Origin of the sequence: Duganella sp. 1411, from assembly GCF_017833525.1 — a bacterium.
Taxonomy (GTDB): Bacteria; Pseudomonadota; Gammaproteobacteria; order Burkholderiales; family Burkholderiaceae_D; genus Rugamonas.
In genome coordinates, this window is sequence record NZ_JAFICD010000001.1 from 1495361 (window position 1) to 1726046 (window position 230686).

General features: G+C 65.7%; 203 protein-coding genes and 1 tRNA gene (2 of these 204 cut by a window edge). 115 read left to right on the forward strand and 89 right to left on the reverse strand.

The genetic code is table 11. The features are described from left to right. From JOD97_RS05940 to JOD97_RS05960, 5 genes are all read left to right on the forward strand, one after another. Window positions 1-765 carry the end of an electron transfer flavoprotein-ubiquinone oxidoreductase gene (locus tag JOD97_RS05940; protein WP_209714203.1) on the forward strand. It extends 912 nt beyond the left edge of the window, so the window shows 765 of its 1677 coding nt (coding positions 913-1677); its start codon lies beyond the left edge, outside the window; its stop codon occupies window positions 763-765. 277 nt (window positions 766-1042) lie between these two features. Further along, complete coding sequence (locus JOD97_RS05945) at window positions 1043-1936, forward strand: flagellin (RefSeq protein ID WP_209714204.1); 894 nt, start codon at window positions 1043-1045, stop codon at window positions 1934-1936. Between the two features lie 110 nt (window positions 1937-2046). Beyond that, window positions 2047-2994 carry a hypothetical protein gene (locus tag JOD97_RS05950; protein WP_209714206.1) on the forward strand — a complete coding sequence of 316 codons (948 nt, stop codon included), beginning with the start codon at window positions 2047-2049 and terminating at the stop codon, window positions 2992-2994. Window positions 2995-3007: 13 nt separating this feature from the next. Beyond that, a complete protein-coding gene (gene chrA / locus JOD97_RS05955; RefSeq protein WP_209714208.1) occupies window positions 3008-4360 on the forward strand; it encodes a chromate efflux transporter in 1353 nt (450 codons plus the stop codon). A gap of 5 nt (window positions 4361-4365) precedes the next feature. Then, window positions 4366-4770: a hypothetical protein gene (locus JOD97_RS05960; RefSeq protein ID WP_209714210.1), complete on the forward strand. Its 405-nt coding sequence runs from the start codon at window positions 4366-4368 to the stop codon at window positions 4768-4770. Window positions 4771-4935: 165 nt separating this feature from the next. Here JOD97_RS05960 and JOD97_RS05965 read toward each other — a convergent pair whose 3' ends face one another. From JOD97_RS05965 to JOD97_RS05995, 7 genes are read right to left on the reverse strand one after another with little or no spacing between them, the layout of a single operon-like run. Continuing rightward, complete coding sequence (locus tag JOD97_RS05965) at window positions 4936-7023, reverse strand: flagellar biosynthesis protein FlhA (RefSeq protein WP_209714212.1); 2088 nt, start codon at window positions 7021-7023, stop codon at window positions 4936-4938. After that, a complete protein-coding gene (locus JOD97_RS05970; protein ID WP_209714214.1) occupies window positions 7020-8159 on the reverse strand; it encodes a flagellar biosynthesis protein FlhB in 1140 nt (379 codons plus the stop codon). Before JOD97_RS05970 ends, JOD97_RS05965 begins: the two co-directional genes overlap by 4 nt. Next, complete coding sequence (locus tag JOD97_RS05975; protein WP_209714216.1) at window positions 8152-8949, reverse strand: flagellar biosynthetic protein FliR; 798 nt, start codon at window positions 8947-8949, stop codon at window positions 8152-8154. The genes JOD97_RS05970 and JOD97_RS05975 overlap by 8 nt, the downstream gene beginning before the upstream one ends. A gap of 8 nt (window positions 8950-8957) precedes the next feature. Further along, window positions 8958-9230: a flagellar biosynthetic protein FliQ gene (locus tag JOD97_RS05980; protein WP_209714219.1), complete on the reverse strand. Its 273-nt coding sequence runs from the start codon at window positions 9228-9230 to the stop codon at window positions 8958-8960. A gap of 18 nt (window positions 9231-9248) precedes the next feature. After that, window positions 9249-10016: a flagellar type III secretion system pore protein FliP gene (fliP, locus tag JOD97_RS05985; RefSeq protein WP_209714221.1), complete on the reverse strand. Its 768-nt coding sequence runs from the start codon at window positions 10014-10016 to the stop codon at window positions 9249-9251. Further along, a complete protein-coding gene (locus JOD97_RS05990) occupies window positions 10013-10384 on the reverse strand; it encodes a FliM/FliN family flagellar motor switch protein (RefSeq protein ID WP_209714223.1) in 372 nt (123 codons plus the stop codon). Before JOD97_RS05990 ends, fliP begins: the two co-directional genes overlap by 4 nt. 4 nt (window positions 10385-10388) lie before the next feature. After that, on the reverse strand, window positions 10389-11273 hold the full coding sequence (locus JOD97_RS05995; protein ID WP_209714225.1) for a FliM/FliN family flagellar motor switch protein: 885 nt from the start codon (window positions 11271-11273) through the stop codon (window positions 10389-10391). 660 nt (window positions 11274-11933) lie between these two features. Here JOD97_RS05995 and JOD97_RS06000 point away from each other — a divergent pair. From JOD97_RS06000 to JOD97_RS06080, 17 genes are all read left to right on the forward strand, one after another. Further along, on the forward strand, window positions 11934-12287 hold the full coding sequence (locus tag JOD97_RS06000) for a flagellar hook-basal body complex protein FliE (RefSeq protein WP_209714227.1): 354 nt from the start codon (window positions 11934-11936) through the stop codon (window positions 12285-12287). Window positions 12288-12335: 48 nt separating this feature from the next. Then, on the forward strand, window positions 12336-14099 hold the full coding sequence (gene fliF, locus JOD97_RS06005; RefSeq protein WP_209714229.1) for a flagellar basal-body MS-ring/collar protein FliF: 1764 nt from the start codon (window positions 12336-12338) through the stop codon (window positions 14097-14099). After that, on the forward strand, window positions 14083-15129 hold the full coding sequence (locus JOD97_RS06010; RefSeq protein WP_209714231.1) for a flagellar motor switch protein FliG: 1047 nt from the start codon (window positions 14083-14085) through the stop codon (window positions 15127-15129). Before fliF ends, JOD97_RS06010 begins: the two co-directional genes overlap by 17 nt. Further along, window positions 15126-15836: a flagellar assembly protein FliH gene (gene fliH / locus JOD97_RS06015; RefSeq protein ID WP_209714233.1), complete on the forward strand. Its 711-nt coding sequence runs from the start codon at window positions 15126-15128 to the stop codon at window positions 15834-15836. Before JOD97_RS06010 ends, fliH begins: the two co-directional genes overlap by 4 nt. Beyond that, window positions 15833-17143 (forward strand): flagellar protein export ATPase FliI, encoded by a 1311-nt coding sequence (fliI, locus tag JOD97_RS06020; RefSeq protein ID WP_209714235.1) that lies wholly within the window; start codon window positions 15833-15835, stop codon window positions 17141-17143. Before fliH ends, fliI begins: the two co-directional genes overlap by 4 nt. Continuing rightward, window positions 17140-17580, forward strand: a complete 441-nt coding sequence (locus JOD97_RS06025; protein ID WP_209714237.1) for a flagellar export protein FliJ — start codon at window positions 17140-17142, stop codon at window positions 17578-17580. The genes fliI and JOD97_RS06025 overlap by 4 nt, the downstream gene beginning before the upstream one ends. A gap of 179 nt (window positions 17581-17759) precedes the next feature. Further along, window positions 17760-19172: a flagellar filament capping protein FliD gene (fliD, locus tag JOD97_RS06030; RefSeq protein ID WP_209714239.1), complete on the forward strand. Its 1413-nt coding sequence runs from the start codon at window positions 17760-17762 to the stop codon at window positions 19170-19172. A 61-nt stretch (window positions 19173-19233) separates the two neighbouring features. Continuing rightward, window positions 19234-19623, forward strand: coding sequence for a flagellar export chaperone FliS (fliS, locus tag JOD97_RS06035; protein ID WP_209714241.1), 390 nt, complete (start codon window positions 19234-19236; stop codon window positions 19621-19623). Further along, window positions 19616-19933 carry a hypothetical protein gene (locus JOD97_RS06040; RefSeq protein WP_209714242.1) on the forward strand — a complete coding sequence of 106 codons (318 nt, stop codon included), beginning with the start codon at window positions 19616-19618 and terminating at the stop codon, window positions 19931-19933. The genes fliS and JOD97_RS06040 overlap by 8 nt, the downstream gene beginning before the upstream one ends. Then, entirely contained in the window at window positions 19930-21387 is a 1458-nt protein-coding gene (locus tag JOD97_RS06045) for a flagellar hook-length control protein FliK (protein WP_229264197.1), read from the forward strand. The genes JOD97_RS06040 and JOD97_RS06045 overlap by 4 nt, the downstream gene beginning before the upstream one ends. 16 nt (window positions 21388-21403) lie before the next feature. Then, window positions 21404-21904: a flagellar basal body-associated FliL family protein gene (locus JOD97_RS06050; RefSeq protein WP_373999795.1), complete on the forward strand. Its 501-nt coding sequence runs from the start codon at window positions 21404-21406 to the stop codon at window positions 21902-21904. A gap of 26 nt (window positions 21905-21930) precedes the next feature. After that, window positions 21931-22665 (forward strand): FliA/WhiG family RNA polymerase sigma factor, encoded by a 735-nt coding sequence (locus JOD97_RS06055; RefSeq protein ID WP_209714246.1) that lies wholly within the window; start codon window positions 21931-21933, stop codon window positions 22663-22665. Between the two features lie 53 nt (window positions 22666-22718). Continuing rightward, the gene (motA, locus tag JOD97_RS06060) at window positions 22719-23639 is read left to right on the forward strand and encodes a flagellar motor stator protein MotA (protein WP_209714248.1); all 921 of its coding nucleotides are present in this window, start codon (window positions 22719-22721) and stop codon (window positions 23637-23639) included. Beyond that, window positions 23623-24639, forward strand: coding sequence for a flagellar motor protein MotB (locus tag JOD97_RS06065; protein ID WP_373999796.1), 1017 nt, complete (start codon window positions 23623-23625; stop codon window positions 24637-24639). The genes motA and JOD97_RS06065 overlap by 17 nt, the downstream gene beginning before the upstream one ends. A 38-nt stretch (window positions 24640-24677) precedes the next feature. Beyond that, entirely contained in the window at window positions 24678-24953 is a 276-nt protein-coding gene (locus tag JOD97_RS06070; RefSeq protein ID WP_209714252.1) for a flagellar biosynthesis anti-sigma factor FlgM, read from the forward strand. After that, window positions 24950-25387, forward strand: coding sequence for a flagellar export chaperone FlgN (flgN, locus tag JOD97_RS06075; RefSeq protein WP_373999797.1), 438 nt, complete (start codon window positions 24950-24952; stop codon window positions 25385-25387). The genes JOD97_RS06070 and flgN overlap by 4 nt, the downstream gene beginning before the upstream one ends. Then, window positions 25374-26150 (forward strand): glycoside hydrolase family 73 protein, encoded by a 777-nt coding sequence (locus tag JOD97_RS06080; protein ID WP_209714254.1) that lies wholly within the window; start codon window positions 25374-25376, stop codon window positions 26148-26150. Before flgN ends, JOD97_RS06080 begins: the two co-directional genes overlap by 14 nt. Here JOD97_RS06080 and flgA read toward each other — a convergent pair. Then, window positions 26131-26730 (reverse strand): flagellar basal body P-ring formation chaperone FlgA, encoded by a 600-nt coding sequence (flgA, locus tag JOD97_RS06085; RefSeq protein WP_229264198.1) that lies wholly within the window; start codon window positions 26728-26730, stop codon window positions 26131-26133. The two genes, JOD97_RS06080 and flgA, sit on opposite strands and share 20 nt — an antisense overlap. Before the next feature lie 302 nt (window positions 26731-27032). Between flgA and flgB the strand changes: the two genes are divergently transcribed. The 12 genes from flgB to JOD97_RS06145 all read left to right on the forward strand — a co-directional run bounded on the left by flgB (window position 27033) and on the right by JOD97_RS06145 (window position 37173). Beyond that, window positions 27033-27395, forward strand: coding sequence for a flagellar basal body rod protein FlgB (flgB, locus tag JOD97_RS06090; protein ID WP_209714258.1), 363 nt, complete (start codon window positions 27033-27035; stop codon window positions 27393-27395). A gap of 56 nt (window positions 27396-27451) precedes the next feature. Continuing rightward, window positions 27452-27874, forward strand: a complete 423-nt coding sequence (gene flgC, locus JOD97_RS06095; RefSeq protein WP_209714260.1) for a flagellar basal body rod protein FlgC — start codon at window positions 27452-27454, stop codon at window positions 27872-27874. A gap of 3 nt (window positions 27875-27877) precedes the next feature. Then, the gene (locus tag JOD97_RS06100; RefSeq protein WP_209714262.1) at window positions 27878-28549 is read left to right on the forward strand and encodes a flagellar hook capping FlgD N-terminal domain-containing protein; all 672 of its coding nucleotides are present in this window, start codon (window positions 27878-27880) and stop codon (window positions 28547-28549) included. Window positions 28550-28570: 21 nt separating this feature from the next. Then, entirely contained in the window at window positions 28571-29812 is a 1242-nt protein-coding gene (locus JOD97_RS06105) for a flagellar hook protein FlgE (RefSeq protein WP_209714264.1), read from the forward strand. Between the two features lie 14 nt (window positions 29813-29826). Then, window positions 29827-30552 (forward strand): flagellar basal body rod protein FlgF, encoded by a 726-nt coding sequence (locus tag JOD97_RS06110; protein WP_209714266.1) that lies wholly within the window; start codon window positions 29827-29829, stop codon window positions 30550-30552. Window positions 30553-30584: 32 nt separating this feature from the next. Next, a complete protein-coding gene (flgG, locus tag JOD97_RS06115) occupies window positions 30585-31376 on the forward strand; it encodes a flagellar basal-body rod protein FlgG (protein ID WP_209714268.1) in 792 nt (263 codons plus the stop codon). Beyond that, window positions 31376-32050: a flagellar basal body L-ring protein FlgH gene (gene flgH / locus JOD97_RS06120; RefSeq protein ID WP_209714270.1), complete on the forward strand. Its 675-nt coding sequence runs from the start codon at window positions 31376-31378 to the stop codon at window positions 32048-32050. The genes flgG and flgH overlap by 1 nt, the downstream gene beginning before the upstream one ends. Before the next feature lie 39 nt (window positions 32051-32089). After that, window positions 32090-33211, forward strand: coding sequence for a flagellar basal body P-ring protein FlgI (locus JOD97_RS06125; protein ID WP_209714272.1), 1122 nt, complete (start codon window positions 32090-32092; stop codon window positions 33209-33211). Window positions 33212-33220: 9 nt separating this feature from the next. After that, window positions 33221-33664, forward strand: coding sequence for a rod-binding protein (locus JOD97_RS06130; RefSeq protein WP_209714274.1), 444 nt, complete (start codon window positions 33221-33223; stop codon window positions 33662-33664). Between the two features lie 151 nt (window positions 33665-33815). Then, window positions 33816-35186, forward strand: a complete 1371-nt coding sequence (gene flgK / locus JOD97_RS06135) for a flagellar hook-associated protein FlgK (protein WP_209714276.1) — start codon at window positions 33816-33818, stop codon at window positions 35184-35186. A gap of 11 nt (window positions 35187-35197) precedes the next feature. Next, window positions 35198-36115: a flagellar hook-associated protein FlgL gene (flgL, locus tag JOD97_RS06140; RefSeq protein WP_209714278.1), complete on the forward strand. Its 918-nt coding sequence runs from the start codon at window positions 35198-35200 to the stop codon at window positions 36113-36115. Between the two features lie 20 nt (window positions 36116-36135). Beyond that, window positions 36136-37173 (forward strand): hypothetical protein, encoded by a 1038-nt coding sequence (locus JOD97_RS06145; RefSeq protein ID WP_209714280.1) that lies wholly within the window; start codon window positions 36136-36138, stop codon window positions 37171-37173. A 10-nt stretch (window positions 37174-37183) separates the two neighbouring features. Here the strand turns inward: JOD97_RS06145 and JOD97_RS06150 are convergent, their stop codons facing one another. The 4 genes from JOD97_RS06150 to JOD97_RS06165 form a co-directional block, all read right to left on the reverse strand. Further along, complete coding sequence (locus JOD97_RS06150; RefSeq protein WP_209714282.1) at window positions 37184-39424, reverse strand: bifunctional diguanylate cyclase/phosphodiesterase; 2241 nt, start codon at window positions 39422-39424, stop codon at window positions 37184-37186. A 138-nt stretch (window positions 39425-39562) separates the two neighbouring features. Then, entirely contained in the window at window positions 39563-40237 is a 675-nt protein-coding gene (locus JOD97_RS06155) for an amino acid ABC transporter permease (protein WP_209714284.1), read from the reverse strand. Between the two features lie 2 nt (window positions 40238-40239). Then, window positions 40240-41010, reverse strand: a complete 771-nt coding sequence (locus tag JOD97_RS06160; RefSeq protein ID WP_209717244.1) for a transporter substrate-binding domain-containing protein — start codon at window positions 41008-41010, stop codon at window positions 40240-40242. 95 nt (window positions 41011-41105) lie between these two features. Continuing rightward, on the reverse strand, window positions 41106-41516 hold the full coding sequence (locus JOD97_RS06165; protein WP_209714286.1) for a hypothetical protein: 411 nt from the start codon (window positions 41514-41516) through the stop codon (window positions 41106-41108). A 54-nt stretch (window positions 41517-41570) separates the two neighbouring features. On the opposite strand from JOD97_RS06165, the gene JOD97_RS06170 reads away from it, so the two are divergent. Then, a complete protein-coding gene (locus JOD97_RS06170) occupies window positions 41571-41789 on the forward strand; it encodes a DUF3460 family protein (protein ID WP_209714288.1) in 219 nt (72 codons plus the stop codon). A 19-nt stretch (window positions 41790-41808) separates the two neighbouring features. On the opposite strand, the gene JOD97_RS06175 is transcribed toward JOD97_RS06170, so the two are convergent. From JOD97_RS06175 to JOD97_RS06185, 3 genes are all read right to left on the reverse strand, one after another. After that, window positions 41809-42582 carry a DUF882 domain-containing protein gene (locus JOD97_RS06175; protein WP_229264199.1) on the reverse strand — a complete coding sequence of 258 codons (774 nt, stop codon included), beginning with the start codon at window positions 42580-42582 and terminating at the stop codon, window positions 41809-41811. A gap of 87 nt (window positions 42583-42669) precedes the next feature. Next, a complete protein-coding gene (locus JOD97_RS06180) occupies window positions 42670-43149 on the reverse strand; it encodes a hypothetical protein (protein ID WP_209714290.1) in 480 nt (159 codons plus the stop codon). A gap of 164 nt (window positions 43150-43313) precedes the next feature. Beyond that, window positions 43314-44147, reverse strand: a complete 834-nt coding sequence (locus JOD97_RS06185; protein WP_209714292.1) for an EAL domain-containing protein — start codon at window positions 44145-44147, stop codon at window positions 43314-43316. Between the two features lie 159 nt (window positions 44148-44306). Here JOD97_RS06185 and JOD97_RS06190 point away from each other — a divergent pair, with 159 nt between their 5' ends. Further along, window positions 44307-45113: a class II glutamine amidotransferase gene (locus JOD97_RS06190; protein WP_209714294.1), complete on the forward strand. Its 807-nt coding sequence runs from the start codon at window positions 44307-44309 to the stop codon at window positions 45111-45113. 102 nt (window positions 45114-45215) lie between these two features. Here JOD97_RS06190 and JOD97_RS06195 read toward each other — a convergent pair whose 3' ends face one another. Beyond that, window positions 45216-45761: a GNAT family N-acetyltransferase gene (locus JOD97_RS06195; RefSeq protein ID WP_209714297.1), complete on the reverse strand. Its 546-nt coding sequence runs from the start codon at window positions 45759-45761 to the stop codon at window positions 45216-45218. Between the two features lie 300 nt (window positions 45762-46061). Between JOD97_RS06195 and JOD97_RS06200 the strand changes: the two genes are divergently transcribed. The 3 genes from JOD97_RS06200 to JOD97_RS06210 all read left to right on the forward strand — a co-directional run bounded on the left by JOD97_RS06200 (window position 46062) and on the right by JOD97_RS06210 (window position 48503). Beyond that, window positions 46062-47084, forward strand: coding sequence for a sulfate ABC transporter substrate-binding protein (locus tag JOD97_RS06200; protein WP_209714299.1), 1023 nt, complete (start codon window positions 46062-46064; stop codon window positions 47082-47084). 88 nt (window positions 47085-47172) lie between these two features. Beyond that, window positions 47173-47394 carry a molybdopterin-binding protein gene (locus tag JOD97_RS06205; protein ID WP_056156218.1) on the forward strand — a complete coding sequence of 74 codons (222 nt, stop codon included), beginning with the start codon at window positions 47173-47175 and terminating at the stop codon, window positions 47392-47394. Between the two features lie 236 nt (window positions 47395-47630). Then, window positions 47631-48503, forward strand: a complete 873-nt coding sequence (locus JOD97_RS06210; protein ID WP_209714302.1) for a serine hydrolase — start codon at window positions 47631-47633, stop codon at window positions 48501-48503. A gap of 236 nt (window positions 48504-48739) precedes the next feature. Here JOD97_RS06210 and recD read toward each other — a convergent pair whose 3' ends face one another. From recD to JOD97_RS06230, 4 genes are all read right to left on the reverse strand, one after another. Further along, a complete protein-coding gene (recD, locus tag JOD97_RS06215) occupies window positions 48740-50698 on the reverse strand; it encodes an exodeoxyribonuclease V subunit alpha (RefSeq protein ID WP_229264200.1) in 1959 nt (652 codons plus the stop codon). 1 nt (window position 50699) lies between these two features. Continuing rightward, entirely contained in the window at window positions 50700-54461 is a 3762-nt protein-coding gene (gene recB, locus JOD97_RS06220; RefSeq protein WP_209714307.1) for an exodeoxyribonuclease V subunit beta, read from the reverse strand. Beyond that, on the reverse strand, window positions 54458-57907 hold the full coding sequence (gene recC / locus JOD97_RS06225) for an exodeoxyribonuclease V subunit gamma (protein WP_209714309.1): 3450 nt from the start codon (window positions 57905-57907) through the stop codon (window positions 54458-54460). The genes recB and recC overlap by 4 nt, the downstream gene beginning before the upstream one ends. Before the next feature lie 64 nt (window positions 57908-57971). Further along, window positions 57972-61145: a CHASE domain-containing protein gene (locus JOD97_RS06230; RefSeq protein WP_209714312.1), complete on the reverse strand. Its 3174-nt coding sequence runs from the start codon at window positions 61143-61145 to the stop codon at window positions 57972-57974. Between the two features lie 191 nt (window positions 61146-61336). Here JOD97_RS06230 and JOD97_RS06235 point away from each other — a divergent pair, with 191 nt between their 5' ends. The 4 genes from JOD97_RS06235 (at window position 61337) to JOD97_RS06250 (ending at window position 70993) form a co-directional block, all read left to right on the forward strand. Then, entirely contained in the window at window positions 61337-62956 is a 1620-nt protein-coding gene (locus JOD97_RS06235; RefSeq protein WP_209714314.1) for a CehA/McbA family metallohydrolase, read from the forward strand. A 225-nt stretch (window positions 62957-63181) separates the two neighbouring features. Then, entirely contained in the window at window positions 63182-65074 is a 1893-nt protein-coding gene (locus tag JOD97_RS06240) for an EAL domain-containing protein (RefSeq protein WP_209714316.1), read from the forward strand. A gap of 4 nt (window positions 65075-65078) precedes the next feature. After that, a complete protein-coding gene (locus JOD97_RS06245) occupies window positions 65079-69995 on the forward strand; it encodes a HAMP domain-containing protein (protein ID WP_209714318.1) in 4917 nt (1638 codons plus the stop codon). Between the two features lie 8 nt (window positions 69996-70003). Next, entirely contained in the window at window positions 70004-70993 is a 990-nt protein-coding gene (locus tag JOD97_RS06250) for a CheR family methyltransferase (RefSeq protein ID WP_229264201.1), read from the forward strand. Window positions 70994-71010: 17 nt separating this feature from the next. Here JOD97_RS06250 and JOD97_RS06255 read toward each other — a convergent pair whose 3' ends face one another. Continuing rightward, window positions 71011-71712 (reverse strand): glutathione S-transferase family protein, encoded by a 702-nt coding sequence (locus JOD97_RS06255; protein ID WP_209714320.1) that lies wholly within the window; start codon window positions 71710-71712, stop codon window positions 71011-71013. Window positions 71713-72169: 457 nt separating this feature from the next. On the opposite strand from JOD97_RS06255, the gene JOD97_RS06260 reads away from it, so the two are divergent. Next, complete coding sequence (locus JOD97_RS06260; RefSeq protein WP_209714322.1) at window positions 72170-72895, forward strand: YceI family protein; 726 nt, start codon at window positions 72170-72172, stop codon at window positions 72893-72895. Window positions 72896-73128: 233 nt separating this feature from the next. Here the strand turns inward: JOD97_RS06260 and JOD97_RS06265 are convergent, their stop codons facing one another. Then, window positions 73129-73767, reverse strand: coding sequence for a LysE family translocator (locus JOD97_RS06265; RefSeq protein WP_209714324.1), 639 nt, complete (start codon window positions 73765-73767; stop codon window positions 73129-73131). 168 nt (window positions 73768-73935) lie between these two features. Between JOD97_RS06265 and JOD97_RS06270 the strand changes: the two genes are divergently transcribed. Beyond that, window positions 73936-76836, forward strand: a complete 2901-nt coding sequence (locus JOD97_RS06270) for a hybrid sensor histidine kinase/response regulator (protein WP_209714326.1) — start codon at window positions 73936-73938, stop codon at window positions 76834-76836. A 22-nt stretch (window positions 76837-76858) separates the two neighbouring features. On the opposite strand, the gene JOD97_RS06275 is transcribed toward JOD97_RS06270, so the two are convergent. Then, the gene (locus JOD97_RS06275; RefSeq protein WP_209714328.1) at window positions 76859-77281 is read right to left on the reverse strand and encodes a DUF3597 domain-containing protein; all 423 of its coding nucleotides are present in this window, start codon (window positions 77279-77281) and stop codon (window positions 76859-76861) included. Window positions 77282-77358: 77 nt separating this feature from the next. Next, window positions 77359-78441 carry a flavodoxin family protein gene (locus tag JOD97_RS06280; RefSeq protein WP_209714331.1) on the reverse strand — a complete coding sequence of 361 codons (1083 nt, stop codon included), beginning with the start codon at window positions 78439-78441 and terminating at the stop codon, window positions 77359-77361. 223 nt (window positions 78442-78664) lie between these two features. On the opposite strand from JOD97_RS06280, the gene JOD97_RS06285 reads away from it, so the two are divergent. Genes JOD97_RS06285 through JOD97_RS06300 form a run of 4 tightly spaced genes read left to right on the forward strand, consistent with a single transcriptional unit; the run spans window position 78665 to window position 81105 of the window. Beyond that, on the forward strand, window positions 78665-78982 hold the full coding sequence (locus JOD97_RS06285) for a hypothetical protein (RefSeq protein ID WP_209714333.1): 318 nt from the start codon (window positions 78665-78667) through the stop codon (window positions 78980-78982). A 56-nt stretch (window positions 78983-79038) separates the two neighbouring features. Further along, window positions 79039-79620, forward strand: coding sequence for a helix-turn-helix domain-containing protein (locus JOD97_RS06290; protein WP_209714335.1), 582 nt, complete (start codon window positions 79039-79041; stop codon window positions 79618-79620). Next, on the forward strand, window positions 79620-80162 hold the full coding sequence (locus JOD97_RS06295) for a GNAT family N-acetyltransferase (RefSeq protein WP_209714337.1): 543 nt from the start codon (window positions 79620-79622) through the stop codon (window positions 80160-80162). Before JOD97_RS06290 ends, JOD97_RS06295 begins: the two co-directional genes overlap by 1 nt. A 28-nt stretch (window positions 80163-80190) precedes the next feature. Beyond that, the gene (locus JOD97_RS06300; protein WP_209714339.1) at window positions 80191-81105 is read left to right on the forward strand and encodes a hypothetical protein; all 915 of its coding nucleotides are present in this window, start codon (window positions 80191-80193) and stop codon (window positions 81103-81105) included. A 4-nt stretch (window positions 81106-81109) separates the two neighbouring features. On the opposite strand, the gene JOD97_RS06305 is transcribed toward JOD97_RS06300, so the two are convergent. Then, window positions 81110-82294 carry an acetyl-CoA C-acetyltransferase gene (locus tag JOD97_RS06305; RefSeq protein ID WP_209714341.1) on the reverse strand — a complete coding sequence of 395 codons (1185 nt, stop codon included), beginning with the start codon at window positions 82292-82294 and terminating at the stop codon, window positions 81110-81112. A 133-nt stretch (window positions 82295-82427) separates the two neighbouring features. After that, window positions 82428-82970, reverse strand: coding sequence for a TetR/AcrR family transcriptional regulator (locus JOD97_RS06310; RefSeq protein WP_209714343.1), 543 nt, complete (start codon window positions 82968-82970; stop codon window positions 82428-82430). A 158-nt stretch (window positions 82971-83128) separates the two neighbouring features. Between JOD97_RS06310 and JOD97_RS06315 the strand changes: the two genes are divergently transcribed. From JOD97_RS06315 to JOD97_RS06325, 3 genes are all read left to right on the forward strand, one after another. Further along, complete coding sequence (locus JOD97_RS06315) at window positions 83129-83671, forward strand: DUF488 family protein (protein ID WP_209714345.1); 543 nt, start codon at window positions 83129-83131, stop codon at window positions 83669-83671. A gap of 269 nt (window positions 83672-83940) precedes the next feature. After that, window positions 83941-84450, forward strand: a complete 510-nt coding sequence (locus tag JOD97_RS06320; RefSeq protein ID WP_209714347.1) for a hypothetical protein — start codon at window positions 83941-83943, stop codon at window positions 84448-84450. 281 nt (window positions 84451-84731) lie between these two features. Next, window positions 84732-85283: a hypothetical protein gene (locus JOD97_RS06325; RefSeq protein WP_209714349.1), complete on the forward strand. Its 552-nt coding sequence runs from the start codon at window positions 84732-84734 to the stop codon at window positions 85281-85283. Between the two features lie 53 nt (window positions 85284-85336). Here the strand turns inward: JOD97_RS06325 and JOD97_RS06330 are convergent, their stop codons facing one another. Further along, on the reverse strand, window positions 85337-88429 hold the full coding sequence (locus tag JOD97_RS06330) for an NAD(P)-binding protein (RefSeq protein ID WP_229264202.1): 3093 nt from the start codon (window positions 88427-88429) through the stop codon (window positions 85337-85339). A 166-nt stretch (window positions 88430-88595) separates the two neighbouring features. On the opposite strand from JOD97_RS06330, the gene JOD97_RS06335 reads away from it, so the two are divergent. Both JOD97_RS06335 and JOD97_RS06340 read left to right on the forward strand, forming a co-directional pair. Further along, window positions 88596-89246, forward strand: coding sequence for a phosphohydrolase (locus JOD97_RS06335; RefSeq protein WP_229264203.1), 651 nt, complete (start codon window positions 88596-88598; stop codon window positions 89244-89246). A 128-nt stretch (window positions 89247-89374) separates the two neighbouring features. Continuing rightward, window positions 89375-90961, forward strand: a complete 1587-nt coding sequence (locus tag JOD97_RS06340) for a glycoside hydrolase family 28 protein (protein WP_209714353.1) — start codon at window positions 89375-89377, stop codon at window positions 90959-90961. Window positions 90962-90999: 38 nt separating this feature from the next. Here JOD97_RS06340 and JOD97_RS06345 read toward each other — a convergent pair whose 3' ends face one another. After that, window positions 91000-91461, reverse strand: coding sequence for an FKBP-type peptidyl-prolyl cis-trans isomerase (locus JOD97_RS06345; RefSeq protein ID WP_209714356.1), 462 nt, complete (start codon window positions 91459-91461; stop codon window positions 91000-91002). A gap of 227 nt (window positions 91462-91688) precedes the next feature. Here JOD97_RS06345 and JOD97_RS06350 point away from each other — a divergent pair, with 227 nt between their 5' ends. Then, window positions 91689-92993, forward strand: a complete 1305-nt coding sequence (locus JOD97_RS06350; RefSeq protein ID WP_209714358.1) for an NRAMP family divalent metal transporter — start codon at window positions 91689-91691, stop codon at window positions 92991-92993. 48 nt (window positions 92994-93041) lie between these two features. Here JOD97_RS06350 and JOD97_RS06355 read toward each other — a convergent pair whose 3' ends face one another. Beyond that, on the reverse strand, window positions 93042-94487 hold the full coding sequence (locus tag JOD97_RS06355) for an NAD-dependent succinate-semialdehyde dehydrogenase (protein WP_209714360.1): 1446 nt from the start codon (window positions 94485-94487) through the stop codon (window positions 93042-93044). A gap of 169 nt (window positions 94488-94656) precedes the next feature. Here JOD97_RS06355 and JOD97_RS06360 point away from each other — a divergent pair, with 169 nt between their 5' ends. After that, entirely contained in the window at window positions 94657-95061 is a 405-nt protein-coding gene (locus JOD97_RS06360) for a hypothetical protein (protein WP_209714362.1), read from the forward strand. Between the two features lie 12 nt (window positions 95062-95073). Here JOD97_RS06360 and JOD97_RS06365 read toward each other — a convergent pair whose 3' ends face one another. Next, complete coding sequence (locus JOD97_RS06365) at window positions 95074-95340, reverse strand: UBP-type zinc finger domain-containing protein (protein WP_209714363.1); 267 nt, start codon at window positions 95338-95340, stop codon at window positions 95074-95076. A gap of 149 nt (window positions 95341-95489) precedes the next feature. Here JOD97_RS06365 and JOD97_RS06370 point away from each other — a divergent pair, with 149 nt between their 5' ends. The 13 genes from JOD97_RS06370 (at window position 95490) to JOD97_RS06430 (ending at window position 106917) form a co-directional block, all read left to right on the forward strand. After that, entirely contained in the window at window positions 95490-96116 is a 627-nt protein-coding gene (locus JOD97_RS06370) for a response regulator transcription factor (RefSeq protein ID WP_209714365.1), read from the forward strand. A gap of 36 nt (window positions 96117-96152) precedes the next feature. Beyond that, window positions 96153-96425, forward strand: coding sequence for a hypothetical protein (locus JOD97_RS06375; RefSeq protein ID WP_209714367.1), 273 nt, complete (start codon window positions 96153-96155; stop codon window positions 96423-96425). Window positions 96426-96493: 68 nt separating this feature from the next. Continuing rightward, window positions 96494-98209, forward strand: coding sequence for an Hsp70 family protein (locus JOD97_RS06380; RefSeq protein WP_209714369.1), 1716 nt, complete (start codon window positions 96494-96496; stop codon window positions 98207-98209). Window positions 98210-98246: 37 nt separating this feature from the next. Further along, window positions 98247-98747 carry a GNAT family N-acetyltransferase gene (locus JOD97_RS06385; RefSeq protein ID WP_229264204.1) on the forward strand — a complete coding sequence of 167 codons (501 nt, stop codon included), beginning with the start codon at window positions 98247-98249 and terminating at the stop codon, window positions 98745-98747. Between the two features lie 61 nt (window positions 98748-98808). Beyond that, the gene (locus JOD97_RS06390) at window positions 98809-99309 is read left to right on the forward strand and encodes a GNAT family N-acetyltransferase (protein WP_209714371.1); all 501 of its coding nucleotides are present in this window, start codon (window positions 98809-98811) and stop codon (window positions 99307-99309) included. Window positions 99310-99319: 10 nt separating this feature from the next. Then, window positions 99320-100138, forward strand: a complete 819-nt coding sequence (locus JOD97_RS06395) for an alpha/beta fold hydrolase (protein WP_209714373.1) — start codon at window positions 99320-99322, stop codon at window positions 100136-100138. 31 nt (window positions 100139-100169) lie between these two features. Then, window positions 100170-102473, forward strand: a complete 2304-nt coding sequence (locus JOD97_RS06400; RefSeq protein ID WP_209714375.1) for a tetratricopeptide repeat protein — start codon at window positions 100170-100172, stop codon at window positions 102471-102473. A gap of 93 nt (window positions 102474-102566) precedes the next feature. After that, window positions 102567-103544 carry an MBL fold metallo-hydrolase gene (locus tag JOD97_RS06405; RefSeq protein WP_209714377.1) on the forward strand — a complete coding sequence of 326 codons (978 nt, stop codon included), beginning with the start codon at window positions 102567-102569 and terminating at the stop codon, window positions 103542-103544. Window positions 103545-103575: 31 nt separating this feature from the next. Beyond that, on the forward strand, window positions 103576-103746 hold the full coding sequence (locus tag JOD97_RS06410; RefSeq protein ID WP_209714380.1) for a hypothetical protein: 171 nt from the start codon (window positions 103576-103578) through the stop codon (window positions 103744-103746). 90 nt (window positions 103747-103836) lie between these two features. Then, a complete protein-coding gene (locus JOD97_RS06415; RefSeq protein ID WP_209714382.1) occupies window positions 103837-104679 on the forward strand; it encodes an alpha/beta fold hydrolase in 843 nt (280 codons plus the stop codon). A 239-nt stretch (window positions 104680-104918) separates the two neighbouring features. Further along, complete coding sequence (locus JOD97_RS06420; protein WP_209714384.1) at window positions 104919-105464, forward strand: Dps family protein; 546 nt, start codon at window positions 104919-104921, stop codon at window positions 105462-105464. A 2-nt stretch (window positions 105465-105466) separates the two neighbouring features. Further along, window positions 105467-106315 (forward strand): sensor histidine kinase, encoded by an 849-nt coding sequence (locus tag JOD97_RS06425; RefSeq protein WP_209714386.1) that lies wholly within the window; start codon window positions 105467-105469, stop codon window positions 106313-106315. After that, window positions 106294-106917 carry a response regulator transcription factor gene (locus tag JOD97_RS06430; protein ID WP_209714388.1) on the forward strand — a complete coding sequence of 208 codons (624 nt, stop codon included), beginning with the start codon at window positions 106294-106296 and terminating at the stop codon, window positions 106915-106917. Before JOD97_RS06425 ends, JOD97_RS06430 begins: the two co-directional genes overlap by 22 nt. A 105-nt stretch (window positions 106918-107022) precedes the next feature. Here JOD97_RS06430 and JOD97_RS06435 read toward each other — a convergent pair whose 3' ends face one another. Further along, window positions 107023-107715 carry a hydrolase gene (locus JOD97_RS06435; RefSeq protein ID WP_209714390.1) on the reverse strand — a complete coding sequence of 231 codons (693 nt, stop codon included), beginning with the start codon at window positions 107713-107715 and terminating at the stop codon, window positions 107023-107025. A 138-nt stretch (window positions 107716-107853) separates the two neighbouring features. Between JOD97_RS06435 and JOD97_RS06440 the strand changes: the two genes are divergently transcribed. Next, entirely contained in the window at window positions 107854-108267 is a 414-nt protein-coding gene (locus tag JOD97_RS06440; RefSeq protein ID WP_209714392.1) for a hypothetical protein, read from the forward strand. Between the two features lie 20 nt (window positions 108268-108287). Here JOD97_RS06440 and JOD97_RS06445 read toward each other — a convergent pair whose 3' ends face one another. After that, window positions 108288-111293, reverse strand: coding sequence for a sensor histidine kinase (locus tag JOD97_RS06445; RefSeq protein ID WP_209714393.1), 3006 nt, complete (start codon window positions 111291-111293; stop codon window positions 108288-108290). Between the two features lie 218 nt (window positions 111294-111511). On the opposite strand from JOD97_RS06445, the gene JOD97_RS06450 reads away from it, so the two are divergent. Continuing rightward, window positions 111512-111895 carry a hypothetical protein gene (locus JOD97_RS06450; protein WP_209714396.1) on the forward strand — a complete coding sequence of 128 codons (384 nt, stop codon included), beginning with the start codon at window positions 111512-111514 and terminating at the stop codon, window positions 111893-111895. A gap of 331 nt (window positions 111896-112226) precedes the next feature. Continuing rightward, window positions 112227-113114, forward strand: coding sequence for a PAS domain-containing protein (locus tag JOD97_RS06455; RefSeq protein WP_209714398.1), 888 nt, complete (start codon window positions 112227-112229; stop codon window positions 113112-113114). A gap of 260 nt (window positions 113115-113374) precedes the next feature. On the opposite strand, the gene JOD97_RS06460 is transcribed toward JOD97_RS06455, so the two are convergent. After that, entirely contained in the window at window positions 113375-113602 is a 228-nt protein-coding gene (locus JOD97_RS06460) for a hypothetical protein (protein WP_229264205.1), read from the reverse strand. A gap of 170 nt (window positions 113603-113772) precedes the next feature. Here JOD97_RS06460 and JOD97_RS06465 point away from each other — a divergent pair, with 170 nt between their 5' ends. Continuing rightward, window positions 113773-114351 (forward strand): chromate transporter, encoded by a 579-nt coding sequence (locus JOD97_RS06465; protein WP_209714400.1) that lies wholly within the window; start codon window positions 113773-113775, stop codon window positions 114349-114351. Then, window positions 114348-114935 (forward strand): chromate transporter, encoded by a 588-nt coding sequence (locus JOD97_RS06470; RefSeq protein WP_209714402.1) that lies wholly within the window; start codon window positions 114348-114350, stop codon window positions 114933-114935. The genes JOD97_RS06465 and JOD97_RS06470 overlap by 4 nt, the downstream gene beginning before the upstream one ends. Window positions 114936-115009: 74 nt before the next feature. Here the strand turns inward: JOD97_RS06470 and JOD97_RS06475 are convergent, their stop codons facing one another. After that, on the reverse strand, window positions 115010-116785 hold the full coding sequence (locus JOD97_RS06475) for an amidohydrolase (RefSeq protein ID WP_209714403.1): 1776 nt from the start codon (window positions 116783-116785) through the stop codon (window positions 115010-115012). 92 nt (window positions 116786-116877) lie between these two features. After that, window positions 116878-117444, reverse strand: coding sequence for a YceI family protein (locus tag JOD97_RS06480; RefSeq protein WP_209714405.1), 567 nt, complete (start codon window positions 117442-117444; stop codon window positions 116878-116880). Between the two features lie 315 nt (window positions 117445-117759). Here JOD97_RS06480 and JOD97_RS06485 point away from each other — a divergent pair, with 315 nt between their 5' ends. After that, the gene (locus tag JOD97_RS06485; RefSeq protein WP_209714407.1) at window positions 117760-119364 is read left to right on the forward strand and encodes an alkaline phosphatase; all 1605 of its coding nucleotides are present in this window, start codon (window positions 117760-117762) and stop codon (window positions 119362-119364) included. Window positions 119365-119403: 39 nt separating this feature from the next. Here JOD97_RS06485 and JOD97_RS06490 read toward each other — a convergent pair whose 3' ends face one another. The 5 genes from JOD97_RS06490 to ssuE are packed head-to-tail and all read right to left on the reverse strand — an operon-like array spanning window position 119404 to window position 123832. Next, complete coding sequence (locus JOD97_RS06490) at window positions 119404-120219, reverse strand: ATP-binding cassette domain-containing protein (RefSeq protein WP_209714409.1); 816 nt, start codon at window positions 120217-120219, stop codon at window positions 119404-119406. 18 nt (window positions 120220-120237) lie between these two features. Then, window positions 120238-121065, reverse strand: coding sequence for an aliphatic sulfonate ABC transporter permease SsuC (gene ssuC, locus JOD97_RS06495; protein ID WP_209714411.1), 828 nt, complete (start codon window positions 121063-121065; stop codon window positions 120238-120240). 1 nt (window position 121066) lies between these two features. Next, complete coding sequence (ssuD, locus tag JOD97_RS06500; protein WP_209717260.1) at window positions 121067-122209, reverse strand: FMNH2-dependent alkanesulfonate monooxygenase; 1143 nt, start codon at window positions 122207-122209, stop codon at window positions 121067-121069. 21 nt (window positions 122210-122230) lie between these two features. After that, window positions 122231-123223, reverse strand: coding sequence for a sulfonate ABC transporter substrate-binding protein (locus JOD97_RS06505; RefSeq protein WP_209714413.1), 993 nt, complete (start codon window positions 123221-123223; stop codon window positions 122231-122233). Window positions 123224-123244: 21 nt separating this feature from the next. Continuing rightward, the gene (ssuE, locus tag JOD97_RS06510) at window positions 123245-123832 is read right to left on the reverse strand and encodes an NADPH-dependent FMN reductase (RefSeq protein ID WP_209714415.1); all 588 of its coding nucleotides are present in this window, start codon (window positions 123830-123832) and stop codon (window positions 123245-123247) included. Window positions 123833-123998: 166 nt separating this feature from the next. Here ssuE and JOD97_RS06515 point away from each other — a divergent pair, with 166 nt between their 5' ends. The 6 genes from JOD97_RS06515 (at window position 123999) to JOD97_RS06540 (ending at window position 129742) form a co-directional block, all read left to right on the forward strand. After that, window positions 123999-124499 (forward strand): prolyl-tRNA synthetase associated domain-containing protein, encoded by a 501-nt coding sequence (locus tag JOD97_RS06515; RefSeq protein ID WP_209714417.1) that lies wholly within the window; start codon window positions 123999-124001, stop codon window positions 124497-124499. A 108-nt stretch (window positions 124500-124607) separates the two neighbouring features. Next, entirely contained in the window at window positions 124608-125816 is a 1209-nt protein-coding gene (locus tag JOD97_RS06520) for an acyl-CoA dehydrogenase family protein (RefSeq protein ID WP_209714419.1), read from the forward strand. 162 nt (window positions 125817-125978) lie between these two features. Beyond that, on the forward strand, window positions 125979-126797 hold the full coding sequence (locus JOD97_RS06525) for a methionine ABC transporter ATP-binding protein (RefSeq protein WP_209714421.1): 819 nt from the start codon (window positions 125979-125981) through the stop codon (window positions 126795-126797). Next, window positions 126790-127482, forward strand: a complete 693-nt coding sequence (locus JOD97_RS06530) for a methionine ABC transporter permease (RefSeq protein ID WP_209714425.1) — start codon at window positions 126790-126792, stop codon at window positions 127480-127482. Before JOD97_RS06525 ends, JOD97_RS06530 begins: the two co-directional genes overlap by 8 nt. An 11-nt stretch (window positions 127483-127493) precedes the next feature. Continuing rightward, complete coding sequence (locus tag JOD97_RS06535; protein WP_209714427.1) at window positions 127494-128342, forward strand: MetQ/NlpA family ABC transporter substrate-binding protein; 849 nt, start codon at window positions 127494-127496, stop codon at window positions 128340-128342. Further along, a complete protein-coding gene (locus tag JOD97_RS06540; protein ID WP_209714429.1) occupies window positions 128342-129742 on the forward strand; it encodes an LLM class flavin-dependent oxidoreductase in 1401 nt (466 codons plus the stop codon). The genes JOD97_RS06535 and JOD97_RS06540 overlap by 1 nt, the downstream gene beginning before the upstream one ends. An 85-nt stretch (window positions 129743-129827) precedes the next feature. On the opposite strand, the gene epsC is transcribed toward JOD97_RS06540, so the two are convergent. Further along, window positions 129828-130751, reverse strand: a complete 924-nt coding sequence (gene epsC, locus JOD97_RS06545; RefSeq protein WP_209714431.1) for a serine O-acetyltransferase EpsC — start codon at window positions 130749-130751, stop codon at window positions 129828-129830. Between the two features lie 158 nt (window positions 130752-130909). On the opposite strand from epsC, the gene JOD97_RS06550 reads away from it, so the two are divergent. Beyond that, window positions 130910-132091 (forward strand): multidrug effflux MFS transporter, encoded by a 1182-nt coding sequence (locus JOD97_RS06550; RefSeq protein WP_209714433.1) that lies wholly within the window; start codon window positions 130910-130912, stop codon window positions 132089-132091. A 99-nt stretch (window positions 132092-132190) separates the two neighbouring features. Here JOD97_RS06550 and JOD97_RS06555 read toward each other — a convergent pair whose 3' ends face one another. Continuing rightward, window positions 132191-132442, reverse strand: coding sequence for a hypothetical protein (locus tag JOD97_RS06555; RefSeq protein WP_209714435.1), 252 nt, complete (start codon window positions 132440-132442; stop codon window positions 132191-132193). Window positions 132443-132560: 118 nt separating this feature from the next. Between JOD97_RS06555 and JOD97_RS06560 the strand changes: the two genes are divergently transcribed. After that, complete coding sequence (locus JOD97_RS06560) at window positions 132561-133022, forward strand: Rrf2 family transcriptional regulator (RefSeq protein ID WP_209714438.1); 462 nt, start codon at window positions 132561-132563, stop codon at window positions 133020-133022. 14 nt (window positions 133023-133036) lie between these two features. Here the strand turns inward: JOD97_RS06560 and JOD97_RS06565 are convergent, their stop codons facing one another. Continuing rightward, window positions 133037-133699, reverse strand: coding sequence for a GntR family transcriptional regulator (locus JOD97_RS06565; protein ID WP_209714440.1), 663 nt, complete (start codon window positions 133697-133699; stop codon window positions 133037-133039). Between the two features lie 159 nt (window positions 133700-133858). Between JOD97_RS06565 and dctP the strand changes: the two genes are divergently transcribed. The 10 genes from dctP to JOD97_RS06615 are packed head-to-tail and all read left to right on the forward strand — an operon-like array spanning window position 133859 to window position 142976. Then, complete coding sequence (dctP, locus tag JOD97_RS06570) at window positions 133859-134875, forward strand: TRAP transporter substrate-binding protein DctP (protein WP_209714443.1); 1017 nt, start codon at window positions 133859-133861, stop codon at window positions 134873-134875. Further along, on the forward strand, window positions 134872-135447 hold the full coding sequence (locus JOD97_RS06575; RefSeq protein WP_209714445.1) for a TRAP transporter small permease: 576 nt from the start codon (window positions 134872-134874) through the stop codon (window positions 135445-135447). The genes dctP and JOD97_RS06575 overlap by 4 nt, the downstream gene beginning before the upstream one ends. Continuing rightward, window positions 135444-136793 (forward strand): TRAP transporter large permease, encoded by a 1350-nt coding sequence (locus JOD97_RS06580; RefSeq protein WP_209714447.1) that lies wholly within the window; start codon window positions 135444-135446, stop codon window positions 136791-136793. Before JOD97_RS06575 ends, JOD97_RS06580 begins: the two co-directional genes overlap by 4 nt. Further along, a complete protein-coding gene (mdcA, locus tag JOD97_RS06585) occupies window positions 136794-138455 on the forward strand; it encodes a malonate decarboxylase subunit alpha (RefSeq protein WP_209714450.1) in 1662 nt (553 codons plus the stop codon). Between the two features lie 10 nt (window positions 138456-138465). Continuing rightward, window positions 138466-138780, forward strand: coding sequence for a malonate decarboxylase acyl carrier protein (gene mdcC / locus JOD97_RS06590; protein WP_209714453.1), 315 nt, complete (start codon window positions 138466-138468; stop codon window positions 138778-138780). Further along, window positions 138777-139697: a biotin-independent malonate decarboxylase subunit beta gene (locus JOD97_RS06595; protein WP_373999799.1), complete on the forward strand. Its 921-nt coding sequence runs from the start codon at window positions 138777-138779 to the stop codon at window positions 139695-139697. Before mdcC ends, JOD97_RS06595 begins: the two co-directional genes overlap by 4 nt. A 1-nt stretch (window position 139698) precedes the next feature. Beyond that, complete coding sequence (gene mdcE / locus JOD97_RS06600; RefSeq protein ID WP_209714455.1) at window positions 139699-140415, forward strand: biotin-independent malonate decarboxylase subunit gamma; 717 nt, start codon at window positions 139699-139701, stop codon at window positions 140413-140415. Between the two features lie 34 nt (window positions 140416-140449). Next, entirely contained in the window at window positions 140450-141088 is a 639-nt protein-coding gene (gene mdcG / locus JOD97_RS06605) for a malonate decarboxylase holo-[acyl-carrier-protein] synthase (protein ID WP_209714457.1), read from the forward strand. Then, entirely contained in the window at window positions 141085-142017 is a 933-nt protein-coding gene (gene mdcB / locus JOD97_RS06610; protein ID WP_209714459.1) for a triphosphoribosyl-dephospho-CoA synthase MdcB, read from the forward strand. Before mdcG ends, mdcB begins: the two co-directional genes overlap by 4 nt. 2 nt (window positions 142018-142019) lie before the next feature. Next, window positions 142020-142976, forward strand: coding sequence for an ACP S-malonyltransferase (locus JOD97_RS06615; protein WP_209714461.1), 957 nt, complete (start codon window positions 142020-142022; stop codon window positions 142974-142976). A 75-nt stretch (window positions 142977-143051) separates the two neighbouring features. On the opposite strand, the gene trxC is transcribed toward JOD97_RS06615, so the two are convergent. The 3 genes from trxC to JOD97_RS06630 all read right to left on the reverse strand — a co-directional run bounded on the left by trxC (window position 143052) and on the right by JOD97_RS06630 (window position 146227). Continuing rightward, complete coding sequence (gene trxC / locus JOD97_RS06620; protein WP_209714463.1) at window positions 143052-143513, reverse strand: thioredoxin TrxC; 462 nt, start codon at window positions 143511-143513, stop codon at window positions 143052-143054. 118 nt (window positions 143514-143631) lie between these two features. Next, a complete protein-coding gene (gene phaP, locus JOD97_RS06625) occupies window positions 143632-144270 on the reverse strand; it encodes a TIGR01841 family phasin (protein ID WP_209714465.1) in 639 nt (212 codons plus the stop codon). Between the two features lie 325 nt (window positions 144271-144595). Beyond that, window positions 144596-146227: an OFA family MFS transporter gene (locus JOD97_RS06630; protein WP_209714467.1), complete on the reverse strand. Its 1632-nt coding sequence runs from the start codon at window positions 146225-146227 to the stop codon at window positions 144596-144598. A 172-nt stretch (window positions 146228-146399) separates the two neighbouring features. On the opposite strand from JOD97_RS06630, the gene JOD97_RS06635 reads away from it, so the two are divergent. The 7 genes from JOD97_RS06635 (at window position 146400) to JOD97_RS06665 (ending at window position 152840) form a co-directional block, all read left to right on the forward strand. After that, on the forward strand, window positions 146400-146723 hold the full coding sequence (locus tag JOD97_RS06635) for a flagellar basal body rod C-terminal domain-containing protein (RefSeq protein WP_209714469.1): 324 nt from the start codon (window positions 146400-146402) through the stop codon (window positions 146721-146723). A gap of 82 nt (window positions 146724-146805) precedes the next feature. Continuing rightward, window positions 146806-148374, forward strand: a complete 1569-nt coding sequence (locus JOD97_RS06640) for a class I adenylate-forming enzyme family protein (RefSeq protein ID WP_209714471.1) — start codon at window positions 146806-146808, stop codon at window positions 148372-148374. Between the two features lie 21 nt (window positions 148375-148395). After that, window positions 148396-149562 carry an ABC transporter substrate-binding protein gene (locus JOD97_RS06645; protein WP_209714473.1) on the forward strand — a complete coding sequence of 389 codons (1167 nt, stop codon included), beginning with the start codon at window positions 148396-148398 and terminating at the stop codon, window positions 149560-149562. A 16-nt stretch (window positions 149563-149578) separates the two neighbouring features. Beyond that, window positions 149579-150451, forward strand: a complete 873-nt coding sequence (locus JOD97_RS06650) for a branched-chain amino acid ABC transporter permease (protein WP_209714475.1) — start codon at window positions 149579-149581, stop codon at window positions 150449-150451. Next, window positions 150448-151428, forward strand: a complete 981-nt coding sequence (locus JOD97_RS06655) for a branched-chain amino acid ABC transporter permease (RefSeq protein WP_209714477.1) — start codon at window positions 150448-150450, stop codon at window positions 151426-151428. The genes JOD97_RS06650 and JOD97_RS06655 overlap by 4 nt, the downstream gene beginning before the upstream one ends. Further along, window positions 151421-152146, forward strand: coding sequence for an ABC transporter ATP-binding protein (locus tag JOD97_RS06660; protein WP_209714479.1), 726 nt, complete (start codon window positions 151421-151423; stop codon window positions 152144-152146). The genes JOD97_RS06655 and JOD97_RS06660 overlap by 8 nt, the downstream gene beginning before the upstream one ends. Continuing rightward, the gene (locus JOD97_RS06665) at window positions 152139-152840 is read left to right on the forward strand and encodes an ABC transporter ATP-binding protein (RefSeq protein WP_209714482.1); all 702 of its coding nucleotides are present in this window, start codon (window positions 152139-152141) and stop codon (window positions 152838-152840) included. The genes JOD97_RS06660 and JOD97_RS06665 overlap by 8 nt, the downstream gene beginning before the upstream one ends. A gap of 91 nt (window positions 152841-152931) precedes the next feature. Here JOD97_RS06665 and JOD97_RS06670 read toward each other — a convergent pair whose 3' ends face one another. Continuing rightward, the gene (locus JOD97_RS06670) at window positions 152932-153918 is read right to left on the reverse strand and encodes a DUF4105 domain-containing protein (RefSeq protein WP_209714484.1); all 987 of its coding nucleotides are present in this window, start codon (window positions 153916-153918) and stop codon (window positions 152932-152934) included. A 231-nt stretch (window positions 153919-154149) separates the two neighbouring features. Between JOD97_RS06670 and JOD97_RS06675 the strand changes: the two genes are divergently transcribed. Both JOD97_RS06675 and JOD97_RS06680 read left to right on the forward strand, forming a co-directional pair. After that, window positions 154150-155061, forward strand: coding sequence for a LysR family transcriptional regulator (locus tag JOD97_RS06675; RefSeq protein WP_209714486.1), 912 nt, complete (start codon window positions 154150-154152; stop codon window positions 155059-155061). A gap of 66 nt (window positions 155062-155127) precedes the next feature. After that, window positions 155128-156132 (forward strand): gamma-glutamyl-gamma-aminobutyrate hydrolase family protein, encoded by a 1005-nt coding sequence (locus tag JOD97_RS06680; RefSeq protein ID WP_229264207.1) that lies wholly within the window; start codon window positions 155128-155130, stop codon window positions 156130-156132. A 219-nt stretch (window positions 156133-156351) separates the two neighbouring features. On the opposite strand, the gene JOD97_RS06685 is transcribed toward JOD97_RS06680, so the two are convergent. From JOD97_RS06685 to JOD97_RS06695, 3 genes are all read right to left on the reverse strand, one after another. After that, on the reverse strand, window positions 156352-156825 hold the full coding sequence (locus tag JOD97_RS06685; RefSeq protein ID WP_209714488.1) for a hypothetical protein: 474 nt from the start codon (window positions 156823-156825) through the stop codon (window positions 156352-156354). A 101-nt stretch (window positions 156826-156926) separates the two neighbouring features. Further along, complete coding sequence (locus JOD97_RS06690; RefSeq protein ID WP_209714490.1) at window positions 156927-158045, reverse strand: YbdK family carboxylate-amine ligase; 1119 nt, start codon at window positions 158043-158045, stop codon at window positions 156927-156929. Beyond that, window positions 158046-159233 (reverse strand): cation:proton antiporter, encoded by a 1188-nt coding sequence (locus JOD97_RS06695; protein WP_209714492.1) that lies wholly within the window; start codon window positions 159231-159233, stop codon window positions 158046-158048. An 86-nt stretch (window positions 159234-159319) separates the two neighbouring features. On the opposite strand from JOD97_RS06695, the gene fghA reads away from it, so the two are divergent. Then, on the forward strand, window positions 159320-160171 hold the full coding sequence (fghA, locus tag JOD97_RS06700; RefSeq protein WP_209714494.1) for an S-formylglutathione hydrolase: 852 nt from the start codon (window positions 159320-159322) through the stop codon (window positions 160169-160171). Here the strand turns inward: fghA and JOD97_RS06705 are convergent. The 3 genes from JOD97_RS06705 to JOD97_RS06715 form a co-directional block, all read right to left on the reverse strand. Beyond that, a complete protein-coding gene (locus JOD97_RS06705; protein WP_209714496.1) occupies window positions 160161-160742 on the reverse strand; it encodes a DJ-1/PfpI family protein in 582 nt (193 codons plus the stop codon). The genes fghA and JOD97_RS06705 overlap by 11 nt on opposite strands. Window positions 160743-160834: 92 nt before the next feature. Beyond that, complete coding sequence (locus tag JOD97_RS06710) at window positions 160835-161806, reverse strand: chemotaxis protein (RefSeq protein ID WP_090314093.1); 972 nt, start codon at window positions 161804-161806, stop codon at window positions 160835-160837. Between the two features lie 269 nt (window positions 161807-162075). Then, window positions 162076-162151 (reverse strand) — tRNA-Gly (locus JOD97_RS06715). A 117-nt stretch (window positions 162152-162268) separates the two neighbouring features. Here JOD97_RS06715 and JOD97_RS06720 point away from each other — a divergent pair. The 5 genes from JOD97_RS06720 to JOD97_RS06740 all read left to right on the forward strand — a co-directional run bounded on the left by JOD97_RS06720 (window position 162269) and on the right by JOD97_RS06740 (window position 167701). Continuing rightward, window positions 162269-163903: a Na+/H+ antiporter gene (locus tag JOD97_RS06720; RefSeq protein ID WP_209714498.1), complete on the forward strand. Its 1635-nt coding sequence runs from the start codon at window positions 162269-162271 to the stop codon at window positions 163901-163903. 17 nt (window positions 163904-163920) lie between these two features. Further along, on the forward strand, window positions 163921-164991 hold the full coding sequence (locus tag JOD97_RS06725; RefSeq protein WP_209714500.1) for a sensor histidine kinase: 1071 nt from the start codon (window positions 163921-163923) through the stop codon (window positions 164989-164991). Next, window positions 164979-165761 (forward strand): LytTR family DNA-binding domain-containing protein, encoded by a 783-nt coding sequence (locus tag JOD97_RS06730; protein WP_209714503.1) that lies wholly within the window; start codon window positions 164979-164981, stop codon window positions 165759-165761. The genes JOD97_RS06725 and JOD97_RS06730 overlap by 13 nt, the downstream gene beginning before the upstream one ends. 118 nt (window positions 165762-165879) lie before the next feature. Continuing rightward, window positions 165880-166380 carry a VOC family protein gene (locus JOD97_RS06735; RefSeq protein WP_209714504.1) on the forward strand — a complete coding sequence of 167 codons (501 nt, stop codon included), beginning with the start codon at window positions 165880-165882 and terminating at the stop codon, window positions 166378-166380. Window positions 166381-166492: 112 nt separating this feature from the next. Continuing rightward, a complete protein-coding gene (locus tag JOD97_RS06740; protein ID WP_209714506.1) occupies window positions 166493-167701 on the forward strand; it encodes an acyltransferase family protein in 1209 nt (402 codons plus the stop codon). A 106-nt stretch (window positions 167702-167807) separates the two neighbouring features. On the opposite strand, the gene JOD97_RS06745 is transcribed toward JOD97_RS06740, so the two are convergent. The 6 genes from JOD97_RS06745 to JOD97_RS06770 form a co-directional block, all read right to left on the reverse strand. Next, entirely contained in the window at window positions 167808-168953 is a 1146-nt protein-coding gene (locus tag JOD97_RS06745; protein ID WP_209714508.1) for a glycosyltransferase family 9 protein, read from the reverse strand. Continuing rightward, a complete protein-coding gene (locus tag JOD97_RS06750; RefSeq protein ID WP_209714510.1) occupies window positions 168950-169522 on the reverse strand; it encodes an HAD-IIIA family hydrolase in 573 nt (190 codons plus the stop codon). Before JOD97_RS06750 ends, JOD97_RS06745 begins: the two co-directional genes overlap by 4 nt. After that, window positions 169513-170253 carry an SDR family oxidoreductase gene (locus tag JOD97_RS06755; protein ID WP_209714512.1) on the reverse strand — a complete coding sequence of 247 codons (741 nt, stop codon included), beginning with the start codon at window positions 170251-170253 and terminating at the stop codon, window positions 169513-169515. Before JOD97_RS06755 ends, JOD97_RS06750 begins: the two co-directional genes overlap by 10 nt. Continuing rightward, a complete protein-coding gene (locus JOD97_RS06760; RefSeq protein WP_209714514.1) occupies window positions 170253-171602 on the reverse strand; it encodes a glycosyltransferase in 1350 nt (449 codons plus the stop codon). Before JOD97_RS06760 ends, JOD97_RS06755 begins: the two co-directional genes overlap by 1 nt. A gap of 15 nt (window positions 171603-171617) precedes the next feature. Further along, the gene (locus tag JOD97_RS06765; RefSeq protein WP_209714516.1) at window positions 171618-172565 is read right to left on the reverse strand and encodes a glycosyltransferase family 4 protein; all 948 of its coding nucleotides are present in this window, start codon (window positions 172563-172565) and stop codon (window positions 171618-171620) included. Window positions 172566-172657: 92 nt separating this feature from the next. After that, entirely contained in the window at window positions 172658-174505 is a 1848-nt protein-coding gene (locus tag JOD97_RS06770; RefSeq protein ID WP_209714518.1) for an ABC transporter ATP-binding protein/permease, read from the reverse strand. Between the two features lie 242 nt (window positions 174506-174747). Between JOD97_RS06770 and JOD97_RS33160 the strand changes: the two genes are divergently transcribed. The 4 genes from JOD97_RS33160 to JOD97_RS06790 are packed head-to-tail and all read left to right on the forward strand — an operon-like array spanning window position 174748 to window position 178299. Beyond that, a complete protein-coding gene (locus tag JOD97_RS33160; RefSeq protein WP_308937224.1) occupies window positions 174748-175554 on the forward strand; it encodes a DUF2795 domain-containing protein in 807 nt (268 codons plus the stop codon). 9 nt (window positions 175555-175563) lie between these two features. Next, window positions 175564-176229, forward strand: a complete 666-nt coding sequence (locus JOD97_RS32580; protein ID WP_229264208.1) for a DUF4254 domain-containing protein — start codon at window positions 175564-175566, stop codon at window positions 176227-176229. Next, complete coding sequence (locus JOD97_RS32585; protein ID WP_373999800.1) at window positions 176226-177074, forward strand: glycosyltransferase family 2 protein; 849 nt, start codon at window positions 176226-176228, stop codon at window positions 177072-177074. The genes JOD97_RS32580 and JOD97_RS32585 overlap by 4 nt, the downstream gene beginning before the upstream one ends. A gap of 7 nt (window positions 177075-177081) precedes the next feature. Further along, complete coding sequence (locus JOD97_RS06790) at window positions 177082-178299, forward strand: glycosyltransferase family 9 protein (protein ID WP_209714520.1); 1218 nt, start codon at window positions 177082-177084, stop codon at window positions 178297-178299. 100 nt (window positions 178300-178399) lie between these two features. Here the strand turns inward: JOD97_RS06790 and JOD97_RS06795 are convergent, their stop codons facing one another. From JOD97_RS06795 to JOD97_RS06815, 5 genes are all read right to left on the reverse strand, one after another. Next, window positions 178400-179443 carry a glycosyltransferase family 9 protein gene (locus tag JOD97_RS06795; RefSeq protein ID WP_209714522.1) on the reverse strand — a complete coding sequence of 348 codons (1044 nt, stop codon included), beginning with the start codon at window positions 179441-179443 and terminating at the stop codon, window positions 178400-178402. Beyond that, the gene (locus JOD97_RS06800; RefSeq protein ID WP_209714523.1) at window positions 179440-180819 is read right to left on the reverse strand and encodes a N,N-dimethylformamidase beta subunit family domain-containing protein; all 1380 of its coding nucleotides are present in this window, start codon (window positions 180817-180819) and stop codon (window positions 179440-179442) included. Before JOD97_RS06800 ends, JOD97_RS06795 begins: the two co-directional genes overlap by 4 nt. 66 nt (window positions 180820-180885) lie before the next feature. Continuing rightward, on the reverse strand, window positions 180886-182577 hold the full coding sequence (locus JOD97_RS06805; protein ID WP_209714525.1) for a carbamoyltransferase C-terminal domain-containing protein: 1692 nt from the start codon (window positions 182575-182577) through the stop codon (window positions 180886-180888). A gap of 98 nt (window positions 182578-182675) precedes the next feature. Continuing rightward, window positions 182676-185096: a penicillin acylase family protein gene (locus JOD97_RS06810; protein ID WP_209714527.1), complete on the reverse strand. Its 2421-nt coding sequence runs from the start codon at window positions 185094-185096 to the stop codon at window positions 182676-182678. Between the two features lie 75 nt (window positions 185097-185171). Further along, a complete protein-coding gene (locus JOD97_RS06815; protein ID WP_209714529.1) occupies window positions 185172-186110 on the reverse strand; it encodes a bifunctional helix-turn-helix transcriptional regulator/GNAT family N-acetyltransferase in 939 nt (312 codons plus the stop codon). Window positions 186111-186255: 145 nt separating this feature from the next. On the opposite strand from JOD97_RS06815, the gene JOD97_RS06820 reads away from it, so the two are divergent. Further along, complete coding sequence (locus JOD97_RS06820; RefSeq protein WP_229264209.1) at window positions 186256-186594, forward strand: four-helix bundle copper-binding protein; 339 nt, start codon at window positions 186256-186258, stop codon at window positions 186592-186594. Window positions 186595-186599: 5 nt separating this feature from the next. Here the strand turns inward: JOD97_RS06820 and JOD97_RS06825 are convergent, their stop codons facing one another. From JOD97_RS06825 to JOD97_RS06945, 25 genes are all read right to left on the reverse strand, one after another. Then, a complete protein-coding gene (locus JOD97_RS06825; RefSeq protein ID WP_209714531.1) occupies window positions 186600-187547 on the reverse strand; it encodes a LysR family transcriptional regulator in 948 nt (315 codons plus the stop codon). A 56-nt stretch (window positions 187548-187603) separates the two neighbouring features. After that, the gene (locus tag JOD97_RS06830) at window positions 187604-188566 is read right to left on the reverse strand and encodes a glycoside hydrolase family 43 protein (protein WP_209717274.1); all 963 of its coding nucleotides are present in this window, start codon (window positions 188564-188566) and stop codon (window positions 187604-187606) included. A 33-nt stretch (window positions 188567-188599) separates the two neighbouring features. Continuing rightward, window positions 188600-189604: a galactofuranose ABC transporter, permease protein YjfF gene (yjfF, locus tag JOD97_RS06835; RefSeq protein ID WP_209717277.1), complete on the reverse strand. Its 1005-nt coding sequence runs from the start codon at window positions 189602-189604 to the stop codon at window positions 188600-188602. Between the two features lie 11 nt (window positions 189605-189615). After that, the gene (locus JOD97_RS06840) at window positions 189616-190650 is read right to left on the reverse strand and encodes an ABC transporter permease (protein WP_209717280.1); all 1035 of its coding nucleotides are present in this window, start codon (window positions 190648-190650) and stop codon (window positions 189616-189618) included. A 65-nt stretch (window positions 190651-190715) separates the two neighbouring features. Continuing rightward, on the reverse strand, window positions 190716-192269 hold the full coding sequence (locus JOD97_RS06845; protein WP_209714533.1) for a sugar ABC transporter ATP-binding protein: 1554 nt from the start codon (window positions 192267-192269) through the stop codon (window positions 190716-190718). Between the two features lie 11 nt (window positions 192270-192280). Next, a complete protein-coding gene (locus JOD97_RS06850; RefSeq protein WP_209714535.1) occupies window positions 192281-193255 on the reverse strand; it encodes an ABC transporter substrate-binding protein in 975 nt (324 codons plus the stop codon). A gap of 122 nt (window positions 193256-193377) precedes the next feature. Continuing rightward, a complete protein-coding gene (locus JOD97_RS06855; protein WP_308937225.1) occupies window positions 193378-195807 on the reverse strand; it encodes a glycoside hydrolase family 127 protein in 2430 nt (809 codons plus the stop codon). Next, window positions 195807-196832 carry an arabinan endo-1,5-alpha-L-arabinosidase gene (locus JOD97_RS06860; protein ID WP_209714537.1) on the reverse strand — a complete coding sequence of 342 codons (1026 nt, stop codon included), beginning with the start codon at window positions 196830-196832 and terminating at the stop codon, window positions 195807-195809. The genes JOD97_RS06855 and JOD97_RS06860 overlap by 1 nt, the downstream gene beginning before the upstream one ends. Before the next feature lie 13 nt (window positions 196833-196845). Next, entirely contained in the window at window positions 196846-198369 is a 1524-nt protein-coding gene (locus JOD97_RS06865) for a glycoside hydrolase family 43 protein (protein ID WP_229264210.1), read from the reverse strand. 16 nt (window positions 198370-198385) lie between these two features. Further along, complete coding sequence (locus JOD97_RS06870; RefSeq protein WP_209714541.1) at window positions 198386-199933, reverse strand: alpha-N-arabinofuranosidase; 1548 nt, start codon at window positions 199931-199933, stop codon at window positions 198386-198388. 16 nt (window positions 199934-199949) lie between these two features. Beyond that, window positions 199950-201884 (reverse strand): glycoside hydrolase family 97 protein, encoded by a 1935-nt coding sequence (locus JOD97_RS06875; RefSeq protein WP_209714542.1) that lies wholly within the window; start codon window positions 201882-201884, stop codon window positions 199950-199952. 83 nt (window positions 201885-201967) lie between these two features. Further along, window positions 201968-202735, reverse strand: coding sequence for an SDR family NAD(P)-dependent oxidoreductase (locus tag JOD97_RS06880; protein ID WP_209714545.1), 768 nt, complete (start codon window positions 202733-202735; stop codon window positions 201968-201970). A gap of 63 nt (window positions 202736-202798) precedes the next feature. After that, entirely contained in the window at window positions 202799-204367 is a 1569-nt protein-coding gene (locus JOD97_RS06885) for an aldehyde dehydrogenase (NADP(+)) (RefSeq protein ID WP_209714547.1), read from the reverse strand. Continuing rightward, entirely contained in the window at window positions 204364-205356 is a 993-nt protein-coding gene (gene araD1 / locus JOD97_RS06890) for an AraD1 family protein (RefSeq protein WP_209714548.1), read from the reverse strand. The genes JOD97_RS06885 and araD1 overlap by 4 nt, the downstream gene beginning before the upstream one ends. Before the next feature lie 17 nt (window positions 205357-205373). Further along, window positions 205374-207119, reverse strand: coding sequence for an IlvD/Edd family dehydratase (locus JOD97_RS06895; protein ID WP_209714550.1), 1746 nt, complete (start codon window positions 207117-207119; stop codon window positions 205374-205376). 150 nt (window positions 207120-207269) lie between these two features. Next, window positions 207270-208331 (reverse strand): aldose epimerase family protein, encoded by a 1062-nt coding sequence (locus JOD97_RS06900; RefSeq protein WP_209714552.1) that lies wholly within the window; start codon window positions 208329-208331, stop codon window positions 207270-207272. Window positions 208332-208432: 101 nt separating this feature from the next. Beyond that, on the reverse strand, window positions 208433-209383 hold the full coding sequence (locus JOD97_RS06905) for a family 43 glycosylhydrolase (RefSeq protein WP_209714554.1): 951 nt from the start codon (window positions 209381-209383) through the stop codon (window positions 208433-208435). 19 nt (window positions 209384-209402) lie between these two features. Continuing rightward, window positions 209403-210758 (reverse strand): MFS transporter, encoded by a 1356-nt coding sequence (locus tag JOD97_RS06910; RefSeq protein ID WP_209714556.1) that lies wholly within the window; start codon window positions 210756-210758, stop codon window positions 209403-209405. 66 nt (window positions 210759-210824) lie between these two features. Next, window positions 210825-213455 carry a TonB-dependent receptor gene (locus JOD97_RS06915; RefSeq protein WP_373999803.1) on the reverse strand — a complete coding sequence of 877 codons (2631 nt, stop codon included), beginning with the start codon at window positions 213453-213455 and terminating at the stop codon, window positions 210825-210827. A 295-nt stretch (window positions 213456-213750) separates the two neighbouring features. Next, window positions 213751-216390, reverse strand: a complete 2640-nt coding sequence (locus tag JOD97_RS06920; protein WP_209714560.1) for an EAL domain-containing protein — start codon at window positions 216388-216390, stop codon at window positions 213751-213753. After that, window positions 216387-219419, reverse strand: coding sequence for a response regulator (locus JOD97_RS06925; RefSeq protein ID WP_209714562.1), 3033 nt, complete (start codon window positions 219417-219419; stop codon window positions 216387-216389). The genes JOD97_RS06920 and JOD97_RS06925 overlap by 4 nt, the downstream gene beginning before the upstream one ends. Next, entirely contained in the window at window positions 219416-220042 is a 627-nt protein-coding gene (locus JOD97_RS06930; protein ID WP_209714564.1) for a YfiR family protein, read from the reverse strand. The genes JOD97_RS06925 and JOD97_RS06930 overlap by 4 nt, the downstream gene beginning before the upstream one ends. Window position 220043: 1 nt before the next feature. After that, window positions 220044-221957, reverse strand: a complete 1914-nt coding sequence (locus tag JOD97_RS06935; protein WP_209714566.1) for a TonB-dependent siderophore receptor — start codon at window positions 221955-221957, stop codon at window positions 220044-220046. A gap of 222 nt (window positions 221958-222179) precedes the next feature. Next, window positions 222180-224252, reverse strand: a complete 2073-nt coding sequence (locus JOD97_RS06940) for an EAL domain-containing protein (RefSeq protein ID WP_209714568.1) — start codon at window positions 224250-224252, stop codon at window positions 222180-222182. 169 nt (window positions 224253-224421) lie between these two features. After that, the gene (locus tag JOD97_RS06945; RefSeq protein WP_209714569.1) at window positions 224422-225927 is read right to left on the reverse strand and encodes an AMP nucleosidase; all 1506 of its coding nucleotides are present in this window, start codon (window positions 225925-225927) and stop codon (window positions 224422-224424) included. Window positions 225928-226069: 142 nt separating this feature from the next. Between JOD97_RS06945 and JOD97_RS06950 the strand changes: the two genes are divergently transcribed. Both JOD97_RS06950 and JOD97_RS32590 read left to right on the forward strand, forming a co-directional pair. Next, window positions 226070-230113 carry a Pls/PosA family non-ribosomal peptide synthetase gene (locus JOD97_RS06950; RefSeq protein WP_209714572.1) on the forward strand — a complete coding sequence of 1348 codons (4044 nt, stop codon included), beginning with the start codon at window positions 226070-226072 and terminating at the stop codon, window positions 230111-230113. 402 nt (window positions 230114-230515) lie between these two features. Next, a protein-coding gene (locus tag JOD97_RS32590) for a PEP-CTERM sorting domain-containing protein (protein WP_229264211.1) crosses the window boundary here: on the forward strand, window positions 230516-230686 show its 5' end (the start). Its footprint extends 483 nt past the window's final position; the window shows 171 of its 654 coding nt (coding positions 1-171); it begins with the start codon at window positions 230516-230518; its stop codon lies beyond the right edge, outside the window.

Sequence of the window (230686 nt, forward strand, 5' to 3'; positions counted from 1 at the left end):
GCCAAGCGCATCTCCTACGGCGCGCGCGCGATCACCGCCGGCGGCTTGCAGTCGCTGCCCAAGCTGGTGTTCCCGGGCGGCGCGCTGATCGGCTGCGACGCCGGCTTCCTCAACATGAGCCGCATCAAGGGCAGCCACGCGGCCATCAAGACCGGCATGCTGGCGGCCGAGGCGGCGTTCGAGGCGCTGGCCGCCGAGCGCCAGCACGACGAGCTGGCCGCCTTCCCGGCCGCGTTCGAAAAATCGTGGCTGCACGAGGAGCTGCACGTGGCGCGCAACGTCAAGCCATGGCTCAACAAGGGGCTGTACCTGGGCTCGCTGATGACGGGCATCGACCAGATCGTCTTCCGCGGCAAGGCGCCGTGGACCCTGCACCACACCCACGCCGACCACGAATGCCTGAAACCGGCCTCGCAGTTCACGCCCATCGTCTATCCCAAGCCGGACGGCAAGCTGACCTTCGACCGGCTGTCGTCGGTGTTCATCTCCAACACCAACCACGCCGAGGACCAGCCGATCCACCTGACGTTGAAGAACCCGAGCGTGCCGGTCGACGTCAACCTGGCCCAGTACGCCGGGCCGGAGGCGCGCTACTGTCCGGCCGGCGTCTACGAGTTCGTCAAGACCGACGCCGGCGCCGACCGCCTGCAGATCAACGCGCAGAACTGCGTGCACTGTAAAACCTGCGACATCAAGGACCCGACCCAGAACATCGTCTGGGTCACGCCGGAGGGCGGCGGCGGGCCGAACTATCCGAATATGTAAGAAAGCAACAATATCGAAGCGGCACGTCTTCCCGGGGCGTGCCGTTTTTTTATGCGCGGCGCGATTTATCGGGACCGCCGGCGGCAAACGGAGGATAATTGACTGGTGGAAAAACGGCGCGCCACATGGGGTTCGCCCCCGTCGGACCGCCGTTACATATTTTTTTTAAGAAATTTCCACAAAGCATTTAATGTCCTTCCTGGTACGGTCGTCTTGTACTTGGGAGAGCGCGAAACACCGACGCTCCGAACTGAATCCACCTACCAGGAGTATTTCCATGCTGAGCCTTCACACCAACGCTTCCGCCCTTTCGGCACAAAACTCGATCTCCCGCACCCAGTCGTCGCTGTCGACTTCGCAGACCCGTCTGAGCACCGGCTTCCGTGTCAATTCGGCAATGGACGATGCTGCTGGCCTGCAAATCGCAACCCGCCTGAAAGCGCAAACCAGCGGCATGACCATGGCCATGCGCAACACCCAGAACTCGATCTCGATGATGCAGACCGGCGAAGGCGCCCTGGACGAAACGACCAACATCCTGGTCCGCATGAAAGACCTGGCCACCCAGTCGGCCGACGCCTCGTCGACCACCGATGACCGCACCGCGATGCAAGCCGAATTCGACGCGCTGTCGAACGAACTGTCCAACATCGCCGGCAACACCTCGTTCGGCGGCACCAAGCTGTTCACCGACACCACCGGTACCTTCCAAAGCGCCACCCTGACGTTCCAGATCGGCGCGTCGGCCAGCGAAAAAATGGTCGTCGACATGGGCACCGCCACCGCTAAAATGAGCGCCGACATCAAGCTGGCCGCCACCCAGTACGTCTCCGACGGCACCGCCGGCGCCGCTGGCGGCGCCTCGGCCGGTACCGAGATCGCCTCCGCGACCGCCGCCAACAGCACCATCGACACGCTGAAGACCGCGATCGACAGCGTCGGCGCGCTGCGCTCGCAAATGGGTGCCGTGTCGAACCGTCTGGACCACGTGTACAATAACTTGTCCAACATTTCGAGCAACACCAAAGCCGCTACCGGCCGTATCATGGACACCGACTTCGCCAGCGAATCGTCGAACATGACTTCCAGCCAGATGTTGCTGCAAGCCGGTACCGCGATGCTGAAGCAGTCGAACAGCACGTCGTCCCTGGTTATGTCCTTGCTGCAGTAATCGTAGCCTTTCCGTCCCGCCCGCGGGACGGAATAACAAGGAGCCAACCGGAGTTTTCGGTTGGCTTTTTTTTCATCGAATCGCAACAGTTAAATTAAAGAGCGAGCCTGATGGCCGTAGACCGCGTCGGCGCCACCCCGCGCCCCTTGAGCATCCCCGACCGGCAGTCCGGACAGCCGGGTCCCGCCGTGCGCGGGCCGCTCGACGCGCGCGACAGCAACGCCCCCTACCCGGTCACGCCGCTGGCGCCGGCCGCCCCGGCCACCGTCGGCGTGCCGTTCGACGGCGCCGACGCCCAGCCGTTGCCGCAGTCCGGGCTCGACGCGCTGGCCGCCGCGCTGCACGGCCTGGCCGACGCCGAGCCGTCGGCGATGCGGCCCAACCAGGTGTTCATGTCGCGCCAGCTGGTGTGGCAGCCGCCCGACACGGCCATGATGGCCGGCTCGTGGCAAACCATGGTGCGCGCCTACGGCGAGCAGCGCGCCGCGTGGCTGGAGCAGGCCAACGGCCAGCACGTGCCGTCGAGCCTGTTCATGGCGGACCACACGCCGTCGGCGCTGCGCGAGGGCCGCCCCGGCCTGCCGCTGGTGACCGAAATGGAACCGTGGCGCTTCGCCGTGTTCGCCTGGGGGGCGGAACGGCTGGTGCTGCGGGTGGTCGTCAATGACGACGAGGAACCGGAGCGCCAGCGCCGCAAGCGCGCGCGCGTGGCGCTGCGGCTCGAACTGATGCTGCCCGGCCTGGGCCGCGTCATCATCCAGATGGAACCGGCCGCCGGCAACGGCGTGCTGATCGAGGTGGGCGCGGCCCACACCTCGGCCATGCAGCACATGCGCGAAATCCTGCCGCGGCTGGCGGTCATGGTGGCGCGCTGCGGCCTGACCATCCTGCGCTGCCGGCTGCGGCGCGAACTGCCGCCGACCAGCACCGAACACCCCTACCCGACCCGCGCGCACACGGCGGCGCTGACGCCGGCCGTGTTCAAGGCCATGGCCGAGATGGCCGTCATGCTGTCGCAGCCGCTTCCGCCGGACGACGCGTTCGCGGAGAGTGCATGAGGAAAACCGGCGCATGGGTGTGAAGGAACCGGTCCCTGCGGCGGCGCCCGAGGCGGTCGGCTTCGGCGCCGCCTTCCTGTATTGGCTCAAGCTCGGCTTCATCAGCTTCGGCGGCCCGGCCGGCCAGATCGCCATCATGCACCAGGAGCTGGTCGAGCGGCGGCGCTGGATCTCGGAGCGGCGTTTCCTGCACGCGCTCAATTACTGCATGGTTCTGCCCGGTCCCGAGGCGCAGCAGCTGGCGATCTACATCGGCTGGCTGATGCACCGCACCCGTGGCGGCATCGCCGCCGGCGTGCTGTTCGTGCTGCCGTCGCTGTTCATCCTGATCGGCCTGTCGTGGATGTACATGGCGTATGGCCAGACGCCGGCCGTGGCCGGGCTGTTCTATGGCATCAAGCCGGCCGTCACCGCGCTGGTGTTGCACGCGGCCTGGCGGGTCGGCTCGCGCACCTTGAAAAACGCCTGGCTGTGGGCGATCGCCGCGGCCGCCTTCCTGGCCATCTTCCTGCTGGCCGTGCCCTTCCCGCTGATCGTGCTGGCGGCCGGCCTGGCCGGCTACCTGGGCGGCCGCTACGCGCCGCAACGCTTCCACGGCGGCGGCGGCCACGGCCAGGGCGCCGCCAGCTACGGCCCGGCGCTGATCGACGACGACACGCCGCCGCCGGCGCACGCCCGCTTCGGCTGGCGGCGCTTGCGCAACGTGCTGCTGGTTCATCTTGCCCTGTGGCTGGGCGGCATGGGGACGTTGATCGCCCTGTTCGGCGCCGACGCCGTGCTCACCCGCATGGCGTGGTTCTTCACCAAGGCCGCGCTGCTGACCTTTGGCGGCGCCTACGCGGTGCTGCCGTACGTGTTCCAGGGCGCGGTCGGGCACTATCAATGGCTCAGCGCGGCGCAGATGATCGACGGCCTGGCGCTGGGCGAGACCACGCCCGGGCCGCTGATCATGGTGGTGTCGTATGTCGGCTTCGCCGGCGGCTGGAACACGGCCATCTTCGGCGCCGGCGCGCTGCCGTGGGCCGGCGCGGTGGCGGCGGCGGTGGTCACCTACTTCACGTTCCTGCCGTCGTTCCTGTTTATTTTGCTGGGCGGACCGTTCATCGAATCGACCCACGGCAACCTCAAGTTCACCGCCCCGCTGACCGGCATCACCGCCGCCGTGGTCGGCGTCATCCTCAACCTGGCGCTGTTCTTCGCCTGGCACACGCTGTGGCCGGGCGGCTGGGGCGGCGCCTTCGAATGGCCGGCCGCGCTGATCGGGCTGGCGGCGGGGGTGGCGCTGTTCCGTTTCAAGCGCGGCGTCATTCCCGTCGTGGTAGCCTGCGGACTGGCCGGCCTGGCCTGGACGCTCTTAGTCAAATGAGGAATATGAAAGCATACGTTTATCCCGCAATGATCGCGGCCGCGCTGGTCGGCTGCGCCGCGCCGGCGCCCAGGGTGGTGCAAGCATGGGAAAGCCCGGCGGCCGAATTTCCGGCGATCTGCATGCTGATGCAAGCGGACGGCACGGTCGCGTTCAAGGGAGGTTTCCAGTTCTACCAGCCGGGCAGCTGGCGGCAGGACGGGCAGACCGGCATGCTGACCTTGACCTTGGGCGGCAGCGCGCCGTTCCCGTCCGACATCGTCAAGATGCAACTGCGCAGCAAGATCGGCGCGCTGACCGCGTACAACGAGCAGCGCCGCGAGTTGACCTACAAGGTCGGCGCGAACACGCCCTTCATCGCGCTGGGCAATTTCTATTTTTATCGCACGGAAACCTGCCACGGCGCGTGATCGGTCGAATGGTCGGCGGAGCAATTGCCCATGAAACCGCCCGAACTTTAAGGGGCCACGGAAACACGTAGGGCGGATTAGCGCAGCGTAATCCGCCAAGCGCCGCCAGCGGCCCACGCCCCGTCACGCACCAGCCCGTGTAGCAATGTTAGACTTGACCCCGGATCAACCAACGGTGCCGATGATGCTGACCTCGCGGTTTTCGGGGATTTCGTTGTACGACAGCACGTGCAGGCCCGGCGCGAACAGGCGGGCGTAGCGCGCCAGCAACGGCCGGATCTGCGGCAGCACCAGCAGCAGCGGCGGCGTGGCCTGCTGCTTCATCTGCTCGCGCGCGACCGGCATGTTGACCTGCAGCTGCGCCAGCAGGTGCGGGTCGATCGGGTAATTGTCCAGCACCACCTTGCCGCTCTGGCGCGCCTGGTTCAACGATCCCAGCAGCATATTCTCGAGGTCGCCCCCGAGGTTGAAGGCGAGCATCTCCGTCTTTTGCCCGAACAGCCCCGTGACGATCTGGCGCCGCAGCGCGCAACGCACCTCGGCCGCCAGCAGGATCGGGTCCTTGGTCGTCTCCGAACTGTCGACCAGGGTGGTGGCGATCGGCACGATGTCCTTCAGCGAGACGTTCTCGGCCAGCAGCACCCGGAACACCCGCAGCATCTGCGTGTGCGTCAGCGCCTTGTCCAGCGAGGCCGACAGCTTGGGCGACAAGGCCGTCAAGCGGTCCATCAGCGCCGGCACGTCCTCGTGGCGGAACAGTTCCGGCAGGTATTCGCGGATCAGCTTGGACAGGTGGGTGGCGATCGCGCTCGGCGCCTCCACCACCTGGTAACCGAGCCCCAGCGCGTTGGCCTTCTCGCTCGTTTCGATCCACGTCACCGGCATGCCGTAGGCCGGCTCGATGCCGGGGATGCCGTCGATCTGGCCGTAGATGTTGGGCGACGGGATCGCCATCAGGCGGTCGGCGAACACCTCGGCCTGGGCCACCACGCTGCCCGAGAGCATCACCGAATACTGCGACGGTTTGAGCCCGAGGTCGTCGCGCACGACGATCGGCGGCAGCAGCAGGCCCATCGCCTCCGACAGGCTTTGGCGCACGCCGCGCACCCGCTTGGTCAGCGGTTCGCCGTGCGCCTTGTCGATCAGGCCGACCAGCTTGTAGCCGAGCGCGACCTGCAGTTGCTGCACCGCCGGCAGGCTGTGCCAATCGAGCTCGGGCGCGCGGTCGTCGCGCAGCGCCGCCTCGATGGCGTCCAGATTCGAGGTGTCGGGCGGCTTGACCTGCTGCCCCAGCTTCCAGCCGACATACGCCAGCACCAGCGCGAACGGCGCGAACATCTGCCATGGCATGCCCGGCACGGCGGCCAGGATCAGCATCATGCCGGCGGCGCTGAACATCACCTGCGGCGACGTCAGCACCTGGTCGCCGACCTGGCGCTCGAAGTCGCCCGAGTCGGAAATGCGCGTCACCAGGATGGCCGAGGCGGCCGACAGCAGCAGCGCCGGGATCTGCGCCACCAGGCCGTCACCGATGGTCAGCAGCGCGTATTGCTTGAAGGCGGCGCCGAACGACATGTCCTGCATGATGGCGCCGATCGCCACGCCGCCCACCATGTTGATGATCAGAATCAAAATACTGGCGACCGCGTCGCCGCGCACGAACTTGGAGGCGCCGTCCATGGCACCGTAGAAGTCGGCCTCGGCGGCGACGTCCTTGCGCCGCGCCTGGGCTTTTTCCTGGTTGATCAGGCCGGCGTTGAGGTCGGCGTCGATCGCCATCTGCTTGCCCGGCAAGGCGTCCAGCGTGAAGCGCGCCGACACTTCCGAGATGCGCTCGGCGCCCTTGGTGACGACCATGAAGTTGATGATCATCAAAATGACGAAGACGACGATACCGACCACGTAGTTGCCGCCGATGACGACCTCGCCGAAGGCTTCGATCACCCGGCCGGCCGCCGCCGTGCCCTCATGGCCGTGCAGCAGCACCACCCGGGTCGACGCCACGTTCAACGTCAGCCGCAGCATGGTGGTGGCCAGGATCACCGTCGGGAACACCGAGAAGTCCAGCGGCCGCTTGGCCGACACCGCCACCAGGATGACGATCAGGGCCAGCACGATGTTGAACGTGAACATCACGTCCAGCAGCACCGGCGGCAACGGCAGGATGATCATCGCCAAGATCACCAGCAGGAAGACCGGTGTGGCGAACTTGTGGCGACGCGCTTCGGCGATCAACCGCTGGAAAAAATTCATGACTGCTTAACCTCGCTCATGGATGTTGGTACGACGACTTCACTCGGGAACGCCGGCTCGGCGGCGCGCCGCCCGACCCGGAATGCTTTCAGTTGCAGCACATAGTTCAGCACCTGCGAGACCGCCTGGTACAGCTGCACCGGGATCTGCTGGTTGACCTGGCTGGTGTTGTAGATGGCGCGCGCCAGCGGCGCCAGCTCCATCACTTCGATCTTGTGTTCGACGGCGATCTGGCGGATGTAGAGCGCCATCTCGTCGACGCCCTTGGCCACCACGTACGGCGCCTCGGCGCGGTCGTGGTCGTACTTGAGGGCGACCGCGTAGTGCTCCGGGTTGACGATGACGACGTCGGCGCTGGGCACGGTCTTGCGGGCGCTGTTGCGCGCCAGCGCGCGCTGCAGCTGGCGGATCCGGCCTTTGACTTCCGGCCGGCCCTCGGTCGACTTGTGCTCCTCCTTCTGGTCCTGCTTGCTCATGCGCTGCTGCTTGGCGAAGAAGAAGGCCTGCGCCGGCACGTCGATCAGCGCGAAGATGACGAACACGGCGATCATGGCCATCAGGCCGTCGAGCATCAGGTTCGAGCCGCCGACCATCGCCTGCCCCATCGGCATGTGCTGCAGTTGCATGTAGTCGCGCACGCTCGAGCGCGCCACGTGGATCAGCACCGCGATCAGCACGCCGGCCTTGGCGATCGACACCGCCAGCTCGAAGCCGTGCTTGGCGCTGAACAGCCGGCCCAGGTTGGCGGCCGGGCTCATGCGGCTGAGCTTGGGCGCCCAGTGCTTGGTGCTGACCACCCAGCCGCCCGGCACCATCGCCCCCAGCACGATGAACAGCGGCACCACGAACAGCGGCAGCACCATCTGGATGAACAGCCACATGGCGCTGCCGAACACGGTCGACATCGAGTTGTCGATCGAGCCGGTGCTGTCGAACGGCGCGAAGCTCTGGTGGAAGATCTCGTGGAACTCCTGCATGTAGCTCGGCAGCAGGTAGACGAACAATTTCAGGCTGACCAGGATGCCGATCGCCGTCGACAGGTCGCGCGAGCGCACCACCTGCCCTTCGTCGCGCGACTTCTTGAGCTTCTGCTGTGAAGCCTTTTCTGTTTTGTCGCCGGTGCTGTTGTCAGCCATGGCCCGCCGCCTGCATCTGCTGGCGGATCAGCTCCAGCACCTGGTTGCTCATGCGCACATAGTGGTCGGGGATGAAGCGCACCACCTCGGCCAGCATCACCAGGCCGAAGATGGTGATCACCGAAAAGCCCAGCGCGAACAAATTCAAACTCGGCGCGACCCGGTTCAGGAACCCGAAACCGAGCTGCACCACCAAGGTCGAAAACACGATCGGGATCGCCAGCAGCATCGCCGCCGAGAAGATCCAGGCGACGTTGTAGGCCACCGCGTTGAGCAGCAGCGGCGCGTAGCCCTGGCCCAGCGGCCAGGCGCGGAAGCTCTGGCCGATGATGTTGGCGATCAGCAGGTGGCCGTCGATGGCGAAGAACACGATGATCGACAGCACCGACAGCAGCGCCGACACCACGTCCGACGACTGGCCGTTCATCGGGTCGTTCATGACCGCCATCGAAAAGCCCATCTGCGACGACACCATGAAACCGAGCACGCCGATGACCGACATCGCGAAGTGGAACGCCAGCCCCAGCACGAAGCCGATCAGCGCCTGCTCGATGGTGGCCACCACGCCGTGCATCGAGAACGGGTCGATGCCATAGTTGCCCACGCCGTCGACGGCGCCGGTGGCCGGCAGCATCAGCACCGCCAGCACCAGCGCGATCAGGATGCGCACCGTCACCGGCGTGACCGCCTCGCCCAGCACCGGGGCGCCGATGAACATCGCCAGGATGCGGCAAAACGGCCACCAGATCGCGGTGAGCATCGGCAGCAGCTGGGCCAGGACCGGTTCCATGTGGGCAGCTAGCCGACCAGGGTGGCGGCGCGGGTGAAGATGGAGACGCAGAAATCCATCAGGTAGCCGGCCATCCAGCGGCCCATCAAAATGATGGCCAGCAAGGTGACCAGCAACCTGGGCAGGAAACTGAGCGTCTGTTCGTTGATCTGCGTGGCCGCCTGCACCAGCGCCACCAGCAGGCCCATGATCAGTCCGGGCACCACCAGCAACACCACCAGCAGCATGACGATGTGCAGCGATTCGACCACCAGGTCGACGGCAACTTCAGGAGTCAGCATCGGTATCGCCTATCTAAGTCAATACGCCTGCACGCTCGTGACGAGCGTGTTGACGGTCAGGGTCCAGCCGTCGACCAGCACGAACAGCAGCAGCTTGAACGGCAGCGAGATGACCAGCGGCGACAGCATCATCATGCCCATCGCCATCAGCACCGACGACACCACCAAGTCGATCACCAGGAACGGAATGAACAGCATGCAACCGATCTGGAAGGCCGTCTTGAGCTCGGAAAGCACGAACGCGGCCAGCTTGACCGTGAACGCGTGCTCGGACGGCACCGTGATCTTGTCCTCGCCGGCCAGGTGGGCGATCTGCTGCAGCGCCGCCTTGCTGGTTTGCGCCAGCATGAAGCGCGAGACCGGCTTTTCGGCGATCTGCAGCGCCGTCTCCAGGCCGATCTTGTCCTGGTCGTAGGGCACGAAGGCCTCGGTCCAGATCTGGTCGCCGATCGGGCGCATCACCAGCAGGGTCAAAATCAGCGCGACGCCGGTGATGACCCGGTTGGGCAGGCCCTGCTGCAGGCCCAGCGCCTGGCGCAGCAGCGACAGCACGATCACGAAACGGGTGAAGCTGGTCATCATCATGACCATCACCGGGAGCAAGCCCAGCAAGGTCATGACGATCAGGATCTGCATCTTGACCGTTAGTTCGGTCTTGGCCCCCGGCACCACGTTGGCCAGCAGGTCGACCGCCTGGGCGGCGCCCGGCGCCAGCGCCAAGCCTACCGCCGCCGCGACGCAGGTGCCGAGCATCAGGCGCCGGCGCGCGTCCACGCTCCAGGTCATGGAGTCATCATGTCGAGATTGAGGCCGTCCAGGTCGATGACTTTGAGGCCGTAGTTTTCGCCCGCCACCACCACTTCGGCGCGGCCGATGGCGGTGCCGTTGACCTTGATGACCAGCGGCTCGCCGGCCAGCACGTCGAGCTCGACGACGCTGTCCGGGCCGATCGCCATCAATTCCTGCAGCGAGATGCGCGCCGAGCCGACCTCCAGGGTCAAGGTCACCGGGATCTTGCGCATCATCGCCGGCAGGTCGCGCCGCGGCGCCACGGCCGGCACGTCGGCCAGCTCGGTGCCGACCTGGTCGATGATCATTTCCTCGGACAGGTCTTCGAGCAAGGGGTCGGTGGGGTTGGCTACGTTCATGTTCATCATGTTATTCGACATCTTCAAAGGAGGTTAGACAGAGTTTGCCCTTGTGCTCGGTCACGGCCGCGGTAAACAGCCGGGAATCCTCGAGCAGGACGTCGGCTCTGCTCAGACTGATGGGGATGACATCGCCAACCTGCAGGTCGTACAGCGCGCCCAGCAGCACTTCCTTGCTGGCCAGGCGGCCCGTCAAGCCCACCTGCAGGCGCTGCGCCAGCGGCGGCGCGGCCTGCGGCTTCTTGGCGCCGTCGCGGTCGCGCAACAGGCCGCGCAGCACGCTGGCCATCAGCGCCTTGTCGAGCGCGAACCAGAACTGGCCGGTGGCGCCGCTGGCGTGGTCGGCCACGGTGACGGTGATGGTCCAGTTGCCCTTGGGCGGCGGCGCGCCGGGCGCCGGCTTGAATTCGGTATCGGCGCCGTCGTCCACGCCTTCGGCGGCGGCCGGCTTGTCGACCGCCGGCAGGTTGAGCTCGATGCGGCCGGCCAGGGTGCCGGCCAACTGTTGCCCCAAAACCACAGCGAGGCGCTCCTCGGTGGCGGTCACGCGCACCGTGTCCTCGTCGATAACGGCCTGGCTGTTGTCGGACTTGCCACTGCTGCCGTATCGGTAGTTGAGTACGCTGAGCAACACCTTGCGCTCGAGCGAGAAGCTGATGTGCCCGGCCGGGGCGGCAAAGCTCAACCAGCGCCCGCGCTGTTCGCCGTCGAAGCGGGTGAACTGCACGTCATCGACCCGGAACCCGCCCCAGTAGCGGCGGTTCATGTTCAGGCGCATGGCCTGCGTCAGGTCGTCGCGCAACTGCGCCGCGAAGATATGCAGCAGGTGCACGGGACGGCCCAGCAAGCAAGGATCGAGGACCTGATGATGCGCGGTCTGTTTGGTGGTTGTCATGTTAGGGCCAGGTCGGGTGTTAGGGCCGGGTCGGGTAATTCTTCATACTCCTCCATCATCGCACTATCCAGCTAAAAACTGGCTAGTTCCGGCGCAAAATTTAGCGCGTTGCAACAGCATAGCCAAACTCGGGCGGGATCGCTAGTCGCAGCATACATCAAAATTCACATTATTACTATGGGACAATATTTGTCGCAGGATGTTTACGTAGGGCAAATAAACCTTTACAAGAATATTGCTAGCCGGTAAGCTGAACGCAGCCTCATAGAGCAATCGCTGCAACGCAACAAACCTTAACAAACAGCCCTTAGTAAATGATTTATAACGGTATTTTCTCTGAGAAAACACTTTGCAGCGGTCCCCCGGCCGGCGGCGCGAACATTTAACCAGGGTAGGCTCAAAACGTGACATTTTCCCGACGCCCGACACCGCCCGACACCACTGCCCCGTCAGGGTTCGGCCGACACCGCCATCGCCCTCGCCCCCTCCAGACTGTGACATGCAAAACGGATGTGTAGCACGAATGCGATAGACGCGGCGTGGCGGGCCCGGCAAGCGCCGGTTTGGCAACGCGGAGCTTGCTGGTGACCGGCAATCTCGATATGGTAGACAGGTGGGAACGGCGCGGCGCGCCCACCCACGCAACAGGAGGTAGCAAGCATGAGTAATGGATTCTCCAGCCTGATTCAGGCCGATCTGGCGTCGCTGACCAACGCGGCGCAAACGCTGGGCCACGGCGCCATCGCGCCGGCCGCCCAGTTCAACCTGCAGGCCGGCGGCGAGGCCCACCCGGCCTTCTCGTTCGCGCAATCGATGAAGGACGCGGTCGGCAAGGTCAACGAGGGCGACGCCGCCGCCGGCCAGAAGATGGCCGATGTCGATTCCGGCAAGAGCGACGACCTGGTCGGCGCCATGCTGTCCAGCCAGGAAGCGAGCCTGTCGTTCTCGATGCTGATGCAGGTACGCAACAAAGTAATGGGCGCCGTCGACGAGCTCATCAAGTTGCCGCTGTAACCGCCGTCACCCTACCACCCGCGCACCCACAACGCGAAAGCAATCAACGTGATCAACACCATCAAGACCGCCTTCGGTCGCTGGCGCACCAGCCCGGCCGCCATGTCGCTGCCACCGAACCTGCTCAAGAACCTGTATCCGCTGCTGCTGCTGGCGATCGGCGTGACCGCGCTGGTGCTGATGTACCTGTGGAACGACCAGTCCGGCTACAAGCCGGTGTTCGGCGCCCGCGAGAAAGTCTCCGCGTCCGACATGATGACCGTGCTCGACACCGACCACATCCCCTACCGCCTGCATCCGGAGAGCGGCCAGGTCTTGGTGCCGGCGTCGATGCTGGGCAAGGTGCGCATGCTGCTGGCGGCCAAGGGCGTCACCGCCCAGCTACCGGCCGGCCTCGAACTGATGGACAAGAACGACCCGCTGGGCGTGTCGCAGTTCGTCCAGGACGTGCGCTTCCGCCGCGGCCTCGAGGGCGAGCTGGCGCAGTCGATCATGACCATGGACGCCATCGCCCACGCCCGCGTGCACCTGTCGATCGCCAAGTCGACCTCGTTCGTGTCGTCCGACGGCGACAAGTCGTCGGCCTCGGTGGTGGTGGCCCTCAAGCCGGGCCGCACCCTGCAGCCGGAGGCCATCGCCGCCGTCGTCAACATGGTGGCCGGCAGCGTCGCCAGCCTCAGCCCGCAGCGCGTGAGCCTGGTCGACCAGAGCGGCAACCTGCTGTCGTCGCACATCGACCTGACCGAGGGCTTCGACGCCGGCAGCGCCGGCAACGAGAACGGCAAGCGCATCCAGGACGAGGTCAAGGCCAACGTCAAGAACCTGCTGGGACCGGTCATCGGCGACGACAACTTCCGCCTCAGCGTGATGGCCGCCGTCGACAACGACAAGATCGAGGAGACGGTGGAGAAATTCGGCGCCGATCCGAAGGTCACCAGCGAGGCCATGCGCGAGGAGCAGGACCGCAACCGGATGGCCATGGGCGTGCCCGGCACCTTGTCGAACCGGCCGCCGCCGGCCAACCCCAACCCGGCCGACGCCGCCAAGCCGGCCACCGACCCGGCCAGCCCCGGCGACGGCACGGCGCGCAAGAACGCCACCACGCGCCAGTACGCCTACGACCGCAGCATCACCCAGACCAAGCGCAGCCGTGGCCGCCTGCAAAAGCTCAGCGTGGCCGTGGTGCTGGCGCAGGCCGCCGCGCCGACGCCGAAGACCGGCTGGAGCGCCGCCGAGATCGCCAACATCGACAAGATCCTGCGCAACGGCCTGGGCATCGACGCCGCGCGCGGCGACCAGCTGGTGGTGTCGGCCATGAACTTCCCGCCCAAGGCCGCCGTCACCCAGTGGTGGGAGGAGCGCGACAACATCGTCGACATCAGCTCGTACGTGATCTACGGCGTGGCCCTGCTGCTGGGCTACCTGCTGATCCTGCGTCCGCTGCTGCGCCTGGTGACGGTGCGCTTCACGCCCGATCCGCAGGAACTCAAACGCGTCGCCAGCGAGCGCCGCGCCGCCGAGGCCGCCGCCGTGGCGGCCGCCAAGGAAGCCAAGGACGCCAAGGACGGCGTGCTGCCGGCCCTGCCGGGCGCGGCCGCGCCGGGCACGCCGGGCGCGGCGCCGGCGCTGGCCGGTGCGGCAGCCCAGCCGGGCATGCCGGTGGTGCCGCTGCTGGAGAACTACGATCTGCCACCACCGGGCTCGGCGGTCGACGTCATGGTCGACCACTTGAAGGTGCTGGCCGCCAAGGAACCGGAACGCGTAGCCGAAGTCGTCAAACAATGGATGCAGAAAAATGGCCGAACTCAATAATCCCCAGGAATCGGACGAGTCCGAATACGCCCACGGCGCCGCCAAGCTGTCGCCGGTCGAACAGGCCGCGATCGTGCTGTTGAGCATAGGCGAGGAGCCGGCCGCGGCCGTGCTGCGCTGCCTGAGCCGCGAGGAATTGCTCGAGGTGACACAGGTGATGTCGCGCATGAGCGGCATCAAGGTCGAGTCGGTCAAGACGGCGATGCAAACCTTCTTCGACGACTACCGCCAGCAGTCCGGCGTGCACGGCGCCTCGCGCAGCTACCTGAAGCGCTCGCTGGACCTGGCGCTCGGCGGCGACCTCGCCAACACCGTCCTCAACAACATCTACGGCGACGAGCTGCGGCCCAAGATGGCGCGCCTGCAGTGGGCCTCGCCGAAGTGGCTGGCCGAATACATCTCCAACGAGCACGTGCAGATGCAATCGGTGTTCCTGGCCTTCCTGCCGGCCGCGCTGGCCGGCCAGATCATCGACGCGCTGCCGCAGGAGGGCCGCGACCTGGTGCTGCTGAACCTGGCGCGCCTCGACGAGATCGACCGCGACCTGCTGCAGGAGCTCGACGACCTGGTGGTTCGCTGCCTGAGCTCGTTCGACTCGCAAAGCACCAGCGTCGAGGGCATCCGCCAGGCCGCCGAGATCCTCAACCGCCTGCCGAGCAACCGCGCGCAGATGGTCGAGCTGTTGCGCGCCCACGACCCCGAGGTGGTGGCCCAGATCGAGCTGTCGATGTACGACTTCTTCATCCTCGGCAACCAGTCCGAGGTGGCCATCACCCGCATCATCGAGGAAGTGCCGCTGGAGCAGTGGGCCATCGCGCTCAAGGGCGCCGAAGTGTCGATCCGCGACGCCATCCTCAAGACCATGCCGAAACGCCAGGCCCAGGCGTTCGAGGACATGATGCGCCGCGCCGGCCCGATGCCGATGTCGCGCATCGAGCAGACGCGCCAGGAGATCATGGCCACCGTCAAGGCGCTGGCCGACGGCGGCGAGATCGAGATCCAGTTGTTCGCCGAACAGGTGGTCGAATGAAGCAATTCCGCGTCTACCGTTTTCCGCCGCTGGCGCAATTCACCAACCTGGCGCACCAGCGCGCGGTGGCGAACGGCCACAACCAGGGTGGCGACGGCGGCGCCCAGTGGGCCGCCTCGGTCAGCGAGGGTTTCGAACAGGGCCAGCGCGACGGCTACGAGATCGGCCTGGCGCGCGGCCAGGAGGACGGCTTCGAGGCCGGCCGCAGCGCCGGCCAGCAACAGGGCCGCGAGGAAGGCCGCCACGAGACCCTGGTCGCCTACGACCAGATGGCGCGCCCGGTCGACGCCATGCTCAAGAGCCTGAAAAAGCTGCGCTCGGACTACCGCGCCGCCCAGCGCAAGGAAGTGGTCGACCTGGTGGCCAAGGTGGCGCGCCAGGTGATCCGCGCCGAGCTGGCGCTGCAACCGGTGCAGCTGATGGCCCTGGTCGAGGAAACGTTGGCATCGATGCCACCGACGCGCGAGGAGATCGACGTCTTCCTCAACCCGGAGGAATTGAAGCGTATCGCCGAGCTCGATCCGAAGCGTTCCAAGCGCTGGAACCTGATCCCCGACGCCCGCCTGGAAGTGGGCGAATGCCGCATCAAGGCCGGCGACAACGAAGTCGACGCCGGCTGCCATCAACGGCTTGCGGCGGTCATGGAACAGGTCGATAATCAACTGCAAGCGGCCGACGGCGGCGACGAGACGGAGACGGAAGAGTGATCGCTGACGCGCTACGCAATCTGGAGCTCGGTTCCGTGCCGATGGCGACCCCGACGGGCCGCCTGGTCGGCGCCTCGGGCTTGCTGCTCGAGGCCGTCGGCTGCCCGATGCACACCGGCCAGCGTTGCCAAATCGAGACAGTCGGCGGCGAGTGGCTCGACGCCCAGGTCGTCGGCTTCCGCGACAAGCTTTCCTTTTTGATGCCGTTCAAAAAAGCGGTCGGCCTCACCACCGGCGCGCGCGTGCTGCCCTCCCCCGAAAAAATCAGCCTGCAGATCGGCTCCGGCTGGCTCGGGCGCATGGTCAACGGCCTGGGCGAACCGATCGACGGCCTGGGCAAACTGAGCGGCGACTATCCGCTCGACCCGCAGCCGCCGCGCGTGCATCCGCTCAAAAAGAAACCGGTGACCGAGCCGCTCGACGTCGGCGTGCGCGCCATCAATTCCATGCTCACCCTGGGCAAGGGCCAGCGGGTCGGCCTGATGGCCGGCTCCGGCGTCGGCAAGTCCGTGCTGCTGGGCCTGATGACGCGGCAGACCGTGGCCGACGTGGTGGTGGTGGGCCTGATCGGCGAACGCTCGCGCGAGGTGCGCGAATTTGTCGACATGTCGCTCGGCAAGGACGGCCTGGCCAAGGCGGTGCTGGTGATCGCCCCCGCCGACGAGAGCCCGCTGATGCGCATCATGGCCACCGAGCTGTGCCATTCGATCGCCGCCCACTACCGCGACCAGGGCAAGAACGTGCTGCTGCTGGTCGATTCGCTGACGCGCTACGCGATGGCGATGCGCGAGGTGGCGCTGGCGCTGGGCGAGCCGCCGGCCACCAAGGGCTATCCGCCGTCGGTGTTCTCGGCGCTGCCGCAGCTGGTCGAATCGGCCGGCAACGGCGAAAACCAGACCGGCTCGATGAGCGCGATCTACACCGTGCTGGCCGAGGGCGACGACCAGCAGGACCCGGTGGTCGACACCGCCCGCGCCGTGCTCGACGGGCACATCGTGCTGACCCGCGAACTGGCCGAGCGCGGCCACTATCCGGCGATCGACATCGGCGCCTCGATCAGCCGCTGCATGAGCCAGGTCATCACGCAGGAACACATGCTGGCCGCGCGCGCGCTCAAGTCGAGCATGGCGCGCCACAACCGCGTGCGCGACCTGATCCCGCTGGGCGCCTACGTGCCCGGCGCCGACCCGATCACCGACAAGGCGGTCATGCTGCACCCCAAGGTGGAAGATTTTCTGTGCCAGGGCACCAAGGAAGAAGCGCCGTTCGCGCCGTGTGTAAGTGAACTTGAAAAGCTGATGACATGAGCCAACACAACATCCGTAACCTGACCACCCTGGTGGCGCTGCGCAACACCGAGGTCGAGCGCCTGCAAACCGTGATGGCGGAAAAGCAAAACCTGCGCGACCGCTACCAGAAGAACCTCGAGCGCCTGACCGGCCTGTACACCAACAGCGGCGCCAGCGGCAACCTGCACCCTGCGCTGGCCGGCAACTGCGGCGACTACAAGCAGGCCGTGATGCAGATGGCCGACAGCCACCGGCTCGACCTGCACATGCACGAGGCCGACATGGCGGTGTCGCAGCAGGCCCTCAACGCCGCCTGGGCCAAGCGCGAGGTGCTGGGCAAGGTGCTGGTCACGCAGCAGCAGGTGGTGCTCAAGCAGCAGGACGCCAAGGAGCGCAAGCAACATGACGACCTGGCAACCCAGGCCTGGCTGCGCGGGCAGAAAACGCCCGGGTAATCTTGGCGGCTTGTCAAGTTGTTGTCGGCGCGTCATTGATGCGCTTTGGGACACATTCCCGGGGCCCGCGCGACACATTTGCAACACCTAAAAAAAAGTTAGAAATATTTTCATACGGAAACGATTAGGGTCGCCTTGTATCAAGGTACACTTCATTTATCCTTTCCAGGAGCAAGATCATGGCAGTCATCAGCAGTCCGACCTACGACCCGACCACCACCGCCACCAACCTGGCCAACGCCTATGTCGCGCCGACCAAGGCGCTGCTCGACGCCCAGGCCGCCAAGGCCAAGGCCACCTCCGGCGCGCTGTCCACGCTCGGATCGGCGCTGAGCGCGTTCCAGACCGCGCTGTCGGCCTTGAGCGGCGGCACCAAGACGGTGACCGCCAACGCCGCCACCGTGAGCAACACGGCCGTCGCCACCGCCACCGCCAACTCGAAAGCGGTGGCCGGCACCTATTCCTTCTATGTCGAGCAACTGGCCACGGCCGGCCAGGTGTCCTACAACGTCGCCGACAGCGTCGCCACCAACGCCGGCTCGCTCAACATCGCGCTGGCCGACGGTTCGACCTTCCAGGTCGCGCTGACCAACGCCGACAGCGACATGGACGGCAAGCTGACGGCCAAGGAGATCGCCGCCGCCGTCAACGTCGCCGCCACCAACAATTCGCGCGTGACCGCCTCGACGATGACGGTCAACGGCGTGTCCAAGCTGGTGCTGACCTCGACCAAGACCGGCGCCGACAACGCGGTCGCGTCGATCGACGTCGCCGGCCTGGGCGATCCGGCGCTGCAGGCCGACCTGTCGGCCCAGACGGTGCTGAGCGCGGCGAGCAACGCCATCGTCTGGATCGGCGGCCAGAACGGCACCAAGATCGAGCAGGCGTCCAACACCATCACCGCCATCGACGACGTCAGCTTCACCGTCACGCAGGCGCAGGCGGCCAACGCCGCGCCGGTGACGATGACCGTCGCCGCCGACAAGAGCGGCACCGCCGCCAACGTCCAGAGTTTCGTCACCGCCTACAACACGCTGCTCGGCGTGATGAACACGCTGACGGCGGCCGGCGACCACACGCCGGTGTCGGGCACCGATTCAACGGCCACCTCGGCCGACGCGGCGCTGCACGGCGACGCCGGCGTGGCCTCGCTGCGCGACCGCCTCAACACGGCGCTGCGCGCCGCCAGCGGCGGCCAGTCGCTGATCAGCTTTGGCATCAGCGCCGGCCGCGACGGCATGCTGTCGCTCGACACCAACCGCCTGAACAAGACCGTGGCGGCCAACCCGGCCGCCATCGACACGCTGTTCGGCCACACCGCCGTCAACGGCGGCACCGGCGTGATGGGCACCATGAACAAGCTGGTCAGCAGCTGGACCAACTCCGCCAACGGCCTGCTCAGCACCCGCAAGTCGGCCGCGACCAAGCAGCAGAGCGACGTCGCCGACCGCCTGGTGACGGTGGAAAACCAGTTCAACAACGCCTACAAGCGATATCTGGCGCAATTTACCGCGTTGCAGTCGCTGCAGGCGTCGATGACGTCGACGTCGAACATGTTCACGGCGATGTTCTCGTCCGACAGCAACAACTAATCCTGAAACAGCATCCCCCCGCGGCAATCGTGCCGCGGATTCTACCCGTACGGTGAACCCCATGTTGAACCACGAAGCCTACAGCAGTTACCACTCCACCAATCTCGACGCGCAGGTGGCACGGGCGTCGCCGATCGAGCTGGTGCTGGTGCTGACCGACGGCCTGCTCGAGGAACTGGCGCGCGCGCGCGGCCACATCGTCGGCAAGCGGTACGAGCTCAAGGCGATCAGCCTGAACAAGTGCACCGACATCATCAACGGCCTGTCGAGCTCGCTGGACTTCGACAACGGCGGCGAGGTCGTCGAAAACCTCGGCCGCCTGTACGACTATTGCGCCGGGCGCCTGTACACGGCCGGCGTCAGCCTCGACCCGACCATCATCGACGAAGTGACGACCTTGCTGACGACCATCAAAAAAGGCTGGCTGGGCGTACAGGCCAAAAATGGATAGGCAAGCGACCCTGCTGCAGATGGCCAAGAAGATGAGCGCGGCCATCGCCGCCGAGGACTGGAAGCTGCTGGCGGCGCTCAACACGCTGATGGCGGCGACCTTGCCGCAGATGGCGGCGCAGGGCAAATGGAGCGGCGCCGAGCGCGCCGCCCTGTCGGCCCTGCATCAGATGCACCAGGAGGCGGTAAAACGTTGCAACCTCGCCACCGAAGATTTGGGGCGTCGCCTGCACGAAATGCAGGCAAACAAAGAGGGCTGGCTGGCCTATGCCCTCGACAGCGAACACGCAGAAAACGGAATTCAAGCATGAGCATCAGTATGAACAGCGTCAACCGCACCAGCGCCGCCGAGCAGGCGGCCAAGGCCGCCAAGGCCGATTTCACCGCCCCGGTGGCGGTCAATCGCGGCCAGCCCGAACGCGCCGACAACAACGGTGCGCAGGCCCGCCAGCAGGCCCAGCGCAGCGCGGCGGCCGCATCGAGCGCGCCGGCCAAGGCGCCGGCCGGCCCGGCGCCGGCCCGTAGCGCGCCATCGAACGGCGCCGCGCCGGCCGCCAAGAGCGGCAAGGCCAGCCAGACCAACCAGGCCGACCAGGCGGACGAGCGCGACGACGAAGCGGCGGTGGACGCGTCCGCAGCCGCGCCGTTCGCACGCCTGATCGATTTCGCCGACATCGCGGTGACCCGGGACGACGGCGCCGCCAGCGCCACGCCCGACCACGCCAACCAGGCCGCCGTCGCCCAGCCCGCCGCCGGCGACACCAACGGCGCCGACACGCTGCCGGCGATGATCACCTCGATGCTCAACCTCGGCGCCGCCACGCCGGCCGCCGCCGACCCGGCCCGCGGCGACGCGGTCAGCGCCGTGTCCACCTTGAACACCTCGGCCACGCGCCTGAACCTGGCGGCGGTCAACGTCGCCGTCAACGTCACCGCGACGGCGCAGGCCGCCGCCCAGCAGCAGACTGCGGGCGCCGCCACGCAAGGCGTCTACCACCTCGCCGCCGCCCAGGTCGCCGTGGCCCGGCCGGGCAACACCAACAACACCGACGCGCCGGCCGCCGACACCGAGGTCGCCGCCGCCGCGCCGGCACCGGTGGCCGCCGACGGCGCCCCGCAACCGGCCGTCGCCGCCGTCCCGCGCGCGCCGCAGCGCGCCGCCGAGGCGCCCGCCGCCGCGCCGGCCGCCGACGCCGGCGCCACCCTGGCCACCAGCGGCGCCGCCAAGGACGAGCACCGCGCCACGACAGCGGCCCCGGCCGCCAACAACGGCGGCGTCGGCCTGGCGGCGGGCGCGCCCGCCGCCCCGGCCGCCGCGGGCACCACCGTCAAGCTGGCCGGCACGCCGGAACAATGGCAGCAGCCGCTGCGCCAGGCGCTGGGCGAGCGCCTGCAGGTGAACCTGCAACGCAACAACGACCACGCGGTGATCCGCCTGGAACCGCCCAACATGGGCAGCATCGAGATTTCGATCCGCCACAGCGCCGGCTCGCTGCAGGTCAACCTGACGGCCAGCAACAGCGAGGTGGTGCGCCAGCTCAACACCATCGGCGACAGCGTGCGCCAGGACCTGTCGACGCGCCAGTTCACCGACGTCGCGGTCACCGTGGCGTCGACCCGCGCCCAGGGCCAGGCGCAGTCGCAGGCCGACGGCGGCGGGCGTAACGGCCAGCAGCGCGAGCAAAACGACGGCCGCACGCCGGGCCGCGCGCTGTCCGAGGACGGCGCCGCCGCCCTCTTCGCCATGACGTCCGAGCAGGAGTAACGAGTCGATGAAGAACATGAAAATGATAGTCATCTTCGCCCTGGTGGCGGTGGTCGGCGCCGCCGCCGCCGGCGGCGCGGTCTGGTACATGTCCAAGGGCGACGCCGCCACGGCCGACGCGCACGACGGCAAGGATGGCAAGGACGCCAAGGACAAGGCCAAGAAAGTGGCCAAGAAGGAAGAAAAAAAGGATGACGTGCCGCCCAAGTACCTGACGGTGGACAAGGTGATCATCATGCTCAAGCGGCAACCGGGCGACACGGCGTCGCACTACATGTCGGCCGACCTGGTGATCAGCACCAGCCCGAAGACCGAGAAGGAAGCCAAGGAACAATTGCCGATGTTGCGCAGCGTTGCCGTTCGCACCTTGTCGAACCTGCCGATCGCCACCGCGCAGCTGATGACGATCGACCAGTTCGCGGCCGAGCTGAACAAGGCGTTCGACGAAACGTACGAGCATGAAGGCAGGGAAAAACCCTTTTCCGAAGTCATGATCGGTAAACTCATCATCGAGTAGGCCGGATGAACACCAGTGGAGCGGGCATGGCATACACAGAGCAACTGGCGGAGGCGTATGCCGAGGGCTACAGCGAGGACGGCAGCGCGCCGGCCATGCACAGCGCGGCCGATGAGCAGAAGCACCTGCTCGCGTACGCGCCGCTGGTCAAGCGCATCGTGCGCCAGCTCAACTCGCAGGTGGCCGGCGCCATCGACCGCGACGACATGGAGCAGATCGGCCTGATGGGCCTGCTCGAGGCGCTGCGCCGCTACGGCGAGCCCGACGGCGCCTTCGGCAGCTACGCCAGCCTGCGCATCCGCGGCGCCATTTTGGACGAGCTGCGCCGCCAGGACTGGCGCCCGCGCGCGGTGCGCCAGCAAAGCCACAAGCTGCGCGACGCGGTGCGCGCGCTGACCCGCAAGCTGGGCCGCGAACCGAGCGAGCAGGAGATCATGACCGGCCTGGGCTTGACGGCCGAGGCCTACCAGGCCTACCAGCTCGACGAGAACGCCGAGCTGATCGCCAGTTTCGACGAGATCCTGCAGGACACCGTCAGCAGCGACAGCGCGCCCAGCCCGGAGGACCAGCTGATGGTGCGCCGCAGCCTGGAGCAGGCGCTGCGCGGGCTCGACGAGCGCGAGCAGCGGGTCGTGCAAATGTATTACGAATTCGAGCTCAGCTACAAGGAAATCGCCGCCGTGCTGGACCTGACCGACGCCCGCGTCTGTCAGCTCAACAAGGCGGCGCTGGGCAAAATGAAAGCCGTGCTGCAGGCCTGAATCGTTCAGGCTTGCAACAGGATTTAGTAAATGACGCGGAAAGGCGAATCATCATGCAGCAAATAGTCGGCATCCTCATCGTTCTAGGCAGCGTCTTCGGCGGCTTCTTCATGATGGGCGGGGCGTTCCATCAAATCTGGCAGCCGATCGAGCTGATCGTCATCGCCGGCGCCGGCTTCGGCGCGCTGGTGATCGGCAACCCGACCCACGTGCTCAAGGAGATGATGACCCAGATCAAAAAGATCATCACCAAGAAGAAGTACGACTCCGAGTTCCAGCGCCAGCTGCTGTTGCTGATGTACGAGCTGCTGCAACTGGCCGCCGGCGGCCTCAAGGCGCTCGACGCCCACGTCGAGGCGCCCAAGGACAGCCCGCTGTTCCAGCGCTACCCGCGCGTGCTGGAGGAGCCGAAACTGCTGGCCTTCATCGTCGACAACTTCCGCCTGATGGCCATGGGCAAGATCAACGCGCACGAGCTCGAAGGCGTGCTGGAGCAGGAACTGGAAGCCATCCACACCGAGCTCGAGCAGCCGGCCAAGTCGCTCGGCAAGATCGGCGAGGCGATGCCGGGCTTCGGCATCCTGGCCGCCGTGCTGGGCATCGTCATCACCATGAACACCGTCAACGAGGGCGCCACCTCGGGCGAGATCGCCGAGCACGTCGGCGCGGCCATGGTCGGCACCTTCATCGGTATCTTCTTCTGCTACGGCCTGATCGACCCGCTGTGCAACATGATGAAGCAGCTGGTCAATTCCGAGGGCTCGAACAAGGAAACCGTCAAGGTGGTGCTGGTCACGCACGTGGCCGGCAAGCCGCCGCTGCTGGCGATCGACGCCGGCCGCCGCCTGGTGGCGCTGAACATCAAACCTAGTTTCGCCCAGCTGGAACGCTGGATCAACGACCTGGAAGGCCGCGACAACGCCCCAGCCGATGACAGCTCGCGTCGTGGAGGCCGTGGTGCTAAAGCCGCATGACAAGGGGCATGACCAGACCATCGTCAAGCGCGGTGGCGGCAAGCACAAGCACGACGACCACGGCGGCGCCTGGAAGGTAGCGTTCGCCGACTTCTGCCTGGCGCTGATGTGCCTGTTCCTGGTGCTGTGGCTGATGGCGGCCCGCAACACCGAGTCGCTCGAGCAAATCCTCACCGAGGCCGACGGCGCCAAGACCGACCAGGGCAAGGGCGTGATGCCGCAGCAGGTCGGCGGCCCGCGCGGCAGCCTGATCGACCGCTACCCGATGCCGCACTTCGGCACCACCGACGAGCCGGGCGAGAAGAAAAAGGCCGAGGGCGATCCGGAGCCGGTCGTCACCAGCGCCAAGGTCAAGTACGAGTCGCCGAACGACCTGGCCGCGCTGTCGAAGGCGCTCACCAAGATGAGCTCGGACTTCGGCCTGACCTCCAACCTGGAATCCATCATCACGCCGTACGGGCTGCGCGTGATGCTGCACGACACCGACCGCCAGGGCATGTTCGTGCGCGGCAGCGCCGTGCCGACCGACAAGTTCCGCGCGCTGCTGCGCAAGATGGGACCGCTGTTCAAGCAGATGGAGAACCAGATGCTGATCGTCGGCCACACCGATTCGCTGCAGTACGCCGACACCAGCTACGCCGCGTTCTCGAACTGGACCTTGTCGTCGAACCGCGCCATGTCGGCCCGCGCCCAGCTGCTGGCCGGCAGCATGAACCCGGAGTCGGTGCTGCAGGTGGTCGGCATGGCCGACCGCGCGCCGCTCGACACCAAGCGCGCCGACGCCGGCGTCAACCGCCGCATCGAGCTGCTGATCCTGACCACGGCGCAGGCCAAGACCATCGCCGCGATGTTCGGCATGCCCGACAGCTCGAGCCCACTCAACGAGGACATCAACACGGCGCTGCCGGACCCCAGCCTGCTGGAAAAACTGCGCAACTCGCTCGGCGGCGGCGCCACCCCGCCGCCGCCGCGCGATCCGCGTCGCAGCGGCCACAACTAAGATATCGTATGGAAACCAAGCCAAGCAGAGGCACACGTATGAGAATCACGACATCCACCCCGGACGGCATGGCCGTCCAGCGCGTCGCCGACAGCGCCCCGGTCGACGCCGGCGAGGCCGCCGCGCCCGCCCCGGCGCCGGCGCCGCTGCAATCGGCCGTGATGCAACCGGCGCTGCAGGCGATGCGCGACATGCCCGAGATCGACCAGGAAAAGGTCGACATGCTGCGCGACGCGCTGGCCAAGGGCGAGTTGCCGTTCGACCCGGCCAAGCTGGCCGGCCTGATCCAGCGCTTCCACGGGAGCGAGAAGTGAGCAATGTGGCCGCGATGACGCGCCAGGACGCCATGCGCGCGCTGCTGGCCGGCATCGCCGACGACCTGCGCGCCTACCCCGCGCTGCAGGACTTGCTCGAACAACAATTCCACGCCGCGCTGCGCCACCAGGCGACGCAGCTGGGCCAGGCGGCCGAGGCGATTTCGGCGCTGGTCGACACCTTGCAGCAGCGCCGCGCCCTGCGCGTTGCGCTCGCGCAACGTTTACTTGGTCCAACTGCCAACATGGACCAGGCATTTGCCTTGCTGAAACATCCGGCGCGGGAGAAAATAGAGTCCGACTGGAAGACGCTGGAAACCATGGTGGTTGAATGCAAGCGTCTCAGCAAGCGCAATGGCGACTTGCTGCTGGAACAGCACACCATCATGCAGCGCGTGCTGCATGGCGAGGACCAACTTTATGCGCCAGCTTGACCTAACACCGGCGACGGCACCGACCGCCGCCACCGTCTCGAACATGACCGCCAGCCGCCCCGTCGCGGCCATCGGCGCTTTCGCCGCCTCCGGCGGCGGCGGCAATTTCGCCGCGACCTTCCGCCAGGTGCAGCAGGACGTCAGCGCCTTCATCAGCCATGGCGGCGGCGGCTTCCACGAGCCGGCGCCCTCCCCGTCGCAGGCGCTGAGCCTGCAGGCGATGGCGTTGCAGCGCGCCAACGGCGCGATCGACGGCGGCGCCGACCATCAAGGGGTCGACGGCGATATCCAGAAACAATTCCTGGCCTCCATCAAACCATGGGCGGAGGAGACCGGCAGCAAGCTGGGCGTCTCGCCCGAGGTGGTGGCGGCCCACGCCGCGCTCGAATCGGGCTGGGGCCAGCAACCGCTGCGCAAGGGCGGCGCCGACACCAACAACCTGTTCGGCATCAAGGCCGGCGGCAACTGGCGCGGCGCCGTGGCGGCCGCCACGACCACCGAATACGAACAGGGCGCGATGCTCAAGAAGACCGAGCGCTTCCGCAGCTATCCGGACACCGCCAGCGCCTTCCGCGACTACGCCGATATGCTCTCGAGCAATCCGCGCTACCAGGCCGCGCTCAACACCGGCAGCGACGCGCGCGCCTTCGCCAGCGGCCTGGCGCGCGGCGGCTACGCCACCGACCCCACCTACGCCGACAAGCTGAGCAAGCTGGCGGCCCAGCTGCAGCGCGGCGCCGCCGTCACTCGTTCCGCGGATTGATCGTGACCGGCATGTCGGCCGGCTGCACCGTGCCGGCGGCGGTCACCTTGGCGCGGATGATGGTGCCGCTGGCGTTGCGCACCCGCACCAGGCTGCCCTTGGCGCCGGCGTCGAGCGCCTCGCCGCCCATGCTGACCTCGACCTGCTCGTTGCGCGCGACGATGCGCACCGCCTCGCCGCGCTTGACCAGGGTCGGCGCCGCCAGCAGCGCCAGGCGCAGCACCTCGCCGGCGCGCAGCGAACGCTTGCCGCTCATGCCCACCACGTCCTGCGGGTCCGACACCGGATCGGCGATATTCGAGATATCGTGGCGTTCCAGCAACACATCTTCATCGGCGATAACTTTACCGGCCGGCACGTCGTTGGCCGCGATGGCGATGCGCGCCGACATTTGCGCGCGCACCACGAACTCGTACCGCCAGCCGGGCGCGCCGGCGCCGGCGCCGGCGCTGCACACGGCCGCGAACTTCATGCGGCTCGGCACCCGCGTGTCGAGCGCCTCGACCGTGACGCCCTGCCCGCAGGCGGCCAGCGGGCGGCTGCCGCGCACCACGGCGAGCTCGAATTTAGGCTCTATCAAACCGCTACTGTCTGCCCAGCGCAACACATGTTGACGCGCCGCGGCCTCGACCAAAACCGGCACCTGCTCGGCGTTTGTGGGGCTAGCGGCGGCCGAAGTGTTAAAAATTGTTGTGCTAACCAGCAACATTCCACCTAAACCAGTTACAATACTTTTGTTGAACATGGGCAATACCTCTACTATGATGCGGAGAGCGGTGCTAGTTAAACCGCCGTTTGGTCATTTTACATTGGCCGACATGTTTTGCACTCATGCAACACCGTTTTTTAGCGTAGCAGCAGCAATTGGGACAGGGGAAGATCATGGGCATTAACTTCAAAGAAGCGGCAGGGGTCCACGCCGACACGCTGCAGCTGCGTGCCGAACGCACCCGCATCCTGGCCACCAACCTGGCCAACGAGAACACGCCGGGCTTCCAGGCGCGCGACATGGATTTCGCCGCCACCTTGGCCAACACCCAGGCCGAGGCGGCCGGCGACATCGGCGGCGACGACGAGGCCGCGTCGATGTACCGCGTGCCCTACCACCCGACCCGCGACGGCAACACCGTCGAGATCGGCGTCGAGCAGGCCGCGTTCTCGCAAAACGCCTCCGACTTCCAGACCAGCCTGACGTTTGTGACGATGCGCCTGCGCGGCATCGCCAAGGCCATCAATGGCCAGTGAGCGCGCCGTGCCGGCCGCAAGTGGTCCCCTCGCCCGCATCAACCACGGAGTAACCCATGTCCTTTAAAAACATTTCCGATATCGCAGGATCGGCCATGGCGGCGCAGACCGTGCGCCTCAATACCATCGCCAGCAACCTGGCCAACGCCGATTCCGTCACCGGCAACGAGGCCGACACCTACCGCGCCCGCAAGCCGGTGTTCTCGGCCGTCATGGGCGACAGCTTCGACGGCGACACCCAGGCCGGCGGCAAGGTGCAGGTGCTCGACGTGGTCGAGTCGGCCGAGCCGCTGCGCAAGGTCTACGAGCCGGGCCACCCGATGGCCAACGCCGAGGGCATGGTGTTCTACCCCAACGTCAACGAGGTGGCGGAGATGGCCGACATGATGTCGGCCTCGCGCGCCTTCGAAACCAATGTCGAAGTCCTGGGCCGCATCCGCGGCATGCAGCAATCCCTCCTCAAACTCGCTGAAGGTTAAGCCATGGCAGTCAGTCTCCTCAACAACAGCGCCAACGGCGCCGCCAACACCGGCACCAGCGTCACCGGCAACGCCGCCAGCGCCTCGTCGGACATGTTCACCAAATTGCTGGTGGCGCAGATCCAGAACCAGGACCCGCTGTCGCCGACCGATCCGTCGCAGTTCGTCCAGCAGCTGACCCAGCTGTCGCAGACCGAGGCGCTGCAAAGCCTGTCCTCGCTCACCAGCGCCAACTCGAGCGTGCTGCAAAGCATGCAAGTGCTGTCCCTGGGCGCGCAGGTCGGCTCGGACGTCATGGCCGAGACCAGCTCCGTCAAGCTCGACGGCAAGACCGCCGTCGCCGGCCAGACCACGCTGGGCGCCTCCAGCAGCGCCACCAACGTCGTGCTCACGGGCGAGGACGGCACCAAGTACACGGTCAAGCTGGGCGTGCAGGCGCCGGGCACGGTGCCGTTCACGATCGACCCGGCCGCGCTGAAGATCCCGGCCGGCACCTACAAGATGGCCGTCGAGACCAGTTCCAAGGAAACCCCGCCGCTCGACATCCAGGGCCGCCTCAACAGCGTGCGCCTGTCGGCCGCCGGCGGCGTGGTGCTCAGCGTGGCCAACGTCGGCGAGATCGCGCCGACCGCCATCACCGCTTTCAACGGCAAATCCGCCTCGGCGATTCAATAATCTTTACTTAAGGACCCCATCATGAGTTTCGATATCGCATTGTCCGGCATCCAGGCCATCAACGAATCGCTGAACAGCACCAGCCAGAACATCGCCAACGCCGGCACCTACGGCTACAAGTCGTCGCGCGCCAACTTCTCGTCGCTGGTCTCGGGCGACGTCCAGACCGGCGTGATGATCGGCTCGACCACGCAAAGCATCGGCAAGCAGGGCGGCGTGCTCAACACCGGTCGCGGCCTCGACGCCTCGATCAACGGCCGCGGCTTCTTCATCACCAAGAACCAGAACTCGGGCCAGGTCGAATACACCCGCGTCGGCATCTTCGACGCCTCCAAGGACGGCTTCCTGGTCGACGCCACCGGCCGCAAGGTCCAGGGCTACCCGATCAAAACCGGCACCACCACGCTCGGCGCCCTCGGCGATGTGCCGATCCCGACCGGTTCGATCCCGGCCGTGGCCTCGGCCAAGATGAACTACGTCGGCAACATGTCGGCCGACTGGACCGCGCCGGCCACCGCCTGGGTCGCGGCCACCCCCACCGCCACGCCCGACCCGTCCATGTTCAACATGTCGAAGGCATCGGTGCTGTACGACACGCTCGGCGGCAAACACACGCTGACCCAGTATTTCGCCCGCACCGCCAGCACGGCCGACAGCGTCGACGTCCACTATGTGCTCGACGGTACGGAAGTGGGCGGCCCCACCGCCGCCGTCGCGCTCAAGTTCGACACCACCACCGGCCAGCTGACCGCGCCCACCGGCAGCTCCTTCCTGCTCGACCTGACCACCTTCACCCCCGCCCCGGCCAACGGCGCCAAGCTGGGGAAAGTGACGATCGACTACACCGGCACCACCGGCTTCGCCGGCGAGGCCACCACCACCGCCAACGCCGCCGACGGCTACGCGGCCGGCACCTTCACCGGCGTCGCGCTGGGCACCGACGGTTCCGTCATCGCCAGCTACAACAACGGCCAGAAGCAAAGCGTCGGCCGCCTGGCCATCGCCACCTTCCCCGACGAGGGCTCGCTCAAGGCCATCGACGGCACCAGCTGGATCGAGTCGGTCAACTCGGGCACGCCGCTGGTCAACGCGCCCGGCGTGGGCATGGGCGGCAACATCAACACCTCGTCGCTGGAGCAGTCCAACGTCGACATCACGTCCGAGCTGGTCGGCCTGATGACGTCGCAGCGCAACTACCAGGCCAACTCCAAGGTCATCCAGACCGAGAGCACCATGCTGCAATCGCTGATGCAAGCGATCTAAGGAACGACTGAACCATGGACGCGTTGATTTACACAGCGGTGAGCGGGGCCGAACGGGCCCTGCGCGGACAACAGGTGCGGGCCAACAACCTGGCCAACATCGACACCGGCGGCTTCCGCGCCAATATGGAGCTGGCCACGGCGCAGACGGTGCAGGGCTACGGCTACGACGACCGCCACATGTCGCAGCTGCAGGCGAACTCGGTGTCGACCCGCCAGGGCACGCTCAAGGCCACCGGCCGCGAACTCGACGTCGCCATCTCCGGCGTCGGCTTCCTGGCCGTCGACGGTCCGACCGGCGAGGCCTACACCCGCGCCGGCAACATGGCGCTCGACGAGAACGGCACCTTGCGCATCAACGGCAACGTGGTGCTGGGCGAAGGCGGCCCGATCACCTTGCCCGAATACAGCAAGATCGACATCGGCGCCGACGGCACCATCTCGATCCAGAATCCGGGCACGACCACCATGCAGACGGTCGACAAGCTGCGCCTGGTCAAGGCCGAGGCGTCCGAGCTGACCAAGAACGAGGCCGGCCTGCTGGTGGCGCGCTCCGGCGTGCCGCTGCCGACCGACCCGACCGTGGTGATCCGTTCCGGCCACCTCGAGGGCAGCAACGTGTCGGCGGTGGAGGAAATGGTCGCCACCATGAGCCTGAACCGCACCTTCGAAATCCAGATGAAATTGTTCAAGGCCAGCGATTCGATGGCCGAAACCGGTAACCGCCTGATCAGCGGCTAAGCTGATCCCCGTACCCTCACCAGGAGCAACCCATGAATCCAGCAATGTGGATCAGCAAGACCGGCGTGCAAGCGCAAGACCAGAAACTGCAAGCGATCGCCAACAACCTGGCCAACGCCAACACCGTCGGCTTCAAGCGCGACCGCGTGGTGTTCGAGGACCTGTTCTACTCGGTCGAGCAGCGCCCGGGCGCGCAAGTGGCCGACAACAACACCCTGTCGCCGTCGGGCGTACAGCTCGGTAACGGCGTGCACATGGTCGGCACGCAAAAAGTGTTCACCAACGGCAGCCTGCAAACCACCGGCCGCGAGCTCGACGTCGCCGTCATGGGCAACGGCTTCCTGGCCGTGCGCCAGCCCAACGGCGAGACCGCCTACACCCGCGCCGGCCAGTTGCAGGTCGACGCCAACGGCATCCTGGTCAACGCCCACGGCCTGCCGCTGATTCCGCAGATCACCGTGCCGGCCAACGCCACCGGCCTGACCATCGGCGAGGACGGCACCGTCTCGGCGGCCATCGCCGGCACCGCCACGCCGAGCCAGCTGGGCCAGCTGACCCTGACCAGCTTCATCAACCCGACCGGCCTGGTGGCGCTGGGCGAGAACCTCTTCGCCGAGACCGCCTCGAGCGGCACCCCGACCGAGGGCGCGCCCGGCACCGCCCAGTGGGGCAAGCTCAAGCAAGGCACGCTGGAGGGCTCGAACGTGCAGGTGGTCGAGGAAATGGTCGACATGATCGCCGCCCAGCGCACCTACGAGATGAACACCAAGGTGCTGTCGGCCGCCGACAACATGCTGCAATACCTGGCGCAGGCGGCGCGCTGATGAACGCCGCATCGCACGCCCTGGCACTGGCGGTCGCGGCCTCGCTGCTGGCCGGGTGTGCCGCTTTGCAACCGCCGCCGGTGCGGCCCGGTCCGTCCGACGAGGCCCCCACCGTCTCGCGCGTGATCGGACCGAAGGGCAGCTCCGGCGGCGTCTACAGCCCCGACCTGGGCCTGTCGCTGACCTCCGACAGCCGCGCCTTCCGCGTCGGCGACGTCGTCACCGTCAGCCTGCAGGAAACCACGCAGGCGAGCAAGAAGGCCGGCACCAGTTATTCCAAGGATTCGGCAAACGACATCAATGCCCCCAGCCTGCTGGGCAAGGTGTTTCCCAAGGCCTCCATCGGGCTGGGCTCGTCGAGCACCTTCGCCGGCGACGCCACCAGCACCCAGCAGAACGCTTTGACCGGCGCCATCACCGTGATCGTGCAGGAAGTGCTGCCGAACGGCTTGCTGCGCGTGGCCGGCGAAAAAACGCTGACCCTGAACCAGGGCGAGGAATTCGTCCGCCTGCGCGGCTACCTGCGCGCGGCCGACATCGACGCCAACAACCAGGTCTCGTCGCTGCGCATCGCCAACGCCCGCATCGCCTACTCGGCCCAGGGCACCTTGGCCGAAACGCAGTCGGCCGGCTGGCTGTCGCGCTTCTTCACCGGCCCGTACATGCCGTTTTAAGCGTCTTTGCCTTATTTGCCTTATTTTGGATCGCACATCATGAACTTCCGCACCCTGCACCGCATCCTGGCCCTGCCGTTGGCGCTGTGCCTGACCTTGACCGCGAGCGTGCCGGCCCAGGCCGCGCAAGTGCTGCGCAACCTGGTCGCCGTCGAGGGCATGCGCGACAACCCGCTGGTCGGCTACGGCCTGGTGGTGGGCCTCAACGGCAGCGGCGACTCGACCCAGGTCAAGTTCGCCAGCCAATCGGTGATCAACATGCTTAAGCAGTTCGGCGTCAAGGTGCCCGACGGCACCGACGCCAAGTCGAAGAACGTGGCCACGGTGATGGTGTCGGCGGTGTTCCCGCCCGGCTACCGCAAGGGCCAGAACATCGACGTGGTGGTGTCGTCGATGGGCGACGCCAAGAGCCTGCGCGGCGGCGCCCTGCTGCTGACGCCGCTGCGCGCGGCCGACAACGAGGTCTACGCGCTGGCCCAGGGCAACGTGGTGGTGGGCGGCTTCAGCGCCCAGGGCAAGAGCGGCTCGTCGGTGACGGTCAACACCCCGACCTCGGGCCGCATCCCGAGCGGCGCGGCGATCGAGCGCGAGATCGCCACCGACTTCGCCACCAAGCCGAGCGTGCGCCTGTCGCTGCGCCATCCGCACTTCCAGACCGCGATCAATATCGTCGATTCGATCAACAAGCGCTTCGGCGACATCGCCACCGCCAGCGACGCCACCAGCGTCGACGTGGTGGCCCCGGCCAACCCGACCCAGCGCATCGCCTTCATGGCCAAGCTCGAGGCGCTGTCGATCGACGTCGGCGACGACTCGCCCAAGGTGGTGTTCAACTCGCGCACCGGCACCGTGGTCATCGCCGAGGGCCTGCGGGTGCGCGCGGCCGCCGTCACCCACGGCTCGCTGAAGGTGGTGATCTCCGAAAGCACCAAGGTCAGCCAGCCCAACGCCCTGGCCGCCGGCAACACCGTGGCCACCCCGCAGTCGCAGGTCAGCGTGGACCAGGGCTCGGGCCAGATGTTCAAGTGGCCGGCCGGCGCCAAGCTGCAGGGCATCATCGACGTCATCAACAGCCTCGGCGCCTCGCCCGACGACATCATGGCGATCCTGCAGGCGCTGGACCAGGCCGGCGCCATCGAAGGCGAACTGGTCGTCATTTAAGGAGTTCCCATGAGCATCCCCGCCCGTTTCGATCCGAGCAAGCTGCGCCTCGGCGTGGCCGACCAGCTCAGCGCCACCCACGTGGCGCCGGTGGCGGCCCAGCCCGGCGACACGGTCGATCCGGCCTACCGCGCCAAGGCCACCGAGGCGGCCGTCAAGTTCGAGAGTTTCTTCATCGGCCACATGCTGCGCCAGATGCGCTCGGGCACGCGCGAGCTGGCGTCCGAGGACAGCGTCTTCAAAAACAAGGTCAACCAGGACATGCAGGACATGGCCGACAACCTGGTGGCCGACCAGATGGCCGGACGGCGCGCGTTCGGCGTGGCCGACGCCATCCTGCGCCAGCTGCTGCCGGCGCCGCTCCAGCAGGCGCCCGCGGCCACCCCCGCCGCCGCCGCGGCGCCGGCCGCCGCGCCCGAGCAGGTGCCGAACGGGGCGCCGCCGGCCGCCTGAGCGGGAAAAACTTCCCGGATGGAAATAATATGCGGTTGCCGCTTAATCCCGCCGGGCCCACGGTCGCCTTGTACTGATATCGGAGCACTCGTGACGGCCAGACGGCTGGTGGCGACCGCTCCCCCGGCCTTCACCAGGAAAGACCCGCACCATGAGCATCTCCTACAACGCATTGTCCGGCGCCCTGGCCGCCCAAGCCGCGCTCAACACCGTCAGCCAGAACATCGCCAACTCGCAGACCAAGGGCTACACCCGCCAGGGCGTGCTGCTGCAGGCGATCGCCTCCGACGCCGGCGTCAACAGCCCCGGCAACGGCGTGCAGATCGGCGCGCTGCTGCGCTTTAGCGACTCCTACAAGTCGCAGCAGATGTGGCGCGCCAACTCCGACCTCGGCCAGCGCTCGCAGGTCCAGCCCTACCTGACCCAGCTGGAAAAGGTGATGGCCGACAAGACCTCCAGCATCAGCTACGGCGTCGACAACTTCTTCAAGGCGCTCAACGCGGCCGCCGTCGATCCGACCTCGACGCCGCTGCGCCAGCAGGTCATCACGATGGCCGACTCGATGTCGCAGCAGATCAACAGTATTTACAATCTGACCTCGACCCAGCTGATCTCGGCCAACCAGCAGCGCTCGACGCTGCTGCCGTCGCTCAACGAATCGCTGGCCGGCATCGCCGCGCTGAACCAGCAAATCATCCAGGTCGGCTCGGCCGGCACCAACACCTCGGCCCTGATCGACCAGCGCGAACAGCTGATCGACAAGGTGTCCTCGCAGGTGGCGGTCGAAGTGATCAACAATCCGGACGGCAGCACCAGCGTCTCGCTCAAGGCCGGCCAGCCGCTGGTGGTCGGCGACATGGCCGCCACGCTCAAATTCAGCACCGTGTCGGGCGCGCAAACGCTGGATTTGACCTTCGCCGGCACCACCTTCAAGCTCGACGACACCAAGGTCGGCGGCCAGCTCGGCGGCCTGGGCGACTTCATCCAGAACACCCTCAAGCCGCTGCAAGTGTCGATCGCCGAGATCGCCCAGCAGATGTCGGCCAAGGTCAACGCCCAGCTCAACGCCGGCCAGACCGCGCCCGGCGTGCCCGGCAACAACTTGTTCGTCTTCAACCCGGCCAGCGCCACCGGCCTGCTGGCGGTCGAGCCGACGCTCAAGGCGGCCGACCTGGCCTTCTCCAGCGACGGCACGCCCGGCGACAGCGGCAATTTGCAGCTGCTGATCGACATCAAGAGCCAGCCGATCACCCTGACCAGCCTGGGCAGCGTGCTGCTCAACGACGCCGACACCCAGGTGGTCGGCAAGCTGGCCGTCGACAGCCAGCAGAACCAGTCGCAGCTCAAGACCGCCACCACCATCCGCCAGCAGGCCGAGGATGACTGGAAATCGACCAGCGCGGTCAACCGCGACGAGGAGGCGATCAACCTGATCGAGTACCAGAACATGTACCAGGCCAATATGAAGGTCATTTCCGTGGCGAACAACCTGTTCGACGCCACCTTGCAGATGTTTAACTAAGGGAACGTCCCATGCGTATCGCCTCCAGTCAATTCCAGGCCACGATGAACCGCGGCCTCGAGGAAAACCAAAGCTGGGTCTCGAAGCTGACCGAGCAGATGGCCTCGGGCAACCGCATCATGCTGCCGTCGGACGACCCGATCGGCGCCGTGCGCATCTCGCGCCTGACGCGCGAGGAAGCCATCGTCGGCCAGTACCGCGAAAACATCGCCGCCACCAAGATCCGCCTCGACAGCAACGAGGAATATCTGAGCAGCATGACGCGCGACATCACCCAGGCCCACGACCTGCTGGTGTGGGCCTCGGACGCCAGCAACACGCCGGACGACCTGCGGGCGATGGTCAGCACGCTGACGTCGCTGCGCGACAGCCTGCTGTACACCGCCAACCAGAAGGACCAGGAGGGCCGCTACATCTTTTCCGGCACCTTGACCAACGATCCGGCCATCACCGTCACGCCCGACCCGCTCGCCCCCGGCGGCGCCACCTACGTCTACGGCGGCAACCAGGGCCAGCAAAAGACGGTGATCGGCAACGGCATCACGCAGACCGTCAACGTCAACGTCGACGGCCTGCAGGACCTGCTGATGAAGATGAACGCCACCATCGGCGCGCTGTCGAACCCGGCGCTGGCGCCGAACGACCCGGCGGTGCGGGCCGTGCTGGACGACAATATGAGCAACGCCACCACCACGCTGGACCTGATCGCCGGCAAGATCGCCCAGCTGGGCGGCGCCCAGAACGTCATGGCCACGCTCGACGACAACCACGCCAACGTCAGCCTGTCGAACAAGAGCGCCATCCTCGATCTGGGCCAGCTCGATTACGCCGAGGCCGCCACCGAGCTGTCCGGGTATAATCTGTCGCTGGAGGCGTCCTACAAGGCCTACTCCAAGGTGAGCAACCTGTCGTTGTTCAACGTCCTGTAACCACGTCGCCACGCCCGCGTATGCAAATCTCGCCCCAAGCCACCCCCACCGTCATTGTCCCCGGCGGCGCCGGCAATGCCAGCGCGGTGGACGGCACCGCCCTCGGGATGAACGGCGAGAACGCGGCCACGGCCACGCCGGTCACGCCGACGCCGACCTCGGCGGCGCCGCTGCGGCGCGGCCTGACCCATATGGACCAGCCGCTGCAGGACGACATCTCCGGCGCCCAGCAAGCCCTCGACTTCCTCGAGCAAAGCGCGGCCCAGCTGCGCAACCTGAAGGCCGACCTGAGCGCCCGCCTGGCCAACCGCCAGCGCGCCGACGGCACCCTGGAGGCGCGCGTGCGCCAGTTCAGCAACAGCTGGCGCAACCGTTCGCAGGCGTCCGGCGGCACGCTCGACGCCCAGCTCAATTTCAGCAACAAGGCCACCACCACCCGCTTCACCGTGCGCGGCATGAACCTGGCCAACCTGCGCCCGGGCGGGCGCGAGGTGCTGGCCATCTCGCTGGGCGGCCAAAACCTCAGCTCGGTGGTGCTCGAGCCGGGCCTGACCGACCAGCAGATCGCCCAGCGCTTCGACACGGCGCTCGCGCCTGGCGGCGTGCGCGCCGCGCTGGGCGAGGACGGCCAGATCGAGTTCACCGCCGCCGAATCGCAATGGGCCGCGATCCGCGACGGCATCGCCGTGCAGGGCGGCGGCCTGCGCTTCCCCACCGGCCAGCTGAACCGCGTCAAGGCCGAGGCGCAGGCGCCGGCGGTCGATCCGGACACCTGGCAGACCACCGACGTCGAGGCCATCCGCGGCACCTTGCAGCAGGTGTTGCAGGCGCTGGCGCAGGTGGAGCGCTCGATCGCCTCGGTGCAGACGGCGCTCAACCAGGTCGCCGCGCGCGTGCGCAACGCGGCCCCGGCCGACACCAACGAGGGCATGGAGCAGGTGGCGCAGAATTTCGTCTCGACCGCCGGCAAGCCCGGCTACCAGTCGCTGCTGTCGATCACGTCGGCGCTGGCCGGCATCAGCCGCGAGCGCGTGGTTTCGCTGCTGAGCCTGCGCTAATCACCGCGGCTCACAGCGCCTGCCCCGGCCGCGGCAAGCCCTGGCGCGCCAGCGCGCTGAACGCCTGCGCCGGCATCGCCTGCGCGTACACATACCCCTGCGCGAAGTCGCACCCGGCCAGCTCCAGCAGATTGCTCTGGGCCGCCGTCTCCACGCCCTCGGCCACCACCCGCAGCCCCAGCTTGTGGGCCATCAGGATCAGCGCCTCGCACATGGCCAGGTCGCCGCTGTCGTGCGCCAGGTGCTGGATGAAACTATGGTCGAGCTTGAGCAGGTCGATGCCGAAATGCTTGAGGTGGGCCAGCGACGAATACCCGGTGCCGAAGTTGTCCAGCGCCACCTGCAGCCCCATCTCGCGCAACTCGCGCAGGCGCTCGCCGACCTGGGCGGCGCCGTCGAGCAGCACGCCCTCGGTGATCTCGATGATCAGGCTGCGCGGCGACAGGCCCAGCGCGGCCGCGTGCTCGAGCCAGCCCACGTACAGCGCGGTGTCGCCGCGGAACTGCGCCGACGACTGGTTGATGCCCACCTGGAAGCCCGGACCCAGCTCGTCCTGCCACAGCCGGGCCTGGCGCGCGGCCTGGCGGAACACCCAGTCGCCGATCTCCATCATCAGCCCGCCCGACTCGGCGCACGGCAGGAACTCGGCCGGCGCCAGCAGGCCGCGCTGCGGATGGCGCCAGCGCAGCAGCGCCTCGGCGCGCTCGATCTGGCCGCTGCGCAGGTTGACGATGGGCTGGTAGTACAGCTCGAACTGCAGCTCGGCCAGCGCCGAGCGCAGGTCGACGGTGGCCTGCTGGCGCGCCTGCGCCGCCTTTTGCAGCGCCGGCGTGAAGTGGCTGTAACGGTTGCGCCCGCCCTGCTTGGACGCGTACATCGCCTGGTCGGCGTTGCGCAGCAGCGCCTCGGGCGAGCTGGCGTCGGACGGGAACACCGAGATGCCGATGCTGGCCGTCACCGACGGCTGGGCCATGCCCAGCGTGAACGGCCGCTCCAGCCGCGCCAGGATGGCCTGGGCGATGCGCTCGACGGCGCTGATCTGCTCGAGTCCGGTCAAGATGACGGTGAACTCGTCGCCGCCCAGCCGCGCCACGGTGTCCGAGGCGCGCACGCAGGCGCCGATGCGGCGCGCCGCCTCGGCCAGCAGCAGGTCGCCCTGGTCGTGGCCGAGGCTGTCGTTGACCTGCTTGAAGCCGTCGAGGTCGATGAAAAGCAGGCCCAGCAGCACACCCTCGCGGCGCGCCTTCTTGACCTCCTGCGCCAGCCGGTCCTGGAACATATGGCGGTTGGGCAGCGCGGTCAGGCTGTCGTAGTTGGCCTGTTGCCAGATCAGCTCGGTCGAGGCGCGGGTCGCGGTGATGTCGCTCACCAGCGCCAGCGCGCCCAGGTAGCCGCCGTCGCCGTCGAAGATGGGATTGGTGGCCAGGGTCACCCACAACTCGGCGCCGTCCTTGCGCAGGAACTTGAACTCGTGGCGCTCGGCCGCGCCGCGCTGGCGCCGCGCGATGTTGCGCTCGAGGATGGCGCGGCCCTCGTCGTCCATGAACGCCACCAGCGGCTGGTCGAGCATCTCCTCGATCGTATAGCCGAGCATGTGCGCCATCTTCGGATTGACAAAGCTGGTGCGGGCGCTGGCGTCGATTTCCCAGATGCCCTCCTCGGCGCAATGGACGATGCGGCGGAAACGCTCCTCGCTGCGTTCGAGCGCGGCGGTCTTGCCCTCGGCCAGCTCGACCACCACCCGCAGCGCCTGGCCGCTGGCGTCGGCGCTGGCGCGCAGGGTCACGGGGAAGCCCTGCTGGTTGCGGGCGCGCAGCATCTGCAGGTCGCAGCGCTCGGGCTGGGCGCTGTTGAGGGCCTGCCGCACGAAGCGGTCGAAATCGTCGTGGAAGCGGGGCGCGACGAACTGGCGGAACGGCACCTGGCCGGGCGCGGCGCGCGACAGGCCCAGCAAATCGGCGCCGACCACGTTCATCTGCAGGATGGTGGTATCGAAGGCGAGCACGAAATAGCCGACCGGGGCCAGCAGATAGACATCGTTGAAATAGGAACTCTCGGCGGCGGCCTGGCCGGCCTCGGCGAAGTCGGGCGCGGCGACGGCGGCCTCGCCGATGGTGGCCATCATCGCCTCGTAGGGCGCCAGCGCGGCGGCCTCGGCGACGCGGGCCAGGCCCGCGAGGCCGCCGACGCGCTCCTCGGAAATGGGCTGCCTGCGGCCCAGCGCCTCGGTACCGGACGTTTGCTTCTCCATACCCTCCCTTTGCGTAACCCGCCTCCGGGGTCAGGTCCACCATTGCTACACGAGCTCATGCATCAATGGTGGACCTGACCCCGGAGCATGGAACTAGACTAGCATTTACGCGTAGCGATGTCGAGAAAACACGGGAAGTTAGCGGTGCGCACGGTTCAAACGTTGTTCGGCGCGTCGTTGCAACGCCTCAAACCCCAGGCTCAGCGCCCAGTAGATCAGCGCCGCGGCCACATACAGCGGCAACGGCCGGAACGTGGTGGCGATCACTTCCTTGGTCGAGAGCATCAGTTCGGTCAGCGTGATGACCGATACCAGCGAGGTGTCCTTGATCAGGCTGATCAGGGTGTTGCTCATCGCCGGCACGGCGATCCTCAGCGCCTGCGGCAACACCACGTGGCGCAGCGTCGCCCCGTAGCCGAGCCCGAGGCTGTAGCTGGCCGCCCACTGTCCCTTGCCGACGGCGCCGATGGCGCCGCGCAGGCTTTCGGACAAGAAGGCGCCGGCGTTCAGGCTCAGCGCGAGGATGCCGGCCGTCACCGGCGCGAATTCGACGCCGACGCTGGGCAGGCCGTAGTAGATGACGAACATTTGCACCAGCAGCGGCGTGCCGCGCATCAGGCTGACATACACGCCGGCCGGCCAGCTCAGCAGCCGGTACGGCAGCATGCGCATGACCGCCACCGGGAAGCCGATCAGCAGCCCGCCCAGCATCGAGGCCAGCGCGAAGACCACCGTGTAGCCGGCCCCGCGCAGCATGACCGGCGCCGCCTCCGCCAGCAGCGCGCGCAGTTCGAGCAGCCCCTGCCACTCCATGCTCAGGGCGCCTTGCTGACGTCAGCGCCGAACCATTTGAGCGAGATCGCCGTCAGGCTGCCGTCGGCCGCCGCGCCGGCCAGCGCCTGGTTGAGCGCGGCCTTGAATTCCGGATTGCCCTTCTGGAAGGGAATGCCCATGCGCTCGACCGCGCCGACCCGCGCGCCGGCCTTGATCGGCAGCCTGGAGATCTTCAGCAGGTAGGCCGACATCAGGCTGTCGTTGAGCGCGGCGTCGAGCCGGCCGCTGGCCAGGTCGGACATGGTGTCGGGCGCGGCCGCGTAGCTGCGCACGTCGATGCCGGGCACGGCCTTGGCCTGCTGCTCGTAGACGCTGCCCTGCCCCACGCCCAGCTTCTTGCCCTTCAAGTCGGCCAGCGACTTGTAGCCGGCGGCGTCGTCCTTGCGCACGATCAGCTGCGGCATCGAGTAGATATACGGCGTGGAAAAGTCGAACGCCTGCTCGCGCTTGGGATTGATGCCGACCTGGGACACGATCACATCATATTTATGGGCCGCCAGGCCGGCCAGGATGCCGGCCCACTCGCTGGTGACGAACTCCACCTTCACCCCCAGCCGGGCGCCCAGCAGGCGCGCGACGTCGACGTCGTAGCCGGCCAGTTGGCCGCTCTTCTGGTCCTTGTAGTTGAACGGCGGATAGGTGCCCTCCAGCGCCACCTTGAGCGTGCCGCGCGCCTTGACGGTGGCCAGCAGATCGGCCGCCGTGGCCGTGGCCGGCGGGCCCGCCAGCGCCCACGCGGCCGCCGCCAGCATGGCCAGCGCGCGCAACGCCGGGCGCCGGGCGGGTTTAATGGCGGAAACAATCGTCGGCGCGCTGGTGTGCATGGCATTCCTCATAGTGGCGGACGCTACCATGCGCCCATACGGCGCCGCAGGCCGAAATTATGGCCGACGACCAGCATCGAGGTGGCGATCAACCCGCTCAGCCCGATCATCAACTGTATTAGTTTATCGTCCGGCAATACCCACAGCGCGCCCTGCGGCGCCTCGTCGACGCGCGCGGCGGCCATGATCAGGGGCGCCACCCATTGCGCTTCGGGCGTAACATCCAATATCAGCGCGCCGTCCTGCGTGGTCTGCAGATAGATTTCGCCGCCCTCGGCCAGGGTGAAGCACACGCCGTAACCGGTTTCATTCTTGCCGATATGCTGCTGCAGGCTGAGGTTGTGTTCCTCGATCCAGAGTTCGACATCGGCCGGGCTCTCCAGCCCGTCCCAAGGCACCGGCTTGAAACGCGGCGGCTCATTCTTATCTTGCATACTCATTCCGTTCACTGGCCAAGCCGCCAGTCTACCCGATAGGAGGAATCGACGATGAAATTCAAATATTTGTACGGCCCCGGCCGCAAGGAATACGTGTCGGAATTCGGCCGCTTCCTCGACGGCTACCTGCGCGCGCATCCCGAGGTCCGGCGCGACCAGGAGCTCGGCTGGCGCATCTGGTGGGAGCGCCCGGTCGACCCGCGCGCCATCGACCGCGAGCGGCAGGCCGAGCTGAAGCCGGCCGCCTACCACTCGTACTATTATGAGTAGTTGATGGGCGGCGGGCGGCTCAGCCCTTCCAAGTGCGCTTGAGGCCGGTATCGGCGTGGATCCAGCCGCCGCGCGGCCCGGCGCGGTAGTAGAAGCCGACGCCGCCCTGGCGGAAGCTCTTGACCAGTCCGCCCAGCACTTCGGCGTTCAGGTTGGCCAGGCGGATGTCGGCGGCGCGCCCCTCGATGTGCAGCGACTGGCGCGCGGCCGGCACGCCCGCCTCGCGCAGCTTGTTGTTGGAGGCCGAGGTGCGGTAGCCCGACAGGATCTCCAGCGGCGTGTCGATGCCGTAGCGCTGCACGAAGGCCTGGGTGCCCCACAGCGTCTCGAACAGCTTGGGATCGATGCGGGCGGTTTCCTTGCCGTTGACGTCGCGCAGCAGGTGGCACAAGTCCTGGTAGGCGGACTCGATGATCTCGCCGTCGCGCCAGTACAGCAGCTTGGCGCGTTCGTTGCTGGCCGGCCGGTACACCTCGATGGTGCGCGGCTTGAGCCAGAACTCCATGTCCAGCAACTGGGCGTCGAAGATGTCCGGCGGCGGCTCGATCTCGCCGGCCGCCGCACCGGTGCCCGACGGCGCCGACTGCGCCGACGCGTGCGGCATGCCGCCGGCCGGGCGCGCCTGCGTGATCACGGCCGGCGCCGCCACGTGGGCGGTGGCCGGCCTGGCCGCCGCGCCGGCGGCGCTTTTACGCGCGGCGCTGTCCGACGCGCATCCTATCAGCGGCACGGACAACAACCCCGCCGCCGACAACCCCAAACCCTGCTGTAAAAACTCTCTGCGCGATGCCATAGCTATTCCGTAAAACTCGATAGGGATACTATAGCGTAAGCAGGGGGAAATGAAAAACACGGCTGGGCGCCGTGACACACCGGCCGGCTACAGCACGGCCACGCGCAGCACCCGCTCCGGCACCCATTCGCCGCTGGCCAGCGTGCGCGGCGGCACCACCATCAGCACCCAGCCCTTGACCCGGTCGTCGTCGACCAGGTTGATCTCCATCTTCAATTGCCGGTCCAGCGCGACAAAGGTGTTCGGCGCGGCGGCGACGATCTTGTGCCACGGCTCGCCGTCGATGCGGGCGTACATGTGCTGGCCCCGGGGCGCGATCGTCAGGGTCTGGCCGTTCGACAGCGTATAGCCGCGCCGGTAGTCGTCGAAATCCTGCGGCCACATGCGGCGATAGTGCTCCGGCACGTCGATGCGCCGCACGTGGTCCGCATGGCCGGCCTTGTACGGCACCGGAACCGACTGCTGCTCCGGCAGCGACTGCCAGTCATCCCGCTCCAACTGCTGGGCCCGCGCCAACGGCGCCGCCGCCAACAGCGCCATGATCACTGCCACGTTCACGCGTTTCATGATGACTCCTTCATAGTAAGTCCCGAGGCTATATTTAAGCAGCGGCGCAAAAAACCGCAAATGCAAAGTCGCTATCGCGCCTGCGGCGGCATCGGTATTTAATATGAGTCAGGGGCCGGGACGACACACGATAAATGTATCGAAAACCCCGGCCGGCATGCCTGTCACGCGGCGGCGGCCACCGGTTCCGACCGCTGCAGGGTCGCGCGCGGCTCGTCGAGCAGATAGCCTTGCGCCAGCAGCGGCACGCCGGCCGCGTCGCCCAGTTGCCGCAGCACCGACAGCGACTGCGGCGTTTCCACCCGCTTGAACAGCACCGCGACATTGGCCGCCGCCGAGCGCCGCAGCAGGGCCAGCAAGCCGTCGCTGTCGTGCAGCTCGCGCGCGTCGATCTTGAACACATCCGGCCGCAAACGGTCCAGCACGTGCAAGCCGTCCTGCGCGCCGGCCACGTTGACGGCGAAGCGGAAACCGTTGCGCCGGTAGTTGTCCGACACGTAGTTCAACAGCCAGCCCTGCTGCGGCGTGGCCGCCGGCAGTTGCAGCACGATGCGGGACAGCGGCAGCTCGAGCGCGTCGAGGATGCGGCGGAACGCGTGGCCGTGATTGCTGCTGACGGCGCTCAGCAGGCGGTCATGCACGTTCAGGTACAGATCGGCATCGGCATTGGGGGCGCTGTCGGCCTGGCGGAAGAAATTGATCGAATGCAGCATGCGGCACAAGCGGTCGAGCTCGATGGACTCGTCGTCGCTGGCCGCGTGGTCCAGCAGCTTCCACAGCGACAAGCCCATGTCCTGCGCCGACACGCTGCGCGCCAGCCCCTCGTAGGCGTGGACGACGCCGGTGTCGAGCTGGCGGATCGGCTGGAAGGCGCTGCTCATGGTGCAATTGAAAAACCGCCCCTGCGCCTTGCCCTCGTGATCGAGCCAGATGCTGGTGGCGGCGCCGGTCGCATCGGATAGACGCGCGAGGTATTTTTGCAGAACGGGAAATGACATGGGTTCCTCAGCGGATACAGGCAATGTCGACAGCGTATGCGGGCGCGGGAAAAAGCAGAACGAATGCTTTCACCTATGGATATGCCAAAACATTCCTTCCGATCACATCGCGGCGCGGCTATTGTGGGACATCATCCACCACGCCGGACCGCATCGCCCATGTGCCAACTACTCGCAATGAACAGCAGCAAGCCCGCCGCCGTCGATTTTTCGTTCGCGGGCTTCGCCGAACGGGGCGGACGCACGGGCGAACACAAGGATGGCTGGGGCATCGCGCTGCACACCAGCGGCGGTTGCCGCCTGTACACCGACTTCCTGCCGTCGATCGATTCGCCGCTGGCGGCGCACATCAAGCAAAACCCGATCAAGGCGAAAAACGTCGTCGCCCACATCCGCAAGGCCACGCAGGGCCGCATCTCGCTGGAGAACAGCCACCCGTTCACGCGCGAGCTGTGGGGCCGGACCTGGTCGTTCGCCCACAACGGCGACCTGAAGCTGTTCCATCCCAATCCCAGCCTGTACGCGCCGTGGGGCGACACCGACAGCGAGCGCGCCTTCTGCCATGTGTTATCGGGCCTGGCGCTGCGCTTCGAGCAGGCGCCGCCGCGCCACCTGCTGTACCGCGCGCTGGAAACGCTGGCCGGCGAGATTGCCGCCTACGGCACCTTCAACTTCATCCTGTCGAATGGCGAGCTGCTGTTCGCGCACTGCAGCACCGACTTGCATTTCGTCGTCAGGGAATACCCGTTCTCGGTCGCCCAGCTGATCGATTGCGACCTCAGCATCGATTTCAGCAAGCACAACCATCTGGACGACCGCATCGCCGTCATCGCCACGCAGCCGCTGACGTCGAACGAAGCGTGGACCAAGCTCGCGCCGGGCGAGCTCAAGCTGTTTGTCGGCGGCCAAGAAGTGGGATCGGCGCCGGAACGGCGCGAAGAGTGGCAGCTAGCCGTGTGCTATTAAAAGTGCGAGGAAACACGTAGGGCGGATTAGGCGAAGCCGTAATCCGCCATCGATAAGCCGCCGATGACGCACGCACGGCGGATTACGCTACGCTAATCCGCCCTACGTGGAATTACAATTACAGAAACGCTTGCGCTTGGCAGCGTCGGGCGCGCCGGCCTCGGCATCGAGCTGCTTCCAGAAGAACACGGTCTCGACGCCATACGGCGAACGCACCTTGCCCGCCTCCACATACCCGCTGCGCGCGAAAAACCCATGCCCCGCAGCCGTGCTATGCAGCTGCAACGCCTTGACACCCCAACTGCAAGCCTGCTCCTCGACCCGCGCCAGCAACGCCTTGCCGACACCCTGCCCGCGCGCCTCCGGCAGCAAATAACACAAAGCCAACTTCCCGGCCCCGGTCAGCAACGCCACGCCGACGACGACGCCCTCGCTGACCGCGACCAGCGAAAAATTGGTGGGCGAACTGAACCAGTTAGCCACCATCTGCGGAGTTTTGTTGCCCAGCCAGGCGTCCAGAATGGCGGGATCGTTCTTATGATCGAGCCCGCAACACTCCGTGATAGAACGGCGCAAAACATTGCACGCCGCGTCCGCATCTGTCGAAGCAGCAATACGAACTTCCAGACTCCGAATTTCAAGACTCATGTACGCTCACAAATATTCCCGATAGCAAAATGAAGTCGCCTTCTCAGTGCCTGATTCGACTATACACCAAGCCGCCAAAGTCGTTGCGGACGCACCCGGATTCCTCGCGGCGACGCCGTTTTTCCCTATGACAGCCTAGTGTCCGGCCCTGCTTTTGCCCACGAATGTTTTCAAAAATCGTTATACGGTTTTTAACGAAAACTCCATGGCATCCATACCTACTAAGCATATAACGAAAAATTCGTATCTTTTCGGGGCGAAATTTTACACCATGGGCGTCTGTTATTACGAAAGCTCATTATGACCAACAAAAATCCTGCCCGCCGTCTCGTCGTCACCTCGTTCCTGGCCGCCTCGGCCCTCTTGATGGGGTTGCCGATGCAAGCCAGCGCGGCGGAACCGGTGCTGCTGAACGCCTCGTACGACGTGGCGCGCGAGCTGTTCAAGGACATCAATCCGCTGTTTGTTGCCGACTGGAAGAAAACCACCGGCGAAACCATCAGCGTCAACCAGTCGCACGGCGGCTCGTCGAAACAGGCCCGTTCGGTCGCCGACGGCATGGAGGCATCCGTTGTCAGCATGAACCAGGCAAATGACATCGACATGCTGGCCGATCGCGGCTTGGTGGCGCAGGACTGGGCCAAGAAATTCCCCAACAACGCCGCGCCGTTCTACTCGACGATGGTATACCTGGTCCGCAAGGGCAATCCGAAACAGATCAAGGACTGGGCCGACCTGGCCAAGCCGGGCGTGAAGGTCGTGATTCCGAATCCCAAGACCGCCGGCAACGGCCGCTACACCTATCTGGCCGCGTGGGGCTCGGTGGTGAAAAAAGGCGGCACCGAGGCGCAAGCGCGCGAGCTGGTCACCAAAATCTTCAAAAACGTGCCGGTGCTGGACGCGGGTGGACGCGGCGCCACCACCACCTTCACCCAGCGCGACATCGGCGATGTGCTGGTCACGTTTGAAAACGAGGTGAACATGGTGCGCGCCGAGTTCGGCGACAACTTCGAGGTGGTCTACCCGTCGATCTCGATCCTGGCCGAATCGCCGGTGGCGGTGGTCGACAAGGTGGTCGACCGTCGCGGCCTGCGCAAACAGGCGACCGGCTACCTGAACTTCCTCTACACCGAGGCGGCACAGGACGTGATCGCCAAGCACTATTTCCGTCCGCGCTCCGAGAAGGCCTTCAAGAAGTACAACGCCAACTTCCGCCAGATCAGCATGTTCACGGTGGATGAGGTCTTCGGCGGCTGGAAAGCGGCCCAGAAGAAGCATTTTGACGACGGCGGCGAATTCGACAAGATCTACCAGAACAAATAAGGTTATACGGATCGATTCGTTTGCAACCGCCGCGAATGCCCTTAATCTGGATGCGTAGTAACTAGCCCAACCAGACTAAGGATGCAAGATGGCCATTTCTGAAATTAACGTACGTAACCAGTTCCGCGGCAAGATCAAGGAAATCATCTTCGGGCCGGTCGTCTCGGAAGTCGACGTCGAGACCCAGCATGGCATCGTCACCTCGGTGATCACGTCGCGCTCGATCCACGATCTGGACCTCAAGGTGGGCAGCGAAGTGATCGCCCTGGTCAAATCCACCGAGGTGTCGATCGCCAAGATCGGCAGTTGAAACGCCACCCGGCCGCCGCCGCGGCCCGCCACCAATAAAGCCCCGAGCGCTCCCCCGCCTCGGGGCTTTGTTTCTGGTCGATACAAAATAGTAGAATCCGTAGGTTACATACAATAGACGAGAAACCACTTTAATGTTATCGTCTATCCTTCGTATTGCCGCACAGCTAGACTTAGTTTTGCGCCGCGCCTCCCACGGGCGCCCCGTTTCACCCCTCACTCCCAAGAATACCTAACATGCTCAAGAAAATTGTCGCTGTATTGCTGAGTACGTTCACTGCGGCCGCGCTCGCAGTGCCGCTCGGCTCGCAGTCCGTGCTGGTTGTCGAAGACGACACCGGCAAGGTCCTGCTCGAAAAAAATTCCACCGTTCAAGTCCCAATCGCCTCGCTGACCAAGCTGATGACCGCGATGGTGGTGCTCGACTCCAAACCGGACATGAAGGAGCCCATCAGCATCGACCAGGCTGACGTCGACATGCTCAAGCACAGCGCCTCGCGCGTGCCGGTGGGTGCCGAAATCGCCCGCGGCGACGTGTTGCAGTTGGCGCTGATGTCGTCAGACAACCGCGCCGCGGCGTCGCTGGCCCGCACCTATCCAGGCGGCCCGGCCGCGTTCAAGGCGGCGGTCCATGCCAAGATCCGCGCGCTGGGCTTGACCCAGACCGTGATCGAGGAGCCGACCGGTTTGTCGCCGGAGAACCGCTCGACAGCGACCGATCTGGTCAAGATGGCAAAGGCGGCGTCGGCCTATCCGGAGATCGCCCGCATCACCACCGAGACCAAGGACATCATCAAGATCAAGGGTCGCCAGGTTGAATATCACAACACCAATCGCCTGGTCGGCGCCAAGGGCTGGGATGTCGGCCTTTCCAAAACCGGATATACGGAAGAGGCCGGCCGGTGCCTGATCATGCGCTTTAAATCGGGTGGAAAAAACAATACCTTGGTGTTATTGAATGCGAAAGCTAATTCGGCACGGCTGATGGATGCCTTTAATATTCGCCGGTTTATTTCGGGCCCGATCGACCAACCAAAAGTCATGAAGGCTGCGGCCAAGACCAAGAAGAAAGCGATCAAGGCGAGTAAGCGGAATCGTCGCGCTATGTGATTTATTTGTTTTTCTGATATTGAAAGCCGGGCCTTGGGGTCCGGTTTTTTTTCGCCTGGTGGATTGTGGTGACCTCACGCGCTGGCGGCGGAGCTTGGCGGATTACGGCCTTTGGCCTAATCCGCCCTACGTGGAACCGTGGTTTTCACCCTTTGCATGCCTGGTTTTGGTGTGTTCGTGCTAATTTTTAGCTTGATGCGACGGCAAGCGACTCCCCCTTGCTGGCTTTGGGGCTATTAATTGTCGAGGAGATCGCGCAGGCCGCTGGCCCGCTGCGTGCGCTGGGCGATGGCGTCGAGTAGCACCTGGCCGTTCGGCGTGAGTAACGTAAAGTAGTCGCGGGCGCGGGTGATGCCGGTGTAGATCAGCTCGCGGGCGAGCGTGCCGCCGCTGTCTTTCGGCAGCACCAGCACCGTGTGCTGGAACTCGGAACCTTGTGATTTGTGCACCGTCATGGCGAACGCCGTTTCCACATTGCGCAGCCGCGTCGCCAACACGCTGCGGACGTTTTCGCCTTCCGAGAAATACACGCGCAACGCTCCCGGACGCGCCGGGTCCGGCAAAGTCAGGCCGATGTCGCCGTTGAAAACGCCCGTGCCGTAGTCGTTGCGCGTGACCATGACGGGGCGCCCGACGTACCATTCGCCGGTTCTTTTCAGTAATCCGGCCGATTGCAATCTTTTCTCGATGACATCATTGAGGCCGGTCACGCCCCACTCGCCTTCCCGCACCGCGCACAAAATTCGGAAGGTTTCGAAGCTGTTCAGTACAGATTTGACCCAGGCGAGTCGTACGATCTCTTCACCTTCCGGCGCGCCGGCCGCGATCATTTTGAGATAATTTTGATAACCACCTGCGGCGCCCTGTCGGCCCGCCAAAGCCAGTTGCAGCAGGTCGGCGGGCTGCGCCGGATCGATCCAGGCGACCTTTTCCTCTTGGCTGGCGCGCAACACATTGACGGAAGCGGCGGCATCGCCGGCGTTGACGGCCAGCGCCAGCGCGCCGATCGGTCCGCCAAAACGTCGGCTTTCGCGCAACATCACCGTTTGCTGGGCGATCGGACCGCCGTCGCCGGCGAAGTTGTCGGGCAACCGCTGGCCGGTGCTGTCTAGCACGTATGACAAGGTTTCCGCGCCGTAGTCGCCGGCCTCGGCGTTGTGGCACAGGTCGCCAAGTACGGCGCCGGCCTCGACGGACGCGAGCTGATCTTTGTCCCCGAGCAGTATCAAGGTGGCGCTGGCCGGCAACGCGGCCAGCAGCGCGGACATCATTTCCAGGTGGATCATTGACGCCTCATCAACAATCAGCACGTCGACATCCAGTTGGTTGCCGGCGTGATGCTGAAAGGCGCGCGTGTCGGGGCGCGCGCCAAGCAAACTGTGCAAGGTTCGGGCGGCGCCCAGTTCGCGCGCCGGCATCACTTCGCGCACGCGCTCGTCCAGTCCGGCCAACGCGACGTCGATCGATTGCTTCAGGCGGGCCGCCGCCTTGCCGGTCGGGGCGGCCAGCGCCACGCGCAAATCGGACTGCCGGCCGCCGCTGGTGGCGAACAGCAAGGCCAGCAGCCGGGCCACCGTGTAGGTCTTGCCCGTGCCAGGACCGCCCGTGATGATGCCGAGCTTGCCCCGCATGGCGACCGCGCACGCGACTTTTTGCCAATCCACGCCACCGCCGCGCGCCGCATGGGGAAAGAGGATGTCGAGCCAGCGGCGCACTTCGGCCACCTCGTTGTCGGCGTCGATGGCGATGACGCCGCCGAGCGCGCGGCTGCGCACCGCTTGGGCGACCATCGTTTCGTCGCGCCAATAGCGGCGCAGGTACAAGCGCTCGCCGTCCAATATCAGCGGCTGCTGGAAATCGAGGTCGCCGACCGGCCAGACCTGCTCGCAGCCGGCGAGCAAGGTGCGCCAGGCGGCCGGATTTTTCGGCCAGGCGCCGACCGTGTCGCGCAGCTCACGCCACTCGTCGCCGGTCCAGCCCAGCAAAGCGGCAGGGTCGGCCGACAATTCCTCAAGCATCAGACAGCTATGCCCGCGCCCCTCCAATTCCGACAACAGCACGCAAGCCACCATCAACTGCGGCGAACCGCTGCCAATGGAGCCGATAAAACGCGCGAAAGCCCCGCTCAGGCGGCGCAGATGGCCGCTTTCGGTCAGCGCGTCGATGCGCGCGAACAGGGGCGTGGAAGTGTCCATATCAATATCCATCCGAGGCCCCACCATGCGCCGGGCCGGAATAGCCCAGCAGTCGATCAAGGCCGTCCAACAACGCCGGGTCCGGCGCCATCCAGTAGCAGCCCCGCGTTTGCAGGTTGGCGATTCCGCGCAGGAACAGGAAAATAGCCCCGCCCAGATGTTCGGCCGGATCGTAGCGCCCACCGAGCCGGCTTTGCAGCAGCCGGTGCAGCGCCAACATATAGATAGCGCCCTGGATGTCGTAGCGGTGCTCGGCGATCGCGCCGATCAATGCCGGTTCGTGATAGGCGGCGTCGCCGGCGCCCAGCGCGTTCGACTTGTAATCCAGTACCCAGAATTTGCCATCGTGCTCGAACACCAGGTCCGCGAAGCCTTTCAGCATGCCGTGCAGCTGGCGCTCCGGCAGCGACGGGCGCGCCGCGCCGTTCAGCAAATGCGCGACGCACAGCTGGTCCAGCGCCCCGGTGTCGAGCCGTTCGCTGGGGAACCAGAACTCCATCTCCGGCAGCGGCGCGTCGATGCGGCTCAACGGCGCGTTCATATACGGCAGTTCGGTCGTGGCGATCAGGCGCAGCCACGCCAGCGTATCGTCAAGCCGGTTGCCCCAACCGGCGCGCTCGACCCGGCGCGTCAGGCGCACCTCGAAATTGTCCTGCTCGACGATGGCGAAGCCCTCCTCGCCCATCCACTCCAGCTGCTCGTGCAAAAAGTTACCGGGCACCGAACCGCGCGGGAAGCGATGCCAGGGTGCGTCCTCCACCCGCGCCGGCGGCGGCGCGATGCCCGGCATGTCGCCGTCTTCGAGCAGCGTGGCCTGCGAGCCGTCGCGCGGCACCGGCGCAGCGCCGACGCTTTCGGCGGAGCCGATCATGCCGGTCGGCCCGGTGCGCCGCGCCAGCGAGCTGAAACTGCCGACCGACCAGTCACGCTCGAAGCGGCCGGTGTAGTGCAGCGGCTCGAGCAGCGGCGGGCGTTGTTCGACGCGGCTCAGGCGCGTCGGCGGCCGCGGCGTCATGTCCAGCGTAACGATGTCGATCGCGGCGCAGCCCTTGCAGGTTTGCTCCCAGCGCTCCATCACCAGATCGGACGGCAGCGCCTCGCCGCCGGTGAGCAGATAGCCCAGCGCCGACTCGTGCAGCGTATTGTCGCCGGCCTTGCGGCTGGCCAGCGCCGTCACGCCCAGCCACAGGAAGTGGCGCGCGCGCGTCAGCGCCACGTACAGCAGGCGCAAATCCTCCTGCAGGCGCGCGCGCTCGACCAGCTCCATCGCCGTCTCGGTCAGCGCCATGTCGATCCGGCGCACGCCTTCATCGTCGCTGAATTCGAAGAAGCTCCGGTTACGCCGCTCCACCTTGCGCGCGGTGACGGCAAACGGCAGATACACCAGCGGATACTCCAGCCCCTTCGATTTATGGACCGTGACCACTTTCACCAGTTCGGCGTCGCTTTCCAGGCGCAGCACGCGCTCGTCGCCGGCGCCCTCGCCGCCCTCGATCTGTTCGGCGAGCCAGCGTATCAGCGCCTGCTCGCCGTCCAGCTGGCGGCTGGCCGATTGCAGCAGCTCGGCCAGATGCAGCAAATTGGTCAGGCGCCGCTCGCCGCCCGGCTGCCGCAGCAGCGCCGCCGGCAGCCGCAACTCGTGGATGAAGCGCCGCAGCATCGCCAGCACGCCCTGGCGCTGCCAGACGATATGCAGCGCCTTCAGCTGCTCGACGCGCTCTTCCCACGCCAGTTCGTCCGATGTCATCAGCGCCAGTTCCGCCAGTTCCAGGCCGGCGGTGCGGGTGGCGTAGGCCGCCCGCGCCAGCGCGCCGTCCAGCGGATTGGCGACGGCCGACAGCCAGCGCAGCACGTCGGCCGCCTCCTCGCTGTCGGTCACCGAGTCCTTGTCCGACAGGTAGACGCTGGCCACCTGGCGCCGCTGCAGCGCGCGGCGGATCGCCGCCGCCTCCTTGCGGTCGCGCACCAGCACCGCGATATCGGCCGGTTTCAGGCGCTGGTACCCTTCCGGGCCGTCGAAGCCGGCGCGCTCGTCGTTCAGTTTCGCGACGATGTCCTCGGCGCAGTGATGGGCGAAGAACTCGCGGTAGCTGTCGGCTTTCAGGTCCTGCGCGGCGCTGCACGCCACCACCAGCGCCGGCACGTCGCCGTCGGCATCGACCATGCGCTCCTTGCGCCCCTTGGCGCCGACCGCCTCGAACGGCAGCGGATTGACCCGGGTGCCGGGATCGCGGAAGCGGAACGCGCCGCGTCCGAAGCCACCCTGCGCCGGCTCGCCCTCGGCGATCATGAACAGGTGGTTGACCGCTTCCACCACCGGCTTGGTCGAGCGGTAGTTGGTGCCCAGCTGGTAGTGGCGCCCCGTGGTGGCCTTGCGCGCTGACAGATAGCTGTAGATGTCGGCGCCACGGAAGCCGTAGATCGACTGCTTCGGGTCGCCGATCAGGAACAGGCCCGTCGCCGGGTCGTTGTCCGCCACCCGGTACAGCAGGTTGAAGATCTGGTACTGGTTGGGCGCCGTGTCCTGGAACTCGTCGACCATCGCCACCGGATACTGCTCGGTGATGCGCTTGCGCAGCGCCTCCGCGTTCTCGCCCTGGAGCGCGGCGTTCAGGCGGTCCAGCATGTCGGCGAAACCGAACTGGCGGCTGCGCTTTTTCAACTCGCTCATGCGGTTGGCGACCGAGGCGGCGGCGTGGCGGTACAGCGCGTGCGCCAGCGGTTCCAGTTCGTCGAGCGCCTTCTTCAACACCTCGACCGCGTCGAAGTCCTCCGGGATGGCGGCGCTGAAGCCTTTGGAGAAGGCGTCCTCGATGCCCCATGGCGTCAGCCGCTTCCAGGCGGTGTCGGTAATGTCGGGCATGACGGCGCCAGGGTCCAGCGCCCAGGCGCGCAGGCCGTTGAACCAGCCGGCCAGCGAGTCGGGCCGCATCTTGTTACCGTTGAAGCACTTGGGCGACATCTCGCGGTGCTGCGCGATCCACTGCTCCATGCGGGTGGCGCGCTCGTTCCAGCCGGCCTTCAGGCCCGCCAGTTGCGCCAGGTGCTCGCGCTGGACCGCCGCGATCAGCGCCGCCAGCGACTGCGCCGCGTCGACGTCGCCGATGATGTAGGCGCGCTTGACCAGTTCGCGGATCGATTTTTTCATCGCGCCGACGTCGCCCCAGCACGACAACAGCGCCTCCAGCGCCACGGCGTTGAGCGGATAGACCTGCTGCCGCCAGTAGTCGTGGGCGGCGTCCTCGAACAGGGCCTGCTCGTCGCTGACCAGTTCCTCGTCGAACAGGCTGCCGCTGTCGAAGGCGTGCTCGCGCAGCATGCGCTGGCACCAGGCGTCGATGGTGAAAATGGCCGCTTCGTCCATCGTCTCCGCCGCCAGCATCAGCCGGTGCGCGGCCTGCTGCCGCTCGGCGTGGCTCGGGTACGATTCCAGGATCGCGTCCAGGTAATCGTCGCGGGTGTCGTCCCCGCCCAGTTCCTCGAAGCGGCGCACATAGGCCGCCGCCTCCACCAGCCGTTCGCGCACGCGGTTCGACAGTTCGCGCGTGGCGGCGCGGGTGAAGGTCATCACCAGGATATCGGCCGGCAGCAGCGGGCGCCGGTAGCCGTTTTCGCCGCCATGGCCCAGCACCAGCCGCACGTACAGCGCGGCGATGGTCCAGGTCTTGCCGGTGCCGGCGCTGGCCTCGATCAGGCGCGAGCCGTGCAGCGGGAACGTCAGCGGAGCGAGTTGATTGGTGATTTGAGGCTGGTCCGTGCTCATTGAGCGCCTCCGCCGTCGATCGCTTCGATCATGATGTGGTGTTCCAGCCAATTCGCCAGCGGGCCATACAGCGCCTGCGAAACGTCGGCGAAGTCCGGCTCGGCGCTGAGCGCGGCGAAATCGGGCCACAGGCGCGCCAGGCACAGCTCCTCGTTCTCGCCGGCGATCTCGAAGCCGCCGTCGTAGACCGCGCGCGCGTCGCCCCCCTGCGCCAGCGCCAGCGCGGTTTTGCAGGCGGTCGGCAAGGGACGATTCATACCGTCGCGCCACAGGCAGACCAGTTCGCGCAGCGCTTCCAGCGCCTCGTCCCGTGGCAGCGCCTTCATCGTCACGATGGCGTCGCGCGCCACCAGGTAACCTGTGACGGGCATGCCGGCGGCGGCGGCGGCCAGCTGCCGCAACCACATGGCGATCAGCTTGTCGCCGCGCGGCTTGCCCTGCTTGTCCGTCACCTTGGACGACATCTGCGTCAGCCACACCGTCTCGACGCCGTTGCTGCGCAGCTGGTCGATCCAGTCGTCCAGGCGCACGCCGGCCAGCACCAGGCTAAGCGCCACCTTGGCGGCCGGATGCGGATAATGCTCGCGCAAGGTGAGCCACGCGCAGCGCACCGGCACCAGCGCCTCCACCAGCTGGCGCTGATACTGCTGGCCGATCAAACCGATCGGCAGCACGCCTTCGCGCGCCAGCCTCTCGGAGCGCTCGGTCAGCTTGTCGTAGACTTCCTCGATCTGCTCCGCCTCTGCGCCGTCGTCGAGCATCGTGTCCTCGAGCAGGTAGCGTTCCAGCGCGTTCAGCGAAAACGGTTCCTCGTCCTCGCCCACCAGCGCCGACTCGCCGAACATGACGCCCAGCCGCTGGCGGAAGAAGAAGCGCACCGGCTGGCGCACGAAATTATTCAGGCTAAGCAGCTTGAGGCTGAATTTATCGTCGATGTCGAACGGCGGCAGCTCCGACGGTGGCGCTTGTTCCTCCTCCCCCACCCGGTGCGCCTCGCGCCATTCGCGCGCGTACGTCAGCAAGCCGCCGGCCTCGAAATAACGGCGGCTGAACGGCTGCAACGCGTGCTCGGTGGTGCGCGCGTGGAGATCCAGTCCCCAGCCGTTGACCAGATAGTCGCGCAGCTGCGACACCAGCACCGACGCCGGCTGCTCGCTGTTGTCGCGCACATTGCGCCCCACCCAGCTGATGTACAGCTTGTCGCGCGCGGCCAGCAGCGCCTCCAGCATCAGGTAGCGGTCGTCGTCGCGGCGCGAGCGGTCGCCGGGACGCGCCATGCCCGGCTGCGCCAGCAGATCGAAGTCGGCCTTCGGCGCGCGGCGCGGAAAATCGCCGTCGTTCATGCCGAGCAGGCACACCACGCGGAACGGCACCGCGCGCATCGGCATCAGGGTGCAGAAGGTCACCCCGCCGGAGACGAATTGGTGGTTCAAGGTCGGCTCGTCCATCAATCCCAGCCAGGCCTCGCGCAGCACCGCCAGCGGCACCGCCTCATCGAACTGCGCGCCCTCGCAGGTTTCGAGCCAGTTATTGAGGGCGTCGTCCAGCTGCGCCAGGGTCAGGCGGTCGCCCTCCTCGCCGGAGGTGAAGAACGCCGCCAGCAAGGCGCGCGCCTGCACGCCCCAATCGGCCGGGGAGCGCGGCTGCGCCAGCACCGCGCGCCAGTGCAGCAGCGCCTCGACCAGTTGCGCCAGCGAGCCGGCCAGCGCGGCATCGAGCCCGCCAACCTCCGAAAACGGCTCGATGCCGGCGAAGCTCGCGCTGACGTTGCCGCCTCCGCCGCTGGCATAACCGAGCAGCATGCGGCGCACGCCGAAGATCCAGGCGTTCTGCTCACCGGCCGGCCCCAGTCCCAGGCCGCTGCGGTGTTCCTGGTCCAGCCCCCAGCGCACGCCGGCGCCTTCGATCCACAGGCCCAGCGTCGGCAAATCCTCCTCGGCCAGGCCGAAGCGCGATGCCAGCGCCGGCACGTCCAGCAGGTCGCGGATCTCGCTCTGGCGGCAGCGCTGCTGGGGCAAGCGCAGCAGCCATTCGAGCGCCACCAGCAGCGGGTTGACGCTGCGGTCGTTGACGTCGCCGATTTCAAACGGAATGTAGCGCGCGTCGCCACGCCGATGCTGCGCGAACACCGCGTGGATGGCGGCCGAGAAGGTGTCGATGTCCGGCACCATCACCACCACGTCGCGCGGCCGCAGCGGCGCCGCGCCATCTTCGGCGCCGGCGAACATCTGCAGCAGCTGGTCGTGCAGCACCTCCACCTCGCGCTGCACGCTGTGGGTGATGTGGAATTCGATCGAGCGGTCCTCGTCCGGCGGCGGCACGTGCGGGTGCTCGGACAACGGCAGCAGATCGCGCACGGCCGCCTGCACCTGCGACAGCAACGTGTCGCCCTCGCCTTCGCTGAACAGATCGATGCGCAGCGGCGCCACGTGGTCTTCGTCGCCGGCCTCCGCGGCGACGGCCGCCGCGCTGGCCGAGGCCTCGTCGAATTCGTCGAGCATGCGGACGAAGTCGCGTCCCTGGCGCCCCCAGCTGGCCAGCAGCGGATGGCTGTGCGCATGCAGCTCTTCGAGCGGAATCTGGCCCAGGTCCTGGCCGTTGCGCAGTTGCTGGCGGCGGTGGGCGGAGCGCAGCAGGTCGCGCCCTTCGATGATGTCGCCCCAATAAAACTGGCAGGGATTGGGCACCGCCAGCACCACCTGAGAATAGCGCGCCAGCGAGGCGAGCGCCTGCAGGCTTTGATACGGCAGCGCCGAGACGCCGAAAATGACGATGCGGCGCGGCAGGCGGCCCAGCGGCGCCTCGCCGGCGGCGGCCGCGCGCACGAATTCCGTGTGCACGGTGGCGCGGCCCAGGTCGCGCTCTGCGGGGTCGACGTCGGCGATCACCGCGCGCCACAACTGGCCCTGCCAGCGCTGGTCGTCCGGCAGCGGCACCGCCTCGTCGCGGGCGCTGCGCATCTGGTCGCGCCCGCGCGCCCAGTCGTCGAGCCAGTCGGCGCGGTAGACCTGGTACTGGTCGAACAAGTCGGCCAGCCGCTCGGCCAGTTGCAGGCGGCGCTCCGCCTCGCCGTCGGCCAGGAAGTGGCGCAGCGGCGCGAAGACGGGATCGGCCAGCAGGGTCGGCAGCAAGCGCATCAGGCGCCACGTCAGCGGGCCCTTGTCGAAGGCGGAACGGACCGGCACCCGGTCGCGCCCCAGCATGCCGCGATAGGTCTCCCACAGAAACCGGGCCGGCAGCGCCACGCGGGTGGCGGCGCACACGCCCATCTCCTCGGCCAGCGCGATCTTGAGCCACTCGGCCACGCCGTTGGACTGCACCAGGAAGATGTCCGATTCGAGCGCCCCGAGCGGGTGATTGCGCAGCCACTGGAACACGGCCGCGCGCAGCTGTTCCATTTGATTGCCGTGCAAAATCAACAAGCCGGAGGTGATGCTGGGTTGCATAAGACTCTTTATCGGGAAAGACGCGCCGTCAAAACGCCGCAGTCAAAACCCTATTATCGCTCATCTAGCTATGGTCGTACGCCAGCAGCTCCTGTGCGATGTGCCGGTCCAGCACCACCAGCATGGCGTGCATCTGCGCTACCAGGCGGCGTGCGTTGGCCGTGTCGGGGTCCGACCGCACCCGCTCCAGCGCCAGGCACAGGTTCCCGAAGCGCATCGCCCCGACCGCGCGCGCGGACGATTTGATGCGATGGCCCAGCTCCGACAGCAGCAGCAAATCGTCCCGCGCCAGCGCCGCGTCGATCTCGCGCATGCCGTCGCGCGCCGATTCGACGAACAGCAGCGCGTATTTGCGCATCTTGTCCGGCTTGCCGCCGAAGGTCTGCGCCAGCGCGGCCAGGTCAAACAGCTCGCCGTCCACCGGTTCCGCTTCCGCCACCGGTGACAGCGTTTGCAAGCCCGCTTGCGCAATGCCCTGGGCGCGGATTTCCACGTCCGCGTCCGTCATCGTCCGCACCGGCGGCTGGGCCGGCGCCAGCGCCCCGGTCGCCGCCGCCGGGCTGCTGCCATCGGCCATCGTGAAATACGACGGCGGCGGCGGCGACAACGGCCGCGCCGGGGCGCTCGCCGACCTGGCCCGCTGGCTCATCCACTTCGACAGCATATTAAACAGCAGCTTGGGCGCGATCGGCTTGGTCACGAATTCGTCCATGCCCGCCTCCAGGCAGCGCTCCTGGTCGCCGCGCCCGGCGTTGGCCGTCATCGCGATGATCAAGGTGCCCGACAGCTTGGGATGCGCACGGATCAGGCGCGTGGTCTCGTAGCCGTCCATCACCGGCATCTGCACGTCCATCAGCACGCAATCGAAGCGCTCCTTGAGCAGTAGGTCGATCGCCTCCTTGCCGTTGTTGGCCACGCAGACGGTGGCGCCGGCGTCCTCCAGCAATTCCTGGCCGACCTGCTGGCTGAAGATATTGTCCTCGACCAGCAGGATCGACGCGCCGCGTATGCTGTCGAGCACCTCCGGCTGCACCGTCTCCACGTTCGGCTGCAGGAACTGCGTGCCCTTGGCCAGCCGCGCGGTGAACCAGAAGGTGCTGCCCTCGCCCGGCTGGCTGTCGACGCCGACGCCGCCGCCCATCAACTCGGCCAGCTGCTTGCTGATGACCAGTCCCAGGCCGGTGCCGCCGTAGCGCCGCGTGGTCGACGTGTCGGCCTGGTGGAACGATTGGAACAGCTGCGACATCTGCTCCGTCGTCATGCCGATGCCGCGGTCGGCCACCTCGAAGCGCACCAGGATGTGGCAATCACTATCCTCCAACTGGCGCGCGCGCACATGCACCTTGCCGTTCTCGGAGAACTTGATGGCGTTGCTGGTGAAGTTCAGCAGCACCTGCTCGAGCCGCAGCGGATCGCCGCGCAGTTGGCGCGCCATCCCCGGACAGACTTCGTACACCAGCTCCAGCCCCTTGGCTTTCGCGCTCTCGCCCAATTGGCTAGTGATGTTGGCCAGCAGCGCGTCGAGCGTGAAGTCGAGCATCTCCAAGTCCATCTTGCCCGCCTCGATCTTGGAGAAGTCCAGGATATCGTTGATGATGCCCAGCAGGTGCTGGCCCGAGTGGTAGATCTTCAGCAGATAGTCGCGCTGCTTCGGATGGGTGACCGATTTGAGCGCCAGGTGGGCCATGCCGATGATGCTGTTCATCGGCGTGCGGATCTCGTGACTCATATTGGACAGGAAATCGCTCTTGGCCTGGTTGGCCGTGTCGGCCTTCTCCTTGAGCTGATGCAGCTCCGTGACATCGGTCGACATGCCGATCACCGCCGTCACCGAGCGGCCGATTTCCACCGGCGCCCTGACGGTCCAGTGATATTGCACCTCGCCGTCCGGGCCGACGAACTGCGTCTCGCCGGAGCGCTTGACGTTCTCCTGGAACACCGGCTGCTCCAGCGCCCACGCGGCGTCGGCGGCGGCGGCCGGCATCAGCTCGCGATCGAGCTTGCCGACGATGTCCTGCACCGGCAGGCCAAGACTGTGCGCCATGCGCGCGTTGACATAGATGAAGCGGCGGTTCTGGTCCTTCATGTAGACGTGGGCGTCGACATTGTTCAGCACCGTGTCGAGCAGCACGCGGTGCTTGACGGCGCGCCGCCGCGACGAGTACAGCACCGCCAGATAACTATATAGCAGCAGCGTGCCGGCGAAGCCGGTCAAGCCGGCCAGCCACGGGAAGTAGACGTCGAAGCCGCTCAACAGCTCCGACTTCTTCACCTGGAAGTGGGCCTTCCACAGGCTGCCGTTGAAATCGATCGGCAGCACCGATTCCAGATAGTCGCCGCGCTGATCGGCCGGCAGCGGCGTCACGGCGGTCGCGCCGGTGTCATTGAACAGCAGCCGGTCGTGCTGTTCGATGACCAGGCGGCGCTGCTCGACATCGGTGCTGGCGTCGGCGTACAGCGTCAAATGCACCTGGCGCACGGTCATCTCGTCGATCGCCCCCTGCACCAGCTTGGCCACGCTGAAGCCCAGCCCCACCGATCCCAGATAGGCGGCGCGGCGCGCGGCCACGTCGCCCAGCGGCAGATTGCGGCGGTACACCGGCAGCCGCAAGCCCAGCGCGGTCTGGCGCATCGGCTGCTCGATGACGAAGGGTTGACCCGAGGCGCTCACGTGGCCGCTGTCGCGCGCCGCCGCGTTCAATTTCTCGACCACGGGACTGGTCAACAGATCGAGCCCCATTTTCTCGTTCTGCAGATCGGCCGGTTCGACGTAGGTCAGCGGCGCGTAGCTGGGACGGCGCCCGGCCGGATGGATGTCGAAATCGGGATAGCCAAGCGGCGACAGGCTGCGGTCGGCCCGCACCGCCGCGACGAACGCGTCGCGCTGGGCGTCGCTGACCACCGGCGCCCAACTGAGCATGGCGATGGCGGGGAACTGGCGCGGCAAATCGAGTCCCGCCACATATTGGTGGAATTGCAGGCGACTCAGGTCGTCGCTGGTCTGGAACAGCGCCACCAGGCCGCGCGTCAGGTCCGAATACGACTTGATGCGCGCCGAGATGGCGTACTGGGTGCTGCGCGCCAGGTTCTCGAAACGCTGATCGGCGTCGGCCTCGACGATCCGCGCGGCGACCCCATACAAGGTCGCCCCCAACGCCGTGGCCAAAGTCCAGCCCGCAACCCAAAACAGCGCGCGCGACCGCAAGGCGGTTTTTCTGCTGTTAGCGGAATTAAGCATGCGCCATCACTTTATTCTTTCGGGATAGACAACAAATCTCAAAAACTTTTGCATCACAGCAGCATACTATTAATGCCGCTCGGTAACCAGCGAAAGAATTTTGAGAGATTTGGTGAGAATCAAGGGAACCATATGACATAAGGGCACTCTAACTGATGAGCTTGTGTAACTCAGTGTTGGAGGAGCGCATCATGTCTGCCAAATCTGTTGTATCTGCCACGGTATTAACGATTTTTTGCTGCATCGCCGGCGCCACGCCGGGCGGCGGCGAGGCCCATGCATCCGACCACCGCGAGTTCGACGCCGTCCTGCAAACCCCATTTCATGCCGACAACAAGGGCATGCGGACCATTACACTGCATTTCAGCTACCCGGATAGTGAGCAAACGCAACAAGTGCGTTGGCAATTGGAATTATTACGCGCCGATGAGCGGGTGCTGAAGCGCTGGAAAGGCCGGGCGAGTCTGGCCGCTGCGGCGCTGGCGGTGCCGATCCGCTGGAACGCCCGCGCCCGCCTGGGGACCACGGGCAGGCTGCCGGCCGGTCTCTACCGGCTACGGCTGCGGGCCGGCATCGAGAACGCTATCGACAACACTGTTGATATAGAACAAAGCTGGGAGGTCGCCGTCGGCCGGCCCCGTCCGGCGCCGTTGGCGTCGGCGCCGGCGCTGGCCGGCCCGCGCGCCACGCCCTACCAGGCCTACCTGGGCAACCTGCACAGCCAGACCAACCACAGCGACGGCGGCGGCGCGCTCAACCAATGCAGCGGCGCGCAGCCGCCGCAAAGCGCGGCGCTCGGCCCGACCGAGGCCTACGGCTACGCGCGCCGGCACGGCCTGGACTTTCTGATGACGTCCGAACACAACCACATGTTCGACGGTTCCCACGGCACCAACGCCGACGCCGAGCCGGCGGCCGTCAAGGCGCTGTACCACAGCGGCGTGCACGCGGCCAACACCTGGAACCTGGCGCATCCGGATTTGCTCGCCATCTACGGGCAGGAATGGGGCGTGATCAACAACGGCGGCCACCTGAACATCCTCAACGGCGAAGAGCTGCTGGGCTGGGAGCGCAACGCCGCCGGCGCCCTGCTGGCCGACACCGCCACGCCGAGGAACGATTACGCGACCCTGTACGCGCTGATGCGCCAGCGCGGCTGGGTCGGCCAGTTCAACCATCCCCGGGCCGACCAGTTCGCCATCGGCGGCAAGCCGCTGGCCTGGACGCCGGACGGCGACGCGGCCATGTTGTTGTGCGAGGTCATGAACAGCAACGCCTTTTCCAACCGCGACGACGAGTCCGAGCCGCAGCACAGCAACTACGAGGCGGGCTGCAACAAGCTGCTCGAGGCCGGCTACCACGTCGCCTTCGCCAGCAACCAGGACAACCACTGCGCCAACTGGGGGGCGTCGTACGGCAACCGCACGGCCGTGCTGCTCAAGCGGGGCGAGGCGCTGAACGGCGCCACCTTCCTGGCGGCGCTCAAGGCGCGGCGCGTCTACGCCACGATGGACAAAAACGCCGAATTGATACTGACCGCCAACGGCCACATGATGGGCGAGCGCTTCGACAACCAGGGCCGGCTGACCTTGCGGGTCGGCTACGTGGGCCGGCGCGGCCAGCGCGCCGCCGCCGTCAAACTGTTTGCCGGCGTGCCCGGACGCAACGGCGAGGTCAGCGTACTCAGCCGCAAGGCCCACACCGTCTTCACGCCCAAGCTCGGCGAGCACTTTTATTATGCGCGGGTGACGCAAAACGACGGAAAAATGCTGTGGAGCGCGCCGGTCTGGGTCACGCAGCGTCCGCGTTAGTACGCCGCGCGAAGGCGCACTAAACGGGCGCGGCGAGCCAGAAATTTCCTGTACTCTATATCGCTAAGTGAAAACGTTGCCAACTTGATTGACAGATCGCTAAAATAACCAAAATCTCATGTTGCGGCAACGCACAATATTGCTTGACTCCCAGACATACAGGAGTATCTTTTACCTTCCAGACAGATTCCACCGGACCGTAACCTGACAACCATACAGCCCGCCGTGCAGATCCCAAAAGTTCTCCTCGTCAACGACGATCCGGCCAGCCTGTATGCGCTGGAAAGCTTGCTCACCGATGCAGTCGAACGGCAGATATACGAGCTGGTCACCGCCGGCTCGGGCAAGGAGGCGTTGCGCCAGGTGCTGTTGCACGAATTCGCCGTCATCCTGCTCGACGTCAGCATGCCGGGCATGGACGGCTTCGAGACGGCCGAGGCGATCCACTCGCATCCGCGCTCGGCCAGCGTGCCGATCATCTTCATCACCGCCCACTACGCCGACGAGATGAACCGGCTGCGCGCCTACCAGGCCGGCGCCGCCGACTATCTGTTTACGCCGGTGATACCGCAGATCCTGCAGTCCAAGGTGGTGGTGTTCGTCGACATGGCGCTGAAAAACATGCAGTTGCAAAGCAAGACCGAGGAGCTGGTGCGCCTCAACCAGGATTTGCGCGTGCAGCGCGTGCAGGACCTGCAGCGCATCAACGGCGAGCTGGAACTGGAGATCAAGGAGCGCAAGGTCGCCGAGCAGCGCGCGCACGACCTGTCGACGCGCGACGCGCTGACCAATCTGGTCAACCGCCGCGCGCTGATCCAGCACCTGGAGCACGCCGTCGCCGTCTCCGACCGCAATGGCATCGGCTTCGCGCTGCTGTTCCTCGACCTCGACAAGTTCAAGCCGATCAACGACAACCACGGCCACGAGGTCGGCGACGAGCTGCTGCGCCAGGTGTCGGCGCGGCTGGCGGCGTCGGTGCGCGTGGCCGACATCGTCGCGCGGCTCGGCGGCGACGAATTCGTCGTGCTGATCGAGGGCCGCGCCGCCTCGGCCAACGCCGCCCGGGTGGCGCGCAAGATCGAGATGGCCTGCGCCCTGCCCTTCGATATCGCCGGCCACCGCCTCAAGACGGCGGCCAGCATCGGCATCGCGCTGTATCCGCAGGACGGCGCCAACGCCCAGCTGCTGATGAAGCACGCCGACACCGCGATGTACCACGCCAAGCAGAATCCGGCGACGCCGGTGCAGTTCTTCCACGAGGGCCTCAACGTGCGCGAGCGCGAACGGGCGCAATGGACGGCGGAGCTGCGCCAGGCGCTGGCCGGCGGCGAGCTGGAACTGCGCTACCAGCCGCAGGTGGAGATCCGCAGCGGCCGCGCCACCGGCGCCGAGGCGCGGCTGTATTGGCATCATCCGGCGCGCGGCTTGCTGGAGGCGGCGCAGTTCCTGCCGCACGTGCAGGACCGCCCGCTGCTGGACCTGATCGACACCTGGGTCATCGACGAGGCCTGCGCGCAGTCGGCGCTGTGGCAACCGGCGGCGGCCGGCGGCGACGGCGACGCGGCCGGGGCGCCGCCATGCATCTGGATCAACCTGGCCACGCCCCAGCTGCACGCCGAACTGCTGCAAGAGCTGCTGCCGGCCTTGGACAAACACGGCCTGGCGCCGGGCAGCATCGGCGTCGAACTCAATGAAAAGCTGCTGCAAGGCGCCGCCGGACCGCTCGAGCAGTTGCTCGCGCGGTTGCAGGCGGCCGGCGTGCGCGGCGCGCTGGACGATTTCGGCAGCGCGCGCTCGTCGCTGGCCGCCTGCAAGCGCTGGCAGCTCGATGTGCTGAAGATCGACCCGGTGTTCGTCCACGCCATCGGCAACGATCAAGGCGGCACCGACATCGTCGCCGCCGTGATCCACCTCGCGCGCGCCCTGTCCATGCGCGTCGTGGCGCTGGGCGTGGACCAGCGCCAGCAACTCGAAGTACTGCGCAAGCTGCGCTGCGACAGCTGCCAGGGCGAGCTGTTTTCGCCGCCATTGCCGGCCGCCGAAGCGCGGCTGCACATGTCGCCGGGCGCCGCCTCCTTTTCCTCCACCCTCCACACCCTCCTGAACAACGAGGATTAAGCCGATGAATAACATGACCGACCTGGGCGAGCAGCTGGATCTCAAGATCCTGCTGGCGACGCTGATGGCCCTGAAAAAAGGCGACTTCTCCGCCCGCATGCCCTCCGACTGGACCGGCATGTCCGGCAAGATCGCCGACACGCTGAACGAAATCATCGAGACCAAGGAAAAAATGGTCCACGTGGTCACGGACGTGAGCCGCGTGGTCGGCCGCGAAGGCCGCCTGACGCAGCGCGCGCAAGTACCCAACATGGCCGGCGGCTGGGCCACCATCATCAGCGCCGTCAACGCGCTGATCGACGACCTGGTGCGCCCCACCACCGAGATGGCGCGCGTCATCGGCGCCGTGGCCAAGGGCGACCTGTCGCAGACCATGGCGCTGGAGGTCGACGGCCACCCGCTCAAGGGCCAGTACCTGCGCGCGGCCACCACCGCCAACACGATGGTGGAACAGCTGTCGTCGTTCTCGTCCGAGGTCACGCGGGTGGCGCGCGAGGTCGGCACCGAGGGTAAGCTGGGCGGCCAGGCGCAGGTCAAGGGCGTGGCCGGCACCTGGAAGGACTTGACCGACTCGGTCAACTCGATGGCGGGTAACCTGACGTCGCAGGTGCGTAACATCGCCGAGGTGACCACCGCCGTGGCCAACGGCGACTTGTCCAAGAAGATCACGGTCGACGTGCGCGGCGAGATCCTGCAACTGAAGGACACCATCAACGTGATGGTGGACCAGCTGCGCTCCTTCGCCTCCGAGGTCACGCGGGTGGCGCGCGAGGTCGGCACCGAGGGCAAGCTGGGCGGCCAGGCCTACGTGCCCGGCGTCGGCGGCACCTGGAAGGACTTGACCGACAACGTCAACTTCATGGCCTCGAACCTGACGGGCCAGGTGCGTAACATCGCGGCGGTGACGACGGCGGTGGCCAACGGCGACCTGTCGAAAAAGATCACGGTGGACGTCAAGGGCGAGATTCTCGAACTGAAAAACACCATCAACGTGATGGTGGACCAATTGTCGTCGTTCGCGTCGGAGGTCACGCGGGTGGCGCGCGAGGTCGGCACCGAGGGTAAGCTGGGCGGCCAGGCGCAGGTCAAGGGCGTGGCCGGCACCTGGAAGGACTTGACCGACTCGGTCAACTCGATGGCGGGTAACCTCACGGGCCAGGTGCGCAACATCGCCGACGTGACCACCGCCGTGGCCAACGGCGACTTGTCGAAGAAGATCACGGTCGACGTCAAGGGCGAGATCCTGGAACTGAAAAACACCATCAACGTGATGGTCGACCAATTGAACTCCTTCGCCTCGGAGGTGACGCGGGTGGCGCGCGAGGTCGGCACCGAGGGCAAACTGGGCGGCCAGGCCAACGTGCCCGGCGTGGCCGGCACCTGGAAGGACTTGACCGACGGCGTGAACTCGATGGCGGGCAACCTGACCGGCCAGGTGCGCAACATCGCCGACGTCACCACCGCCGTGGCCAACGGCGACCTGTCGAAGAAGATCACGGTGGACGTCAAGGGCGAGATCCTGGAACTGAAAAACACCATCAACGTGATGGTGGACCAATTATCGTCGTTCGCGTCGGAAGTGACGCGGGTGGCGCGCGAGGTCGGCACCGAGGGTAAGCTGGGCGGACAGGCCTACGTGCCCGGCGTCGGCGGCACCTGGAAGGACTTGACCGACAACGTCAACTTCATGGCGTCGAACCTGACGGGCCAGGTGCGTAACATCGCGGCGGTGACCACCGCCGTGGCGCGCGGCGACCTGTCGAAAAAGATCACGGTGGACGTCAAAGGCGAGATCCTGGAGCTGAAAGACACCATCAACGTCATGGTGGACCAGTTGTCGTCGTTCGCGTCGGAAGTGACGCGGGTGGCGCGCGAGGTCGGCACCGAGGGTAAGCTGGGCGGCCAGGCCAACGTGTCCGGCGTGGCCGGCACGTGGAAGGACTTGACCGAGAACGTCAACCAGCTGGCGGCGAACCTGACCAACCAGGTGCGCGCGATCGCCGAGGTGGCGACGGCGGTGACGCGCGGCGACTTGTCGCGTTCGATCCAGGTGGAGGCGCGCGGCGAGGTGTCCTACCTGAAGGACAACATCAACGAGATGATCCGCAACCTGAAGGACACCACGCTGAAGAACGCGCAGCAGGATTGGCTCAAGACCAACCTGGCGCGCTTCACCCGCCTGCTGCAGGGCCAGCGCGACTTGCAGGCCGTGACCAAGCTGATTCTGTCGGAGCTGGCGCCGCTGGTGTCGGCGCACCACGGCGTGTTCTATATGATGGACTCGCAGGAATCGGACGCGCGCCTGCGCATGATCGCCAGCTACGGCTACCGCTCCAGCCGCAAGCTGCCGACCTCCTTCCTGCCCGGCGAAGGCCTGGTGGGCCAGTGCGCGCTGGAGAAGGTGCGCATCTGGCTGACCGACGTGCCGCGCGATTACATCGTCGTCTCGTCCGGGCTGGGCGCGGCGCCGCCGACCAACATCGTGGTGCTGCCGATCCTGTTCGAGCAGCAGGTCAAGGCCGTCATCGAGATCGCCTCGCTCGACCGCTTCACCGAAACCCACCTGTCCTTCCTCGACCAGCTGATGGAATCGATCGGCGTGGTGCTCAACACCATCGAGGCCAACAGCCGCACCGAATCGCTGCTGACGCAATCGCAGTCGCTGGCGCAGGAACTGCAGCAGACCAACCAGGAACTGGCCGAAAAAGCCCGCCTGCTGTCGGAGCAGAACATCGAGGTGGAACGTAAGAACCGCGAGGTGGAACAGGCCAAGCTGGCGCTGGAGGAAAAGGCCACGCAGCTGGCGCTGTCGTCGAAGTACAAATCCGAATTCCTGGCCAATATGTCGCACGAGCTGCGCACGCCTTTGAATTCGCTGTTGATCCTGGCGCAGCAGCTGGGCGACAACCCGGACGGCAACCTGTCGGGCAAGCAGGTGGAATTCGCCAAGACCATCCACGGCTCCGGCTCCGACCTGCTCACGCTGATCAACGACATCCTCGACCTGTCGAAGATCGAATCGGGCACGGTGACCTTGGACGTCTCGGAGTATCGTTTCCAAAATCTCCGGAACTACGTCGACCGCACCTTCCGCCACATGGCCGAAGCCAAGCACCTGGGCTTCTCGGTCGACCTGCGCGAAAACCTGCCGACGGCGATGATGACCGACACCACGCGCTTGCAGCAGGTGCTGAAAAACCTGCTGTCGAACGCGTTCAAGTTCACCACGCACGGCCAGGTGTCGCTGGTCATCAGCCTGGTCAACAGCGGCTTCTCCAGCGACCACCCGAACCTGATCCACGCCGACGCGGTGCTGGCCTTCGCCGTCAGCGACACCGGCGTCGGCATCGCCTCCGACAAGCTGCAGCTGATCTTCGAGGCGTTCCAGCAGGCCGACGGCTCCACCGCCCGCAAATACGGCGGCACGGGCCTGGGCCTGTCGATCTCGCGCGAGCTGGCGCGCCTGCTGGGCGGCGAGATCCGGGTCGAATCGGTGGTCGGCAACGGCTCCACGTTCACGCTGTTCTTGCCTTACAACCGCGCGGGCTTCATCAACTACGACATGGGACGCCAGCCGCAGGTGCGCATGCCGATGCCGGCCGCGCCGGCGCCCAACATCGTCTACTCGCAGCCGCATCACAACGAACTATCCATGCCGGAGCACGACATCGCCGCCGGCGCGGTCGGCGAACTCGATGCCGATATCGGCGAATACAGCACCAGCGACGACCGCGGCCTGGTGGCGCCGGGCGATCCGTCGGTGCTGATCATCGAGGACGACGAACGCTTCGCCAAGATCGTGCTGGGCTTCGCCCGCGAGAAGAACTTCAAGGGCATCGTCACCATGCAGGGCGACTCCGCCTTGAGCCTGGCGCGCGACTACCTGCCGTCGGCCATCCTGCTCGACCTCGACCTGCCCGACATCGACGGCTTCACGGTGCTCGACCGCCTCAAACGCGACCCGAGCACGCGCCACATCCCGGTGCATGTGATGTCCAGCCTGCGCGAACGCGAGCGCGCGCTGCGCCTGGGCGCGATCTCCTACCTGAACAAACCCGTGAACCAGGCCGCGCTGCAGGAGGAGTTCGCGCGGATCCAGAAATTCCTGTTGGGCGGAAAACGCAGCCTGCTGGTGGTCGACGACGAACCGGCGCAGCGCGACTCGATCGTCGCGCTGATCGGCGACGCCGACTTGCACATCGTCGCCGTCGACAACGGCAAGGCCGCGCTGGAGGCGCTGCGCGAACAGCGCTTCGACTGCATGGTGCTCGACCTGACGTTGCCCGACATCTCGGGCTTCGATCTGCTCGACATCATCGGCAAGGACGAATCGCTGCGCGACCTGCCGATCGTCATCAACACCGCCAAGGACTTGAACCGCAAGGAAGTGGCCAAGCTCAAACGCTACGCCAAGACCATCGTCATCAAGGACGCGCGCTCGCCGGAGCGCCTGCTCGACGAGACGGCGCTGTTCCTGCACCGCTCGCAGGCCAGCCTGCCGGAGGCGCAGCGCCGCATGCTCGAGGAGATCCACGCCGCCGACGGCGGCCTGGCCGGACGCAAGGTGCTGATCGTCGACGACGACCTGCGCAACATCTTCGCGCTGTCGTCGCTGCTGGAGCGCCAGCAGATGCAGGTGTCGTTCGCCGAAAATGGCCGCGACGGCATCGAGGTGCTGGAAAAAGACCCGACCATCGAAATCGTCCTGATGGACATCATGATGCCGGAGATGGACGGCTACGACACCATGCGCGCGATCCGGCGCATCCCCAAGTTCAAATCGCTGCCGATCATCACGCTGACGGCCAAGGCGATGAAGGGCGACCGCGATAAATGCATCGCCGCCGGCGCCTCCGACTACATCACCAAGCCGGTGGATGTGGCGCAGCTGCTGTCGCTGATGCGGGTGTGGCTGCACTGATGGCGGGCATGACGTCCCTCCTGGCCTCGCTGAAGTCGGCGCTGCGCTCGACCCAGGAGGCGGAGCTCAACGAGATCGGCGGCGCCGGCGACGAGGCCTTACCGCCGCCGACGGAGGCCAGCGCCGGCTCCAACGGCCACGCCGCGGCCGCCGTCCCGCCGGCGCGGCGCCACTCGCCATCGTCGGTGGAGGAACTGGAGCTGGAGCTGCTGCTCGAAGCGCTGTTTCAATGCCATGGCTACGACTATCGCGGCTATGAGCGCGATCTGGTGCGCCGCAAGGTGCGGCTGATGATGGCGCAACTGTCCACGCCGACCATCTCCGCGCTGCAGGCGAAGGTGCTGCACGATCCGGCGGCCTACAACGCCTTGTTGAAGGCACTGTATGTCGAACCGGCGCGGATGTTCGACGACGCCTCGGAAATCGCGCTGCTGCGCATGTCGCTGGGCGTCTGCCTGCACGGCGCCGCCGTGCCGCGCGTCTGGCTGGCCGATTGCGCGGGCGCGCAGCAGGCGTGGACGCTGGCCATCCTGCTGGAACAGGAACAACTGGGGCCACGCACGGAAATCTACGCCACCGTCGCCAGCGACGCCCTGCTGGCCGAGGCGCTGGAGGCGAGCCTGCCGATGGCGCGTTTGAGCGAGCTGCAAGGTAACTACATGAAAAGCGGCGGTGCCGGCCGCCTGATCGACTATTTCGAGGTGAACGCGGAACGCACGCACGCCACGCTGCTGCCGCAGCTGCGCGGCCGCATCACGTGGGCGCAATACAACCTGGTGACGGACGCCTCGTTCAACGAATTCCAGATGATACTGGCCGCCCGCGCGCTGCCGGACTTCGGCGCGCAGCTGCGGCGGCGCGTGCTGCGGCTGTTCGACGACAGCCTGGCGCAATCGGGCATGCTGGTGCTGGACCGCCCGCTCGAAGACGACGACCCGCTGGCGAACCAGTACAAACAGGTCTTCCCGCACCAGCCCTGGTACAAACGGGTAGCCTAGGATTCAGCGCGCCGCTCTCACACGCCGGCGGTGCGCGACTGGCCGGTCTCCAGCATCTTGCGCGCCTCGACCGCCACTTGCTCCAGTTCCTCCGGCTTGGTGCGCTCCGCGCGCGGCGGCAGTATCAAGCCGCGCTTGACGGCCGGCCGCTCGCGGATCGCCGCCAGCCAGCGCCGCAGATGCGGCAGATCGTCGACCGGGATGCCGGTCCACTCATGGATATTGACCCACGCGAAATTGGCGATATCGGCGATCGAATAATCGCCGGCCAGGTATTCGTTATCGGCCAGATGGCCATCGAGCACGCGGAACAGGCGCTTGCTCTCGCCCTGATAGCGGTCGATCGCCGGCTGGATCTTCTCCGGGAAGTAGCGGTAGAACACATTGGCCTGTCCCATCATCGGACCGACGCCGCCCATCTGGAACATCAGCCATTGCAGCACCTTGGAGCGGCCCTTGAAATCGGTCGGCATCAGCTCACCGGTTTTCTCCGCCAGATAAATCAGGATGGCGCCGGATTCGAACACGGCGAAATTATCTTCCGAACGGTCGACGATGGCCGGGATGCGGCCGTTCGGATTGATCGCCAGGAACCACGGCTGCTTCTGCTCATTGGACGACAGGTCCAGCGCATGCAACGTGTAGGTCAATTCGAGCTCCTCGAGCGCGATGGAGATCTTGTGGCCGTTCGGCGTGGCGGCGGTATACAGGTCGATCATTGTCTCTGCCTTAACTTGTTGTTTGTGTAAGCAGATAATAGCCCGATTTAAAAAGCGCTGCAGCGGCCGACGATAAAAGTCCGCCAACGGCACAGGCAAAAAAAAACCAGCGTCATCGTGAGATGAAACTGGTCATAAAACGCTCGAGAGCGTGGGGATGGACGGTGTCCGGCGGCGATCGTGCCGCCTGAACGAAATTTGTGCCGGGCTGTGGGGTCCGGCAACCGGGCGCTCGGCTGAACCGCGCGCTATGGGTACTACTTTGCCAGTTATCGGCCAAGTCAGGCTTAGGACTTCATTAAGTCGAAAAATTAGGTAGGATGGTGCCGGTGTTTCAGGCCACCGGCGAGCCTGCTGAGTCGTGCTTTGTGAAATCCCGCGCCTGCTTGGGCGCGGCGACCAGCTGGAGCACGCTGGGACCAGCGAACGCATAATAATCTTACAATATGACGGCCAAATGACGCCCTTCCATCACACACCAAAGACCACCTTGAACACCGCGCTGCGCGGGCTGACCGGCGCCGCATTCCTGTGCGCGCTGGCCGCCTGCTCGCAATGGGGCGCGCCCGCCGCGACGACGACGGCGCCGCCGGCCGCGCAGGCACCCGCCGCCACCGGGCCGGCCGCGAGCCAGGCTCCGGACGCCGGCGCCATTCTTCATATCGACAGCGCCGCATCGCTGATCGCCGTCACGGTGCGGCGCGGCGGCGTGTTGGCGCGGCTCGGACACGACCACGTGGTGGCCAGCCACGCGGTCACCGGCACGGTGGCGCCGGCGCAAAACCGCGCCGACTTCCAATTCCGGCTCGACCAGATGACTGTGGACGAAGCGGATCTGCGCCGCGCGGCCGGCCTGGAGACGCAGCCGTCGGCCGACGCCATCGACGGCACGCGGACCAACATGCTGACCAAGGTGCTCGACGCCGAGCGCTATCCGGTGGTGACGGTACACGCCGAACGCGGCGCGGCGGGCGCGCCGCTGCGGGTATCGATCACGCTGCACGGCGTCACGCGCGACTACGCGGTGCCGGCCGACCTGCGGGAAAACGACGGCGTGATGACGGTCAGCGGCACGCTCGAATTGAACCAAAGCGATTTCGGCCTGGTACCGTTCTCGGTGATGGGGGGCGCCATGGCCGTGCAGGACAAGATGGAACTGCGTTTCTCACTGCTAGCAAAATAACTCCAGGGTCAGGTCCACCATTTCTACACGAGCTCAACTTAAAAGCACATGAGCGTCGCGCCCACAGCTGGGTCCGTGTAGAAATGGTGGACCTGACCCCGGAGTAAAAAAAAGGCCCGCAGCATGGAGCGCGGGCCGAAGGTTTTCAAATCGGGAGAGACTTGAAAGAGCAAGGCCAGTATGTCAACCCAGCATGACTGGATGATGACAATCGCCGCCGCGAACAAACTTTTTTAGCGGGCGACGATCAGCCGCAAACCAAGTCCGACGAAAATCGTGCCCGCTACCCGGTCCATCCATTTGCCGGCGCCAGGGTGGCGGTTGATCCACGCGCCCACCGTGCCTGAAAAATACCCCAGCAGGCCGAACACCACCACGCCCTGCGCTGTGAACAGCACACCCAGTTGCGCCGTCTGCCAACTGGCGTCGCCCCGCTCGGCCACCACGAATTGCGGCAGGAACGAGAGGAAAAACAGCACCACCTTGGGGTTGATGGCGTTGGCGAACAAGCCCTTGGCGAACAGCTGGCCCAGACTTTCATCGGGCAAGGCGGCGCCGTCGCCGCCATTCACGCGCGCGCCGCCGCTGCTGCGCAGGGCGCCGATGCCGAGCCAGATCAGATAGGCGCCACCCACCAGCTTCAGCGCGCCGAAGGCCAGCGGCGATGCCTTGATCAGCGCGCTCACGCCCAGCGCCGCCAGCACCGTGTGGCTCAGGCAACCCAGCGCGCAGCCCAGGCCGAATACCAGCCCCCGGCGCCGGCCGCGCGACATGCCGATGCTGAGCACCATCAGGTTATCCGGCCCCGGCGATAAGGTGATCAGCAGCGCGGCGCCGAGAAAACCGATGAATTGTTCTGGAGTAATTAGCATGGGCGCGGTTCCGATGAGAAAGGCGCCATCATAACCGTCCGATATCTTCGCTGCAATATTGCTAATGAGGGTTGCCCAGGACAACGGTCAAATTTTGCTTCCGGCGGGATGTTCTCGTTTAAAATGAGCAAAAAACAATTCTCCAGCCCGGCAGCCTTCGGAACACCAATGAGTAAAACCAGCAAGATGTCCCACGCGCTCACCGTACTGGCCCGTCACGCCAGGCGCGACGCGTTGCTCTTGCTGTGCGCTGTCTTTTTCTTTTGGCAATGGCCGCCGGCCCTGGCCGCCGAGCCGCGCGCGCCCATCGCGCTGACCACGTCCGGCGACAGCGTCGACCTCGCCAAAGCAGGCCAACTGTATGTGGACGAGGGCCAGCCCTACCCGTCCACGGCCGCCGGACTGCCGGCGATGGTCGCCGGCCTCAAACCGGCCCGCGCGGTCGATCTGCTCGGCGGCAGCTACTGGCTGGTGGCAGAGCTGCGCAACGACAGCCGCCACTCGGCCTGGGTGATCGATCCGAACGACACGCTGATCGACATGGTCGATATCCAGATCTACGGCGAGGACGGCAGCGTGCGCCAGATGCTGACCGGGTACCGCCAGCCCCACTCCTACCTGCTGCACTACGGTAAGGATGTCGATCTGCAACCCGGCCAGCGCTACCAGGTGCTGATCCGCTTCTCCAGCCCGTACTACGCGCGCACGCCGGTGTTCTCGGTGCTGCCGCGCGCCGCCTACCAGCAGCTGGTCGCGCGCGAGAACGTGCTGATCATCGGTTCCATCGGCGCGCTGTTCGCGCTGACCGTGTTCAATTTCTTCATCTATTCGATCACGCGCGACCGCTCCTCGCTCTATTACTCGCTGTATGTGCTGTGCTACGCGGTCGCCTGGGGCATGACGTTCCACCTGTCGGCCGACCTGTTCAACTGGCACAACCTGCACTGGCATTACGTGCCGTTCTTCCTGCTGCCGGTTCTGAGCACGCTGTTCTACACCACCTTCCTGCGCCTGAAGGAATACGCGCCGCGCCTGTATAAGCTGAGCCGCGTGAACATCGTGCTGCCGCTGCTGACCTTGCCGAGCTGCTTCTTCTTCCTCAGCTACGCCCACACCATCGCCACCGTCGTCATCACGATCTGGATGACGATGGCGCTCACCAGCGGCATCGTGGTGTGGCGCCGCGGCTACCAGCCGGCGCGCTTCTTCGTGCTCGGCTTCGTCGCGCTGATGGTGCCCGGCCTGCTGATCCTGCCGGCCAACGTCGGCCTGATCCCGGCGATGGTGACCAACGCCCAGCTGTTCACCTTGCTCGGCGGCACGCTCGACGGCGTGCTGCTGGCGTTCGCGCTGGCCGACCAGATCCGGCTGCTGCGCAACACGCTCGAACAGCGCGTGCAGGAGCGCACCGCGCAGCTGACCGAGGCCAAGGAGCACGCCGAGGTGGTCAGCCGCCACCGCATCGATTTCCTGTCGGCGATGAGCCACGACATCCGCACGCCGCTGGCCGGCGTGATCGGCATGATCAAGTTCGCCATGCGCGACCAGTCGGTGCGCGGGCGGACCGAGGAATACCTGCGCATCGGCCTGCAAAACAGCGAATCGCTGCTGGCCATCCTCAACGACATCCTCGACTTTTCCAAGATCGACGCCGGCCGCCTGTCGATCGAGACGGTGGACTTCGACCTGATCGCGCTGATCGACGACGCGCTCGGCATCCTGCAAGGCCAGGCCGACGCCAAGAGCCTGCTGCTGCGCAGCGACCTGGCGCTGGACCTGCCGCGCTACGTGCGCGGCGACCCGACCCGGCTGCGCCAGATCCTGCTCAATTTGCTGGGCAACGCCATCAAGTTCACCGACCGCGGCGAGGTGCGGCTCGACGCCTCCGCCATGCAGACCGCCGACGGCCGCGCCAGCATCTGCTTCGACGTCACCGACACCGGCCCCGGCATCCCGGCCGACACCTTGCCGCGCCTGTTCCAGAAGTTCGAGCAGGCCGACCACTCGACCACGCGCCGCTACGGCGGCACCGGCCTCGGCTTGGCCATCTGTAAGGAGCTGGCGGAGCTGATGGGCGGCTCGATCGGTGCCGAAAGCCGGGTCGGCGTCGGCTCCACGTTCAGCGTGACGCTGCCACTGGCGCTGGGCGCGGAACCGGCCGCCGACCCGTTCAACCTGCCGCGCAAGGAGCACCACGCCTACCGCCTGCGCGTGCTGTGCGCCGAGGACGTGCGTACCAACCAGATCATCGTCAGCACGCTGCTGGAGAACATGGGCCACGACATCCGCATCGTCGAAAACGGCCTGCAGGCGCTGCACGCGCTGAGCACGGCCGCCTACGACCTGGTGCTGATGGACGGGCGCATGCCGATGATGGACGGCGAACAGGCCGCGCGCCTGATCCGCGACGGCGGCAGCGAGGACTACAAGGTGCTCGACCCGGGCATCCCCATCATCGCGCTGACGGCCAACGCCAGCGACCATGACCGCGCGCGCTATCTGGCCGTCGGCATGGACGGCTTCCTCAGCAAGCCGGTCGACGAGCGCCTGCTGTACGACCAGATCGAGAAGATCATCGCCCTGCACCTGAGCCGCGGCCGTCCGCTGCGGGCCACCGACGCGGCGCAACTGGCCGCCGCGCGCAACGAGGCGCTGGACCAGCAGTTCGGCGTCGAGCCGGACGCGCACGTGGAAGGCGCGCGCGCCACCGATCCGGCGGCCGTGCAAATCATGCCGCTGGCCGGGATGTCGCACAAGCACATGCAGCGCATCACGCAAGCCTTCCTGGAGGAAGCGCCACGGCGCATGGAGACCGCGCGCGCCGCCGTCATCGCCGGCAACACCGGCGCGGCGGCGGCCGCCATCCACGCCCTCAAGGGCAGCGCCGGCTACCTGAGCTCCACCCACCTGCACACGCTGTGCAGCGAGATGGAGTCGGCCGCCGCCGCCGGCCAGCTGGTCGAGGTGGCCGACATGCTGCCGGACGTCGAGGCCGCGCTGCACAAGGCTTGCTGCGACCTGCGCACGGCCGTCGACAACGCCAGGGCGCCGGACGTCAGCAGCGCCTAGCGGCGGGGACTGGCGGAACGGGTTAGTCCTTCAGCTCGGCCGGCACCTTGCCGCCGTTTTCCGCCAGCTTGATCATCACCTGCTTGTGCAACCAGATATTCATCGTCGCCGAATCGTTTTTGTCGCCGGTGTAATGCAGCTCGTCGGCGAGCTCCTTGCGCGAAGCGAGGCTGCTGTCCAGATTGAGCAGCTTGAGCAGGTCGACGATGGAGGTGCGCCAGTTCAGCGGCTGCGCATTTTGCTGCTGCATCGTGGTGAGGATCGCCTCGACGTCGACCACCGGCATGACCGGTGTGGCGGCCTGCTGTGGCGCCGGCGCCGGCGCGGCGGCCGCCGCTGGGGCTGGTGCGGCTGAGGTTGGAGCGGCCGGCGCGGTGCCCGCTTGGGCGGCCTCCGGCTTGGAACCGGGGAAAATCTTGTGGAAGATATTGCTGAGTATGCCCATGGTGTATCCTTTCAAGGTTATAAAAATATAGACCGCGTTCGACGCGCTCCGTTCCGTTGCATCGCCCTGCTTCGTGCTTACTTCGGCCTTGCCGGCGGCACGCCCGCGTCCGGCTTGCTCAGCGTGCCGGCGCGCAGCTGCCCCACCGCCACCGCGACCGCGCTGGCGACGTTGCGCACCTCCCGCTGGAACGCCTCGTCCCGGTCGAGCGCCTGGTGGCTCTCCGCATACGATTCGTAATAGCCGACATAGCGATCCAGCGCCGACTGCTTGCCGGCGTCGATCAGCCCCATCCAGTCCAGCCAATCGGCCAGGCCGCGCCGCACACCTTCGATGCCGGCCACGTCGCCATGCACCACCAGCCCGTAGGCGCGGCCGGCCAGATGCTTGGGATAGTCCCAGCCGGCCAGCTCCAGCGCCTTGGCCTCGGCCGCCTTCTTGCCGTGCGTGGTGGTCGGATCGGGATTGCCGCCGTCCGCGCACACCAATCGGTCGATCATCAGCTTGAGCACCGACGGCGTTTGATACCAGTAGGTCGGCGTCATGATGATGACGCCGTGCGCGGCGACCCATTTTTCGTAGATCTCCGCCATCCAGTCGCTGGTCTGGCGCGCGCCGTGGTTGGGATAGCAGCTGCACGGCCAATGACACAAAGGCATCGCCGTCGACACGCATCCCTTGCACGGATGGATATGCAGGTCGTAGCTGGAGGTGAGCAGGCTCAGGTCCAGCAGATCGCTGTCGATGTCGGACTCGGCCAGCGTCTCGCGCGCCCACTTCGTCATGCGATAGGTTTTGGAGATCTCGCCCGGGCAAGTGCCGTCGTTGCGCGCCGATCCGTTGATGAGCAGCACGCGCGAACGGGTGCGCGCATCCTTCTGGGTCCGCTCGGCGGCCAGCAGGCGGTCGCGGGTGGCCTTCCACTCGACCGACAGATCGTAGCCGGGATCGGCGAATTCGGCGCCCGCCTTTTGCGTCACGGGCGCCTTGCGTCCGGCATGATAGTTACTCCAGGCGACCTCCTCGACCTGCGCCAACGCGCCCGCCACCGCGCCGAACGACGGATCGTGGAACGATTGCATGAAACGCAGACGGAATTCGTCGCGGCCTAGCGGCTCCGGGGCCTGCCCGGCGCGAATCTCGGGAATGTGGTCGGTCATGGATGTCTCCTGGAGAAGGACGAGCTTGCCACGAAAGGCGCCGCCCGTCGGTGCGCGGACGAACGTTCCATGCCGAACATAGGGTGTCTGCCATGTCGAAAGTTTCCCTCCGTGCACTCCTACATCGCCTCGGGATGTGCGCCTACTCGCTGAACCGTTCGGGCGGCTTAGGATAGCAACTCAGGGAAGGACAATGTCTTCCCTCTTTCAAAGGAGAAGCATCATGAGCCAACCGAACAAACCTAGCGAAAAAGGGTTCAAACCCGGTGCCAACATGCCGCACGACGGTTACGATCCCGAGCGCGATGGCATGTCGGAGAGTGGCAACCACGCCGTCGGACATCCGGGCAACGACACGCCGCACGTGAACGAGCAGCACGGCCGCGCGCCGGCCCGTTCCGAGCAGAGCCTGCGCCAGGGCAACCTGAGCCGGAGTTACCAGGACAGCAAGCAGGATGCCGCCGCCGCCGCCGCCCAAACCACGCACCGCGACCGCGCGGCCGGCGCCCGGGGCGACAACAGCAGCGACACCAACCGCTAAGCGGACGATATCTATTCCAGTTTAGTGGACATGGATTTCCTGTAAAATGGAAATCCATGGATATCAATTTTTTGATCGCCCGCCGCGTGCGGGAATTGCGCGATGCGCAAAATTTATCGCTCGACGCGCTGGCGGCGCGCAGCAATGTCGGCCGCTCGACGATTTCGCTGATCGAGCGCGGTGAAAGCAGCCCCACCGCCGCCGTGCTGGATAAACTGGCCAGCGCGCTGGGCGTGGCGCTGGCCAGCCTGTTCGAGGACAAGGCCGAGCCGGCGGCGCAACCGTCGCCGGTGGCGCGCGTGGCCGACCAGCCGGTATGGACCGACCCCGCCTCCGGCTACACCCGGCGCAGCCTGTCGCCCGCCGCCCCCTCTCCCCTGCAACTGGTCGACGTGATCTTCCCCCCGGGACAGCGCGTGGCCTACGACAGCGCGCCGCACGGCGCCGACATCCACCAGCAAATCTGGATCATCGAAGGCACGATGGACATCGGCGTGGGCGACCAGCAATGGCGGCTGCGCGCCGGCGACACGCTCGCCATGCGGCTCGAACGCCACATCGTCTATTTCAACCCGACGGCGGAACGCGCGCGCTACCTGGTCGCGCTGACCTCCCAGCCCGCGACGAGGAGAACCTGATGTCCGATCCGATCACCGTGCGCCGCATCGACGCCGCCGAAGCCAAGGCAAACGGCGAGACGCTGGCGCGGGCGCTGGCCGACGTGCTGACCGATTGCGTGGAGGGCGGCGCCTCGGTCAGCTTCATGCTGCCGCTGCCGCGCGAAAAGGCGCTGGAGTTCTGGCGCGGCGTGCTCGATGGCGTCACCCGCGGGCAGCGCGTGCTGCTGGTGGCGGAAACGGCCGGCGGGCGCATCGTCGGCACCGTGCAGCTGATCACGGCGCAGCCGGACAACCAGCCGCACCGCGCGGACGTGGCCAAGATGCTGGTGCACCGCGACGCGCGCCGACGCGGCGTCGCCGGATTATTGATGGCGGCCGTCGACCAGGCCGCGCTCGACGAAGGGAAAAGCGTGCTGGTGCTCGATACCGTCACCGGCGGCGACGCCGAGCGGCTGTACCAGCGCGCCGGCTGGCAAAGCGCCGGAACCGTGCCGAAATACGCGCTGATGCCCGATGGCGCCTACTGCGGCACCACCTTCTTCTACAAGCACCTGGCCTAGCGCGATCACACACACGGCGGGAGACGTCATGACCAACACCAGCCTTATTGGCATCGCAGTGATCTTGATTGTCTTCGCGGGGCCATTGGCGCTTGGTCTGGCCGGCCGGCTGAGCGCGCACCGTGATTCGGTGGGCGCGGACCGCGCCATCGCATGGGACTGGAAATTCACCGTCACGTCGGCGCTGCTGTATGTGCTGGCTTTCAACCTGACGTTCTTAATTCAGGAACTGGCCCTGGTCGTGCCCAAGGCGCTCACGCCCGGACTGAGGCCTACGCTATTCCACAACAATCACCTCTGGGACGGCGACAGCCCGCTGGCCGCATTATTCCAGGGCACCGGCGCGCTCGCCACGCTGCTGACCGGCGCCGCCTGCGCCTTGCTGCTGCGCCGTGGCGCGGGCAAGTCCGCCGCGATCCGGCTGTTTCTGTTCTGGATGGCCTACAGCGGCGTGTTCATGGCGCTGCCACAAGTCGTTATCGGCGCACTCAGCGACAAAAGCGATGTGGGCATGGCCATGGATTATTTCCAGCTCGGAAGCACCAGCAAGACGATCGCGGCGCTGATGGCGCTGGCATGCATTCCGCTGGCTGCCATTGGGCTCGGCAAGCTGTTGCTCGCTGCAGTGGGCAGCCGGACGCAAGTCGGCCATGGCAAGGGCCGCAGCCGGCTGGTTTTCATGAGCGCGACGCTACCGGGCATGCTGGCGCTGCCGGTGATCACGCTGTTTCGTGTGCCGCGCGAGCTGATCGAGGTGCTGGCGGTGCCCTTGGTGGTGACAGTGGTCGGACTGGCCTGGATGCAAGCCTGGGCCTGGCACGCCCGCGTCGACGCGCCCCATGGCGGCAGCGCAGCCGGGACGATCGCCCGGCCGCTCGGCGCGGTGCTGTGCCTGCTCCTGATCTTCCAGGTAGTGCTAAGGCCGGGAGTACACTTTTACTGACGGATCAGAGCTTTTCGATCGCCAGCGCGATACCTTGGCCACCACCGATACACAACGACACCACGCCGCGCCGGGCCAACCCGCGGCGCATCGCATGCAGCAGCCGCACCGTCAGAATCGCCCCGGTCGCGCCGATCGGGTGACCATGGGCGACGGCGCCGCCCTCGACGTTGATGACGTCTTCCGGCAACGACAACCGCCGCGCCGCCGCCAACGGCACGACAGCGAACGCCTCGTTGATTTCAAAACGGTCCACGTCGGACAACGCCCAGCCCGCGCGCGCGAGCGCCTTGGTCACCGCCGGCACCGGTCCCAGCCCAAACTGGCCCGGCTCCACGCCGACCACGGCCGACGCGACCAGGCGCGCCAACGGCTGCAATCCGAGCCGCTCGGCGGCGGCGCGGTCGGCGACGATCAGGGCCGCCGCGCCGCTGTTCAGGCCGGGCGCGTTGCCGGCCGTGATCGTGCCGTCCGGGCGGAACGCCGGTTTCAAGCGCGCCAGCGATTCCTCGGTGGTATCGGGACGGTTGGCCTCGTCGGTATCGAAAACCTCGACCCCTTTCCTGCCCTTGATCTCCACGGCCACGATCTCGTCGCGGAACGCGCCGGCCGCCTGGGCCGCCGAAAAGCGTTGCTGCGAACGGGCGGCCCAGCGGTCCTGCGCGCGGCGGTCGATATCCAGATCCCTGGCCAGGTCTTCGGTATGCCAACCGGAGTGCTCGGACGAGAACGCGTCCACCAGCCCGTCGCGCAGCAGGCTGTCCAGCATTTGCGCGTGCCCCATCCGCGCGCCCCAGCGGGCGTCCGGCAACAGGTACGGCGCCTGGTCCATGTTTTCCATGCCGCCCGCCAGGACGACATCCGATTCGCCGGCGAGGATTTCAAACGCCGCGGTGGCGATCGCCTGCGCGCCCGATCCACATACGCGGTTGAGTGTCATCGCCGGCACGCCGACCGGTAGTCCGCCGTGGACGCCAGCCTGGCGCGCCGGATTCATGCGGTTGCCGGCCTGGACGACGTTACCCATCAGCACGGCATCGATGCGATCCGGCGCGATGCCGGCGCGCTCGACGGCGGCGCGGATGGCAATGGCGCCAAGATCGACGGCGCCGACGGTTTTGAGGGACCCGTTGAAGGCACCGATGGCGGTGCGAACAGGTGCGCAAAGGACGATTTCTCGGGTAGTCATATGAAACCTTTCGTCGTGGTCGGTAAGCGTGTTAATGCAATGGTGTTCCCGCGCCCCTGGGTCACGTGCTGCCGGGTGCCATTTGCCACCACGGCATATTGTTTGAATTGGCCCACGTTCAGCTCCGTCGTCTTTAAGTCATGGAAACCTGGCCAATTTTTCGGGCAGCGGCCGCCCCCGCCGTCAAGATGGAGGGGACCCGCGCCGGACGGCTGGCCCGGGCAAGCTGGATGGTCCCCACCATCGATGCGAAGACCGCCCCCGCAACCGCCAGGCTGTTTGGATGGCCGTCGGCCAGCGCCCCGGCGATGGTGGCGATGTACTCGCCTATCGCCTTGTCCACCATCGCGCGCGTCGATTCCGGCCTGCGCGCCAATTCGGGGCCCAGCGCGGCCACCGCGCACCCGCGTTCCGGATGCGTGACATGGCGCGGATCGAGGTAAAAATCGATGACCGCATCCAGGGAACGACCGGGAGCGGCATTCCGGATCCTCTCGGCCATTACCGCCCGCGTTTCGCCGAGCGCCGTGACGATCGCCTCGGCCACCAGCGCCTCCTTTGAATCGAAATGGGCATAGAACGCCCCGTTGGTGAGCCCCGCTTCCGCCATCAGGCTGGCCACGCCCGCCGCCGCGATACCGTCGCGACGCAACACCCGTGCGGCGGTTTCGACCATCCGCGCCCTCGTCAATTGCTTGTGATCAGCTTCGTACCGCATTTACCCCCCCATTGAATTACGATCATAATCCAATAACGGCTGAAAGGCTAGTGAACGGTGCGCTGCGCGTCTTATGGTCATGCCAGAATGGTCCCAGGCTATTTTGAAAGAGGCGCATGACCCCGGAACTGGTGTTCACCATCGGCCATTCAAACCGTCCGATCGAGGACTTCATCGGTCTGCTGTGGCAAAACGGTGTCGGGTGCCTGCTCGACATCCGGACGATTCCAAAATCGCGGCACAACCCGCAATTCGGCCAGGACCAGCTGGCGGCCTCGTTGGCCGACGCCGGTATCGAATACCGCTACCTGTCGGGCCTGGGCGGGCTGCGCCGTCCACGCGCCGACACGCCCAATACCGGCTGGCGCAACCTGTCGTTTCGCGGCTACGCCGACTACATGCAAACCGATGAATTCGCGGCCAACGTCGACACGGTCGTCGAGCTGGCGCGCGACAGGCCCTGCGCGCTGATGTGCGCGGAAGCGGTGCCGTGGCGCTGCCACCGCTCGCTGGTGGCGGACGCCTTACTGGTGCGCGGCGTGCGCGTCGACGACATCATCGACGCCCGTCAACGGCGTCCGCACAAGCTGACGCCGTTCGCCCGCGTCGACGGGCTGCGCATCACCTATCCGCCGGAGCTGGCGGCGCCCGCTAAATAAAATCGGTCTCGCCGTCGATCATCGCCGGATGGCCGCTCATCGCGCGCGATGCCTGCATGCCGGCCATCAAGGCTGGGGGTCAAGTCTAACATTCATACACGTCCTGATCCGTAAGGTGCCTGACAACACGAACACGAGTATCGCTTGCGGCAACCAGCAGTTGGCTGCAGACGGGTTTGTGTCTGAATGTTAGACTTGACCCCGTCCTGGTTGCCGTAGTGGCAGTAACGGCCGCGGCCCCGGCGGTAAAAAACGAAAGACGAAAACACATGCTAAGTCTTGAAGATGAGAAATGGAAAGAGCTCCACGGCGGATACAAAATGCCATACGATGCATCGATAGCGCTGCGAGCAATGCAGGACGGAATAGACGTCTGGGATGAGTTATGGGAGGAACTTCACCATCAGGGTGACGTCGGCGTCGGGTCTTACGCGGCGATTCCCCAGTTGGTTCGCATCGCGAGCGAGGCGCCCGATCGTGATTGGAATTTTTACGGGCTAGTGGCAACGATCGAAGTTGAGCGCCATCGAAAAGACAATCCAACTATACCGGCGTGGCTGAGGGTGGATTATGACAACGCTTTGGCGCAGGCGTCCGCTTTGGCCTTGGCGGACATGATTACGAAGACCGACAGCGCCACTACCCTCTCCATGTTCAGTGTAGTGGCGCTGGCAAAAGGCGAATTAAAGCTCGGCGCCATGCTTTCCGGTTTGGACGCGTCTGAATTTGACGAATGGCTGGAAGATCGATTAGCTTGGTCGGAGCTGTATCGAGAATGAATATCGCCGTTCGACCACGACCGACCGGTCTAAGGCTGGGGTCAAGTCTAACATTCGTACACGTCCTGATCAGTAAGGTGCCTGGCAAAACGAACGTGAGGATCGCTTGTTTATGGGGCAAGCAACAGTGGGCTGCAGATGGGTTTGTGTCTGAATGTTAGACTTGACCCCAGTTGCTGACCCCAGTTGCTGGCTAGTTGCTTTATAATTAAGTGTCTTGATGGGGGCCAGTAGCGCACTTGGCTGGGTTGTATGCACCCAATAGAAAGGTCCAAACCGCCATGAACGAAAACCTCGAACAAAAATGCCGCGATCTTGTCGAGATGCTGAGCTGCCACTATGTCGAACCCGAGGACATGGAGGAGGCGCTTCCCCCGTTGACATTAGCGTTGACGAATCCCGGCGCGTATATCGAAGCGTTTCCTGAATACGAATGGCTGGCTGATATTTACGATCCAGAACTATTTGAACCAAAGTTAGCTGAAGATTTATTTGCGTGTGCGCTATCCGACGCCATCAACGATTTTGTGGTGGTTGGCGACAAGGCGGACGAGATTTTTGAAGCCGTCGTCGATGTTCTTGATGACATGGACATCGAAGTCGACGAACCTGATTTTGACAGAGGAAATTGGTCTGATTATGCTGAATTTCTCGACAACCAGTTGATCAAGCTGAACGCAAATAAACGACTAGTCGCTTTGGATATGAATTTTTCAGACCAGATCAGCGTGTTCGTTGTCGAAAGCGCCGATTACGACAGAATTGTAGAGTTGGTGCAATTCTTTAATTTGAAATTGGTCGACAGCACCACGCTCCCGAAATTTAATTCGTAACGGCTGACGCTAACACTTGGATGCATGCCCCCGTCCCTGGTCCTTGCGCCCTCCTAGATAAAATCGGTCTCGCCGTCGATCATCGCCGGATGGCCGCTCATCGCGCGCGATGCCTGCATGCCGGCCATCACCGCCGCCTCCACGCAACCGGCGTTCAAGCCGGTCTTGATCCAGTCGCCGGTCAGGAACAGATTGTCGAAGCCCGATTGGTCGGTCTGCAAACGGTACTTCGTGCTGCCCACCACCGACATCACATAGCGTTCCGACGGATCGACGTTGGCGCGCCAGTACTGCGCATTGAAACGCAGCGCCCCGGTGCCGCCGCTCGCATCGGTCAGCCAGTGCCAGGGGAACGCGCCCGATGGCCCGGCCGCCGACCACAATGACGCGATCTCGCGACTGAGCTGGTTGAGCGCGCCCTTCTTGGCCAACTCCGCCATCCGTTGCGGGAAGCCGGTATCGGCGGCCGGCGGATAGCTGTCGACCGTCAGCGCGCTGCAGAAGTAGGAGGTGTTGCGCGGCTCCTGGCCGACGGGCCAGTCCTCGCGCGCCAGCAGCTGGTCCATCGGCGCCCAGGTGTCGTATGGCTCGGCGAAGCCGCTCAGCACCGGTTGCTGGCCGTTGGGCTGGATGTTCCACCCCATCTGCGTCAGGTCCTTGTCCAGCCAAACTTGGTAAGCTTGGGTCGCCACCGTCTTCACGTTCTCCGAGGTGGCCAGCAACGCCGGGCTTTTCGCCAGCAGTTGTGGACACAGGGCCGGCAGCGAGCCGACCGAGATGCCGAACACCACCTGGTCGAAATCGACGCCCCGCTTCAACGTCAACACTGGCAGCTCCCGGTCGAAGTGTTCCCGGTAGACGCGCGGCCAGTCGCTCCAATACGACTCCAGATTGATCTCCCGCTGTTGCAGCAGCGCCGCCTGGCGCGGGTCGATCTGATCGTAGTTCGGCTGGCTCGGCCAACAGGCCAGCTCCTTGACGTCGACCAGCGGATGGTAATCGGCGCCCGCCAGATCGACCTGGCGCGTCATGCGGATGGCACCGATCTCGCGGCCGTCCGGCACCAGCTCCTCGACCTTGTGGAAGAACTTGAACTTGACGCCGCGCTTGAGCAGCACCTCGTACAACGGCGTGAAGATGGTATCGCCCATCCCCGCCTGCATCTTGAACATGATGCCGCCCTTGTAGCACAGGCCGATGCGCGCCATCGACCGCAGCAAGGTGCCCGCCTCCGCGTTCGGCTTGGTGAAGTCGCCGCCCTCGTAGGCGAATATCAGGTCGTAGAAGCCACGCACCGGCGCCGAGTTCACACACAGGTCCTCGTCGCCGCCGTGCTTGCGCAGCCAGTCGCGAAAATCAATATCGTTGATGACATCGAAGCCGTGCTTGATCACGCCATCGTCGAACACGCCCTTCATGACGGTGATGCCGAGATCGAGGCAGATGAACAGCCGGCGGATATCGTCAAGGATGTCGCCGTCGGCATGGGAACTGTCGATCAGGCCCCGATAACGCGTGCGCAGCCGCCCGCGCACGCCGCCCAACACGCCCGCCAGCACGTGATGCTGGCCCTCCGTGTGCACGCCGGTATCGGCCGACATGTTCGCCACCATGCCGGTCAGCGCGCTGGCGGCCAAGGTCAGGTCGTCGGCCAGCTCGTTGACCGTGTTGGCCACGCCTTCGGCCAGGTGGTATAGCCAGTCGGGCAGCATGCCGCCATGGTGCGGCTGCTCGTCCAACTCCAGCGACGCGGTCAGCTCGTCGATACAATTGATCCATTGTTCGATCCAGCCCATCATGGCCACCGCCAGCTGCCACAGCGAGATTTCCTGATCCCCCTCCCCCGGCTCCCCGGGCAGCGATGGGAACACGATCGACCAGTTGTGCCAGTGGTCGCCGACCTGCTCCGACAGGGCCACGTAATCGTGCTGCTTGAAGGCGTCGCGCCACGTCGCCAGCGGCGCGCCGGCCGGACGATCCAGGCTGGCATAGGCTTGCTTGATCATCTTGAAGGCGTTGGTGTAGAAGCCGAACCAGATGTGCAGCCCATGCTCCTCGATGCGCTGCCCGTAGCGCGCGTTGCGGCCGCTGGCGCCCTTGCCGCCCAGCCGCCAGCCTTGCTGGTAGACGGTGATGTCGTAGTTGTTCTGCCAGCCCGGCTGGTCGCTCAGGTAGTAGGCCGCCGTCATCGAGCCGACACCGCCGCCGAGGATCGCGACCTTCTTCGGCGCCACGCTCGAATTGTCGATCAACTCCTCGCCCGGCTGCGCCGTGAAGTCGAAATGGAGGTTGTACGGCAGGATCGCCTGCTGCGCGCCCAGTCGCAGGCCGAGCGTCTCCTGCAGCGGAAAACTGTCGAAGGCGTGCAGCACGCATTCGTACTCGTACCCGAGCAGTTTGCCGCCGTGGATCTTCTCGATGGTGGCCGGCGCCGCCAGGATCGCCTGGTACACCGCCTTCAGCCCCGCGCTGTCGGGGAACTGCTTAAGAAAGATCTGGTCGATGCGCGGATTGCGCAGCAGCGAGACGATATCGTCCCAGCCGGCGGCGTCGAGGTTGAAGAAATCGGGGATCGACAAAAACAGCTCGATGGCCTCCTCGATCAGGTCGAACAGGCTGTGGACCGGCCTTTCGATGCCGGTCTTTTGCGTGGCGTTCACCTCCAGCAGCGGATGCATGGCGATTTTGGTTTCGGGCGAGAACGGGTGGAAGCCCTTGGCCGAGACCGAACAGCGCAGCGGGTCGGCGTCGGCGGCGGGAATCTCGTACTCGCACAGATACTTCGGGTAGCCGAACAGCTCGCGGCCGTTGATCAGCGCCATGGCGTCGTCGACGAAGATGTGCGCCGGGTAGTAGTAGATGTGGGCCAGCTCGCCCTCCTCGTCCATCGCCCCCACCATGATCCAGGTGACGATGTCGATCTCCGTGATCCAGCCCTTGGCCTGGTCGACCGCCACCGCCGAATCGGCGTGGTTGACGCGGGTGAACGTCAGCAGCACGTACGGCGAGATCGCCTTGAAGCGCAGCCGGCCGCCGACCACCTGGTTGAGCGTGCCGTCCAGCGTGCCCTGCAGCTTGGCCAGGTCGCCCTTGACGAAGAAACCGTACATCTCGGCGTTTTTCAACTGCAACGGTGCATGCATCATCACCGAGCCACCTTGGTAGATATAAGAAGGACGCGTCGCCATAGCTTGATCGATATCAAAAAGTGAACATTTTTTTAGTGTATGCCAAACACGCTTATGTTGCCTAAAATTAATTCGTGATCGAAGGTGTACGATGGCGTCTACGCCACAAAACAGAGGAAATTGGATGGGCCGCGACGATCACCGTAACCACCCGAGCCGCGCCTGGGTCCGCATGCCGTCGGAACGGCGGCTGGACCTGCTCGACCCGACGCCGTTCGACTGGGACGACTCGGACCTGGCGCTGGGGCTGGCGCGCACTTACCGCTGGGGCGGCCACTCGGCGTGGCCGCGCCCGCTATCGGTGGCGCAACATTCACTGACGGTGATGCACCTGCGCGCGGCCGCGTGCCAGGCGGTCGGGGTGGAACTGGCGCCGCTGGCGGCGCTGCGCGAACTGCTGCACGACGCCGAAGAGGGGCTGCTGGGATTCGACTGCGTGTCGCCGCTCAAGCCGTTTCTCGGGGAGGGTTTCCGGGCGCTGACGGTGCGCCTGGAAAACGCCGTGTTCCTGCGCTACGGCCTGCCGCACTGGACGCCGAAGGAGCACGCCGCCCACAAGCTGGCGGACCGGCTCGCCGCCGCCAGCGAGGCCGTGCACGTGGTCGGCTGGTCGGCAAAGGAGGTGCTGCACACGCTGAAGATCACCGTGCCGCCGCTCAACGACGACCCGCTGCACGCCATCTACGGCGGCACCCCGTGGGAACCGTGGGCGCCGCCGCTGGCCGCCGAGCGGTTTCTGGCGGAACTGGACCGGCTGAAAACGCTCAGCAGCTGAATAGTTCATCCCTACATCAATATCAGGATTTCCTGATGCCCAAGCACGCCCCGACGCTGTAAATTCCTCCTCTGCAACATTGGAAATTAATCCACATGAAAGCAGCACGTTCACAGGGAGTGTAGTTGATGACATCCAGCAAATTTTTAGTCGCCTTGGCGGTCGCGGCAACGGCAAACGCCCACGCGGCCGACGCCGCCGTCGCCACGCAATGGGGCACGGTCGCCGAACCGGCCTACCCGGCCACCGTCTGCGGCCAGCCGCTGGCGGCCACGCTCAAGCCGGTCAACGCCTCGGCCGACACGCTCGACAAGGATCCGTCGCGCTCGCAGCCGGACGCCGCGCGCATCCAGGCCGCCATCGACGCTTGCCCGGCCGGCCAGGCGGTCAAGCTGGTCAAGGGCGCCGGCGGCGAGAGCGGCTTCATCAGCGGCCCGCTGACGCTCAAGTCCGGCGTGACGCTGTGGGTCGACACCGGCGTGACGCTGTTCGCCTCGCGCAATCCCAAGGACTACGACACCGGCACCGGCGCCTGCGGCACGGCCGGCTCGGCCAGCGGCAAGCTGTGCAAGCCCTTCATCGTGGCCGACAAGACGGCCAAGAGCGGCATCGTCGGCGGCGGCATCATCGACGGCCGCGGCGGCAGCCTGCTCACCAGCGGCACCAACGCCAACGCCCGCAGCTGGTGGGACGTGGCCTACCAGAAGCGCACGCAAAACCTGACCCCGCAGACCTTCCGCATCCTGCAGATCCAGAACGGCAGCGATTTCACGCTGCACGGCATCACGCTGCAGAACTCGCCCAATTTCCACGTCTGGGGCTATGGCGTGACGGGACTGACGGCCTGGGGCATCAAACTGTTGACGCCCAGCCTGGCCTACACGCGGGACGGCTACCAGTGCCCGGCCGGGACCACGCCGGACGTGCTCACGCCGGCGACCTGCTTCACGCCGGACACGGCGATCAACACCGACGGCTTCGACACCGGCTACTCCAGCAACGTGCTGCTGGCCTATTCGTATATCAGCGTGGGCGACGACCATGTCGCCATCAAGTCGAGCTCGGGCTCGGGCGCGCACCGCCACACCTACGCGCACAACCACTTCTATTACGGCCACGCGCTGTCGATCGGCAGCGAGACCAACGCCGGCGTGAGCGACATCGCCGTCACCGACCTGTCGATCGACGGCTACGACAGCGGCACCGGCGGCGGCCTGCGCATCAAGTCCGATTCGTCGGTCGGCGGCCAGGTGTCCAACGTCAGCTACACCGGCATCTGCTCGCGCAACATCAGCCATCCGCTGACCTTCGACTCGTTCTACAGCGGCGCCACCGGCTCGCTGTATCCGAGCTTCACCGGCGTGACGGTGCGCGACTTCCACCATCTGGGCAGCAGCAAGTACCAGGGCGGCACGCTGACCTTCGCCGGCTACGCGCTCAACGGACAAAACAATCCGCTGACGATCACGCTGGACAACGTGGTGTTCGACGGCACCCAGCCGACCTACACGCCGGGCCACAACGGCGCCTCGCTCAACCCCTACGCCACCCACTTCACGCTGGGGCCGGGGCCGGTCAGCTTCGCCTCGTCCATCGTCGCCTCGTCCGCCAACGGCGTGACGATCACCGGCAACGGCGCGGGCGGCGGCACGGCGCGCAGTTGCGGCGCCGCGTTCGTGCCGCTCAAATCGGTGCTGGCGACGTCGCCGATCTGACCGCGGCGGCACGGCGCGCTTGACGGCGCCGCGCCTGCTTACTGCACGTCGAGCAACTCGACGTCGAAGATCAGGTTGGCGTTAGGCGGGATCGGACCGGCGCCGCTGTCGCCGTAGCCCAGCGCGGCGGGAATGATCAGCGTGCGCTTGCCGCCAACCTTCATGCCCTGCACGCCCTCGTCCCACCCCTTGATGACCTGGCCGCCGCCAAGCTGGAAGCTGAACGGCGAGCGGCCGCTCGACGAATCGAACTGGGCGCCGTGCTGCTGCGGGGACTTCGGCTCGTACAGCCAGCCGGTGTAGTGGACCACGACGGTGGCCCCGGCCACCGCGTCCTTGCCGGTGCCGGTCACGGTATCGATCTTTTGCAACGCCACGGCCGGGGCCACGTTGGCGGCGGCTTCGGTCGAGGCCGGCTGCTGCGGCTTGGAGCGGTCGCAGGCGGCCAGCGCCAGCGTAAGCGTCAGGCCGATGGCGCAGGAGGAAAACAGCTTGTTCATGTGATCTTTCGTAGGGGTGGTCGATTTCGGGATGCCGCAGCATACATGGCGCGCGCACGATTGCCAACACCCCATGGCGGGCGCAGCGAGGTTGCTTTTTGGCCACGGTACTTGAGCTGTCGTTCCTAGTCGTGCCCCCATCGCTTTATCGCTTGGTGTAATCTTGGTGGCGCGCCAGCCTCGAGTAACTACGACGGCGGCATTCGGATATCACACATGGAGCTCATATGGCGTACCCCGCGCAGCCTCGCGCCAACAGCGAAGGCAGCTTGGAAAAAGGCTCTTGGTTAAGCAAACTCGGCCCTGGACTGATCACCGGCGCGGCCGATGACGACCCCAGTGGAATCGCCAGCTATTCCCAGGCCGGGGCCCAGTTCGGCCTCGGCATGTTATGGACGCTCATCTTCACCTACCCGCTGATGGTCGGCATTCAAGTCGTCAGCGCCCAAATCGGCCGGGTCACGGGCCACGGCCTGGCCACCAACTTGCGCCGGCATTATCCGGGATGGTTGCTCTACAGCATAGTTGGCCTGCTGCTGACCGCCAACACCATCAATATCGCGGCCGACGTCGCGGCCATGGGCGAGGCGGCGCGCCTGATCGCCGGCGGCCACGCGCACTTCTATGCGATCGGCTTCGGCCTGCTGTCGGTGCTGCTGCAGGTATTCGTTCCCTATTCCCGCTACGTCAGGGTGCTCAAATGGCTGACCCTGGCCTTGCTCGCCTATGTGGGGACCGTGTTCGTCGTGCATATCCCTTGGCATGACTTCCTGTCGCGGGCCGTGCTTCCCGCCGCGCTTCCCTGGAAACCGGAATATATCACCACGATGGTCGCCGTTTTGGGCACCACCATCAGTCCCTACCTGTTTTTCTGGCAGGCCTCCCAGGAGGTCGAGGAACTGAACGCCAAGCCCGGCGCGAAGGCGCTGCGCAGCACTCCCCGGCTGGCGCGCGCGGACTTCTTAAGGATCAAGATCGATACCTATATCGGCATGGGTTTTTCCAATCTCGTCGCGTTTTTTATCATGTTGACCACCGCCGTGACCCTCAACGCGCACGGTGTCACGGATATCCAGACCGCGGCGCAAGCGGCGATGGCCTTGCGCCCGGTGGCGGGCGATTTCGCCTTCGTCTTATTTACATGCGGGATAGTCGGCACGGGAATGCTGGCGGTGCCGGTGCTGGCGGGTTCGGCGGCGTACGCGATGGCCGGGACATTCCGATGGAAAAACAGCCTGGAATATTCGGCGTCGGCCGCGCCGCAGTTCTACGCGATTATCGCGGTGGCCACCGCCATCGGCACCTTGTTGATTTTCACGCCGATCGACCCGATGAAAGCGCTCTACTGGAGCGCGGTGATTAACGGCGTGATCTCGGTCCCGATCATGGCGGTCATGATGTTGATGGCGGCGCGAAAGGACGTCATGGGGCATCTGGTCATCAGGCCCAGACTCAAACGCCTGGGCTGGCTGGCCACCGCCGTCATGGCCGCCGCCGTGACGGCCATGCTGGTCATGCTGGCCACCTCTTGAGCCACCGCCGATCGCTGGCGCCGGCGGTGGTACTATCGCGCCGTTACGTCACACGCCCACCATCGACACCGCCTTGGTGTTCAGATACGCCTCCAGCGCCTCCGGCCCGCCCTCGGAACCGTAGCCCGAATCCTTGACGCCGCCGAATGGCAACTCGGCGCTCGGCGTGGCCGGCTGGTTCAGCCACAGCATGCCCACTTCGACGTTGTGCATCAGCAGGTGCGCGTTCTTGATCGAGCGCGTGAACGCGTAGCCCGCCAGCCCGAACGGCAGCCGGTTCGATTCGGCGATCGCCTCCTCGAGCGTGTCGAAGCCGCGCACCGCCGCGATCGGCCCGAACGGCTCGTCGTTGAAAACCATGGCATTGAGCGGCACGTCGGCCAGGATGGTCGGCGCGAAGAAGTTGCCCGAGGTGCCGACGCGCTGGCCGCCGGTGGCCACCTCGGCGCCCTTGCTGCGCGCATCCTCGACCACCTGGCTCATCGCGGCCACGCGGCGCGCGTTGGCCAGCGGACCGAGCGTGGTGCCCTCGGCCAGGCCGTCGCCCAGGGTCAGGCTCTCGGCGTGCGCCACCAGCGCGCGGGTGAACTCGGCCTTGATGCTGTTGTGGACCAGGAAACGCGTCGGCGCGATGCAGATCTGGCCGGCGTTGCGGAACTTGGCCCCGCCGCTGGCGGCCACCGCCAGCGCCACGTCGGCATCCTCGGCAACGATGACCGGCGCGTGTCCGCCCAGTTCCATCGTGGCGCGCTTCATGTGGGCGCCGGCCAGCGCCGCCAGTTGCTTGCCGACCGGGGTCGAGCCGGTGAAGGTGACCTTGCGGATGACCGGATGCGGTATCAGGTAGGCGGAAATTTCCGCCGGGTCGCCGAACACCAGGCCGACAGTGCCGGGCGGCACGCCGGCGTCGACGAAGCACTGCATCAGCGCCGCCGGCGACGCCGGGGTCTCCTCCGGCGCCTTGCACAGGAACGAGCAGCCGGTGGTCAGCGCGGCGGCCAGCTTGCGCACGATCTGGTTGATCGGGAAGTTCCACGGCGTGAAGGCGGCGACCGGGCCAACCGGTTCCTTGAGCACCAGTTGCTGCGCCGCCGGATTGCGCGACGGCACGATGCGGCCGTACACGCGCATGCCCTCGGCGGCGAACCAGTCGATGATGTCGGCGCCGGCCAGCGCCTCGCCCCGGGCTTGCACCAGCGGCTTGCCCTGCTCCTGCGTCAGCAGGCGGGCGATGTCGTCGGCGCGCTCGCGCAGCAGGCCGGCGGCGCGGCGCATGATGGCGGTGCGCTCGAAGGCGGGGATCCGGCGCCAGGCGTCGAAGCCGCGCTGGGCGGCGGCCAGCGCCAGGTCGAGGTCGGCGATGGCGGCGTGGGCGACGCTGCCGATCGCCTGGCCGGTGGCCGGATTCAGCACCGGAATGGTCTTGCCGCCGGAGGCCTCGCGCCATTGGTTGTCGATCAACAGGCGGACATCGGGGTAGCTGGCATTAGTCATCGGTCATCTCCAATCAGGTGAAAAAGTGCTGCGGTCGCCCGCATCCACCCTCTACTTTGCCAGAAATACGCCAACTCCGTATCGCGCCGCCTTTCCACGGCGATTTCGGTGGACCGGACGCGGCCCGATGGCGCAAAATGGAACCATCGCGTGAAAGGAGCACCAGACCATGAACTCGAATGTTGCAACACTGAAACTCGCGGCAGCGCCCGCGCTGAGCCGCACCGAAGAATCGTTGGCGACGCTGCGCGAATGGCAGCGGGCCGGCACCGTGCTGTCGTTCCTGTACGCGCGCTCGCTGGGCGGCTTGATGCAGACGGGGCACGGACGCATCGTCTCGCTGACCGACGGCGCGCTCACCATCGATGCCGGCGGCTCGTCGCTGTTCGTGGTACTGGCCGACGCCCGTTACGACGATAGTCCGCAAATGTTCTTCACGCCGACGCTGAGCAGCCACTTCATGGTGCCGGGCGTCGGCATCAGCCTGGGCAACCACGACTGGCTGTTCTTCTCGGCCGATCACATGCCGAAAGAGGCCATGCTGTCGCGCGACCAGGTGCCGAAGATCAGATAGCCGCGTGGCGGTTTAAATCGGATCGAACATCTTGCGGTCGACATAGCACCAGCCCCACGTCTCGCCCGGCTCCTTCGAGCGCATGATGGGGTGGCCCGTTTCGGCGAAATGCTTGCTCGCGTGCTTGTTCTTGGAGTCGTCGCAACAGCCGGTCTTGCCGCAGATCATGCACACCCGCAGGTGTACCCAGCTGTCGCCGATCTTCAGGCATTCCTCGCAGCCGGCGCTGTTGGCGCCGCGCGTGTGGATCAGGTTCAAGTGCGCGCAACTGTTGCCCATGGTGGCTCCTCCTTAAGATGTGCGCCCATCTTACCGCGCGCCGCCGCCCCCGCCCTCTGTCTTTTGACGGGCACCATACCAAGGTATAACTATCGGCGCCGCCCGATGTTGCGCAAAATGAGCTCATCAACAACACCGAGGAGCTCGACATGAATACTTCCGCATCCATCGTCATCGCCGACGTCCATCCCCTGATCCGCGCCGGCATGGCCTCGCTGATCGAATCGGCGGACAACTTCCGCCTGCTGGGCCAGGCCAGCAGCGGCAGCCAGGCGGTTGAAATGTGCGAACGTTTGCAGCCCGACCTGCTGCTGATCGACCTGAACATGCCCGACTGCGACGGCATCGAAGCCATCGGCCGCATCAGCGCGCGCCGGCCCGGCGCCAAGATCATCATCCTCAGCGGCCAGGAGCGCGAGGAGGACGCCGACCGCGGCATGCGCGCCGGCGCCAGCGCCTACATGCTCAAGAGCGCCCCGCTCGACGACCTGATGGCCTGCATCCACACCGTGTTGTCGGGCAAAAAATACATGATGCCGGAACTGGCGCTCAAACTGGCCAGCCGCATCCACGGCAACCAGCTGACGCCGCGCGAACGCGACATCCTCGGCCACCTGGCCACCGGCATGAGCAACAAAGTCATCGCCCGCGCGGCCGGCATCGGTGTGGGCACGGTCAAATTCCACGTCAAAAGCATCATGTCCAAACTCAACGTCTGCACCCGGACCGAGGCCGCCATGGTCGCCGCGCGTCGCGGACTCGTGCATTTGGCGTGATCGGGTAGACTGTCCATTCAACAACCAGGAGGCAATATGATAGATCGTCACGCGGCAACTTACATTCCCGTCAGCACGGAACGCACCAAGGCCGTGGTCAAGGAACTGCGCCCCGGCATGCGTGAAAAAATCGACGTGGTCAGCTTGGCCGACCCCAAGCGGCGCGCCGAGGTGGAAGCCTGGATCGTCGCCGACGAGGACGGGCCGGTGCATTTCATGTACCAGGACGGCCCCGGCGGCCACGAGGTGCAGTTCGGCTTTGCCGACGAGGTGCGCGAAACCATCGCCGAGGCGGAAACCGACCTGTAAGCCGGCGCCGGCCGCTGATCAAACCGACTATGCCCGTGATAAAATAATAATTTTTCCGGGAAGAAAAAATGATTGTCGGGATAGACCTCGGTACGACCAATAGTTTGATCGCGGTGTGGGAGGACGGCGCGCCGCGCCTGATTCCCAACAGCCTGGGCGAGACGCTGACGCCATCGTGCGTCAGCCTCGACGAGGACGGCAGCATCCTGGTCGGCCGCGCCGCGCGCGAGCGCTTGCAAACCCATCCGGCGCGCACCGCGTCCGTGTTCAAGCGCTACATGGGCAGCGACAAGCTGATCCGCCTTGGCGAGCGCGAGTTCCGTCCCGAGGAACTGTCGGCGCTGATCCTGCGCTCGCTCAAGGAAGACGCCGAGGCCGTGCTCGGCCACCCGGTCACCGAGGCCATCATCACCGTCCCCGCCTATTTCTCCGACGCCCAGCGCAAGGCCACGCGCGCCGCCGGCCAACTGGCCGGATTGCGCGTCGACCGGCTGCTGAACGAGCCGACGGCCGCCTCGCTGGCCTACGGCATCAACCTGCGCGACGCCGAAACGCGCTTCCTCGTGTTCGACCTGGGCGGCGGCACCTTCGACGTCTCCGTGCTCGACCTGTTCGAGGGCGTGATGGAAGTGCGTGCCTCGGCCGGCGACAACATGCTCGGCGGCGAGGATTTCGTGCTATGCCTGATCAACCACTTTTTCGAACAGCAAAAGATCCCGCTCGGGCTCAAGAGCGACGCCCACTTCATGCAGCGCCTCATCGCCGCCACCGAACGCGCCAAGCGCGCGCTCAGCGATTCGGCCTCGGCCACGATCCAGATCAGCCACCACGACACCGAGTATGCGATGACGCTCGACGAGGCGGCGTTCGAGCGCGTCTGCGCCGGCTTGCTGCAGCGCCTGCGCGACCCGGTCGAGCGGGCGCTGCGCGACGCCAACCTGCGCATCACCGAACTCGACAACGTGATCCTGGCCGGCGGCGCCACCCGCATGCCGGTGGTGCGGCGGCTGGTGGCGCGCATGTTCGGCCGCTTCCCCGCCTGCGACATCAACCCGGACGAAGTCGTCGCGCTGGGCGCGGCCGTGCAGGCCGGCCTGAAGATGCGCGACGCCGCGCTCGACGAGGTCGTCATGACCGACGTCTCGCCGTACTCGCTCGGCATCGAGGTGTCGATGCAACTGGGCGACCGCAGCTATTCCTCCGGCCACTTCGACCCCATCGTCGAGCGCAACACGCCGGTGCCGGTCAGCCGCGTCAAGCGCTACCATCCGGTCAGCGACAATCAGAAATATCTGGAACTCAACGTCTACCAGGGCGAGGCGCGCATGGCGCGTGACAACATCCGCCTCGGCAGCCTGAAGGTGGCGCTGCCGAGCCTGCCGATTGACGACAGCGGGATCGACGTGCGCTTCACCTACGACGTCAACGGGCTGCTGCAGGTCGAGGCCACCGTCGTCAAGACGCGCGAGACGCACGTGCTGGTGATCGAGGGCAATCCGGGCATGCTGTCGGAAGCGGAGATCGCCGCGCGTTTCATCACGCTGTCGGAACTGAAAATCCACCCGCGCGACCGCATCGAGCACCGCACGCTGCTGGCGCGCGCCGAGCGTTTGTACCAGCAGCTGCGGGGACAGGGCCGCGAATGGTTCGGCGCGCGCATCGTCGCCTTCGAACAGGCGCTCGAAACCCAGGACAAGCGCGTGATCGATCCCGTGCGCGCGCAATTCGAGGCCACCTTGAACGAAATCGAACATGACAGTTTTACCGTTCCGTTCAACGATTAACGCTAATTGCCCTTGGAATCAGATAGTAATAGACGAAATGCGAAATCCTGAAACAGATCGGCTGGTCACCGACCGTCTAACGCTGGAATTTCCGGCCAGCGGGATGGCCGCGCGCCTGCTGGCCTATCGCCAGCTAAATCGCGACCACCTGCGGCCATGGGAGCCGGAGCGCCCAACCGAGTTTTATACCATCGAGGCCATGGAGGGCCAGCTGGACAGGATGCGAAGACAGGTTGAAGAGCAAACGGCGGCTCACTGGCTGATATACGCGCACGATAGCGGGAACATTATCGGTGTATGCAGCTTCACCAATATCGTCCGCGGCCCTTTTCAAGCGTGCCACCTGGGCTTCTCGCTAGGCGGCGACTATCAGGGCAAGGGTCTGATGCATGAAGCACTGGCGGCGGCGATATCGCAGGTCTTTGAGGTCCACAAACTGCACCGCATCATGGCGAATTACCAGCCGACCAACCATCGGAGCGAAAAATACTGTGCCGATTGGGCTTCGAACGGGAAGGCCTGGCCAAGAAATACCTGAAAATCAACGGGCGTTGGGCCGACCACGTGCTGACCTCCCTTATTAATCCTGCGGAGAGTGAATGAACATCGAAGTACGATTGGCGCACAACACCGAGCGCCTTGTGGTGCGCCACATGATGGAGCTGTACCAACACGACTTTTCCGAATTCGACGGCACCGATCTGGACGAGCATGGTCAATACGGCTACTACGACCTGGATTGTTTCTGGATCAATCCGAACTTCTCCGTATTCGTTATCAAAGTTGATGACAAATGGGCTGGATTTGTTTTGGTAAACGACGAGGTACTCAATCCTGAAAACTCGGCGACGATAGTCGAGTTCTTCGTCTTACGGAAATACCGTCGCCATGGCGTCGGCCAGCGCGCCGCCCAAACGATTCTGAGCTCCAATCCCGGCCGTTGGGAAATCAAGGTCATCCAAGAGAATCCCGCAGCGTTCAGGTTTTGGCAAAACGTTATCCAGACCAATTGGCCGGGGCAGGAGCAAGCAGCAACGATGGATGACGACCGCTGGCACGGCCCGGTTTTCACAGTCACCATCCCCCCGGGGGATTTTTAGATTGGAAGTCATGACAAAACTCGCTATCCCGGCTGTCGCCGTTGCTTTCCTGATGGCTAGCGCGAGCAGCCACGCCACGCCGCCGGCCGGCCAGGACGCCCTCGCCGGCCCTAAAATCAAGATCGATGTCGGCGGGCGCAAGCTGAATATGTATTGCATCGGCAAGGGCTCGCCGACCGTGCTGTTCGAAGCCGATATCGGCCGCGCCGGATGGGATTGGTCGGCGGTGCTGCCGGAGGTCGCCAAACGCACGCGCGCCTGCGTCTACGACCGCGCCGGTCTGGGTTCCAGCGATCCCATCATCCGGGCCTCGACGGTCGCCAACGCCAGCAAGGATTTGAACTTCCTGATCAAGAACGCGCGACTTGACGCGCCCTTCGTGCTGGTGGGCACAGGCTACGGCGCGATGGTGGCGCAGCATTTCGCGCTGCGCTCGCGCGGCGCCGCCGTCTCCGGCCTGGTGCTGGTCGAGCCGATGCACGAAGATGCGCTCCCTGCGGACCGCGCCACCCAGCTCGACGCGGCGCTGGCCTGCCTGGCCTCGGCCGAGCAAGGTAAAACCGACGCCGCCTGCGCCTATCCCGCCACCGGCATCAACGGCGACATCGGGCCGGCGCTGGCGGCCTCGCAGGCGGCCCAGGCAGCCAAGCCCACGTATTGGCGCGCCCGCGCCTCCGAGCTCGATAGCCTTGAGACCAGCGCCGGCCAATTGCGTGCGGCCCGCAAGCCGTTTGGCGACATCAAGGTGGTCGAGGTTAAGCAAGGCCAACCGTCGGCGATCATCGATGCCGTGACGAACATACTTGATACGCCGGCGAACCGGGAGTGACGGCCCCCCGCCGGCTTTTCAACAGATTAATATGACCAGTGAACTCATTTTCTCGCAGCGGCTCGGTCTGAGCGATGACGCGGACGAACGCGCCATTCGCCGCGCCTACGCCCGCGAACTTAAATTGATCGATCAGGAAGCCGATCCAGCGGGCTTCCAATATTTGCGCGAGGCTTATGACGCGGCGCTGTACTGGGTCCGTCATAAAGATGAGTTCGAAGAGCACATTGCGCTCGAGGAGCTTGAGGCGGTCACCGTGGAGGCGCCTGCCCAGCCGCCCCTCTCCCCGCCCGGGCCGGCTGAACACCGGCATGCCGATCCCGCGCCGGCCAGCCCGCAAGAACAAGCGCTCGAGATCGACCATGACGCGCTGGCCGAGGCCGTATTCGCCGATTTCCTGCGACGCGCCAGCGCCATCGCAGACGAGCGCCCGGTCACGCCGGACGCGCCGTGGCAACGCGAATTGCGCGCCAGCCTGGACGATCCCCGCCTGATCAACATCACCGCCCGCGAGATGTTCGAACGGCGCGTGGCCGATTTGCTGACGACCGGCTGGCGGCCCGGCCACGAGGCGCTGCTGGTGGCCGCGGTCAAGGTCTTCGACTGGGCCGGCGATCGCCGCCGCGTGTTCAGCCTGGGCCGCTCCGGCGCGATGCTCGACGCCGCAATCGACGAGCGCGCGACCTTTGATCTGCAGCCCGACGCCCAGCGCGAGCAACAGCGCCAACTGATCGAGCGTTTGCGCGATCCGAAGCCGCCCGGTACGCGCGAGCTGGTGCGCAATAGCGCGACGCTGGAAACGCTGATCGCGCGCTTCCCCACGTGGCTGGCGCTGATCACGAGCGTCGACAACATCGTGCAATGGCGCGAGCGAAACAATACACTCCCCAAGTGGCGGCGCAAGCTGACCTACACCGGCTTGCGCAAGCCGGCCGAGCCTTCATACGAACATCAGGAAAAAAGCGGCTTCAACTGGACATGGTTGATTATCCTGGGTTTTATCTCCCTGATCCGCTTCCTCGCGCACGACGGCGGTGCCGGCCAAGCCCCTTCGTACGCGCCGGACGAAGTCACAAAATACTTTAATCGGGGCAATGAACAACTGAAGAACGGCGACGCCCAAGGCGCCGTCGACAGCTTTTCCCGCGTGCTGGAACTCAAGCCCAACGACGCGCATGCTTACGGCAATCGCGCGGCGGCATACCTGAACAGCGACAAAGACCAACTCGCCGCGAAAGATTTCGACAAGCTGGCGGCGCTCGATCCGTCGAGTCCGCTTCTCTACCGAGGACGCGGCATGCTGGCGCTGAAAGCCGGGCGCAACGAAGAGGCCGTCGCCGCCTTTACCAAAGCGCTGGAACTCGAACCCCACCATACTTTCGCCCTGACGCGCCGCGCCAACGCGTACGAAAGACTTGGTGATTCACAAAAAGCGCTGGCCGACATCGATGAGGTGCTCCGGCTCGACAAAAATAGCGGGCCGGTACCTTATATATTGCGCATCAGAATATATAAAAAGCAGGGCGACAACGACAAAGCACTGGCGCAGCTCGAGCCCATGCTTGCCGCCAACCCGGCCAGCGCCTTCGCCTACATTTCGGCGGCGGAGTTGCAGATACAACTGCACGACCACGCAAAGGCCATGGCGCTGCTCGACCGCGGCGTGGTCGCCGCGCCGGAAGCGGAGATCTATCTGTACCGAGCCCAATTGCGCCCCCGGTCCGACAAGGAGGGGCGGCAGCGGGACATCGATTCGGGCTTGGCGTTGGACCCGCACGGGGTCTACGCGCACAGGTTGCGCGCCGAGCTGGAGTTCGACAACGGAAAACCGGCCGCCGCCATCGCGACTTTGACCAAAATCATCAATGACAACAAGGCAACCGGAGACCTGGCCTTGGCACTCATAGACCGCGGTGCGTATCATCTGAAAATGGCCAGTCTTCCGCTGGCACAGACCGATTTCGAGGGCGCCCGCAAAACCGCCAAGGCGCCGATCGAGCTGAACAACATCGCATGGGAGCTCGCCAGGCGAAATATCGCCCTGCCGACGGCGCTGTCGATCGCCACGGAAGCGGTGGACAAACAACCCGGCCAGGCAACCTTCATCGACAGCAAAGCGTTCGTCCTGTTGCGGCTCGGGCGCTACAGCGAGGCCATCGGCCAATACGATGCCGCGCTGAAGCTGGCGCCGAAGTTGCCCGCCGCCTTGTACGGCCGCGGCATCGCCAAGTGGCGCGCCGGACAACTCGCGGCGGGCGACGCCGACCTGAAGGCCGCGCGCGCCGCCAAGCCGGACATCGCCGACGAATTTGCGCGCATGGGCGTGCGCCGGTAGTCGCCACGACACCTCCCTGCCCTAAGACAGAAGCCATCCGGCTAGTGTTCCGCTAGCATCAACGCACCCATCGTTGACACAGGAGCACTCCGCATGAACCGCAAAACACTTTTGGCCGCCGCGCTCAGCCTGGCCTGCGCGCTGTCGGCCCCGGCAGGCCACGCCGCCGCGCCGCTGGTCGGCACCCAGGCGCCCGGCTACTATCGCATGATGCTCGGCGACTACGAAATCACCGCCCTCTCGGACGGCAGCCACGCCTTTCCCATCGACACCGTGATGACGCACGTCACGCCGGCGACGATCCAACAGGACCTGTCCAGCGCCGACCTGGCGCAGCCGGTGCAGGGCTCGATCAACGCCTTCCTGATCAACACCGGTAAAAAACTGATCCTGGTCGACGCCGGCGCCGGCGCCCTGTACGGCGACTGTTGCGGCAAGCTGCTGGGCAACCTGCGCGCCGCCGGCTACCGGCCGGAGCAGGTCGACGAGTTGCTGATCACCCACCTGCACAAGGACCACGCGGGCGGCATCATGGCGCAGGGCGCGGCGGCGTTTCCCAACGCCGTGCTGCGCCTCTCCCAGGCCGAGGCCGACTACTGGCTGACGCCGGCCAACAAGGCCAAGGCGCCGGAATTCCTGTCGACCTTCTTCGACGCGGCCAAGGCCGCCGTCGCGCCCTACCAGGCCGCCGGCCGCTACCAGCCGTACGGCAAGTTCGGCCAGCTCGAAGCGGGCATCGAGGCGCTGCCCGCGCCCGGCCATACCCCGGGGCATGCGATGTATCTGGTGCAAAACAAAAGCCAGCAACTATTGATCTGGGGCGACATCGTCCACGTCTCGGCCATCCAGTTGCCGCATCCCGAAGCCACCGTCAAATACGACAGCAGCGAGGACGACGCGCACGGCACACGCGTGCGCCTGTTGCAAATGGCCGCCAGCAAGCACATGATCGTAGGTGCCGCGCACATTGCCTTCCCCGGCCTCGGCCACATCCGGCAACGCGACGGCGCCTACGACTGGCTGCCGGTGAACTATGACGGCGCGCCGGCCTCCAACGCTGTAACTAAATAAGCGCAATCCATTGCCCCCCGAAAGGTAGACCATGAGCAAACCGAACGCATCGCCTTCACCCTCGACCGCCACGCCGGCCCCCGCCACAACGCCGGCCGCGCACGAGGAAGAAGTGCTCGACGAGGCGCTGGAGGAAACCTTCCCGTCCAGCGATCCGATCGCCGTTTCGATCACCAGGGAGGAACGCCCACCCAAACGCTGAGTTCCGGACTGGACTTTTGGCAGGAGCTTTACTCCGATGCGCTGACTACACTGCTATGGCAGCATCCCCCCAACCATCAAGGAGCTTCAAATGTCCAACAGCAAACTTTCAGTCGACAGCGTCATCACCGAGGACGGCACCCGCATCCACTTCAAGGATTGGGGCACCGGCCCGGCCGTGGTCTTCAGCCACGGCTGGCCGCTGCAAGGCGACGCCTGGGAAGACCAGATGATTTTCCTGGCCAGCAACGGCTACCGCGTCATCGCGCACGACCGCCGCGGCCATGGCCTGTCGAGCCAGCCATGGAACGGCAACGACATGGACACCTACGCCGACGACCTGGCCACCCTGATCAACGCGCTGGACCTGAAGGACGCGACCCTGGTCGGCCACTCCACCGGCGGCGGCGAAGTGGCGCGCTACATCGGCCGCCACGGTACCGCCCGGGTCGCCAAGGCGGTGCTGGTGGGCGCCGTGCCGCCGCAGATGGTCAAGTCCGACACCAATCCGAACGGCCTGCCGATGTCGGTGTTCGACGGCATCCGCAGCGCCGTGCTGGCCGACCGTTCGCAATTCTTCAAGGACTTGACGACGCCGTTCTACGGCTACAACCGCGAAGGCGCCAAGCCGTCGCAAGGCGTGCGCGATACCTTCTGGGCACAAGGCATGCAGTGCGGCATCAAAAATGCCTATGACTGCATCAAGCAATTCTCGGAAACCGACTTCACCGAAGACTTGAAAAAGATCGACGTGCCGACCCTGTTCGTGCACGGCAGCGACGACCAGATCGTGCCGATCGACACCGCCGCCAAGGCCGCCGTCAAGCTGGTCAAGAACGGCACGCTGAAGATCTACGAAGGCGCGCCGCACGGCCTGCCGACCACCCACAAGGACAAGCTCAACGCCGACTTGCTGGAGTTCCTCAAGTCCTGACGCTGGCGCTACCCCTATCGGGTAACCGATATCCCTCCCCAATGAACGTTCTGGGTCACTCTTTCGGATATGGGACTATCCGGCCGCGCGCCGGATAATGAAACCACGGAATAACCTCGGAAACACGTAGGGCGGATTAGCGTAGCGTAATCCGCCATGCATGAGCCGCCGATAACGCATGCATGGCGGATTACTGCGTTCCGCCTAATCCGCCCTACGGTTTAATTTGAAAGCACATCATGAGCAACGAAAAATCCTCCGACATCCTGCAAGACTTCGGCGCGCTGGCCAACGTGCGCATCGGCCTGAGCGCCGAAGTGCGCTCGCAAGGCGTGCGCGCGCTGAACCGCCTGCTGGCCCACACCATGGCCATGCGTGACGCCTACAAAAAGGCGCACTGGCAAACCTCGGGCGCCACCTTCCACCAGCTGCACCTGCTGTTCGACAAGCATTACACCGAGCAAGTGGCGATCATGGACGCCATCGCCGAGCGCGTGCAAACCCTGGGCGGCGTGACCTTCGCGCTGGCGCAGGACATCGCCGACGAGTCGACCATTTCGCGCACCGCGCCGCGCGGCCGCGAATCGGCCCAGGCGCAGTTGAGCCGCCTGCTGGACTCGCACGAAACCATCCTGCTCGAGGCCCGTCCGCTGGCGCGCGCCGCCGCCGAGGCCGGCGACGACGGCACCAACGATTTGATCGTCAGCCAGGTGGTGCGCAGCAACGAACTGCAAAGCTGGTTCATCGGCGAGCACCTGGCGGCGCAAACCCAGGCCGCCAACTAGCAATGCCCTCGCCCATGGACAACCCGGCGGTGTTGACGCTCGACAACGAGCAACTGTACCGCCGGCTTCAGGAGGAAAAAGCCCGCCGGCTGCAGGCGGAGCAAGCGCTGCAGCATGCCACCGAGGAACTGGCCCGGCTGGCGCGCATTACTTCCATGGGCGAGTTCGCCGCGTCGATCGCGCACGAGGTCAACCAGCCGCTGGCGGCCATGGTGTTGCACGCCGAGGTCGGCCTCAAAGCGCTGCGGCAAGATCCGCCGCAGGCCGAGCAGGCGCGCGACGCGCTGAAACTGATCATGCACATCGGCGCCAGCGCCGGCGACGTCATCCGCAGCATCCGCGGCATGTCGAGCAAGACCGGCCCGGTGCCGACCTGGTTCGCCGTCGACGAGGCGCTGCGCGAAGTGCTGCGCCTGCTGCGCGCGGAGTTGCACAAACACGGCGTAGCCGTGCGCGACGGCCTGGCCCTGGGCGAGCATCAGCTGTATGCCGACCGCGTGCAGTTGCAGCAAGTGATGATGAATCTGGTGCTCAACGCCATCGAGGCGATGAAGGACGTCCACGACCGCCCGCGCAAGCTGGAGCTGAGCTCGGCGCTGGCCGACATCTCCGGCACCTTGCGCATCAGCGTGGAAGACAACGGCGTCGGCGTCTCCGCCAAGCTGGCCGAACGGCTGTTCGATCCGCTGTTCTCCACCAAGCCGGGCGGCACCGGCCTGGGCCTGTCGATCTGCCGCACGATCATCCACGCCCACGGCGGCCGCATCTGGAGCACCTCGCGCCAGCCGCACGGCACCGCTTTTCACATCAGCCTGAAGGGAAACACTCCATGGACACCATCTCCGTCCTGATCGCCGACGACCATCCGCTCATCCTCGCGGGCCTCAGCGCCCTGATCCATTCGATGCCGGAGTTCCGGCTGGTGGCGCAGGCGGCCAACGGCGTGCAGGCGGTCGAGTTGTACCGGCAGCACCGGCCGGACGTGGTCGTCATGGATTTGAGCATGCCGGAGATGCACGGCGTCGACGCCATCGGCCACATCCGCGCATTCGATGCCGGGGCGCGCATCGTCATCCTGACCACCTACCAGGGCGACGAGGACGTCTATCGCGGCTTGCGCGCCGGCGCCATGGCGTATCTGCTCAAGGACAGCGGATCGGAACAATTGGCCACGTGCATCAAGACGGTGGCGTGCGGAAAAAAATTCCTGCCGCCGGAAGTGGCCGGCAAATTGGCCGAGCGGACCGGGGCGGCGGCGCTGTCGCGGCGCGAACTGGAGATACTGGCGCATCTGGCCACCGGAAAAAGCAACAAGATGATCGCGCGCAGCGCGGCGATCGAGGTGGGTACGGTGAAGTTCCACGTCAATAATATTTTGGCCAAGCTCAATGTTGCCAGCCGCACGGAGGCGGCGACGGTGGCGGCACGGCGTGGGCTGCTCAGCGTGTTTTGACGGTTCGCGTGCCACGCTTGCTTGCGCCCTTGGCGGATCGCGCATGGCGGATTACGGCGTTCCGCCTAATCCGCCCTACGTGTTTCCGCGTGAATTAACGGGTAATTAATTTACTTTGGCTGGGACTGGCGCCAGCGTCTTGTGGTCGCTGTTGCTGCGCGGCGCGGCCTTGTGCACCATCGTGTAGGCGTAATCGACGCCCATGCCGTACGCGCCCGAATGCTCGCGCACCACCGCCATCACGGCGTCGTAGGTCTCGCGGTGCGCCCAGTCGCGCTGCCACTCCAGCATCACTTGCTGCCAGGTCACCGGCACAACGCCGGCCTGGATCATGCGCTGCATCGCGTAGTCATGCGCTTCCTTCGAGGTGCCGCCCGAGGCGTCGGCCACCATGTAAATCTCGTAGCCGCCTTCCAGCATCGCGCACAGCGCGAAACTGTTGTTGCAAACCTCGGTCCACAGACCCGAAACGATGACTTTTTTCTTGCCGTTGGCGGCCAGCGCGTCGCGCACTTTCTGATCGTCCCACGAGTTCATCGACGAACGCTCCAGGATATCCTTGCCGGGGAATACGTCCAGCAATTCCGGATAGGTGTGACCCGAGAACGATTCCGTTTCCACCGTGGTGATGATGGTCGGGATGTTGAAGATCTTGGCCGACTTGGCCAGCGCGACGGTATTGTTCTTCAATGCCTGGCGGTCCATCGACTGCACGCCGAAAGCCATCTGCGGTTGCTGGTCGATAAAGATCAGCTGGCAGTTGGTCGGGGTCAGGACTTCGAGTTTTGGGTTCATCATGATGGCTTCCATTATTAGGTAGAGAGGAACGATCATGTTAGGCCCCGCACCGGCATGCCGCCACTATCTAAATGTAGGCTCCGGCGGCATGGCAAGTCTGCTAAGCTGTCCACTGAACATCATCACCATGGACCCAACATGACCACACCGGACGACGCCGCGCAACGCACGCAGCTCAACGCGTTGGCGCGCGGATTGCGCGACCTGCACAAACAGTTGCTGCACATTGAAACCCAGTACTTCGGCGCGGTCGGCAGTCCGCTCGAGTTGCTGCAACTGGTGACGAACCATCCGCATTTCGCCTGGCTGCAAAAACTTTCCGGCCTGATGGCGCAGATGGACGAGCGGCTCGACGAGCCGGAGATCATCACCGTCGCCGACGCGCAAGTCTTCCGTCGCGCCGTCGAGGCCCTGATCGGTCCGTCCGAGGAAGGCGACCTGGCATTCCGCGCCAAGTACAACGCCTTGCTGCACGACGCGCCGGAAGTGGTGATGGCGCACGGCGCGGTGCGCAAGTTGCTGGCCGCGGTGGGCGACGCGCCCGCCGCGTAAAGTTGCTGGACTCGTGCCCACTAGCCGCGCCGGCGCCAACGCCGCGCCAGCCGTTGCCAGCGCGACTGGCCCACATAGGCCAGCCCGGCCGGAATCGTCAGGCTGATCCGCGTGCCCACCGCCGGGGTGTCGATCACCAGCGTGGCGCCGATGCGTGCCGCGCGCTCGCGCATGCCGGGCAGGCCCCAATGGCCGGCGCGCTGGCCACTGGCCAAAATCCCGGCGTCTATGCCCTTGCCATCGTCCGCCACCAGCATGATAAAGCGGTCGGCGTGATAGCCGAGCGTGACCTGGATCGATTTGGCGCCGGCGTGGCGGAAGGCGTTCATCAGCGCCTCGCGGCCGATGCTGTAGACCTCGCAGCCGACCTCCTCCGTCAACGCCGCCGCGCCGCCCTCCCTGCGCAGGCTGAACACGCTGTGGTGGCTTTCCTGCAGCACCTCGCCGACGATCGTCAGCCCGCGCTCGAGATCGCCGTCGCTCATCGCGCTCGAACGCAGGTCCTGCACCTCGTCGCGTCCCTCCTCGATCACGCGCTCGGCCAGCAGCAGCATGCGCTCGAGGCGCGCGCGGGTCGACGACTCACCCGGCAAGGCGCTCATCGCGTTCTGGAAACCCAGCACCAGTCCCTGCACGCTTTGCAGGAAAGTATCGTGCAAGGTGCGGGCGATGCGCTCGCGTTCGGCCATGCGTTCGGCGATGCGCAACGTCGCTTGCCGCAGCCACAGCCGGTAAAACAGATACAACATGCCGGCGGCCAGCAGCGCGCACAGGCCGTAGAACAGCGGCGTCTGCGTAAAGGTCGGCAGGATGGTCAGCGCGATCGACGTCTCCTGGTCGTTGGGCTGACCGCGCTCGTTGACGGCGGCGACGCGGAAACGATAGTCCCCCGGCCCAAGATTGTTGTACGACACCGCGCGCCGGCTGCCGGACTCCTGCCAGCCGGCGTCGACGCCCTCCAGTTGATAACGGAAACGCACCATCGCCGGCATGGTGTAGCTGAGGGCGGTGAACTCGATACGGAAAGAGGTGACGCCCGGGTCGAGCCGGACGGTCCGCGAGAAATCCAGATAGCGTTTGCCCTTGGCCACCAAGGTCTCGACCAGCACGCGTGGCGGATACAGCGGCGGATAGGATTTGGTGCTATCCAAGCGCGCCAGGCCGGCCGCGCCGACAAACCAGAACTGGCCGTCGGCATCGGCGATGGCCGTGGGCAGGCGCGTGCTGGTGTCGGCGAAGCCGGGATAGCCGTCCAGCACGCCGTAAAGAACGTATTTCAACGGTGCCCCGGGCGTCGCCGTCGCCGCCTTCCAGTCCGCCGCCTTGACGTGGACCACGCCCTTTTTACTGTTGAGCCAACGATCGCCGTTGGCGCCGACAACCGTGCCCGAGACGCCGGCCAGCACCTCGGGATCGTCGGCGACGAGGCGATGGAAGGCGCCGTCGCGCAACACCGCCATGCCGCCGATGCCGCCGGCCGCCACTTCGGCGCCGGCGACGTGCAGATGGGTGACGGGGCCGACGTCATCCTCAGGCGGCGACCGGTAGCGCGTGACGCGGCCATTATCGAAATACACGATCAGTCCGTCATCGAAGCCGAGCCACAGCGAGCCCTTGCGAACGCCAGCAGCGCCCACGAACGCGCCCGGCGGCAAGCCCAGGTCGGCTTGCACGGTCCAAACTCCGTCGACCAGCCGGAAGGCCCCGCGCCGCGCGATCGCCACCCACAAGCCGACGCCGTCGTCGACCACGCGCGTCACTTTCACCGGGCCGGTCCTGCCGTCCGGCTCGGGCGGATAGGCGATACGCTCGGAGCGGTCCGGGTAGCGCCGCTCGATCGCGTCCGCGCGCGCCAGCAGCAAGGCGCCGTCGGCGGCGTTGCCGATCGCCCCCGTGTTGCTTGGCGGGTAATGCTCATCGATGGGGCGGGCGCCGTCGGCGCGCAGGCGCCACACCTGCCCGGATGGCAAGGTCAGCGCCAGCACGTGGCCGGTCTCGTCGCGCGCAAACTTGAAGGCGCGCTCGCCGCCCGCCAGCTTGACCGGCGCCAGGCGGTTGTGGCGGAATCTTTCCACACCGGCTTGGGTGCCGATCCAGATACTGCCGTCGCGGTCCTCGAACAGAATGTTGCCGGTCTGGCTGCTGAGCTGCCAGGGCTGGTCCAGCCGGTCGCGCGGTCCGGCGTTGGGCGCCATCTCGCGGCTGGGCATGGCGCCCACGCCGTCGGCACGGCAGACACCGACCGGACAGGCCAGCGACCAGAAATTGCCGTCGCGGTCGAACAGGCCGTTTTCCTGGCCCTGCGAACGCGACAACCACCCCGGCCGCGGCTTGAGCGGACCCTGATGCTGCGCTGGAACCGGAATCAGCCGGTCGTGCAGGTCTTGCCACAGCCGGCCGTCGGGCGACTCGATCAGATTGACCGTATGCACATTTTGCCGCTGCACCTCGCGGAAGCGTTTGCCGCCGGCGGGCAGCACATACAACGCGTGGCCGACGGCGATCCAGACCTGGCCGTACTGGTCGGCCACCACGTTCGAGACCTCGCCCACGGGCAAACCCAGTTCGGGGCCGACATTGTGCCAGGCGCCGCCGCGCAGCTGCAGCAGCGCGCTGGTGGTGGCCACCCACAACCGGCCGCTGTCATCGGTCGTCGCGCTCGACACCGGCGAGATCGGCGCATCGCCCACCGTCGCGGGGTAATGCGTGATGTGGCCGTCATGCAGATGGCTGAGCCCACCGAACAGATAGCCGATCAGCAAATCGCCGTTGCGCAGCGCGGTCAGCGCCGTGACCGGACGCTTGGGCGCGGTCTCGCCGTTCAAAGCCTCGAAGCGGCGGAAGCGCATGCCGTCGAAGCGGTAAAAGCCGTCCACACTGCCGATCCACAGCCAGCCGTCGGCGGTCTGCGCCATCGACGATACCTGCCCCGGCGCGCCATCCTTGCCGGTCCATATATCGTGGTGCAACTCTTCAAGCGGCGTTTTGCCGTCGAGCGCCAGCACGGCGGGTGATGCGAAAACCAACAGTACCGCCAGCCAACGCGCTGCGGACAGGATCAAATTCATATACGGTGAGAAAAATTACCAACCCGCCATCATAGGCGATTTTCCCGGACGGTACCCGGCCGGCCCGGCTTTGCTCATCCAGATGCAAAAACTATCGAAACAATAGAAACAATAAATTTTACCAATGGACGCCGATTGAGTACGCTGACAACTCCACCAGCCAAACGAGTATGATCATGAACAAGTCCACGCCCACCGCTACCATCCGCCCTCTTCCGCTCAGCGGCATCGCCCTGGGACTGGCCTACGCGGCGGGCGTGCTGGGCTTCGGGATGCCCGGCTGGGTGTTTTTCGCCGCCGGCGCGCTCATATGGATGATGGCGGACGGCCGCACCGTGGTGGGCTTGCTGACCCGTCGCGCGGAGCACCATACGCAGCGTATGATCACCTACAGCACGCCGCCGGCGATCGCCCTGCTGGCCTACCTGACCCTGGCCGACGGCAACGCCGATCCGGTCGTCGGGGGCGCGCTGGCCTTGCATGCGCTGCTGGTGTGGGCGGTGCTGATGGGGGCGGCCTACGCTGTTTCTCAACAATCACCGGTAAGCCACCGTATTTAAAGCGGATTTCCCAGATATCCACACCAACTGTGGATAAGGTTGTGAATAACCCCCTCTTGACAGCCGAGAACCCCTTTAACGGCGGGGGTTTTAATAAAATGCCCAATCCGCAGGCAGATTTTTTACCCAATAGAATCAATCACTTACAAGATCTAAAATTTCAGCGCGCGGGCCTTTTGAGGCTGCTTGAAAAATATTTTTCTGTGCATAAGTAGGAACCGAGACAACTATGTCACCCCGCGCAGGGAATCCTTTGACAAAAGTACGTGTGAGGAATAGTGTGGCTCTGGAGGTACGCATGGCCTTCTTAGACTCGCCTCGGGATTGATGCATGAACCAGAATGACGATGACACGGATTGGATGATAGAAGACGAGCTCGTACCGCTCGACGCACCGCAGGCGGGAGCGTCGTCGGCGCCGCCGCCGTGGCGGGTGCTCATCGTGGATGACGACGTCGATGTCCACGTGGTCACCAAGTTCTCGCTCAGCAATGTGTGTTTCCTGGGTAGGCGGCTCAGCTTCCTGCACGCCTATAGCGGCGAGGAAGCGCTGAACACCCTGCGCAACACGCCGGACATCGCGCTGGTGCTGCTGGACGTCATCATGGAGACCAGCGACGCCGGGCTCAATGTCGCGCGCCAGATCCGCGATACGCTGCACAACCAACTGGTGCGCATCGTGCTGCGCACCGGCCAGCCGGGACAGGCGCTGGAACACAGCATCATCCTCGACTACGACATCAATGATTTCTGGTGCAAGACCGACCTGACCACGCGCAAGCTGTTTACGACCGTCATTTCGTCGCTGCGGGCCTACCATGGCCTGGAGGAAGCGCACCGGCAGACGGTGACGCTGCAGGCCGAACTCGATCATGCGCGGCGCGTGCTGACGGCGGTCGACCAGCACGCACTCATCGCCACCTTGAACCGGCGCGGAAAAATCGCCTCGGTCAACGACAAGTTCTGCGGCGTATTCCAGTTCGGCCGCGACGAGTTGATCGGCGCCGACCTGCGCCTGCTGCATCCGCCCGCCTACCCGCAGGACCAGCTGGCGGACGCCCTGCAAGCCGTCAAGGACGGCGAAAACTGGAGCGACGTCGTCACTGCCTGGCGCCGCGACGGCCAGGAACTGCGCTTGCGGGTGACGGTCAGCGCCCTCGACGAACCGGCGACGCCATACATCGTGCTCGCCAGCGTTTTGCAAACGCTCAAAAAGTGAGCCTAAGTCACGGATTGTTAAGCGGTTTTTCGGATATCCACAGCATCTGTGGATATCTATGTGGACAACACCCCATTGACAACGCGGCGCGCCTGTAACGACGCGGTTTTCTACAAACTGCCCATCCAAAAGGCAAAATTAAACCCCTTAGAAATCAAAGACTTGCCACCACATCGATTGTTAAACAAAATTCTTTTAAAAAAATTCTTGTCAACATGATGTGTGCATAACTAAACGGGGACCAGTTTCATCGGCCGCGCTCAGTGCCGCGCCTTGCGACGCTGTTGAGGATTCAGCAACACCCGCTCGATCACCTGCGGCGCCACGTTATGGGATTTCATGTACTCGATGGCGCAAATCGTATTGAAGCTCGACTGCACGATAATGCCACGGTCGACGACGGCGCTGCACTGCTCGTCGTGTCTTTGCTGTTGGAAATCGGTTTGGGGAACAGACTCCAGGCGGTGGGCTAGCAAGGCGTTCATCATGATCCTTAGCGAAAGGTTAAGGGATATTTGATCCCGATCAAAGACGTGCAACGGGAGTATGAGCGACCCGGAGCCAAAGTCAATGTCAGGCTCCTATCATTCTAGAATTAAAATATTGCCTGTACTGAACGCAATAGACACGGGGCAATAACCGGGGCGATAATGACCGGATGACCCCAGAGACGCCACGCCCCCGCCCCACTTCGCTGTTTGATTTATTCCTCTCGTTCACCGTTTTGGCCTTGCAAGGCTTCGGCGGCGTGCTCGCGGTCGTACAGCGCGAAATGGTCGAGCGCAAGCGCTGGCTGACGCAGGAGGAGTTTCTCGAGGACTGGGCGGTCGCCCAGATCATGCCCGGTCCCAACGTCGTCAACCTGGCGCTGATGATCGGCGGCCGCTACTACGGCCTGCGCGGCGCCATGTCGGCGCTGGCCGGCATGCTGACGGTGCCGTTGATGGTGGTGCTGGGCCTGGCGCTGCTGCATGCGCACTATGCCAACCATCCGGGCGTGGCCGGCGCGTTGCGCGGCATGGCGGCCGTGTCGGCCGGCATGATCGCCGCTACCGGGCTGAAGCTGGCCTCGGCGCTGCGCAAGCACCCGTTGCCGCTGTGGCTGACCGGACTGATCGCTTTGCTGTGCGTCGGCTTTGTCGTGGTGCTGCGGCTGCCGCTGGCTTACACCCTGCTCATCCTCGGCAGCGTCGCCGTCACGCTGACCTACCGCACGATGAAGGGAAAGCGGCCATGAGCGAGGCGCCCATCCATGTCGTGCTGAGCTTTGCCGATTGGCTCAACCTGTTTGGCCATTACATGCTGTTATCGCTGTTGTCGATCGGCGGCGCGATTTCGACGACGTCGGAAATGCACCGCTTTCTGGTCGAGGAGCACCATTGGCTGACGCAATCGCAGTTCAACGACTCGATCGCCATCGCCCAGGCCGCGCCGGGGCCGAACGTGCTGTTCGTCGCGCTGATGGGCTGGAACGTGGGGCTGAACGCGGGCAGCTACACGGCCGCGTTCGCCGGAGTGGCGGTGACGATGCTCGGCATCATGATTCCCAGCACCACACTGACCTACCTGGCCGCGCGCTGGGGCCATCGCAACCGCGAGCTGCTGGGCGTGCGGGCCTTCAAGCAGGGGATGGCGCCGGTGGTGGTCGGGTTGATGGTGTCGGTGGGGATCATCTTAGGCAGCGCCAATCGCGACTGGACCACCGACTGGCCGCTGTGGCTGTTGTCGGTCGCCGCCGGAGTCGTGATCTGGCGCACCCGGCTGCATTTGCTGTGGCTGCTGGGCGCGGGCGCGATCTTGGGGTGGTACGGGTTGGTGTGATGCAAAGAACCCGGTACGGCGGGGTCGGACCCACCGGGTCCGACCCCGGACATTCACGCCGTGCGGGTTAAAACTTACTTGTTCTGGTAACCACCGTAATACTTCACAGGGCTCCACTCCGGCTGCACCTCGGGCACGGCCGGCGCCAGCTGCTTGTACTCCGGCCCGGCATACACCACCTTGCCATTGACAATGGTCAGACTGCTTTCCAGATTCTTGATCTTCTCGACATCCATCGAGAAGTAATCCTGCGGCAAGATCACCACGTCCGCGTATTGCCCCTTGGCCAGCGTGCCCTTGAGCTTTTCCTCGCCGCTCATCCAGGCGCTGCCCTGCGTCATCAGCTTCAACGCCTGGTAGCGGCTCAGCACATCGCCCGGCTGCCACAAGCTCAGGCCGCCCGCCGTCTTGCCCGTCACCGCCCAGTAGATCGACGGCCACGGACCATAGCTGCTCACGCGCGTGCCATCGGTCCCCAAGCCGACCGGAATCTTCATCTCCAGCATCTTCTTAATCGGCGGCATCTGGCGGGTCTGCGCACCGTACTGCTTCCAGTACAGCTCGCCCTGGAAGTGCATGCGGTTTTGCACGGCGATGCCACCACCCAGCGCTTTCACCCGCGCCAGTTGCTTGTCGCTGATGGTCTCGGCGTGGTCGAAGAACCAACGCAGGCCGTTCAGCGGCGTGTCCTTGTTGACCTTTTCAATGACGGCCAAGTCGCGGTCGATGCTCTCGTCATACGTCGCGTGGATGCGGAACGGCCAGCGGTTCTTGATCAGCAGCCGCAGCACCGGCTCCAGCTCGCTCTCCATCTCCTTCGGCATGTTGGGGCGCGGCTCGAGGAAGTTCTCGAAGTCGGCCGCGCTCCACACCAGGTTCTCGCCGCCGCCCTCGGTGTTGTAGCCGTTGGCGTAGAACAGATGGTCATTCTTGTCCGGCTTGGTCTGCGTCAGCCAGCGCTGGTAATCCTCCAGCTCCTTGCCCGGCTTTTGCGCGAACAGATAATACGACGTGCGCACCGTCAGCTTGCCGTTCCTGGCCAGCTCCAGGCTGACCGCGTAGTCGTCCGGATAGGCCTGGCCACCGCCGCCGGCATCGATGGCGCTGGTTAAGCCGAGGCGATTCAGTTCGGTGTAATACTGCTGCGTGGAATTGATCTGCTGCTCGCGCGGCAACACGTTGGTCTTGGCCAAGGTGGTGTACAGGATCATCGCGTTCGGCTTGGCGATCAGCAGGCCGGTCGGCTTGCCGTCGGCGCCCAGTTCGACCACGCCGTCCTTGTATTTGGTGTCGGCGTTGTAACCGAGCGTGGCGATGCCTTTCTGGTTGAGGAAGCCCAGGCCGTACAGGTACAGAATGAACACCGGCTTGTCCGGCACCGCCTCGTTGATTTCGGCCAGGGTCGGCAGCCGCTTTTCCTCGAACTGGAACTCGTTCCAGCCGCCCACGACCTTGATCCAGGCGCCGTCCGGTGTGCGCGCCGCCTGCTCCTTCAGCATTTGCAAGGCTTTCTTCAGCGACGTCACGCCGTCCCAGCGCAACTCGGCGTTGTAGTTCAAGCCCTCGCGGATGATGTGCAGGTGGGAATCGTTGAGGCCGGGAATGACGGTTTTGCCGCCGGCGTCGATCAACTGGGTGTTGGCCGATTTGAGTTTGAGGATGGCGGCGTTGCTGCCGACGGCCTGGATCTTGCCGTCCTGGATGGCGAGCGCCTGGGCGAACACGCCCTCCTTCGTCATCGTGGCGATCTTGCCGTTGGTGATGATCAGGTCCGTCGCGGCCTGCGCCGACGTCGCCAGCGCGACGGTATGGATCAGGGTGACAGCGAATGCGAGCTGCTTCAATTTCATCGTACTACTCCTAAAAATATAATGGGCCGGCGCGGAGTGGCTACCGCGCCGGCCCACATCAAGGCCAACGAATTGAGGCTAGCTCAGTTCGATTAGTCCTTGAGTGCTTCGACCGCGAAGGTCAGGGTAACGTCGTCGCCGACGTTAGGTGCGTATTTACCTGCGTTAAATTCGGTACGCTTGATGGTGGCGGTGGCGTTGGCGCCGCAAGCCAGTTTCTTCATCATCGGGTGGTCCATGCACTTGAAGCCGGTCACGGTCAGCGTCACTGGCTTGGTCACGCCCTTGACGGTCAGGTTGCCTTCGATGGTCGACGGGGTGTCGCCCTTGAAGTTGACCTTGGTCGACTTGTAGGTGATGGTCGGGAACTTGGCGGTGTCGAGGAAATCCTCGCCCTGGATGTGCTGGTCGAACAGTTTCGAGCCGGTATCGACCGATTTGGTGTCGATGGTCGCTTCGACCGAGCCGGTCTTGGCGGCGCGGTCGATCGTGATCTTGGCGCTGGTGTTGTTGAAGCGGCTCGTCTGCAGCGAGTAGCCGAAGTGGCTATACGAGAAGCTCGAGAAGGTATGGTTGGCATCGGAAGTGAACGATTCCGGTGCGGCAACGGCGGACATCGAGATACCAGCGGCGACCATCAGGGCGAAGATTTTTTTCATGTAGGACTCCAGAATGTTGGAACACAAATAAGAACGCTAACGGACGAGCCTGGCCAGCCCGTTGATGTTCTCGAGTGGGAATGATTATGCTCGCGACATCTAAAGTTGTAAAACGAAAAATTTACCGCTTTACTATCGATAAAATCGATCATACGGCGTGGGAATAATAATAACGGAGCGCGGCTAGAAGCGAATCCGCCATAAGGCGGAGGGGGGCGGACCACTTAACCGTCCCGCCCCCGTTCCGTTGACGATTTCATCGCCATGTCATATTAAAAAACTAAGCTTGTCCGCTCTCAAATGATCGGAGCAAGCATGACTTCATCGATTTCACGTCGCAATTTCCTGGCCCAAGGTGGGGCATTGGTGGGCAGTTCCGCATTGGGCGGCTCCCTGCTGCTGGGGGGCTGCGGCAGTAGCAGCCCCACGGCCATCGGCGTCAGCGAGAACGAACGGCCCAAGATGCTGTCGGGGATACAGTTCGGCGACGTTACGGATGAACGGGCGATCATCTGGAGCCGGACCGACCGCAACGCGCAGATGATTGTCGAATACGATACCAGCGACCGTTTCAACAACTCCAGCCGCATCGTTGGCCCCACTGCCAGCGACGCCACCGATTTCACCACCCGTGTCGACCTGAGCGGCTTGCCCGCCGGCCAAACGGTATTCGTGCGTGTGCGCTATGTGGATCCCAACAATTCGAAAATCGAAAGCGAAACCATCTCGGGTCAATTCCGGACCACGCCGGCTGCCGATGGAACCCGGGCCGTGCGTTTTCACTGGAGCGGCGACCAGTGCGGCCAGGGCTGGGGCATCAACACCGATTTTGGCGGCATGAAAATCTATGAAGCGATGCGTTTGCGCGACCCGGACTTTTTCATCCACAACGGCGACACGATTTATGCCGACGGACCGATCCTGGCCCAGGTAACGGCGGAAAACGGCCAGGTCTGGCGTAATCTGGTCACGGAAGAAGTCAGCAAGGTCGCGGAAACGCTGAAGGAATACCGCGGCCGCCATGCCTATAATATGATGGATGCGAACTTCCGCAAGTTCGCCGCGCAGGTGCCGCAGGTCTGGCAATGGGACGATCACGAAGTGACGAATAACTACAGCGCGTCCAAGGATTTATCGGCCGATACGCGTTACACCGAAAAAAACATTGCGACCCTCACCGCGCGCGGCCGTCGCGCCTTTCTCGAATATGCGCCCATGCGCTATTACAAGCAAAGCGAACCGCAGCGCATTTATCGCACCATCTCGCACGGCCCGTTGCTGGACGTATTCGTCGTGGACATGCGCAGCTACCGTGGTCCGAACAGCACCAACCTGCAAACCGCGGAGGACGCCAGCTCGGCATTCCTGGGACGTGAACAGGTGGAATGGCTGATCGCCGGGCTGAAAGCCTCGACCGCGACCTGGAAAGTCATCTCCGCCGACATGCCCATCGGCCTGAACGTCGGCGACGGCAAGAACGCCCAGGGCGAGGCCTTATGGGAAGCGCTCGCCAACGGCAACGACGGCGCTCCACTCGGCCGCGAACTGGAAATGGCCCGCCTGCTCAGCAGTATCAAGGCGGTCCCCAACGTGGTTTGGATCACCACCGACGTCCACTACTGCGCCGCCCACTATTACGATCCCGCCCAGGCCCGGTTCACGAACTTTTCCCCATTCTGGGAATTCGTCGCCGGCCCGATGAACGCCGGCACCTTCGGACCGGGCGTGCTCGACAAAACCTTCGGCCCCACCGCGGTATTCTCGAAAAGCCCGCTGATCCAGAACTCCTCGCCGTTTGCCGGCTACCAGTTCTTTGGTGAAGTCAATATCGACCCGCGCACCAAGGCGATGAAGGTCGAGCTGTTCAACCTCGACGGCGTCTCCCAGTTTGCACAGACGCTGCCGGCGGTGGGGGTTTAAAGCGTAGACAGGTCCCCGGGTTTTCATGGCCTCCGGGGATCAGGCGGCGGCGGCTTGTTGCGGCTCGGGGTGATGCAGGATGCGGCTCAACAAGCGCTGCTCCAGCGCCGCGAAGGCCGCGTTGCCCCGCGCGCGCGGCCGAGGCAAATCCACCTTCAGATCGAGCGTGATGCGCCCCTCCTCGATCAGCACCACACGGTCCGCCAGGGCCAGCGCCTCCTGCACATCGTGCGTGACCAGCACCGCCGTGAACCCGCGCTGCAACCACAACGCCTCGATCAGCTGCTGCATCTCGATGCGCGTCAACGCATCCAACGCGCCCAGTGGCTCGTCGAGCAGCAGCAACTGCGGCTCGTGCAGCAAGGCGCGCGCCAGCGCCACGCGCTGCCGCTGACCGCCCGAGAGCTCCGCCGGCCAATCGTCGGCGCGCTCCGCCAGGCCGACCGTCGACAACGTCGCCGCCGCCGCGTTCAGGGAGCGCGGCAAGCCTAGCGCCACGTTCTCCAGCACCGTCTTCCACGGCAGCAGGCGCGCCTCCTGGAACATGATGCGGATGCTGGCGCCGATGGCGCCCCTGCCGATCGCGATGCTGCCTTCGTCGGCCGTCTCCAGGCCGGCGATCGCGCGCAGCAAGGTGCTCTTGCCGCAACCGCTGCGCCCCACCACGGCGACGAACTCGCCGGGGTGCAGCTCGAGCCGGACGTTCTTCAACACCTCGCGCTCGCCGAAGGATTTGCTCAAGCCCTCCAGCGCCAGCGAGACGCCCTGGCGCTTGACGGGCGCCGGTGCGGGCGCGTTTTGCGCCCTGGCCTTGCTCAAACCGGGGACATCGAATAAAGCGGTCGAAATGTTCATATCATTGACTCCATCAAATCAGCGGTAAGCGGGATTCCAGCGCAGGAAGCGCTTTTCCAGGCCGCGCGACAGCAGGTCGGCCGCCTTGCCGAGCAGCGCGTACAGCAGTATCCCCACCAGCACCACGTCCGTTTGCAGGAACTCGCGGGCGTTCATGGTCATGTAGCCGATGCCCGCTTGCGCCGAAATCGTCTCCGCCACGATCAGCAGCACCCACACGAGACCCAGCGAAAAGCGCACGCCCACCAAAATCGACGGCAGCGCCGCCGGCAGGATCACGTCGCGGTACAGCGGCCAGCCGGACAGGCCGTAGCTGCGCGCCATCTCGATCAGGCCCCGGTCGGCCGAACGGATGCCGTGGAAGGTGTTCAGATACACCGGGAAGAACACGCCCACCGCCAGCAGGAACAGCTTGGCCGTTTCGTCGATGCCGAACCAAAGGATCACCAGCGGTATCAGTGCCAGCGCCGGGATGTTGCGCACCATTTGCAGCGTGGTGTCGAGCAGCGTCTCGGCGCGGCGGAAGCTGCCGGTCAGCAGGCCAAGCGCCAGCCCCAGTCCGGCGCCGATGGCGAAGCCGCTGATCGCGCGCCACAGGCTGGTGCGAAGATGTATCCACAGCTCGCCCGACACCGCCAGCGTCCAGAAGGCCTTGGCCACCGCCCACGGCTCCGGCAGGATGCGGCTCGACAGCCACCCCAGTTGCGATGCCGCCTGCCAGCCGGCGATCAGCAGCACCGGCAAGATCCATGGCGCGAACACGCTGCTTTGCGTCCGTCCGCCGGCATTTTTACGCGCCGGTTTGCGGGTGCCCTTGACTAGCGGTTGTGGTAAGACGGCCGCCATCTCAAGCCGCCTTCTTCGGCACGATATCGCTGGCCATCACTTCGCCGAACGGCCCGCTCAGCGACTGCTCGCCCACGGCTTTGCCCTTGCCCAGCAACGGGAACACCAGTTCGGCGAAGCGGTACGACTCCTCCAGATGCGGGTAGCCGGAGAAGATGAAGGTGTCGATCCCCAGGTCGGCGTATTCGCGGATGCGCGCGACCACCGTCTCGGGATCGCCGACCAAAGCGGTGCCGGCGCCGCCGCGCACCAGGCCCACGCCGGCCCACAGGTTGGGCGAGACTTCCAGCTTGTCGCGGCGGCCGCCGTGCAAGGCCGCCATGCGCTGCTGTCCGACCGAATCCATCTTGCCGAACGCCGCTTGCGCCTTGGCGATGATGTCGTCGTCCAGATGGCTGATCAACTCGTCGGCGGCGCGCCACGCGGCTTCGTTGGTTTCGCGAACGATCACGTGCAGGCGGATGCCGAATTTGACGGTGCGGCCATGCTTGGCGGCGCGCGCGCGGATGTCGGCGATCTTTTCGGCGACGGCGGCCGGCGGCTCGCCCCAGGTCAGGTAGACATCCATCTGCTCGGCCGCCAGTTCGTGCGCGGGCTCGGAGGAGCCGCCGAAGTACAGCGGCGGATAAGGCTTCTGCACCGCCGGATACAACGTCTTGGCGCCCTTGACCTTGATATGCTTGCCCTCGAAGTCATAGCCGGCGTCGCCGCCCTCGCCCGCCAGCGACGCGCGCCATACGCGGATGAATTCATCCGATATCTCATAGCGCTTGGCGTGGTCGGCATAGAGGCCGTCCGCCTCCAGTTCGCCCTGGTCGCCGCCGGTGACGACGTTGATCAGCAGCCGACCGTTGGATAAACGGTCGAACGTCGCGGCCATGCGCACCGCCAGGCCGGGCGTGGTCAGGCCGGGCCGGATCGCGACCAGGAACTTGAGCTTTTGCGTGACGCTGATCAGCGACGAGGCGACCACCCATGCGTCTTCGCAGGAGCGGCCGGTCGGCAGCAGCACGCCGTCGTAGCCCAGCGTGTCGGCGGCGACCGCGCATTGTTTCAGATAGTCGGCATCGACCGGACGCGCGCCCTTGGAGGTGCCGAGATAGCGGCTGTCGCCGTGGGTCGGGATAAACCAGAAGATATTCAGTGACATGATGGTTTCGATTCCTTATTGCGCCGCCAGCTGTTTGGCCGGCAGTTGGGCATCCTTGACCGCGATCGGTTTCGGAATCAGTTTGAGGGTGGAGAAAGCGTCGGCCAGCTTTTGCTGCTGTTGCAGCACGTCGGCGGTGATCGGCTTGACGCCGTAGGCATAGCGGGAGGCCGCCAGCGCCACCACGTCGGTATCGAGGCCGGTCTGCGCGGACAGGATGGTGGCGACCTCCTTCGGATTTTTGGCGCCCCACTCGTCCACCTTGGCGATTTCCTCCAGCACGATGCGGACCACTTCCTGGTTCTTTTCCGCATACGGACGCGCGGCCAGGTAGAATTGGTGGTTGGCGACCAGCCCTTTGCCGTCCGCCAGAACCCGCGCGCCCAGCTGCTTCTCGGCGGCGGCCAGGAACGGGTCCCAGACCACCCAGGCGTCCACGCTGCCGCGCTCGAAGGCTGCGCGGGCGTCGGCCGGCGGCAGGAAGACGGTATCGATGTCCTTATAGCCTATGCCCGCCTTTTCCAGCGCCTTGACCAGCAGGTAGTGGACATTCGAGCCCTTGTTCAGCGCGACCTTTTTGCCTTTCAAGTCGGCCAGGCTGCGGATCTTCGAATCCTTGGGGACGACGATCGCCTCGCTGGCCGGCGATGGCGGCTCGTTGCCGACATAAACCAGGTTGGCCCCGGCCGCCTGCGCGAAGATCGGCGGCGCTTCGCCGACGGTGCCGAAATCGACGCCGCCGACGTTCAGGCCCTCCAGCAGCTGCGGCCCGGCGGGGAATTCGGTCCATTTGACGGCGATGTTCTTGGCAGCCAGCCGCTGTTCCAGCGTGCCGCGTCCCTTCAACAGCGTCAACGTGCCGTATTTTTGATAGCCGATACGAATGGTCTGCGCTTCCGGCTTGGCCTGCGCCGCCGCGATGGTGGGTGTGCCTGCGGCCAGCACACCGGCGGCGAAGAGCAGGCCCAAAGTGTAGCGGCGCGCGGCGCGCTTTTGTTCGATACTCATCAATTCTTCCTTGATAGTGATTTAGCTGGCCAGGCGCACCGGCTCGGCCGGTACCACGTAGCTGTCGCCGATGCGGCCACTCAACGCGTTCAGGCCTGCGGACAGGGCCTCCACGCCGGCCTGCACGCGCCAGGAGATCGCTTGATCGAGCGCCAGCCCGGAGCCTTCGACCCAGACCAGCTGCTGCGACGTGGCGTAGACGCTGGTCAGCACGTGCCGCGCATCCAGCGCGTGCAGCACCGGCCGCAACGCGTAATCCAGCGCCAGCATGTGCGACTGGCTGCCACCGGTGGCGAGTGGCAGCACCAGCTTCCCGGCCAGTCCATCCTGCGGCAGCAGGTCGAGGAAGGCTTTCAGAATGCCGGTGAACGACGCTTTATAAACCGGGGTGGCGATCACCACCGCGTCGGCGGCAGCCACCGCCGCCAACGCGCGCTTGATCGCCAGGTCCGACGTGTCGGCGTGCAGCAGCGCCTGCGGCGGCAGATCGCGCACCTGCAGCTTGCTGTAGCGGTGGCCGTGCAAGGCCAGCTTTTCGCCGACATGATCCAGCAAACGGCCGGTGCTAGACGTCGCCGCGGGGCTGCCGCCTAAAAGAAGAATGCTCATGCTCTGGTCCCCATTGATGTTGTGGCGACCAGAATAAATCCGCACCTTTGAAATCAAAACGAATAGTTTTGCGCTTTGATATGCGGATTACATTTCATGATTTTTCCAAATAAGGTAAATTGAATTTTTTCCACCCTTATCCAAGTAACCGCTTCCAGGACCCGACATGGAAAGTACGCTTATCCACTGGCTGAATCAAACCGGCACTACATACCATCTGGCGGAGCACCCGCCCGTGCACACCATCGAGGAGGCGCTCGCCTCCGCGCCGTCGATGCCAGGCCTGATGACCAAGAATATCTTTGCGCGCGACGGCGGCGGCAAACGCCACTTCCTGATCATCGTGCCGTTCAATAAGCGTATCGACCTCGCGGAGCTGGCGCGCGTGCTGCCGTCGACAAAACTCGGTATGGCTTCGCCTGAGCGGCTCATGAAACACCTGGGCATCGCGCCCGGTTCGGTCAGCATCCTCGCGCTGATCAACGACAACGAGGGTGCGGTCGAAGTGGTGATCGACAACGCGGTGTGGGATGCTACCGCCGTCCAGGCGCATCCCTTGCGGAACACGGCGACGGTGTCGTTGACGCACGAGACGCTGGAGCGATTCCTGGAGCACACCGGCCATATGCCGCGCGTGCTGGAGGTTCCGGGTCAACTCACCTCGTAGACACGTCCAACAACGATTTTCCGCATAAGGAAAGCTGGATTTCTTCGTGTACGGTTTAAGGGGGCGGGTGCAATACTGGCGGCACCGAGACCCTTTAACGGACATACCATGTCTAAAGCCTTACTCAAAACGGCGCAGCATCCGACACAGGATGCGGTGCCGGCCCCACTAAGCGTCGCCATCGATCTGGCCAAGCGCCTGGCGGAAACAGCCAACGCCCGCGACCGGGCCGGCGGCCACGCGGCACAAGAGCGCGAATGGATACGCGAATCCGGCCTGCTCACGCTATCCATCCCCACCGCGTTCGGCGGCCAGGGCGCCGACTGGCCGACGGTCTACCAAGTGATCCGCATCCTCGCGCGCGCCGACAGCGCGCTGGCGCACGTACTGGGCTTCCACTATCTGCAACTGGCCGGCGTCGATTTATATGGCACGCCGCAGCAGCAGCGCCGCTTCCTGACGCAGACCGTGGAACAGAATCTGTTCTGGGGTAACGCGCTCAATCCGCTGGACCGCCGCACCACGGCAGTCGACGCCGACTATGGCTTCGTGCTCGATGGCGTAAAGAGTTTCTCATCCGGCTCCGTGGGTTCCGACTGGCTGACCATCTCCGCCTGGCACGCGGAGACCGAAACCGCCTTGATCGGCGTGCTGCCGACCCGCCAGGAGGGCGTGACGGTGCAAGCCGACTGGGATGCCTTCGGCCAGCGGCAGACCGATAGCGGCAACGTCCACTTCACGCAGGTGGCGCTGCCATCGACGCAAGTGCTGCAGGCGCCGGGCCACACGCCCACCGCCCGGGCGACCTTGCGCTCGCAGATCGCGCAGCTGATCATGGCCAACCTGTATCTCGGCATCGGCGAAGGCGCCTTCGAGGCGGCGCGCACCTACACGTTGAACGAAGCGCGGCCCTGGTTCGCCTCCGGCGTGGCCTCGGCCGCCGCCGATCCGCTGATACAGCACCGTTTCGGCCAGCTGTGGCTCAAGCTGCGGCCGGCGGCGGTGCTGGCCGACCACGCGGCGCGGGAGCTCGACAGGTTGTTCCGTCTGGGTGACGCGGTCACCGCGCGTGAACGCGGGGAGCTGGCCGTCGCCGTGGCCGAGGCAAAGGTGCTGGCCCACACCGCCGGCATCGACGTCAGCAACCAGATGTTCGAGTTGACGGGCGCCCGCTCGACCTCCGCCAGGTACGGCTACGACAGGTTCTGGCGCAACGTCAGGGTGCACACGCTGCACGACCCGGTGGACTACAAGATCCGAGACCTCGGTCGCTTCGCGCTCGATGGCACCGTGCCCGAACCGACCGCGTATTCCTGAAGAAGCTCTAGACATCTAAAACACGTAGGGCGGATTAGCGCAGCGTAATCCGCCACGCTCCGTCGGCGGCGCATACATGGCGGATTACGGCGTTCCGCCTAATCCGCCCTACGTGGATACGTGGATACGTGGATACGTGGTATTAACCAACCCAGATTTCCGATGACTACATTGATCAACATTACCCACGCGAGCAAAACCTTCGCACTGCCCGGCGGCGGGGAGTTCCACGCCGTGCGCGACGTCTCGCTATCGATCGGCCAAGGCGACATCTTCGGCTTGATCGGCAAGAGCGGCGCCGGCAAATCCACGCTGCTGCGCCTCATCAACCTGCTCGAACGCCCCGACCAAGGCCTGATCGAAGTCGACGGCCGCCAGCTGACATCGCTGAACAAGCGCGATCTGCGCGACGCCCGCCGCAATATCGGCATGATCTTCCAGCAGTTTAATTTGCTGCAGAACGCCAGCGTATTCGACAACGTCGCCTTCCCCCTTCGCATCCACGGCGGACTGACGGCCGACGGCATCACCGCCCGTGTCAACCAGTGCCTGGAACTGGTCGAATTGGGCGGCAAGTCCGCCAGCTATCCGGCGCAGCTTTCCGGCGGCCAGAAACAGCGCGTCGCCATCGCCCGCGCCCTGGCCAGCGGACCGGCCGTGCTGCTATGCGACGAGCCGACTTCCGCGCTGGACGCCGAGACCACGCGCGCCCTGCTTGCCACGCTGCGCGATATCAACCACCGGCTCGGCGTCACCATCGTTATCGTCAGCCACGAACTGTCGGTGATCGGGGAGATCTGCAACCGCGTCGCCGTTATCGAGGACGGCGCGATCGCCGAACAATTCGCGCTCGACGACGCGGCCGGCCTCGCGGTTCCGCGCAAAACCGCCCTGGGCCGCGAACTGGCGCAGCACGGCGCGGCAACGCTGGCAGTCGCCGCCCACGCCCACACACCGCACCGGGAGAGCGCCCATGTTTGATTCCATCAGTTCCCTGAGCGTCTCGGCCGTCAACGTCGTCGCCATGCTGCCCGAAATGGGCGTCGCCCTTGGCCAGACGCTGACCATGCTCGCCATCGGCCTGTCGGCGGCGGTGCTGATCGGCGGACCGCTCGGCATCCTGTTGTTCCTGGTCGCGGACGGCCAATCGCTGCAAAACCGTCCCGCCGCGCTGGTGCTGGGCTGGTTCGTCAACACGGTGCGCTCGTTCCCGTTCATCATCCTGCTGGTGGCGCTGGTGCCGTTCACCCGCATCATCGCCGGCACGTCGATCGGTCCATTGGCCGCCGCCGTGCCGCTATCATTCGCCGCCATCCCCTACTTCGCCCGCATGGTGGAACAGAACCTGCGCGAAGTGCCGCGCGGCGTGGTCGAGGCGGCGCACGCGATGGGCGCGTCGGAACTCCAGATCGTGCTGCGCGTGCTACTGGTCGAAGCCCGCTCCGGCCTGGTGCTGGCGCTGACCGTGCTGTCGATCAGCTTCCTGTCCTATTCGGCGGTGGCCGGCGTGGTGGGCGGCGGCGGCATCGGCGACCTGGCGATCCGCTATGGCTACTACCGCTTCGAAACCGACATCATGGTCGCCACCGTCGCCATCCTGATCGTCATGGTGCAACTGATCCAGTTCACCGGCAACCGCATCGCCAAACGTATCGATAAACGCTAGAGGAAAACAACGTGAAAACACCTAACCGCCGTCAACTGCTGCTGGCCGCCCTGCTCCTCGCCGCCGGCGCCCACACCATCGCCAACGCCAAGGACCCGAAGGAACTGGTGATCGGCACCAGCGCCGGACCATACGCCGACCAGGTCAAGCTGGGCATCAAGCCGATACTTGAAAAACAGGGCTACAAGGTCAAGCTGGTGGAGTTCAACGACTACATCCAGCCCAACTTCGCGCTGGCGGAGGGCTCGCTGGACGCCAACATCTTCCAACACATCGTCTACCTGACCAAGTTCTCGACAGAGCACAAGCTGCAACTGTCCGAACTGGTGAAAGTGCCGACCGCCCCCATCGCCATCTACAGCAAAAAACACAAGACGCTCAACGATGTGAAGGAAGGCACCACCGTCGCCCTGCCCAACGACCCGACCAACCAGGCGCGCGCGTTGGTGCTGCTCGATCAACTGGGCTGGATCAAGCTGCGCGAGAAGTACGATCCGGTGCGCGCGTCGGAAAAGGACATCGCGGCCAACACCAAAAAGATCAAGCTGATACCGCTGGAGGCGGCGCAACTGCCACGATCGCTGCAGGACACCGACTACTCCTTCGTCAACGGGAACTACGCGCTGGCCTCGGGCCTGAAGCTGAAAGATGCGTTGGCGACCGAGAAAATCTCGCCCAACTACGCCAACCTGGTGGCGGTGCGCACTGCCGACAGGGACAAGCAGTTCGCCAGGGATATCGCGGCCGCCTACCGCTCGCAGGAGTTCCTTGAGGTGACCGACAAACACTTCGCCGACTACGCCAAGACCGATTACCAACTGGCGCTGGAAGCCGTCGGCAAGCCCAACTCGGGAAAATAATGAGCAAACCGATACGCTTCAACGCCTTCCAGATGCACACGGTGAGCCATCAATCGCCGGGCCTGTGGACGCATCCACGCGACAATGGCCATCGCTACACCGATCCGGAACACTGGACGGAACTGGCGCGGCTGCTGGAGGCGGGCCGCTTCGACGCGGTGTTCCTGGCCGATGTGCTGGGCGCCTACGACGTCTATCAAGGCAGCGCCGACGCGGCGCTGCGCCACGGCGTGCAGGCACCGCTGAACGACCCGCTGGCACTGGTGCCGCTGATGGCGCAAGCCACCACGCACCTGGGCTTCGGCGTGACATGCGCGCTGACGTACGAGCATCCATACACCTTCGCGCGCCGCATCTCGACGCTCGACCACCTGACGCGCGGCCGTATCGGCTGGAATATCGTCACCGGCTACCTGGATAGCGCGGCGCGCAACCTGGGACTGAACCAGCAATTGGGCCACGACGAGCGCTATGACCTGGCCGACGAATACATGGATGTCGTCTACAAGCTGTGGGAAAAGAGTTGGGACGACGACGCGGTCGTCAACGACAAGGAGCGCGGCGTGTATGCCGAACCCTCGCGCGTGCACCCGATCAATCACGCCGGACGGCATTACAAGGTGCCGGGCTTTCACCTGTGCGAACCTTCGCCGCAGCGCACGCCGCTGCTGTACCAGGCCGGTACCTCGCCACGCGGCACGGCCTTCGCGGCCAGGCACGCGGAGTGCACCTTCGTCAGTGGTCCGAGCAAGCAGGTGGTGAAGAAGTATGCCGACGATCTGCGGGCGGCGGTGCGGGCCGCCGGCCGCGATGGCGATGCGCTGAAGATCTATGCGCAAGCGCTGATCGTCACCGCGCCCACCGAGGCCGAGGCGCGCGCCAAGCACGAGGAATACCGCCGGCATATCGATATCGAGGCCGCGTTGGCGCTGCTGTCCGGCTGGACCGGCGTCGACTTCAGCCGCTACGCGCTGGATGCGACGATCGAATATATCGATTCGGAGGCCGGGCGCTCGGCGCTGGCGTCGTTCAGCCAGGCGGACCCTGACCGCAAGTGGACGGTGCGCGAAGCGGCGGAGTTCATCGGCCTTGGCGGGCGCGGGCCGGTGCTGGTGGGCGATCCGGCGCAGGTGGCCGATCAGCTGGAGGCCTGGCAGGACGAGACGGGAATCGACGGCTTCAATCTGGCCTTCGCGGTGGCCCACGAAAGCATGGGCGATGTGGTGGAGCTGATCGTGCCGGAACTGCAGCGGCGCGGGCGCTATCGCAAGGAGTATGCGCCCGGTACGCTGCGCGAACAGGTGTTCGGACAGGGGCCGCGACTGGCGCCGACGCACGCCGGCCGGCAAGTGCGTATCGACGCCGCCGAGGTGGCGGCGCCATTGAAATCGGCCGCTTAAACCCGCACCGCCACGCGGGGTCGTACCCCATGCGGGGTACGACCCCTAAGTGGTAGCGGATGCGTATCGCTAAAAGGGTGCGGGTTTAGTCGTTGCGCATCTGCGCCTGCGACACGTTGCTGCCCGGCGGGACGCTCTGGGTGAGCCACACGTTGCCGCCGATGGTGGAGCCGGCGCCGATGGTGATGCGGCCCAGGATGGTCGCGCCGGCGTAGATCACAACGTCGTCCTCCACCACCGGGTGGCGCGGCACGCCCTTGATCAACACGCCCTTGTCGTCGGCCGGAAAGCGCTTGGCGCCCAGGGTCACGTGCTGGTAGAGGCGCACGCGCTGGCCGATGATGGCCGTCTCGCCGATCACCACGCCGGTGCCATGGTCGATGAAGAAGCTACCGCCGATCTGCGCGCCGGGGTGGATGTCGATACCGGTCAGCGAATGGCCGATATCGGAAATCAAGCGCGCCAGGAACGGCGCTCCCAGACGATGCAGGCTATGCGCCAGACGGTAATACAAAATCGCGATGGTGCCCGGATAGCACAGCATGATCTCCGCCACCGACGTCGCCGCCGGATCGCCGGAAAACGCCGCCTGCACATCGGAGACCATCAGCGCGCGGATCGCCGGCAACCCCGCCGCGAACTCACGGGTGATCGCGTGGGCGCAACGGGTCATCTTTTCCTCGTCGACGACCGCCTCCTCGCACGAGAACTGCAAACCGCGCCGAACCTGCTCGGTCAGGCGGTTCAAGGTCGTATTGAGCGTATCGCCGACAAAATAATCGATGCTTTCGTCGGTCAGGTTCGGGCGGCCGTAGTGGGTCGGAAACAGCACCGCCGACAGGCCGTTGACGATGATCGTCAGCGCCTCACGCGACGGCAGCTCCCTGACCTTGCCGTGGTGGCGGATATTGTGCGTCGCCTCGCGCGACACGCGCAGTTGCTCGATCACACTGGCCAGATTCCAATGCGACGGCCTCACGCCGGTTTCGTCAAAAGTGTCGATAGTCATGATGTCTCAAATATAGGCTGGAATAGAAAACGCGGACGCGATGTCCCACTGTATAGCTTAGCCGCCGCCCCTTCAAGTCGGAAGGAAGCATTTTTTGCTTCGATATGAGCTAATCGTATATCGCGTAAAATGCGGGTCTAACGAACAATACCCCTTTCATGAATATTTTGCTGACGCTCCTGCTGGCGGGTCTGACCATGGTCGGACCGCTGGCCATCGACACCTACCTTCCCTCCTTCCCGGCCATCGCCCAGACGTTCGATGCCAGTCCGCTGATCATCCAGCAGACTTTGAGCATGTTCCTGTTCTGCTTTGCCTTCATGATGCTGTTCTACGGCACGTTGTCCGACTCCTTCGGCCGCCGTCCGGTGATCCTGGTATCGCTGGTGCTGTACATCGCGGCCTCGATCTGCGCGGCCCTGGCGCCGTCGATCGGCGTGCTGCTGGCCTGCCGCGTGGTGCAGGGCCTGGCCGCCGGCGCCGGCTCGGTGGTTGGCCGCGCCGTCGTTATGGACCGATTTTCCGGCGCCGAGGCGCAGAAGATTTTGGCCCACATCATGATGGTGTTCGGCCTCGCCCCGGCGATCGCGCCGGTGCTGGGAGGCTGGCTGCAGGTCGGTTTCGGCTGGCGCTCGGTGTTCTGGTTCCTCGCCGCCTTCGGCGCGCTGATGTTCATCTCCGTGCAGCGCGCGCTGCCCGAAAGCCTGGCCGTCAAGGACCGCCATCCGTTTCATCTGGGGCCGATCGCCAAAAACTATTGGAAGGTGCTGTGCCACCACCACTTCCTGCTGCTGTCGATCGCCGTGGGCATGTGCTTCGCGGGCGTGGCGCTGTATATCGGTTCGGCGGCCTACTTTGTCATGAACATTCTGCACTTGCCTGAAACGGCGTTCGCGTGGATGTTCGTGCCGCTGATCGGCGGCATGGTGGTGGGGTCGGCCTTGTCGGGGAAGTTCGCGCATAAATTCTCGCGCAAGACGCAGGCTTGGATGGGCTTTGCCGTCATGATCGTGGCGGGCGTGATCAATGTGGCCTACAACTATTATTATGTGGCGGCCGTGCCTTGGGCGGTGATGCCGCTGTTTATCTACTCGTTCGGACTGGCGCTGGCCATGACGCCGCTGTCGATGATCGCGCTGGACTACTTCCCGAACAACAGCGGACTGGCGTCGTCGATGCAGTCGTTTATTCAGATGCTGTTGTTTGCGCTGGTTTCGGGGCTGGTGGCGCCGCTGTTGTTCGACAGCGCGCTCAAATTGGCGTGGGGCGTGCTGGCCAGTTTGGTGGTTAGCATGATCGCGTGGCTGCTGGCGCAGACCGGCAAGCCGGTGACGCATTAGCGCGGCGGAATCGGCCGTCGTTGGGACGTCGACGGCGCATCGATGGCGGATTACGGCGTTCCGCCTAATCCGCCCTACGTGATTCAGAATTTGTCGCTGTCAAGGCCAGGGTGTAGGATTGAGGTTCTCGTACTGCGCACCACCCTGCTCCGGCTCCCGATCGGCCGGCAGCCCGGCCGGCGCCTGCGCCGGATAGCGCAGTCCCAGTATCTCCTTGCGCGACTCGACAAAATCGGCGCTCGACAGCGGATTTTCCTTGTCTGGCCAGTTCTCCTCGGCCCACTGCTGCAATGCCTCAAAGCGCTGCCATAGCTCGTTGACGAACTGGCGGCGCGACTCTTCGTTGACCATGATTCCTCCTTGATTTTGCCTTCAGTCTGCGGTGCGTCGGCGTGATCGTCGGTACGCCGACGCACGAATATACATCCGCGGTTAGAATAGCGCCTTAAACTGCTTTAACGACTCACCAATGCGACTGACCTCTTTTACCGACTATTCGCTGCGCACGCTGCTCTTCCTCAGCGCGAACCGGGATCGCCTGGTCACCATCCAGGATATCGCCGACCTGCACGTGATCTCGAAAAACCACTTGATGAAAGTGGTCTATCAGCTGGGCCAATCCGGGCTGGTGGAGACGGTGCGCGGCCGCAACGGGGGTCTTCGCCTCGGCAAGGAGCCGAAGGACATCAATATCGGTGCGCTGGTCCGCGCCACCGAGACGGATTTTTTCATGGCGGAGTGCTTCGACCGCGCCAACGACACCTGCCCGCTGACGCCCGACTGCCGCCTCAAACATACACTCAACGACGCCACCAAGGCCTTCCTGGCCGTGCTGGACAAACAGACGCTGGCCGATATGCTGCCGGCCGATCCCGCCACGTCCGAGGTTAAACCGGTGCGCATCATGCGCGGTGCGGCCAGCCGGGACTAACCCGGCGTTCATCGTCAGGCCGCGTCCTGCGTCAAGCGCGGCAGGGACGCCATCAGGTCCGAGAAGCGCTGCCCCTGTATCATCACGTGATCGCGCAGCAGCCGCGCCGCCAAGTCGCCATCGCCGGCCAGGATAGCCTGCACCACCCCATCATGCTCGCGATAGGAATTGGCCAGGCGGTCGCGCACGCGCAGCTGCAGGCGGCGGTAGGGCCGCAGGCGCCGGTACAGGTTGCGGGTCTGCTCGATCAGGAACTGGTTATGGCTGCCGGCGTAGATCGCCTCGTGGAACACCTCGTTCTTGTAGTAATAGTCGTCCGGCTCGTGCGCCCGCATGGCCGCCTCGCAGGCCTCGTGCGCGGCCAGCAAAGTCTTTTGCTCCTCGGGCGTCATGCGCCGCGCCGCCAGTCGGCCGCAGGTCGACTCCAGTTCCGACATCACCTCGAACATCTCCACCAGTTGCTGCGGCCCCAGCTCGGCGACGATGGCGCCGCGACGCGGCCGGATCACCACCAACCCCATGGACGAGAGCTGTATCAGCGTCTCGCGGATCGGCGTGCGCGACACGCCGAAGCGGGTCGCCAGTTCGGTTTCGTCCAGATGCTGGCCGGGCTTGAACGCGCCCACCGCGATCATTTCTTCTATTTGTTCGCGCAAGCTTGCGGAATGGGTAGTCATGGTAGTCGATGCCTTTCGCCGCACAGGTTTTCATTATAAATGCGGTTTGAGCTTGACAATGTATCCAACGTGGACGATCTTGTATACATAAAAAAGAAGATTGCATAACGTATGCAATAAAGATAATATTTCTAAACATCAATTTTCTTGGAGAAATGTATGCCCGCAATTACCCGCAGGTTCGTACTCGGCGCCCTGGCCGCCAGCCCGTTGTTGTTCCAACCGGCATGGGCACAGAACAAGACGCTCAAGATTTCCCACCAGTTCCCGGGCGGCACCATCAACGAGGGCGACTTCCGCGACCGCATGACCCGCATGTTCGCGGCCGAAGTGGAAAAACGCTCCAAGGGCAGCCTGAAATTCGAGATCTATCCGGGTTCCTCGCTGATGAAGACCAACGCCCAGTTCTCGGCCATGCGCAAGGGCGCGCTCGATCTGTCGCTGGTGCCGCTGTCGTACGCCGGCGGCGAGGTCCCGGAGGTGAACATCGGCCTGATGCCGGGACTGGTGACGTCGTACGAACAGGCGTACGGCTGGAAGACCGCCGAAGTGGGCAAGGAACTCAGTCGCATCCTGTATGAAAAGGGCATCGTGCTGGTGAGCTGGATCTGGCAAGCCGGCGGCGTCGCTTCGCGCACCAAGCCGGTGATCGATCCGGAAGACGCCAAAGGCATGAAGATCCGCGGCGGCTCGCGCGAGATGGACCTGATCCTCAAGGCCGCCGGCGCCGCCGTCGTGTCGCTGCCATCCAACGAGATCTACGCCGCCATGCAGACCGGCGCGATGGAGGCGGCGCTGACCTCCTCCACCTCGCTGATCTCGTTCCGCCTGGAGGAAGTGTCGAAGGCGCTGACCACGGGCCGCAACGGCGCCTACTGGTTCATGTTCGAGCCGCTGATGATGTCGCGCTCGATCTTCGACGCGCTGACCAAGGAACAGCAGGCGACCATTCTCGCCGTCGGCGCCGAGCTGGAAGCCTTCGCCATGAAATCGGCCAAGGCCGACGACGTGCAGGTGGCGGCCGTGTATCAAAAAGTGGGCGCCAAGGTGGCCGACCTGAATCCGGCCGCGCTGAAGAAATGGCAGGCCATCGCCCGCACCACCGCCTGGAAGGATTACGGCGAAAAGAACGATAACTGCGCCAAGCTGCTGAAGCTGGCCGAGAAAACGCTATGAGCCACGGCGTCGAGCTGGAGCCGGGGCGCGGCCCCGCGCCACCCGACAACGCCATCGTGGCGGCGGCAACCGCGCTGCTCGACCGGCTGAACCGCGCGCTGTTGCTGCTGTCGATGATCGCGCTGGTGCTGACCGCCATCGTGCTGACCTACTCGGTGGTGTCGCGCTACTTCTTCCATGCGCCCACCGACTGGCAGGACGAGGCGTCGGTGTTCATGCTGGTCGGCGTCACATTCTTCTGCACGGCGTTCGTGCAGTCGCATCGCGGCCATATCGGCATCGAGGCGGTGGCCCCGTTGCTGCCGCGCGCCGTCAACGCGGCGCGCTTGCTGTTCGTCGACGTGATGTCGGCGGCGTTCTGCGCCTTCTTCTCGTGGAAATCGTGGACGCTGTTCCATGAAGCCTGGGTCGACGGCCAGACCACCTCGTCGACCTTCGCGCCGCCGCTGTGGATACCGTACTCGATGATGGCCGCCGGCATGACCTTGCTGACCTTGCAGATCGTGCTGCAAACGCTGGCGCGCATGACCAATAAATCACCCGACAAAGCGACGATGGAGCGTGCGGCATGAGTGAACTGACCCTGGGCGCGCTGTACGGCGCCGTTACGCTGGTGGTGATGTTCTCCGGGATGCCGATCGCGTTCGCGCTCGGCATCGTCGCCACCGGCTTTATGTACTTCTTCATGCCCGCCTCCTCGCTCGACACGATCACGCAAAACGTCTACGAGGAGATGGCGTCGATCACGCTGCTGTCGATCCCGCTGTTCATCCTCAAGGGCGCGGCGATCGGCAAGTCACCGGCCGGCAAGGACCTGTATTCGGCCATCCATACGTGGATGCACAAGGTCCCCGGCGGCCTCGGTATCGCCAACGTGTTCGCCTGCGCGCTGTTCGCCGCCATGGCCGGCTCCTCGCCGGCCACCTGCTCGGCCATCGGCTCGGCGGGGATACCGGAAATGCGCAAGCGCGGCTACTCACCCGGTTTCGCGGCCGGCATCATCGCCGCCGGCGGCACGCTGGGCATCCTGTTGCCGCCGTCGATCACGATGATCCTGTACGCGGTCGCCGCCGAGCAGTCGCTGGGCCGCCTGTTCCTGGCCGGGATCGGCCCTGGCGTGCTGCTGGTGTTGCTGTTCGCCGGCTATGCCGTCTACCGCGCGCAGAAGGAATACAAGGCCGCGCTGGTCATCTACCAGAACGGCGGCGAAAAATCGCCCTACCTCGAGGACGAGCATTTCACGCTGAAGCAAAAGGTGGAGATGCTGCCGCGCGTGCTGCCGTTCATCGTGCTGCTGATCGGCGTGATGGTCGCGCTGTACGGCGGCTTCGCCACCCCGTCCGAGACGGCGGGCCTGGGCGCGCTGCTGGCGATGGTGCTGCTGGCCGTGATCTACGGCGTTTGGCGACCGAAGGACCTGTCGCCCATCCTCAGCTCGTCGATCAAGGAATCGACGATGCTGTTGCTGATCATCGGCATGTCGCTGCTGTATTCGTACGTGATGAGCTACCTGCACATCAGCCAGTCGGCCGCCAACTGGGTGGTCGGCCTGCACCTGTCGAAATGGCTGCTGCTGGCCGTGATTTTGCTGATGGTGGTGGTGTTCGGTTTCTTCCTGCCGCCGGTGTCGATCATCCTGATGACGGCGCCGATCATCCTGCCGCCGTTGAAGGACGCGGGTTTCGACCTGATCTGGTTCGGCGTGGTGATGACGGTGGTGATGGAAATGGGCTTGATCCATCCGCCGGTGGGGCTCAATATATTCGTTATCAAGAACATCGCGCCAGACATACCGCTCAAGGATGTGATCTGGGGCGTATTCCCCTTCCTGGTGCTGATGTTCGTGGCGGTGATTTTGTTATGCCTGGTCCCGTCCATCGCCACAGGCCTGCCTGACATGATTATGGGAGCAAAGTAAATGACAGTCGCCGCATGGAACACCTTGCAGCAAAACCGCGCTGCGAGATTGAAGCGGGCCGGCACGGAACTGGGCACCGACCTGGCGGGCAAAAGCCTGCCGGCCGCGCGCATCGCCGATCTGCTGCACGCGGTGATCGAGTGCGGCGACCGTGTTTGCCTTGAGGGGAACAACCAGAAGCAGGCCGACTTCCTCGGCCACGCGCTGGCGCATCTGAATCCGGAGCGGGTCAACAACCTGCACATGCTGCAGTCGGTGCTGGCGCTGCCGGAGCATCTGGACGTGTTCGAGCGCGGCGTCGCCTCCAAGCTCGATTTTTCCTTCTCCGGGCCGCAGGCGGCGCGCGTGGCGCGACTGGCCTCCGCCGGCAAGCTCAATATCGGCGCGATCCACACCTATCTGGAGCTGTTTAGCCGCTACTTCATCGACCTGCCGCCGCGCGTGTGCCTGATCGCGGCGGAAGCGGCCGACCGCCATGGCAACCTATACACGGGACCGAACACGGAGGACACGCCGGCCATCGTCGAGGCGACCGCCTTCAAGCAGGGCATCGTCATCGTCCAGGTCAACCGCATCGTCGACAGCGTGCCGCGCGTCGACGTGCCGGGCGACTGGGTCGATTTCGTCGTGCAGTCGCCGCGCCCCTACTATATAGAACCGCTGTTCACGCGCGATCCGGCGCAGATCTCGGAAATCCAGGTGCTGATGGCGATGATGGCCATCAAGGGCATCTACGCGGAATACGGCGTGCAGCGCCTGAACCACGGCATCGGCTTCGACACCGCCGCCATCGAGCTGCTGCTGCCCACCTACGCCGAGTCGCTCGGCCTGCGCGGCAAGATCGGCAAGCACTGGGCGCTCAATCCGCACCCGGCGCTGATCCCGGCGATCGAGGCGGGATTCGTGCAATCGGTGCACTCGTTCGGCTCGGAGCTGGGCATGGAGGACTATATCCACGCGCGGCCGGACGTCTTCGCCATCGGCCCGGACGGCACCATGCGCAGCAACCGCGCCATGTGCCAGGCCGCCGGCCACTACGCCTGCGACATGTTCATCGGCTCGACCCTGCAGATCGATTTGCAGGGTAATTCGTCGACGGCGACGGCGGGCCGCATCTCCGGCTTCGGCGGCGCCTCCAACATGGGCGCCGACGCGCGCGGACGGCGCCATGCCAGCCCGGCGTGGCTGAAGGCGGGCCAGCAGGCGCGCGAGGGCCGCAACACGATCCCGCGCGGCCAGAAGCTGGTGGTGCAGATGGTGGAAACCTTCCGCGAGCACATGCAACCGGCCTTCGTCGAAAGGCTCGACGCCTGGGAACTGATGGAACAGGCCAAGATGGCGATTCCGCCGGTGATGATCTACGGCGACGACGTCACCCACATCCTGACCGAGGAAGGCATCGCCAACCTGCTGATGTGCCGCACCGACGAGGAACGCGAGCAGGCGATACGCGGCGTGGCCGGCTACACGCCGGTCGGACTGGGACGCGACGCGCGCATGGTGGAGAATCTGCGCGACCGTGGCATCATCCAGCGCGCCGAGGACCTGGGCATCGACAAACGCCTGGCCACGCGCGATCTGCTGGCCGCCCGCAATATGAAGGACCTGGTGCGCGCATCGGGCGGTTTGTATCAGCCGCCCAAGCGTTTCCGCAACTGGTAAAGGAATAACTATGGAAACCCTGAACTACCGATTCGAGCATGGAACCCAGCGCCTTACAACCGGCCCGCAAGTGGTCGGCGTGGTCGGTTCCGGCAATCTGGAAGTGCTGATCGAGCCGGCCGCGCTCGATGGCGCCTGCACCATCGAAATCACCACGGCAGCCGTCGGCTTCGGCCCGATCTGGCAAGCCGTGATGAACGACTTCCACGCGCGCTGGCTGCTGGCCGATACCCGCATTTCGATCAACGACATGGGCGCCACGCCGGCGGTGGTCAGCCTGCGGCTCGACCAGGCCGTGCAAACCATGCTGGGAGAAGCATCGTGACCAACGCCGTCAACACAATCCGCGCCAGCAGTTATCAGGAAGCGACCGCGCGCGAGCGCCTGCAACAGCTGTTCGATCCGGGCAGCTTCGAGGAATTCCTGCCGCCGTACAAACGGGTCATCAGCCCGCACCTGGGGCAACTGAACGCGCCGGTGGCGTTCGACGACGGTGTGGCCGTCGGCCGCGCGCTGCTCGGCGGCGTCCCGGTCTACACGGCGGCGCAGGAAGGTGGATTCATGGGCGGCGCCGTGGGCGAAGTCCACGGCGCGAAGCTGGTCGGCCTGCTGCGCCGCGCCGTCGCCGACAAGGCCGCGGCGGTTGTGCTGCTGGTGGAATCGGGCGGTGTGCGACTGCACGAGGCCAACGCCGGCCTGATCGCGGTATCGGAGGTGATGCGCGCCCTGCTCGACGCGCGCGCCGCCGGCGTGCCGGTGATCGTGCTGGTGGGCGGCTCCAACGGCGCCTTCGGCGGCATGGGCATCGTCTCGCGCTGCGCCAACGTGGTGGTGATGTCGGAGGAAGGACGGCTGGCGATGTCCGGCCCGGAAGTGATCGAAACGGCCAACGGCGTCGAGGAATTCGATTCGCGCGACCGCGCGCTGGTCTGGCGCAGCACCGGCGGCAAGCATCGCTATCTGATGGGCGACTGCCAGCGCATCGTGGCCGACGACATCGCCGCCTTCCGCGCGGCCGCGCGCGAAGCGGTGGCGCAGTACGCCAGCGAGCCGGCGGAACTGTCGCTGGAGGCGCTGGAGGCCGAACAGCGGATGCTGGGCGAGCGCATCGCCCGCTTCGGCGACCTGCCCGACCCGGTCGACATCTGGAGCGCCATGCAAATCCCAGACGCGGCCAACGTGCCGATGCTGGAAGTGGATAGTTTTATCGCGGCGGCCGCAACGCGCCGCATGGGAGCCTGACATGGATAGCAAAAAACTGGCAGACGCACTGTTCCCGCAAGGTCACTCGATCGTCGAAAAAGACGATTTCCTGTGCGGCGGCGGTCAGGTGGACGGTGAAACGGTGCAGGTGATCGGCACCACCGCGCACACGCCCATCGGCGTGGAGATCGCGCTGGCGCAGGCCCGCGCCATACTGGACACGGTGCGCGAATTCCCCGGCAGACCGATACTGATGCTGATCGATACGCAGGGCCAGCGCCTGCGCCACCGCGACGAAATGTTGGGCATCAATAGCTATATGGCCCACCTGGGAAAATGCGTGGACCTGGCGCGGCGCAGGGGCCATAAGATCATCGGCCTGGTGTACGACCAGGCTTTGTCGGGCGGCTTCATCACCAGTGGTCTGATGGCCGACGCCTGCTACGCCCTGCCCGACGCCACCATTCGCGTCATGGGTTTGCCGGCGATGGCGCGCATCACCAAGGTGCCCGAAGAACGCTTGACCGAACTGGCGCAAAGTAATCCCGTGTTCGCGCCGGGACCGGAAAACTACCTGCGCATGGGCGGCCTGCAGGCGATCTGGGAAGGCGACCTGGCCGCGCAACTGCGCGCGGCGCTGGCCGAACCGGCCGCCGGCGACCAGCGCAGCGCGCTGGGCCTCGAACGCGGCGGACGACGCCTGGCGCAGCCGGTGATCGAAGCGGTCATGACGGACGGCGATGTACGCGCCGCCTGAAAATGCCGGCACGGAGCGGGCATGGGAGCGGCATATGCTGGTGTGGCTGGAGGACGCGGGCTGGAACGCCGCGCAGGCCACCACCGAACCGCAGCACAATGCCGCCTTCACGCTGTGGCAAAACCAATCCTGGCCGCTGATCGTGCGGCGCGCCGACGCCGACGCGGCGGACGATGAGATCTGTCTCGGCTTACCCTTGCCGCCCGACGAAGACACCGGCACAAAGGTGCGCATTTCGCTGCGCGCGCAGGTGCGGCATATCAGAAAGACGACCGGCGCGATGGAATTGGCAGCCGTGCTACAGTCGTCGAACACAGAACGCGCGCCGTTGGCCGCGCTGGAGCGCGATGCCGCCGGCCTGCGTCTGCGGGTGTACGGATCGCACGCGATGGAGGCCATCACCGGCCTGCCGTATGTGTCGCCGACGTCGGATATCGATCTCCTGTTCCACCCCGCCAGCCGGCGACACCTTGAGGAAGGCGTCGCGACGCTGTCACGCCACGCCGCGCGATTGCCAGTCGACGGTGAGATCGTCTTTCCCGGCGGCGCCGCCGTATCGTGGAAGGAATGGCAAATGGCGATGGCCAATCCCGCAAAGGTGATCGTCAAGGAGCTGCACGCGGTGCGCCTGGCGGACACCGCGTCGCTGCTGGCGCTACTGGACCCGGCATGATGCAAGCCACCACCCTTGCCCACGTCTCGCGCGCGCTCATTCCACGCGTCGCGTCACAAGCCCCAAGTCCTGCGGCGCAACGACGCTACGCCGGCGAGGTCGCGCGGCTTGCCGTCGGCAGCCTCCACGCCGAGCTATGCCTGTATCCGAAACCGGGACTGGTGTCGCTGGTCGACACGGGCAGCCACACCGACATGGACGCGTCCACCTTCATGCGCAGCCTGTTCTCGTTGCGTCACTATTTCAAAAGCATCTGCCTGGCGGGACTGAACGACGCTCCTTTCGCGCGCCTGAAGCAGCTGGGCATCGCGGCGGAGACGGCGATGTTGAAGGCGACGCGGGGCGTCAATACGCATCGCGGCGCCATCTTCAGTCTTGGCCTGCTGTGCGCGGCGGCGGGCCGCGCCCACGCGCAAGGCACGCCAACGACGCCGGCGGCGCTGCGCGCCACGATGCTGATACGTTGGGGCGAGGAGCTGGCCATGCACGCCAGCGCGCCCTCCGTCCCGGCGGCGACAAGCAACGGCCTGCGCGTGGCGGCGCGCTACGCGGCGAGCGGCGCACGGGAAGAAGGCGCGCTTGGACTGCCGTCGGTGTTCGAGATCGGCGTGCCGGCGCTGCAAGCCGCGCGCGCGCGTGGCGCCACCATGACGATGGCCCGCATCGACGCGCTGTTCGCGCTGATGGCGCACATCAGCGACAGCAACGTCTACCACCGCGCCGGCCCGCAAGGCGCGCGGACCGTGAGGCTGCATGCGCGGCGCTTTCTTGACGCCGGTGGCACGGCCAACTGCGACTGGCACGCGTCGGCCCTGGCCAGCCATCGGGTGTTCGTTGAACGGCGGCTGTCGCCAGGCGGCGCCGCCGATCTGCTGGCGGCAAGCTGCCTTGTGCAATCCATCGCCGCGCTGGACGCGGATTGGCGGTGATCATGTCGTACGGCGCCCAATCACGTCTGCTGCTACTCTGTCCCGGCCAGGGCGGGCAACACGCGGGGATGTTCGACCTGGCGCGCACCAGTCCCGTGGCGCGGGCGCTGCTCGACGGTCTCCAGGGCGTCATGCCGCCGGCGGCGCGCGGTGCACTCGCCGGTGGTGGGTCCAATGCGGCCGGCGTGGACATCTACGCCAACGGCAACGCGCAGCCGCTGATCGTGGCCGCCACGCTGGGCATGTGGGAGGCGATCCGGGAGTTCGCGCCGCCACCGGCACTGGTGGCCGGGTACAGCATCGGCGAATTGTCCGCTTATGGCGTCGCCGGTGCGTTCGACGCCGCCACCGCGGCCGGGCTGGCGGCCCAGCGCGCGCAGTTGATGGACGCGTGTCTGGCGCGGCATCCGGGACAGGCGCTGGTGGCGTTGTCGGGTCTTGCGTCGAAACGGCTTGAGGAGCTGGCGACGGCGCACGCTTTTCATATCAGCATAGAGACCGGGGACGACGCCAGCATCGCCGGCGGCTCCGCGCAGGCGGCGATGGCGCTGGAGGCGGCCGTCGTCGCGGCGGGCGGAAGATGCACTCGGCTGCCGGTTGAAGTGGCGTCGCATACGCCGTATATGCAAGACGCGGTGCGGCCGTTCGCCGATGTGCTGCGGCAGGTGGATTTCGGGCGCATGGCGGCGCCGGTGTTGGCCGGCGTGAGCGCGGCCGCGGTCGGCGGCAAGGAGCAGGCGGTGGAGCTGCTGTCGCGCCAGTTGGCCGAGAAAATCCGCTGGTTGGCCTGCATGGACGCTTGCGGCGAGGCCGGCATCACGTATGCGCTGGAACTGGGGCCGGGGTCGGCGCTGGCGAAGATGCTGCAAGCGCGGCATCCTCATATCAATACGCGGTCGGTCGCCGATTTTCGTACGCTCGACGGCATACGCAAGTGGCTGGAGCGCGCCGCCGAATAGCAGGCTTCGTCGGCGGCTCACACATGGCGGATTACGGCGTTCCGCCTAATCCGCCCTACGTGTATCCAGAATCCCTCACCTGCGATTGTTCTGCGTCGCCCACGCGACGATGTTGGTCGCGTCCATCGCCCCCGGCTGGCGCGCGATTTCTCGTCCACCCTTGAACAGCGCCAGCGTAGGAATGCTGCGGATCGCATAGCGCGCCGATAAATCCTGCGCTTCTTCGGTGTTGACCTTGACCACGCGGAACCCTGGCTCCAGCCGCTGGGTCGCCTGCGCGTAAAACGGCGCCATCGTGCGGCACGGGCCGCACCACGGCGCCCAAAAGTCCACCAGCACCGGAATGTCGCTGCGCTCGATATGCTTGAGAAAGCGCGCGCTCGACAAATCCACCGGCTGTCCGGTGAACAACGCGCGCTGGCACTTGCCGCACACCGGCTCCGCCGACAGCCTGGCCGCCGGCACGCGGTTGACCGCGTCGCAATGAGGGCAAACGATGTGCAGCGACTCCGGCTGCGCGGTGGTGGAATTCGTCATGATTATCTCCAGACAGCAACAAGCTGTCCATGATAAGGCATGGACGAAAAAAATGCCGCGCGCGGCGATCCTCGACCCCGCACACGGCAAATCTCGTTTTATTTTATTGCAGCCGGTATCAAGTTTCCTTGCGGGCTCCGGCTTGCTTGCTGCCCTGCGCGGCCGCCTGGGCCGCCGTTTGTGCCTGCGTGCCTTGCTGGCCACCCTGCATGCTGCCCGGCTGGCTTTCGATACCATTCTGACCGGCGCTCTGCAGCGACTGGCTGCCGCGCATTTCGTTGGCGCGCGACTGGCGCGCGCCGTCGCTCATGAACGGATCGGTGAACTTGCTGACCGCGTCCTGCTGGCTGCGCAGGGTTTTTTCCGTTTCCTCCGACGTCACGCGTGCCACCTCTTCGGCCAAAGCCTTGGCGGTGCGGCTGGTTTCCTGCACGTGCTCTTCGGCGACTTTGGACAGGTCCACCTGGGTGTCGGCGGCAATCCGCGACAGATGCTGCTGGTAGGCGCGCAGCTTTTCGGCGGCAGGCTGCGCGTGCGCGGCTGCGGCGGCGATCGCTTCGGTCGGACGATTTGCGGTGATGAATTTGTGGCTGGTCAGCGTACCTTCTTCCAGCAAGGTTTGCGCCAGTTGGATGTTGAGGTCGCTGTATTGCTGGACGGTACGGAAGATGGATTTCGACATGTCGTTGAAGAACGACAACTGCGCTTCCAGATGGGTTCTGGCTGCTGGGGTAACTGATTGGGAAAATGGATACATAACTGTGCCTCGAAAAAGAAGGTAAAAGGGTTGCCCTGGAAATTCTGTGGTTGGGGAGTTCTCGATTGTGTCGGTCCGGTTTCGACAACGCGTCTGCAGCGCGAATGCCAAGGCTACGTCACCCCGATGCGCGCCGTATGATCTAGATCAAACGTGCACCGAACCGCCATGCACGAAAATTGTCCCGTCTTCGCTTCCTTGCTTTGCCCCTGTTCAACATTGGTGCCATCGGCCAATGACAAGCAGCAATATATCCATAAAAAAACGGGGCCGGTCCAGCACAACGCTGAACCGGCCCCGCCGCCCGCCGACTTGATCGACAAGCTTACTTAAACAATACCGAGGCTTTCTGCACCGTGATGGAGATGCCGATGGCCATCGGGATGCCGACCGCCAGCCAGCCGAACGCGACCGCCAGCGGGCTGGTGGTGCCGCCCGACGCGGCGGCCGCGCCGGTCGATGCGGCGGCGTCGCGCTCGTGCGCCAGCTTCTTCTCGGCCGCCAGTTCGGCGTCGGTCATGAAGTGCTTGTCGGCGATCGGGCGCACCAGCAGGTTGCACACCAGGCCGGCCAGCAGCAGGCCCGCCAGCACGTACATGGTGAAGTCGTAGGCCTGCGCCTTCGGCACGCCGTTGGCGATCTGGTACTCGCGCACGTAGTTGACCAGGATCGGGCCGAACACGCCGGCGGCGGCCCATGCAGTCAACAGACGGCCGTGGATGGCGCCGACCATCTGCGTGCCGAACAAGTCGGCCAGGTAGGCCGGAACCGTGGCGAAGCCGCCGCCGTACATCGACAGGATGACGCAGAAGAAGCCGACGAACAGCGCCAGATGGCCGCCGTGCGCCATCGATGGAATCGACGCGTACAGCGCGAAACCGAGCACGACGAAGATGCCGTAGGTGACTTTGCGGCCCAGGAAGTCGGAGCACGACGCCCACACGAAACGGCCGCCGATATTAAACAGCGACAGCAGGCCGGTGAAGCCGGCGGCGATGGCGGCGATCTGGCCCTTCTGCGCCAGGGTCAACTCGTTGAACGCGGTGGTCACGCCCAGCAGCTGGCCGCCGAAGATCTCCTGCAGCAGCGGCGAGGCCATGCCCAGGATGCCGATACCGGCCGTCACGTTCAGGCACAGCACCAGCCACACCAGCCAGAATTGCGGGATGCCCCACACTTTGCTGGCGTGGACGTGGCGGGTGGTGATCATGGCGTTGGCGTTGGTCGCCGGCGGCGTCCAGCCGGCCGGTTTCCAGCCGCTGGCCGGCACGCGGTACGACAGCGCGCCCGCCATCATGAAGACGAAATAGATCGCCGCCATCGCCAGGAAGGTTTGCCAGACGCCGACCGAGCCGGCGTTGGCGAAGTGCTTCATCAGCATGTCGGCCAGCGGTGCGCCGATCATGGCGCCGCCGCCGAAGCCCATGATGGCCATGCCGGTCGCCATGCCGCGGCGGTCCGGGAACCATTTGATCAGCGTCGACACCGGCGAGATGTAGCCCAGACCCAGGCCGATACCGCCGATGACGCCCGAACCGATCCACATCAACCAGATCTGGTGCTGATAGACGCCCAGCGCCGAGATCACCAGGCCGCCGCACCAGCACAAAGCCGACACCACGCCCGCCTTGCGCGGACCGGCGTGTTCCAGCCAGCCGCCGAACAGCCAGGCCGACAGGCCGAGGAAGACGAAGAACATCGTGTACATCCAGCCCAGCATCGAGATCTGCCAGTCGCAGGTCGACGACAGGATGCGGGCCATCAGATCCATCTCGGCCGCGCAGGCCAGCGGCTCGGTGACGCCGACCGCGCGCGACAGCGGCAGCCAGAACACCGAAAACCCGTACGCCATGCCGATGCAAAGGTGGATCGCCAACGCCGCCGGCGGCACCAGCCAGCGGTTGAAGCCGGACCCCGCCACCGTGCGGTCCTTCTCCAGAAAATCAAAAAACGCCATGTTTACTACTCCCTGATTATTTCTCAAAAACAACAAGGGGCGCAGATTAGCACAGAAACGTCGGCTTACCCACCATTTTCATTGTCTAACGATCCAGTTAACGTACATCTGGGCAATATATCGGTTAAACTGTGCTGAGTTTCCATACGGGAATAATCGAAAGATCACTACCATGTCGATAGCCGCTCTCCACACCGCCACCTCCGGCCTGCAGGCCAGCGCCGGCGCGCTCGCCAACAGCGCGCACTCGGTCGCCAATATGGCCACCGCGAACTTCCAGCCGGCGCGGGCGACGTTCCAGGAGAGCGCGCCGGCCGGCGGCGGCGTCTCGCTGTCGGTGCAGGGCCGCCAGTTGCAGTCGTCGGAAACCAGCGGCACCGACTTCGCCACCGAGACCACCAACTCGCTGGTTTATAAAGCGCAGTTCGACCTGTCGGCCAAAGTAATACAGGCGGCCGACGAAAACCTCGGCACGCTGATCGACATCAAAGCTTGACAGGGTCTGGCCGAATCGGCACATTGGGGGCTTCCGAGAGGGACCCCATGACAACAGAGCAGCAAACCCCGGCGCGGGCCGGATGAACCAGATCGACGTCGAGCAGGTTCTGGCATCGCTGCCGGACCGAATCAGCGGCATTGCGCGCCGCTGGTCGACGCGCGCGCCGGACGCGCCCGCGCTGCACGACGGCCGGCGGCACTGGAGCTACGCGCAGTTGGCGGAGGCGGTCGATCACACCGCCGCGCTACTGCGCCGGCTCGATGTGCGTGCCGGCGACCGCCTGATGGTGGTCGGCGAGAACTGCGTGGCGCAGGTGGTGCTGACCTTCGCCGCCGCCGACATCGACGCCTGGATCGTCCACGTCAACGGCCGCCTCTCGGCGCGCGAGGTGGACCAGATCCTCGACCACAGCGGCGCGCGGCGGGTGATCTACACATCGATGCCAGCCTCCCCCGAAACAACGGCCCACGGGCAGCGCCATGGCGCCGAGCCGGCGCAGCCGCCGTTCGACGCCTGCGAATGGATGGTCGGCGCGCTGAACGCCGGCAGCGCGCCGGAACCGGCGCATGCCTCGCCCGAGCGCCAGGTGGCGGCGCTGATCTACACCACCGGCACCACCGGCCATCCCAAAGGCGTGATGCTCACGCACCGCAACCTCTTGTTCATCGCCGCCATTTCGAGTACGCTGCGCGGCCTGACGCCGCACGACCGCGCCTACGGGGTGCTGCCGATCACGCACGTCTATGGACTGGCCTCGGTCATGCTGGGCACCTTATACGCGGGCGCCTGCCTGTACCTGTGCCCGCGCTTCACGCCCGACGCGCTGATCAAGGCGATCCGCCACCACCGCCTGACCATCCTGCAGGGCGTACCGGCGATGTACGCGCGCTTGCTGGAAAAGCTGGGCACCGGGGACGACGGCCAACCGCCACGGCTGAAGAACCGGCTACGCTTCGCCTACGCCGGCGGCTCGCCGCTGGCGCCCACGCTCAAGACGCAGGTGGAGCGGCTGCTCGGCGTCCCGCTGCACAACGGCTACGGCATGACGGAGACCTCGCCGACGGTCAGCCAGACCCGCCTGGACCAGCCGCGCGGCGACGCCTCGGTGGGCATGGCCATCCCCGGCGTGGAGGTGCGCGTGGTCGACGTGGCCGGCGCGGATGTGGCGACGGGCATGGACGGCGAACTGTGGGTGCGCGGCCCGAACATCATGCTCGGCTATTACCGCGAGCCGGAGATGACGGCGGCGGCGATGCGCCCCGGCGGCTGGATCAACACCGGCGACATGGCGCGCCGGGACGCCGACGGCGCATTGTTCATCGTCGGGCGCACCAAGGAGCTGATCATCCGTTCCGGCTTCAACGTCTACCCGCTGGAGGTGGAGACGGTGTTGAACGCCCACCCGGCGGTGACGCAGGCGGCGGTGGTGGGCCGCGACGCCGGCGACGGCAACGGCAACGAGGAGGTGGTGGCCTTCGTCGAACTCGATCCGCGCCATCGCGTGTCGACCGAGGAATTACAGCAGTACCTGGCGGGCCGGCTGTCGCCGTACAAAATCCCGTCGGAGATCATCACGATGCAAACCCTGCCAGCAGCGACGACCGGCAAGATCTTGAAAGGACAGCTGCGGCAACTGGCACAAAAATAACCGGAAAAGGTGGAGACAGTCATGAGAAAAATAACGATGGCCGCGTCGATCGCGGTGCTGATGACGGCAATGTTGGCGGTCCGCGCGCACGCGGAGGAATTCATCGTCGGCGCGCAGCTGCCGCTGACCGGAACGCTGGCGCGGGTGGGCGCCGGCATGCAGGAGGGCGTGATGGTCGCCGCCGATGTCTTCAACAGGAACAACGGCAAGCACAAGATCAAGATCGTCACCATCGACGACGAGTCGGCGCCGGCCAAGGCGGTGGCGGCGGTCGAGAAGCTGGCCAGCGAAGGCGCCATCGCCGTCACCGGCGGCTACGGCTCCAATAACATCGCCCCCGCCTCCGACGCGGCCAACAAACTGGGACTGCCCTACATCACCTCCGGCGGTGTCGACGATAGCCTGGTCAACAGCGGGCGCAAGAATTTTTTCCGCATCAATAACACCGCCGGCTACGAAAAAGCCGTGTTGGGCACCTTGGCCGACATGGGCGCGAAATCCGTGTCCATCGTCTTCTCGACCAAGGAAGCCACCTCCGACCTGGCCGGCTCCGTGCAAAAGGCGCTGGCGGCCAAAAGCGTGAAGGCTACCGCGCACTCCTTCGATCCGGCCATCACCGACTTCAAGCCGATCGTCAACAAGATCCGGCTGCAGGACAAGTCCGACGTGATACTGATGGTCGGCTACGAGAACGATTACGTCGGCATCCTGCGCGCGGCGCGCGTGCTCAAGCCGCCCGTCAAGGCGCTGATCGGCGTATGGTCGCTGGCGACGCCCAAGATGGCGGCCGAATTCCCCGACCTGATGCCGAACGTGTACGGCACCGCGCTGCTGCCCTTCCCCGCCACCTTCGACACCGCCGACGGCAAGGCCTTCGCCGCCGCGTACAAGGCGCTGTACAAAAAAGAGCCGGATTACCTGGGCCAGTTCGGCTATGTGCAATCGATGCTGCTGTTCGAGGCGATCGCCCGCGCGGCCGACAAGGGCACGGTCAAGAAAGGCGGCGTGGCCGAGGAGCTGCGCAAGACCGACCGCGAAACCTTGATCGGGCGGGTGCGGTTCGGCGCCAATGGCGACAATCCCAACTTCGTCCACCGCATGGCGCAGCACCAGGGCAAAAACATCGTCATCGTCTGGCCGCCGCAAAACGCCACCGGCAAGATGGTCTATCCCGGCACCCCGTGGTAAGCGCGGACCGGACGGCATGACGGACCTGATCCTGCAGGCGCTGTATTCGGGCCTGCTGCAAGGCGGCTCCTACGCGCTGATCGCGCTGGGACTGGCGCTGGTGTTCGGCACCATGCGGGTGATTAACCTCGCCCACGGTGAGCTGGTGCTGCTGGCGGCCTACATCGCCTACACGGTGGAATCGGGCCTGGGACTCAACCCGGCGTGGGCGATTCCGATCGCCGTGATCGTGGTGGCCACGACGTCGGCCGGCGTGTACGGCATCGTCAGCCGCATCCGCAAGGACCGGGAGATCAATTCGCTGATCCTCACCTTCGGCATCGGCGTGATCATGACGAACCTGATCCTGCTGATCTGGAAGGCCGACGTGCGCTCCACCAGTTCCAGCTGGCTGCAGGAGGCGTTCGTCGTCGGGCCGTTGTACAGCATGCGCGGCGAGGCGGTGTTCTTCATCGTCAGCGTGCTGCTGATGGCCGGCCTGTGGTGGTGGCTGTCGCGCAGCTGGCATGGGCGCGCGCTGCGCGCCGTCTCCAGCAACCGCGAGGCGGCCAAGTTGATAGGCATCGCGCCGGGACGCACGGAACTGGCGTCCTTCATCGTCGCCGGCATGCTGGCCGGATTCGCCGGCGTGGCGCTCTACAGCTACGGCGTGATCCAGCCCGCGTACGGCGGCGCGCTGACCGTCAAGGCCTTCATCATCACCGTGCTGGCCGGCGTGGGCTCGATTCCCGGCGTGCTGCTGGGCGCCGTGCTGCTGGGCGTCGCCGAGGCGCTGACCGTTACGCTGGCCAGTTCCGCGCTGCAGGAGCTGGCCGGCATGCTGCTGTTCCTGCTGGTGCTGTTCGTGATGCCGAATGGCCTGATGGGCACCAGCCGGAGGCGCGGATGAGCGGGCGTGGCCACGGCTGGCCGCTGCTCGCCGCACTGCTGGCCGTCGGCTACGGCGCCGTGCCGCTGCTGCTCGGCGCCAACCAGTACATTATGAGCCTGATCGTCGCCGCGCTGGTGATCGGCTGCGTCGCGCTGTCATGGGCCTTGCTCGGCAACCTGGGCGGCATGGTCAGTTTCGGCCACAGCGCGTTCTTCGGCGTCGGCGCCTACGTCTCGGCCATCGTCACGCTCAAGGCGGGGCTGCCGGTGCCGGCCGGGATGGCGCTGGGCGGCATCGGCGCGGTGACCGCCTCGCTGGTGATGCTGCCGGTGCTGCGCCTGCGCGGCCCCTACTTCGCACTGGCGATACTCGCCTACGCCCACATCTTCCGCATCATCGCCACCGAATGGACTTCGCTGACCGGCGGCTCCGGCGGCATCGGGAATATTCCCGTGCTGCCGTCCATCTTCAACCTGGGCATGGGCGGCAAGACCGGCGCCTATCTGGTCATCCTCACCATCGTCCTGCTGTTCGCACTGGCCTACCGCGCCATCCGCGCCGGCCATTACGGCCTTGCCCTGCGCGCGATGCACGACAGCGAGGACGCCACCCGCGTGGTGGGCGTCGACAGCACGCTGCTCAAAGGCCTGATGCTGATGGTCTCCGCCTTCATGGCCGGTGTGGCGGGCGCGTTCAACGCCCACTACCTGAATTTTCTGGAACCCGATTACGCGTTCAACGGCGTCTGGGTGACGCTGCCCATCGTCGCCGCCATCTTCGGCGGCTACCGCACCATCGCCGGGCCGGTGATCGGCGCGCTGGTGGTGTATCTGCTTGATCAACTGGTTTTCAAGGCGCTGATCCCGACCGGACATCAACTGGTGCTGGGCGCGCTGCTCGTCGCGATGATCATCCTCAGTCCCACCGGCCTGCTGCCGCTGTTGCCGTCGCCGGGCAAGTCGGCATCCAAGCCAGGAAGGAACGACCATGCTTGAACTGAACAACCTTTCGGTGCGCTTCGGCGGTCTGACGGCGGTCAACAACGTCACGCTCAATGTCGGCAGCGGCGACGTGGTCGGGCTGGTCGGCCCCAACGGCGCCGGCAAGACGACGCTGTTCAACGCCATCTCGGGACTGGTGCGCCCGACCGGCGGCAGCATTCGTTTCGACCGCCACGACGTGCTGCGCACGCCCGTGTACCGGCGCGCGCGGCTAGGCATCGGCCGCACCTTCCAGGTTCCGCAGCCGATGCACGAACTGACCGTGCGCGAGAACCTGGTTGTCGCACAGCGCTTCGGCGCCGACAAGATCGACACGCGGCGCATCGACGAGATCCTGGAGTTCACCAGCCTGACCGGCAAGGCGGAGCGCGAAGCCGCCACCGAGCTGTCGCTGACCGAACTCAAAGCGCTGGAGGTGGCGAAGGCGCTGGCGACGTCGCCCAAGCTGCTGCTGCTCGACGAAGTACTGGCCGGGCTGGAGACCACCGGCAAGCGCCGCTTCATGGGAATGCTCAGGGAGATGCATACACGCTTCGGCGTCGGCATCGTCATGATCGAGCACGATATCGAAACCATCAGCGCCTTGTGCGCGCGCGTGGTGGTGCTCAACTTCGGACAGTTGATCGCCGACGGCACGCCGGATGCGGTGTTCCGCGACCCGGAGGTAGTCCGTAGCTACACGGGAGCCGCGGTGGGAGCAACCGATGCTTGAACTGGACCGGGTGCGCGCGGGCTATGGCGCCATCAATGTGCTGTGGGATGTATCGATGCGCGCGCAGGCCGGCCAGCTCACGGCGATCATCGGTCCGAATGGCGCCGGCAAGACCACGCTGCTGCGGGCGGTAATGGGATTGCTGCCCGTGACCGGTGGCGAGATCCGCCTCGACGGCGGGCGCCTGGACGGCACGCCGACCTGGCATATGGCCGACCACGGCCTGGCGATGATCACCGAGGACCGTCTGATTTTCCGCGACATGAGCGTGGAGGAGAATCTGGTCATGGGGGCGTTTCATCCTTCGCATCGGGCGCACGTTAAGCCGCGCCTGGAGCGGTCGTATCGGATGTTTCCGCGACTGCGGGAGCGGCGCGCGCAGCTGGCCGGTTCATTGTCCGGCGGCGAGGCGCAGATGCTGGCGATGGCGCGGGCGTTGATGTCGGAGCCGCGCCTGCTGATTGTCGACGAGCCGTCGCTGGGACTGGCGCCGGTGATCGTCAACGAGGTGTTCGAGACGCTGGAGCGGCTCAAGGCCGAGGGACGGACCATTATTCTGGTCGAGCAGAATACGGAACGTGCGATCGGTATCGCCGATCATGTGTATTTGATGCAGAGCGGGAGGATCGTGCTGTCGCAGCGCGCTGCGGAGGTTGACCTTGATCATGTCAGCGACCTTTATTTCGCGCGGTGACAATGGAACTGTTGGCGGCGCATGCATGGCGGATTACGCTTCGCTAATCCGCCCTACGTGTTTCCTCGGTTTTTCCGTTTTTAAGGACGATTCATCGGTCTGCGGTCCGGATGCGGGCCGAAAAATCCTCGGCCTTGTCGGCGGCGCGCGCCCGTTCGGTGATATGCGCCTTGTGCCGCAACGCCTCGAAATCCGTCCCTCCGGCCAGCGCGCCGATATCGTACAAATACCGGTCCAGATACCCCGACGCCAGCAACCGCCAATCCATCGGCAGCCCCGGATCGATGCGGCGCGCCATCTCGAATATGATGGTGGTGCAGTTGGCCGTCAGCGTGTTGTAGAAGCGCGGCTCGCGCTTGAGCTGCGCGCCTTCGTCCAGATACGCCAGAAACAAGGAACGCATCTGCTCCGGCGCGATCTTCAACCTGTACAGGTACATATCCTCGCCGCGCACGTTGGTGCGCACCCGCAGGATATCGCGTTCGTCGGCGGCGATCAGCACCGTCTCGAAACCTTTGAAGAAGCCGGCGACGGCGTCGAAGCTCTCGCCACGCTGTTTGCGGATCTCGATAGAAAACACCAGATAGCGGCCGTCGGCGAAACCGAACGACACCAGCGTGTGCGCGATCGCGGGTCCCATCCAGTACGACATCGCCACATCGACCGACCGTAGCTGATCCAGATCGTAGCTGCGCGCTTCCCAGCGCTGGGTGTAGTCGGTATCGCTGCGCCAGTCGAAATCGCGCACCTGGTCCAGGGTGACCACGCTGCCCCGCACCTGGCCCGTGACCATGCGCGACACGTCGTCGGCCCACACGCGGTGATGGGTCGGCTGCAGCGTGCCCCACCAGGCCATCAGCGCGACCATCGCCGCCAGCCACGGCAAGGCCATGCGCGCGTCGCGCCGGCGCCACCACAGCGCCAGCGTAACGACGGCGCCGGCACCCCATACCACCACGGCCGGCAGGCGCAGCGCGGGCAGCTGAAACCATAGCGCCATGCCGCCCCAGGCGGCCAATATCACCAGCAGGAACGACGCCAGCGCCCGGGCCGCGACAATCAGAGTATTTTTATTCATGCCCGATTATATGGGCTGGGGCTTCAATCCTCGTGTTCGTCTTTGCCGGTGCCGCACCCAATCTGGACGCATATGATTTTTACTGCAATACTCAATACCATGCCGATTATTCCGATAAGCTCCAACATGGCGGTTCCATAAAATGAAGAAGAGACGCTTCACTTTAACGGCGCCACGCCATTCGAGCCAATATCAAATATGGCGGCCATCTATCTCGAAACGGCATACACGGTGATATCGCTTAAACAGTTTAAATACTTCGTTGAAATCGTCGAGGCGGGAAGCTATTCGCGCGCGGCGGAAAAGCTCTACGTCGCGCAGTCGGCGCTGAGCCGCCAGATCAAGGAGTTGGAAGACGAGCTGCAAACGCAATTGCTGACGCGCGACTCGCGCCACATCGAGCTCACGCCCGCCGGCCAGCTGTTCTTCGAACGGGGCAAGCGCATCCTCGACGACATCGACGACACAGTGGTGCAGGCGCGCCAGGTGGGGCTGGGCGCGCGCGGGGTGATCCGGCTGCAACATTCGAGCTCGGTGATCCTGACGCCGGCCCTGTCCGGCGCCATCGGCCGGCTGCTCGACCGCTTCCCCGGCGTGACCTTGGAGGTGTCGATGGCGCCGTCGGAAAACCAGACCCTCGACATCGAGGAAGGCCGCGCCGACATCGGCCTGATCCGCCTGCCGACGCTGCGCAAATATCCCCACATCCACGTGCGCGAGGTCTCGTCCGAGCGGCTGATGGTGGCCGTGTCGCGGCACTCGCCGCTGGCCGATCTCGACAACGTCGAACTGGCCAGCCTGAGCCAGGAGAAGTTCATCTCGATCCCGCACAAGGACCGGGGCGGCCTGAGCTATCTGGTCGCCAACCTGTGCCTGGAACAGGGTTTCTTTCCGATACCGGCACGGGCGCTGTCGCGCAAGTCGTCGCAGCTCAGTTTGATCGAAGCGGGCCTGGGCATCGCCATCGTCCCGGAATGCATGCGCTTGATGGCGCCGGCCGGCGTGCGTTTCGTGCCGCTGGCAAACGGCAAGCTACTCACCGCCGTCGGCCTGGTCTGCCTGCGTGTAGCCGATCCGCTGGTGGCCGGGTTCGCCGACGCCTTCCTCGACTTGATGAAAACCGCTAGTTGTAAGGATTTGTGAACCGGGCGACTGTCGACGCCGGTGTATGGCACACTGACATCATGTCAACAGTAAATGAGGGACAGCATGGGTGCCGGGCCGGACGATAAGGACATCATAGACGTACAGCCGGAAGACGTGCACGTGCAAGAGACGCCGCATCGGCGCGCCAGCGACCACGAGCGCCGCGCGCCGCGTCCCGAGGTGGGCACGCCGCGCTATCTGGATCCGGGCGACAACGTCTTCAGCCTGTGGGGCCGGGTCATCATGGCGCGCTACCGCCGGGTGGCCGCCGCGGTCACGCGGCACATCATCCAACGGCCGCTGCATATCGGCGTGTCGGCGCGGATTTTCCACCCGGAAGCCGGCGCGAAGGGCCTGCGCAGCAAGAATCTGCAGTACCTGGAGGAATCGATCGCGCAGTGGGTCATGTCGCGCGACGTGCTGGTGTTCATGATCCCGACCGTCAACACCGACGGCCTGCTGCACCCGTCCAACATCCGCCTGCGCGACTACGCGCGCCACCTTGACGGCCTGGTGCTGCAGGGCGGCGCCGACGTCTCGCCGCAAAGCTACTCGGAAACGCCGACCCGGCCCGAATGGGGCGGCGACCGCGCGCGCGACATGTACGAGCTCGAGCTGCTGCACGAATTCGTCGAGGCCGGCAAACCGGTGCTGGGGATCTGCCGGGGCTGCCAGCTGATCAACGTCGCGTTCGGCGGCACCTTGTACCAGGACATCGCCTCGGACGTGCCCGATTCGCTGGCCCACGTCAATGACGAGTACGACCGCAACCGGCACGAGATCAGCTTCCCGGCGGGATCGTCGCTGAGCAAGCTGTTCAAGGGGCATCCGACCGGGCTGGTCAACTCGATCCACCACCAGGCCGTCAAAACATTGGGCCGCGACATGGTGGTGGAGGCGCTGTCGGTGCCGGACAACATGGTCGAGGCGATCCGCTACCGCAAGGCGCCATTCGTGATGGGCCTGCAGTGGCACCCGGAATTCCACAGCGCGGGCGGCGTCGAGCTGCTCGACTGCACGGCCATCCTGGATAATTTCCTGCGCGTGGCGCGCGAGACGCGGTTCTGAGTTATCGGCGGGGGTCAAGTCTAACATTCATACACGACCACATCTGCGGCCTATCCATGCCCCTTCGTTCTAGCTGGCAATTCGACTTTCATCTCGCTCTGCGTAACCGGGAAAAACCCAACCTCGTGCAGGTTGTGCCACGCAGCCTACTGATCAGAATGTGTATGAATGTTAGACTTGACCCCAGCGGTTGACCTCGCCGATTGCTGCGGGCTGCGGCTAACTGTTCTTTGATCTGGTCGACAGCGCCACGATCGCGGCGCCCGCTGCAACGATCAGCGCGTCCTCAAGCAGTCCGCTGCGGGTCTGTCCGATGCTCGCCATGGCACGCTTGCGGGCGGCGAGCGTCATGTAGGCCAGCGGTACGGCCGTTGCGACAGCGACCGCCGCGCCGGCCTGCTCCCGGCCCTCCGGCGCCAGCGCGGCACCGGCAATCCCGGCGCTCATTACGCGCGCCAGCAGCCCGAGAAAAACAGTGCGGTCGGGGGCGGTCTTCATTTTGTCGCCGACCAGTTCTCCAACGCCCATCGCCAGCGCGCCATATTTAAACATCGGGCGGTCCAGCAGGAATACCTGGCCGGGTGTTTTACGATCCGCCAGACGGGCGGTGGCGATGGTGGCCATTGGCGTCATCGAGCGCGCGCTGGCCACGGCGCCAATCAGGGCCGATGAAAGCAGGCTGGGAATTTTCATCTTTGATACCTCTTTGGGTGAAGTCGAGTAAACCCATACCTTAGGAGGTATTTCGGAATTAATCTGTTAGGTGGGGCATATAGCGAGTTCAGTTGATGAGTTTAACGGCCGCGGAAGCGATGGATCGCGGCGTCCACCATGCCTTCGGCGCTGCCGCTGCGGTCGAACTGCTGGCGCAGATAGTGCGCGTCGCTGCCTTCGTGCGTGACCTGCATCAGGTGCTGCAGGCCCGCCGTGGCGCCTAGCTTGGCGCCGTACGGCTCCATCTTGCGCAGCGTCGTCAAAATATCCTCGCGCAGCGACAGGCTTTCGTAGCTCTTCGGATGCACCAGCGTTCCATCCAACCCGAAACGGCAGGCCTGGAAGCGGTTGTAGTTGTAGACCAGGTAGTCATCCTCGGCCGGCGCCTCTTCCCTGCGTTCGAGCAGGTAGCTGCACAGCGATTGCAGATACACCGCCAGCGCGGCCGCCCGCTCCACCGTCAGCGGCGTGTCGCACACCCGCAGTTCGATGGTGCCGAATTCCGGCTTCGGCCGGATGTCCCAGTAGAAGTCCTTCATGCTCTTGATGACGCCCGTGTGCTCCATCTTGGCGAAGTATTCGTTCTCGAACGTCGCCCAGTTCTGCACGAACGGCGCGCGGCCACTCATCGGGAAGGCGAACACGGAATTCAGGCGCGCGGAATTGAACAGCGTGTCGTTCCCCTGCACGTACGGCGACGACGACGACAGCGCGATAAAGTGCGGCACGTAGCGACTGAGCGAATGCAGCAGGAACAGCGCGTCGTCGCCGTTGGCGCAGCCGATGTGCACGTGCTGGCCGAAAATCGTGAACTGCTTGGCCAGATAGCCATACAGTTCCGACACTTCCTTGAAGCGCGGCTTGGCGAAGATCTTCCGGTCCGACCATTTCTGGAACGGGTGCGTACCGCCGCCACAGATGCCGATGTTGAGCTGCTCGCCCGCCGTCACCAGCGTGTCGCGAATCAGCTGCAGCTGCGCCACCAGTTCGGTGTGATTGGTGTGCACGTCGCTGTTAATCTCGATCATGCTCTCGGTGATCTCCGGCGTGACGTTGCCGGGGAACGGCTTGCGTCCCAACAGGTGCAGCAGGTCCGGGCTCGACGCCGTCAGGTCGTAATCCGAAAGGCTGATCAGCTGGAGCTCGAGCTCCACGCCCATCGTCAGCGGTTGCGATGTGTTGAATGGTTCTAATGGCATTTAGCGTTCCTCCTTGATCTGGGTTTCGTTGGCCCATATCAGCGCGCGCTGCGTGATGATCGGTCCGACCACCTCCAGCAGCAGCGTCATCGCCGCCAGCGCGGCCAGTTCGTCGACCAGCACGATCCCCATGTATTTGGTTTGTTCGAGCAGCAGCGTGACGAACACCGACATCGGCGCCAGCGCCACGCCGGTCAACACGCCCTTGCGCCACGAGATGCCGCCCACCTTGGCGAAGACCGCGACGCTGGCCGTCTTGACCAGGAAGCGCGCCAGCAGCAGCAAGATGCCGAGGCCCGCGCCGTCGACCACGCGCTCCCACTCGAGCGTGGAAACGGCGAACACGAACAGCAGCACCGTCAGCAGCTCGCCGATGCCGCCGAAGTTACGCTCGGTGCGGCTAAACGCGACGCGGCTATGGCGCGCCGCCAGGCCGAAGGTCAACGTGGCCAGCACCGGCGAGACTTCGAAGGCGCCGGCGGCGGCCACCAACAGCACGACGCCGAGCGCGAAGGCGACGGTGCCGTCCTGCGCCAGCGCGCCGAGGCGGCGCAGCAGCGCCGGCACCATGAAGCCCATCAGCGCGCCCATGACGGCCGACACCACCAGTTCGATCAGGCTGTGCGAGATCGCCTGCGGCAAGCTGCCGGAGGTCTGGAATACCCAGAAGCCCACCACCACCTTGAATACGAACACCGCCAGCACGCAGTTGATCGCGACCAGGTGCAGCACGCGCTCGGTGACCTGGCCGGAGCTGTTCTGCTCATTGATCACGCGCAGCACGCCGGCCGGCGATGTCGACATCGCCAATGACGCCAGCAGCAACGACGTCAGCGACGGCATGCCGGTGAGATGCGCGATCAGGTAGACGACGCCGAACGTGGCGGCCGATTCGGCCAGCCCGCTGACGGCGATCCAGGGATTGATCCTGAGCCAGCGCAGATTGATGCGGTATCCGAATTCGAAAAGTATCAGTCCGAAGGCCAGATTGGCCAGCGTGGTGATGGTGCTCGACGCGCCGCTGGTCAGGGCGGCCGGGAAGATTTGGGCCAGTAAAAAACCGACGACACCATAAACACTGATGCGCGGCAGACGTGTCCAACGATGCAGGAATTCTCCCGATAACCAAGCCAGCGCGATCGCGAGTGGCCAGCCTAGTTCGGCCATGATGACCTGAATATCCGGCATGTACTTCTCCTCTGTAAACCATACTTCGATTATTATGGCCGATAATATTTACCTCGACTGTTCGGTAGGGAACATAAGGAAGTCAGATGCTTGAACTAATCAGTGAACACGCCTGCTTCGGCGGCACCCAGCGTTTCTATCGCCACGACTCGCGCGAGATCGGCCTGCCGATGCGCTTTTCGGTCTTCATCCCGGACGGCGCGGCCGACGCCCAAACCCGCATGCCGGCGCTGTTCTACCTCGCGGGACTGACCTGCAACGAAGAGACCTTCATGATCAAGGCGGGAGCGCAGCGCGCGGCCGCGCAAGCGGGCCTGATACTGATCGCGCCGGACACCAGCCCGCGCGGCGCCGGTGTCGACGGCGAAGCGGACAGCTGGGATTTCGGCGTCGGCGCCGGCTTCTATCTGGACGCAACCCGTGAGCCCTGGTCGCGGCACTATCGGATGTACAGCTACATCCACGAACTGCGCGAGCTGGTGGTGCGCGAGCTGCCGGTCGACGGTGCGCGCATCGGCATCTTCGGCCACTCGATGGGCGGCCATGGCGCGCTGACGATGGCGCTGAAACGGCCGGACGTGTTCCGCTCGGTGTCGGCGTTCGCACCCATCGCCGCGCCATCCAAATGCCCGTGGGGCCAGAAGGCCTTCGGCGGTTACCTCGGCGACGACACCGCCGCGTGGGCGCAATACGACGCCAGCCTGCTGATGGCCGGCCTGAAAACGCCCTTCCCGGCCGGCATCCTGATCGACCAGGGACTGGGCGATAAATTTTTAGCGGAGCAGTTGTATCCGGAGGCGTTCGAGGAAGCCTGCCGCAGCGCCGCGCAGCCGCTGGAACTGCGGCGGCACGCGCTTTACGACCACGGCTACTACTTCATCTCGACGTTCATGGAAGACCACATCCGCTTCCACGCGCGCAATCTGACTACAGTTTGATTTCGGTGCCCAGCACGCGCAGGAACTGGCCGAGCCACGCCGGGTGGGCCGGCCATGCTGGCGCGGTGACGAAATTGCCGTCGGTGACCGCCTGGTCGACCGGGATGTCGGCGTACTGGCCGCCGGCCAGCTTGACCTCCGGCGAGCAGGCCGGGTAGCACGAGATCTTTTTACCGGCGATGACCTCCGCCGCCGCCAGCAGCTGCGCGCCGTGGCACACCGCGGCGATCGGCTTGGAGGCGGCCGCGAATTCCTGGACGATGGCGATCACGCGCGGGTTGAGGCGCAGGTACTCCGGCGCGCGGCCGCCGGCGATCATCAGCGCGTCGTACTTGGCCACGTCGACGTCGTCGAAGCTGGCGTTGAGCGCGAACAGGTGTCCCGGCTTTTCGGTGTAGGTCTGGTCGCCTTCGAAATCGTGAATCGCGGTTTTGATGGTGTCGCCGGACTGCTTGCCGGGGCAGACCGCGTGCACCGTGTGCCCCACCATTTGCAGCGCCTGGAACGGCACCATGGTCTCGTAGTCTTCCGCAAAGTCGCCCGTCAGAAACAGAATTTTCTTAGCTGCCACGGTATGTCCTTTCGAGAACGGGTTAAATAGAAAAAGGGCCGCGACGTCGCCGTCACGGCCCTTCGATACTACCCTGATTTGTTCGCGGACGCTTACGCCGCAGCGCCGGCGGCCTTGGCGATCACGGTACGGATGGTTCCGGCCAGATCCTCGGCCGAGAACTTGGCCACGTAGGCGTCGGCGCCCACACCCTTGACGTGGTCCTCGTTGGTCTTGCCCGACAACGAGGAGTGGATCACCACCGGGATCTTGGAGAAGCGCGCGTCCTGCTTGATCAGGCGCGTGAGCGTGAAGCCGTCCATCTCCGGCATCTCCAGGTCGGTCAGCACCATGGCCACGCGGTCGGTGATGGCCACGCCTTCGGCCTTGGCGCCGTCGGCGATGTGCTGCAGGCGCTCCCACGCCTCCTTGCCCGACTTGGTCATGATGAAGTGAACGCCCATCGCGTCGAGACCTTTTTCGATCAGGTTGCGCGCCACCACCGAGTCGTCGGCCGCCAGGATCACGGCGCCCGGTTTCAACAGCACTTTCGGGCCGATGGTTTCGGGATCGACGTCCTTGCCTTCCGGCGGCACCAGCTCGCGCAAAATCGTTTCGACGTCGAGCACCTGCGCCAGGCGGGTGTTTTGCACGTCGCCGTCGACGCGCGCGATACTGGTGACCTTGCCGCCGGCCGTGCCTTCGGCGGTCAGCACCTGGCTCCAGTCCAGGCGCACGATTTCATCCACCGATTCGACCGCGAACGCCTGCGTGGTGCGCGCGAATTCGGTGACCAACATGATGTTCAGACCAGTTTTTGGGGTCACACCGACGATGCCCGGCAAATCGAGCACCGTGATGATTTGACCGCGCAGATTGACGACGCCCAGCATATGTGGCGGGGACCCGGCCACTGCGGTTACTTCCGGCATCGCGACGATCTCGCGGATCTTGAAGACGTTAATACCAAACAACTCGGAGTGTTGGCCGTTGGCGTCGCCACCCAAGCGGAACAGCAGCAACTCGAACTTGTTCGAGTTTGTTAAATTACTGCGCTCATCCACTTCCTGCTGAACTGATTTCATAAATTGGTCTCCGTCGGGGTCCGCTGATAGGAAACGGCCCACTGCGGGCCGGCTTCCATTGCGTTTCCAGTATAGCGGGAGCAACACACTTGCGACACATTTTGGACGGCAAGATATTGATTTAAAGCACGATATACAACGGTTACGTGGCGGCCAGCGGTAAAACATTGCCAATAAAAAAAGAAACCTCACGGGTTTCTTTTTACAAGCCGCACGACTAGTTTTTTGATGGTGACGCGGGGCTGAAAACGTGCGTCACGCTAAAATTCTGGAGCGGGAGAAGAGTCTCGAACTCTCGACCTCAACCTTGGCAAGGTTGCGCTCTACCAACTGAGCTACTCCCGCGTGGAGAGGCCAAATTATGACAGAAACATTCCCGCTTGACCAGTGCCCGCCACCAACTTTTTGCCCGCGTGCCAATAGTGTAAGCTTGATAGCGATTTGCAATGGAAAAGGATGGGAATGGATTCAATCGAAGTGGTGTTGGCGATGCTGTTGGCGGTGGTGGCCAGCGCCTATATCAAGCGGCTGCTGCCGCCGGCGATACCGCTGCCGCTGGTGCAGATCGCGCTGGGCGCGCTGATCGCCGCCAAGTCGTCGCACGGCGTGGACCTGGAGCCGGAGCTGTTCTTCCTCGCCTTCCTGCCGCCGCTGCTGTTCCTCGACGGCTGGCGCATCCCCAAAAGCGGCCTGCTGCGCGACAAGGGCACCATCCTGGAGCTGGCCCTGGGCCTGGTGGTGTTCACCGTCGTCGGTGCCGGCTTCCTGATCCACTGGCTGATACCGGCCATGCCGCTGCCGGTCGCCTTCGCGCTGGCGGCCATCATCTCGCCGACCGATCCGATCGCCGTCAGCTCGATCGCCTCCAACACGCCGATCCCCAAGCGCCTGATGCACATCCTGGAGGGCGAATCGCTGCTCAACGACGCCAGTGGCCTGGTGTGCTTCCGCTTCGCCGTCGCCGCCGCGATGACCGGCAGCTTCTCGGTCGGCAGCGCCGCCCTCACCTTCGTCTGGCTGGTGGTGGCCGGCATCGGCGCCGGCGTCGGCGTGACGCTGGCCGTGACGTGGGCCCAGCGCTGGCTGTCGCGCCGCTTCGGCGAACCGGTCGGCTCGCCGATCCTGGTCAACCTGCTGCTGCCGTTCGGCGCCTACCTGGTGGCCGAGCGGCTGCACGGCTCCGGTATCCTGGCCGCCGTCGCCGCCGGCGTGACGATGAGCTACGTGGAGCTGAGCGGCCACGCGCTGGCCAATACCCGCATCCAGCGCTCGGCGGTGTGGGACACGGTGCAATTCGCGCTCAACGGCGTGATGTTCGTGCTGCTCGGCGAGCAGCTGCCGGACATCTTCCGCGGCGCCAGCCTGTCGATCGAGGAAAGCGGCCATCTCAATAAGTGGTGGCTGGCCATCTACGCGTTCGCCATCACCGCCGGCCTGCTGGTGCTGCGCATGGCGTGGGTGTGGGCGTCGCTGCGGCTAACCATCTTCAAGCAGAAGATCCGCCATCAGGAGCGCCAGAAGATCAATCCGCGCCTGCTGCTGGCCACCACCCTGGCCGGCGCGCGCGGCACCATCACGCTGGCCGGCGTGTTGACGCTGCCGCTGGCGTTACCCAGCGGGGCGCCGTTCCCGGCGCGCGCGCTGACGATATTCCTGGCCTGCTCGGTGATCCTGATTTCGCTGCTGACGGCCAGCATCGCCCTGCCACGCCTGCTGGCCGGCATGACCTTCCCCGCCGAACCGGACGACCAGCGCGAGGAGGACCTGGCGCGCCGCGAGGCCGCCAACGCCGCCATCAAGGCTATCGAGAAGACGCAGGTCCGGCTGATGGAGGCGGAAAGCTGCGTCGATCCGGAGGTATATCCGCAGGCGGCGGCGCGGGTGATCGCGTTCTACGAGCATAAACTCAAGGAAGTCGACCGGGATGACGACTCGGAATGGCGCAAGACCGACCACGCGGAAAACGAGCTGCGGCTGGCGGCGCTGGCGGCGGAAAGGCGCACCGTGTTCGATCTGGCGCGCACCGACCGCATCTCCGACGCCATCTCGCGCAAACTGGTGCGCGAGATCGACCTGATGGAAACGCGCTACAGATAAAGGGGACGAAGCCCGCCATGCGACCGACACGCACCCAAACCACCATCGCCATCGCCTGGGTTCTATTCTGGCTGCTGATGGTCACCACCGCCGTGCAGGATTACCTGCGCGACAACGACCACGGCGTGTGGAAGCCGATATTGTGGGAGACGTCGTCGGCCTTCACCGGCACGCTGTTGATCGTGACGCAGCGCTATTTCACACGCAGGTACGACCAGCTGATCTCGTCGCCGCGCGACTGGTTCGCGCGCCAGCTGGTTTGGCTGCCGGTTTATTGGGTGGTATTCGTGCCGATCGCCTTCGGCATCCGCCACGCCGTCTACCGCCTGGCAGGCGACACCTATAGCCACCAGGCGTGGCCGCAGGTTTTTCTGTACGAGGACGTGAAGATGACGGTGTACTTCTTCATCTTCACCACCATCGCGTTCGGCGTGCTGTCGTTCCACGCCATGCTGGACGAAAAGCTGCGGGTGGAAAGAATCAACGCCTCGCTGCGGGAGGCGCAGTTGCTGCGTCTTAGCCAGCAATTGCAGCCGCACTTCCTGTTCAACGCCCTCAATACCATTTCATCGCTGATGCACAGCGACGTCGCGCGGGCCGACGCGATGCTGATCCAGCTGGCCGACGTGCTGCGCGCCACGCTCGACGTGGGCGAGCAGCACCAGGTGCCGCTGGAGCTGGAGCTGCGGCTGCTGCGCGGCTACGCGTCGCTGATGAGCGAGCGCTTCGCCGACCGCGTGCACATCGCCTGGCACGTCGACGAATCGCTGCTGGCCTGCCGGGTGCCAGTGATGAGCATGCAGCCGCTGCTCGAGAATATCTTCAAGCACACCGTCGAACGGCGGCGCCAGAGCACCGTGATCGCCATTTCGATCGCGCGCGAGGACGACGTCATCGTGCTGCGCCTGGAGGATGACGGCGGCATGCTGTCCGCCCCCGGCGCGGCGACGGCCAAGGCATCCGGCATCGGCGTGCGCAATCTGCGCGAGCGTCTGGCGGCGCTGTACGGCACGGGCGCCTCGTTCAACCTGACACAGCTCGCGCCGGCCGGCGTGCGGGCGGAAATGCGGTTGCCATGCGTATCCTGATCGTCGACGACGAGCGCCCCGCGCGCGACAAACTGCGCCGGATGCTGGCGCTGGAGCCGGACATCGCCGCCATCGACGAGGCGCGCGACGGCGTCGAGGCGCTGGAACGGCTGGCGTCCTTCGGGCCGGACCTGCTGCTGCTCGACATCCAGATGCCGGAGATCAGCGGACTCGATGTCGCCGCCTCGCTGCCATCGCCGGCGCCGCTGGTGGTCTTCGTCACCGCCTACGACGAATACGCGCTGCGCGCCTTCGACGCCAACGCCATCGACTACCTGCTCAAGCCCTACGACCAGCAGCGACTGCAGCGGGCGTTGCGCCGGGTGCGCGACCGCATGGCGAACAGCGCGCCGGCGGCCGCGCCGACAGCCGCGCCACAGCCGCTGCCCGCCGTCACCCAGCTGCTGGTGCCGGAGCGGAGCGGCACGCGCATCGTCAAGGTCGACCAGATACAATGGATCGAAACGGCCGACAATTACGTCGTGCTGCACACGGCCGACGGCGAGCCGCTGATGCGCCAGACGCTGGCCGGCCTGGTCGAAAAGCTGCGGCCCCGATTCCTGCGCTGCCACCGGCGGGCGGCGGTGCAGCTGGAGTGGATAGCAAGCGTCCAGCCGCTGGACAAGGGCGACAGCGAGCTGATACTGCGCAGCGGCGCCCGCGTCCCCTGCTCGCGCCAGTACCGCGCCGAATTAATGGATCGCCTGCAGGGAACAAGGTGCGAGTCCCATAACGCACAGGGAATCACGAAAAACCACGGAGACACGTAGGGCGGATTAGCGAAGCGTAATCCGCCATGCAAGCGCCGCCGACGCCGCAGCCGTGCGCCCGAACTGGCCCCATCCTGCTAGCCTACGCGAGCCACCATCAACGATCAGGAGCGCAGTCATGCACAGTCTTCAAAAGATCACCCCATGTCTCTGGTTCGACGGCCGGGCCGAGGAAGCGGCCGAATACTACGTCAGCATATTCCGCAACGCCAAACTCTGCCAAATCTCCCGCTACCCCGAGGCCGGCAAGGAACACCACGGCCAGGAACCCGGCACCGCCATGACGGTCGTCGTGGAACTCGACGGCCAGCGCTTCACGCTGATGAACGGCGGCCCGATGTTCCAGTTTTCACCGGCGGTATCGTTCCAGATCAATTGCGAAAGCCAGGACGAAATCGACTACTTCTGGGACAGGCTGTCCGATGGCGGCGCCCCCGAAGCGCAGAACTGCGGCTGGCTGGCCGATAAATTCGGGCTGTCGTGGCAGGTGGTGCCGACGATACTGCCGTCGATGATCACGGACCCGGACCCGGAAAAATGCAACCGCGTCATGAGCGCGCTGCTGCAAATGAAAAAACTCGACATCGGCGGGCTGAAGAAGGCGTACGCCGGCCCGTAAGCGGGTCCCGAGCCGGCTCGCCCCGGCCGCATCCCGCTTCGCCCCATCGTGCTGGACGGACACGGGCGACATTCCTAAACTGGCTCCATCGCATCTACGACGAGAGCCAGCCATGCACAATACCGACAACAACCGCCTTTACTTCCTCGACTGGATACGCATTTTCGCGTTTTTCGTGCTGATCCTGTACCACACCGGCATGTATTACGTAACGTGGGACTGGCATGTTAAAAGCCCCGACGCCGGCCACGCGATCGAACCGCTGATGATACTGTCGTCGCCATGGCGGTTGGGGTTGCTGTTCATGATCTCCGGCGTCGCCAGCGCCTTCATGCTGAAAAAAATCCGGGTCGGCACGCTGCTCAAACAACGCAGCTGGCGCCTGCTGGTGCCGCTGGTGTTCGGCATGCTGGTCATCGTGCCGCCGCAGTCCTACTTTGAAGTGGTCGAGAAAGTAGCCTACAAGGGCGGCTACGGCGAGTTCATGCATCTGTACATCACCGGCTACAAAGGCTTCTGCCGGGGCGGCGACTGCCTGGACATGCCGACCTGGAACCACCTGTGGTTCGTCGCCTACCTGTGGGTGTACACGATGCTGATCGGCGGCATCGCCTGGCTGGCCGGCGCGCGCCTGCAAGCATGGTCGAACGCGCTGGGACGGTCGTTGACGGGCTGGAAGATCATCGTGCTGCCGGTGATCGGGCTGGCGATCGCCCGCTTCGCGCTGGCCGACAGTTTCCCCGCCACGCACGGTCTGTTCGACGACTGGTACAACCACGCGCAATACTTCTTCCTGTTCATGCTGGGCGTGATGCTGGCGATGCAAACCGGCTTCTGGGCCAACGTGGAAAAGCTGCGCTGGACCAGCCTGGGTTTATGGTTGGCCAGTTGGGCGGCCATCGTTTGCTATTACTCGATACCCGAGGCGCAGGCGGCGTCGCCGGCCGTCGCCCAGTGGAAGCCGGTGATGCGCATGATCTATTGCTTGTGCCAGTGGGTGCCGATCCTGACGGTCTGCGGCTTCGGCCATCGCCACCTGGCGTTCGACAGCGCCAAACGCCGCTACCTGACCGAGGCCGTGTTCCCGGTCTACATCCTGCACCAGACGCTGATCGTCAGCATGGCACACTGGTTCAAGCCGCTCAAGCTGGCGCCGGGGCTCGAGGGCATGATGCTGATCGCGCTGACGTTTTGCATCAGCTTCGGCGTGTTCGAGGTGGTGCGCCGGGTGGGGGTGTTGCGGCCGTTGTTTGGACTGGGACGCCGTCCGGCCGCGCTTGCCGGCGGGCACAAGGGGCAGACCAGCGCGGCCGTTGTGTAAGGAAGCTTCCGCTAAAACAGGGAAACACGTAGGGCGGATTAGCGCAGCGTAATCCGCCATGCATGCTCCCCCAGCGGCTCGAAGATGGCGGATTACGGCGTTCCGCCTAATCCGCCCTACGTGGATCCGCGTTACTCTTGCGGTCCAACAGGCTCAATACCGCCGCCACCACCCTGCCCGGCTCCACGCCCACCAGGCAAGCATGATGCCCCTGCGGACAAACGCTCTTGTAACAATAGCGGCACGGCACGTCATGGAACAGTACCCGGCTCTCGACCTGCCACGGCGTGTGCTGCGGATTGGTCAGCGCGTACAAATCGACCACCGGTGTCCCGAGCGCGGCCGCCACGTGCGCCGGCCCCGTGTTGTTCGACACCAGCACCGGCGCCAGCGCGATCGCCGCCCCCAGCTTCCCCAGATCGAGCTCGCCCGCCAGCGAATGCGCCACGTCGCCGGCCACGCCGGACTCCCGGACGATCGCCGCGATCAGCGCCGCATCGCCGGCCTCCCCGCTCAGCACCACGCGCAAGCCTTGCTCCACGCTCAGCCGGCGGATCACGGCGGCCCAGTGCGCCGCCGGATAACGGCGCGACGGCGCGCTGGCGCCCGGATGCATCAGCACCCATGCCCTGCCGCCGCCGGCCAGCAGCGGACGCAAGCGACGCCGCGCCCACGCCATATCGCCGTCGCGCACGGCAAAGGACAGGCGTTCGCTATCCGGACGGCAGCCGATGCCCGCGACCAGCGCCAATTGCCGCCGCACCTCGTGCCGTATCCCCTGCGCCGGCTCCGGGTCGGCGACCCAGTCGGTCAGCAGTCGGTAGGGATTTTCCCGGCAATGCGCCAGTCTAAGCGGAATACCGGCCTGAAAGCACAACAGCGCCGCCGGCAACGCGCTCTGGCTGAACGAACTGAAGATCACCGCCGCGTCAAAGCACGCCGCGCGCAAGGTGCGCACGATCGCCGGCGTCTCCTCGGCGCCGGCCGGCGCGCCGTTGCGGACCCACGGCGCGGCATACGCCAGCACCGCATGCACCTCGGGGATGAACGGGGCGACGGCCGCCGCCGCCGGCGAGGCCAGCAGCGTCAACCGGCGCCCCGGCAGCGCCTGGCCCAGCGCGCGCATCGCCGGAGTACACATGAGCACGTCGCCTATGTTGTCGAGCCGAACGCACAGGATGCGGGCGGCGCCGCCCCACCGGGCCGGGCCGGTGACGCCCGCCGGGCCGCCATCGACGGCACACGCGCTCATGGGGTCGCGCCGCATGGCCGCCCCCGTGTCGCCTGGATCAGCCGCGCGGCGGCGTCAAGATCGGCGGCGATCCACGTGGGCCGGCGCAAAGCCGAGCGCTGCCACATGGTTTCGTTGCCATTGTCGATCAGGATGGTGCGGCAACCGGCGCGCGCGCCGGCCTCGACGTCGTCGAGGATGTCGCCGATCATCCACGACGCGCCCAGATCGACCCGATGCTCGGCGGCGGCCCGCGTCAACATGCCCGCGCGCGGCTTGCGGCACGCGCAGCCCTCGTCCGGGCCATGCGGGCAGTAATAAAAACCCGCCAGCCGCGCGCCTTGTTCGGCCAGCAACTGCGCCAGGCGTTGCCGTACCGGCTCCAGCGCGGTGGCGTCGAAGCGCCCCTGCGCCACGCCCGGCTGATTGCTGACCACCAAAAACCGGTAGCCCAGGCGGCTCAGCCGTCGCACGCCGGCGGCGGCGCCCGGCGCCAACCGGATGCGGCGCGGATCGACGTTGTAGGGCACGTCGTCGATCAGCGTGCCGTCCTTGTCCAGAAAGATGGCCCCGGCAGCGCTCACGGCCATGACGTCTCCCGCAGCGGCAGCACCGTCAATTCGGCCACCACCGATTCGGCGGGCAGCAATAGCGCGGCCTTGATGGCGCGCGCCACGTTCATCGGGTCCTGCAGCGTTTCGGGGTCGAGCTCGGGAAACCGGTCCAGCAAGAACGGCGTGCGCATGCCGCCGGCGATGACGGCCGTGACCTTGATGCCGCGCGGGCGCAGCTCGGCATGCATCGCGTGCGACAGCCCCAGCAGCCCCCACTTGCTGGCGTGATAGGCGGACGCGTTCGGCCACGCGCGCTTGGCGGCGGTCGAGGCGATGTTGATGATCTGCCCGCCCCCTGCCTGGCTCATGTGCATGGCGGCCTGGCGCGACAGGAAGAACGGCCCGTTCAGGTTGGTGCCGATGACGCGCAGCCAGTCGGCCGGCGCCAGCTCCGTCAGCGGCAGCGTCAGGTCGGTGCCGGCGTTGTTGATCAACACGTCGAGCCGGCCCCAGTAGGCGACGGTGCGGGCCACGATCCGCTGGGCCGCGTCCGCGTCGCCGACGTCCAGGCCGGCGGCATCGGCGCGCAGGCCTTGCGCGCGCAGCGCCCGCGCCAGCGCGCCGGCCTTCTCGCCGTCGAGATCGGCGACCGTGACGGACGCGCCGGAGGCCGCCAGCAGCCGGCACAGCGCCTCGCCCAGGCCGCTGGCGCCGCCCGTCACCAGCACCACCCTGCCCTCCAGGGTATGGTCGAAATCATTTTGCATTATGCCGCTCCTCCCATGGTAAATTCGCGCACCGGCGCGCCCGCCGTTTCCTCCTGGCGCACCAGCTGTTCGGCCTGACCGACCTGCTCGCTTCTCACCGCATGTGCGGCCCGGCGCCCGGTCCTCGCCACCACCTCCTCGTAGATCGACAGGATGCGTTGTGCCACGCCGCGCCACGTGTAGTAGCGGTGCGCGCGGCGCCAGCCGGCCTTGCCCAGCCGGCGCGCGAGGTCTGGATCGGCGTACAGCCGGTGCAGGCGCGCGGCCAGCTGCACCGGGTCGCGCGGCGCGATCAGATAGCCGGTGCGGCCGTCGACCACCGTGCTTTTGATGCCACCGACGGCCGCGCCGATCACCGGTGTGGCGCAGGCCATCGCCTCGACCGGGGTGATGCCGAACGGTTCGTACCATGGCGTGGTGACGAACACGTCGGCCGCGCTGTACCAGTAGCGCAGCTCGGCCGGCGCCTTGGGTCCGGTGAACGTCACCTGTCGCTCCAGGCCGAGCCGCGCGGTCAGCGCCATCAACGCCCGCAATTCGGCGGTGTCGTGGCCGGCGCCGGGCGGCGCCGCGCCGCCGACCACCAGCAGCCGCGCCCGCACGCCGTGGCGCGACGCCAGCTCGGCGACGCCTTCGATCACCGTGTCGATGCCCTTGCGCGGCACCATGCGCCCCAGTTGCAACACGACGAATTCGTCGTCCGCCAGCCCGAGCCGGGTGCGCGCGCGCTCGCGCACCGGCCACAAGGTCAGCGGATCGAAGCCGCACGGCACGATGTCGATGCCGGCGCGCCTGGCGCCGTACAGCCGCACCATGTCCTGCAAGTCTTGCCGGCATTCGGCGATGACGCGGTCGGCGTCGCCCATCAGCGCGCGCTCGATCGCCACCCGCTCGTCGGGAAAACCGTCGGCGCCGCGCTGCGCCAGCCGCCTGACCATGCCGAGCGCGTGAAAGGTGATCACGTAAGGGATGCCGAGCGCGCGCCGCACCTCCTGCGCCACCTGCCCGGACATGAAGAAATTGGCGTGGACGATGTCGTAGCGGGGTCGCTGGTCGCGCGCGAACCCGATCACGAAGCGCGCGAACTGCGCCATGTGGGGCAGCATGTCCTCCTTGCCGATGAAGCTGGCGGGACCGGCCGGCACGTGGATCACGCGCACGTTGCGCTGCCAGTGGGTCAGCAACGCCTGCCCGGGGCTGTCGCGCCGCGTGAAGATGTCGACCGCGCAGCCGAGCCGCGCCAGTTGGCAGGCCAGGTGCGCGACGTAGACGTTCTGGCCGCCGCAGTCGATGCTGCCGGGCGCGGCCAGCGGCGACGCGTGATCACTGATGATGGCAATTTTCAGCATGGCAAAGGCTCCTGATTAAAGTCCGGTCACGCGCGTCAGCGCCCGGTTCCAGTCGGCGACAAAACGGTCGATGTGAAAACGTTCCAGCGCGGCCGCGCGGCCCCGCGCGCCCAGCTCGCGCGCCAGCCCCGGCTCGCGCAACAAGGTGCGCATGGCGTCGATCAAGCGCTCGGGCCGGGTGTCGATGAAGCCGCTGCGCCCGTTCTCGATGACGGTCGGCAGTTCGGTGGTGGCCAGCCCGACCACGGGCAGGCCGACCATCATGGCCTCGATCACCGCCAGGCCGAGGCTGGTGTAGCGCGCCGGATGGAAAAACCAGCGGTAGTCGGCCATGAAATCGGGCAGTTGCCCGTGCGCGACCTCGCCCAGGCCGTCCAGTTCGTCGGAACCCATGCCGATCAAATCCAGCGGCACGCGGGCGCGCGCGGCGGCGTACAGGTCGGCGCCCAGCCGGCGGCCGCGCCGGGCCAGATGGTTGACCACCACCAGCCCCCGCTCGCGCCGGCCGCGATAGGCGATGCCGGCCGGCACCCGCACGCCATGCTCGATCACCGTGTGCGGTGTGCGCCCGCTGTCCCACATCAGTGCGTTGTAGGGCGTCACGTGCACCAGCAGCAGGCCGGGATCGTCCACCGGATGCAAGGTGTCGGTGGCGTGCGGGCGCGGCGTGTCGTGTTCGACGTAGATACGCGGCAGAAGGCGTTGTTGCGCCGTCAGCAGCTCGTACTGGTCGCGGAAATACTGCGGATCGTCCTGGTAGATGACGCAATCGAAGCGGCGCCGGCGCGCCTGCTCCGCCGGCAGGTCGATGACGTTGTCGCCCCAGCGCATGTCGCCGCAGCGGCCGCCGTAGCCGGGCGGACGCCCGGGCCGCGACATCACATGGAAACGGTGCGGCGCCTGGCTCAGGTAATACAAATAGGCGCCGTGCGTGTGCCAGGTCAGGATATCCAGGGTACGCATGCGCGCTCCTCCCGACCGTCGGCGGACACGAACGTGGGCACGACCGTTCCCTTGACAAGCGATATTGCCAGTTGTTTCATTCCGCCTCCGGTTCAAAACACCACGTGACGCCGCGCCGTTTCCTGTTCCACCCGCTGCTGGAGTTGCCACAGCCGCGCGTAAAAACCCTGCCGCCCGAGCAGCTCGGCGTGCGTGCCGCGCTCCTCGATGCGTCCATGTTCCAGCACGATGATTTCGTCGGCGCCGACGACCGTCGAGAGCCGGTGCGCGATGATCATGATGCTTCGATTTTTTGACAGGCGGTTAAGTTCCAGCTGAATCGCGTGTTCTGACGCTGGATCAAGCGCGGACGTGGCCTCGTCGAAAATCAGCATCGGCGGATTCTTCAGCACGATGCGGGCGATGGCCAGGCGCTGCCGCTCGCCGCCGGACAGCATGACGCCACGCTCGCCCACCAGCGTGTCGTACTGTTGCGGCAGCGCGGCGATGAACTCGTGCAGATGGGCGGCGCGCGCGGCCTGCTCCACCTCCTGCTGGCTGGCGCCGACGCGGCCATAGCCGATGTTGTAGGCGATGGTGTCGTTGAACAGCACCGTCTCCTGCGGCACCACGCCGATCGCCCGGCGCAGGCTGGCCGGGCTGACGGCGCGGATATCCTGGCCGTCGACCAGGATGCGGCCGGCGGTGGGGTCGTAAAAACGCAGCAGCAGGCGCGCCAAGGTCGACTTGCCGGAACCGCTGCTGCCGACCACGGCCAGCGTGCGGCCGGGCGCGATGCGCAGGCTGATGTCGCTCAGCAACGGCCGCCCGGATTCGTAGTGGAAGCCGACCCGCTCGAACACCACCTCGCCGCCGGCCGGCCGGAAAAGGGGCAGCGCCGCCGGCTCGGCCACCTCCGGCCGCTCGTCGAGCAGCGCGAACAGGCGCTCGACGTTGACCCGGGCGTCGCGCGCCTCGCGGTAGATGAAGCCGAGCGCGTTCAGCGGCAGACACACTTGCAGCACATAGGCGTTGACCAGCACCAGGTCGCCCACGGTCATGCGGCCGCCGCGCACGGCGTCCCCGGCCAGCAGCATGACGGCGGCGACGCCGGCGGCGATGATGGCGCTCTGCCCGACATGCAGGATGAACAAGGCGCGCTGGTTGTGGCCGACCGCCTCGCGCCAGTGCCGCATGATGGCGGCGAACTGGCGCGCCTCCAGCGCCTCGTTGCAAAAGTATTTGATGGTGTCGTAGTTGATCAGGCTGTCGGCGAGGCGGCTCTTGGCGTGCGAGTCGAGCTTGTTGACGCGGCGCTGGTGGGTGCTGCGCCGCGCCGTAAACATCAGCGTGTAGCCGGCGTAGACGACGAAGGTCAGCGCGATGGCGGCGGCGAACCAGCCGCTGTAGCGCGCCAGCATGACCGCCAGCACCATGGCGATTTCGATCAGCGTCGGCACCAGCGTGAACAGCCCGACACCCAGCAGGAAGGCGATGGCGCTGGTGCCGCGGTCGATGTCGGGCAGCAGGCCGCCGATCTGGCGCCGCGTGTGGAAACGCGCCCCCAGCGCGTGCAGGTGGACGAAGGTTTTTTGCGCGTACAAGGCCACCGTGCCCCGCGCCACGCGTGAAAACAGCAGGTCGCGCAACTCGTTGAGCAAGGTGGCGGCAAAGCGCAACAGCGCATAGCCGGCCAGCAGCGCCAGCGGCAGCGCGGCCGGTTGCGCCGGCCCTGACAGCGCTTCGATGATACGTTTGAGCAGCAGCGGCACGGCCACCGTCGCCACCTTGGCCAGCACCAACACCAGCAGCGCGGCGCCGATCCGCCAGCGATGGTCGACCAGCAGGCGCCACATGTCATAGGCGGCCTCGCCCGGCTTGGGCCGCCACCATGTGCGCCACCGCGAGCCGGTCTGGCCCGCCAGCCGCGCGTCTTCCCCCGCGTCCCCACCCTCGTTCATCGTCGCCGCTCCCAGAGTCAAACCCAGGCACGCACGGTGCGCACGCGCTCGAGTTAGACTGCATCCCCCGGCAGAAGTGCCCGCCGCCTCGCGCCTGGATGTGGCGCCGCCGCGCATGACGCACTTCTGCGCCGCCTCATACGCCGCGCGGCCGGATGTGCCATCGACGCGCGCACCTTTGACTTCCCCGCCGCCTTGATCTATTGATGGTGCTCGCCCGCGCCATCGCCAGGAGGCCGCCCATGCCCGCCATCGATTGGCCGCACCTGTTCGGCTTCACCGTCTCGCCGGTCGAGCTGTTCATTCGCGGCACGCTGACCTTCATGCTGCTGTTTTGCCTGTTCCGTTTCGTGGTGCACCGCGACGTCGGCGCGCTCGGCGTGAGCGACCTGCTGGTGTTGGTCATCATCGCCGACGCCTCGCAGAACGCCATGGCCGGCGAATACCGTTCGCTGCCCGACGGCGCGGTGTTGATCGGCACCATCATCGGCTGGAGCTTCCTACTCAACTATCTGAGCTTCCATTTCGAGGCCGTGCGGCGCTTCACGCTGCCCCGGCCGCTATGCCTGGTGCGCGACGGCAAAAAGCTGGAACGCAATCTGCGGCGCGAGCTGATCGCCGACGAGGAATTGCACGAGATGTTGCGCGAGCACGAAATTGTCGATCTGTCGGAGGTGCGGCGCGCGTATCTGGAACCGGATGGCCAACTGACTGTCATACGTAACAGGCGTGGCGGGAGTCAGCATGCCGCCCCGGCGTCGGCAATCAAGGAGATTCAGGAGAACCATATGGCACACGCAAATCCGATCCAGATTCAAAAGTATCTGAAAGGCGTCGACTATCCGACCGACAAACGGACGCTGATCCAGACTGCCAAACAACAAGGCGCCGATGACAGCGTCTGCGCGTCGCTGGACCAGCTGCCCGACCAGCAGTTCCAGACCCCGGCCGACGTCAGCGCCGCGTTCAAGGGTCCGTCCCAGGACCACGCCGAACGCGGCGACGACGAACGCGGCGACGACGATACCACCGGCAGCCGCCGGCACTGAACGCGACCGATGGACGCGTTCACGCCCGAGCTGCCGGCCGCCGGCGACATCGTCCGTTTTCACGACGTGGCGCTGGGGCGCCAGCACGCCGAAGACGATGATGCCGCCCGCCACGACGCCCGCCACGACGGCAATGACGTGGTCTGGAGCGCCATCCGCGCCAACCACTATCACAACCGCCTGCTGTGGCGCGAGGAAGACCGGGCCCGGCGCACCGACGTCGGCGCCGAGGTCATCGCGGCCAGCAAGCGCGCCATCGACCGCCACAACCAGTTGCGCAACGATGCCGTCGAGGCGCTCGACGAGGCGCTGCTGACGCGCCTGTCGGAGCGATGGCCGTGCCCGTTGTCCGGCGCGCGGCTGAGCAGCGAGACGGCCGGCGCGATGGTCGACCGGCTGTCCATCCTCGCGCTGAAGATCTTCCACATGCGCGCGCAGGCGCACCGTGCCGAGGCCGGCGCGGCGCACATGGCCGCGTGTGCCGCGCGGCTCGACCGTCTGACGGCGCAGCGCGACGACCTGGCCGGCTGCCTGGACCGCCTGCTCAGGGAAACCGTCGCCGGCGTCGCCCGCTTCAAGGTCTACCGCCAGTTCAAGATGTACAACGATCCCACGCTCAACCCGTGGCTGTACCGGCCATCGGCAAGCGCCGTCGAACCGGGAGGCGGACCGTGAGCGCGCCCGTCGATGTCCTGGTGCCCACGTATAACCGTCCGCATGCGCTGAGCGCCACGTTGATCTCGCTGGCCGCGCAGAGCGTGCCCCATCTGCGGGTGGTCATTTCCGACCAGTCCGACGGCCACGGCGCGCTGGAGCGGCCCCTGGTCCTGGCCGCGCAGCGCTTCCTGATCGCGCAAGGGCACGAAATAAGCGCTTCGCGCCACCTGCCACGGCGCGGCATGGCCGAGCAGCGCGCCTTTTTGCTGTCGCGGGTGCGCGCGCCCTACTGCCTGTACCTGGACGACGACGTGCTGCTCGATCGCGACCTGATCGAGCGCCTGCTGACCGTCATCGACGAACAGCGGTGCGGCTTCGTCGGCAGCGCGCTGCACGGCCTGAGCTACGTCGGCGACACGCGTCCGGACGACGAAGCCATCGAATTCTGGCAAACGCCGGTCGAGCCGGAGCTGATCGAGCCGGACGGGCCGGCATGGCGGCGGCACCGACTGCACAGCGCGGCCAACCTGTTTCATGTGCAAGCCCGGCTGGGGCTGACGCGCGCCACCAGCCGCTGCTACCGCGTGGCGTGGATCGGCGGATGCGTGTTGTACGACACGGCAAAACTGCGCGCGGCCGGCGGCTTCGATTTCTGGCCCCTGCTGCCCGCCGAACACTGCGGCGAGGACGCGCAAGCGCAGTTGCAGGTCATGGCCCGCTATGGCGGCTGCGGCATCATCCCGTCCGGCGCCTACCACATGGAACTGCCGACCACCATCACGCGGCGCGCCTGCAATGCGCCGCACGCGCTGTGGCGGCCCGGGGTGGCACAGCGCGACGGCGGCCAGCCCCGACAAAACTGAGGTCCGCATGCCGACGCCCGCCGCGCCCGCGTCCAGGTCCGTTCCGCCGGCCGCGCCAACCGCGGAGACGCTGGGCGCGTCGCTGCCGGCAAGGCATCCGGCGCCGTTGCCATCCCTTGCGCAAGCCGGCAACGTGCCGACACCGCAAACGCAGGTGGAACCGTCGGCCTCGCTGCTGCCGGATGTCCGCCACATCGTCGTGCTGCGCCCGAACGCGATCGGCGACTACATCTTCGCGCTGCCGGCGCTGCATGCGCTCCGGGCGAGCTATCCCGCCGCCCGCATCACGCTGCTGGGCAAGCCCTGGCACGCCGGCTTTCTGCATGGAAGGCCGGGACCGGTCAGCGACGTCATCGCCATGCCGCCGCTGCCGGGCATCGGCGCGGCGCCCGACGCCCCGATGCCGGAGTCGGCGCGCCAGCTGGTGGCGGCGCTGCGCAATATGCGCATCGACGTCGCGCTGCAAATGTATGGCGGCGGCGCCTACTCGAACGCCTTCGTCGCCTCGCTGGGCGCCGCCGTCAGCATCGGCGCCACCACGCCGGGCGCCCCGGAGCTCGACCGAACCATCGTCTACAGCCGCCTGGCGAACCGGCGGGTCGAGCTGCTGCAAATCGCCGCGCTGGCCGGCGCCCGTCCCCACCTGGTGTCGCCGGAGCTGGAGGTCACCGCCGCCGACCGCGCGCTGGCCGCGCAGATCCTCCCCGGCCTTGCCGGCGCCCGCATGGTGGTCGTGCATCCCGGCGCGAGCGACCCGCGCCGCCGCTGGCCGCCGGCGGCGTTTGCCGCGGTCGCCGACGTGCTGGCGGACGCCGGCGCGCAGATCGTCATCAGCGCCACCGACAGCGAAGCGGACACGGCTCGGGCGGTCGTCGGGCACATGCGCCATCGCCCGGTCGACCTGACGGGACGGCTGCCGCTGCCGGCCTTGTGCGGCCTGCTCGACCGGGCGCGGCTGATCGTCTCCAACGACACGGGGCCGCTGCACCTGGCGCTGGCGCTGAACAAACCGGCGGTCGGCATATTCTGGCTGACCAACATGATCGAATCGTGTCCGCTGGCGCAGCATCTGCTGCGGCCGGCGCTGTCGACGCGCATCCACTGCCCGGTGTGCGGCGAGGAGAATCTGCACACGCGCTGCCCGCACGACGCCAGTTTCGTCGCCGACGTCGGGCAAGACGAAGTCATCGCGCTGGCCCTCGAACTCTTCCGCGACACGAAATAACTCCGTACCCCATGCAAAAACTCCGTACCCCATGCAAACCCCGGAACCACGTAGGGCGGATTAGCGCAGCGTAATCCGCCATGCCCGCTCCGCCGCCGGCTCACGACGCATAACGCCGCGCCCCCGAATCACCCGCCCCCGCCCCCGCCAACAACGCCCGCGCCTGCGCCAGCACCAATTGCGACTTGCACCCTTCCGGATCGCGGATACAGCGATGCAAGCGCCGATTCAACGGCGCCCAGCGCCCGATATCGGCCTTGCTAAAAATAACCACGCTCCTCAACCCCAACCCGGCCGCGATATGCGAAACCCCGGTGTCATTACACACCAACAACCGCGCCCCGCGCATCAACGCCGCCATCGCCCCCACCGACATCGGCACGGTGGCGTTGACCGCTGGCGCGCTCATGTGCGCGGCCACGGCGTCGGCCAGATCCGCCTCGCTGGCCGAGCCGGTCAGCACGACCTTCAATCCATGATCGAAGGCCAGCCGGTCGGCCACCTCGGCGAAGCGGGCCGGCGGCCAGCATTTGTCGCGCGTGCGCGCGCCGGCATGAACGCACGCATAACTGCCGGCGCCCAGGCCGCGCGCGGCGCCGGTGCGCGCCAGCTCGTCCCAGTCCTCCGTCATCAGCGGAAACTCCATGCGGCAACTGCTGATCTCGGCGCCCAGCCACCGCACCAGTCGCAGCAGGCGCAACGGCTCCGGCCCGTGCCGGGGATAGGGAAACGAGTGCACCGCCTCGCACAAGGAATTGCCGACCGCACCGTAGCCGGCCTGCATCCGCGCGCCGAACGCGCCGACGATGCCGTTGCTGACCTCCCCGCTGCCATGCATCTGCAACGCCAGCGCGAAGCCCTGCGCGCGCATCTGCGAATAAAACTCCTCCTGCGCATACGGCAGCGCCGGTTGTTCCGGCAGATCCGGATGCCCCGGAAAAGCGATGAAGTCATCGATATAGGCGCGGTAGCGCCGCGCGAACTGCGCCGCCCACGGCAGGCCGACCAGCACGATGCGGGCGCGGGGCAATGCCGCGCGCAACGCCCGCAGCGCCGGCACCGCGCACAACATGTCGCCCAGATACAGCGCGCGGAAAACGGCAACGGAACCGTCGCCCACCCACTGCAGCGGCGACGGCTTCATCGCGCGCCCCCGTGCGCCAGCAGCCGGTCGATGACGTTGGCGGTGATGCGCTCGACACGCGGCTCACCGCCGCCGTCGAGCACCTGCGCCCAGTCGGTCGTGCCGGCGCTGAACACGGTGCCGCCACGGCTGAAGATGCCCATGCAGGCCGCGTGGACGCCCCGCCTGGCGGCATGCCGCTCGCGGGCCGGCAATTCCTGCCAGTCGTCGCCCAGCACGCAGCTGGCCAGCAGTGCATAGGTGCCGGGCGTGCCGAGGGCCGCGGCGTCGGGTGCCACGCGCGGTGGGGCTGCCGGCGGCACGCCGCCGGCTTCGTCATCGACCAGCGGCACGCCGTCGCATTCGTAGCCCACCAGCGGCGGCCGCGTGTGCGCGCCGAATACGTCCCCGTGCCGCAGGCCGGTGCCGGCGAAGGCCCAATGATCCGGCGCCCGCACCACATAACCCAGCGCGCGGCGCGGTCCGTCCCACCAGCCGCCGCCGTGCCGGTAGCTGGCGCCGCCCAGCGCGTCCTCCGGCCGGCCGGCGCCGCCGCGCGGCCACCACTGGTCGCGCGCGCCCTGCGGTCCACCCTGGTGGCAGACCATCGCCCGGCCGTCGTCGACGTAATGGATGCGCCACCAGCACAGATTGGCGCCGAAGAAGGCGGCGTTGCCGCCGTTGGCGATGAACGCCTCCACGTGGTCGCGCGCCGGCTCGCTCCAGTACTCGTCATGGCCCGCGCTGAGCAGCAGTCGGTAGCGGCCGCACAGATCCGGGTCGGCGTGGATATCGAAGTCGGTGCAGAACTCCGGCTCGTAGCCGTGGCGCAGCAGCCAGCGGATGAAGCGCCCGTCCCAGTGCGCGAAGCTCTGGCGCGGCGAGCTGTTGTCGTAATGATCGGGCGCGCCGAACACCGCGCCGCCGGTGCCGCCGCCGGGCCGCCGCAGCGATACCCGCGCGCCGGGCGGATGCGTCGATCGCGGCGGATTGTCGTAGAAGCAGCCGCCGCCGCTGTGGTTGTAGGCGTGCCACGTCGCCAGCGGCAGCTTGACCAGCAGGCCGCCGCGCGCCGCGCCCCGCACCACGAACAGCGCCGCCGCCTCCGGCATCCATGGCGCCGGCGGCGGCGCGCCGTCCGCCTCGCAGCAGGCGAAGTAGACGGCCGAGTCCCAGTCGCCGGGGATGTCGAATTCGTAGGCCGGCCAGTTCCAGTCCTGGTCCGGGCCGAGCGCGGGCGCGTGCTCGCCGCGCAGCCAGTCCGACCGCAATACCGGCTGCAGTTTCGCGCGACAGCGGAAAATGTGCACACGAAAGCGCGCCCGGTCGGTCGACACATGCAGCACCAGCCGCTGTCCGGGCAGCACGCTGGCGTGCGCGGGATAGGCCTGGATCATGGCGCGCTCGCGGCGGCGATGGCCGCGACGACAGCGGCGGTGGTGGCGGCATGCATCGCGCCGCCCTCAAAACGGCGCATCGGGTTCGACCCGTTTGCGCACCAGGAAAGGCGGCATCGCCAGCGCGTGCAGCGGCGTGGCGCGGAAGGTCTCCAACGCCTCGGCCGGCGTCTCGACAATCGGCTCGTCCTTGCGGTTGAACGAGGTGTTGAGCAGCACCGGCACGCCGGTGCGCGCCTCGAACGCCAGCAGCAGCGCGCGCAGCAAGGGATCGTCGTCCGGCCCCACGCTTTGCAGGCGCGCGCTGCGGTCGATATGCGTGGTGGCGCCCAGGCGCTCGGCGCCGAACGGCGTGACCGGCACCGCGAACTGCATGAACGGCGCCGGATGCATCAGGTCGAAATAATCGCCGGCCCGTTCCAGCAGCACCGCCGGCGCCAATGGCCGGAACCATTCGCGCCGCTTGACGCGGGCGTTGATCCAGTCCCGCATCCGTTCGCTGCGCGGATCGGCCAGGATGCTGCGATGCCCGAGCGCGCGCGGACCGAACTCGCTGCGCCCCTGGAACAGCGCCAGCGCCTTGTTGGTGGCCAGCAGGTCGACCATGCGCGAGCACAGCGCGCCGGCCTGGTCGAAGCGCTCAACCCGCAGATCGTCCGCGTCGCGCAAGGCCGCCTCGATCGCGGCGGCATCCGGTGGCGGCCCCAGATAATCGTCGCGCCAGCGGAAGTCGCAGCGGCGCTCGGCCAGTTCGGTCAGGCCGTAGACCGCGCAGCCGAGCGCGGTGCCGCCGTCGCCCGGCGTCGGCGGGATGAACAGCGAACGAAACGGCGTCTCGCTCAGCAACCGCTCGTTGACCGAACAATTGAGCGCGGTGCCGCCGGCAAAGCACAACTGGTCGGCGCCGGTGCGCGCGTGCAGCCAGCGCGCCACCCGCAGCAGCGCCTCCTCGAAGGCGTACTGCCCGGCCGCGGCCAGATTGGCGATGTCGTGGAACGCGCCGCCGCCCGACGGCGCATAGCGAAAGCGCTGGCGCTCGGCCAGCAGCGCGCGCCAGCGGTCGGGCACGAACACCCTGCAGCCGTCGACGTCGAGCGGCGGCATGGCCAGCGCGTGGGGGTCGCCGAACGGCGCCAGGCCCATGACCTTGCCCTCGTTGCCCTCGCCGGGGAAGATCGCCTGGGTCAGCATGAAATAGAACATGCCAAGGCCGGCCGGCTGCCGCTCGTCGCGGTCCCACAGCTGCTTGCCGACGCAGTCGATACTCCCGGCGTGGTCGCGCGACGCCAGATAGAACGACGATACCTCGCGCCAGTGGCCCGGCGCGGCGGCCGCGTCGGCCCAGCGCTCGGTGAAATCGGCGACGGCGCTGCCCTGGCCGTCGATCACCATGACGGCGGCGCGCGTGAACGGCGACGGATGGAAGGCGCTATATAAATGCGCGACGTGGTGGGAAATCCGCGCGCGGCGCGCGCGCGGCGCCAGGCGCAAGGTGGCGGCCAGCTCGCGCTCGTAGGCGGGCAGCTTGTCGATCTCGGCGTCGGAGGAATAGCATTCGACCAGCACGTCGATCGGCTCGTCCAGGCCCGGCAGGCGCGCGGCGTAATAGTCGCGCACGTCGCCCGGCCTGCCCCAGTGGTGCTTGACGCGGCTGAGCCGCTCTTTTTGTATCGCCCACCGCAGCGTCGAGCCGCGCAGCAGGCACGCGCTGGCGTCCTGCGTCCGGTTGATGCCCAAGATTGCCGGTCCGTCGTCCATCGCCGCCTCCTCCGTGCCGGGACGCAACGCACCGCGCGCCGCGCCCTGCAGGTTAGAGCATCGGCATGCCGGGTTAGTTCTGCCTTATCCGCACTGGCCTATTTGACGAAGGTCAGCGTGTGCTTGGCCGGCCCCGGCAGCAACGGCGACTCGCGTCCGGCGATCCAGTCCTCGCGCCCGCCCAGGAAGTTCGGCGACAACGGATGGCCGCTCTGGCCGGCCGGCATATTAAAGATGCCTTCCCGCTCGCGCCCCGGCGTCACCGTCATGCGCTCGGACTGTCCGAACGTCGGCCCGGCCACGCGCGGCATGTGCTGGTCGCCCGGCAGCATGTCCGGCGCCACCTTCAGGAAGCGGCCCACCAGCGGCAGCGCCGACGCCATCGGATGGGCGCTGGCGGCGATGTTGCGGCGGCCCCAGGTCGCCTCCGACAGCGGCCGGCCATCCTTGGTCAAGTCGGCGATCACGCGGTCCAGCGCCGTCAGCTGCAAGGCCTGCCAGTCGGCGAACTGCGGCGGCAGCCATCCGGGCGGACGCGCGTCCAGCAGGCGCGCCAGCACCACCGGCCAGCGCGCGCTGATGGCGGCCATGTTGGCCTTGGGGTCGATCGCGGCCATCTGCTGGTCGGCGTTTTCGAACAGGATGTCGTACAGCGCATACATATAGGCGCGGGTGACGCGGTAGCCCACCGAGTCGACGCTGGCCCGGCCGCTCCAGCTGCTTTTCAACAGCGCCAGCGTCTCGGCGCGGCGCGGATGATCGGCGATGGCCTTGGCGTCGAGCGCCGCGATGGCGCGGTCGCGCCACGGCGCCAGGAACACGGCGCGGTCGTCGAGCGTGATCGCATAGACTTTTTTGACGTCGGTCTTCGCGCCCAGCGCCGTCAGGTCCTCGCGCACCTGGTGCGTGCGCGCGCCCAGATCGTAGCCGCCGTCGCCGATCAGCGCCGCGCCGGCGCCGGCCAGCTGGCGGCTGTTGGCGGTGGCCAGCTGGCCGCTGGCGGGATTGACCACTTTCGGATATTCGTCCGGCGTCAGCCAGCCGTCCCACACGCCGGCCTTGTCGTCGGCGCTCAGCGGATAGGTGATCGCCGCGCCGGCCGGCGCGCGGCGCGGCAGCGGGCCGGCGACGGTCCAGCCGATGTTGCCCTTGTCGTCGCCGCCGACGAAATTCTGCGCCGGGATGCCCAGGGTCGGCGCGATCGCCAGCGCCTGGTCGAGCGTATCGGCCCCTTCCAGCTTTTGCGCGTTGACGTTGACGGCGGCCAGCGTGTGCGCGGTCCAGTGCACGGCGTAGCTGCGGCCCATCGCCTCCCGGATCGGGCCGAGCGAGGTTTCGCGCACGACCAGCGTCTCGGCCGGCGCGCCCTTGACCAGGATCGTCTCCCGGTGCACCGTCGGCGCCTCCCAGCCGGCCTGCGTGCGCACCTGCCCCGGCTTGGCGGGATCGGCTTCGAGCGCGATCAGGTCCAGATAGTCGCCGTAGCTGTTGGTGTAGCCCCAGGCGACATGGCCGTTGCTGCCGACCACCACCACCGGCGTACCGGGCAAGGTGACGCCGACAACGCTGCGCTGGCCGCCCTTCCCGTCCGGGAACCGCAAGGCCGCGCGGTACCAGGTGGTGGGCAGCTGTATGCCCAGGTGCATATCGTCGGACACGATGGCGCCGCCGCTGTCGCTGCGGCTGCCGGCCACCGCCCAGTTGTTGCTGCCGACGGTGTTGAACCATTCGGCCGACAACGGCGCCGACGCCATCTTCGACAACGGCGCGGTGCCGGCCGTCCCGGGCTTGCCCCACCACGCCGGCGCCGCCGCCGGAATCGGCGCGGGTTCGCCCGGCACCGACTCGGCGTCGAGCGGCGCGTCCCACTGCGTCGATTCCGGCGCCAGGAAGGCGCGCTGCTCGTCGGACGCATTCTCGGCCAGCCAGCCGCGCGACAACTCGCGCGGCAGCAAGCCGCCCTGCAGATCGAAATACATCGCCCAGATCACCAGCAGCGAATCGCTGGCCGACCAGGCGCGTGGCGGCATGCCCACCAGCGCGTATTCGAACGGCTTGACGCTCAGCGCCTCCAAACCGGCGTTGACGCCGGCGGCGTAGCGTTCGAGCAGCGCGCGGTCCGGCGCCGGCATGGCCTTGAGGGCGACGTCGGCGCGGGCGCGGAAGCGATGGAAGCGGCGCGCCTTATCCATCGGCAGCGCGCGCGCGCCGAATAGTTCGGACAACTCCCCGGCGGCCGCCCGGCGCAGCAAATCCATCTGGAAGTAGCGCTCCTGCGCGTGCACGAAACCGGTGGCGTAGGCGACATCGAGCCGGCTGCCGCCGCTGATGACCGGCACACCGCGCTCGTCGCGGGCGACGCTGGCGGTGGTCTCCAGTCCCGCGGCCGTCCGGGTGCCGTCCAGCGCCGGCAGACTGCCGCGCAAATACAGCCAGGCCGCCAACAGCGCCAACACCAGCAACCCCACCGCCACCAACAAGACCCGCTTGGACCACACCGTCAGCCTGCTCTTTTGCATACGACTCCCGCGATTCAGATCAATCCGGCAATAGTGCCAGATAACCCACCCCGCAGGCAATCGGACGATCCGAACTTACAACGTCAATTCCCAGGTCTCGTTGACCATATCCTGGCCGAAGGCGTGAACCGGCTCCTCGGCGACCAGCGCGTAGCCTTTGCCCAGGTAGATCTGGCGCGCCTCCTTTTGCTGGTTGGTCGTCCACAAACGCATTTTGCGGTAACCGGCGGCCCTGGCGAAACGGTGGCACTCGTCCACCAGCCGCGAACCGAGGCCGGCGCCGCGCGCCGCGCTGTCGACCAGCAGCAGCCGAAGCTTGGCGACGCCGTCCTCGCCGCCGCGCGCCACCGCGATCGAGCCGACCCGCTCACCACCCATCTCGGCGATCCAGCAGCGCTCCAGCGCCGGATCGAAATGGCGTTCGAAATCGGCGCAGATCTCGCCGACCAGGGTCTCGAAGCTGGCGTCCCAGCCTTGTTCGGCCGCGTACAACGCGCCGTGGCGGCGCGCGATCCAGTCCATGTCGCCGGGACCGTGCGCGCGCAGCACGAACGGCTGCGCGTATTTCAGCGCGCCGCCGCTGTCGAGCAGGTCCTGGATGGTGCGCATCGCTTCGAGCATGCGCAACTGGTCCGGCTCTTCAAAGCGCGACAGCAAATCGCCAACCTCGTCGCGCGAGCGCCGCTCCAAAGGCTCGTACAAGGCGCGTCCCTGCGCGGTGATGTGCAGCAGCCTGCTGCGGCCATCGGTGGCCGACGGCACCTTGATCACCAGCCCCTGACTCTCGAATTTGGCCAGGATGCGGCTCAGGTATCCGCGATCGAGTCCCAAATCGCGCCCCAGCGTGGCCGCCGGCTGGTCGCCGTGGTTGGCCAGCTCGTACAGCACGCGCATCTCGGTGAGCGTGTAGTCGCTGTGCAGCAGACCTTCGCGCAGCACGCCGATCTGGCGCGTGAAAAAACGGTTGAACGACCGCACCGCGGCGATGCGGTCGTCAAATGAGGTGTCGCGCATGGCCTTCCCTTCGATATCGGATGGACCCAGCATACGCAATATGATTGACCCAGTCAACAATCCATAAAGAGAGAACGCGCACAGAGGCCGCCGCCACGGCGGCCTACCATGGCGTTTTGGACAACCTTGAAAAGAGAGGACCGCCATGAACGACGTCACCAACATGCAGGACTGTATCGACGCCTGCACCAACTGTCATCAAGCCTGCCTGCAAACGGCAATGACCCACTGCCTGCAGATGGGCGGGCGCCACGTCGCGCCGGACCACCTGCGGCTGATGCTCGACTGCGCCGCCATGTGCGAGCTGTCGGCCAACCTGCAGTTGAGCGGATCGCCGTTCGCCGACCGCCAGTGCGGCTTGTGCGCCGACGTGTGCCACGCCTGCGCCCTTAGCTGCCGCGACCTCGATGGCATGGAGGAGTGCCTGCGCGCCTGCGAGGCGTGCGAGCACACCTGCCGCCAGATGGCGGCCATGAACGCCTAGCCGATCTACGGGATCTGGTGGATGTCCTTCGCCACTTCCCGCACATAGCGCAGCAGCAGCGCCGCGCCGGGGGACATCAGATGGCCGTCCACCGTGATGATGCCGAAAGCGTCCATGCGGCACGGCAGCTCGATCGGCAGGATGTTGAGCACCCCCTGCGACTCGTAATACTTGGCCACGGCGATCGGCATGACGTTGAGCGCGTCGGTCTGCTGCAGCAGCGGTTTAATCAACAGCACCGCCGTGGTGTCGACCACGTTGCCCGGCACTTCCAGGCCGGCGCGGCGGAACATCAGTTCGCAGCGCGCACGCAGGATGCTGCCCTGCGGCGGCAGGATCCACGGCTGCCCGGCGATGTCGCGCAGCTGCAGGTTGCGGGCCTTGAGCAGCGGATGGCCGGGACGCACCACCGCGCACGCCGGCTCGTCGCCCAGCTCCTCGTAGCTCAGCCCCTGGGCGCTTTGACGCTCCGGAATGCGGCCGATCATGAAATCGAGCCGGCCGCGCTGCAACTGCTCCAGCAGGATGTTGGACTGCTCCATCTCGACGCCGATGCGCAGGCGCGGCGAGGCCTGCTTGGTGCGCGTGATCGCCTGCGGCAGCAGCGAGATCCCCGGCGTCATGATGGTGCCGATGTCGACCTGCCCGGTCAGGCCGGCCTTGATGGCGACGATGTCCTCGTGCGCCAGCGAGAGGCTGGTCAGCGCCATGCGGGCGTGGCGTATCATCGTCTCGCCGTAGATGGTCGGCTCCATGCCGCGCGGCAGCCGGTCGAACAGCTGCACGCCGAGCATCTCCTCCAGGTCCTTGAGCTGCTTGGACGCGGCGGGCTGCGTCATGTGCAGGTCTTCGGAGGCCCGGTGGATGTTGCGTTGTTCGTCCAGCGCGATCAGCAGCAGCAGCTGGCGCGTTTTGAGGCGCGCGCGCAGGAACCAGTTCGAATTAGTATCCATAGGAAAATGATATCACAATCGGTATTAATATAACGTCAATATCGATCGTTTCAATATCACTTGCAAGCCGAACTAGGATTGGCGGTCGGCCCTTCCTTGGTCTGCTTGATGAACGGGATGGTGCCGTCGGCGTTGTACTGGAACTCCTCCACCGCCACCGATCGACGGAACTCGCCGCCGGTCGGCAGCTTGTCGTTGTGGTAGAAGATGTAGCTCTTGCCGTTGAAATCGATGATCGCCTGGTGGATGGTCTTGACCTTGGCGTTCTTCTCCATGATCACGCCGCGGAACTGCCACGGGCCGGTCGGGCTGGCGGAGGTCATGTAGGCGGTCGTCTCCGGGTAGTCGCGCGAATACGACAGGTAGTAGGTGCCCTTGTGCTTGTGCAGATACGGCGCCTCGGTGAAGCGGTCCATGCCCACCGTGTGGATCGGGCCATCGAATTCGGTCATGTTCGGTTTGAGCTTGGCGTACTTGAGCACCGTGTTACCCCAGTAGAGATAGGCCTGGCCGTCGTCGTCGACGAACACGCCGGGATCGATATCGTCCCAGGCGATCGGCGCTTCCAGCGTCATGTTGTTGGTGACGAGGGCCGAACCGCGGGCGTCGACGAACGGGCCTTCCGGCTTGTCGGAGACCGCCACGCCGATGGCGCGGCCGGGGATGGTCGCGTGATCGACGGTCGCGTAGAAGTAGTACTTGCCATTGCGCTTGGTGATGTCGGCGGCCCAGGCGTCGACCTTGCCGATCGCCCATTTGAAGGCGGACGGCTTGATCGGCGAACCACGGTCGGTCCAGTTCTTCATGTCGCAGCTGCTGTACAGGCGCCATTCCTTCATCACATAGTCTTTGTCCGTGGTCGAGGCGCCGTCCACGCCGACGTACAAGTAGACCGTGCCGTCTTCCACATAGGCCGACGGATCGGCCGTGAACAGCTTGGGAAGTATCGGGTTGGCGGCGTGCGCCACGTTTGCGGCGGCAAAAACCGCCCCCGCCGCTGCAATGGCGGCAAATTTCATCAATGTAGTCAAAGCTCTCTCCAGGGTTAAATCTTATTTTTTTGTCGTGGCGCCGATCGCCATCAGGCGCTGCACCACGCAGAATACAAACAACAGACCGCCGATGACGATCTTGGTCCACCACGAGCTGAGGGTGCCGTCGAAGGCGATCAGCGTCTGGATGGTGCCCAGTACCAGCACGCCGGACAGCGCGCCGGCCACATAGCCGTAGCCGCCGCTGAGCAAGGTGCCGCCGATGACGACCGCCGCGATGGCGTCCAGCTCCGTGCCCTGCGCGTGCAGGCCGTAACCGGACAGCATGTAGAACGAGAACAGCACCCCGGCCAGCGCCGCGCAAAAGCCGCTGAACGCGTAGATCAGCACCTTGGTGCGCGCCACGCGCAATCCCATCATCAGCGCCGATTGCTCGTTGCCGCCGACGGCGTAGATGGCGCGGCCGAACGGCGTGCAGTGCGCCACGTAGATGGCGATGGCCAGCATGGCCAGCGCGATCAGCGCGCCCGGCGACAGGAAGCCGCCCAGCACCGGCACCTGCGTCTGCGACATGGCGACGAAGAACGGATCGTCGATGGTGATCGAGTTGATGCTGATCAGGTAGCACAGGCCGCGCGCCAAAAACATGCCGGCCAGCGTGACGATGAACGGCTGCAGCTTGAAGTAATGGATGATGGCGCCCATCGCCGCGCCGAAGCCGGCGCCGAGCACCAGCGAGATGGCGATCACCAGCAGCGGCGGCACATGCCAGGTTTGCAGCAGCCAGGCCGAGATCATCGTCGTCAGCGCCAGCACCGAGCCGACCGACAGGTCGATGCCGCCCGACAGGATCACAAAGCTCATGCCGACCGCGATCACCAGCAGGAAGGCGTTGTCGATCAACAGGTTGAACATCACCTGCAGCGACAGGAAACCCGGGTAGGCGGCGCCGCCGGCAACCAGCAACAGCACCAGCAGCAGCACCGTCACCAGCGAGGTGAAATACGGCGACGACGTCAGGCCGCGCAAGCGCGAAGGATGGGCGCCGGCGGCGGCGCCGTTCATGACGGTTGCGCTCATGACGCGATTCCTTTCGAGCGGGCCGGGAAGACGCGGCGCCACATGGTTTTGAATTCGGCCGACTGCGAGATACAGACCAGGAACACCACCACCGATTTGACGACCATGTTCACTTCCGGCGGCAGCCCGATGGAGTAGATGGTGTAGGTCAGCGTTTGAATGATCAAGGCGCCGATCACGCTGCCGGCCAGGCTGAATTTACCGCCGGCCAGCGAGGTGCCGCCCAGGGTGACGGCCAGGATCGCGTCCAGCTCCAGCAGCAGGCCGGCGTTGTTGGCATCCGCGCTTTTGATGTTCGCGCTGATCATCAGGCCGGACAGGCCGGCGCAGGCGCTGCAGAACAGGTAGACGAAGAAGATCAGGGTGGCGGTCTTCAAGCCGGCCAGCCGCGCCGCGACAGGGTTGATGCCGACCGACTGGATGAACAGGCCGAGCGCCGTCTTGCGCATCAACAGGAAGGTGGCGCTGAAGACGGCGGCGACGATATACAGCGAGAACGGCAGGCCAAACAGATAGCCGCTGCCCAGGAAGAAGAACGGCTCGTAGTAGACGGTGACGATCTGGCCGTCCGTCAGCAACTGCGCCAGGCCGCGGCCGGCCACCATCAGGATCAGCGTGGCGACGATGGGCTGCAAACCCAGGCCGGCCACCAGCAGGCCGTTCCAGACGCCGCACAGCAGCGCCGCGCCCATGGCCGCGCACAGCGCCCACACCATCGGCGTATTGGCGACGTATTCGGGCACGCCGTTGTTCATCACCATGGTGCCGCCGATCAGCATCGCGGCGACCGTGCCGCTGATGGCGACCACCGCGCCGACCGAGATGTCGATGCCGCGCGTGGCGATCACCAAGGTCATGCCGATGGCGGCCAGCGCCAGCGGCGCCGCACGGTTGGCGATGTCGATCAAGCTGCCGTACAGGTGGCCGTCCTTGATCTCGATGTGGAAGAAGCCGGGAATCAGCAACAGGTCGATCAGCAGCAGGATCGCCAGCGCCGCCAGCGGCCGGAATAACGGATGGCGCACAAACATGGGCACTTGCGATTGGGTGGGCGCGCCGCGCGCGGCGCCGCCGGTGGTATTGGTTGTGCTGTTCATTATCCGTGCGCCCCTTCCGCCGCGATCACTTGCAGCACCGAGGTTTCATCGAGCGCGCCGCGCGGATATTCGCCGCCGGTTTTACGGTCGCGCATGACCACGATGCGGTCGCTGCAACGCAGTACCTCCGGCAGTTCGGACGAGATGAACAGGATCGACATGCCCTTGCGGCACAGCTTGACCACGTAGTCCATGATCTCCTGCTTGGCGCGCACGTCGATGCCGCGTGTCGGCTCGTCGAGGATCAGCATTTTCGGCTCGGTCGCCAGCCAGCGCGCCAGCAGCACCTTCTGCTGGTTGCCGCCGGAGAGCGTGCCGATGGGCGTTTCGATGCTGGCGGTCTTGATGCCGAGCGCCTTGACGTAGTCCTCCGCCAGCTGCTGCTGCCGCTTGAGCGGAATCGCGCGCAGCAAGCCGGTGCGCGCCTGCAGCGCCAGGATCAGGTTCTCGCGCACCGACAGGTCGAGGATCGCGCCTTCGTGCTTGCGGTCCTCCGAGCAGAAGCCGATGCCGGCGGCGATGGCGTCGCGCGGCGAATTAAAACTGTGTTCCTTGCCATCGATGGTGATGGCGCCGCTGTCGGCCTTGTCGGCGCCGAACAGCAGGCGCGCCGCCTCGGTGCGGCCGGAGCCCAGCAAGCCGGCCAGGCCAAGCAGCTCGCCCTGGCGCAGTTCGATATCCATAGGGGCCAGCGCGCCTTTGCGGCCGAGGCCCCGGGCGCTGAGGAAGGCAGCGAGTTTCGACGGCGCGGCGGCGGCCGGGGTGTCGTTCACCGCCGGCGCGGCTTCCGGCGCCGCCGTCGCGGGAGCGCCCACCATCTTGTTGACCAGTTCAAGCCGCGACAGGTCGGCGCAGGCGTACTCCCCTTCCCGCTCGCCATTGCGCATCACGGTGATACGGTCCGAAATGGCGTAGGTCTGGTCGAGGAAGTGGGTGACGAACAAAATAGACATGCCCTGCGCGCGCAAGCCGCGCAGAACGCTGAACAGCAGGTCGACTTCCTTTTCATCGAGACTGGAAGTCGGCTCGTCGAGGATCAGCACCTTGGCCGACACCAGCATGGCGCGCGAAATGGCCACCATCTGCTGGATCGCCAGCGGATAGTGCGCCAACGGCATGCTGACGTCGATGCGGATCTGCATCCGCTCGAGCAGCTCGGCGGCCTGGCGCTGCATGCCGCGCCAGTCGATGCCGCCGAACTTGCGCGGATAGCGGCCGATGAAGATATTCTCGGCCACCGACAGGTTCGGGCACAGGTTCACTTCCTGGTAGACGGTGCTGATGCCCAGGTTTTGCGCGTCGAGGGTGGAGCTCGGGTGGATGGCCCGGCCATCGAGCAGGATCTCGCCGTGGTCCGGCGCGTACACGCCGGTCAGCACCTTGATCAAGGTCGATTTGCCGGCGCCGTTCTGTCCCATCAGCGTGTGGACCTCGCCCGGATACAGGTTCAGCGCCACGCCGCTCAAGGCCTGAACGCCGGGGAAGGCTTTGCTGATGCCGCGCAGCTCCAGCACCGGCGCTGTCGATGGCGCGGCTTGCGCTAATTCGCTCATCGCCGGGGCAATCAGTATTTACGGTTCGGGAATTCCTTGGCCGCTACCTCGGCCGGGAACACGCCTTCCTGCACCGTGATGCGCTTGGGGACGGGCTTGTTGGCGGCGACGTCGCGGGCGATCTGCATCAGCTGTGGGCCGAACAGCGGATTGCACTCGACCGTCACGTTCATCTTCCCGGCGACCATCGCCTGGAAGGCGCCGCGCACGCCGTCGATCGAGATGACGAGAATGTCCTTGCCCGGCTTCATACCGGCTTCCTCGATCGCCTGGATCGCGCCGATGGCCATGTCGTCGTTGTGCGCGTACAGCACGTTGATCTTCTTGCCCTCGGCCTTGAGGAAGGCTTCCATCACTTCCTTGCCCTTGGTGCGGGTGAAGTCGCCGGTCTGCGAGCGGATGATCTTCAGCTTCGGATTGCCGGCGATGATCTCGGCGAAGCCCTTTTGACGGTCGATCGCCGGCGCCGAGCCGACGGTGCCCTGCAATTCGACGATGTTGAAGGTGGCGTCGGGCGTCTTCTTGGCGCGCTCCAGCAGCCAGCGCGCGGCCAGGCGGCCCTCTTCGATGAAGTCCGAGCCGATGAAGGTCACGTACAGCGACGGGTCGGTGACGTTGACGGCGCGGTCGGTCAGGATGACCGGAATCTTGGCGGCCTTGGCTTCGCGCAGGACCGTGTCCCAGCCCGATTCGACCACCGGCGAGAAGGCGATGATATCGACGCGCTGGGCGATGAAGGAGCGGATCGCCTTGACCTGGTTTTCCTGGCGCTGCTGGGCGTCGGCGAATTTGAGGGTGATGCCGTCCTTCTTGGCCGCGTCCTTGATCGAGACGGTGTTGGCGGTGCGCCATTCGCTTTCGGCGCCGACTTGCGAGAAGCCGATGACAAGCGGTTTGGCCGCGAAGGCCGGACCCACGCTACCGAAGGTGGCTACGATCGCGGCGGCGACGCCGGCTTTGAGTACGGTTCTGCGATTGCATGTCATAGCAAGGTCTCCAGATGGTTTTTTGTGTATTTATAAAGCACATACTATGAGAAACTCAAATATCTATCCAATGATATTTTGGTCAACTGCGATATCGGTTTCGATATCGATCCGCGCGGCAATCAGCGCAACAATCGGAGTCCGTAAAGGCCTCCCGCCACCGAACCGTCGCGGGCCACGAACTTGACCACCAGCTTCCCGCCCGCCGCCGCCACCAGCGCCGGCGGAATCAGGTAATCCACCGTGTAGAGGTCCTGCGCCGCCTTGCCGTCCAGGGTCACCGCCGCCAGCCGCTGGCCGTTGATCAGGATATCGAACTTGCGGCCGGCATCTCCTTTCGAATATGTCAGGCGCAGGGCCTTGGCTTCGGACTTCTTGTCGGTCAGGTCGTAGCTGAACCAGCTGGTCGCATGCCGCCAGTGGCGCCCCTTGGCCAGTCCCGATTCACCGCCTTCGGCCTTGAAGAAGTGATCGGACTCCGGCTGCTGCTCGCCCGGCGCCACCTGGTCGATGGTGCGCGCGTCCAGCTCGAGGCGCGCCGCTTCGTCCTCGGCCGCCTTGGCGCGCGTGGCCGCCAGGTCCGCCGCGGTGGAATACGGCCAGTAGATCATGTAGCGGGCCTCGTGCACGCGGAAGAACGGCACGAAGACGGTGCTGCCCTCCTTGCCCTGCACCAGTCCCGGCGCGACGAAGGTCAACGGCAGGCCGGGCACCGGCTTGAAGCGGCCTGCGAAGGCGGCGCTGTCGCTGACCAGCACCGGGGCGGCCTGCAACGGACTTACCGGCCCGGAGGCGATGTGGCCCATGCGCGAATCGTCGGCGAGGAAGTTCAGCTTCTCGTCCGGGAATGGATTGGTCTTCGCCGCCAGCACCACGGGGCCGTGCAGCACGGCGTAGTAGTTGGACTTGTCCGGCATCTGTTCGAGCCGGGTTTTCATCGGCAGGGCGATGTCGACCTTGTCGCCGTCGCGCCACTGGCGCCGCACGCTGACGTAGCGGTCCGCGCCGACACTGGCGGCGAACGGCTTGCCATTGACGGCGATGCGCAGCGCGCCCGCTTCCACCCACTCGGGATAGCGGATCTTCAACGTGAAGGTCTTGTTGCCCTTGACGGTGATGGTGCTGCTGGCTTCATCCGGGAAGCGGTTGGACTGCCTGATCGTCACGCCCCGCTCGCGCCAGTCCAGCGTCGACGGGATGAACAGGTTCACGTACAGGTTGTCGCCACGATGCGCGTAAATGAACTCGCCGTACTTGGCGTGGTTCTCCAGGCCCGAGCCGACGCAGCACCACATGCCCTGCTGCGGCTGCGAATAGACGCGGTAGTGGTTCGGACGCATCGGCGTGAAGTAGACAAAGCCGCCGCTTTGCGGCCGCTGCGAGCCCAGAATGTGGTTGTACAGCGCCCGCTCGTAGTAGTCCGCGTAACTCGCCTTGGGATCGCCCTGGAACAGCAGCCCGGTGAGCTTGAGCATATTGTAGGTATTGCAGGTCTCGGGGCCCTCGACCTCCTCGATCATGGGCGAGAAGTCCTTCTGGTCGTGGAAGTGCTCCTTGACGCTGTTGCCGCCGATGGCGACGGTGCGGTGATCGTGGACCGTCTGCCAGAAGAACTGCGCGGCTTTTTGCCAGTCGCGCCGGCCGGTGATGTCGCCGATGCGCTTGAAACCGATCACCTTGGGGATCTGCGTATTGGCGTGCAGGCCGGTGAGCCGGTCCTCGCCATCCTCCAGCGGACGCAGGATGGCCTGGTGCGAAAAGCGGATCGCCAGGTCCATGTATTTTTGCTGGCCCGTCATCTGCGAGACGTCGGCCAGCACCTCGTTCATGCCGCCATGCTCGCAGCGCAGCATGTTCTGCATCTGTTCCTCGCTCAGGTGCGAGGTCAAGGCCAGCGTCCAGTCGCACAGCGCGATCAGCATCGCGCGCGCGTCCTGGTTGCCGCCGTAAATGTAGGCATCACGCAGGCCGGCGTAAAGCTTGTGCAGGTTGTACCACGGGACCCACTTGCCGTTGACGGAAAAACCGTCGGCCTGCAATTTGCCTTGGGCGATATCGTGCCACGCGGCGGCGCCACCGGGAACCCCGGCGATGTAGCCGTCGCCGTTGCTCGCCTGGCAGCGTTTGAGTTCCGCGACGAAGTAGTTCATGCGCTTGAAGACTTCCTCGTCGCCGGTGGCGGCGAACATCAGCGCCAACGCGGTCAGATAGTGCCCCCCCATGTGGCCATCCAGCCCTGACGACTCCCAGTTGCCGTAGCTGGCCTCTTTCGGCGTCAGGCCGGCTTCGCGCAGGTACGGCGCCAGCAGCCGGTCCGGATTGAGCGCCATGATGTAACGCAGGTCGGTTTGCTGGGCGTCCAGGAACGGGCTGGCGGTCAGGCGCACGGCCGACAGCGGGAACAGCCGCAGCGGAGCCGGAGCGTCGGCCGCCGCCGGAGCGCCGGCCCGCGTGGCGGCGCCAGCCATCGGCGGAACCGCCGCTGCCGCCATGGCGGTGGCGGCGTAGCGCAAGGTGCGCCGGCGTGCCGGCTTGTGTATGGCGGCCGCCATTATTTAGCCGGCAGCTGCGTGCTGCGGTATTTGTTCAAATCCGCCTGGTCGACCGTAGGCCAGCCGTCCGCATCCCATTTCATTTCCATGATCTTCAACTTTTGCAGGTAGTTGTCAGCGGTCTCGTAGGCGTGCAGCACGAGATAATCCTTGCCATCCATGGTGTAGGCGCTGTTGTGGCCCAGGCCTTTCCAGTCCTTGTCGCCGGCGATCAGCAGCGAACCGCCACCCTTCATCATATCGACACCCTTCTTGTCCACATAAGGCCCTGTCACCGACGTCGAACGGCCGATCACGACGTGGTAGGTGCTGTCGCCTTTGCGGCAGCACAAACCGAACGACGCGAACAGGTAATAATAACCGTTCTTCTTGAAGATGAACGGCGCCTCGATCTCGCCGGGGCCCGCCTCCACCCCGGCGGGAACGTCGGCGTTGGCGGTGCGGCTGGCGATCGCGTGCCACTCCTGCGGCTCCGCCAACCCGGTCCAGGCGGCGTTCAGCTTGACGAGTTTCAGCCCGCTCCAGAAGGAACCGAACGACATCCACGCGCCGCCCTTGCCGTCTTCGACGATGTTCGGATCGATCGCGTTCCAGTCGTCCCGCGCCGGCACCGACTGCAATACCATCCCCTGATCCACCCAACGGTAATCCGGCGAGCGGGGATTGAGCGTCTTGTTGACCGTGACGCCGATCCCCGACGTGTTTTTACCGAAGCCCGACACGGAATAATACAAATAGTATTTACCGTTATGGAACTGCACGTCCGGCGCCCAGATATGGCCGTCGAAAGTCGGCGCCGCGCGTTTGGCCCACGTCGGCGGGGCCTTGAACACGGGGCCTTCGAGCTTCCAGTCCTTCATGTTGGTCGAACTGTAGAAGGTGATACCCGGTCCCGTGCTGAAGACGTAATAGGTATCCCCCTCCTTGGCCATCACCGGATCATGCACACTGACTTCCTTTGCCGTGCAGGCCGACAAACTGGCCACGCCCAACAGCAATGCCATCGTCGATAAAAGAGACTTCATTTACTACCTCAAATTAAGTGCCCGTACGGGCGCCCCAGATCGACACGCCACCCACTGATTGCGCCGTCCATGTCACCACGAACGCGCCGGCGTTGGTATTCCACTGGCGCGACAGCACGCCGGAGAAGACATCCGCGCCAAGTGTGATGGTGATCTTGTTCGAGCCGTCATGCTTCCACGTGCCGGTGGCCGCGCCGGACACCGTGCCGTCCGCCGCCAGCTTGATATTCTGCGACTGCTTGATCGTCGCCGAGATATCCTTGCCGTGGTTGATCATCTTGTAGCTGCCTGCGGCGTCGGCTGCCGTCACGTCGGCCGACAAGGCGGTCGCGTTCTTGCTCAACGGCGCATAGCGGAACGGCGACACCACCAGCCAGCCGTCGGCGTTGATGAACATCTCGTGCACGCGGATTTGATGCAGCTCGCCGGTGCCGGGGAAGCGCGTGTGGAAGATCAGGAAGTACTTGCCGGCCGACGCGTCGTAGTAGGCCGAGTTGTGGCCCGGCGAGACGTAACCGAGCGGCGTGCCGCTCTCCCCTTCGGCCAGCGCGAACTGGTGGTTACCCATGATCTTCTGGCCGAACGGCGCGATCGAGGCGTCGTCGAACAGCGGCAGCGCGGGGTTGGCCTTGACGTTGGCCATGTCGTTGCCCTTGGCGTCCACGTACGGGCCGTCGGGGTTGCGCGAACGCGACACGCGCATGTTGTAGGCGCCGTTGGCATCTAGCCCGCCGAAGGACGTGAACATATAGTAGTAGTCCGACTGGGGACTGTACATCACGTACGCGCCCTCGATGCGGCTGTGGTTACCGCCCATCAGGTGCTTGCCGTAGCCTTTTTGCGCCGGCAGCCCCGTGGCCGGGTCGATCGGCAGGATGAAGATGCCGCCCGAGTACGAGCCGTAGATCATCCACAGCTTGCCGTTCTTGTCGAAGAAGGTGTTCGGATCGACCACGTTGGGCATGGTCAGCGCGTCGTAGACGTTGACGCCGTCCTCGCTGACCTGGCCCCACATGCCGGACTTCAGGAACACCTGCTTGTTCACATACGGGCCTTCGACCTTGTCCGCCACCGCCACACCCAGCGCGGAACGCGGCGAGTCGCCCTTGCAGGCGTTGTAGTAGAAGTAGAACTTGCCGTCGCCCAGCTTGACGACGTCGGGCGCCCACAGGTCCGTCACCTGCGCCCAGGCGAAGGTGTCCGCCAGCGAGGCGACGACGTTGTTGAACAACGGATTGGCTGTATTAACGCCATCGGCGATCTTGGTCCAGTTCATCAAGTCGGTCGACTTGGCCGCCGCCAGGTGCGAACCGAACACGTAGAAGGTGCCATCGACCTTGATCACCGAAGGGTCGTGCACCGACACCTCGCCGAAGGTGACGGTGGTCGCCGGCGCCGCTGGCGGTGCAGGCGGCGGAGGCATCGATGTCACCGGCGCGGTGGCGGTGACGGCGGGACTGCCCCCGCCTCCCCCGCCGCCGCAACCGGCCAGCAGCAAGGCCACGCCGCCGGCGATGGCCTTACGACGCGAAATCATGATTTCGCCCATGGTTTTACTCGACCGCCACCACGATAACAGCCTTGGCGGGTATCTTGACCGTCAGTTTGCCATCCGCGCCGGCCGTGGCGCTGAACGGCGCCGGTTTGATCGCTTCCGGCGACTGGAAGGTGTTATGCGTATCCATCGCGGCCGCGGTCAGCACGCGGCCATTGACCGATTTGATGGCCTGGCCCGGCACGTCGACGGCGACTTCCGCCTCCTTGGTCGGGTTGGTGTTGACCAGGGCCAGATAGAGCTTGCCGTCCTTGGCACGTGCGGCCGAGGCGCTGATCTCCGGAATGCTGCTGCCGTTGTACGAGTACCGCGGGTTGTTGGTCAGCTTCAGCGGCAGCGAGGTGGCATCCTGGAACGGCACATACATCTGGAACGCGTGGTACGTCGGCGTCAGCACCATCTTGTCCTTGTCGGTGATGATCATCGCCTGCAGCACGTTGACCATCTGCGCGATGTTCGTCATGCGCACGCGGTCCGCGTGGTCGTGGAAGATGTTGAAGTTGAGCGCCGCCACCACCGCGTCGCGCAGCGTGTTTTGCTGGAACAGGAAGCCGGCGTTGGTGCCCTTCTCGACGTCATACCAGGTGCCCCACTCGTCGACCAGGAAGCCCAACTTCTTCTCCGGGTCGTTCTTGTCCATGATCGCCGAATTGGCTTTGATGAAGCCATCCATCTTGATGGTGTTGGACAGGGTCGAGAACCACTGGTCTTCCTTGAAGCCCGTCGCCATGCCCTTCACTTCCCACTGGCCGGTAGGGATGGTGTAGTAGTGGAAGCTGATGCCGTAGGTCTGCTTCTTGAGCTCTTTGCTCAGGGTTTCGGTCCAGGACAGGTCGCTGTCGTTGCCGCCGCTGGCGATCATCTGCGGGCGGTACTGCGGAGGCGCGCGCAGGAAGGTCTCGACGTTCTTGTACAGATTCGCGTAGTGTTGCGGCGACATGTTACCGCCGCAGCCCCAGGCCTCGTTACCGATGGCGAAGTAGTTGACCTTGAACGGCTTGTCGCGGCCATTTTTGCGGCGCAGTTCCGCCAGCGTCGATTTGCTGTCGGAGGTCATGTACTCGATCCACTCCGACATCTCCTGCGCGCTGCCGGTGCCCAGATTGCCGTTGACGTAGGTCTCGGCGCCAAGCTGCTCGGCCAGTTCGAAGAATTCGTGCGTGCCGACGGCGTTCGATTCCTCCACGCCGCCCCAGTTGGTGTTGACCTTGACCGGACGCTTTTCGCGCGCGCCGATGCCGTCGCGCCAGTGGTATTCGTCGGCGAAGCAGCCGCCCGGCCAGCGCACCAGCGGCACGTGCATGGCTTTCAGGGCGCCGACTACGTCGTTACGCCAGCCGTTGGTGTTCGGGATCTTCGATTTGGGACCGACCCAGATGCCTTCGTAGATACCGGTGCCCAGGTGTTCGGCGAACTGGCCGTAGATGTTTTTGTTGATGACCGGACCAGGCTTGGTCGTGTCGATCGTCACGCCCACCGGGTCGGCGAGGACGACGCCCGAAGCGAGCAGGCACAAAGTGAGAACGCCACGTTTGATGTGATTCATTTTTTTAATCTCCTGATTACTGTTTTATCGTTATCACGAAGCCGCCATGCGGCTTGATGGTTACTGCTGCTTTTTTGCCACCGGCGATATCGCGCTGGCTAAAACTCCGTTCGCCTTCACCGTCGGCGATGATCGTGCCCTGCTTGCCGCCCGCGAAGGACAGGTCCAGGGACAGTGTCTTGTCGGCTTCCGTGGCGTTGATGCCGGCGATATACCAGGTGTCGCCAGCGCGGCGCGCGATCACCGCGTACTTGCCCGGGAAGCCGTCCACCAGGCGGCTGTCGTCCCAGCCGCGCGGCAGCTCCTGCAGGAAGCGCTTGACGTAGGCCGGCACGGTGGCCATCCCTTCCGGCACTTCGGCGAAGTGCTGGATGCCGGACACGTAAAGTACCGACGTGGCCAGCTCGAAACCATTGGTGCTGGCGCGCTTGATCTTGGGGATATCGCCGAACACCATCGGCGTGAAGTCCATCGGGTCGAACAGATTGCGGGCGAACGGCAGCATCGCCGCGTGGGTCGGCATCTTGTCCTCGTCGGCCTGTTCGAAGGTGGTGAACTCCATGCCGCGCACCGCCTCCATCGTCATCAGGTTGGGCCAGGTGCGGGTCCAGCCGCGCGGCAAGGTGGCGCCATGGAAGTTCACCAGCAGGCCGGCGGCGGCGGCGTCGTTCAGCATGTCGACGTAATAGGCGATCATCGATTGCGCGTCGCCGTTGAAGAAGTCGATCTTGACGCCCTTGATGCCCATCTGGCGCAGGCGCTTGAACTCGGCCACGCGCTGCTCGTGCGTCAGCAGTTTGCCTTTCGGCGAATACTCGGTCGAGTTCCACGGGCCGGAGGAGTTGTACCAGACCAGGATGCCGACGTTTTTGGTGGCGGCGTAGGCGGCCAGTTCCTGCACTTTTTCGTAGCCGATCTTGCGGTCCCAGTCGGCGTCGATCAGCGTGTAGTCCCACTTCATGTCGGCGGCGTAGTCGATGAACTTCTTCTGCACGTCGTAGACCGTGGCGTCGTCCTTGAGCAGCGCCCAGCTCCAGGACGCGTGGCCCGGCTTGACCAGTTGCTTGTCGAAGGCGATCGCCGGCGCGGCCAGGTCGGTGCCCAGCGTGGAATTGACCACGGTCGACAGCGAACCAAGCGCCATCAGGCGCCATGGCGAGGTCAATGTGCCCTCGACGTCCGCCATCAGGCCACGGTCCGGGTACACTTCCTCCTTCATCGGGTTGCCGATGCTGTATTTGCCGCCTTTGGATTCCGGCGCCAGGCGCGAGGCCTGGAAGCTGCCATCCATGCCCGCTTCGGAGATCGCAAGCCAGTTGTCGCCGGCCTTGAACAGCGCCGGGAACACCCAGCCCGCCGGCGACGGCGAAACCGTGCCGACCGGGATGTCCATTTGATAGTGCTCTTCGTACGACGGATTGGTTCTGCCCCAGCCGGTCTGCGCGACGGCGATCGGCTGCAGCCAGGCCTTGGCCGATGCCGGCAACGCGAAGGTGCTGCGCTCCTGGATCAGGGTCTTGCGCGGCAGCGACGGCTCGGCGACGATGTAGCGGAAGGCCACGCCATCGTTCGATACGCGGAAGACGATGTCCATCTTCTGCTTCTGCGCGTTTTGCACCGAATAGGTTTGTTCGTTGGCCTTGTAGGTGATGTCACGCTTTTTACCCGTGGCCATCTGGTATTTGTCGGTGACGACGCTGACCTTGGAGCTGGAGGCGATCGTCAACGCGCCGGCCAGGTCGGCGCCTTGCAATTGCAGTCCGAGGTCGGAGGCCAGCAGCACCGGCTGGCCGTCGCGGGAGACCGTGTAGGTCAGGGGTTTGCCGGGCGATTCGTTCAGCTGGACGCTGATGTGGCGGTCGGGACTCGTCAGGGCGCCCGGGGTCGCCGCGATCGCCGTCGACGCGGCTGTGGCGCCCACCGCGACCGCGGAGATAAACTTATTCACCATGTTCTCACCAATTTTTTAGGGTTATGTGGCCCCGCGCCTCGATGGGCGTTGTCTCCGGGGCGGCGAACGGTGTTCCTACAGTCTTATACCCAGCCTCCGTCGACGATGAACTCCTGCGCGGTGCACATGGCGCCGTCGTCGGCGGCCAGGAACAGGATCATCGAGGCGATGTGCTGGGGCATCAGCTTGGTGGGCAGGCACTGGTTGCGCTTGATATCCTGCTCGCCCGCCTCGTCGAGCCACAGGTCGATCTGGCGCTGGGTCATCACCCAGCCCGGCGTGACGGTGTTGACGCGGATGCCGTGGGCGCCGAATTCGCGCGCCAGGCCACGGGTCAGGCCATGCGTGGCCGCCTTGGAGGTGGCGTACACCGGATAGCCGGCGTTCTTGACTTGCCAGGAGATCGAGCCGACGTTGATGATCGAGCCCGCGCCCTTTTCCTTCATGCCTTCGAATACCGCCTGGCAGGTGAAGAACATCGGACGCTGGTTGATGGCGATGCGCTCGTTCCAGTAGTCGACGGTGACGTCCTTGGTTTCGTGGCGCTGGTCGTTGGCGGCATTGTTGACGAGGATATCGAAGTCGCCGATGATGCCGACCATTTCGGCCATCGTCGCCTGCAAGGCGGGGATGTCGGTGATGTCGCAGACCCGGAACACCGGCTCGGGATAGCCGGCTTCCTTGACGCGGCGGACCAGCTCCAGGCTGGCGTCGCGGGCGATGTCGACGAAGGCGACCTTTGCGCCCTGCTCGGCGAACGAGATCACCATCGCCTCCCCGATGCCGGTGCCGCCACCGGTGATGAACACGCGCTTGCCGCGCAGGCTGGCGAATTTTGCCAATTGGGTCATACAATCTCCGTTATTTTTATGGACGAAAGCCCCGCCGTGGCGGGGCCGGTACTGCCGCCACAATCACTTGTGGGTAAGTTCACCTTCGAGGCGCCGCCAGGCGACGCTGCTGTCGTCGCGCAGGACTTCCGGCAACAGCGACTGGGCCAGGTTTTGATACGACACCGGGCGCAGGAAGCGGGTGATGGCGCCGGTGCCGACCGAGGTGGTGCGGCCGTCCGACGTCGCCGGATAAGGGCCGCCGTGCACCATGGCGCTGCATACCTCCACGCCGGTCGGATAACCGTTGGCCAGGATGCGGCCGACTTTACGCTCCAGCACCGGCAGCAGCTGGTGGGCGGCGTCCAGATCGGCGTCATCCATCAGCAAGGTGGCGGTCAACTGCCCTTCCAGGCCTTCGGCGATCTGGCGCATTTCGGCGATGTCCTTGCAGGAGACCACCAGCGAGGCCGGACCGAATACTTCCTCCGACAACGCGTGCTGCTTCAGGAAAGCCGCGCCGTTGGTGTCGAACAGCGCCGGAGCGGCCTTGCCTTCGGCCTGTGGCGCCAGCGCCAGCGTGTTGACGTCGGCGTTATCGGCCAGTTGCGAGATGCCGCGCTTGTAGCTGCCCGCAATACCCGGCGACAGCATGGCGCAGGCGGCGCCGCCTTCCAGCGCCTTCGACGCGGCGGCCTTGAAGCGGTCCAGATCCGCGCCGGCGATACCGATCACCAGGCCAGGGTTGGTGCACATCTGCCCCACGCCCAGCACCAGCGAGCCGGCGAAACCGGCGGCCAGGTCCTCGGCGCGGCTGGCCAATGCCTTCGGCAGCAGGAACACCGGATTGATCGAGCTCATTTCCGCATACACTGGAATCGGCACCGGACGCGCGGCGGCAACCGCCATCAGCGCCACGCCGCCGCTACGCGAACCGGTGAAGCCGACCGCCTTGATCGACGGATGGCGCACCACCTCCTGGCCGATGTCGTTGCCGACGCCGGTCAGCAGCGAGAACACGCCAGCCGGCAGGCCGCAGATCTCGACCGCCTTGGCGACCGCGCGGCCAACCAGTTCCGACGTGCCGGGATGGGCGAAGTGCGCCTTGAGCACCACCGGGCAGCCGGCCGCGAAAGCGGACGCGGTGTCGCCGCCGGCGACCGAGAACGCCAGCGGGAAGTTACTGGCCGAGAAAACGGCGACCGGACCGAGGCCGATCATGCGCATGCGGATATCGGGACGCGGCGGCGCGCGCTCGGGCAGCGCCTTGTCGATGCGGACATCGTTCCACGAACCTTCGCGCAGCAGATTGGCGAACAGTTTCAACTGGCCGACGGTACGGCCACGCTCACCTTCGACGCGGGCGCGCGGCAGGCCGCTTTCGGCCATCACGCGCTCCACCAGCACATCGCCCAGGGCCATGATCTGTTCGCCGATGGTCTCGAGGAATATGGCGCGCTTGTCGTCGCCGATAGCGCGGAAGGTGTCGAACGCCGCCTCGGCCAGACGGCAAGCCTGGTCGATCTGCCGGGAATCGGCGGTGAAGAATTCCGGGTCCATCGACTGCTGCTGCGATGGATTGTAGGCGCGGAAGGCGGCGCCGGTGCCCTTGACGGCCTGGCCGCCGATCAGCGAATCGCCGGTGATGATCATAAGGTCTTTACTTTCGCTACTTCGGTTTTGTAGACAGTCAGCTTGTTGCGCAGGGCCGGACCGAATTGCGGCGATTCGATCTCGAACGTTTCGCCCGGCTTGACGACGATGTTGTCGGCCACGCTCAGGGTTGCGGTGCCGAAGAAGTGGATATGCACATCGCCGGCGCGCTTGAACAGCGGGTACTTGAAGTGGTGGTGCTCCAGGTTGCCGATGGTGTGCGACATATTCTGTTCGCCGCTGAAGAAGGCCTTCTCCCAACGCACTTTGCCGTCCACGTCGTAGATGCGCGACGTGCCCTGGATGTTGGCCGGCGCTTCGCCGACCAGCAGCGCCGGGCCCAGGCCGCAGGCGCGCAGCTTGGAGTGCGCCAGATACAGGTAGTTTTGACGCTCGGTCACGTGGTCCGAGAACTCGTTGCCGATGGCGTAGCCGACGCGGTAAGGCTGGCCGTCGTCGCCGATCACGTACAGACCGGCCACTTCCGGCTCTTCGCCGCCGTCGAGCGCGAAGTCGGGCATGCTCAGGTCCTGGCCGCTGGCGGCCACGATCGAGCCGTCGCCCTTGTAGAACCATTCCGGCTGCACGCCGGCTTCGCCAGCGGCGGGCTTGCCGCCTTCGACGCCCATGCGGAACATCTTCATGGAGTCGCTCAGGCTTTCGACGTCGCCGCCGATTTTCTTGTGCATCGCGTCGCGGGTGTCGGCGCTGCCCAGGTGGGTCAGGCCGGTGCCGGTGACGTAGCAGTGGGCTTCGTCGGTGTGGTCCAGTGGCGCCAGCAGGCGGCCGGCGGCGGCGACGGCTTCAAACGACGCGGTGGCGCTGCCGACCGACTTGTCGACCAGCGCGGCCAGGCCGACCGATTTGCGGATCGCGTCCTGGGCCAGCGCGTAGGTGGTGCTGTAGCCGTCGATGACGCGGATGGTGTCTTGTTCCAGCACGCCGATCTGGCGGGCGCCTTGTTCGTTCTTGAATTGTACGAGTAACATGGGTTCTCCGATTTCTATTAGTGCGAGTGGCGAGGAACAGCCGAGCCGCGATTCCCGACCAGGAAATCGAAGTCGCAACCTTCATCCGCTTGCAGCACGTGTTCGATGTAGAGCTGCTGGTAACCGGTCTTCGGACCTGGCGCGCTGCCCGCCACGCGGGCGGCCTGGCGTTCGGCCATTTCGGCGTCCGAGATTTCCAGGTTCAGCAAACCGCCGGCGCAATCGAGGGTGATCCAGTCGCCATCCTTGACGATGCCCAGCGGGCCGCCGGCCATCGCTTCCGGCGCCACGTGCAGCACCACGGTGCCGTAGGCGGTGCCGCTCATGCGGGCGTCGGAGATGCGGACCATGTCCTTGACGCCGGCCGCCAGCAGCTTGGGCGGCAGGCCCATGTTGCCCACTTCGGCCATGCCCGGATAACCTTTCGGGCCGCAGTTCTTCATCACCAGCACCGAGTTGGCGTCGACCACCAGATCCGGGTCGATGATGCGCGACTTGTAGTGTTCGAAGTCTTCGAACACCACGGCCTGGCCGCGATGCTGCATCAGCTCCGGCGTCGCCGCCGATGGTTTCAGCACGGCGCCGCGCGGCGCCAGGTTGCCGCGCAGGATGCAGATGCCGCCATCCTTGAGCAGCGGCTTCTCCAGCGGACGAATCACTTCGTCGTCGTAGATCGGCGCGTCCTGGCAGTTTTCCCACAGCGTTTTGCCGTTGACGGTCAGCGCGTCCGGGTTGGGCAGCAGCTTGCCCTCGCCCATGCGGCGGATCACGGCCGGCAGGCCGCCGGCGTAGTAGAACTCTTCCATCAGGAAGCGGCCCGACGGCAGCAGATCGACGATGGTCGGCATGCCGCGGCCCACGCGGGTCCAGTCTTCCAGTTCCAGGTCGACGCCGATACGGCCGGCGATGGCTTTCAGGTGGATCACGGCGTTGGTCGAGCCGCCGATGGCGGCGTTGACGCGGATCGCGTTCTCGAAATTCTCTTTGGTCAGGATCTTCGACAGCTTCAGGTCTTCCTTGACCATGTCCACGATGCGCATGCCCGACATGTGGGCCAGCACGTAGCGGCGTGCGTCGACGGCCGGAATGGCGGCGTTGTGCGGCAGCGAGGTGCCCAGCGATTCGGCCATGCAGGCCATCGTCGACGCGGTGCCCATGGTGTTGCAGGTGCCGGCGGAACGCGAGTGGCCCGCTTCGGCCGCGAGGAAGTCGTGCATGCTGATTTCGCCGCCCTTGACCTGCTCGTGCAGCTGCCAGACGGCGGTGCCGGAACCGATGTTTTTGCCGTTCAGCTTACCGTTCAGCATAGGGCCGCCGGTGACGACGATGGTCGGGATGTCGACCGAGGCGGCGCCCATCAGCAGCGCCGGCGTGGTCTTGTCGCAGCCGACCAGCAGGACGACGCCGTCCATCGGATTGCCGCGGATCGATTCCTCGACGTCCATCGAGGCCAAGTTACGGGTCAACATGGCGGTCGGGCGCAGATTCGATTCGCCGTTGGAGAACACCGGGAATTCGACCGGGAAGCCGCCGGCTTCGAGGATGCCGCGTTTGACGTGTTCCGCCAGTTTGCGGAAGTGGGCGTTGCAAGGGGTCAGTTCGGACCACGTGTTGCAGATGCCGATGATCGGTTTGCCCTGGAATTCGTGATCAGGGATGCCCTGATTTTTCATCCAGCTACGGTACATGAAACCGTTTTTGTCCTGGGTGCCGAACCATTCGGCGGAGCGCAGCTTTACCTTCTTGTTGTCGTTCTCAGACATGCATTTCTCCTCAGTATTTTCCTGTGCGGGGGCGTGAATGTCATGCCCCCGCATCGATAAAGCATACTAAGATGTACTGAGATATCTTTCCAATAAATTATTATTCGACTTCGATATCAAAACCGGTATCGGCAGCCCACCACCGGCCCGCTAGGCGTCGGTGCTGAAGCGGTAAGCCATGACGGTCGAATACTCCTGGCCGGGACGCAGGATGGTCGACGGGAAGCCGGGGCGGTTCGGCGAATCGGGGAAATGCTGCGGTTCGAGGCAGAAGCCGCTGCGATAGCTGTAGATCTGCCCTTTTCCCTGCATCTTGTCATTCATGAAATTCCCGCTATAGAACTGGATGCCGGGCTCCTGGCTCCACACCTCCAGCACGCGGCCGGAGGCGGGATCGCGCACGCGCGCCGCCATCTCCAGCGCGCCGGGCCGGGATTTTTTCAGCACGAAGTTATGGTCGTAGCCGAAGCCGTTGCGCAATTGCTCATCATCTTGATCGATACGCTCGCCGATCGGGTGCGGCGCGCGGAAGTCGAACGGCGTGCCCTCGACCGGCGGCAAGGTACCCAGCGGGATCTGCGCATCGTCGATCGGCGTGTAGGCGTCGGCCACGATGGTCAGCTCGTGGCCCAGGATGTCGCCCTTGCCGGCCAGGTTGAAATAGGCGTGGTTGGTCAGGTTGACCGGGGTCGCCTTGTCGGTGATGGCGTGGAAGGCGATACGCAATTCGTTATCGTTGCGCAGTTCGTAGATGGCCGTCACTTCCAGGTTGCCGGGGTAGCCCTGCTCGCCGTCGGCGCTGACGTAGCTCAGTATCAGCCCGGCCGAATGGGGCGTGGTGAAGGTCTCGCCGGTCCACAGCCGGCGGTGGAAGCCTTCGCTACCGCCGTGCAGGTGGTTGACGCCGTTGTTGACGTCCAGCTCAAAGGTCTCGCCGTCCAAGGTGAAGCGGGCGTTGGCGATGCGGTTGCCGTACCGGCCGATCAGCGCGCCGAAGTAATGCGACTCGCCCATGTAGCCGGCGACGTCGTCGTAGCCGCAATTGACGTCGGCCAGCGTGCCGCTGCGGTCGGGCACATGGATTTCGGTGATGGCGCCACCGAGGTTGATGATCTTGACGATCATGCCGTTGGCGTTGGTGAGCGTGTAGCGGACGACATCGCGGCCGTCGGCCATCTGGCCGAACGGGGATTCTGTGATCGAAGCTTGCATTTGTTAACTCTCAAATGGGGCGGCGGCCGGGGGGGATGAACCCACCGGCCGCCGCGGTTATTCTGTGTGGCCGCGTGCGCGGCCTACCGCATGGACTCGATTTAAGCGATCGACGGTTTTCCGAAGACCGGCATGCCCTGCTCGTCCCACTTCAGCGGTTTGACGTAAGTGTGACGGTCCGGATTCCACAGCGGATCGCCGATAATCTCGGTGTAGGTGCGTGCATGATAAACCAACATGACGGTTTCGCCATCATCGCCGATGGTGAAACTGTTATGTCCAGGACCGTAGACGCCGTGGTCGAAGCAGGTTTGCAGCACCGGCTCCTTCAACTTGGTCCACGAGGCCGGGTCCAGCAGGTCGGCGTTTTCGTCCGCCCACAGCAGGCCCATGGCGTAGTTCTCGTCGGTGGCGCTGGCCGAGTAGCTGATGAAGATCTTGCCGTTCTTCTTGAGCACCGACGGCCCCTCGTTGACCCAGAAACCACGGATCTCCCAGTCGAATTCCGGCTTGCTCAGCATGACCGGCGGGCCGCCCAGCTGCCACGGCGTTTTCATCGGCGCGATGTACAAGTTGGAGTTGCCCTCGATGGCGACGTCCTTCTGCGCCCACAGGTAGTACAGCTGGCCCTTGTGGGTGAAAGTGGTGGCGTCCAGGCAGAAGGTGTCGATGCCGGTGTCGATCTGGCCCATGAACTCCCACTCGCCGACCAAAGGATTGGCGCTCTGGTTGCGGATCGCGTACATGCGGTGCTGGAACAGCTTGTGCTTGATCTCGCGCGTCGGCGCGGCGGCGAAGTAGACGTACCAGGCGCCCTCGTTGAAATGGAGCTCGGGCGCCCAAACCAGTTCGCTGTAGGCGCCGGTCTCCGGCTTGAACCAGACATCGACCTTCTCGGCGTCGGCCAGGCCGGCGATGGTCTTCGCGCGGCGCAGTTCGATGCGGTCGTACTGCGGCACCGAGGCGGTGAAGTAGTAATAGCCGTCGCTGTGGCGGATGATATAGGGGTCGGCGCGCTGTTCGATCAGCGGCTGCAGTACGTCGTTTTCCATTGCTTCGTTTTCCAAAAAATTAGATTGCCACATAAGATTCGGCTCCCATTTTCTTCTTCACTTCCGTGTAATACTCGTCGGTGACCCGGTATTTGAACATCAAAAGGCCCATCAGGGTATGGAAGAAACCCGGGATCAGGGTCATCATCAGCACGATGCCGTGCAGCGCGAACGCGGTCTGCTCGTGGTTGGGCTGATACTGGAAGTATGTCAGCAGGCCGCCGGCCAGCGCGCCCGCCACGCCCATGCCGGCCTTCTGGCACACCGAGATGCCGCCGAAGGCGAAACCGGAGACGCGCTTGCCGGTCTTGACCTGGCCGTAGTCGATGGTCTCGGCGATGGCCGACCAGAACACCGGCGCGTGCAGGTCGACCACGAACGACAGCACGAAGTACAGCACGAACGCCAGCATGATGTCGCCCGGCTTGACGAAGAAGTAGATCGCCGCGCTGATCACGCCGACGGCGATCTGGCTCCAGCGGAACAGCTTGACCTTGCAATAGAACTTGGTGATCCAGGTCGAGGCGATCATCGACAGGATCGCCGCCACCACGCCGATCGACAGGAAGGTGGCCACGGTGGCAGTGCCGCCGCCCAGATAATATTTGACGTAGTAGATCGCCGCGGTGGCGCGCAGCACGTAGCCGATGGTGCCGGTCACGCAGACGCCGCACAGGATCAGCCACTGGTCGTTTTGCAGCAGCACCTTCAGCTGCGCCCACAGCGACTGGCGCTGCACCACGTGCACCACGCGCTCCCTGGTGGTGAAAAAGCAGAACAGGAACAGCGCCACGCCCATCGCCGCCATCACCGCCATCGCCGCCTGGTAGCCGGTGGCCGCGCTGCCGCCGCCCCAACGCTCCGACAGCACCGGCACCACCACCGTCACCATGAAGGCGCCGACCTTGGCGAAGAACAGGCGGTAGCCGTTGGCCGACAGCCGTTCCTGCGGATCGTTGGTCAGGCTGCTCGGCAGCGAGATGTAGGCCACGCCGACGCCGGAGGTCATGACCGTCATGATGATGTAGGTCGAATAGGCCCAGATCAGTTTAGCGTCATAGCCCCAGTCGGGCGTGGTGAAGACGAAGAACACGCTGATGCCGTAAGGGACGGCCAGCAGCAGCAGCCAGGGGCGGTAGCGGCCCATGCGCGCGCTGGAATAGCGGTCGGTGAGCTGGCCCACCACCAAATCGGCGATGGCGCCGACGAATTTAACGACCAAGAACAGCAAGGCCAGGTCGGAGGTTTTCAACCCGTAGATATCGGTGTAGAAGAACGTGATGATCAACATCATCGACGAAATTACCACATTCAGCGCCATGTCGCCGGCGCCAAAACCCACTTTTTCCAACAACGATAATTTTTGATTCGACATTCACGACCTCTTTAAAATGCCGCTATCCCGCACAGGCGGGATAGCTTTTTTAACGCCTTGGTGACATCAATACTTCAGGTTCATCGACAAGCCAACGGTGCGGTCATAGCGGCGGGTGTCGCGCGGATAGATCGCGGCATTCGACCAGTAATCCTGGAACTTGAAGTTCAGCAGATTGGTGCCGGTCAAATTGACGGTAACGTGGTCGCTGACCTTGTAGCTCAGGGAGCCATCGAGCGACGACATCGCCTTGACGATCAAGTCCTTCGGCACCAGGTTCGGGTTGGCCCGGTCCGGCGTGTCCGCATAGGTGTCGACAAACTTGGAGCGCCAGTTGTACGCCAGGCGCGCCGACCAGCCCTGTTTCTCGTACAGTGCCACGATGTTGTACGACAGGCGCGACATGCCAGCGAACGGCTTGCCCTCGATATCCTTGTTCTCGGACGCGGTCACGCCGCCTTCGCTGTAGGTCACGTTGGCCTGCAGACCGAAGCCGCTCAACCAGCCGGGCAAGCCGTCATAGAACTGCTGGTACGCCAGCTCGACGCCCTGCAGGTGGCCCTTGTCGGTGTTGAACGGCCGGGTCGTGTTGTAAGGAACGCCCTGGAACGTCTCCGATATCACACGGTTCATGATGTAGCCGTCGAAGTTATGACGGAACACCGTGCCGCTGATGGAACCGGTAGGCGCGAAATACCACTCGAGCGAGGTATCGAAGTTCTGCGCGGTGAACGGCTTCAAGTCCGAATTGCCGCCGCTCGCCGTCGCCACGTTGGTGGTACCGTTCGGTTTAATGTACGCGGTGGCCGGATTGAGCTGGCCGAAGTCCGGACGCGTCATCGTCTTCGCGTAGGCGAAACGCGCCAGCAAATCCTGGCGCAACGCCAGCTTGAAGTTCGCGCTTGGCAGCACTTCGGTGTTGGACGAGTCCTTGGTGGTCGGCGCCAGCACGCCATCGACACTGTCGTTAGCCTGGATATCCGAATCGGTCTTGGTCACACGCACGCCGATCACGCCATCGACCGGGAACTGGCCCAGGTCGAAGCCGATCTTCGCTTTGCCGTACAAGGCGTAGTTTTTCTCCTTGTTGGAGAAGAAGGACGCCGGATCGAGCGCCCTGGCGGCGGCGTTGCCGGTGGCGGCGGCGCGGATCGCCGAGGTGTTGTTGATCAAATAGCCGGCGCAAGGGGTCGACCATTTCGGGGTGCCGTAATTCTCGGAGAACTCGGTGGTGCTGCACGACAGGCCCGGAATGCTCGACATGGCGATGCCGGCCGGAGTCGGCACGCTGCCCTCGAACGACTTGATCGAGCTGGCGGTGCGCTCGTTGAGGCGAAGGCCGGCGCCGAACTCCTTGAAGAAGCCATCGGCCTCCGGCGAGTAGGTCACATCGCCGCGCCAGTCGGTCGACTTGCCGCGATCCATGCCGTAGCGGTCGAAGAACTGCGACAGGAAGATCTTGCTCGGATCATTCAGGGCCGGACTCTGATACTGGACGAATGCGCCGCCGTTGACGTTGGTCTTGACGAACACGTTGTCGACATTGAGGCTGGTGTCGAGGATCGGATTGACCCAGTCATATTTGCTGCGGGTGGTCGCCAGCTCGGTGGTCGCGCGCAGGCCCGGCATCACGCGCCAGTTGGCGCCGACCGCGTACTGCGAGGCGGTGCTGGTCGATTCCCGGCCCTGCGTCGACAAAATGGTGAACGCGTTGGTCGAGGTGATGGTGTCGGTCTGGTTGGTGCCGGGGATCTTGGTGACCTTGATCTGGTCGGCCGACGTGGCCCAAGGCAGGCCGACGAAGAAGTCGGTTTCGTCGGTGTTCTTGTACACCGAATGCAGGCCCTCGGCATACACTTCCAGATCGGCGCTCGGTTTCCATTGCAGCGCGAAGTTGGCGGCCTGGCGTTTGCGCTGGCCGTGCACGTCCTGCAGGCCGACCAGATCGGGGCCGGTCAGGTTCGGCGCGGCGAAGCTCTTATCGATCGGGAAGGTCTGGAACGCGCGCTCCTCGTGGAAGCGGTCCTTCACGGACGACACGCCAAATAACGCGCCCACTTCGCCGATGCCGGTTTTCCAGCGGTTCGACACCATGCCGGACAATTCCGGATCGGTGGCCTCGGCCTTGTCCTTGTTCTTGGCGCCGACCTGCGCGCTGGCGGTGAAGCCCTTGAAGTCGAACGGACGGTTGGTGCGCACGTCGATCACGCCGGCGATGCCGCCCTCCACCTGGTCGGCGCTCTGCGACTTGTAGACGTCGGCGCGCTGCAGCATGGTCGAAGGGATGTCGGCCAGCTTGATGTAACGGCCGGTGGTGGTAAACATCTCGCGGCCGTTGATCAAGGTGGCGATGCCGGGCAAGCCGCGGATCAGCACCGTGTTGGCTTCGCCGGCGTCGCGGCGCACCTGGATGCCGCTGACGCGGGCCAGGGTCTGCGCCACGTTCGTGTCGGGGAATTTGCCGATATCGTCGGCGACGATCGAATCGATGACGTTGTCCGAATCCTGCTTGATCTTCTGCGCGGTCTGGGCGGCGCGGCGCACGCCGGTCACGGTGACGACGGCCGCCGGCGCCGGGGTGGTGTCCGCCGCGGCGGCGGGCGCCGGTGTTTCAGCGGGTGCCGGGACAGCTGGAGTCGACGAGGTGTCTTGTGCCAAAACCGGGAACGCGCTCAGAAGGCCGGCGGCGGCCAGCACCGCAACGCTTGATTTGAGAACGAGGCGATGCTTCGCCTGGGACTCGCGAGTCCCGGATGCGGAATGATAGTTCATAGGTCTCCAGTGTTTTCTGTTTTTAGAGAGAGCTGCCACGCAGGGTGCAACTTTCGGATTTCATCTTAGGTGCTGCGCAAAAAACAAACCAATCAATTTTTTCGGGTTTTTGATATCGAAAAAGATATCGATAAGTATTTGATAGGCAATAAAATGCCGGTTTGCGCCGCAGGCAGGGATGGCAGGCGTGGGAATCCGCGTTTTTTTTAAACCGGCGGGGTCAGGTCGGCGTCGGCTGATAGCGCCGGAACGCGTCCCGGATGTTTTGCCGCAGTTGCGCGTCGTCCCACGGCTTGGTCAGGAAACGGTAGATCTCGCCGCGGTTGACCGCTTCCAGCACCGATTCGAGCTCGGTGTAGCCGCTTAATATCAGGCGCATGGTGTCGGGATACAGCCGCGTGGCGATCGCCAGGAACTTCGGACCGCTCATGCCAGGCAGCCGGTGCTCGCACAAGATCACCTGCACCGGCGTGCGCGCCAGCACATCGAGCGCCTCCTCGGCGCTGGCGGCGGCGACGATGCGGTAGCCTTCCGAGCGCAAGGCGCGCTTGATCGCGGAGACCAGCGACGCTTCGTTGTCGACGATGAGCAAGGTGAGCTCCCGCGCTTCGCCCCCCGCGGGCAGCTCGATATGCGTATCGGCGCGCAGCATGGCCTCGAACGCCGCCGCCGGCACCGCCGGGCTGAAATAATAGCCCTGGATCTGGTCGCAGCCCTTGGCCCGCAACTGTTCGAACTGCGCCGCCGTCTCCACCCCTTCGGCGATGACCAGCATGCGCAGGTTGTGCGACATGGCGATGATGGCCGAGGCGATGGCCGCGTCGTCCGGATTGGTCGTGATGTCGGTGACGAAGGCGCGGTCGATCTTGACGCTGTTGAACGGGAAGCGCTTCAGGTGCGCCAGCGACGAGTAACCGGTGCCGAAATCGTCCAGCGACAGCCGCAGCCCCAGCGCGCGCAATTGGCGCATGGTTCTTTCGGCGCCGGCCGGGTCCCGCATGACCAGCGATTCGGTCAGTTCCAGCTCGATCAGATTGCTGCCCAGGCCATGGGACTTCAGACAGCCCGCGACCTGCGCTGCCAGGTCGCCCTGGCCGAACTGCAGCGCCGACAGGTTCACCGCCACCGGCACCACCGGCACGCCGGCCGCCGCCCACGCGGCCTGCTGGGCGCAGACGTTGGCGATCACCCAGGCGCCGATGTCGAGTATCAGACCGTTCTCCTCGGCCAGCGGAATGAATTGCGCCGGCGGGACCATGCCGCGCTCCGGATGGATCCAGCGTATCAGCGCCTCGGCGGCGGCCACGCGGCCGGTGCGCAGGTCGACCTTGGGCTGGTAGTACATGACGAACTGGCGCTGCTCGCTGGCCCGCCGCAGCATGGTTTCAAGTTCGAGCCTGGCGATCATCGCGGCGTTGAGCTCCGACGAATAGAACGACAGCCGCTCGCCGCCGGCCTTGGCCTGCTTGAGCGCCGCCTCGGCGTGCCGGAACACCGCCTCGGCGTCGGCGCCGTCGCGCGGATAGCTGGCGATGCCGCCATGGACGCTCAGGTGGATGTCGTTGCCGTCCACCCGCATCGGCTGTCCGATCAACTCGCCGGCGTGCTCGATCACCGGCAGCGGATTCTCGCTGGCGCCGCATGCGCCGGCGATGACGTAGGTGTCGCCGGCCAGCCGCGCCACCGTGCACGGACGGCTCATGCCGTCGACCAGGCGCTGGGCGACCACGCGCAGCACCTGGTCGCCCACCCGCGACCCGAGCGCGTCGTTCAGGCGCTTGAAGCGGTCCAGGTTGATCATCAGGACGAACGCGTGGCCGCCCTCGTGCTTGCAGGACTGGATGATCTGGCCCAGCCGGTCATGGAACAGCGCCTGGTTCGGCAGTCCCGTCACGGCGTCGTAGTAGGACAGGTAGTTGACGCGCTCCTCCTGCGCGATGTATTGAATGGCGAACGAGATGTCGCCGGCCAGGTCGTCGAGCAGCACCAGCTCCTCGGCGTCGAAATAGCCGGCGTCGCGCGCGTACAGCACCATCACCCCGACCGCCTCGGCGCCCTGCATCAGCGGCAGCGCGGTCAGCGACAGGAAACCATGTTCGCGCGCGTCGCGGCAGGTGGCGCCGCCCTGATCCGGCGCGCTCAAGTCGTTGCAGCAGACCGCCCGCGCGTGGGCCAGCGCGCGCCGCGGCACGCTCAGTTCATCGTCCGGCTCCAGCGCCGTCTCCCGCAGCAGCCGCTCGAGCCGCTCCGGCCCGGTGCCGCGCCAGGCGGCGGCGGTCATCCGGCCACCGTCGCGCAGCGCGATCCAGGCGGTGTCGAACCCGCCCTCCTCGGCGGCGACGCGGCACGCCTCGTGGTACAGCGCGGCGCGGTCGCGGATGCGGATCACCGCCGAATTGATGCCGCTCAGGACGGTCTTGATGCGGCTTAGCCGGGCGATCTTGCGCTGGTGCGATTCCAGTTCCCGCACGTAGTGGGTGAGCTGGTTGGCGTTGACCAGCGACAGGTGGGTGCGCACGCGCGCGCGCACCAGCGCCGGCGACACCGGCTTGACGATATAGTCGACCGCGCCGCAGGCGAAACCGGCCGCCTCGTCGCCGACCTCGCTCATCGCCGAGACGAAGATCACCGGTATGTCGCTGGTGTCGGCCTGCGCCTTGAGCGCGCGGCAGACGGTGTAGCCATCCATGTCGGGCATGCGCACGTCCAGCAGGATCAAGGCCGGATGGTGCTTGCGCGCCGCCGCCAGGCCTTCGACGCCGTTGCGCGCGAATACCAGCGCGTGGTCCGGCCCGAGGATGGCCCGCAGCGTGGCCAGATTGCTTGGTTCGTCGTCGACGATGAGTATCGGGCCGGTCATCGCGCGTCCTCCGCGCCGGCCGGCGACGCCGCGATCAGCGCCCGCACCTCGTCCTCGGCGCCGCGGAAGTCAAAGCCGTCGAGCCGCGCGCGCACCGGCGCCAGCGCGTCGGCCGGCAGCCGTGACGCCAACGCCACCAGCAACGGCGCCGCCGCGTCGGGGTTGTCCTGGTCCAGGCAGGCCAGCAATCCGTCAAGCAGTTCGGTCGTGCCCAGCGCCTCCAGCGCGGCCGTCGACGGCGCCGGCACCGCCGCGCCGCGCAGCGCCTCCGCCGACGCCAGCGCGGCGATCGATTCGAGCACCGTGGCCAGCGCGGCGCGCAATGGCGCGATCAAACCGGCGGCGTCGCCGCCCTCCACCGCCGCCTTGTGCAGCTCTCCCGCAAGCCGGCACACCTCGGGCAGCGCCAGGTTGCCGGCCACCCCTTTCAATTGATGGCACAGCGCGTCGATGCCGGCCGGGCCGCGCGCCGCCAGCTCCGCCGCCAGCCGGTCGGCGACGTCGCCGTAGTCGGCGGCGAAGCGACCGAGGACGGCGCCGTAGTCGGACCACTCGGTCCACACCAGGCGCGCGCGGGCGATGTCGATGCCGCCCGGCGGCGCGGCCGCCGGCAAAGGCGAAGGCGGAGGCGACGACGTGGCGACGGTCTCCGGCGCCGCCACGGCCGGCCCCACGCGCGCCAGGCGCCGCACCACCTCCATCAATTCGTCGACGTTGAACGGTTTGGCGACGAAGGCGTCCATGCCGGCCTCGCGCGCCTCGTCCTGCTGGCTCTTGAAGGCGCCGGCCGTCAGCGCCACGATCGGCAGATCGGCGAAGGCCGGCGACTGCCGCAGCTCGCGCGTCGCCTCGTAGCCGTCGAGCACCGGCATTTGCACGTCCATCAGCACGATGTCGACCGCGTCCGGGTGCTCGCGCAGCCAGTCGACCGCCTCGCGTCCGTTGCTGGCCAGGTGGACGACCGCGCCCTCGGCGACCAGGATGCGCGAGGCCACCTCGCGGTTGATGTCGCTGTCGTCGGTCACCAGCACGCGCACCCCGGCCACGCGCAGGCTGGCCGGGCGCTCCTGCGCGCCGTCGCCCTGGCCGCCGCGCCGCCGTAGCGCCCGTGCCAGCGCGTTGTACAGGCAGGAGCTGGTCACCGGCTTGGTCAGGATGCCGTCGACCAGCTCGATGCCCTGCTGCCGCAGCAGCTCGTCGCGGGCATACGCGGTGACCATCATCAGCACCGGCTGGGCGTCGTCCGGATAGCTCTCGCGGATGCGCCGCGCCAGCTGCATGCCGTCCATGCCCGGCATCTGCCAGTCCAGCAGCAGCGCGTCGAAGCCGCCGGCCGCATCGTGCCGCTGGCGCACGCAGTCCAGCGCCAGCGCGCCGGACATCGCCTGGCTGGCGCGCCAGCCCAGGGCGCGCGCCATCGAGGCGATATTGTCGCGCGAGATGTCGCTGTCGTCGACCACCAGCACATCGAGGTTGGTCAGCGCGGCCGGTTCGACCTGGCCGGCGGCCACGCGGCCGAACGGGATGGTGAACCAAAACTCGCTGCCGCGCCCCGGCACGCTGGTCACGCCGATCTCGCCGCCCATGTGCTCGACCAGATACTGGCAGATGGTCAGCCCCAGGCCCGAGCCGCCGAAGCGCCGCGTGGTCGAGGTGTCGGCCTGGCTGAAGGCCGAGAAGATGTGTCCCAGCTTGTCCTCGGCGATGCCGATGCCGGTGTCGGTGACGGCGAAGCGCAACACGGCGCGCTGGGCGTCGTGCTCCAGCAAGGTCAGGCCGACGCCGACGGCGCCGTGCTCGGTGAATTTGATGGCGTTGCCGGTCAGGTTGATCAGCACCTGCTCCAGCCGCAGCGCGTCGCCCACCAGCTGGCCGACGGGCGGCGGCGGCGCGATGGTCAATTCCACATCCTTGTCGCCGGCGCCGGCGGCCATGATGCTGGCCAGGTTGTCCAGCACATCCGACAGGTGGAACGGCACCTGCTCGATCTCCAGCCGTCCGGCCTCGATCTTGGACAGGTCGAGGATGTCGTTGATGATGGCCTGCAGCGAGCGGCCGGCGTTGCGGATCTTGCGCACCAGGTCGGCCGCGTCGGCGTCGAGCCGGCGCTGCTCGAGCAGGTAGGCCAGCCCCAGGATGCCGTTCATCGGCGTGCGGATCTCGTGGCTCATGTTGGCCAGGAAGTCGGCCTTGGCGCGGTTGGCCGCCTCCGCCTCCGTGGTGCGCGCCTCCAGCGCCACGTTGGCCACTTGCAGCTCGCCGGTGCGCGCCGCCACCCGCGCCTCCAGCCCGGCGTTGAGCGCGCGCACCTCGGTTTCGGCGGCGGCGCGCTCGGTGATCTCGTGCTCCAGCGTTTGCAGCATGCCGTTGAAGGCGTCGGCCAGTTGCCCCACCTCGTCCTCGCTGTTCTTGGGCGCGCGCAGCCGGTAGTCGCGCTCGCGCACCACCTGGCGCGCGATCTCGCTCACGCCCATGATCGGGCCCGAGATCCAGCGCTGCAGCAGCGACGACAGGCCCACGCCCAGCACCAGGCTGCCCAGCAGGACCACCGCCAGGATGGCCAGGTAGCCGCGCAGCCAGGCCGCGAGGTCGTAGCGTTCGCGCAGGTAGACCGTGCCATGCACTCCCTCGTGGTCGGCGATGCGCCGGACCACGGTCAGTTCGCCGGCGCCGAATTCGGCGCCGGCGGCGGGCGCCATCGCCGGTGGCGGCGGCGACGCGGCGTCGCGCCGGTAGGTGGCGAACAGCTTGCCGCCGCCGGTATAGACGGCCGCCGTCAGGATGTTGGGGTTGGCGCGCAGCAGCGCCAGGTTTTCGGTGGCGACCTTGGCGTCGTCGAACTCGATCGCCAGCACGCTGCCCTGGCCCAGGATGGCGGCGATCGAGGTCAGTTCGCGCGCCGTGGTGGCGCGGTTCTCGCGCAGGTCGCGGTACAACAGGGTGGCGCCGGCCAGCGTCAGCGCGCACAGATTGGTCACCAACACCAGCAGCAGCAGCTTGTGGCGCACCGAACGTATCCGCAGCCTCATGGTCTTCCCCCCTCGATTTTATGCGCCACCGCCAGCAGCCTGGCGCCGATCTTCAGGCCATGACGCTCGGCGTGCGTCAGCGAGACGTCGAACCGGATCCGGTTGTCGACCGGTACGAAGCTGATCGCGCCGCCCGCCGCCAGGGTGCCGTCGCCGTCGGTGACCACCAGCACGCCCTGCGCGGGCGCGGCGTCGAGCGCGCGTTTCAGGCGCGCGCCGTCCTGCGCGCCGATATACAACACCTGGGCGCCGCCGGCCGGATCGCCGGCGCGCAAGGTGCGCACCGTCACGGCGCGGCCCTTGATCTGGCGCGTCAGCCGCAGCTGGTTCAACTCGGCGGCGACCTGGTCGGCGTCCACCACGGCGATGGCCAGCGGCGCCGCCGGGTCGGCGAAGGCCGCCGGCGGCCACTCGATATGCTCGGCGAAGCGGTAGATATACGCCGCCTTCACCTGCGCCGCGACGCGGGCCGGGTCGGCCTCCTGGCCGGCCGCCGGCGCTGGTCGCCACAACGGCATCGACAGCAGCAACAGCAGCAACAGCAGCAACAGCAGCAGCGGCGCGCGGCGCCACAGCCCGGCCGCGAAGCCGCCGCGCATGGCTGCCGGGACGATGGTCGCCACGTCAAAAACGCAGCGTCAGTTTCAACTGCACGCTACGCTCGATCAGGCTGCGTCCCGGCAGGGCGCCATACTCCGCATGGGCGCGGTGCAGCAGGTTGCGCCCGATCAGCGCGACGTCCATGGCCGGGTGCGCTTGCCACAGCCACTGGCCGTCCAGCTCGTAATACGACGGCACGGCCGGCCGTGGCAGCGCGCCCGTGTGGCGCAGCGTCAGGTCCAGCGCGCTGCTATCGGTCAGGTCGACCGACGAGCGCAGCAGCCAGTGGCGGCCCGGATCGTTGGTGGTCAGGGAGGGGTTGGTGGCGCTCATGTCGTGGCTGCCGGGTAGCGGATCGATCCGCACGCGCTGCGCCACCAGCCCGGCGTTCAACCGCCACACCGGCGCCGCCTGCCAGCTGCCCCACATCTCGACGCCGCGCGTGCGGCCGCGCGCCTGGTTCTCGAACAGGAACAACGCCGGCGCGGCCGGGCCGGTCTGCGGCTCGAGCGTCCGCAACTTGTCGTAGCGGCTGTAGAAGGCGGTGGCCGACCAGGACAGCGTCGGCAGCGGCTGGGCACGGTAGCCGAGTTCGATCACCTTGGCCACCTCCGACTCGAAGGCCGGACCGCCGCCGTAAATATACACGCGGCGGCCGCCGCCGACCGCGAGCGGCGCGCTGGGCGCGTGCAGATCGCGGTCGAAGCGCGACGGCGCGCGCACGGTGCGGGCCAGGCTGCTCCAGACCAATTGGCCTGGCGCCGGGGTCCACGCCAGTCGCAGGCTGGGCAGGTATTCGGCGCCGGTGTAGTTATTATGTTCGACCTTGGCGCCGGCGGTCAGCTTGAGTTCCGGCGTGACGGCGTATTCGTCCTGCGCGAACAGGTTGGCCCAATGCATGTCCAGTCCGCCGGGCAGGAAGCCCAGTCCGGGCGAGTTCGCCACCCTGTCCCAGCTGTGGCGATAGCCGCCGCCCCAGGTCAACACGTTGCGCTGGCCCAGGCGCAGGTCGTGCTGGGCGTCCAGGTCCAGCGTCGACAGGCGCTCGACGAAGGCGCCGGGCTGGTTGCGCTCGGTGTGGTCGAGGATCACTTGCAAGCGCATATTCGCGTCCGGCGACAGCTTGCGGGTCAGACGGCCGATCAGATTGGCGCCCGAGATATGCACCGGCAACGCGGCAAACTGGCCCAGTTCGCCTTGATAGCCGTCGCCGGACACGCTCAGCGCGCCCTCGCGCAAGCCCCAGTCGGCGCGGAAACCGGCCAGGGTGCGCTGCATGCCGAAGTTGGTGTTGACGCCGGCGGCGGTGAAGGTGTCGTTGAGCTTTTGGTACTTCCCATAGACGCGATAGGTGCCGCCGGCGGGCAGCGCGCCGCCGTAGCGCAGCGAACCATTCTTGTCCCGGTCGCCGCCGATGGCGCTGAGCTGGCCGCCGCGGGTGTCGGCCGACGAGCGCGTGATGACGTTGATGACGCCGTTGACGGCGTTGGCGCCCCAGATCGTCGCGCCCGGTCCGCTGATCACCTCGATGCGCTCGACATCCTCCATCACCACGTCCTGCGCGTCCCAGAACACGCCGGAAAACAGCGGGGTGTAGATGCTGCGGCCGTCGATCAGCACCAGCAGCTTGTTCTCGAAGGGGCTGTTGAAGCCGCGCGCGGTGACCGCCCAGTTGCGCGCGTCGACCTGCGCCACCTGCAGGTTGGGCGCCAGCCGCAGCGCCTCGGGCAGCGACTGCGCGCCGCTGCGGCGGATATCGCCGGCGCTGATGACGAACACCGAGGCGGCGGTGCTGTCGAGCCGCTCCGCCTGGCGCGACACGGAAGTCACGATGACATCGCTCAGCTGTTCGAGCGACATGTCGGCGATCACGCTGCCGTCCGCGACCATGGCGCGCGCCGGGGCCGCGCCCAGCGTGGTTGCAACGAGCAATACCATCGAAAAGCTGGCTCTTCCGGCCATCGCGCCCCCTGCGGTTGTCCCCCTGCCGCCGCCGACCGCCAAGCCGGCGCCCTGTCCTGGACGAGCGCCACGGCCTGTCGTATGGCTCCTCGCACAAGAAAATTATAGCCACATCCGCGCTGCTTTCCTTTTGGAATTTATATTTTTATGCAGGATTCAGCAACGATAGGGATGGAATGCAACAGCGTGCCGCGCCGATCACGGGCCCCGATCGTCCGTGCGCTCGGCCAGCAGATAGCCGGCGCAGGCGGCGCCCGGCAACGGAGGACTATAGAGATAGCCCTGGAAAGCATTGCAACCGAGCGCCGCCAACGCGTCGCGCTGCTCGACCGTCTCCACGAACTCGGCCACCACTTCGACCTGCCGCGCGCGGCCCAGCGCGGCGATGGTCTGGATGATGTCGCGGCTGATGGGATTGCCAAGCACGTCGCGCGTCAGCGAACCGTCGAGCTTGATGGCGTGGATGGCAAACCGGCGCAGGTACAACAAGGACGTGTGGCCCATGCCAAAGTCGTCCATCGCCAGCGCGACGCCCATGTCGACGATGGCCGCCAGGTTGCGGTCCACCACCTCGCTTGCCGCGATGGCCTGGCTCTCGGTGATTTCCAGCTCGATCTCCCTTGGCGCCAATTGATGACGCGCCAGGCAGGCGGCCAGCACCGTCGGCAACGCCGGGTCGCTCAACTGCAAAGGCGACACGTTGATCGCCATCGTAATGTGCGGCAAGCCAAGCCGGTTCCATTCGGCCTTGCGGGCGCACGCTTCCTCCAGCACCCACGCCCCCAGGCGGCCGATCAAGCCGCCCTCCTCGGCCAGCGCGACCGCGACGTCGGCGCGGATCGGGCCGTGGCGCTTGTGTTGCCAGCGCAGCAGCGCCTCGACGCCGATTGGCGCACCGTGGTCGTCGTGCTTGGGCTGGAACGCCAGCGTGATCGCGGCGCTGCCGATGCCGCGTTTTAACTCGGCCAGCAAGCTGCGCGCGGCCAGTCCCGCCTGGCTGTTGGGCGACATCGACCTCAAATACAAGGGCCCGCCGGCGCCGATGGCGCCGATCGCCGCGTCGAACGCCTCGGTTTGACCGCGCGCGCGCCGCGCTTCGGCCTTGCGCACGAACGGCAGATAGATCAAGGTGCTGACCACCAGGCCGAGCCCCTGCACGGCCGCGCCGCGCCACGAGTGGGTGAGCAGGTAGCCCGACAGGAACGGCGGCGTGGTCCACGGCACCGTGAAGTCGTACAGCGCGATGAATCCGCTGTGCACGGCGGTCAGTCCCAGCAAGGTCAACAGCAGCGGGGCGAGCAGGAACGGCCACCAGAAGACCGGATTGAGCGCGATGGGCAGCCCGAATATCAGCAGCTCGCTGACATTGAAGAACGACGGCACCACGGAAACCAGGGCGAGCCGGCGGAACGGGCCTTCGCGCGCCACGATGAGCAGCGCCACCACCAGGCCCAGGGTGGCGCCCGATCCGCCCAGCAGGCCGAAGACATCGATTAACCGTTTCCAGGGCACGCCGCCGGTGCCGCCCAACAACGCCAGCGCATGGTCGCCCAGCACCGTGTTGCCATGTATGCCGGCCAGCCACACCACGTGGCTGACCAACACCGCGCCGATACCGAGCAGCCAGTCCGCGTCGGCCCGGGTGGAAATGGCCCCGGCCAGGGCGGCCAAGCGGTGCGTGTCCAGCGGCGGCAGGGCCATGAAGGCTTCGGCCGACAGCAGTACGGCGAAGCCGAGGATCGCGCACGGCGGTATCATGCCCAGGGCAAAATAAAAGGTGGGGTTGCTGTCGTAGTCGGGCTCGATCCGGAACCTCGGCGCCAGCAGGCGCAGCAACTCCGGCGTGGCAAGACCGATGATCAAGCCCAACAACACGGAGGCGTCGCGTCCCAGCGGCCTGATGACGGGCGAGCCGCTCGCCATCACGCACAGCATGAAGTTGACCAGTGCCGCCAGGCCGACCCAGACCAAGGGCAGCATGTCGTCGCCCTGGTCCGTCGCCAGGCGGCGCGCCACGCGCAGGCTGAGCACCACGCACAGCGCCAGACCGAACAGGCTATCGATCACGACGACCATGTCGTGGGCGCTGCTCTGCCAACCCGGACCGAAGACATCGACCAACAGCCGGCGCGCTTGCGGAAATGGAAGCGTCCACAGCACGATCGCCATCACGCCAAGAAAAGTAATCGGCAGCAGCACGACAAAGCTGTCCCGGATGGCGAGCACCCACAGCGTCGCGCGCGACCATGGTTTCTTCAGAAGGGCTGTCATCTGCTTCAAGCTACGTGATCGAGCAATGCTGGGTACTCATCTGTGACAGCGCGCCCTTGCGAGGGAGAATAGAGCCGCAGTATCCCACCGGGGTGCCATATTGGCAAGTAAAGTGATCGAAGGGAATCCGGCCCGCGCGCGGCGGGCCGGGAGGATCGGCCAGGACGGCCTATTGGAACGCGACTTCGGTAAAACTGCGCAGCTTGCGGCTGTGCAGCCGGTCCACGCCCAGGTCGCGCAGCAGTTCCACCGCGCGGATGCCGATCCGCAGGTGCTGGTCGACGCGGTCGCGGTAGAACTGGTTGGCCATGCCCGGCAGCTTGATTTCCCCGTGCATCGGCTTGTCGCTGACGCATAACAAGGTGCCGTACGGGACGCGGAAGCGGAAGCCGTTGGCGGCGATGGTCGCGCTTTCCATGTCCAGCGCGATCGCCCTGCTCTGGCTGAACCGGCGCTCGGGCGTGCGCTGGGGCAGCAATTCCCAGTTGCGGTTGTCGGTGCTGGCCACCGTGCCGGTGCGCATGACGCGCTTGAGATCGTGCCCGGTCAGCTGGGTCACCTCGGCCACCGCCGCCTCGATCGCCACCTGCACCTCGGCCAGCGGCGGAATCGGCACCCACAGCGGCAAATCCTCGTCGAGCACGTGATCCTCGCGCACATAGCCGTGCGCCAGCACGTAGTCGCCCAGCTCCTGGGTGTTGCGCAGGCCGGCGCAATGGCCCAGCATCAGCCAGGCGTGCGGCCTGAGCACGGCGATGTGGTCGGTGATGGTCTTGGCGTTGGCCGGGCCGACGCCGATGTTGACCATCGAAATGCCGGCGCCGTCCGCGCGGATCAGGTGGTAGCCGGGCATTTGCGGCAGGCGCGGCAACGGCGCGCCGAGCGCGTCGCCCGGCAGCACCGCCTGGCCGACGCGGCGCGTGACGATATTGCCCGGCTCGACGAAGGCGATGTAGTCGTCCTCCGGTCCGGTCGACGGGGCCGCCATCAGCTCGTGGCCCAGTTTGACGAATTCGTCGATATAAAACTGGTAATTGGTAAACAGCACGAACTTCTGGAAGTGCTCGCACGAGGTGCCGGTGTAGTGCCGCAGCCGCTGCAGCGAGTAGTCGACGCGCGGCGCCGTGAACAGCGACAGCGGCTGCGCCTCGCCCGGCGGCGGCTCGTGGGTGCCGTTGGCGATGCCGTCGTCCATCGCGGCAAGATTGGGCAAATCGAAGACATCGCGCATCAACAGGCGCCGTTCGGCCGTCATGCTGCCTTCAATGTGCTCGTGCTCGGCGAACGAGAAGTGGATCGGGATCGGCTGCGCGCTGGTGCCCACCTCCAGCCGTACCTGCTGGTGGTGGCCGTGGTTCTTGAGCAGCAGCTTGAATTGCTGCTGATAGTAGCGCGCGAACAGATCCGGGCGCGTCAGCGTGGTTTCGTAGGTGCCGGGACCGGCGACGAAACCGAAGGCCAGCCGCGAGTCGGCGCGCGCCACGGTGTCGGTGTGGACGCGGACGAAGGGGTAGCACGCCCGCACGTGCTCGCCGACATTCTCGCCGGCGACGAAGCGTTTCATGGCATCGCGCAGATGGGCGATGTTGGCGTCATAAATGGCCAGAACCTGTTCGTAAGCGGCAATCGGATCGTCAAATTGCATCGGGGCGAAATGGGGACGGTTCGGTAACATGCGACTCCTTTTTTGAAACGGCTATTGAATCAGGGGTTCTTATTTCCTATTGTAAAGGCTGTAAGCAGAACTTGCATTCTTCCCATGGAGGAACGGGCAGGCGTACCGTACAATGACATCACGCCACCAATAAAGTTTCAGCATGAACGAGCCAGTAACACCCTGCTTTACGCCGACGCAATCGCATCCCGACATTCTTTACGGTCAGCAGCAAAGCGAACTGCTGCGCGAGGAAATCCTGGCCGACCTGCTGGAGGCGACCGCCCGCCGCGCGCCGGAGCAGATCGCGCTGATCGCCGGCGAGCGCCGGCTGAGCTATCGCGAACTCGATGCGCAGGCCGACCTGGTGGCCGGGCGCCTGATCGACGCCGGCGTGCGCCCGGGCCAGATCGTCGGCTTGTGGCTGCCGCGCGGGATCGAGCTGCTGGTGCTGCAGGCCGGCATCGCCAAGGCCGGCGCCGCGTGGCTGCCGGTCGACGAGGACACGCCGGTCGAGCGCCTGCAAGTGTGCCTGGACGACGCCGACGGCGCCGGCGTGCTCACTTGCGCCGCCTTCGCGCCCCGGCTGGCCGGCATCGGCCGCCCGGTGTGGACGGCCGAGGCGCTGCTGGCGGCCGAAGACCGGCCCGCGCCCGTGGCCCGGCGCGGCGCCGTCTCGCCGGACGCGCCGGCGTACGTGATCTACACCTCCGGCTCCACCGGCAAGCCCAAAGGCATCCTGATCACCCAGCGCAGCATCTGCCACTTCCTGCGCAGCGAGAACGAGGTGCTGGGCGTGACGTCGACCGACAAGGTGTATCAAGGCTTCTCGGTCGCCTTCGACATGTCGTTCGAGGAGATCTGGATCGCCTATCTGGCCGGCGCCACGCTGTGGATCGGCCCCAAGGAAATCAGCGGCGATCCGGAGACGCTGCCGCGCATGCTCGACCAGCACCGGGTGACGGTGCTGCACGCCGTGCCCACCTTGCTCGCGCTGTTCAACCAGGACGTGCCCAGCCTGCGCCTGATCAACCTCGGTGGCGAGATGTGCCCGGAGTCGCTGGTCGAGCGCTGGTCGCGCGACGGCCGCCAGATGTTCAACACCTACGGCCCGACCGAGGCGACCGTCTCGGCCAGCCTGGCGCGCCTGCGTCCCGGCCAGCCGGTCACCATCGGCACGCCGCTGCCCAATTACGGGCTGCTGGTGGTCGAAGCGAACCCCGACGCCGCGCCCGGCACGCCCCTGCGCCTGCTGGCGCGCGGCGAGATCGGCGAATTGTGCATCACCGGACCCGGTCTGGCGGCCGGCTACCTGGGGCGCCCCGACCTGACGGCGGAAAAATTCCTGCCCAATCCCTGGTCCGAGGGCCTCCATGACGAGCGCCTGTACCGCACCGGCGACCTGGCGCGCATCGGCGCCGACGGCGAGGTGGTCTGCCTCGGCCGCGCCGACGACCAGGTCAAGATCCGCGGCTTCCGCGTGGAACTGGGCGAGATCGAGGCGCTGCTGGCGCAGGCCGACGGCGTCGGCACCGTGGCGGTCCTGCTGCGCAAGGACGACGGCATCGACCAACTGGTCGCCTACCTGGTCGCCGAAACCAACGTCACGCTTGACCCGCGCGCGCTGCGCGCCGGCCTCGCCGCCAAGCTGCCGCCGTACATGGTCCCGGGCCGCTACGAGGTGCTCGACGCGATGCCGCGCCTGACCTCCGGCAAAATCGACCGCAAGACGCTCAAGGCCACGCCGCTCGGCGCCCCGGCGGCCGGCGGCGCCGAGGATTCCGACCTGCCCGAAACGCCGGCCGAGGAAGCGCTGTTCGCCGCGCTGGCCAAGCTGTTCCCCGGCCAGACTATCCTGCGCCACGCCGACTTCTTCTCCGACCTGGGCGGCCATTCGTTCTTCGCCGCGCGGCTGGCGTCGGCCTTGCGCGCCGATCCGCGCTACGCCCACGTCACCGTGCGCGACATCTATCAGCAGCGCCAGGTCGGCAAGATCGCCCAGGTGCTCGGCGCGGCGCACGGCGCCAGCGCGCAGGAGGCGGCGTGGACGCCGCCGTCCGCCGTCAAACGCTGGACCTGCGGCCTGGCGCAGGCGGCGGTGATGCCGGCGCTGGTGGCGCTGCGCATGGCGCAGTGGTTGGCGCCGTTCTTCACCTACCACTTCTTCACCGGCGACCCGGGCGACTCGGTGGCGCGCGCGATCGCCGCCTCGGTCGGCGTGTTCCTGCTGGCGACGGTGATGGAATTCGCCATCGCCATCGCCGGCAAATGGCTGATCGCCGGCCGCATCAAGGCCGGCGCGTACCCGCTGTGGGGCCTGACCTACTACCGCTGGTGGCTGGCCGACCGGCTGGTCGAGGCGGCACCGGCGTATCTGTTAAGCGGTTCGTCGCTCAACGCCTGGTGGCTGCGCGCGCTGGGCGCGAAGGTCGGCCGCGACGTGACGATAGGCTCGATGACCCTGCGCGCGCCCGATCTGCTGGACATCGCCGACAACGTCAGCATCGGCAACGCCGTCAATTTCGAGAACGCCCGCGTCGAGCGCGGCGTGCTGCGCCTGGGCCGGATCACGCTCGAGCGCGACGCCTGCGTGAGCTCCTTCGCCATCCTCGAAGGGAACACCCATGTCGAGGCGCAGGGCCACCTGGACGGCCAGTCGGCGCTGGGCGACGGCGCCCGCGTGCCGGCCGGCCGCATGTGGACCGGCTCGCCGGCGCGCGACGCCGGCGCCTTCGACCCCGCGCGCCTGCCGCCGCGGCCCGCGCTCACCGGCGCGCGCGATCTGGGCGAAAGCCTGTTCTTCGTCGCCGGCATCCTGCTGATCGTCACGCTGTTCTTCATGCCGGTGTTCCCCAGCTTCGTGCTGATCGACTGGTTCGACGAAATCGGCGTGATGCCGGGGATCCAGGGCGACGGCACGGGCATCCGGCTGCTGCGCTACTTCCTGCTGGCCTTCCCCGCCAGCGCGGTGCTGATCCTGCTCACGGCGCTGCTGTCGGCGGGCATCCGCTGGACCGTGCTGCCCAAGCTCAAGCCGGGCCGGTTCGCGGTGCACAGCAACACCTACTGCGCCAAATGGCTGGTCAGCCAGATCCAGGAATCGAGCCTGCAGGTCCTGCACGGCATCTACGCCACCGTGTTCGCGCCGTACTGGTATCGCCTGCTGGGCGCCAAAGTCGGCAAGGACGCCGAGATCTCCACCGCGCTGGGCGTGGTGCCGGACATGCTGACCCTGGGCGACGAGACCTTCATCGCCGATGCCGTCATGCTGGGCGACGAGGAAATCGACGGCGGCTGGATGACGATGCAACCGACCGTGATCTCCAACCGCAGCTTCGTCGGCAACGGCGCCTACATCCCGGACGGCACGGTGCTGCCCGAGCAGGTGCTGATCGGCGTGCACTCGCGCGCGCCGGGCAACGCCAGGATGAACAGCGGCGACACCTGGCTCGGTTCCCCGCCGATCAACCTGCCCGCGCGCGAACAGACCAGCGGCTATCCGGAATCGCTGACCTTCCACCCCTCGCCGCAGCGCCGGCTCGGCCGCGGCCTGATCGAGGGTTTCCGCATCGTCGCGCCGCACGCGCTGGTGATCGCGGTCGGCTACACCTTGGTGCTGTCGGTGATGCCGATCGCCGGCGCCGGCCGCTGGGCGGAGGTGATCTGGGACCTGACCTTGGCGGGGCTGGCCTACGGCGTGTTCAACTACGTGTTCGTGGCGCTGCTCAAGTGGGTACTGATCGGCAGCTACCGCAAGCGCTCGGCGCCGATGTGGACGCCGTTCGTGTGGCTGTCCGAGGGCGTCACCAACCTGTACGAGGGCATCGCCGTGCCCAACTTCATGCGCTACCTGCGCGGCACGCCGTGGCTGCCGCTGGCCTTCAACCTGATGGGCGCGAAAATCGGCAAAGGCGTCTACCTCGACACCACCGACATCACCGAATTCGACTGCGTGCGGATCGGCGACTACAGCGAGCTCAACGCCCTCACCTGCCCGCAGACGCACCTGTTCGAAGACCGGGTGATGAAAATCGACGAGGTCACGATCGGTTCGCGCGTCTACATGGGACCGCGCAGCGCGGTGCTGTACAGCGCCGTCGTCGGCGACAACGCCCGCCTCGGCGCGCTGACCCTGGTGATGAAAGGGGAGCATATTCCCGCCAACGGCAACTGGTCCGGCTGCCCGGCCGCGCCCACAACGTCCTAATCAGCGAACCGGCCAACAGAATCACGTCAAAATGAAGTCAATGAAGTCAATGAAGTCAATGAAGTCAATGACGTCAATGACGTCAAAATCACGTCGGAATCACCTCGGAATCACGTAGGGCGGATTAGCGCAGCGTAATCCGCCATGCATGCGCCGCCGTCAACGCGGTCGATTTCAATGCGATAGCAACAACACCCCGGCGGGCTCTACAGCGGCACGGATTCCGCTACCGCGCGCCATATTGACGAGGTATGTGTTAAATAACAACGCGGCTAGTTCACAACATGAAAATTTCATGATTTCAATTAATAAGTGAGCATGCAATAATGGTAATGTCCTTTTTCTACTTGTTTGAAATTTACGGAGTTTTCCATGTCACTAAAGCGCATTTTTGCCGTCCCCATGCTCGTTCTCGGTTTGCTGGCCAGCTCGGCGCACGCTGCCGTCGTCTTCGATAGTTACGGCCCGTTCGACTTCATGTCGTACCAGGTCGACAACGGTACCGACGCCAACGGCGCGCACTATGAACAAAGCCACGCCGTGCGCTTCACGCTGACGGGCGAGACGAAAATC

What these genes read in the sequence shown, in the direction of transcription:
- JOD97_RS06665 (WP_209714482.1), top strand. Translation starts at nt 152,139, where the DNA reads ATGCTTGAACTGGACCGGGTGCGCGCGGGCTATGGCGCCATCAATGTG.
- JOD97_RS06870 (WP_209714541.1), bottom strand. Translation starts at nt 199,933, where the DNA reads ATGAATCACATCAAACGTGGCGTTCTCACTTTGTGCCTGCTCGCTTCG.
- JOD97_RS06825 (WP_209714531.1), bottom strand. Translation starts at nt 187,547, where the DNA reads ATGGATACTAATTCGAACTGGTTCCTGCGCGCGCGCCTCAAAACGCGC.
- JOD97_RS05995 (WP_209714225.1), bottom strand. Translation starts at nt 11,273, where the DNA reads ATGACAACCACCAAACAGACCGCGCATCATCAGGTCCTCGATCCTTGC.
- JOD97_RS06145 (WP_209714280.1), top strand. Translation starts at nt 36,136, where the DNA reads ATGCAAATCTCGCCCCAAGCCACCCCCACCGTCATTGTCCCCGGCGGC.
- JOD97_RS33160 (WP_308937224.1), top strand. Translation starts at nt 174,748, where the DNA reads ATGCCCGCCATCGATTGGCCGCACCTGTTCGGCTTCACCGTCTCGCCG.
- JOD97_RS06255 (WP_209714320.1), bottom strand. Translation starts at nt 71,712, where the DNA reads ATGATCGACCTGTATACCGCCGCCACGCCGAACGGCCACAAGATCTCC.
- JOD97_RS06105 (WP_209714264.1), top strand. Translation starts at nt 28,571, where the DNA reads ATGAGTTTCGATATCGCATTGTCCGGCATCCAGGCCATCAACGAATCG.
- JOD97_RS06935 (WP_209714566.1), bottom strand. Translation starts at nt 221,957, where the DNA reads ATGGTATTGCTCGTTGCAACCACGCTGGGCGCGGCCCCGGCGCGCGCC.
- JOD97_RS06210 (WP_209714302.1), top strand. Translation starts at nt 47,631, where the DNA reads ATGCTCAAGAAAATTGTCGCTGTATTGCTGAGTACGTTCACTGCGGCC.
- JOD97_RS06630 (WP_209714467.1), bottom strand. Translation starts at nt 146,227, where the DNA reads ATGGCGTTTTTTGATTTTCTGGAGAAGGACCGCACGGTGGCGGGGTCC.
- JOD97_RS06405 (WP_209714377.1), top strand. Translation starts at nt 102,567, where the DNA reads ATGAACCGCAAAACACTTTTGGCCGCCGCGCTCAGCCTGGCCTGCGCG.
- recD (WP_229264200.1), bottom strand. Translation starts at nt 50,698, where the DNA reads ATGGACACTTCCACGCCCCTGTTCGCGCGCATCGACGCGCTGACCGAA.
- JOD97_RS06280 (WP_209714331.1), bottom strand. Translation starts at nt 78,441, where the DNA reads ATGACCGACCACATTCCCGAGATTCGCGCCGGGCAGGCCCCGGAGCCG.
- JOD97_RS06655 (WP_209714477.1), top strand. Translation starts at nt 150,448, where the DNA reads ATGAGCGGGCGTGGCCACGGCTGGCCGCTGCTCGCCGCACTGCTGGCC.
- JOD97_RS06765 (WP_209714516.1), bottom strand. Translation starts at nt 172,565, where the DNA reads ATGCGTACCCTGGATATCCTGACCTGGCACACGCACGGCGCCTATTTG.
- JOD97_RS06285 (WP_209714333.1), top strand. Translation starts at nt 78,665, where the DNA reads ATGAGCCAACCGAACAAACCTAGCGAAAAAGGGTTCAAACCCGGTGCC.
- JOD97_RS05970 (WP_209714214.1), bottom strand. Translation starts at nt 8,159, where the DNA reads ATGGCTGACAACAGCACCGGCGACAAAACAGAAAAGGCTTCACAGCAG.
- JOD97_RS06945 (WP_209714569.1), bottom strand. Translation starts at nt 225,927, where the DNA reads ATGTTACCGAACCGTCCCCATTTCGCCCCGATGCAATTTGACGATCCG.
- JOD97_RS06350 (WP_209714358.1), top strand. Translation starts at nt 91,689, where the DNA reads ATGGCGTACCCCGCGCAGCCTCGCGCCAACAGCGAAGGCAGCTTGGAA.
- JOD97_RS06170 (WP_209714288.1), top strand. Translation starts at nt 41,571, where the DNA reads ATGAAATTCAAATATTTGTACGGCCCCGGCCGCAAGGAATACGTGTCG.
- JOD97_RS06245 (WP_209714318.1), top strand. Translation starts at nt 65,079, where the DNA reads ATGAATAACATGACCGACCTGGGCGAGCAGCTGGATCTCAAGATCCTG.
- JOD97_RS06845 (WP_209714533.1), bottom strand. Translation starts at nt 192,269, where the DNA reads ATGAGCGAATTAGCGCAAGCCGCGCCATCGACAGCGCCGGTGCTGGAG.
- JOD97_RS06750 (WP_209714510.1), bottom strand. Translation starts at nt 169,522, where the DNA reads ATGGCCGTGAGCGCTGCCGGGGCCATCTTTCTGGACAAGGACGGCACG.
- JOD97_RS06455 (WP_209714398.1), top strand. Translation starts at nt 112,227, where the DNA reads ATGAACCAGAATGACGATGACACGGATTGGATGATAGAAGACGAGCTC.
- JOD97_RS06830 (WP_209717274.1), bottom strand. Translation starts at nt 188,566, where the DNA reads ATGAAATTTGCCGCCATTGCAGCGGCGGGGGCGGTTTTTGCCGCCGCA.
- JOD97_RS06560 (WP_209714438.1), top strand. Translation starts at nt 132,561, where the DNA reads ATGCGACTGACCTCTTTTACCGACTATTCGCTGCGCACGCTGCTCTTC.
- phaP (WP_209714465.1), bottom strand. Translation starts at nt 144,270, where the DNA reads ATGTATCCATTTTCCCAATCAGTTACCCCAGCAGCCAGAACCCATCTG.
- JOD97_RS06460 (WP_229264205.1), bottom strand. Translation starts at nt 113,602, where the DNA reads ATGATGAACGCCTTGCTAGCCCACCGCCTGGAGTCTGTTCCCCAAACC.
- ssuE (WP_209714415.1), bottom strand. Translation starts at nt 123,832, where the DNA reads ATGAGCATTCTTCTTTTAGGCGGCAGCCCCGCGGCGACGTCTAGCACC.
- JOD97_RS06660 (WP_209714479.1), top strand. Translation starts at nt 151,421, where the DNA reads ATGCTTGAACTGAACAACCTTTCGGTGCGCTTCGGCGGTCTGACGGCG.
- JOD97_RS06760 (WP_209714514.1), bottom strand. Translation starts at nt 171,602, where the DNA reads ATGCTGAAAATTGCCATCATCAGTGATCACGCGTCGCCGCTGGCCGCG.
- JOD97_RS06425 (WP_209714386.1), top strand. Translation starts at nt 105,467, where the DNA reads ATGCCCTCGCCCATGGACAACCCGGCGGTGTTGACGCTCGACAACGAG.
- fliS (WP_209714241.1), top strand. Translation starts at nt 19,234, where the DNA reads ATGTTGAACCACGAAGCCTACAGCAGTTACCACTCCACCAATCTCGAC.
- JOD97_RS06175 (WP_229264199.1), bottom strand. Translation starts at nt 42,582, where the DNA reads ATGGCATCGCGCAGAGAGTTTTTACAGCAGGGTTTGGGGTTGTCGGCG.
- JOD97_RS06080 (WP_209714254.1), top strand. Translation starts at nt 25,374, where the DNA reads ATGCGCCAGCTTGACCTAACACCGGCGACGGCACCGACCGCCGCCACC.
- JOD97_RS06820 (WP_229264209.1), top strand. Translation starts at nt 186,256, where the DNA reads ATGAACGACGTCACCAACATGCAGGACTGTATCGACGCCTGCACCAAC.
- flgH (WP_209714270.1), top strand. Translation starts at nt 31,376, where the DNA reads ATGAACGCCGCATCGCACGCCCTGGCACTGGCGGTCGCGGCCTCGCTG.
- JOD97_RS06685 (WP_209714488.1), bottom strand. Translation starts at nt 156,825, where the DNA reads ATGAAAATTCCCAGCCTGCTTTCATCGGCCCTGATTGGCGCCGTGGCC.
- JOD97_RS05990 (WP_209714223.1), bottom strand. Translation starts at nt 10,384, where the DNA reads ATGAACATGAACGTAGCCAACCCCACCGACCCCTTGCTCGAAGACCTG.
- JOD97_RS06450 (WP_209714396.1), top strand. Translation starts at nt 111,512, where the DNA reads ATGAACAAGTCCACGCCCACCGCTACCATCCGCCCTCTTCCGCTCAGC.
- JOD97_RS06230 (WP_209714312.1), bottom strand. Translation starts at nt 61,145, where the DNA reads ATGCTTAATTCCGCTAACAGCAGAAAAACCGCCTTGCGGTCGCGCGCG.
- JOD97_RS06110 (WP_209714266.1), top strand. Translation starts at nt 29,827, where the DNA reads ATGGACGCGTTGATTTACACAGCGGTGAGCGGGGCCGAACGGGCCCTG.
- JOD97_RS06720 (WP_209714498.1), top strand. Translation starts at nt 162,269, where the DNA reads ATGGATTCAATCGAAGTGGTGTTGGCGATGCTGTTGGCGGTGGTGGCC.
- JOD97_RS06360 (WP_209714362.1), top strand. Translation starts at nt 94,657, where the DNA reads ATGAACTCGAATGTTGCAACACTGAAACTCGCGGCAGCGCCCGCGCTG.
- JOD97_RS06680 (WP_229264207.1), top strand. Translation starts at nt 155,128, where the DNA reads ATGGGTGCCGGGCCGGACGATAAGGACATCATAGACGTACAGCCGGAA.
- JOD97_RS05960 (WP_209714210.1), top strand. Translation starts at nt 4,366, where the DNA reads ATGAAAGCATACGTTTATCCCGCAATGATCGCGGCCGCGCTGGTCGGC.
- JOD97_RS06380 (WP_209714369.1), top strand. Translation starts at nt 96,494, where the DNA reads ATGATTGTCGGGATAGACCTCGGTACGACCAATAGTTTGATCGCGGTG.
- JOD97_RS05975 (WP_209714216.1), bottom strand. Translation starts at nt 8,949, where the DNA reads ATGGAACCGGTCCTGGCCCAGCTGCTGCCGATGCTCACCGCGATCTGG.
- JOD97_RS06855 (WP_308937225.1), bottom strand. Translation starts at nt 195,807, where the DNA reads ATGGCGGCCGCCATACACAAGCCGGCACGCCGGCGCACCTTGCGCTAC.
- JOD97_RS06815 (WP_209714529.1), bottom strand. Translation starts at nt 186,110, where the DNA reads ATGCGCGACACCTCATTTGACGACCGCATCGCCGCGGTGCGGTCGTTC.
- JOD97_RS06440 (WP_209714392.1), top strand. Translation starts at nt 107,854, where the DNA reads ATGACCACACCGGACGACGCCGCGCAACGCACGCAGCTCAACGCGTTG.
- mdcC (WP_209714453.1), top strand. Translation starts at nt 138,466, where the DNA reads ATGGAAACCCTGAACTACCGATTCGAGCATGGAACCCAGCGCCTTACA.
- JOD97_RS06325 (WP_209714349.1), top strand. Translation starts at nt 84,732, where the DNA reads ATGAACGAAAACCTCGAACAAAAATGCCGCGATCTTGTCGAGATGCTG.
- JOD97_RS06345 (WP_209714356.1), bottom strand. Translation starts at nt 91,461, where the DNA reads ATGAACAAGCTGTTTTCCTCCTGCGCCATCGGCCTGACGCTTACGCTG.
- JOD97_RS06160 (WP_209717244.1), bottom strand. Translation starts at nt 41,010, where the DNA reads ATGCTGGCGGCGGCCGCGTGGGCGCTGGCGGGCCCGCCGGCCACGGCC.
- JOD97_RS06555 (WP_209714435.1), bottom strand. Translation starts at nt 132,442, where the DNA reads ATGGTCAACGAAGAGTCGCGCCGCCAGTTCGTCAACGAGCTATGGCAG.
- JOD97_RS06635 (WP_209714469.1), top strand. Translation starts at nt 146,400, where the DNA reads ATGTCGATAGCCGCTCTCCACACCGCCACCTCCGGCCTGCAGGCCAGC.
- JOD97_RS06795 (WP_209714522.1), bottom strand. Translation starts at nt 179,443, where the DNA reads ATGAAGCCGTCGCCGCTGCAGTGGGTGGGCGACGGTTCCGTTGCCGTT.
- JOD97_RS06725 (WP_209714500.1), top strand. Translation starts at nt 163,921, where the DNA reads ATGCGACCGACACGCACCCAAACCACCATCGCCATCGCCTGGGTTCTA.
- JOD97_RS06070 (WP_209714252.1), top strand. Translation starts at nt 24,678, where the DNA reads ATGAGAATCACGACATCCACCCCGGACGGCATGGCCGTCCAGCGCGTC.
- JOD97_RS06185 (WP_209714292.1), bottom strand. Translation starts at nt 44,147, where the DNA reads ATGTCATTTCCCGTTCTGCAAAAATACCTCGCGCGTCTATCCGATGCG.
- JOD97_RS06690 (WP_209714490.1), bottom strand. Translation starts at nt 158,045, where the DNA reads ATGCCATTAGAACCATTCAACACATCGCAACCGCTGACGATGGGCGTG.
- JOD97_RS06950 (WP_209714572.1), top strand. Translation starts at nt 226,070, where the DNA reads ATGAACGAGCCAGTAACACCCTGCTTTACGCCGACGCAATCGCATCCC.
- JOD97_RS06470 (WP_209714402.1), top strand. Translation starts at nt 114,348, where the DNA reads ATGAGCGAGGCGCCCATCCATGTCGTGCTGAGCTTTGCCGATTGGCTC.
- JOD97_RS06045 (WP_229264197.1), top strand. Translation starts at nt 19,930, where the DNA reads ATGAGCATCAGTATGAACAGCGTCAACCGCACCAGCGCCGCCGAGCAG.
- JOD97_RS06295 (WP_209714337.1), top strand. Translation starts at nt 79,620, where the DNA reads ATGTCCGATCCGATCACCGTGCGCCGCATCGACGCCGCCGAAGCCAAG.
- flgG (WP_209714268.1), top strand. Translation starts at nt 30,585, where the DNA reads ATGAATCCAGCAATGTGGATCAGCAAGACCGGCGTGCAAGCGCAAGAC.
- JOD97_RS06000 (WP_209714227.1), top strand. Translation starts at nt 11,934, where the DNA reads ATGAGTAATGGATTCTCCAGCCTGATTCAGGCCGATCTGGCGTCGCTG.
- JOD97_RS06480 (WP_209714405.1), bottom strand. Translation starts at nt 117,444, where the DNA reads ATGAAAAAAATCTTCGCCCTGATGGTCGCCGCTGGTATCTCGATGTCC.
- JOD97_RS06910 (WP_209714556.1), bottom strand. Translation starts at nt 210,758, where the DNA reads ATGTCGAATCAAAAATTATCGTTGTTGGAAAAAGTGGGTTTTGGCGCC.
- flgK (WP_209714276.1), top strand. Translation starts at nt 33,816, where the DNA reads ATGAGCATCTCCTACAACGCATTGTCCGGCGCCCTGGCCGCCCAAGCC.
- JOD97_RS06305 (WP_209714341.1), bottom strand. Translation starts at nt 82,294, where the DNA reads ATGACTACCCGAGAAATCGTCCTTTGCGCACCTGTTCGCACCGCCATC.
- mdcG (WP_209714457.1), top strand. Translation starts at nt 140,450, where the DNA reads ATGCTGGTGTGGCTGGAGGACGCGGGCTGGAACGCCGCGCAGGCCACC.
- flgC (WP_209714260.1), top strand. Translation starts at nt 27,452, where the DNA reads ATGTCCTTTAAAAACATTTCCGATATCGCAGGATCGGCCATGGCGGCG.
- JOD97_RS06755 (WP_209714512.1), bottom strand. Translation starts at nt 170,253, where the DNA reads ATGCAAAATGATTTCGACCATACCCTGGAGGGCAGGGTGGTGCTGGTG.
- JOD97_RS06505 (WP_209714413.1), bottom strand. Translation starts at nt 123,223, where the DNA reads ATGAGTATCGAACAAAAGCGCGCCGCGCGCCGCTACACTTTGGGCCTG.
- JOD97_RS06190 (WP_209714294.1), top strand. Translation starts at nt 44,307, where the DNA reads ATGTGCCAACTACTCGCAATGAACAGCAGCAAGCCCGCCGCCGTCGAT.
- flgL (WP_209714278.1), top strand. Translation starts at nt 35,198, where the DNA reads ATGCGTATCGCCTCCAGTCAATTCCAGGCCACGATGAACCGCGGCCTC.
- mdcE (WP_209714455.1), top strand. Translation starts at nt 139,699, where the DNA reads ATGGATAGCAAAAAACTGGCAGACGCACTGTTCCCGCAAGGTCACTCG.
- JOD97_RS06800 (WP_209714523.1), bottom strand. Translation starts at nt 180,819, where the DNA reads ATGATCCAGGCCTATCCCGCGCACGCCAGCGTGCTGCCCGGACAGCGG.
- JOD97_RS06490 (WP_209714409.1), bottom strand. Translation starts at nt 120,219, where the DNA reads ATGAACATTTCGACCGCTTTATTCGATGTCCCCGGTTTGAGCAAGGCC.
- JOD97_RS06850 (WP_209714535.1), bottom strand. Translation starts at nt 193,255, where the DNA reads ATGACATGCAATCGCAGAACCGTACTCAAAGCCGGCGTCGCCGCCGCG.
- JOD97_RS06575 (WP_209714445.1), top strand. Translation starts at nt 134,872, where the DNA reads ATGAGCCACGGCGTCGAGCTGGAGCCGGGGCGCGGCCCCGCGCCACCC.
- flgB (WP_209714258.1), top strand. Translation starts at nt 27,033, where the DNA reads ATGGGCATTAACTTCAAAGAAGCGGCAGGGGTCCACGCCGACACGCTG.
- JOD97_RS06260 (WP_209714322.1), top strand. Translation starts at nt 72,170, where the DNA reads ATGACGCCCTTCCATCACACACCAAAGACCACCTTGAACACCGCGCTG.
- JOD97_RS06530 (WP_209714425.1), top strand. Translation starts at nt 126,790, where the DNA reads ATGTTTGATTCCATCAGTTCCCTGAGCGTCTCGGCCGTCAACGTCGTC.
- JOD97_RS06415 (WP_209714382.1), top strand. Translation starts at nt 103,837, where the DNA reads ATGTCCAACAGCAAACTTTCAGTCGACAGCGTCATCACCGAGGACGGC.
- araD1 (WP_209714548.1), bottom strand. Translation starts at nt 205,356, where the DNA reads ATGTTACTCGTACAATTCAAGAACGAACAAGGCGCCCGCCAGATCGGC.
- JOD97_RS06670 (WP_209714484.1), bottom strand. Translation starts at nt 153,918, where the DNA reads ATGAATAAAAATACTCTGATTGTCGCGGCCCGGGCGCTGGCGTCGTTC.
- JOD97_RS06200 (WP_209714299.1), top strand. Translation starts at nt 46,062, where the DNA reads ATGACCAACAAAAATCCTGCCCGCCGTCTCGTCGTCACCTCGTTCCTG.
- JOD97_RS32580 (WP_229264208.1), top strand. Translation starts at nt 175,564, where the DNA reads ATGGACGCGTTCACGCCCGAGCTGCCGGCCGCCGGCGACATCGTCCGT.
- JOD97_RS06300 (WP_209714339.1), top strand. Translation starts at nt 80,191, where the DNA reads ATGACCAACACCAGCCTTATTGGCATCGCAGTGATCTTGATTGTCTTC.
- JOD97_RS06940 (WP_209714568.1), bottom strand. Translation starts at nt 224,252, where the DNA reads ATGACAGCCCTTCTGAAGAAACCATGGTCGCGCGCGACGCTGTGGGTG.
- JOD97_RS06895 (WP_209714550.1), bottom strand. Translation starts at nt 207,119, where the DNA reads ATGTCTGAGAACGACAACAAGAAGGTAAAGCTGCGCTCCGCCGAATGG.
- recC (WP_209714309.1), bottom strand. Translation starts at nt 57,907, where the DNA reads ATGCAACCCAGCATCACCTCCGGCTTGTTGATTTTGCACGGCAATCAA.
- JOD97_RS05945 (WP_209714204.1), top strand. Translation starts at nt 1,043, where the DNA reads ATGCTGAGCCTTCACACCAACGCTTCCGCCCTTTCGGCACAAAACTCG.
- JOD97_RS06365 (WP_209714363.1), bottom strand. Translation starts at nt 95,340, where the DNA reads ATGGGCAACAGTTGCGCGCACTTGAACCTGATCCACACGCGCGGCGCC.
- JOD97_RS06520 (WP_209714419.1), top strand. Translation starts at nt 124,608, where the DNA reads ATGTCTAAAGCCTTACTCAAAACGGCGCAGCATCCGACACAGGATGCG.
- JOD97_RS06390 (WP_209714371.1), top strand. Translation starts at nt 98,809, where the DNA reads ATGAACATCGAAGTACGATTGGCGCACAACACCGAGCGCCTTGTGGTG.
- JOD97_RS06150 (WP_209714282.1), bottom strand. Translation starts at nt 39,424, where the DNA reads ATGGAGAAGCAAACGTCCGGTACCGAGGCGCTGGGCCGCAGGCAGCCC.
- JOD97_RS06580 (WP_209714447.1), top strand. Translation starts at nt 135,444, where the DNA reads ATGAGTGAACTGACCCTGGGCGCGCTGTACGGCGCCGTTACGCTGGTG.
- JOD97_RS06805 (WP_209714525.1), bottom strand. Translation starts at nt 182,577, where the DNA reads ATGGACGACGGACCGGCAATCTTGGGCATCAACCGGACGCAGGACGCC.
- JOD97_RS06310 (WP_209714343.1), bottom strand. Translation starts at nt 82,970, where the DNA reads ATGGTCGAAACCGCCGCACGGGTGTTGCGTCGCGACGGTATCGCGGCG.
- JOD97_RS06730 (WP_209714503.1), top strand. Translation starts at nt 164,979, where the DNA reads ATGCGTATCCTGATCGTCGACGACGAGCGCCCCGCGCGCGACAAACTG.
- JOD97_RS06340 (WP_209714353.1), top strand. Translation starts at nt 89,375, where the DNA reads ATGACATCCAGCAAATTTTTAGTCGCCTTGGCGGTCGCGGCAACGGCA.
- JOD97_RS06395 (WP_209714373.1), top strand. Translation starts at nt 99,320, where the DNA reads ATGACAAAACTCGCTATCCCGGCTGTCGCCGTTGCTTTCCTGATGGCT.
- JOD97_RS06330 (WP_229264202.1), bottom strand. Translation starts at nt 88,429, where the DNA reads ATGATGCATGCACCGTTGCAGTTGAAAAACGCCGAGATGTACGGTTTC.
- JOD97_RS05980 (WP_209714219.1), bottom strand. Translation starts at nt 9,230, where the DNA reads ATGCTGACTCCTGAAGTTGCCGTCGACCTGGTGGTCGAATCGCTGCAC.
- JOD97_RS06385 (WP_229264204.1), top strand. Translation starts at nt 98,247, where the DNA reads ATGCGAAATCCTGAAACAGATCGGCTGGTCACCGACCGTCTAACGCTG.
- JOD97_RS06735 (WP_209714504.1), top strand. Translation starts at nt 165,880, where the DNA reads ATGCACAGTCTTCAAAAGATCACCCCATGTCTCTGGTTCGACGGCCGG.
- JOD97_RS06205 (WP_056156218.1), top strand. Translation starts at nt 47,173, where the DNA reads ATGGCCATTTCTGAAATTAACGTACGTAACCAGTTCCGCGGCAAGATC.
- trxC (WP_209714463.1), bottom strand. Translation starts at nt 143,513, where the DNA reads ATGACGAATTCCACCACCGCGCAGCCGGAGTCGCTGCACATCGTTTGC.
- JOD97_RS06695 (WP_209714492.1), bottom strand. Translation starts at nt 159,233, where the DNA reads ATGCCGGATATTCAGGTCATCATGGCCGAACTAGGCTGGCCACTCGCG.
- JOD97_RS06920 (WP_209714560.1), bottom strand. Translation starts at nt 216,390, where the DNA reads ATGACCGGCCCGATACTCATCGTCGACGACGAACCAAGCAATCTGGCC.
- JOD97_RS06125 (WP_209714272.1), top strand. Translation starts at nt 32,090, where the DNA reads ATGAACTTCCGCACCCTGCACCGCATCCTGGCCCTGCCGTTGGCGCTG.
- JOD97_RS06885 (WP_209714547.1), bottom strand. Translation starts at nt 204,367, where the DNA reads ATGATCATCACCGGCGATTCGCTGATCGGCGGCCAGGCCGTCAAGGGC.
- JOD97_RS06025 (WP_209714237.1), top strand. Translation starts at nt 17,140, where the DNA reads ATGAGCCAACACAACATCCGTAACCTGACCACCCTGGTGGCGCTGCGC.
- JOD97_RS06435 (WP_209714390.1), bottom strand. Translation starts at nt 107,715, where the DNA reads ATGATGAACCCAAAACTCGAAGTCCTGACCCCGACCAACTGCCAGCTG.
- JOD97_RS06865 (WP_229264210.1), bottom strand. Translation starts at nt 198,369, where the DNA reads ATGATTTCGCGTCGTAAGGCCATCGCCGGCGGCGTGGCCTTGCTGCTG.
- JOD97_RS06550 (WP_209714433.1), top strand. Translation starts at nt 130,910, where the DNA reads ATGAATATTTTGCTGACGCTCCTGCTGGCGGGTCTGACCATGGTCGGA.
- JOD97_RS05950 (WP_209714206.1), top strand. Translation starts at nt 2,047, where the DNA reads ATGGCCGTAGACCGCGTCGGCGCCACCCCGCGCCCCTTGAGCATCCCC.
- JOD97_RS06055 (WP_209714246.1), top strand. Translation starts at nt 21,931, where the DNA reads ATGGCATACACAGAGCAACTGGCGGAGGCGTATGCCGAGGGCTACAGC.
- yjfF (WP_209717277.1), bottom strand. Translation starts at nt 189,604, where the DNA reads ATGAACGGCGCCGCCGCCGGCGCCCATCCTTCGCGCTTGCGCGGCCTG.
- JOD97_RS06770 (WP_209714518.1), bottom strand. Translation starts at nt 174,505, where the DNA reads ATGAACGAGGGTGGGGACGCGGGGGAAGACGCGCGGCTGGCGGGCCAG.
- fghA (WP_209714494.1), top strand. Translation starts at nt 159,320, where the DNA reads ATGCTTGAACTAATCAGTGAACACGCCTGCTTCGGCGGCACCCAGCGT.
- JOD97_RS06880 (WP_209714545.1), bottom strand. Translation starts at nt 202,735, where the DNA reads ATGACCCAATTGGCAAAATTCGCCAGCCTGCGCGGCAAGCGCGTGTTC.
- JOD97_RS06485 (WP_209714407.1), top strand. Translation starts at nt 117,760, where the DNA reads ATGACTTCATCGATTTCACGTCGCAATTTCCTGGCCCAAGGTGGGGCA.
- JOD97_RS06860 (WP_209714537.1), bottom strand. Translation starts at nt 196,832, where the DNA reads ATGAAGTCTCTTTTATCGACGATGGCATTGCTGTTGGGCGTGGCCAGT.
- JOD97_RS06410 (WP_209714380.1), top strand. Translation starts at nt 103,576, where the DNA reads ATGAGCAAACCGAACGCATCGCCTTCACCCTCGACCGCCACGCCGGCC.
- motA (WP_209714248.1), top strand. Translation starts at nt 22,719, where the DNA reads ATGCAGCAAATAGTCGGCATCCTCATCGTTCTAGGCAGCGTCTTCGGC.
- JOD97_RS06320 (WP_209714347.1), top strand. Translation starts at nt 83,941, where the DNA reads ATGCTAAGTCTTGAAGATGAGAAATGGAAAGAGCTCCACGGCGGATAC.
- JOD97_RS06640 (WP_209714471.1), top strand. Translation starts at nt 146,806, where the DNA reads ATGAACCAGATCGACGTCGAGCAGGTTCTGGCATCGCTGCCGGACCGA.
- JOD97_RS06810 (WP_209714527.1), bottom strand. Translation starts at nt 185,096, where the DNA reads ATGCAAAAGAGCAGGCTGACGGTGTGGTCCAAGCGGGTCTTGTTGGTG.
- JOD97_RS06420 (WP_209714384.1), top strand. Translation starts at nt 104,919, where the DNA reads ATGAGCAACGAAAAATCCTCCGACATCCTGCAAGACTTCGGCGCGCTG.
- JOD97_RS06475 (WP_209714403.1), bottom strand. Translation starts at nt 116,785, where the DNA reads ATGAAATTGAAGCAGCTCGCATTCGCTGTCACCCTGATCCATACCGTC.
- JOD97_RS06290 (WP_209714335.1), top strand. Translation starts at nt 79,039, where the DNA reads ATGGATATCAATTTTTTGATCGCCCGCCGCGTGCGGGAATTGCGCGAT.
- JOD97_RS06465 (WP_209714400.1), top strand. Translation starts at nt 113,773, where the DNA reads ATGACCCCAGAGACGCCACGCCCCCGCCCCACTTCGCTGTTTGATTTA.
- mdcB (WP_209714459.1), top strand. Translation starts at nt 141,085, where the DNA reads ATGATGCAAGCCACCACCCTTGCCCACGTCTCGCGCGCGCTCATTCCA.
- dctP (WP_209714443.1), top strand. Translation starts at nt 133,859, where the DNA reads ATGCCCGCAATTACCCGCAGGTTCGTACTCGGCGCCCTGGCCGCCAGC.
- JOD97_RS06235 (WP_209714314.1), top strand. Translation starts at nt 61,337, where the DNA reads ATGTCTGCCAAATCTGTTGTATCTGCCACGGTATTAACGATTTTTTGC.
- JOD97_RS06710 (WP_090314093.1), bottom strand. Translation starts at nt 161,806, where the DNA reads ATGAAATCAGTTCAGCAGGAAGTGGATGAGCGCAGTAATTTAACAAAC.
- JOD97_RS06155 (WP_209714284.1), bottom strand. Translation starts at nt 40,237, where the DNA reads ATGGAGTGGCAGGGGCTGCTCGAACTGCGCGCGCTGCTGGCGGAGGCG.
- recB (WP_209714307.1), bottom strand. Translation starts at nt 54,461, where the DNA reads ATGAGCACGGACCAGCCTCAAATCACCAATCAACTCGCTCCGCTGACG.
- JOD97_RS06745 (WP_209714508.1), bottom strand. Translation starts at nt 168,953, where the DNA reads ATGAGCGCGTGTGCCGTCGATGGCGGCCCGGCGGGCGTCACCGGCCCG.
- JOD97_RS06315 (WP_209714345.1), top strand. Translation starts at nt 83,129, where the DNA reads ATGACCCCGGAACTGGTGTTCACCATCGGCCATTCAAACCGTCCGATC.
- JOD97_RS06540 (WP_209714429.1), top strand. Translation starts at nt 128,342, where the DNA reads ATGAGCAAACCGATACGCTTCAACGCCTTCCAGATGCACACGGTGAGC.
- JOD97_RS06400 (WP_209714375.1), top strand. Translation starts at nt 100,170, where the DNA reads ATGACCAGTGAACTCATTTTCTCGCAGCGGCTCGGTCTGAGCGATGAC.
- JOD97_RS06250 (WP_229264201.1), top strand. Translation starts at nt 70,004, where the DNA reads ATGACGTCCCTCCTGGCCTCGCTGAAGTCGGCGCTGCGCTCGACCCAG.
- JOD97_RS06355 (WP_209714360.1), bottom strand. Translation starts at nt 94,487, where the DNA reads ATGACTAATGCCAGCTACCCCGATGTCCGCCTGTTGATCGACAACCAA.
- JOD97_RS06565 (WP_209714440.1), bottom strand. Translation starts at nt 133,699, where the DNA reads ATGACTACCCATTCCGCAAGCTTGCGCGAACAAATAGAAGAAATGATC.
- JOD97_RS06515 (WP_209714417.1), top strand. Translation starts at nt 123,999, where the DNA reads ATGGAAAGTACGCTTATCCACTGGCTGAATCAAACCGGCACTACATAC.
- JOD97_RS06740 (WP_209714506.1), top strand. Translation starts at nt 166,493, where the DNA reads ATGCACAATACCGACAACAACCGCCTTTACTTCCTCGACTGGATACGC.
- JOD97_RS06270 (WP_209714326.1), top strand. Translation starts at nt 73,936, where the DNA reads ATGAGTAAAACCAGCAAGATGTCCCACGCGCTCACCGTACTGGCCCGT.
- JOD97_RS06130 (WP_209714274.1), top strand. Translation starts at nt 33,221, where the DNA reads ATGAGCATCCCCGCCCGTTTCGATCCGAGCAAGCTGCGCCTCGGCGTG.
- JOD97_RS06615 (WP_209714461.1), top strand. Translation starts at nt 142,020, where the DNA reads ATGTCGTACGGCGCCCAATCACGTCTGCTGCTACTCTGTCCCGGCCAG.
- JOD97_RS06370 (WP_209714365.1), top strand. Translation starts at nt 95,490, where the DNA reads ATGAATACTTCCGCATCCATCGTCATCGCCGACGTCCATCCCCTGATC.
- JOD97_RS06265 (WP_209714324.1), bottom strand. Translation starts at nt 73,767, where the DNA reads ATGCTAATTACTCCAGAACAATTCATCGGTTTTCTCGGCGCCGCGCTG.
- JOD97_RS06875 (WP_209714542.1), bottom strand. Translation starts at nt 201,884, where the DNA reads ATGGTGAATAAGTTTATCTCCGCGGTCGCGGTGGGCGCCACAGCCGCG.
- JOD97_RS06050 (WP_373999795.1), top strand. Translation starts at nt 21,404, where the DNA reads ATGAAAATGATAGTCATCTTCGCCCTGGTGGCGGTGGTCGGCGCCGCC.
- fliD (WP_209714239.1), top strand. Translation starts at nt 17,760, where the DNA reads ATGGCAGTCATCAGCAGTCCGACCTACGACCCGACCACCACCGCCACC.
- JOD97_RS06650 (WP_209714475.1), top strand. Translation starts at nt 149,579, where the DNA reads ATGACGGACCTGATCCTGCAGGCGCTGTATTCGGGCCTGCTGCAAGGC.
- JOD97_RS06100 (WP_209714262.1), top strand. Translation starts at nt 27,878, where the DNA reads ATGGCAGTCAGTCTCCTCAACAACAGCGCCAACGGCGCCGCCAACACC.
- JOD97_RS06900 (WP_209714552.1), bottom strand. Translation starts at nt 208,331, where the DNA reads ATGCAAGCTTCGATCACAGAATCCCCGTTCGGCCAGATGGCCGACGGC.
- chrA (WP_209714208.1), top strand. Translation starts at nt 3,008, where the DNA reads ATGGGTGTGAAGGAACCGGTCCCTGCGGCGGCGCCCGAGGCGGTCGGC.
- epsC (WP_209714431.1), bottom strand. Translation starts at nt 130,751, where the DNA reads ATGACTATCGACACTTTTGACGAAACCGGCGTGAGGCCGTCGCATTGG.
- JOD97_RS06180 (WP_209714290.1), bottom strand. Translation starts at nt 43,149, where the DNA reads ATGAAACGCGTGAACGTGGCAGTGATCATGGCGCTGTTGGCGGCGGCG.
- JOD97_RS06790 (WP_209714520.1), top strand. Translation starts at nt 177,082, where the DNA reads ATGCCGACGCCCGCCGCGCCCGCGTCCAGGTCCGTTCCGCCGGCCGCG.
- mdcA (WP_209714450.1), top strand. Translation starts at nt 136,794, where the DNA reads ATGACAGTCGCCGCATGGAACACCTTGCAGCAAAACCGCGCTGCGAGA.
- JOD97_RS06840 (WP_209717280.1), bottom strand. Translation starts at nt 190,650, where the DNA reads ATGTTTGTGCGCCATCCGTTATTCCGGCCGCTGGCGGCGCTGGCGATC.
- JOD97_RS05965 (WP_209714212.1), bottom strand. Translation starts at nt 7,023, where the DNA reads ATGAATTTTTTCCAGCGGTTGATCGCCGAAGCGCGTCGCCACAAGTTC.
- fliH (WP_209714233.1), top strand. Translation starts at nt 15,126, where the DNA reads ATGAAGCAATTCCGCGTCTACCGTTTTCCGCCGCTGGCGCAATTCACC.
- JOD97_RS06165 (WP_209714286.1), bottom strand. Translation starts at nt 41,516, where the DNA reads ATGCAAGATAAGAATGAGCCGCCGCGTTTCAAGCCGGTGCCTTGGGAC.
- JOD97_RS06195 (WP_209714297.1), bottom strand. Translation starts at nt 45,761, where the DNA reads ATGAGTCTTGAAATTCGGAGTCTGGAAGTTCGTATTGCTGCTTCGACA.
- JOD97_RS06375 (WP_209714367.1), top strand. Translation starts at nt 96,153, where the DNA reads ATGATAGATCGTCACGCGGCAACTTACATTCCCGTCAGCACGGAACGC.
- fliP (WP_209714221.1), bottom strand. Translation starts at nt 10,016, where the DNA reads ATGACCTGGAGCGTGGACGCGCGCCGGCGCCTGATGCTCGGCACCTGC.
- JOD97_RS06010 (WP_209714231.1), top strand. Translation starts at nt 14,083, where the DNA reads ATGGCCGAACTCAATAATCCCCAGGAATCGGACGAGTCCGAATACGCC.
- JOD97_RS06645 (WP_209714473.1), top strand. Translation starts at nt 148,396, where the DNA reads ATGAGAAAAATAACGATGGCCGCGTCGATCGCGGTGCTGATGACGGCA.
- JOD97_RS06925 (WP_209714562.1), bottom strand. Translation starts at nt 219,419, where the DNA reads ATGAGGCTGCGGATACGTTCGGTGCGCCACAAGCTGCTGCTGCTGGTG.
- JOD97_RS06430 (WP_209714388.1), top strand. Translation starts at nt 106,294, where the DNA reads ATGGACACCATCTCCGTCCTGATCGCCGACGACCATCCGCTCATCCTC.
- JOD97_RS06525 (WP_209714421.1), top strand. Translation starts at nt 125,979, where the DNA reads ATGACTACATTGATCAACATTACCCACGCGAGCAAAACCTTCGCACTG.
- JOD97_RS06905 (WP_209714554.1), bottom strand. Translation starts at nt 209,383, where the DNA reads ATGGAAAACGACGTACTGCAGCCGCTGATCGAACAGCGCGCCGACCCC.
- JOD97_RS06040 (WP_209714242.1), top strand. Translation starts at nt 19,616, where the DNA reads ATGGATAGGCAAGCGACCCTGCTGCAGATGGCCAAGAAGATGAGCGCG.
- JOD97_RS06335 (WP_229264203.1), top strand. Translation starts at nt 88,596, where the DNA reads ATGGGCCGCGACGATCACCGTAACCACCCGAGCCGCGCCTGGGTCCGC.
- JOD97_RS06275 (WP_209714328.1), bottom strand. Translation starts at nt 77,281, where the DNA reads ATGGGCATACTCAGCAATATCTTCCACAAGATTTTCCCCGGTTCCAAG.
- ssuC (WP_209714411.1), bottom strand. Translation starts at nt 121,065, where the DNA reads ATGGCGGCCGTCTTACCACAACCGCTAGTCAAGGGCACCCGCAAACCG.